This is a genomic window from Loktanella salsilacus (genome assembly GCF_024206795.1).
GTDB classification, from domain to species: Bacteria; Pseudomonadota; Alphaproteobacteria; order Rhodobacterales; family Rhodobacteraceae; genus Loktanella; species Loktanella salsilacus.
This window is the reverse complement of sequence record NZ_CP072994.1, coordinates 1335161-1565846: the sequence shown is the minus strand read 5'-3', so window position 1 is coordinate 1565846 and position 230686 is coordinate 1335161. Positions and strand designations below refer to the sequence as shown.

220 protein-coding genes, 3 tRNA genes and 2 pseudogenes (2 of these 225 cut by a window edge) are annotated in these 230686 nt (G+C 60.1%); 112 read left to right on the top strand and 113 right to left on the bottom strand.

Features of this window, described 5'->3' with window-relative positions; translation table 11 throughout:
- From olsA to KBW81_RS07645, 3 genes are all read right to left on the bottom strand, one after another.
- Positions 1-16: the beginning of a lyso-ornithine lipid O-acyltransferase gene (gene olsA / locus KBW81_RS07655; RefSeq protein WP_254248891.1), read on the bottom strand. 779 nt of this gene lie to the left of the window's left edge; 16 of the gene's 795 nt are visible here — the first part of the coding sequence; it begins with the start codon at positions 14-16; the stop codon falls past the left edge of the window.
- Positions 13-777, bottom strand: a complete 765-nt coding sequence (locus KBW81_RS07650) for a GNAT family N-acetyltransferase (RefSeq protein WP_254248890.1) — start codon at positions 775-777, stop codon at positions 13-15. The genes olsA and KBW81_RS07650 overlap by 4 nt, the downstream gene beginning before the upstream one ends.
- Before the next feature lie 141 nt (positions 778-918).
- Positions 919-1104 (bottom strand): DUF3553 domain-containing protein, encoded by a 186-nt coding sequence (locus KBW81_RS07645; protein WP_090185168.1) that lies wholly within the window; start codon positions 1102-1104, stop codon positions 919-921.
- 33 nt (positions 1105-1137) lie between these two features.
- Between KBW81_RS07645 and KBW81_RS18745 the strand changes: the two genes are divergently transcribed.
- Together KBW81_RS18745 and KBW81_RS07640 are read left to right on the top strand one after the other, a co-directional pair.
- Positions 1138-1269, top strand: a complete 132-nt coding sequence (locus KBW81_RS18745; protein WP_302059353.1) for a hypothetical protein — start codon at positions 1138-1140, stop codon at positions 1267-1269.
- Positions 1260-1736 carry a histidine phosphotransferase family protein gene (locus KBW81_RS07640; protein WP_254248889.1) on the top strand — a complete coding sequence of 159 codons (477 nt, stop codon included), beginning with the start codon at positions 1260-1262 and terminating at the stop codon, positions 1734-1736. The genes KBW81_RS18745 and KBW81_RS07640 overlap by 10 nt, the downstream gene beginning before the upstream one ends.
- On the opposite strand, the gene KBW81_RS07635 is transcribed toward KBW81_RS07640, so the two are convergent.
- The 7 genes from KBW81_RS07635 to KBW81_RS07605 all read right to left on the bottom strand — a co-directional run bounded on the left by KBW81_RS07635 (position 1733) and on the right by KBW81_RS07605 (position 7303).
- Positions 1733-2977 (bottom strand): glutamate-5-semialdehyde dehydrogenase, encoded by a 1245-nt coding sequence (locus KBW81_RS07635; protein ID WP_254248888.1) that lies wholly within the window; start codon positions 2975-2977, stop codon positions 1733-1735. The genes KBW81_RS07640 and KBW81_RS07635 overlap by 4 nt on opposite strands.
- Positions 2977-4098: a glutamate 5-kinase gene (gene proB, locus KBW81_RS07630; protein ID WP_254248887.1), complete on the bottom strand. Its 1122-nt coding sequence runs from the start codon at positions 4096-4098 to the stop codon at positions 2977-2979. The genes KBW81_RS07635 and proB overlap by 1 nt, the downstream gene beginning before the upstream one ends.
- Positions 4086-5132 carry a GTPase ObgE gene (gene obgE, locus KBW81_RS07625; RefSeq protein WP_090185157.1) on the bottom strand — a complete coding sequence of 349 codons (1047 nt, stop codon included), beginning with the start codon at positions 5130-5132 and terminating at the stop codon, positions 4086-4088. The genes proB and obgE overlap by 13 nt, the downstream gene beginning before the upstream one ends.
- 20 nt (positions 5133-5152) lie before the next feature.
- Positions 5153-5716, bottom strand: a complete 564-nt coding sequence (locus KBW81_RS07620; protein WP_254248886.1) for a GNAT family N-acetyltransferase — start codon at positions 5714-5716, stop codon at positions 5153-5155.
- Positions 5686-6228 (bottom strand): GNAT family N-acetyltransferase, encoded by a 543-nt coding sequence (locus tag KBW81_RS07615; protein WP_090185150.1) that lies wholly within the window; start codon positions 6226-6228, stop codon positions 5686-5688. Before KBW81_RS07615 ends, KBW81_RS07620 begins: the two co-directional genes overlap by 31 nt.
- A 112-nt stretch (positions 6229-6340) precedes the next feature.
- Positions 6341-6610, bottom strand: a complete 270-nt coding sequence (gene rpmA, locus KBW81_RS07610) for a 50S ribosomal protein L27 (RefSeq protein WP_090185148.1) — start codon at positions 6608-6610, stop codon at positions 6341-6343.
- Between the two features lie 12 nt (positions 6611-6622).
- Positions 6623-7303 (bottom strand): 50S ribosomal protein L21, encoded by a 681-nt coding sequence (locus KBW81_RS07605; RefSeq protein WP_090185145.1) that lies wholly within the window; start codon positions 7301-7303, stop codon positions 6623-6625.
- Between the two features lie 184 nt (positions 7304-7487).
- Between KBW81_RS07605 and KBW81_RS07600 the strand changes: the two genes are divergently transcribed.
- Complete coding sequence (locus KBW81_RS07600; protein WP_090185144.1) at positions 7488-7859, top strand: hypothetical protein; 372 nt, start codon at positions 7488-7490, stop codon at positions 7857-7859.
- Here the strand turns inward: KBW81_RS07600 and KBW81_RS07595 are convergent.
- Positions 7856-8698, bottom strand: coding sequence for a DUF2059 domain-containing protein (locus KBW81_RS07595; RefSeq protein WP_254248885.1), 843 nt, complete (start codon positions 8696-8698; stop codon positions 7856-7858). The two genes, KBW81_RS07600 and KBW81_RS07595, sit on opposite strands and share 4 nt — an antisense overlap.
- A gap of 190 nt (positions 8699-8888) precedes the next feature.
- Here KBW81_RS07595 and KBW81_RS07590 point away from each other — a divergent pair.
- The 11 genes and pseudogenes from KBW81_RS07590 (at position 8889) to KBW81_RS07540 (ending at position 17574) form a co-directional block, all read left to right on the top strand.
- A tRNA-Ser gene (locus tag KBW81_RS07590) sits at positions 8889-8978 on the top strand.
- Positions 8979-9234: 256 nt separating this feature from the next.
- Positions 9235-9627, top strand: coding sequence for a thiol-disulfide oxidoreductase DCC family protein (locus tag KBW81_RS07585; protein ID WP_254248884.1), 393 nt, complete (start codon positions 9235-9237; stop codon positions 9625-9627).
- A gap of 14 nt (positions 9628-9641) precedes the next feature.
- Positions 9642-10973 (top strand): ABC1 kinase family protein, encoded by a 1332-nt coding sequence (locus KBW81_RS07580; RefSeq protein ID WP_254248883.1) that lies wholly within the window; start codon positions 9642-9644, stop codon positions 10971-10973.
- 57 nt (positions 10974-11030) lie between these two features.
- Positions 11031-12248: an FAD-binding domain-containing protein gene (locus KBW81_RS07575; RefSeq protein ID WP_254249017.1), complete on the top strand. Its 1218-nt coding sequence runs from the start codon at positions 11031-11033 to the stop codon at positions 12246-12248.
- Entirely contained in the window at positions 12245-13177 is a 933-nt protein-coding gene (locus KBW81_RS07570) for an NAD(P)/FAD-dependent oxidoreductase (protein ID WP_254248882.1), read from the top strand. Before KBW81_RS07575 ends, KBW81_RS07570 begins: the two co-directional genes overlap by 4 nt.
- A 2-nt stretch (positions 13178-13179) precedes the next feature.
- Complete coding sequence (locus tag KBW81_RS07565) at positions 13180-14001, top strand: methyltransferase family protein (RefSeq protein ID WP_254248881.1); 822 nt, start codon at positions 13180-13182, stop codon at positions 13999-14001.
- Positions 13991-14704, top strand: coding sequence for a bifunctional 2-polyprenyl-6-hydroxyphenol methylase/3-demethylubiquinol 3-O-methyltransferase UbiG (ubiG, locus tag KBW81_RS07560; RefSeq protein ID WP_254248880.1), 714 nt, complete (start codon positions 13991-13993; stop codon positions 14702-14704). Before KBW81_RS07565 ends, ubiG begins: the two co-directional genes overlap by 11 nt.
- Positions 14701-15174, top strand: coding sequence for a DUF427 domain-containing protein (locus KBW81_RS07555; RefSeq protein WP_254248879.1), 474 nt, complete (start codon positions 14701-14703; stop codon positions 15172-15174). The genes ubiG and KBW81_RS07555 overlap by 4 nt, the downstream gene beginning before the upstream one ends.
- A gap of 65 nt (positions 15175-15239) precedes the next feature.
- Positions 15240-15812 (top strand): CIA30 family protein, encoded by a 573-nt coding sequence (locus tag KBW81_RS07550; RefSeq protein ID WP_254248878.1) that lies wholly within the window; start codon positions 15240-15242, stop codon positions 15810-15812.
- A 97-nt stretch (positions 15813-15909) separates the two neighbouring features.
- Positions 15910-16493: pseudogene (locus KBW81_RS07545) on the top strand (IS5 family transposase); the annotation flags it as partial.
- A gap of 94 nt (positions 16494-16587) precedes the next feature.
- Positions 16588-17574 (top strand): IS5 family transposase, encoded by a 987-nt coding sequence (locus KBW81_RS07540; protein WP_411914385.1) that lies wholly within the window; start codon positions 16588-16590, stop codon positions 17572-17574.
- Between the two features lie 4 nt (positions 17575-17578).
- Here KBW81_RS07540 and KBW81_RS07535 read toward each other — a convergent pair whose 3' ends face one another.
- Positions 17579-18247, bottom strand: coding sequence for a helix-turn-helix transcriptional regulator (locus KBW81_RS07535; RefSeq protein WP_254248877.1), 669 nt, complete (start codon positions 18245-18247; stop codon positions 17579-17581).
- A gap of 1088 nt (positions 18248-19335) precedes the next feature.
- Here KBW81_RS07535 and KBW81_RS07530 point away from each other — a divergent pair.
- The 9 genes from KBW81_RS07530 to KBW81_RS07490 all read left to right on the top strand — a co-directional run bounded on the left by KBW81_RS07530 (position 19336) and on the right by KBW81_RS07490 (position 27693).
- The gene (locus KBW81_RS07530) at positions 19336-19524 is read left to right on the top strand and encodes a Flp family type IVb pilin (protein WP_175499132.1); all 189 of its coding nucleotides are present in this window, start codon (positions 19336-19338) and stop codon (positions 19522-19524) included.
- Positions 19525-19627: 103 nt separating this feature from the next.
- Complete coding sequence (gene cpaB / locus KBW81_RS07525; protein ID WP_175499131.1) at positions 19628-20461, top strand: Flp pilus assembly protein CpaB; 834 nt, start codon at positions 19628-19630, stop codon at positions 20459-20461.
- Positions 20458-21975 (top strand): pilus assembly protein TadG-related protein, encoded by a 1518-nt coding sequence (locus KBW81_RS07520; RefSeq protein ID WP_090185110.1) that lies wholly within the window; start codon positions 20458-20460, stop codon positions 21973-21975. Before cpaB ends, KBW81_RS07520 begins: the two co-directional genes overlap by 4 nt.
- A 5-nt stretch (positions 21976-21980) precedes the next feature.
- Positions 21981-22478 (top strand): TadE/TadG family type IV pilus assembly protein, encoded by a 498-nt coding sequence (locus tag KBW81_RS07515; RefSeq protein ID WP_090185108.1) that lies wholly within the window; start codon positions 21981-21983, stop codon positions 22476-22478.
- Entirely contained in the window at positions 22475-23107 is a 633-nt protein-coding gene (locus KBW81_RS07510; protein WP_090185105.1) for a TadE/TadG family type IV pilus assembly protein, read from the top strand. Before KBW81_RS07515 ends, KBW81_RS07510 begins: the two co-directional genes overlap by 4 nt.
- 10 nt (positions 23108-23117) lie before the next feature.
- Positions 23118-24314, top strand: a complete 1197-nt coding sequence (locus KBW81_RS07505; protein WP_302059349.1) for an AAA family ATPase — start codon at positions 23118-23120, stop codon at positions 24312-24314.
- A gap of 11 nt (positions 24315-24325) precedes the next feature.
- A complete protein-coding gene (locus KBW81_RS07500; protein WP_090185100.1) occupies positions 24326-25711 on the top strand; it encodes a CpaF family protein in 1386 nt (461 codons plus the stop codon).
- Positions 25708-26685: a type II secretion system F family protein gene (locus tag KBW81_RS07495; RefSeq protein WP_090185097.1), complete on the top strand. Its 978-nt coding sequence runs from the start codon at positions 25708-25710 to the stop codon at positions 26683-26685. Before KBW81_RS07500 ends, KBW81_RS07495 begins: the two co-directional genes overlap by 4 nt.
- Before the next feature lie 12 nt (positions 26686-26697).
- The gene (locus tag KBW81_RS07490) at positions 26698-27693 is read left to right on the top strand and encodes a type II secretion system F family protein (RefSeq protein WP_090185095.1); all 996 of its coding nucleotides are present in this window, start codon (positions 26698-26700) and stop codon (positions 27691-27693) included.
- A gap of 586 nt (positions 27694-28279) precedes the next feature.
- Here the strand turns inward: KBW81_RS07490 and KBW81_RS07485 are convergent.
- From KBW81_RS07485 to KBW81_RS07460, 6 genes and pseudogenes are all read right to left on the bottom strand, one after another.
- Entirely contained in the window at positions 28280-29224 is a 945-nt protein-coding gene (locus tag KBW81_RS07485; protein ID WP_254248876.1) for a glycosyltransferase family 2 protein, read from the bottom strand.
- Positions 29225-29327: 103 nt separating this feature from the next.
- Positions 29328-29837 (bottom strand): annotated as a pseudogene (locus KBW81_RS07480) (integrase core domain-containing protein); the annotation flags it as partial.
- A gap of 12 nt (positions 29838-29849) precedes the next feature.
- The gene (locus tag KBW81_RS07475) at positions 29850-32723 is read right to left on the bottom strand and encodes a UvrD-helicase domain-containing protein (protein ID WP_411914384.1); all 2874 of its coding nucleotides are present in this window, start codon (positions 32721-32723) and stop codon (positions 29850-29852) included.
- A gap of 340 nt (positions 32724-33063) precedes the next feature.
- Positions 33064-33840, bottom strand: a complete 777-nt coding sequence (locus tag KBW81_RS07470) for an ATP-binding cassette domain-containing protein (RefSeq protein ID WP_090185090.1) — start codon at positions 33838-33840, stop codon at positions 33064-33066.
- Positions 33840-34952, bottom strand: a complete 1113-nt coding sequence (locus KBW81_RS07465; RefSeq protein ID WP_254248874.1) for an ABC transporter permease — start codon at positions 34950-34952, stop codon at positions 33840-33842. Before KBW81_RS07465 ends, KBW81_RS07470 begins: the two co-directional genes overlap by 1 nt.
- 85 nt (positions 34953-35037) lie before the next feature.
- Entirely contained in the window at positions 35038-35988 is a 951-nt protein-coding gene (locus KBW81_RS07460; RefSeq protein ID WP_090185085.1) for a sugar ABC transporter substrate-binding protein, read from the bottom strand.
- A 188-nt stretch (positions 35989-36176) separates the two neighbouring features.
- Between KBW81_RS07460 and KBW81_RS07455 the strand changes: the two genes are divergently transcribed.
- Entirely contained in the window at positions 36177-37184 is a 1008-nt protein-coding gene (locus KBW81_RS07455) for a LacI family DNA-binding transcriptional regulator (RefSeq protein WP_254248873.1), read from the top strand.
- On the opposite strand, the gene KBW81_RS07450 is transcribed toward KBW81_RS07455, so the two are convergent.
- The 3 genes from KBW81_RS07450 to KBW81_RS07440 are packed head-to-tail and all read right to left on the bottom strand — an operon-like array spanning position 37181 to position 40330.
- Positions 37181-38314, bottom strand: coding sequence for a Gfo/Idh/MocA family protein (locus tag KBW81_RS07450; RefSeq protein ID WP_254248872.1), 1134 nt, complete (start codon positions 38312-38314; stop codon positions 37181-37183). The two genes, KBW81_RS07455 and KBW81_RS07450, sit on opposite strands and share 4 nt — an antisense overlap.
- Positions 38315-38323: 9 nt before the next feature.
- Positions 38324-39214: a TIM barrel protein gene (locus KBW81_RS07445; protein WP_254248871.1), complete on the bottom strand. Its 891-nt coding sequence runs from the start codon at positions 39212-39214 to the stop codon at positions 38324-38326.
- 18 nt (positions 39215-39232) lie between these two features.
- Positions 39233-40330, bottom strand: coding sequence for a Gfo/Idh/MocA family protein (locus tag KBW81_RS07440; RefSeq protein WP_254248870.1), 1098 nt, complete (start codon positions 40328-40330; stop codon positions 39233-39235).
- 119 nt (positions 40331-40449) lie between these two features.
- On the opposite strand from KBW81_RS07440, the gene iolD reads away from it, so the two are divergent.
- Genes iolD through iolG form a run of 5 tightly spaced genes read left to right on the top strand, consistent with a single transcriptional unit; the run spans position 40450 to position 45966 of the window.
- Positions 40450-42312, top strand: coding sequence for a 3D-(3,5/4)-trihydroxycyclohexane-1,2-dione acylhydrolase (decyclizing) (gene iolD / locus KBW81_RS07435; RefSeq protein ID WP_254248869.1), 1863 nt, complete (start codon positions 40450-40452; stop codon positions 42310-42312).
- Complete coding sequence (gene iolC / locus KBW81_RS07430; protein ID WP_254248868.1) at positions 42312-43298, top strand: 5-dehydro-2-deoxygluconokinase; 987 nt, start codon at positions 42312-42314, stop codon at positions 43296-43298. The genes iolD and iolC overlap by 1 nt, the downstream gene beginning before the upstream one ends.
- A 3-nt stretch (positions 43299-43301) precedes the next feature.
- Positions 43302-44141 carry a 5-deoxy-glucuronate isomerase gene (locus tag KBW81_RS07425; protein ID WP_254248867.1) on the top strand — a complete coding sequence of 280 codons (840 nt, stop codon included), beginning with the start codon at positions 43302-43304 and terminating at the stop codon, positions 44139-44141.
- Entirely contained in the window at positions 44138-44980 is an 843-nt protein-coding gene (locus tag KBW81_RS07420; RefSeq protein WP_090185060.1) for a class II fructose-bisphosphate aldolase, read from the top strand. The genes KBW81_RS07425 and KBW81_RS07420 overlap by 4 nt, the downstream gene beginning before the upstream one ends.
- Positions 44980-45966, top strand: a complete 987-nt coding sequence (iolG, locus tag KBW81_RS07415; RefSeq protein WP_254248866.1) for an inositol 2-dehydrogenase — start codon at positions 44980-44982, stop codon at positions 45964-45966. The genes KBW81_RS07420 and iolG overlap by 1 nt, the downstream gene beginning before the upstream one ends.
- Before the next feature lie 315 nt (positions 45967-46281).
- Here the strand turns inward: iolG and KBW81_RS07410 are convergent, their stop codons facing one another.
- Together KBW81_RS07410 and KBW81_RS07405 are read right to left on the bottom strand one after the other, a co-directional pair.
- Positions 46282-46758, bottom strand: coding sequence for a hypothetical protein (locus KBW81_RS07410; protein WP_254248865.1), 477 nt, complete (start codon positions 46756-46758; stop codon positions 46282-46284).
- Between the two features lie 160 nt (positions 46759-46918).
- The gene (locus KBW81_RS07405; RefSeq protein WP_254248864.1) at positions 46919-48256 is read right to left on the bottom strand and encodes a plasmid recombination protein; all 1338 of its coding nucleotides are present in this window, start codon (positions 48254-48256) and stop codon (positions 46919-46921) included.
- A gap of 625 nt (positions 48257-48881) precedes the next feature.
- Between KBW81_RS07405 and KBW81_RS07400 the strand changes: the two genes are divergently transcribed.
- Positions 48882-49868, top strand: coding sequence for a protein NO VEIN domain-containing protein (locus KBW81_RS07400; protein ID WP_254248863.1), 987 nt, complete (start codon positions 48882-48884; stop codon positions 49866-49868).
- 145 nt (positions 49869-50013) lie between these two features.
- Here KBW81_RS07400 and KBW81_RS07395 read toward each other — a convergent pair whose 3' ends face one another.
- A complete protein-coding gene (locus KBW81_RS07395) occupies positions 50014-50427 on the bottom strand; it encodes a hypothetical protein (protein WP_254248862.1) in 414 nt (137 codons plus the stop codon).
- Positions 50428-50514: 87 nt separating this feature from the next.
- Positions 50515-50805, bottom strand: coding sequence for a hypothetical protein (locus KBW81_RS07390; RefSeq protein WP_254248861.1), 291 nt, complete (start codon positions 50803-50805; stop codon positions 50515-50517).
- Between the two features lie 577 nt (positions 50806-51382).
- Between KBW81_RS07390 and KBW81_RS07385 the strand changes: the two genes are divergently transcribed.
- Both KBW81_RS07385 and KBW81_RS07380 read left to right on the top strand, forming a co-directional pair.
- On the top strand, positions 51383-51793 hold the full coding sequence (locus KBW81_RS07385; protein ID WP_254248860.1) for a TIR domain-containing protein: 411 nt from the start codon (positions 51383-51385) through the stop codon (positions 51791-51793).
- A gap of 3 nt (positions 51794-51796) precedes the next feature.
- Entirely contained in the window at positions 51797-52666 is an 870-nt protein-coding gene (locus tag KBW81_RS07380; RefSeq protein ID WP_254248859.1) for a DUF4231 domain-containing protein, read from the top strand.
- Between the two features lie 225 nt (positions 52667-52891).
- Here the strand turns inward: KBW81_RS07380 and KBW81_RS07375 are convergent, their stop codons facing one another.
- Together KBW81_RS07375 and KBW81_RS07370 are read right to left on the bottom strand one after the other, a co-directional pair.
- Complete coding sequence (locus KBW81_RS07375) at positions 52892-53797, bottom strand: TIR domain-containing protein (protein WP_254248858.1); 906 nt, start codon at positions 53795-53797, stop codon at positions 52892-52894.
- Positions 53794-54075, bottom strand: a complete 282-nt coding sequence (locus tag KBW81_RS07370) for a hypothetical protein (RefSeq protein ID WP_254248857.1) — start codon at positions 54073-54075, stop codon at positions 53794-53796. Before KBW81_RS07370 ends, KBW81_RS07375 begins: the two co-directional genes overlap by 4 nt.
- A gap of 937 nt (positions 54076-55012) precedes the next feature.
- Here KBW81_RS07370 and KBW81_RS07365 point away from each other — a divergent pair.
- Positions 55013-56266, top strand: a complete 1254-nt coding sequence (locus KBW81_RS07365) for a tetratricopeptide repeat-containing protein (protein ID WP_254248856.1) — start codon at positions 55013-55015, stop codon at positions 56264-56266.
- Between the two features lie 130 nt (positions 56267-56396).
- A complete protein-coding gene (locus tag KBW81_RS07360; protein WP_254248855.1) occupies positions 56397-56831 on the top strand; it encodes a TIR domain-containing protein in 435 nt (144 codons plus the stop codon).
- A 361-nt stretch (positions 56832-57192) separates the two neighbouring features.
- On the opposite strand, the gene KBW81_RS07355 is transcribed toward KBW81_RS07360, so the two are convergent.
- The gene (locus KBW81_RS07355; RefSeq protein ID WP_254248854.1) at positions 57193-58269 is read right to left on the bottom strand and encodes a hypothetical protein; all 1077 of its coding nucleotides are present in this window, start codon (positions 58267-58269) and stop codon (positions 57193-57195) included.
- Positions 58270-59024: 755 nt separating this feature from the next.
- Between KBW81_RS07355 and KBW81_RS07350 the strand changes: the two genes are divergently transcribed.
- The 5 genes from KBW81_RS07350 (at position 59025) to KBW81_RS07330 (ending at position 67264) form a co-directional block, all read left to right on the top strand.
- Positions 59025-59564 (top strand): hypothetical protein, encoded by a 540-nt coding sequence (locus tag KBW81_RS07350; RefSeq protein WP_254248853.1) that lies wholly within the window; start codon positions 59025-59027, stop codon positions 59562-59564.
- A complete protein-coding gene (locus tag KBW81_RS07345) occupies positions 59561-59998 on the top strand; it encodes a hypothetical protein (RefSeq protein ID WP_254248852.1) in 438 nt (145 codons plus the stop codon). The genes KBW81_RS07350 and KBW81_RS07345 overlap by 4 nt, the downstream gene beginning before the upstream one ends.
- A 720-nt stretch (positions 59999-60718) precedes the next feature.
- Complete coding sequence (locus tag KBW81_RS07340; protein WP_254248851.1) at positions 60719-61066, top strand: recombinase family protein; 348 nt, start codon at positions 60719-60721, stop codon at positions 61064-61066.
- Between the two features lie 33 nt (positions 61067-61099).
- Entirely contained in the window at positions 61100-62803 is a 1704-nt protein-coding gene (locus tag KBW81_RS07335) for a recombinase family protein (RefSeq protein ID WP_254248850.1), read from the top strand.
- A 642-nt stretch (positions 62804-63445) separates the two neighbouring features.
- Positions 63446-67264, top strand: coding sequence for a hypothetical protein (locus tag KBW81_RS07330; protein ID WP_254248849.1), 3819 nt, complete (start codon positions 63446-63448; stop codon positions 67262-67264).
- 138 nt (positions 67265-67402) lie between these two features.
- On the opposite strand, the gene KBW81_RS07325 is transcribed toward KBW81_RS07330, so the two are convergent.
- On the bottom strand, positions 67403-69991 hold the full coding sequence (locus KBW81_RS07325) for a trypsin-like peptidase domain-containing protein (RefSeq protein WP_254248848.1): 2589 nt from the start codon (positions 69989-69991) through the stop codon (positions 67403-67405).
- Between the two features lie 84 nt (positions 69992-70075).
- Positions 70076-71857, bottom strand: coding sequence for a peroxidase family protein (locus tag KBW81_RS07320; protein WP_254248847.1), 1782 nt, complete (start codon positions 71855-71857; stop codon positions 70076-70078).
- 224 nt (positions 71858-72081) lie between these two features.
- Between KBW81_RS07320 and KBW81_RS07315 the strand changes: the two genes are divergently transcribed.
- Genes KBW81_RS07315 through KBW81_RS07305 form a run of 3 tightly spaced genes read left to right on the top strand, consistent with a single transcriptional unit; the run spans position 72082 to position 76252 of the window.
- Positions 72082-73737, top strand: a complete 1656-nt coding sequence (locus KBW81_RS07315; RefSeq protein WP_254248846.1) for a hypothetical protein — start codon at positions 72082-72084, stop codon at positions 73735-73737.
- 1 nt (position 73738) lies between these two features.
- The gene (locus KBW81_RS07310; RefSeq protein ID WP_254248845.1) at positions 73739-74689 is read left to right on the top strand and encodes a phosphatase PAP2 family protein; all 951 of its coding nucleotides are present in this window, start codon (positions 73739-73741) and stop codon (positions 74687-74689) included.
- Positions 74690-74692: 3 nt separating this feature from the next.
- Entirely contained in the window at positions 74693-76252 is a 1560-nt protein-coding gene (locus KBW81_RS07305; RefSeq protein ID WP_254248844.1) for a S8 family serine peptidase, read from the top strand.
- Between the two features lie 105 nt (positions 76253-76357).
- Here the strand turns inward: KBW81_RS07305 and KBW81_RS07300 are convergent, their stop codons facing one another.
- Entirely contained in the window at positions 76358-76744 is a 387-nt protein-coding gene (locus KBW81_RS07300) for a DUF6481 family protein (protein ID WP_254248843.1), read from the bottom strand.
- 271 nt (positions 76745-77015) lie between these two features.
- Between KBW81_RS07300 and KBW81_RS07295 the strand changes: the two genes are divergently transcribed.
- Together KBW81_RS07295 and KBW81_RS07290 are read left to right on the top strand one after the other, a co-directional pair.
- Positions 77016-77369 (top strand): CidA/LrgA family protein, encoded by a 354-nt coding sequence (locus KBW81_RS07295; protein ID WP_254248842.1) that lies wholly within the window; start codon positions 77016-77018, stop codon positions 77367-77369.
- Complete coding sequence (locus tag KBW81_RS07290; protein WP_254248841.1) at positions 77366-78082, top strand: LrgB family protein; 717 nt, start codon at positions 77366-77368, stop codon at positions 78080-78082. Before KBW81_RS07295 ends, KBW81_RS07290 begins: the two co-directional genes overlap by 4 nt.
- A 53-nt stretch (positions 78083-78135) precedes the next feature.
- On the opposite strand, the gene KBW81_RS07285 is transcribed toward KBW81_RS07290, so the two are convergent.
- Positions 78136-78300, bottom strand: coding sequence for a hypothetical protein (locus KBW81_RS07285; RefSeq protein ID WP_175499129.1), 165 nt, complete (start codon positions 78298-78300; stop codon positions 78136-78138).
- Positions 78301-79680: 1380 nt separating this feature from the next.
- Entirely contained in the window at positions 79681-82230 is a 2550-nt protein-coding gene (locus KBW81_RS07280) for a bifunctional diguanylate cyclase/phosphodiesterase (RefSeq protein ID WP_254248840.1), read from the bottom strand.
- A 294-nt stretch (positions 82231-82524) separates the two neighbouring features.
- Here KBW81_RS07280 and KBW81_RS07275 point away from each other — a divergent pair, with 294 nt between their 5' ends.
- On the top strand, positions 82525-82839 hold the full coding sequence (locus KBW81_RS07275) for a hypothetical protein (protein ID WP_254248839.1): 315 nt from the start codon (positions 82525-82527) through the stop codon (positions 82837-82839).
- Here KBW81_RS07275 and KBW81_RS07270 read toward each other — a convergent pair.
- On the bottom strand, positions 82836-83501 hold the full coding sequence (locus KBW81_RS07270) for a L,D-transpeptidase (RefSeq protein WP_090185026.1): 666 nt from the start codon (positions 83499-83501) through the stop codon (positions 82836-82838). The genes KBW81_RS07275 and KBW81_RS07270 overlap by 4 nt on opposite strands.
- 171 nt (positions 83502-83672) lie before the next feature.
- Positions 83673-83762, bottom strand: a tRNA-Ser gene (locus KBW81_RS07265).
- Between the two features lie 126 nt (positions 83763-83888).
- On the opposite strand from KBW81_RS07265, the gene KBW81_RS07260 reads away from it, so the two are divergent.
- A complete protein-coding gene (locus KBW81_RS07260; protein ID WP_254248838.1) occupies positions 83889-84995 on the top strand; it encodes an AI-2E family transporter in 1107 nt (368 codons plus the stop codon).
- Here the strand turns inward: KBW81_RS07260 and KBW81_RS07255 are convergent.
- From KBW81_RS07255 to KBW81_RS07225, 7 genes are read right to left on the bottom strand one after another with little or no spacing between them, the layout of a single operon-like run.
- Positions 84992-85348 (bottom strand): hypothetical protein, encoded by a 357-nt coding sequence (locus tag KBW81_RS07255; protein WP_254248837.1) that lies wholly within the window; start codon positions 85346-85348, stop codon positions 84992-84994. The genes KBW81_RS07260 and KBW81_RS07255 overlap by 4 nt on opposite strands.
- On the bottom strand, positions 85348-86070 hold the full coding sequence (locus KBW81_RS07250) for an alanyl-tRNA editing protein (RefSeq protein ID WP_090185016.1): 723 nt from the start codon (positions 86068-86070) through the stop codon (positions 85348-85350). Before KBW81_RS07250 ends, KBW81_RS07255 begins: the two co-directional genes overlap by 1 nt.
- The gene (locus KBW81_RS07245; protein ID WP_090185013.1) at positions 86070-88613 is read right to left on the bottom strand and encodes a DUF3772 domain-containing protein; all 2544 of its coding nucleotides are present in this window, start codon (positions 88611-88613) and stop codon (positions 86070-86072) included. Before KBW81_RS07245 ends, KBW81_RS07250 begins: the two co-directional genes overlap by 1 nt.
- Positions 88610-89644 (bottom strand): cysteine synthase A, encoded by a 1035-nt coding sequence (locus KBW81_RS07240; protein ID WP_090185010.1) that lies wholly within the window; start codon positions 89642-89644, stop codon positions 88610-88612. The genes KBW81_RS07245 and KBW81_RS07240 overlap by 4 nt, the downstream gene beginning before the upstream one ends.
- A gap of 36 nt (positions 89645-89680) precedes the next feature.
- The gene (locus tag KBW81_RS07235) at positions 89681-90814 is read right to left on the bottom strand and encodes an NUDIX domain-containing protein (RefSeq protein ID WP_254248836.1); all 1134 of its coding nucleotides are present in this window, start codon (positions 90812-90814) and stop codon (positions 89681-89683) included.
- Positions 90814-91254, bottom strand: coding sequence for a TrgA family protein (locus tag KBW81_RS07230; protein ID WP_090185004.1), 441 nt, complete (start codon positions 91252-91254; stop codon positions 90814-90816). Before KBW81_RS07230 ends, KBW81_RS07235 begins: the two co-directional genes overlap by 1 nt.
- Before the next feature lie 20 nt (positions 91255-91274).
- Complete coding sequence (locus tag KBW81_RS07225) at positions 91275-92483, bottom strand: SAM-dependent methyltransferase (protein ID WP_254248835.1); 1209 nt, start codon at positions 92481-92483, stop codon at positions 91275-91277.
- Between the two features lie 222 nt (positions 92484-92705).
- On the opposite strand from KBW81_RS07225, the gene KBW81_RS07220 reads away from it, so the two are divergent.
- Positions 92706-93731 carry a fatty acid desaturase gene (locus tag KBW81_RS07220; protein ID WP_090184997.1) on the top strand — a complete coding sequence of 342 codons (1026 nt, stop codon included), beginning with the start codon at positions 92706-92708 and terminating at the stop codon, positions 93729-93731.
- Here KBW81_RS07220 and KBW81_RS07215 read toward each other — a convergent pair.
- The 7 genes from KBW81_RS07215 to KBW81_RS07185 form a co-directional block, all read right to left on the bottom strand.
- Positions 93728-95149 (bottom strand): cryptochrome/photolyase family protein, encoded by a 1422-nt coding sequence (locus KBW81_RS07215; RefSeq protein ID WP_254248834.1) that lies wholly within the window; start codon positions 95147-95149, stop codon positions 93728-93730. The two genes, KBW81_RS07220 and KBW81_RS07215, sit on opposite strands and share 4 nt — an antisense overlap.
- Positions 95150-95220: 71 nt before the next feature.
- Complete coding sequence (locus KBW81_RS07210) at positions 95221-96861, bottom strand: BCCT family transporter (RefSeq protein ID WP_090184991.1); 1641 nt, start codon at positions 96859-96861, stop codon at positions 95221-95223.
- Between the two features lie 174 nt (positions 96862-97035).
- Positions 97036-98700 (bottom strand): BCCT family transporter, encoded by a 1665-nt coding sequence (locus KBW81_RS07205; protein WP_090184987.1) that lies wholly within the window; start codon positions 98698-98700, stop codon positions 97036-97038.
- 111 nt (positions 98701-98811) lie between these two features.
- Complete coding sequence (acuI, locus tag KBW81_RS07200; RefSeq protein WP_254248833.1) at positions 98812-99795, bottom strand: acryloyl-CoA reductase; 984 nt, start codon at positions 99793-99795, stop codon at positions 98812-98814.
- A gap of 120 nt (positions 99796-99915) precedes the next feature.
- Positions 99916-100419: a DinB family protein gene (locus KBW81_RS07195; RefSeq protein WP_254248832.1), complete on the bottom strand. Its 504-nt coding sequence runs from the start codon at positions 100417-100419 to the stop codon at positions 99916-99918.
- On the bottom strand, positions 100416-101114 hold the full coding sequence (locus KBW81_RS07190; RefSeq protein ID WP_090184979.1) for a DUF1326 domain-containing protein: 699 nt from the start codon (positions 101112-101114) through the stop codon (positions 100416-100418). Before KBW81_RS07190 ends, KBW81_RS07195 begins: the two co-directional genes overlap by 4 nt.
- Before the next feature lie 11 nt (positions 101115-101125).
- Entirely contained in the window at positions 101126-101884 is a 759-nt protein-coding gene (locus KBW81_RS07185) for a DUF2182 domain-containing protein (protein WP_254248831.1), read from the bottom strand.
- A gap of 199 nt (positions 101885-102083) precedes the next feature.
- Between KBW81_RS07185 and KBW81_RS07180 the strand changes: the two genes are divergently transcribed.
- The 5 genes from KBW81_RS07180 (at position 102084) to KBW81_RS07160 (ending at position 107910) form a co-directional block, all read left to right on the top strand.
- Positions 102084-103127, top strand: coding sequence for a type 2 periplasmic-binding domain-containing protein (locus KBW81_RS07180; protein ID WP_254248830.1), 1044 nt, complete (start codon positions 102084-102086; stop codon positions 103125-103127).
- A gap of 216 nt (positions 103128-103343) precedes the next feature.
- A complete protein-coding gene (locus KBW81_RS07175) occupies positions 103344-103694 on the top strand; it encodes a DUF4345 family protein (protein ID WP_254248829.1) in 351 nt (116 codons plus the stop codon).
- A gap of 71 nt (positions 103695-103765) precedes the next feature.
- On the top strand, positions 103766-106243 hold the full coding sequence (locus tag KBW81_RS07170; RefSeq protein WP_254248828.1) for a penicillin acylase family protein: 2478 nt from the start codon (positions 103766-103768) through the stop codon (positions 106241-106243).
- 54 nt (positions 106244-106297) lie between these two features.
- A complete protein-coding gene (locus tag KBW81_RS07165) occupies positions 106298-106978 on the top strand; it encodes a GGDEF domain-containing protein (RefSeq protein WP_254248827.1) in 681 nt (226 codons plus the stop codon).
- Between the two features lie 128 nt (positions 106979-107106).
- A complete protein-coding gene (locus KBW81_RS07160) occupies positions 107107-107910 on the top strand; it encodes a GGDEF domain-containing protein (RefSeq protein ID WP_254248826.1) in 804 nt (267 codons plus the stop codon).
- Here KBW81_RS07160 and hflX read toward each other — a convergent pair.
- The 9 genes from hflX to dusB all read right to left on the bottom strand — a co-directional run bounded on the left by hflX (position 107891) and on the right by dusB (position 119630).
- Positions 107891-109171 (bottom strand): GTPase HflX, encoded by a 1281-nt coding sequence (gene hflX / locus KBW81_RS07155; RefSeq protein ID WP_254248825.1) that lies wholly within the window; start codon positions 109169-109171, stop codon positions 107891-107893. The two genes, KBW81_RS07160 and hflX, sit on opposite strands and share 20 nt — an antisense overlap.
- The gene (hfq, locus tag KBW81_RS07150) at positions 109172-109405 is read right to left on the bottom strand and encodes an RNA chaperone Hfq (protein ID WP_072899168.1); all 234 of its coding nucleotides are present in this window, start codon (positions 109403-109405) and stop codon (positions 109172-109174) included.
- 103 nt (positions 109406-109508) lie between these two features.
- On the bottom strand, positions 109509-111029 hold the full coding sequence (locus KBW81_RS07145) for a TrkH family potassium uptake protein (protein WP_090184957.1): 1521 nt from the start codon (positions 111027-111029) through the stop codon (positions 109509-109511).
- Positions 111029-112405, bottom strand: a complete 1377-nt coding sequence (gene trkA, locus KBW81_RS07140; RefSeq protein WP_090184954.1) for a Trk system potassium transporter TrkA — start codon at positions 112403-112405, stop codon at positions 111029-111031. The genes KBW81_RS07145 and trkA overlap by 1 nt, the downstream gene beginning before the upstream one ends.
- Positions 112406-112462: 57 nt before the next feature.
- On the bottom strand, positions 112463-113863 hold the full coding sequence (gene ntrX, locus KBW81_RS07135) for a nitrogen assimilation response regulator NtrX (protein WP_090184951.1): 1401 nt from the start codon (positions 113861-113863) through the stop codon (positions 112463-112465).
- Positions 113864-113873: 10 nt separating this feature from the next.
- Entirely contained in the window at positions 113874-116078 is a 2205-nt protein-coding gene (locus KBW81_RS07130; RefSeq protein ID WP_254249016.1) for a sensor histidine kinase NtrY-like, read from the bottom strand.
- Positions 116079-116203: 125 nt separating this feature from the next.
- Positions 116204-117574 (bottom strand): response regulator, encoded by a 1371-nt coding sequence (locus tag KBW81_RS07125; RefSeq protein ID WP_175499127.1) that lies wholly within the window; start codon positions 117572-117574, stop codon positions 116204-116206.
- On the bottom strand, positions 117574-118647 hold the full coding sequence (locus KBW81_RS07120) for a two-component system sensor histidine kinase NtrB (RefSeq protein WP_090184941.1): 1074 nt from the start codon (positions 118645-118647) through the stop codon (positions 117574-117576). Before KBW81_RS07120 ends, KBW81_RS07125 begins: the two co-directional genes overlap by 1 nt.
- Positions 118644-119630 (bottom strand): tRNA dihydrouridine synthase DusB, encoded by a 987-nt coding sequence (gene dusB / locus KBW81_RS07115; protein ID WP_254248824.1) that lies wholly within the window; start codon positions 119628-119630, stop codon positions 118644-118646. The genes KBW81_RS07120 and dusB overlap by 4 nt, the downstream gene beginning before the upstream one ends.
- Positions 119631-119821: 191 nt before the next feature.
- Here dusB and KBW81_RS07110 point away from each other — a divergent pair, with 191 nt between their 5' ends.
- The 4 genes from KBW81_RS07110 (at position 119822) to KBW81_RS07095 (ending at position 123228) form a co-directional block, all read left to right on the top strand.
- Positions 119822-120940 carry a bifunctional 2-C-methyl-D-erythritol 4-phosphate cytidylyltransferase/2-C-methyl-D-erythritol 2,4-cyclodiphosphate synthase gene (locus KBW81_RS07110; RefSeq protein ID WP_254248823.1) on the top strand — a complete coding sequence of 373 codons (1119 nt, stop codon included), beginning with the start codon at positions 119822-119824 and terminating at the stop codon, positions 120938-120940.
- Positions 120937-121428 (top strand): phosphatidylglycerophosphatase A family protein, encoded by a 492-nt coding sequence (locus KBW81_RS07105; RefSeq protein ID WP_254248822.1) that lies wholly within the window; start codon positions 120937-120939, stop codon positions 121426-121428. The genes KBW81_RS07110 and KBW81_RS07105 overlap by 4 nt, the downstream gene beginning before the upstream one ends.
- Positions 121425-121910: a CinA family protein gene (locus tag KBW81_RS07100; RefSeq protein ID WP_254248821.1), complete on the top strand. Its 486-nt coding sequence runs from the start codon at positions 121425-121427 to the stop codon at positions 121908-121910. The genes KBW81_RS07105 and KBW81_RS07100 overlap by 4 nt, the downstream gene beginning before the upstream one ends.
- A gap of 139 nt (positions 121911-122049) precedes the next feature.
- Positions 122050-123228: an ammonium transporter gene (locus tag KBW81_RS07095; protein WP_254248820.1), complete on the top strand. Its 1179-nt coding sequence runs from the start codon at positions 122050-122052 to the stop codon at positions 123226-123228.
- Between the two features lie 64 nt (positions 123229-123292).
- Here KBW81_RS07095 and KBW81_RS07090 read toward each other — a convergent pair whose 3' ends face one another.
- The gene (locus KBW81_RS07090; RefSeq protein WP_090184926.1) at positions 123293-123745 is read right to left on the bottom strand and encodes a type II toxin-antitoxin system RatA family toxin; all 453 of its coding nucleotides are present in this window, start codon (positions 123743-123745) and stop codon (positions 123293-123295) included.
- 79 nt (positions 123746-123824) lie between these two features.
- On the opposite strand from KBW81_RS07090, the gene hpt reads away from it, so the two are divergent.
- Genes hpt through KBW81_RS07075 form a run of 3 tightly spaced genes read left to right on the top strand, consistent with a single transcriptional unit; the run spans position 123825 to position 125788 of the window.
- The gene (gene hpt / locus KBW81_RS07085; RefSeq protein WP_090184923.1) at positions 123825-124367 is read left to right on the top strand and encodes a hypoxanthine phosphoribosyltransferase; all 543 of its coding nucleotides are present in this window, start codon (positions 123825-123827) and stop codon (positions 124365-124367) included.
- Positions 124364-124543, top strand: coding sequence for a hypothetical protein (locus KBW81_RS07080; RefSeq protein ID WP_090184921.1), 180 nt, complete (start codon positions 124364-124366; stop codon positions 124541-124543). Before hpt ends, KBW81_RS07080 begins: the two co-directional genes overlap by 4 nt.
- Positions 124544-124567: 24 nt before the next feature.
- Positions 124568-125788 (top strand): sensor domain-containing phosphodiesterase, encoded by a 1221-nt coding sequence (locus tag KBW81_RS07075; RefSeq protein ID WP_254248819.1) that lies wholly within the window; start codon positions 124568-124570, stop codon positions 125786-125788.
- A gap of 53 nt (positions 125789-125841) precedes the next feature.
- Here the strand turns inward: KBW81_RS07075 and lipA are convergent, their stop codons facing one another.
- Both lipA and KBW81_RS07065 read right to left on the bottom strand, forming a co-directional pair.
- A complete protein-coding gene (gene lipA / locus KBW81_RS07070) occupies positions 125842-126789 on the bottom strand; it encodes a lipoyl synthase (RefSeq protein ID WP_254248818.1) in 948 nt (315 codons plus the stop codon).
- Between the two features lie 103 nt (positions 126790-126892).
- Positions 126893-127969, bottom strand: coding sequence for a DUF6456 domain-containing protein (locus KBW81_RS07065; RefSeq protein ID WP_254248817.1), 1077 nt, complete (start codon positions 127967-127969; stop codon positions 126893-126895).
- 249 nt (positions 127970-128218) lie between these two features.
- Between KBW81_RS07065 and KBW81_RS07060 the strand changes: the two genes are divergently transcribed.
- Complete coding sequence (locus KBW81_RS07060) at positions 128219-128521, top strand: DUF6477 family protein (RefSeq protein WP_254248816.1); 303 nt, start codon at positions 128219-128221, stop codon at positions 128519-128521.
- Between the two features lie 27 nt (positions 128522-128548).
- On the opposite strand, the gene KBW81_RS07055 is transcribed toward KBW81_RS07060, so the two are convergent.
- Complete coding sequence (locus tag KBW81_RS07055) at positions 128549-130096, bottom strand: trimethylamine methyltransferase family protein (RefSeq protein ID WP_254248815.1); 1548 nt, start codon at positions 130094-130096, stop codon at positions 128549-128551.
- A gap of 127 nt (positions 130097-130223) precedes the next feature.
- Between KBW81_RS07055 and guaA the strand changes: the two genes are divergently transcribed.
- The 4 genes from guaA (at position 130224) to KBW81_RS07035 (ending at position 135144) form a co-directional block, all read left to right on the top strand.
- Positions 130224-131783 carry a glutamine-hydrolyzing GMP synthase gene (guaA, locus tag KBW81_RS07050; protein ID WP_254248814.1) on the top strand — a complete coding sequence of 520 codons (1560 nt, stop codon included), beginning with the start codon at positions 130224-130226 and terminating at the stop codon, positions 131781-131783.
- A 37-nt stretch (positions 131784-131820) separates the two neighbouring features.
- The gene (locus tag KBW81_RS07045; RefSeq protein WP_254248813.1) at positions 131821-132684 is read left to right on the top strand and encodes a DMT family transporter; all 864 of its coding nucleotides are present in this window, start codon (positions 131821-131823) and stop codon (positions 132682-132684) included.
- Positions 132685-132812: 128 nt separating this feature from the next.
- Positions 132813-134081, top strand: a complete 1269-nt coding sequence (locus tag KBW81_RS07040; protein WP_254248812.1) for a hypothetical protein — start codon at positions 132813-132815, stop codon at positions 134079-134081.
- Positions 134082-134178: 97 nt separating this feature from the next.
- A complete protein-coding gene (locus KBW81_RS07035; RefSeq protein ID WP_254248811.1) occupies positions 134179-135144 on the top strand; it encodes a DMT family transporter in 966 nt (321 codons plus the stop codon).
- On the opposite strand, the gene lpxB is transcribed toward KBW81_RS07035, so the two are convergent.
- From lpxB to pyrH, 13 genes are all read right to left on the bottom strand, one after another.
- Positions 135056-136192: a lipid-A-disaccharide synthase gene (gene lpxB / locus KBW81_RS07030; RefSeq protein WP_254248810.1), complete on the bottom strand. Its 1137-nt coding sequence runs from the start codon at positions 136190-136192 to the stop codon at positions 135056-135058. The genes KBW81_RS07035 and lpxB overlap by 89 nt on opposite strands.
- Positions 136189-136977, bottom strand: coding sequence for an LpxI family protein (locus KBW81_RS07025; RefSeq protein WP_254248809.1), 789 nt, complete (start codon positions 136975-136977; stop codon positions 136189-136191). Before KBW81_RS07025 ends, lpxB begins: the two co-directional genes overlap by 4 nt.
- Positions 136977-137756 (bottom strand): acyl-ACP--UDP-N-acetylglucosamine O-acyltransferase, encoded by a 780-nt coding sequence (gene lpxA / locus KBW81_RS07020; protein WP_254248808.1) that lies wholly within the window; start codon positions 137754-137756, stop codon positions 136977-136979. Before lpxA ends, KBW81_RS07025 begins: the two co-directional genes overlap by 1 nt.
- Positions 137756-138241, bottom strand: a complete 486-nt coding sequence (gene fabZ / locus KBW81_RS07015; protein WP_090184891.1) for a 3-hydroxyacyl-ACP dehydratase FabZ — start codon at positions 138239-138241, stop codon at positions 137756-137758. The genes lpxA and fabZ overlap by 1 nt, the downstream gene beginning before the upstream one ends.
- Before the next feature lie 88 nt (positions 138242-138329).
- Complete coding sequence (locus KBW81_RS07010) at positions 138330-139010, bottom strand: OmpH/Skp family outer membrane protein (protein ID WP_254248807.1); 681 nt, start codon at positions 139008-139010, stop codon at positions 138330-138332.
- Positions 139010-141358, bottom strand: a complete 2349-nt coding sequence (gene bamA, locus KBW81_RS07005; RefSeq protein ID WP_090184885.1) for an outer membrane protein assembly factor BamA — start codon at positions 141356-141358, stop codon at positions 139010-139012. The genes KBW81_RS07010 and bamA overlap by 1 nt, the downstream gene beginning before the upstream one ends.
- A gap of 117 nt (positions 141359-141475) precedes the next feature.
- The gene (locus KBW81_RS18740; RefSeq protein ID WP_302059338.1) at positions 141476-141601 is read right to left on the bottom strand and encodes a hypothetical protein; all 126 of its coding nucleotides are present in this window, start codon (positions 141599-141601) and stop codon (positions 141476-141478) included.
- 72 nt (positions 141602-141673) lie between these two features.
- Positions 141674-142996, bottom strand: coding sequence for an RIP metalloprotease RseP (rseP, locus tag KBW81_RS07000; RefSeq protein ID WP_175499124.1), 1323 nt, complete (start codon positions 142994-142996; stop codon positions 141674-141676).
- 4 nt (positions 142997-143000) lie between these two features.
- Positions 143001-144170, bottom strand: a complete 1170-nt coding sequence (gene dxr, locus KBW81_RS06995) for a 1-deoxy-D-xylulose-5-phosphate reductoisomerase (RefSeq protein WP_254248806.1) — start codon at positions 144168-144170, stop codon at positions 143001-143003.
- Complete coding sequence (locus tag KBW81_RS06990; protein ID WP_245754115.1) at positions 144167-144901, bottom strand: phosphatidate cytidylyltransferase; 735 nt, start codon at positions 144899-144901, stop codon at positions 144167-144169. The genes dxr and KBW81_RS06990 overlap by 4 nt, the downstream gene beginning before the upstream one ends.
- A 73-nt stretch (positions 144902-144974) precedes the next feature.
- Positions 144975-145706: a polyprenyl diphosphate synthase gene (gene uppS / locus KBW81_RS06985; protein ID WP_090184878.1), complete on the bottom strand. Its 732-nt coding sequence runs from the start codon at positions 145704-145706 to the stop codon at positions 144975-144977.
- A gap of 61 nt (positions 145707-145767) precedes the next feature.
- A complete protein-coding gene (gene frr / locus KBW81_RS06980) occupies positions 145768-146328 on the bottom strand; it encodes a ribosome recycling factor (RefSeq protein ID WP_090185345.1) in 561 nt (186 codons plus the stop codon).
- 123 nt (positions 146329-146451) lie between these two features.
- Positions 146452-147174 carry a UMP kinase gene (gene pyrH / locus KBW81_RS06975; RefSeq protein WP_090184874.1) on the bottom strand — a complete coding sequence of 241 codons (723 nt, stop codon included), beginning with the start codon at positions 147172-147174 and terminating at the stop codon, positions 146452-146454.
- Positions 147175-147295: 121 nt separating this feature from the next.
- On the opposite strand from pyrH, the gene miaA reads away from it, so the two are divergent.
- From miaA to KBW81_RS06960, 3 genes are all read left to right on the top strand, one after another.
- Positions 147296-148207, top strand: coding sequence for a tRNA (adenosine(37)-N6)-dimethylallyltransferase MiaA (miaA, locus tag KBW81_RS06970; RefSeq protein ID WP_254248805.1), 912 nt, complete (start codon positions 147296-147298; stop codon positions 148205-148207).
- 69 nt (positions 148208-148276) lie between these two features.
- Positions 148277-149125, top strand: a complete 849-nt coding sequence (locus KBW81_RS06965) for a helix-turn-helix transcriptional regulator (protein ID WP_254248804.1) — start codon at positions 148277-148279, stop codon at positions 149123-149125.
- 866 nt (positions 149126-149991) lie between these two features.
- Entirely contained in the window at positions 149992-151677 is a 1686-nt protein-coding gene (locus KBW81_RS06960; protein ID WP_254248803.1) for an ABC transporter substrate-binding protein, read from the top strand.
- A gap of 9 nt (positions 151678-151686) precedes the next feature.
- Here the strand turns inward: KBW81_RS06960 and KBW81_RS06955 are convergent, their stop codons facing one another.
- Complete coding sequence (locus KBW81_RS06955) at positions 151687-152985, bottom strand: DUF2254 domain-containing protein (RefSeq protein ID WP_254248802.1); 1299 nt, start codon at positions 152983-152985, stop codon at positions 151687-151689.
- Between the two features lie 143 nt (positions 152986-153128).
- On the opposite strand from KBW81_RS06955, the gene KBW81_RS06950 reads away from it, so the two are divergent.
- Complete coding sequence (locus tag KBW81_RS06950) at positions 153129-153974, top strand: DUF1206 domain-containing protein (protein WP_254248801.1); 846 nt, start codon at positions 153129-153131, stop codon at positions 153972-153974.
- Here the strand turns inward: KBW81_RS06950 and KBW81_RS06945 are convergent.
- The gene (locus tag KBW81_RS06945; RefSeq protein ID WP_254248800.1) at positions 153971-154564 is read right to left on the bottom strand and encodes a lytic transglycosylase domain-containing protein; all 594 of its coding nucleotides are present in this window, start codon (positions 154562-154564) and stop codon (positions 153971-153973) included. The genes KBW81_RS06950 and KBW81_RS06945 overlap by 4 nt on opposite strands.
- A 239-nt stretch (positions 154565-154803) precedes the next feature.
- Here KBW81_RS06945 and ssb point away from each other — a divergent pair, with 239 nt between their 5' ends.
- Complete coding sequence (gene ssb, locus KBW81_RS06940) at positions 154804-155358, top strand: single-stranded DNA-binding protein (RefSeq protein ID WP_254248799.1); 555 nt, start codon at positions 154804-154806, stop codon at positions 155356-155358.
- A gap of 76 nt (positions 155359-155434) precedes the next feature.
- On the opposite strand, the gene aroB is transcribed toward ssb, so the two are convergent.
- Both aroB and KBW81_RS06930 read right to left on the bottom strand, forming a co-directional pair.
- Positions 155435-156538: a 3-dehydroquinate synthase gene (gene aroB / locus KBW81_RS06935; RefSeq protein WP_254248798.1), complete on the bottom strand. Its 1104-nt coding sequence runs from the start codon at positions 156536-156538 to the stop codon at positions 155435-155437.
- Positions 156535-157101 carry a shikimate kinase gene (locus tag KBW81_RS06930; RefSeq protein WP_090184854.1) on the bottom strand — a complete coding sequence of 189 codons (567 nt, stop codon included), beginning with the start codon at positions 157099-157101 and terminating at the stop codon, positions 156535-156537. Before KBW81_RS06930 ends, aroB begins: the two co-directional genes overlap by 4 nt.
- On the opposite strand from KBW81_RS06930, the gene KBW81_RS06925 reads away from it, so the two are divergent.
- The 4 genes from KBW81_RS06925 (at position 157078) to KBW81_RS06910 (ending at position 161302) form a co-directional block, all read left to right on the top strand.
- Positions 157078-157416 (top strand): hypothetical protein, encoded by a 339-nt coding sequence (locus KBW81_RS06925; protein ID WP_139222574.1) that lies wholly within the window; start codon positions 157078-157080, stop codon positions 157414-157416. The two genes, KBW81_RS06930 and KBW81_RS06925, sit on opposite strands and share 24 nt — an antisense overlap.
- Positions 157417-157418: 2 nt before the next feature.
- The gene (locus KBW81_RS06920) at positions 157419-158972 is read left to right on the top strand and encodes a hypothetical protein (protein ID WP_254248797.1); all 1554 of its coding nucleotides are present in this window, start codon (positions 157419-157421) and stop codon (positions 158970-158972) included.
- Positions 158969-159925, top strand: a complete 957-nt coding sequence (locus KBW81_RS06915) for a site-specific tyrosine recombinase XerD (protein ID WP_254248796.1) — start codon at positions 158969-158971, stop codon at positions 159923-159925. Before KBW81_RS06920 ends, KBW81_RS06915 begins: the two co-directional genes overlap by 4 nt.
- A 69-nt stretch (positions 159926-159994) precedes the next feature.
- Positions 159995-161302, top strand: coding sequence for an HlyC/CorC family transporter (locus KBW81_RS06910; RefSeq protein WP_090184850.1), 1308 nt, complete (start codon positions 159995-159997; stop codon positions 161300-161302).
- A gap of 110 nt (positions 161303-161412) precedes the next feature.
- On the opposite strand, the gene KBW81_RS06905 is transcribed toward KBW81_RS06910, so the two are convergent.
- Positions 161413-162957 (bottom strand): helicase HerA-like domain-containing protein, encoded by a 1545-nt coding sequence (locus KBW81_RS06905; protein ID WP_254248795.1) that lies wholly within the window; start codon positions 162955-162957, stop codon positions 161413-161415.
- A 389-nt stretch (positions 162958-163346) separates the two neighbouring features.
- Between KBW81_RS06905 and KBW81_RS06900 the strand changes: the two genes are divergently transcribed.
- Positions 163347-164057, top strand: a complete 711-nt coding sequence (locus KBW81_RS06900) for an invasion associated locus B family protein (protein ID WP_254248794.1) — start codon at positions 163347-163349, stop codon at positions 164055-164057.
- Between the two features lie 56 nt (positions 164058-164113).
- Here the strand turns inward: KBW81_RS06900 and KBW81_RS06895 are convergent, their stop codons facing one another.
- Genes KBW81_RS06895 through KBW81_RS06880 form a run of 4 tightly spaced genes read right to left on the bottom strand, consistent with a single transcriptional unit; the run spans position 164114 to position 168315 of the window.
- Entirely contained in the window at positions 164114-165322 is a 1209-nt protein-coding gene (locus KBW81_RS06895) for a beta-ketoacyl-[acyl-carrier-protein] synthase family protein (RefSeq protein ID WP_254248793.1), read from the bottom strand.
- Between the two features lie 4 nt (positions 165323-165326).
- The gene (locus KBW81_RS06890) at positions 165327-165590 is read right to left on the bottom strand and encodes an acyl carrier protein (RefSeq protein ID WP_245754104.1); all 264 of its coding nucleotides are present in this window, start codon (positions 165588-165590) and stop codon (positions 165327-165329) included.
- 25 nt (positions 165591-165615) lie between these two features.
- On the bottom strand, positions 165616-166710 hold the full coding sequence (locus KBW81_RS06885; RefSeq protein WP_254248792.1) for a UDP-3-O-(3-hydroxymyristoyl)glucosamine N-acyltransferase: 1095 nt from the start codon (positions 166708-166710) through the stop codon (positions 165616-165618).
- Between the two features lie 33 nt (positions 166711-166743).
- Entirely contained in the window at positions 166744-168315 is a 1572-nt protein-coding gene (locus tag KBW81_RS06880) for a L,D-transpeptidase family protein (RefSeq protein ID WP_254249015.1), read from the bottom strand.
- A gap of 374 nt (positions 168316-168689) precedes the next feature.
- Between KBW81_RS06880 and KBW81_RS06875 the strand changes: the two genes are divergently transcribed.
- The 4 genes from KBW81_RS06875 to KBW81_RS06860 all read left to right on the top strand — a co-directional run bounded on the left by KBW81_RS06875 (position 168690) and on the right by KBW81_RS06860 (position 170299).
- The gene (locus tag KBW81_RS06875) at positions 168690-169259 is read left to right on the top strand and encodes a YcbK family protein (protein WP_254248791.1); all 570 of its coding nucleotides are present in this window, start codon (positions 168690-168692) and stop codon (positions 169257-169259) included.
- A 122-nt stretch (positions 169260-169381) separates the two neighbouring features.
- A tRNA-Gly gene (locus KBW81_RS06870) sits at positions 169382-169455 on the top strand.
- Positions 169456-169484: 29 nt separating this feature from the next.
- Positions 169485-169832 carry a RidA family protein gene (locus KBW81_RS06865; protein WP_090184830.1) on the top strand — a complete coding sequence of 116 codons (348 nt, stop codon included), beginning with the start codon at positions 169485-169487 and terminating at the stop codon, positions 169830-169832.
- The gene (locus KBW81_RS06860; protein ID WP_090184828.1) at positions 169829-170299 is read left to right on the top strand and encodes an acyl-CoA thioesterase; all 471 of its coding nucleotides are present in this window, start codon (positions 169829-169831) and stop codon (positions 170297-170299) included. The genes KBW81_RS06865 and KBW81_RS06860 overlap by 4 nt, the downstream gene beginning before the upstream one ends.
- 1 nt (position 170300) lies before the next feature.
- On the opposite strand, the gene pgi is transcribed toward KBW81_RS06860, so the two are convergent.
- From pgi to KBW81_RS06815, 9 genes are all read right to left on the bottom strand, one after another.
- Positions 170301-171899 (bottom strand): glucose-6-phosphate isomerase, encoded by a 1599-nt coding sequence (gene pgi, locus KBW81_RS06855; RefSeq protein ID WP_254248790.1) that lies wholly within the window; start codon positions 171897-171899, stop codon positions 170301-170303.
- A gap of 3 nt (positions 171900-171902) precedes the next feature.
- Positions 171903-172574, bottom strand: a complete 672-nt coding sequence (gene pgl / locus KBW81_RS06850; protein WP_090184820.1) for a 6-phosphogluconolactonase — start codon at positions 172572-172574, stop codon at positions 171903-171905.
- A 3-nt stretch (positions 172575-172577) separates the two neighbouring features.
- Positions 172578-174032 (bottom strand): glucose-6-phosphate dehydrogenase, encoded by a 1455-nt coding sequence (gene zwf / locus KBW81_RS06845; protein WP_254248789.1) that lies wholly within the window; start codon positions 174030-174032, stop codon positions 172578-172580.
- A 113-nt stretch (positions 174033-174145) separates the two neighbouring features.
- Complete coding sequence (locus KBW81_RS06840) at positions 174146-174730, bottom strand: HNH endonuclease (RefSeq protein ID WP_090184814.1); 585 nt, start codon at positions 174728-174730, stop codon at positions 174146-174148.
- Between the two features lie 176 nt (positions 174731-174906).
- Entirely contained in the window at positions 174907-175653 is a 747-nt protein-coding gene (locus tag KBW81_RS06835; RefSeq protein WP_254248788.1) for a GGDEF domain-containing protein, read from the bottom strand.
- A 58-nt stretch (positions 175654-175711) separates the two neighbouring features.
- Positions 175712-176380 carry an alpha/beta hydrolase gene (locus tag KBW81_RS06830; protein WP_090184808.1) on the bottom strand — a complete coding sequence of 223 codons (669 nt, stop codon included), beginning with the start codon at positions 176378-176380 and terminating at the stop codon, positions 175712-175714.
- Positions 176377-177006, bottom strand: coding sequence for a DNA-3-methyladenine glycosylase family protein (locus KBW81_RS06825; RefSeq protein ID WP_254248787.1), 630 nt, complete (start codon positions 177004-177006; stop codon positions 176377-176379). Before KBW81_RS06825 ends, KBW81_RS06830 begins: the two co-directional genes overlap by 4 nt.
- Positions 177003-177734: a cobalt-precorrin-6A reductase gene (locus KBW81_RS06820; protein WP_254248786.1), complete on the bottom strand. Its 732-nt coding sequence runs from the start codon at positions 177732-177734 to the stop codon at positions 177003-177005. The genes KBW81_RS06825 and KBW81_RS06820 overlap by 4 nt, the downstream gene beginning before the upstream one ends.
- On the bottom strand, positions 177731-178780 hold the full coding sequence (locus KBW81_RS06815) for a cobalt-precorrin-5B (C(1))-methyltransferase (protein WP_254248785.1): 1050 nt from the start codon (positions 178778-178780) through the stop codon (positions 177731-177733). The genes KBW81_RS06820 and KBW81_RS06815 overlap by 4 nt, the downstream gene beginning before the upstream one ends.
- 85 nt (positions 178781-178865) lie before the next feature.
- On the opposite strand from KBW81_RS06815, the gene cobA reads away from it, so the two are divergent.
- The 3 genes from cobA to KBW81_RS06800 are packed head-to-tail and all read left to right on the top strand — an operon-like array spanning position 178866 to position 182279.
- Positions 178866-179717 carry a uroporphyrinogen-III C-methyltransferase gene (gene cobA / locus KBW81_RS06810; protein WP_254248784.1) on the top strand — a complete coding sequence of 284 codons (852 nt, stop codon included), beginning with the start codon at positions 178866-178868 and terminating at the stop codon, positions 179715-179717.
- A 57-nt stretch (positions 179718-179774) separates the two neighbouring features.
- Positions 179775-181037 (top strand): cobyrinate a,c-diamide synthase, encoded by a 1263-nt coding sequence (locus KBW81_RS06805; protein WP_254248783.1) that lies wholly within the window; start codon positions 179775-179777, stop codon positions 181035-181037.
- A 27-nt stretch (positions 181038-181064) separates the two neighbouring features.
- Positions 181065-182279 (top strand): MFS transporter, encoded by a 1215-nt coding sequence (locus KBW81_RS06800; RefSeq protein WP_254248782.1) that lies wholly within the window; start codon positions 181065-181067, stop codon positions 182277-182279.
- Here KBW81_RS06800 and KBW81_RS06795 read toward each other — a convergent pair.
- The 3 genes from KBW81_RS06795 to cysS all read right to left on the bottom strand — a co-directional run bounded on the left by KBW81_RS06795 (position 182276) and on the right by cysS (position 186209).
- Positions 182276-183043: a squalene/phytoene synthase family protein gene (locus tag KBW81_RS06795; protein WP_254248781.1), complete on the bottom strand. Its 768-nt coding sequence runs from the start codon at positions 183041-183043 to the stop codon at positions 182276-182278. The genes KBW81_RS06800 and KBW81_RS06795 overlap by 4 nt on opposite strands.
- Positions 183044-183073: 30 nt before the next feature.
- Entirely contained in the window at positions 183074-184693 is a 1620-nt protein-coding gene (gene cimA, locus KBW81_RS06790; protein ID WP_254248780.1) for a citramalate synthase, read from the bottom strand.
- A gap of 70 nt (positions 184694-184763) precedes the next feature.
- On the bottom strand, positions 184764-186209 hold the full coding sequence (gene cysS / locus KBW81_RS06785) for a cysteine--tRNA ligase (RefSeq protein WP_090184783.1): 1446 nt from the start codon (positions 186207-186209) through the stop codon (positions 184764-184766).
- Positions 186210-186448: 239 nt separating this feature from the next.
- Between cysS and KBW81_RS06780 the strand changes: the two genes are divergently transcribed.
- Positions 186449-187621, top strand: coding sequence for a pyridoxal phosphate-dependent aminotransferase (locus KBW81_RS06780; RefSeq protein WP_254248779.1), 1173 nt, complete (start codon positions 186449-186451; stop codon positions 187619-187621).
- A gap of 70 nt (positions 187622-187691) precedes the next feature.
- Here KBW81_RS06780 and KBW81_RS06775 read toward each other — a convergent pair whose 3' ends face one another.
- A complete protein-coding gene (locus KBW81_RS06775) occupies positions 187692-188282 on the bottom strand; it encodes an outer membrane protein (RefSeq protein WP_254248778.1) in 591 nt (196 codons plus the stop codon).
- Between the two features lie 136 nt (positions 188283-188418).
- Positions 188419-189516, bottom strand: a complete 1098-nt coding sequence (locus KBW81_RS06770) for an anhydro-N-acetylmuramic acid kinase (RefSeq protein ID WP_254248777.1) — start codon at positions 189514-189516, stop codon at positions 188419-188421.
- Positions 189517-189621: 105 nt separating this feature from the next.
- Between KBW81_RS06770 and tyrS the strand changes: the two genes are divergently transcribed.
- The 5 genes from tyrS to KBW81_RS06745 all read left to right on the top strand — a co-directional run bounded on the left by tyrS (position 189622) and on the right by KBW81_RS06745 (position 195039).
- Positions 189622-190872 carry a tyrosine--tRNA ligase gene (gene tyrS, locus KBW81_RS06765; protein ID WP_254248776.1) on the top strand — a complete coding sequence of 417 codons (1251 nt, stop codon included), beginning with the start codon at positions 189622-189624 and terminating at the stop codon, positions 190870-190872.
- Between the two features lie 195 nt (positions 190873-191067).
- Positions 191068-191931, top strand: a complete 864-nt coding sequence (locus KBW81_RS06760) for a GNAT family N-acetyltransferase (RefSeq protein ID WP_254248775.1) — start codon at positions 191068-191070, stop codon at positions 191929-191931.
- Positions 191932-191973: 42 nt separating this feature from the next.
- The gene (locus tag KBW81_RS06755) at positions 191974-193230 is read left to right on the top strand and encodes a cation:proton antiporter (protein ID WP_090184766.1); all 1257 of its coding nucleotides are present in this window, start codon (positions 191974-191976) and stop codon (positions 193228-193230) included.
- Complete coding sequence (locus tag KBW81_RS06750) at positions 193227-194075, top strand: PhzF family phenazine biosynthesis protein (RefSeq protein ID WP_254248774.1); 849 nt, start codon at positions 193227-193229, stop codon at positions 194073-194075. Before KBW81_RS06755 ends, KBW81_RS06750 begins: the two co-directional genes overlap by 4 nt.
- On the top strand, positions 194062-195039 hold the full coding sequence (locus tag KBW81_RS06745) for a CorA family divalent cation transporter (RefSeq protein WP_090184760.1): 978 nt from the start codon (positions 194062-194064) through the stop codon (positions 195037-195039). Before KBW81_RS06750 ends, KBW81_RS06745 begins: the two co-directional genes overlap by 14 nt.
- On the opposite strand, the gene KBW81_RS06740 is transcribed toward KBW81_RS06745, so the two are convergent.
- Positions 195036-195785 (bottom strand): DUF533 domain-containing protein, encoded by a 750-nt coding sequence (locus KBW81_RS06740; protein WP_175499122.1) that lies wholly within the window; start codon positions 195783-195785, stop codon positions 195036-195038. The genes KBW81_RS06745 and KBW81_RS06740 overlap by 4 nt on opposite strands.
- Positions 195786-195931: 146 nt before the next feature.
- On the opposite strand from KBW81_RS06740, the gene KBW81_RS06735 reads away from it, so the two are divergent.
- From KBW81_RS06735 to eno, 3 genes are read left to right on the top strand one after another with little or no spacing between them, the layout of a single operon-like run.
- A complete protein-coding gene (locus KBW81_RS06735; protein WP_090184755.1) occupies positions 195932-196381 on the top strand; it encodes a Fur family transcriptional regulator in 450 nt (149 codons plus the stop codon).
- Positions 196382-196438: 57 nt separating this feature from the next.
- Complete coding sequence (locus KBW81_RS06730; RefSeq protein WP_254248773.1) at positions 196439-197329, top strand: DMT family transporter; 891 nt, start codon at positions 196439-196441, stop codon at positions 197327-197329.
- A gap of 38 nt (positions 197330-197367) precedes the next feature.
- Positions 197368-198645: a phosphopyruvate hydratase gene (eno, locus tag KBW81_RS06725; RefSeq protein ID WP_254248772.1), complete on the top strand. Its 1278-nt coding sequence runs from the start codon at positions 197368-197370 to the stop codon at positions 198643-198645.
- A gap of 66 nt (positions 198646-198711) precedes the next feature.
- Here the strand turns inward: eno and KBW81_RS06720 are convergent, their stop codons facing one another.
- Positions 198712-199485: an NYN domain-containing protein gene (locus KBW81_RS06720; protein ID WP_254248771.1), complete on the bottom strand. Its 774-nt coding sequence runs from the start codon at positions 199483-199485 to the stop codon at positions 198712-198714.
- A 139-nt stretch (positions 199486-199624) separates the two neighbouring features.
- Entirely contained in the window at positions 199625-200185 is a 561-nt protein-coding gene (locus KBW81_RS06715; protein WP_090184745.1) for a PRC-barrel domain-containing protein, read from the bottom strand.
- 145 nt (positions 200186-200330) lie between these two features.
- On the opposite strand from KBW81_RS06715, the gene KBW81_RS06710 reads away from it, so the two are divergent.
- Genes KBW81_RS06710 through KBW81_RS06695 form a run of 4 tightly spaced genes read left to right on the top strand, consistent with a single transcriptional unit; the run spans position 200331 to position 203013 of the window.
- Positions 200331-200759 (top strand): cupin domain-containing protein, encoded by a 429-nt coding sequence (locus KBW81_RS06710; protein ID WP_090184742.1) that lies wholly within the window; start codon positions 200331-200333, stop codon positions 200757-200759.
- A gap of 36 nt (positions 200760-200795) precedes the next feature.
- Complete coding sequence (locus KBW81_RS06705) at positions 200796-201500, top strand: ABC transporter permease (RefSeq protein WP_090184739.1); 705 nt, start codon at positions 200796-200798, stop codon at positions 201498-201500.
- Complete coding sequence (locus KBW81_RS06700; protein ID WP_411914380.1) at positions 201497-202207, top strand: ATP-binding cassette domain-containing protein; 711 nt, start codon at positions 201497-201499, stop codon at positions 202205-202207. The genes KBW81_RS06705 and KBW81_RS06700 overlap by 4 nt, the downstream gene beginning before the upstream one ends.
- Positions 202204-203013 carry an ABC transporter substrate-binding protein gene (locus KBW81_RS06695; protein ID WP_254248770.1) on the top strand — a complete coding sequence of 270 codons (810 nt, stop codon included), beginning with the start codon at positions 202204-202206 and terminating at the stop codon, positions 203011-203013. Before KBW81_RS06700 ends, KBW81_RS06695 begins: the two co-directional genes overlap by 4 nt.
- A gap of 111 nt (positions 203014-203124) precedes the next feature.
- On the opposite strand, the gene KBW81_RS06690 is transcribed toward KBW81_RS06695, so the two are convergent.
- Genes KBW81_RS06690 through KBW81_RS06670 form a run of 5 tightly spaced genes read right to left on the bottom strand, consistent with a single transcriptional unit; the run spans position 203125 to position 207588 of the window.
- Complete coding sequence (locus KBW81_RS06690) at positions 203125-203655, bottom strand: DUF6505 family protein (RefSeq protein ID WP_254248769.1); 531 nt, start codon at positions 203653-203655, stop codon at positions 203125-203127.
- Positions 203652-204356, bottom strand: a complete 705-nt coding sequence (locus tag KBW81_RS06685) for a biotin/lipoate--protein ligase family protein (RefSeq protein WP_254248768.1) — start codon at positions 204354-204356, stop codon at positions 203652-203654. Before KBW81_RS06685 ends, KBW81_RS06690 begins: the two co-directional genes overlap by 4 nt.
- A complete protein-coding gene (locus tag KBW81_RS06680) occupies positions 204353-205417 on the bottom strand; it encodes an Mrp/NBP35 family ATP-binding protein (RefSeq protein ID WP_254248767.1) in 1065 nt (354 codons plus the stop codon). The genes KBW81_RS06685 and KBW81_RS06680 overlap by 4 nt, the downstream gene beginning before the upstream one ends.
- Positions 205414-205626 carry a DUF6494 family protein gene (locus KBW81_RS06675; protein ID WP_090184725.1) on the bottom strand — a complete coding sequence of 71 codons (213 nt, stop codon included), beginning with the start codon at positions 205624-205626 and terminating at the stop codon, positions 205414-205416. Before KBW81_RS06675 ends, KBW81_RS06680 begins: the two co-directional genes overlap by 4 nt.
- Positions 205627-205638: 12 nt before the next feature.
- Complete coding sequence (locus tag KBW81_RS06670; RefSeq protein WP_254248766.1) at positions 205639-207588, bottom strand: 4Fe-4S binding protein; 1950 nt, start codon at positions 207586-207588, stop codon at positions 205639-205641.
- A 245-nt stretch (positions 207589-207833) separates the two neighbouring features.
- Between KBW81_RS06670 and KBW81_RS06665 the strand changes: the two genes are divergently transcribed.
- From KBW81_RS06665 to typA, 13 genes are all read left to right on the top strand, one after another.
- Positions 207834-208370, top strand: a complete 537-nt coding sequence (locus KBW81_RS06665) for a DUF3305 domain-containing protein (protein WP_254249013.1) — start codon at positions 207834-207836, stop codon at positions 208368-208370.
- Positions 208367-209014, top strand: coding sequence for a DUF3306 domain-containing protein (locus tag KBW81_RS06660; protein WP_254248765.1), 648 nt, complete (start codon positions 208367-208369; stop codon positions 209012-209014). The genes KBW81_RS06665 and KBW81_RS06660 overlap by 4 nt, the downstream gene beginning before the upstream one ends.
- A complete protein-coding gene (locus tag KBW81_RS06655; RefSeq protein WP_254248764.1) occupies positions 209011-209664 on the top strand; it encodes a TorD/DmsD family molecular chaperone in 654 nt (217 codons plus the stop codon). The genes KBW81_RS06660 and KBW81_RS06655 overlap by 4 nt, the downstream gene beginning before the upstream one ends.
- Positions 209661-209852, top strand: coding sequence for a twin-arginine translocation pathway signal protein (locus KBW81_RS06650; RefSeq protein ID WP_090184710.1), 192 nt, complete (start codon positions 209661-209663; stop codon positions 209850-209852). Before KBW81_RS06655 ends, KBW81_RS06650 begins: the two co-directional genes overlap by 4 nt.
- A 54-nt stretch (positions 209853-209906) precedes the next feature.
- The gene (locus tag KBW81_RS06645) at positions 209907-212867 is read left to right on the top strand and encodes a formate dehydrogenase subunit alpha (protein WP_254248763.1); all 2961 of its coding nucleotides are present in this window, start codon (positions 209907-209909) and stop codon (positions 212865-212867) included.
- A gap of 12 nt (positions 212868-212879) precedes the next feature.
- Complete coding sequence (fdh3B, locus tag KBW81_RS06640; RefSeq protein WP_090184704.1) at positions 212880-213473, top strand: formate dehydrogenase FDH3 subunit beta; 594 nt, start codon at positions 212880-212882, stop codon at positions 213471-213473.
- A gap of 63 nt (positions 213474-213536) precedes the next feature.
- A complete protein-coding gene (locus KBW81_RS06635; protein ID WP_175499120.1) occupies positions 213537-214760 on the top strand; it encodes a formate dehydrogenase subunit gamma in 1224 nt (407 codons plus the stop codon).
- A gap of 3 nt (positions 214761-214763) precedes the next feature.
- Entirely contained in the window at positions 214764-214925 is a 162-nt protein-coding gene (locus KBW81_RS06630; RefSeq protein WP_175499119.1) for a hypothetical protein, read from the top strand.
- 163 nt (positions 214926-215088) lie between these two features.
- A complete protein-coding gene (locus KBW81_RS06625) occupies positions 215089-216297 on the top strand; it encodes an NADP-dependent isocitrate dehydrogenase (protein WP_090184702.1) in 1209 nt (402 codons plus the stop codon).
- A gap of 109 nt (positions 216298-216406) precedes the next feature.
- A complete protein-coding gene (locus tag KBW81_RS06620) occupies positions 216407-217009 on the top strand; it encodes a YitT family protein (RefSeq protein WP_254248762.1) in 603 nt (200 codons plus the stop codon).
- 190 nt (positions 217010-217199) lie between these two features.
- Complete coding sequence (locus KBW81_RS06615) at positions 217200-217595, top strand: ACT domain-containing protein (protein WP_254248761.1); 396 nt, start codon at positions 217200-217202, stop codon at positions 217593-217595.
- Between the two features lie 154 nt (positions 217596-217749).
- The gene (locus KBW81_RS06610; RefSeq protein ID WP_254248760.1) at positions 217750-218085 is read left to right on the top strand and encodes a DMT family transporter; all 336 of its coding nucleotides are present in this window, start codon (positions 217750-217752) and stop codon (positions 218083-218085) included.
- A gap of 63 nt (positions 218086-218148) precedes the next feature.
- Entirely contained in the window at positions 218149-219966 is a 1818-nt protein-coding gene (typA, locus tag KBW81_RS06605) for a translational GTPase TypA (protein ID WP_090184693.1), read from the top strand.
- A gap of 146 nt (positions 219967-220112) precedes the next feature.
- On the opposite strand, the gene KBW81_RS06600 is transcribed toward typA, so the two are convergent.
- From KBW81_RS06600 to recA, 4 genes are all read right to left on the bottom strand, one after another.
- Positions 220113-220562 carry an MOSC domain-containing protein gene (locus KBW81_RS06600; RefSeq protein WP_254248759.1) on the bottom strand — a complete coding sequence of 150 codons (450 nt, stop codon included), beginning with the start codon at positions 220560-220562 and terminating at the stop codon, positions 220113-220115.
- 17 nt (positions 220563-220579) lie between these two features.
- The gene (locus KBW81_RS06595; protein WP_254248758.1) at positions 220580-220867 is read right to left on the bottom strand and encodes a DUF1330 domain-containing protein; all 288 of its coding nucleotides are present in this window, start codon (positions 220865-220867) and stop codon (positions 220580-220582) included.
- Positions 220864-223518, bottom strand: coding sequence for an alanine--tRNA ligase (alaS, locus tag KBW81_RS06590; RefSeq protein ID WP_254248757.1), 2655 nt, complete (start codon positions 223516-223518; stop codon positions 220864-220866). The genes KBW81_RS06595 and alaS overlap by 4 nt, the downstream gene beginning before the upstream one ends.
- A gap of 167 nt (positions 223519-223685) precedes the next feature.
- Positions 223686-224765, bottom strand: a complete 1080-nt coding sequence (gene recA / locus KBW81_RS06585) for a recombinase RecA (RefSeq protein ID WP_090184680.1) — start codon at positions 224763-224765, stop codon at positions 223686-223688.
- A gap of 200 nt (positions 224766-224965) precedes the next feature.
- On the opposite strand from recA, the gene KBW81_RS06580 reads away from it, so the two are divergent.
- On the top strand, positions 224966-225568 hold the full coding sequence (locus tag KBW81_RS06580; RefSeq protein WP_090184677.1) for a sulfotransferase family protein: 603 nt from the start codon (positions 224966-224968) through the stop codon (positions 225566-225568).
- Here KBW81_RS06580 and KBW81_RS06575 read toward each other — a convergent pair.
- On the bottom strand, positions 225556-226302 hold the full coding sequence (locus KBW81_RS06575; RefSeq protein ID WP_090184674.1) for an RlmE family RNA methyltransferase: 747 nt from the start codon (positions 226300-226302) through the stop codon (positions 225556-225558). The genes KBW81_RS06580 and KBW81_RS06575 overlap by 13 nt on opposite strands.
- 96 nt (positions 226303-226398) lie before the next feature.
- Positions 226399-227511: a Ppx/GppA phosphatase family protein gene (locus KBW81_RS06570; protein WP_090184672.1), complete on the bottom strand. Its 1113-nt coding sequence runs from the start codon at positions 227509-227511 to the stop codon at positions 226399-226401.
- Positions 227512-227766: 255 nt separating this feature from the next.
- On the opposite strand from KBW81_RS06570, the gene KBW81_RS06565 reads away from it, so the two are divergent.
- Genes KBW81_RS06565 through KBW81_RS06550 form a run of 4 tightly spaced genes read left to right on the top strand, consistent with a single transcriptional unit; the run spans position 227767 to position 230373 of the window.
- Positions 227767-228063, top strand: a complete 297-nt coding sequence (locus KBW81_RS06565) for a virulence factor (protein ID WP_090185320.1) — start codon at positions 227767-227769, stop codon at positions 228061-228063.
- Between the two features lie 44 nt (positions 228064-228107).
- Positions 228108-229043 (top strand): methylenetetrahydrofolate reductase, encoded by a 936-nt coding sequence (locus KBW81_RS06560; RefSeq protein WP_254248756.1) that lies wholly within the window; start codon positions 228108-228110, stop codon positions 229041-229043.
- Positions 229040-230107 carry a methyltetrahydrofolate cobalamin methyltransferase gene (locus tag KBW81_RS06555; RefSeq protein ID WP_090184667.1) on the top strand — a complete coding sequence of 356 codons (1068 nt, stop codon included), beginning with the start codon at positions 229040-229042 and terminating at the stop codon, positions 230105-230107. Before KBW81_RS06560 ends, KBW81_RS06555 begins: the two co-directional genes overlap by 4 nt.
- Before the next feature lie 44 nt (positions 230108-230151).
- Positions 230152-230373 (top strand): N-(5'-phosphoribosyl)anthranilate isomerase, encoded by a 222-nt coding sequence (locus tag KBW81_RS06550; RefSeq protein WP_254248755.1) that lies wholly within the window; start codon positions 230152-230154, stop codon positions 230371-230373.
- 51 nt (positions 230374-230424) lie between these two features.
- Here the strand turns inward: KBW81_RS06550 and KBW81_RS06545 are convergent, their stop codons facing one another.
- A protein-coding gene (locus KBW81_RS06545; protein ID WP_392337315.1) for an alpha-glucosidase crosses the window boundary here: on the bottom strand, positions 230425-230686 show its 3' end. 1394 nt of this gene lie beyond the right edge of the window; the window shows 262 of its 1656 coding nt (coding positions 1395-1656); its start codon lies off the right edge, out of view — the gene reads right to left on this strand; the stop codon is at positions 230425-230427.

The window sequence follows — 230686 nt, the reverse complement described above, 5'->3', positions numbered from 1 at the left end:
CATCTTGCCAGGTCATCGCATACGCTCCGGCACGGCGCGGGCGCGTTGGGCTGTCGTCATCAGCGCAGGGTCAAGGATCATGCACACGTCCACGGTGTTAAAGGCGGTGTCCACGCAGGCCCCCTCGCCCACAACGCCGCCAAGGCGCAGGTAGGCTTTGATCAGCGGCGGAATGTCCCGCAGCGCGGCTTTGCGATCGGTTGGGTCTTGCGCGGGCATCAGCGCCGCCCCCGGCCCATGCGCCCGCGCGCGCAGATGCGCCGGGGCTAGGTGATGCTGGCGCAGATAGGCCAGCGGCGCTGATAGTGCTCCTGCGTCCGTGCCGTGGAACGACGCCACACCAAACATGATCGCATCCCCGCGATCCGCCGCGATTTGCGCCAGCGCCGCGAACAGATGCATCATCGCCGGCCCGCCCCGATACGCAGGCAGCAAGCATGATCGACCCAGCTCTAGCACAGGACGCCCGGTGGCCAGCAGCGGCGTCAGATCAAACTCTGGCGCCGCGGAAAAGCCGCCCGCCGCGGCGGCCTGCGCCGCTGACATCAGGCGATACGCCCCCACGACAGGCGCGCCGGGCTGCGCGGTATCTTCCAGCAGCAAATGATCCGCGAAAGGGTCAAAGCGGTCGGCTTCTGTCTGGGCCGCGTGGTCGATCAGACCGCCGCAGGCCCCCAGTTCGCGCACAAAAACGCTATAGCGCAGGCGCTGCGCCGCAGCGATATCCTGCGCCGAGGCGGCAAGGCGGGTGCGAAACACTGGGCTGGGTTGGGTCATCGTCCGGTCCGCAGCGCCGGGCGTGTCCCGGCCATTACAGCGGGATATAGGGGGAGCGTTAAGGATTTGGAAACCAATTCAGTCCAGTTTGCAATCACCGCGATTGACAGATGCAGCGGCCTTGTTAGCGTAAGTCAGCGATTATGCTTGGTAAATTGGAACTAGAATGACCTTAGATCCATCCATCACCACTTTGCCGGCTTCCCGAAAGTTAACGGTGATGCGCCCGTTGATGTTGGATTGCACCTGCCCCGTGCCCCAATCGGGCGCATTGGGGTTCTGCACCAGCATCCCCGGTTCCAGCATGGCATTCATATCACCTGACATCGCAACATTCCTTAACAGCGCTAGGGCCGTATCATGACCAACGATTTGGCCACCTTGATCGGCTCTCGCATTTGCCACGACCTTATCAGCCCAATTGGCGCGATCAACAACGGGGTCGAACTGATGGCGCTGACCGGGGGGCTGGCAGCGCGGAAATGGCGCTGATCCGGGATTCGGCGCAGAACGCCAGCGCCCGCATTCGGTTCTTTCGTGTCGCCTTTGGCGCGGCCCCGCCCGGCCAAGGGTTCGCGCGGCGCGAAGTCATCAGCGTGTTGTCGGACATCGCCGTTGGTGGCCGGATCAGTTATCAGTGGGAGGCGGCAGATGATGCCAGCCGCGCCGATGTGCGCCATTGTTTCCTGATTATGATGTGCTTTGAAACGGCGATGATCCATGGCGGCGATATCACGGTGCGCCGGGATGGGGGCGACTGGATCCTGACCGCGCAGGCCGAACGCCTGCGCTATGATACCGACCTTTGGGATGGGCTGAACGGCCTCCAACAGCCGGTCAAAACATCGCCTGCGCAGGTGCAATTTGCGCTGCTGCCGCAGGTCATGCTTGAAACCGGATGCCGGATGCAAATCGATCAGACTGAAACGTCGATCACAGTCAGCTTTCGATCGGCTTAAGGGCGGACGGTGCCGTTGCCGGTGACCAGATACTTAAAGCTGGTCAACTGCTCGGCCCCGACAGGACCACGTGCGTGCAGCTTGCCCGTTGCGATACCGATCTCTGCGCCCATGCCGAATTCGCCCCCATCCGCGAACTGAGTCGAGGCATTGCGCAGCAGGATTGCGGAATCGAGGTGGCGAAAGAATTTGTCTGCCACGGCGTCATCCTCGGTCAGGATCGCGTCGGTGTGGTTCGATCCATAGCGGCGAATATGGGCGATCGCATCGTCCACGCCATCGACGATCTTGGCCGCGATGATCATGTCCAGAAACTCATGCCCGAAATCGTCAGCCGTGGCGGCAATGGTGCCTTCGATCTGGGCGTCGCCATCGGCGTGCACCTCTACCCCGGCGGCCATCAGATCGCGGATCAGAACGCTGCCGTGGCTATCCCAAAAGGCGCGGTCGATCAGCAGGCATTCGGCAGAGCCGCAAATGCCCGTCCGCCGGGTTTTGGCGTTCACGACGACAGCGCGGGATTTTTCCAGATCGGCGGCGGCGTCGACATAGACGTGGCAGATACCTTCGAGGTGGGCAAAGACTGGCACGCGGGCCTCGCGTTGGACCAACCCGACCAGCCCTTTGCCGCCACGCGGTACGATAACGTCAATATAGTCAACGGCTTGCAGCATCGCCGTCACCTCGGCCCGGTCGCGGGTCGGAACCAGCTGGATCGCAGCCTCTGGCAAATCAGCGGCGCGCAGGCCCGTGACAAGCGCGGCATGGATCGCAATGGACGAATGCAGGCTTTCCGACCCGCCACGCAGAATCACGGCATTGCCGGATTTCAGGCACAGTGCGCCTGCATCGGCGGTTACATTGGGGCGGCTTTCGTAGATCACACCAATCACGCCAATCGGCGTGCGGACGCGTTCGATATGCAGACCGTTCGGGCGGTCCCAGGCGTCGATCACCGCGCCAATCGGATCGTCTTGCGCGGCCACAGCGCGCAATCCGTCACACATGCCCTGCACCCGCGCCTCGTCCAGCATCAACCGGTCCATCATCGCAGGCGACAGACCCTTTTCGCGGCCAAAATCCATATCCTTGGCGTTCGCGGCCAGAATATCAGACCGTGTCGCCCAGATCGCATCGGCGGCTGTGGTCAAAGCCAAGGCTTTGGCCTCGGGTGCCGCAGTCGCAAGGATCGTAGCGGCGGCGCGGGCAGCGCGGCCCATGGCGGTCATGGTGTCGGTCATCAGTGGCTCCTGTCTTGCAGTACCATATCGTCGCGGTGAATAAGTGCGGCGCGGCCTTTATACCCAAGGATTTCAGCAGCTTGCGCGCTACGTTGACCCTTGATTTGCGCGGCCTCATGGCTGTTGTAATTCGTCAAACCCAGCCCCAGCGGTGCGCCAGTGGTGGACACAATCGCCACGGGGTCGCCCCGATCAAAGGTGCCGGTGATATTGGCAACGCCAGCAGGCAGCAGGCTTTTGCCGTCATGCAAGGCCGCGTCGGCGCCCGCATCAACGATGAAACTGCCACGCGGCTTCATCGCAGCAATCCAGCGTTTGCGTGCGGCTTGCGGCGTGGTTTGGGCTGTGAACCAGGTGGCGCGGACGTCTTTTTCAAGCCCTGCCAGTGGGTTATGCGGAGATCCTAATGTAATGCATAGGGCGCAGCCTGCCTCTGTCGCGACGCGGGCGGCCATGACTTTGGTCTTCATCCCGCCCTTGGACAGGCCAGAGACGGCGTCGCCCGCCATCGCCATGATGTCAGGCGTGATGTGGGGCACGATGGCCAAATGCTGCGCGCTTGGGTCCGTCTGCGGGTTCGCGGTATACAGGCCGTCCACGTCAGACAGCAGCACCAACTGGTCGGCACCGACGGTCACGGCGACTTGCGCGGCCAGACGGTCGTTGTCGCCATACCGAATTTCGTCCGTGGCGATGGTGTCGTTTTCGTTCACGATGGGCACAACGCCAAGGCCAAGCAGCGTTTCCATCGTCGCGCGGCTGTTAAGGTAACGGCGGCGGTCGGTGGAATCGTCCAGCGTCACCAGCACCTGCGCGGTGACGATGCCCAGCGGATCAAGCACGTCCTGATAGGCGCGGGCCAGTTGGATTTGTCCGACAGCAGCAGCGGCTTGGCTTTGTTCCAGCGGCAGCTCCCCTGCCCCTAGACCAAGCACGCCGCGGCCCAATGCGATAGAGCCGGAGGACACGAGGATCACGTCAGTGCCACGCGCACGGATGCGGGCGACGTCTTGCGCCAAAGAGGCCAGCCAATCGGCGCGCAGGGCCCCGGTGGCGCGGTCGACCAGCAAGGCCGAGCCGATTTTGACCACCAAGCGCCGAGCGCTGGTTAGGGTTGCCATTGCTCGTCCTCGACGGGGGCTTCGGCAGCGATCCGGTCCCGCAGGCGGCCTTCGTCGATTTCGCCGCGCAGAGCACGCAGCACATCGGTAACGCCTTCGCCGCTGACGCCGGACATCAGCATCACAGGACCGCCAATGCTGGCTTCCATCTCTTCTTTCAAAAACGCGCGCTCTTCTGCGTCCAGCGCGTCGATCTTGTTCAGCACGGTGATGCGCGGCTTATCCGCCAGATCGCCGCCATATTTTTCAAGCTCTCCGACGATGGTCGCGCAGTCCTGCATCGGATCGCCAGAGGTGCCATCAATCAGGTGCAGCAACACGTTGCAGCGTTCAACGTGGCCAAGGAACATATCGCCCAGACCGCGCCCTTCGCTGGCGCCCTCGATCAAGCCGGGGATGTCAGCGACGACGAATTCGACGTTATCGACACCCACAACGCCAAGGTTCGGCACCAGCGTGGTAAAGGGATAATCCGCGATCTTGGGCCGCGCGTTCGACGTCGCCGCAAGGAAAGTGGATTTGCCAGCGTTCGGCATGCCCAGAAGGCCCGCGTCAGCGATCAGCTTCAGGCGCAGCCAGATCGTGCGCTCCACGCCCTCTTGGCCCGGGTTGGCCCGGCGCGGCGCTTGGTTTGTTGCGGATTTAAAGTGCAGGTTGCCCCAGCCGCCGTTGCCGCCGCGCGCCAGCACGATTTCCTGGCCAACTTCTGTCAGGTCGGCGATGACGGTCTCTTCGTCCTCGTCGATGATCTGGGTGCCGACGGGCAGACGCAGGATGATATCATCGCCGGATTTGCCGGTCATCTGCTGGCCCATGCCGTGCTGACCAGAGTGGGCAAAGAAGTGCTGCTGATAGCGAAAATCGATCAGCGTGTTCAGACCGTCCACGGCCACCGCGATGACAGAACCGCCATTGCCGCCGTCGCCGCCGTTCGGGCCGCCGTATTCAATAAATTTTTCGCGCCGGAAGGACACGCAGCCCGCGCCGCCGCCGCCGGATCGGATGTAGACTTTGCAAAGATCGAGGAATTTCATGGCAGGAGGCTTTCGGGCTGTTAAGCGCCGCTGTTACGCGACTTGGCGGTGTTTCTCAAGCCATCCCACGCAGGGCGCGTCAGGCGGTAATAATGCGACAGCACGGGATAGCCGCGGGCGATCGCCTGCTCGTACCGGGTGTGCCAATGGGTAAAGCCGAATGAGCAGAGCAGCTTGGCAGAGGCTGCGTTGTCGGCCCAAACGCTCGCATTGATGACAGGGCAATTGTCTTGGCGAAAGGCGCGGTCCAGCGCCGCCGCGACAACAGTTTTGCCGATCCCGCGCCGCCAGTAATCTTGGTGGATCATATAGCCCAATTCGCCGCGAGTCACCGCGACAGAACCAATAATCTTGCCCGCCACTTCAACGCCCCAAACGAATCCCTGCCCGGTGTAAGGGACACTGCGGGACGCGGTGAAGGCGGGGTTCGCGGGCCATGGCCAACCACCAAGCTGGCGCACAACAGGCCACTGGGCCGCGATGACGTGTAGATCTGCGGTGTCTGACGGCGCGAGCGGCCGCAAGGTCAGCCGCTCGGTCTGGATGATGGGCGTTAGAGCCCCGTTTTCAGCATGTAGGTCCATGTTGGCACCAGCGCGTTGCGGGCGACCGAAAACGCCTCGGCGTCGCCCAGATAATCAAAGCCGCAGTTGGTCAGCACGCGGGCAGAGCCGGGGCTATCCTGAAAGGCTTCGGCGAAATATTGGCGCGCGTCGTGCGGATTGTTGGCCAGCAAGGTGCGCACGGCTTCGGTCGCAAAGCCCACGTTCCAAAAGGCCGGTGCGACCCAATAGAAAACTTCGGACTGTGCGCGGTCCATGCGCGCGAGCGAGATCAGGCCCAGCACTTCGGCGTGGCCAGCGTTGCTGCCGTCCATGACCCAGATGTCTTCGACCCGGTTAGGCTGGGACGCACGGACAATCATCGCCTCGATCACACCGGGCGGTAGCGGGTGAGGAATGGAACGCGTGGCGCGGGCCAGCGCGCGGTCGGCGGCATACATCGAAATCAGGCCGACATCCGATGCCCGCAGTGGGCGCAAGATGAAACGGTCAGACACATAGGTTGGCTGGGCCGTAATTGGGGCTTCAATCATGGGTTTCGCTCCTCCTCAAAACCAATGAAGCACGCGTTAAAGTTGCGCGTGCAAAAACGCAAAAAGGGGGACCGGCTTGCGCCGATCCCCCTCTTGTCTTGGGTATCTCGGCTTACTCTGCGGCCTCGGCCACGGGCAGCACGGAAATGAAGGTACGACCCTTCAGACCCTTGTGGAACTGAACGTTGCCTTCGACTTTTGCAAAGATCGTGTGATCCTTGCCCATGCCGACGCCGTCGCCCGGCCACATTTTCGTGCCGCGCTGACGCATGATGATGTTGCCCGGGATGACGACTTCGCCACCGAACTTTTTCACGCCAAGACGACGACCAGCTGAGTCGCGTCCGTTACGGGATGAACCGCCTGCTTTTTTGTGTGCCATGTGTCGGTCTCCTTACTTCGAAAGTTCTTTGGCTTGCTCGATCCAGCCTTCACGCTCGATCCGGCCTTTGAAAGACAGCTTCTCGCCGAATTCTTCGACTTCTGCGTCAGACCATGCTGCGATCTGGGCGAAGGTGGTAATGCCTTCAGCGTGCAGCTTCTTCTCCAGCGCGGGGCCAACGCCCGACAGCTGCTTCAGATCGTCTGCGCCAGCTGTCGCTGCAGCGGCCTTCGGTGCGGCGGCTTTGGCAGCCTTCGCAGGCTTTTCAGCCTTCTTGGCGGACGCGGCGTAGGCAGCAGCTGCACCAGCAGCGGCCAAAGCCACAGCGCCAGTTGCGAATGCGATACCGCGGCCGGTCAGTGCAGCACGGATGCCGGACTTGTCAGCGCCAGATTCCATGATGTCGCCGATGCGCACCAAGGTCAGCTGTTGACGGTGACCCTTTTTACGCTGCGAGCCGTGCTTACGACGACGCTTGACGAAGTTGATCGTCTTTGGGCCTTTGATCTGGTCGATCACGGTGGCTTTGACGCCAGCGCCTTCAACCAGCGGCGCGCCAATGCTGTCGCCGACCATCAGAATCTCGTTGAACTGGATTTCGTCGCCAGCTTGGGCGTCCAGCTTTTCAACACGCAACACGTCGCCCGACTGGACGCGGTATTGCTTGCCACCGGTCTTGAGAACCGCAAACATATGTCTTTCCTTTTGTCTTTCGCGTCGGTCAGGTCCCCGATCAAGGGCGTTTGTGGCCGTAGCCACCCGTCAACTGCGCGCCCGTGGGCGAATTCATGTATATATCCCGACAAGGGTCTTGCCGAGATGGCGGCTTATCGGGCCAATAGGGCATCATGTCAACACCGAAGTCAGGCAAAGCACCATGTGGATAACAGCAATCATCCCTTTATTTCATCGCGGTATTCCGGCCCTTGGCTTGGCTGCGGGCCTTGGCCTGCTGGCGGCCTGCGATACCTCTGGCGGGGTGCAGAACCCGTTTACCGGCGTCACGTCAGCGCTGAATGCATCCGACACCCAGCGCGGCGCGGTCGAATTGGCGGTCAAATCCGAATTCCCGGCGATTCTGGCGCAGGTCGATGCCGGCGGCGGCCCGGCGCTGAATGCGGCCTTTGATGCCGCCGGCGTCCCGATAGAGGACCGCCCTGCCCGCACCATCCAGCTGCAACGCGACGCGGGCCTTTATGCCAGCAACCCCGGCGCGCTGGCCTCTACTTTGCTGGTGTGGGGCGGTTAAATATCCTGCCCAGCCATATATTGCGCTGACGCGCGGCCAAGTTCGGTGCTGATCGCGACGAACATTTGATCAAAAGCCGCGAACATCGCGGTGTTCAGCGCCTGCCCGGGCTTGGATTTCGAAAAGTCGATATAGGCCTGCAATTCATCGTCAGACAGCGGTTGATAGGCCATCGTCAGAAAGCCATAGACCCATTCGGTCGTATTCTGGCGGATCTGCGGCTCTTGATCGTTCACATCGGTCAGGATCTGCTGTTCCGTCAGATCGCCCTTAAAGGCGCCGCCGTCCTGCAGGCCCATGTAAAAGCCAAAGTTCGCGTTCATCGCGCCGACGACATTGGTGTCGATCAGATCGTTGGCGGCGATGAAATCGGTCACCATCTGGACGCGCGGCGTTTCGGCCTCTAGCGCGTCGCCAGCGGCCTGTTTGGCGGCGGCGTCGATGTCATCGTCTAGCAGCGCGCGCCGCGCCGAGGTTTCCAGCTTGATCACCTCTTGCCCCAGATCAGAGGTAAAGAATTCTAGCATCGGCCCGATATCCTGGCCCGCAAGCGCCTGGGTCAACGCCGCTGCCGCGCCGCCGCGCATTTGGTCGACGTCATAGATATCGCTGACGGTCTGGGTCCATTTGGCGTTCGCGCTGGTGGACAGCAGATCGGTCGCGATCTCTTCGCCGTAGGCCAGCCCCTCTTCGCGCATGATCTCTATCATCTCTGGCAGGCCAAGCGCGTCGAACAGCGCAGCGCTTTGTTCTGCATCCGCCGCTTGGGCCTGCGCTAATGTAGCAGATGCGATCAGCGCGAGCGGCGCAAGAAAGGTGGTGCGGATGGCGTGCAACATGGAACGTCCTTTGGTGAGCGGGCTTTGAGTGCCGTGCAGAGAACGGCGGAATTAAGCAATAGATACGGGCTGCCCCCCATTATTCCAAGCATGCACACGCACCGCCCACGACAAAGTCACCAAGGCCGCGATCAGGGGGTTGCGGTTTGCCCGCGCCCGTTCTAAATCACCGCCACCAAGACCCCCGCGCGGAGAGGTGACGGAGTGGTCGAACGTGGCGGTCTCGAAAACCGTTGAGCCTGCAAGGGTTCCCAGGGTTCGAATCCCTGTCTCTCCGCCACACCACCTTTATGATCGTCTTATTCGGGTCGCCTTGGGCGGCCCTTTTGCTTTGTTTACTGATGTTTGTGCGGTTTGAATGTCGTTCTGGATTTCTTTCGATTGTGCTGACGTTCGTTCCTTGCGTCGTTTGAATTGTGGCGCTGTCCGGTAAGCTTACAAGGAAACCGGTAGAAAACCTCGGCGCTGGGCGAAGGGTGGCTCGGTAAATGTGTCGCCGGTTGGACTTTACGCCGGCGAAACCTACGTAGCTGGACATGGAAAATAGCCCCCAAACATCTGTCCTTTATAATGCCAACTGCCCGGTCTGTAATTTCGAGATTAATCATTATGCCCAATATGCAGGCGCACACAGCCTGCCGATCCGGTTTGATGATCTGAACACAGATGCGCGGGACAAGTGGGGGGTGGATGCCGATACGGCGGCCCGGCGTCTTTACGTGCTGCACGATGGAACGCTGACATCTGGCATACCGGCGTTTTTGGTCCTGTGGTCGCAGATGCCACGATATCAGCGACTGGCGCGCGTCGTTAGCGTGCCCGGCATCAAGCAGACCGCGTGCGTCGTCTATGACTTCGTTCTGGCCCCGGTCATTTACCGTTGGCACCTGCGGCGTTTGCGCAAGCAGACCGCCCGCACGACCAATTAAGGCTGGAGGACCCCTTGCCGAACGATAACAACAGCGGCACCTCAGTGCCGACGGGACGCGCGGCGCGGCTGTTTCGCTTTAGCGGCATAGCGTCGGGCATTGCGGGCAACGTAGCGGCGGGCGGCCTGCGGGCGCTGGCTGGTGGCAAGCGGCCCGATTTGGCACAACTGCTGCTGACGCCTGCGAACACCTTGCGGCTGACGGACGGGCTGTCCCATTTGCGCGGCGCGGCGCTGAAACTAGGGCAGATGCTGTCAATGGATACGGGGCTGGTGCTGCCGGATGAGCTGACAGCAATCCTTGCGCGGATGCGTGACGATGCCCGCCACATGCCGCCAAAACAGCTGCAAACCGTGCTGAATACGCAATGGGGGACGGGCTGGTACAGCCGCTTTGCCCGTTTTGACGTGCGCCCCTTTGCGGCAGCCTCGATCGGGCAGGTGCACCAAGCCGTCACACATGATGGCCAGCGCCTTGCGATCAAAGTCCAATATCCCGGCGTGCGGGCTAGCATCGACAGTGATGTGGATAATGTTGCCACGCTCTTGCGCGTGCCGGGGCTTGTGCCGCGCGGCATGGATATTGCGCCCCTTTTGGCCGAAGCCAAGCGCCAGCTGCACGCCGAAGCCGACTATCTGGCCGAAGCGCGGCATCTGGCCCACTTTGGCGCGTTGCTGAACGATTCTGATGTTTTCGTGCTGCCCGCCCTGCACCCAGAGCTAAGCACACCGCAGGTGCTCGCGATGACGTATGTGGCCAGCGCCCCGCTGGACAGCCTGATCGATGCGCCACAGGTGGAGCGGGATCGGGTTGCGACGGCCCTGATCGACCTTGTGCTCCGCGAATTGTTTGTGTTCGGCGCGATGCAGACCGACCCGAACCTTGCCAATTACCGCTATGATCCCAAAACTGGCCGCATCGTGCTGTTGGATTTTGGTGCGGTGCAACCCGTCGCCCCTGAACTGGCAGCTGATTTTCGCGCGCTTGCGCGGGCGGCGTTGGATGGCAGTGCACAGGAAACGCGCAACGCCATGGCACGCATCGGCTATTTCGGTCCCGCCACCGCGCCCCACCATCAGGATCTGATCCAATCCATGTTCACAACCGCAACGGGCCCCCTGCGGCAGGACACCCCGTTCGATTTTGGCAACAGTCGTCTTTTGGAAAACCTGCGCGATATGGGCCTTGCCATCGGCAATGACCGCGAGCTTGCCCATGTGCCCCCGGCTGCCACGCTGTTTTTACACCGCAAGATCGGCGGCATGTATCTGATGGCCTCTAAATTGCAGGCGAAGATCGCCTTGCGCCCGATGATCGAGGCGTATTGCCGCAACACGGTCGCCTGACGTTGAAATTTTGGCGGCTCGCATCACCTTTCTCAGCGTAAAAAGGTGAAAAACGTGATGATAGATTGGACCGCGACCCGCACCGAGGGTGAGAAGAGAATGGCGGCCTTTACGGGACGCATGGGGCGGCGTTATGCCAATGGGCGCAACACCGATCACGGCCCCGGCGCGCACAAAGCAGTGTCGGTGCTGTCGCCTTATGTGCGGCGCAGGCTGGTGACCGAACAGGACCTGGTTGCCACGGCGCTTGCGGCCCATGGGCCCGAGGATGCAGAAAAGTTTATCCAAGAAGTGATCTGGCGCGGCTATTTCAAAGGCTGGCTAGAACGCCGGCCGCAGGTCTGGGCTAGCTACGTCACCGGACTGGAGGCCGATCTGGCCGACCTTGACCGCGACCGCCGCTTGCGCCGCGATGTGGGCCGCGCAATGGATGGCCAGACCGGGATCGAATGTTTCGACGCATGGGCAACCGAACTGGTGGACACAGGATACCTGCATAACCACACGCGTATGTGGTTTGCGTCAATCTGGATATTCACACTGGGTTTGCCGTGGCGGTTGGGCGCGGATTTCTTTTACCGGCACCTGCTGGATGGTGATGCTGCGTCCAATACGCTGGGCTGGCGTTGGGTGGCAGGCTTGCATACGCGCGGCAAACCCTATCCGGCTGACGCGCGCAACATCGCTACGTTTACCGCCGGGCGCTTTGCACCGCGCCCCAGCGATCTGGCCGACGTAATCCAAGGGTTAGAGGCAACGGAGCCAGACGGCCTGCCATCGGTATTGCCCCTGCGCGAAATCAGGCCGCCAGACCCGGGCCGTCCCACCGCGCTGTTGATCACGGACGAAGATTGCCGGGTCGAAGATTTCGGCCTTGCGGGGTATGACATCCGCACCGTCGCCACGATATCGACCAGCCATCTGCGCTCTCCTTTGCCGGTGGCAGATTTGGTGGCGCAATTTGAGGCCGATGCTTTGGCCGATGCCGCCTTGCGAATGAAAGCCAGCCCAGTCCTTCTGCACGCGGCTGACCCTGCGGTTTTGGCCAAATGGGCCGCGGACGCGGGGGCGACCCAAATCGCCACGCCCTACATCACCTGCGGCCCGCTAAAAGACTGGCTGGATGACGCCGCCCCTTACCTTGCCGCACAAGGCATTCGCTTTTGCGAATGGCGGCGTGACTGGGACAGCGCGATATGGCCTCACGCTACTGCCGGGTTCTTTAAGGTAAGACAGCAGATCCCGCGCATCCTAGAACAGGTGCTGGTCGCATGATTCCTATTGTCATCATCGGTGCCGGCATGGCGGGGCTGGCTTGTGCGCGCCGGTTGGCCGATGCGGGGCTTGCGCCCGTTGTGCTTGATAAGGGGCGAGGCATTGGCGGGCGCGTCGCCACGCGGCGTGCTGGCAGTCTGCAGTTTGACCATGGTGCGCAATACATGAACGCGCATGGCTCTGATTTCGCTGCGGTGCTGCGCAACTTGGGTGAAACGGGTGCGCTGGCCGGGTGGCAGGATGGCACAGGTCACACACATAGTGTGGGCGTACCGGGTATGTCGGCCATTCCCAAGGCGCTTGGGGCCGGGTTGGACATCCGAAAAAATTCGAAAGTCGTGCGCATTGCGCAGGACCCCGAGGGATGGGTGCTGCATCTGGACGATACCATTTTGCGCGCCGCGCGCGTGGTTGTCACCGTGCCCGCACCACAAGTTGCAGGACTTTTGGGCGCGGATCACCCTCTTGTCGCGGCACTGGCCCCCGTCAGGCTCGCGGCTTGCCTGACTCTGATGGCTGCCGTTGAGGGGCCCGCGCCCTTTATAACCCGGCAAGATGCTGATGATCCCCTCGCGTGGATAGCGCAGGATAGCGCCAAGCCGGGCCGCCCGCCGGGACTGACCGCGCTGTGGGTGGCGCAGGCAAGCGAAGCGTTCAGCCAAGCCCATCTTGAAGATACCCCCACCGCCATCGCAGCCCGGATGCTGCCTCTGCTATGCGACCGGCTGGGCGTGGCACCCAACAAAGTGACCCATGCCGCAGCCCATCGCTGGCGCTATGCCCGGGTCACGCAAGCGCTTGGCCTGCCATTCTTAAACAGCCCCGATGCAACGCTGTATCTGGGTGGCGACTGGTGCATTGGCCCACGCGTCGAGTCCGCATGGACCAGCGGTACTGCCATCGCAGATGAGATACTGGCACGGGGATGACGATGTTGACCGATCCCCGCATCGCCCGGCTGATCACGCTCATCAGTGCAGCCCTCCGCCCTGCCCCGGGTGCCGGCCGCATTGCGCTGGCGCTGTCGCTTGGCGCGCTGTGCCACACGGTCTTTGCCGCAGGCGTTCTGGCGATGATTGTCGCAATGTTCTTTGGCCTCAGCGAAAGCCTTGGCGCGGTGCCATGGCCATGGGCTGTACTCGCGAATGCAGCGCTCCTCGTGCAGTTTCCATTGGCCCACTCCATCCTGCTTACGGGATCTGGCGGGCGCTTGCTGGCGCGCCTCATCCCGGGCCCGTATGGGGCCACGCTCGTCACAACCACCTATGCCATCATCGCCTCCGCCCAGCTTTTGGCGCTGTTTGCGTTGTGGACACCATCAGGTATCGTGTGGTGGCGGGCCGACGGGGCAGCGTTCTGGGTCATGACCGCGGCATATACCGGAAGCTGGCTGATCTTATTGAAAGCGAGCTTTGACGCCGGAGCTGAGGTGCAATCGGGTGCGCTGGGCTGGATGTCACTTTTGGCGCGCATCCGGCCGGTGTTTCCCGACATGCCAACCAGCGGTTTGTTCCGCCTGATCCGCCAGCCAATCTATGTCGCCTTTGCCCTAACACTGTGGACAGTGCCAGTCTGGACGCCGGATCAGTTGGTCATGGCCATCTGCTTTACCGCCTACTGCCTGCTGGCTCCACGGTTCAAGGAACGCCGCTTTGCCGCCCGATACGGCGTGCGGTTTGACCGCTATCGCGCCGAAGTTCCCTATGCGTTGCCCCGCCTCACCCCGACCAAGGACCGACCCAATGCGCAATGATCTGACAATTTATGACAAGGTGGCAGATCGCTGGTGGTCAGATGGCATCCGCTGGGTGCGGACCCTGAAAAATCTTGTTCCAGGGCGGCTTAAATGGTTCGATCGACACATCGACTGGCAAGGCAAAGATGTACTTGACCTGGGCTGCGCCGGGGGCTTCATGGCCGAGGCGCTGGCAGAGCGCGGCGCGCATGTCACTGGAATCGATCCCGCCTCTGACGCCATCGACGCTGCCCGCGACCATGCCCGCGCGGGTAAACTGCGCATTGCCTATGACGTGGGTGTAGGAGAGGCCCTGCCTTATGATGATGCCAGTTTCGACGCCGTGGTTTGTGTCGATGTGTTGGAACATGTGGCTGACTTGCACCGCGTGCTTTCAGAAATCGCCCGCACCATGCGCCCCGGCGGGTTGTTGCTTTTCGACACCATAAACCGCAATCCGCTGGCCCGCTTTGCCAGCATCACCATCGCTGAAGACATGCTGCGCCTGCTGCCACGCGGCACCCATGACCCGGCTATGTTTATCAAACCAAAAGAACTGCGTGCCGCGTTTCAAGGCGTAGGACTTGTGCCGGGGCCGATCACAGGCCTTGGGCCGCGCGGCCTTAATCGGCGGTTAGACCTAACCTTTGGTCCCCTACCTTCGACAGCAATCCTTTATATGGGCATCGCGTGCAAACCAGCCCATCAGGCCCTGACATGACCGATATCCCGCGCGAGAACGTTCAGTCCTACCCACGGCCGCCCGCACTGGAACCCGTACCGCATCGGATCACGATCCGGTTTGGCGGTTTACTTGTGGCTGATACCACCCGCGCCTTGCGCGTGTTAGAAACCCACCACGCGCCAAGCTATTATGTGCCACCCGACGATATCCAAGCCGCGCTGCGCACGGCTGAGGGCAGCAGCTTTTGCGAATGGAAAGGTGTGGCGCGTTACTTGGATGTGATTGCCGGGGGCAAGACGTCCATGCGTGCGGCTTGGACCTATGACCGCCCGACCGCCCGCTTTGCCGCCCTTGCAGGTCATCTGGCATTTTATGCTGGGCTTATGGACGAAGCATGGGTTGGCGATCTGCGCGTCATTCCTCAGCAGGGCGATTTTTACGGCGGCTGGATCACGCCCAATCTGGATGGCCAAATTAAGGGCGCGCCGGGAACGCGGCATTGGTAGACTTGGGAACACGCGGTACATTGTCGGCGGCATCACACGGAAAAGATGAGAGGACGAAAACCTTTATGCGCGGCCTGATAGCAATCGGTCTTGCGGCGATCATACTGGGCGGCACTGTGCCGCCTTTGATGGCGGACGAGTCCGTGACCGCGCAAACAGTTATCGATGATTTCACCATGCAGCCAGAAACGCGCTGGCGGTTCTTCACCGATCAGGTAATGGGAGGCGTGTCCACTGGCGGTATCGCTTTCGCGCAGGACGACGGCACGCCCTATGCGCGCATGACAGGCCGCGTCAGCACAGCCAACCGTGGCGGGTTCATCCAGATGCAGTTAGATCTGGCCAGTCCACCACCCGAAGGGACAACAGGCGTCCGGCTTGTCGTACGCGGCAACGCTCAGCGCTATTTCGTTCATCTGCGCACAAGCGGCACAGTGTTGCCTTGGCAATATTATCAGGCAGGCTTCGATGTCACGCAAAACTGGAGCGAGGTACGCCTGCCACTGGGCAGCTTTACAGCCTCGGGCGCGCTTATGCGCAGATTGCCGCAACCGACCAGCCTGAGATCAATTGCCGTCGTGGCCTTTGGACGTGATCACGACGCACAGATCGATGTGCGCGAGGTCAGTTTATATTGATGCAGGGATACATTGGGCAAATTCCATAGCACGCATCATCGAAATTGGGCTGAACATACGGCCCTGTTGCACAAATCAGGTGTGGTAGCTGGCCCGTATGAGCAAACCAACATCGTCTACCGATAAGACGACGCACTGGACTGCCTATAATGAGGCGCTAGGGCGCAGCGAGTCACTGACGATCTGGTTGGATCCTGAGGTGAAGTGGCATGCCGAACCTTGCGGCAAGAGAGGCAGATCGCGGACGTTCAGTCTCGACGCGATTTAGACTTGCATGACGACGAAAGTGCTATTCGGAATGGCGCTTCGCCAGACGACTGGCTTTGTGGAAAGCCTGCTGCGGCTCACGGAGCTGGACTGGGTTGTGCCAGATTTCAGCACCATCTGCCGCCGCCAAAGGACGCTTGCCGTCAACATTCCATATCGTGGCGCGAAGGACCCGTTGCACCTGCTTATCCCTCTCGTGGTTTGCAAGCAAACCACTGCCGGGCAGTGGACAGCGCCGGCATCAAGGTCGAAGGAAAAGGCGAGTGGAATGCGCGCAAGCATGGTGGCCCCAGACGGCGCGTCTGGCGCAAAATCCACATCGGCATTGATGAGAATACGTTGGAAATCAGAGCAGTTGAGATCACGAGCAGTAACACAGGTGATGCACCGATGCTTGAGCTACTCAGCCTTGTTGCATGGCTCCCCGCTCAGCTAATATCGAGTACGGTCTTTACCATGCAGGATGCTATAGGTGCCGCACTAATTTAATGCTGATCGCCGTGACAATATCCTCAAGCAGAAGCATAGGGTGACGAATTGGGCTGAGTACAACGAAAGCTTGCGGCGGCGAGGGAATTTGACGGTTTGGATTAGCGAAGAGCCGCTCGCTTTGTGGTCTGGGCCGCGCAGGACGAAGCCGGGTGGACAGCCTGTCTATTCAGATCTGCCGATTGAGACCTGCATGACCCTGGGCATGGTGTTCCGGCAGCCGCTGCCCCAGACCCAAGGCTTGATGTGTTCGATTTCCAAGCTGCTGGGGGTCGAAATCGCGGTGTCCAGTTTCCCCATCTTGTCGCGCCGGGGCAACGGCCCAGCGGGAATTCAGTTGGCCGTGGATAGCACCGGGTTGATGATCCACGATGCGAGCGAATGGCGAGAGGAAAAGCATAAGACCGAGCGCAAATGGCGGTCCTGGCGCAAGCTGCACCTCGGTCTCGATCTTGTCAGCAGCGAAATCGCCTGCTCCGATTTGACCATCGATGGCGTCGGAGATTCCACCGCGCTGCCAGGTCTGTTGGATCAAATTGATGCCCCCGCCGACCTGTTTCTAGCGGATGGTGCCTACGACCGTGATCCAACGTGCGATCTTCTGCTCGAGCGCTTTGGCGAAGGAATTGAGATTGTGATCCCACCACGCAAAAACGCGATGCTGAGCCCGGACGCCGCCCAGAATCCGACGATTTGCGATCGCCAAATTTTCAAAATTAAGGGGTACGGACGCATAGCTTGGCAGAATACATCGGGCTATAAACAGCGCAGCCGAAGTGAAACTTTGATGGGTCGTTGGAAGGTCGTCATCGGGACGAAGCTAAAAGCGCGCAGCTTTGAGAACCAGAGAACGGAGGCCAGGATTGTTGTCCGCCTGCTGAACCGGATGACCGAATTTGGTCGCCCCAGTCTCGAACGAACCGCCGGAATTCCGTCTCGGGTACGGCGAGTTCCTAATTGGAGGCGATCCGTGCAACACGACCTTTGCAACTCAAATTCGACATAAGGACCTAACGCTGAAAACTTTTCCGAGCCGAAATATCTGGTTCTTTGCCGACGGACTGATGCAACAGGTGAACCAGTTCAACGTGTCCGGCGACGCCGGTCTTGAAGTAGATTGAGCGTAAATGGCTGCGAAATGTCGATTTGCTGATCTGCAGGACATCGGTCACCTTGTCAGGCAGACCGCCTTCTTGAACCAGCATGCAGATCCGAAACTCTGACCGCGTCAATCCGGCTGGATTTCTTGTGCTCAAAATATTTTCGAACGCCTTTTCGCATGCTCGCGCCGTCGGAAACGGATTTTTTGCAAGATGCGCCGCGGCGACCCCTGCTGTACGATCGGACCAGCTTTTTGAAAGGACAGGACCTAGTACCTGCAAGAGCTGGCGGTCGTGGTCGACAAGCCGAAAGTTGAAATGGAATTCCAGAAAATCAGTACAATCGTCTTCGTTAGAGAGTGAAACGATACCCACATCGCGTAGTCCTAAAGGTTCCAAGTAATCCTTAGTATCGCTATCTGACAGCAGTGCAGTCATGAAGAAAACATTGCCACAATGCGTCTTGTGCAACATATCGCCCAACATGGCAGAGGCAAAACTACGAGCGGGGCGGCTGAATAGCTTACCGTCACTTTCCGTCTGCCTGGCGATCATCCGGGTCCGATCAAAATGGCTCATTCGGCGCACTACTTGAACAGTTTCTGCGCTAACGAGTTTCCGAAAATCTGTTAGAACACTATTTAAATCTTTTCCGGAGCTTGCCGCATGGGCCCATTTTGAGGCAATACTCACTGACCCTCTGGTCTGCTCAATACTAAAATTATTCTCTCCCATAGCCATCGCTAAAACACCCCAAATTTGTGAAAGCAAAACGTCTAATTTAAATCGGTAATCGTCTTAAAAATATAATCATTGATTATAGCAGACTGGCATGAATATTAACAAAACACTAACAGAATTTGCAAGGCGTTGATGAGAGTTCTCCGATTGATCGAACATGCAGCGGTATCCGGTGCAGTCACGATGATGAAGCAAGCTGCGAAAGAGCCCGGCTGCCTTCTGTTGCTTCCTGCGTTCTATATGGTCGATCTGCGCGGATGAGCGATGGCTCTAATTTACTGACTTAAGTAATTGTATTAAAATGGTTTTTATGGGGTCCGCACTTCATAAATTTAGTTAATACACAAGAATAATGAGCGTAGCGTGCCCGCTCTTATTTTACAGCTTATCCCCGTATTTTTAGCCGCTGCACCCTCCCCCAGAAATTTTATTGCAAGTCGAAGGCCAACAGTTGTTGCGCATCGACGATAAGAGGTCGGGCCACAGTTCTCGGTGCCGAACCGATCGCGATCCGACCTGCAGGACCGAACCGTCGCTCGTACCACTTCGAATCAAAAACGCGTGGCCGAATGCCATTTACATGTGATTTTCGAACCAATTGATGCGTCAAATCAGGGTAATGCGGGTGAGAATGATGGGATTGTATAAAAAATCGATCAAATGGATGAGGTCGGTGCTCATAAACTCGACGAGTTTCGTCGCTCATTGTGATTCGAATAGCGCTCTGACTTCACGATAGTGGCCGAAATATGTCTAAATTGGGGAATACACGCGGATCCTTCAACCTTAGGGTGTAAAATTCATCGTGCCGGATGATGTGAACCCATATTTCGGTTCGTAAGGTTAAGTCGATCCTCGGCAGTTGCCGGAAAGATCATAATAGGCGCAATTTTCGCCATTAAATAAAATGGATAAAGGGGACTGATATGTTCAATTTTTTGAAGAACTTCGCAAAAGACGAATCCGGCGCGGCCATGGTCGAATACGCAATTGCCTTGCTGGTTGCAGCCGCAATCGGTGTGACTACTTTTTCGACGATGGGAACGCAGGCTGCTGCAAATGCGACTAAGGCTTGCACAGCTCTTAACGGCAGCACGGGTACAGGCACCTGCTAAAGTTCACGATCCGTCGAAAAACCGCCGGAAGCCTCCTTCAGGGGCTTCCGGGACACTTTCTCTTAAAGTCATGCCTTCGTTAGAGGCCATACTGGAGCATGTCATGCAATTCAGAAGTCTCGCTACCGTTCTACTCGGCACCGCCCTTGCCGGAGCAGGTTCCTTCGCGGCCATGAGCCTGGCTGTCGGACCCGGAACCGCGACCGCAATGCAAGATCCTACAACGGTTGATATCGTCGTTGCGCGCGGAGAGATCGCCTATGGTCAGGCTTTGGAACCGGCTCTGCTGATGATAAAGCCGTGGCCGAAATCGGCTGTACCCGACGGCACCTATACCAGCTTTGAAACATTTTCTTCCAACGACCCCATGCGGGCTCTCAGCCGGATCTTTCCGGGCGAGCCGATCATGGCCGCCAAACTATCATCGCCCGGCGAACGTGTGACGATTGTTCAGCGCCTCACATCTGGCTATCGCGCCATGGCCATCAGCGTCGATGCGGCCACGGCCGTCGGCGGCTTCGTTGCACCCGGCGACCGTGTAGACATCGTCCTAACGCAGGGAAACGGCGGCGAGCTGCGCGCGGTCACGGTCCTGCAAAACGTGCGCGTGGTCGGCATCGACCAGACGTCAGAGGAACAACAGGGCGCGCCCATGGTCGTTCGCACAATCACCGTCGAAGTGCTTCCGGATGACGGTCAGCGCCTCGCACTTGCGCAGAAAGCGGGCCAGTTAAGCTTGAGCTTGCGCGATCTAGAAGCCCCGGACCACGCGCCGTTGCAGCAGGTCCAGTTGTCGGACCTTTTCGATGTAGCAGAGCCTACGCCCGTCGTCGTGGAAAAGGTCGCCGACGTTGTGGCCGAGCCCGAGGTGGTTCCGGTACGCAACAGCGTCATCGTGCGTCGCGGCGTGACGACCGAGCAGGTCTTTCTGAAATGAAACGACGTGGGCCCTTTGCCAACCGACGCCTGGCGCGCTTTTGCCATGAAGAGGCAGGCAGCATCCTCGTTCTTTGGATCGCCTCGCTCGTCGCGATATTAGGCATGACAGCTCTGGTCTTCGACATCGGGCGGGTCCAGATCGCCCACGGCGACCTTCAGCGGTTCGCCGACGATGTGGCTTTGGCCGCCGCCGCAGAGCTGGACGGTCGGTCCGACAGCATCACGCGTGCGACCAATGCCGCCTCTAAATTGATTTCCAATCCACAAGCCTACGGCGGCGACGGCACCCTGTCTGGCGCCACAGATTATACGCTGACCTTCCTCGATGGCCTACCGGCAGCCGATACGACCGATCCGTCGGGCTATACAACCACCGATCCGATAGACGCCACACTCGTGCAGGTCGTGACGACGCCCGTTACCCTAGATCCGATGTTCCTACGGGCGACCCGCACGCTTGCAGGGGTCACAGGACCCGCACAGGCGACGGTCTTTGCTGAATCCATCGCCGGGTTTTCGATGGAGGCATGCGATATCACGCCACTGATGTTCTGCAAGCCTACCGGGTGGAGTGCGACACAGGCCTCGTCGATCGGCGATGGGATCCTACTGCGATCCGGTGGACAGGGAGCCGCATGGGGACCCGGCGATTTCGGCTTCCTCGACGTGTCGTCCAGCGCGATCGGTTCGTCCTGCTTCGGGTTGAATGGTGCTAAACTTATTGGCTGCCTCATCGGGGCAGAGGACAATGTCACCGGATGCTACGCGCAGCGCGGTGTGACTATTGAGCCGGGACAGAAGGTCGGACTGGAGAACGCGGTCTTCAATACACGGTTTGATCAATTCCGCGGCGTGATGAGCCAGTTCAAATCAAATGCCAATTACACAGTGGCTCCCAACATCATCTCTGGTCTGGTGCCACAGGGGAATGCTTGCGGCTGGAATAATGTCAGCGCTTCGACTAATTCGATCGGCCTGCCGCATGACAATTGTTTTGCAACCGGAGGCTGCACGCGCTTCGGCACCGGCAGCTGGGACTACGCGAACTACGTCGACTCGAACTACGGCAATCGCAACGGCATTCTGGAGGCGGGCGAAGATTCCCATCTGGTGTCTCATATCCCTGCGGCGTTCGCCGGAACTCGGTATGGCGTCTATCTTGCTGAGATCGCCTACGCCCAGACGGCGGGCCTTCCGTCTGGTGCAATTCTTAGTGACCGGGACGAGACGGGGATCGCGCAATGCTCTTCAAACGTGTCGACCAATCCTGCACGCCGGGTCGTCATTGCAGCGGCGATCGACTGTACGAAACACCCGATCAATGGTGCTGCGACCAATGTGCCTGTGGATGAATTCGTCGAGCTTTTCATGACCGAACCCGTCGGAACGGGCGTCGGATCACCGCCATCCTTCGATCTGTGGGTCGAGGTTATTGGTTCCGCCGGTGTCGCAGGTCTGGGCGCCGCGGGAACCGGCGGCGTGTTCCGCGATGTTATCCAGTTGTACAGGTGACACAGATGGCACGTATCCACAGCACTTGGTTCAGACGGTTCCGAAGCTCCGAAGACGGCGTGGCCGTGGTTGAATTCGTCCTCAGCGTCCCTCTGATGATCCTGATCTTCGCCATCGTCATGGAATTCGGGCGGCTTTTTTTGGGTTATCAATCGACAGTCAGCGGCGTGCGGAATGCCAGCCGCTACCTTGCGCGGGTGGCACCGATTGACATCTGCGATACCGGTGGCAGCCTAAGCACCTACGATACGATATTGAAGGCCATGATCGAAAAAGACCGTCAGGCCAACAACGTCCTGCCGACCAAGTTTACGGTTACTAAAGTCGATGCGACCTACGTCTGTGCGGTGGGCCCCTACCGGATTTCGCCCGCACCCGTGGCGACGGTCGCGGCGCAGATCACTGTGGAGTTTCCGTTCGGCTCTTTGTTTTCGCTTTTCGGTACCCCGCTCGGCACGCTTTCGACGACAGTGTCCGACACCAGCCGGATATTCGGACAATGACTGGCACCGGCATCAAACGTAACTTGTCGCGGTTCGCCCGCGAAGAATCTGGGGCCGCCATGGTCGAATTCGCCATGGTGGTTGGCATCTTCTTCATCATGGTGTTCCAAATTATCGACTTCGGAATTTTCACCTCCAACAACCTGATGGCCGAGAAGTCAACGCAGATTGCCGCGCGCATAGCGACGGTTCGTCCGGCAGCCTGCGCGGGCGTACCAGACCGGTACGCGCGCGGTACGGCCTCGCCTGCTCCGCGATTCGGCACCTCTTGCGGGGCGGTTCCGAATGCCTGCGCCATACCCGTCACGGCCACTTGCGATGGCAGTGTCAGCAACGCGACGGCTAGTGAGATCTGGGAGCGGATTGGACCGACACTGCCTGGCGGCACGAAGATATCCGATCTCAAGTTCATTTACGCCGCCGACACGAACCTAGGATACCTCGGCGGGCCTTACGTGCCGCGGGTGACGGTCGAACTGAATCTGCCCGCATTTCAGTTGTCGTTTCCGATCGGAGCCCTTGCCAATCTTGCGGGCGGCGGCACGGGCGGGTTCACGGGCCATCCGCAGTACCGCGTCTTCAGCATAACGTCGCCGGGTGAAGATCTGGCAACCGGAATAAATGGATAGGATGTAGAAAATGATTCATCAGTTCTCAGCACCGGGTCGAATCCTGATCGTTGGAGCGTCCGACATTTTAACGACCTGCCAGTTCACATCCCTCTCACCGCTGCTTAATGCGGTGGCTGCTTCGGCACCGACGTTGCACGATCTGGTTGAAACCGCTGAAGCCATCACTGCGAAACACGATGTCGTCCTGTTCGAGACCGATGTCTCCGACGACGATCTTGCCGCCTTGGCGCATTTCGTCACGGTGGCCCAAGGGCAGACGAAATTCATCGCTCTCGTTGATGACAGGCTGCCGCTGACGAAGGTACGGGTCCTTGGCGCGTCCGGTGCGGACGATATTCTGCCTCTCGATATCAAGGCAGAGGCGCTGATTCAGGCCTTGGCAGACTTGGCCGGGCAACCTGGCGTGCTCGATTTGCACGGCAGCCGGACGGGCGCGGCTGCGCGTGTCTTCTCCATTGCGCAATCCCGCGGTGGTGCGGGGGCAACGACAATCGCGGTGAACCTCGCCTCCTCGCTGGCTGTCGCTGCCAAAAGAGGCGAGTCAGGGCCGCGTGTCCTGCTTCTCGACCTCGACCTGCAATTCGGAAATGCCGGCACCTATCTAGATGTGGAAGACAACGGCGGTCTCTATGATCTTCTGGGGCAGGATGCGCTTCCCAGCGAAAAGGCCATTCTGGGTGCAGTCCAGACGAGCGGATACGGCGTCGACGTCCTGACCGCACCGACTGTCTTTGTGCCTCTGAATGCGATGACGCCGGAAATCGTTGCCCATATGATCGGCGTCTTCCGGTATGCATACGAATATCTGATCATTGACCTACCTCGGGCGACGTTGGATTGGCTGGCACCGGTCATCATGGCGACCGATCAGTTGATCATGGTTTCTGACAGCTCTGTTCCCTGCATCCGCCAGGCGAAACGCCTGATCGACCTCTACCGCGAAAATCGCCTCACCCTGCCGGTCGCGCTGGTCATAAACCGAGAAAAAAAGACGTTCTTTGGCTCTGAAACGATACGGGCAGCCGAGGCGATGCTGGGCCTGAAGGTTGCGTCGTGGGTGCCCGACGATCCCAGCGGCGAGCGGCGCGCGGTCGATCTGGGGTGCCCTACCGCTGCCGTGCGGTCCAAGGGCCGCAAGACCTATCGCGGGCTGGCCAAAAAACTTTCCGCAACTGCTATTTCTTCATCCAATGACTTCGTCTGAGAGGGCCACAGATGTTCACTGATTATCTCAATCGCCGCAAGACTGCCCCGACGAACGTAGTGCAACTCATGCCCGCGACCGCGGTGCAGGAAGCCGCGCCGCACCACGAAATCGACCTGGAACTGCAGAACTGGTTGGAACTAAAAAGCTCTTTACATGAGGCGATGCTGAACCGGCTCAACTTGTCCGTCATCGACAAGATGGACCCGGTGGAATTCAAACGGCAGATCGCTGGACTGGTGTCGCAACTGTTGCTGGATCAGGAGCGCACGCTTGGCCCGGATCGCGTGAAACAGCTGATCGAAGAACTGATTTTCGAGGTGACCGGTCTAGGACCGCTGGAACCCTTGCTGGCCGATCCCACGATTAATGACATCCTCGTTAACAACCACCAGAAGGTCTACGTAGAGCGGTTCGGCAAGCTAGAAAAAACGCAGGTCCGGTTCCGTGACGAGCGTCATCTACTACGGATCATCGACAAGATCGTTTCCTCGATGGGGCGCCGAGTCGATGAGTCCCAGCCCTGGGTAGATGCGCGCCTGCCGGACGGCAGCCGGGTGAACGCGATTATACGGCCGTGTGCCGTCGACGGTCCGTCCCTGTCGATCCGTAAATTTTCTGCCAAGCCCTATTCACTGGATCGGCTGGTCGAGGCGAAGGCGTTGACGCATCCGGCCGCCGCCATCTTGCGCGGACTAGTCGAAGCGCGTCTGAACGTGCTGATCTCTGGCGGCACCGGCTCTGGCAAGACGACCATGCTCAACGCGATGTCGGCCTTCATCGACAAAGATCAGAGGATCGTGACGATCGAGGACGCGGCCGAGCTTCAGCTTCAGCAGGACCACGTCGTCCGGCTTGAAACTCGCCCATCCAGCATCGAAGGGACTGGCGCAATTACCCAGCGCGAGCTGGTGCGCAATGCACTTCGGATGCGGCCGGACAGGATCATCGTGGGCGAGGTGCGCGGTGCCGAATGCTTTGACATGCTGCAGGCAATGAACACCGGCCACGACGGCTCTATGACGACTGTCCACGCCAACACCGTGCGCGATGCTCTGAGCCGGCTGGAGCAGATGGTGACGATGATGGGGGCCGATATTCCCATGGCCACCATCCGAAGCCAGATTGCCTCTTCGATCGACATCATTGTCCAGCTATCCCGCCACAGCGATGGCAAACGTCGCGTCATGAGCATTGCCGAAGTCAACGGGATGGAAGGCGATGTTATCACGATGCAAGAGATCTTCACTTTTCGCCAACTCGGCAAGGGTGAGGGCGGTGAAGTGCTTGGCGAATTGGTCTACACCGGAATCCGGCCTCAATTTATGGAAAAGCTGACCGCGACAGGCGTCAAATTGCCCCCTGATGTATTTAACTTCGATGGGGTAACCGGATGAACTTCGGATTTTTGCGCTCAATGCTTCCACTGGAAGTCGTTATCTATCTGATGATCTTCTTCGGGGCCTTGCTGGCCTTCGAAGGTTTCCGGCAGGTCGTCGGAAACCATGCTGGCGAAATCAGACAAAAGAACCGGCGCATGCGTATGATCGCGCAGGGCGTGGACGAGGCGCGGATCGCCGAGGTCCTGTTCCGAAATCACTCCACACACAGTGCGCGCACGAAGGGACCGGTCGAGTCCTTCCACCGCACTGTTGCCCATGCAAACCTGCCGATTGGCATGCGTGCCCTCCTTGCCTCGCTCATTAGCTTCGCCGTCATCATTTTCGTCGCGGCATCCCAGTTCGTACCGGTCCCGGCCGCTGCCGTGACGGCCCTGCTGCTGGGGTTCGGTCTGCCCTACGCCATTCTAGACCGTATGGCCGAAGCGCGACTGAAGAAACTGTCGGAGCAATTGCCTGATGCCCTCGACATGATGGCGCGAGGCCTCCGGGTCGGTCACCCGCTTAACGTGACCTTGCGGCGAGTCGCCCGCGATATGCCGGACCCGATTGGCAGCGAATTCGGCATCATCGAAGACCGCATTCGTCACGGTGTCGATCTGGTTACCGCATTCGGCGAATTCGCCGACCGTATCGACCGAGAGGACGTCCACTATCTGAGTGTCTGCGTCGGCATCCAGCACGGCACTGGAGGAAATCTCGGACGCGTACTTCTGGTGTTGTCTCGAGTCATCCGTGACCGCCTGATCATGTATAAGAAGATCCACGCGCTTTCCTCCGAAGGTCGGCTGAGCGGCATGATCCTGACGATGATGCCCTTCATGATGGTGGGAACCATCTATAAGTCCTCGCCCGGATTCTTTCTAGACGTGCAGGACCATCCCATCTTCGTTCCTATCGCCATTCTAATTTGCATTTTGATCGTCCTGCAGGGCATCATCCTTAAGCGACTGACAAAGTTCGACTTTTGAGGGAGACCGACCATGGAACGCGTGAATGAATTACTAGCCGCCCTTGGCATCGTCGCAGGGTCCCAAACCGTCTTGCTGCAGGGGATCGTCGCGGTCGGACTCTTCGTGGCTATCCTGGGGATTGCGGCCGTCTTCCGACCCAGCACAGCCGTGCAAATCCGGCGTATGCAGGCGGTTGCATCACCTTTGTCGGGCCGCGATATCGTGCGCCCCTGGGATAATGACCCGACTGGCGCGCTTCGTCTCTTCGTTCCGCATTCCGGCACCGAGCGGAGCAAGATTTCTGCACGTTTGCGCCAGGCCGGCATCCATAAGGTAAACGCGCTTCGGAACTTCTTTCTGGTGCGGTCCGTTCTGGCTTTGGCGTTGCCGGGATGTTTTGTGCTCGCGGTCTGGTTCAACCAGTCGCTGCCAACCGGCCTTTCACAGGTTTTGGAACCGCTCAGCCGACTTGAGACACCGCAAGCCTTCATGATCGCCGTCTTGCTCGTCGTAATCGGGTTTTACGGCCCGTCGGCGTGGCTCAGTTCCAAGGTCGCGCAACGGCGCAAATCCGTGACACGCGGCATGCCCGGTGCGCTGGATCTCATGCAGGTCGCGATCGAAGCCGGTCTGGGGTTTGATGCAGCAATGAACCGCGTGGCTAAGGAGTTCGGACGTTTTTGCGGCCCGATCGCCGAAGAGTTCACGATCCTGCAACTCGAAATTCAGGCCGGGAAGCCACGCGACATGGCCTTCGCTCAGTTGGAACGGCGGACGGGTGTCGACGCCATGGCCTCCTTCGCGAGCGTTGTCCAGCAATCTGCCGAATTCGGCACACCAATTTCGCAAGCCCTTGAAACCTATTCTATTGAGATGCGTCTGGATCGGGAATTGAAAGCGCAGGCCAAAGCAAACCAATTGCCAGTAAAAATGTCAGCGGTGCTGGCCGCATTCATGATGCCTATTCTCTTGCTAATCATGCTGACTCCGATCGCAATCAGATGGGTCACCGTCCTCACCCCATGATAAGACAGTGCGGTGGTTTCACGCGTTCTGGCGGCACCCCCGGTCGCTTGCCCAAACTAAAGCCAAAGATATCGAGTTTCAAACGCACTGCCCTCAAAAATTTGGGCCGCATGAAATTGGAGCTTTCGGTTAAAACTTTTAGGCTTGGATAGACGCGACGAACAACTCTGTCGCACCAACCGGGAGATGGCTGGAATTTCCCTTATCCAAGTCGGATTTACCTCACGGCTTTGATGACAGGGGCTGCCAGTGCGGCGTAGTCGTTCAGGACTGCGAAGCATATGTGCGTTGCTTTCGCCTACCCCCTTCACCTTGATGTCCGTGCTGTCCACTGCCCCACAACGGTTTGAAGGTCATCACTGACCAGCGGCGCATCAGCAGCCTAGTGTAGGCAGTCCGGTCCGCGGTCTTGCCGGCTCGCGCCGTGGGTTTGCTCATGCAACCCAGCAACTACACTAGATTTACGACATGAATCGCTTGCGGGATTTGTGCGACAAAGCCCTTCGACGCGTAAATATGTTGCAGACATGAATAGCGACGAAGGGCTTCCAGACCAGGAAAATATGGCCAAATCCGGCCAAATCCTTCAGCAATTCATTGCAGGCGACGCGTAAGTTTCTGCTTCGATCGATGTAACGAGCTGATCAGCAAAGCGATCCCTGATCTCGACGAGCATAGCCTTCTGCTCCGCAGTCATCGCATCAATGCGCCCCGGGCTGTCATGAAAGTAAAGCGGCATGAGGCCGGCCATGCGAGCCGCTTCGATGTCGCGGTTGATCCAGATACTCTTTTTCATGTCATCCGTCAGCGAATTTAGCTTCAGGGCGCTCTCCAGAAACAGCATGTAGTTCGCGGCGATCGGCTTGCCTAAATCTGACCGGTTATCAGCGTCCTGATGCCAGACCGCCCCGATCTGCGGCGAATAGGCGACAGGTCCTAGTAGAGCCAGCTTCCCCCAAGCCACCGTGTCCTCTCCATGTGTGACGCCATCCGGGAAGCCACCAGTCTGCCTCAATGCCCACATGGGGACCGCGGCGTTGCTGGAGGAGACAGGCATGGGACCCGTTGACATAGCCCTAAAGAAACAAGGCAATAGACCTTTCAGATCCGCGCCAATCCCAAATTGGTGAAAAACCTGGCAACCATCTCGCCTGATCACCGACCACGCGGTCGTCATCAGTGACGCCTGCGGATACAGTTCCGCTAGTTCTAGAATCTCGCCGACATGCGAGACAGTCCATTCGTCATCGGCGTCTAGAAATAGGATCAGATCGCCCTTGGCAGACCGCCACCCTGCATTCCTCGCCGCAGACACACCCCGGTTGTCCTGCGAGATCACCTGGGCGCGGATTGCCCTGTGGTTGTCCTTGACCCAGCTCCGGGCAATATCCCCGGATCCGTCGGTCGAACCGTCATCCACCACGATGATCTCGAAATCGGCACAGGCATCGACCAAGGAACCCAAGGCGGAGTTCAGTGCCCGTTCAATGTGACGCGCCTTCTGATATACGGGTATGACGACGGAAATCATGAGCCGGCCTCCAGCAAGCAAATCTGACGCCACATATGATATGCTGCCGGAACTTGAAACCTTACTTACGCCGTGACCTGCACCCCGGAAGTTCCCTCAGTCATTATGAGAGTTTGCGGGTTTGGATTTCACATTCTTCGTCATCAATTTGGGCAAGGGCGTCCTGCGCGGAGCCTTCAAATTGCTCAAGCGCGCGACGCGCTTGTGCGGGTGTTTGGTTTCCCAGCGATGAGCGCGGCCTGACGTTTTTGTAGTCGTATCGCTAATGGGCCAGTATGCGGCGGGCATCATCCAAAGTGTCGAAGATCTCCTCGTTCAGTAGTTCGTCTCGCAGGCTGCCATTAAAGCTTTCGATGAAGGCATTTTGCTGGGGTTTTCCGGGGTCGATATAGTGCCAATCCACGTCGTTCTTGCCCGCCCACGTCAGGATCGCGCGACTGGGAAACGCCGTGCCGTTGTCACTGACACTGCAGGTGGGTTTTCCATAGACACGCACAAGCGCGTCCAATTCACGGGCGATACGCGCACCTGCGATGCCGGTGCCAGCCATCAGGCAGAGGTTCTATCGGCAGCAATCGTCATTCACGGCCAACATGCGGAACATGCGTGATGCAGGCCAGTCGCGTTACCTTCGGCGTTTGCCTGTGACACCCCGTCCGCTCGGCTTACGCGCCAATTGCGCTTTCCCGAGACAGGTTGGGAAGCGAACACAGCCCAGAAATGTGCTGTGGGGGCCGGTCCGTTCAACAAGCCAGCCGGTTGCACAGTCCGGGCAACTAGGGTGCACTTTCCCGCAACTGCACTTGGATTGTAGCGTACCCTCTACCCCATGTGGGAGCCCTACCCCACATCCCGAACAGGCAGGTAGAAAATTGCCGCACTGCTCGGAATGCGCGCAGCGGTACCAAGTTCGACCGTCTTGGCCTTGCACACGCAACAGCCGTCCACCGCATTCGCCACATTCGTGGACGTCTTGGTCGGACCCGGACGGCTGGGAAACCCCATATGCCGGGTCCTTTAAAAGTTCGCTGACAAAGGCCGACGGGCGCGCGTTTGATGCGAGGATCGTCAGGGTGCGCCGCGCCCGCGTCATCGCAACATACATCACGCGCCGTTCCTCTGCGTTCTGGAATGCCTCCTCGTCGGGCGATACCAATCCCAGCAAGGGATCGTCGACGATCTGAGATGGAAAGCCCACCCGCCCACTGTCGGCGTTCAACAAAACCACATGATCTGCCTCCAACCCTTTCGAGGCATGAATGGTTTTGAAACTGAGTGTCACGCGCGCAAAGCGCCGCCGCAGATCCCGCAGGTCAGGCTCCAAATACCGATACCGCGCGAGCAGCAGAACACTCGATGTCTCTCCAGCCGGATCCAACTTGGACGAAAGCGCGGCGAGTACATCCGAAAGCGCTTTTACGCCTTCGTGCTTTGCCGTTGTCACAATTTTGATGGCGGGTTCAGTCGCGATGCCAGCCGGAACGATCTGTTTCTGGATCTGGGCCGGGTTTTTAAGGACGAACGTGCGCGCCGCAAAAGCGATCTGATCCACGGACCGGAACGTTCGACCCAGATCGACCGTACTGTGGATTCCGGCCTCCCCATCAAAGGTTCCGCCAAACTCGGCCCCAAACTTGCGCATCAGGTGAATATCTGATCCGGCAAAGCGAAAGATCGACTGCCAGTCATCGCCGACGGCAAATATACGAACGTCAGGATGTTGTCCTTTCAGCGCCTTCACAAGTTTGGCGCGGCTTTGAGAGATATCTTGAAACTCGTCCACCAGGATATGGCGAAACGGACTGAGGTATTTGCCGGTTTCCACATAATGGGCCGCTCGTAGGATCATGTCCTCAAAGTCGATCCGTCCCGCCAGCCGCTTTTGGTATTCATCAAACACAGGGCCAAACACCGCAAGGAACGCCCGGCCGCGTTTGCCGAGCTTCATTTTGTCGGACGCACTCTCGCAGTGCTCCAGGCTGTAGCCACCGCTTTTGAACTTGCGCAGGAACGTCCCGAGCAGTTGCGAAAACGTGTCGACCTGCTTCATTTCGATGACACGGTCATAGATCGTGTCGACTGGCCGGGGGCTTAGCTTGGCATGTGGCGCGATCTTCTCGGCCAGACTGGTCAGCAGCCGCCCCTCTTGCCGTTCATAGCTGTAGGTTTCGATCATGGTGCTTTGGTGCGTGGCATGAACCTCGCGCTTCCATGCCATGCTGGCCAGATAGTCATCGCGGTTTACGAATGGCGCAGTCGTCAGTTTTTCAGTGCCATCCGCCATCTTCTGACGCCGCACGCCGAAGTGTTCGATGTACACGCCGCTTTCGGTCAAACGGAAGTCCGGCTGATAGTCCCGCCGCCCCGTCTCAGGCAACTTCGGATCATAAACGGGCTCATATTCGTAGGCGACGCCGTTTTCATAAAGCCAATTGGCGATCTGCAGCTCTTCGTAACTTTTAACCTTCTCACCTTGCAGCGTGCGCAGGTCCTGCTGTTCCATATGGGTGTAGAATTCGTGTTTGGTTTTGAAATCCCATTCTGTCTTCGGCTCGACCAGAAAATGAGAAAACCAATCGATGATAGCGCGCGACACGGCAGACATCGTATGAACGAGGTCCTTCAGGATCTGCTTTATCAACGCGCTGAACGCCACGTCATCGGTCGCGTGGTCGGCAAGGGCAGGTTTTGACCCTTCCACCGCACCAATGATGTCATAAGCCAGCGCGTGAAATGTTCGCGCCACGATGGGCTCACCGGATCGCGCCTTAACCCGTTCTGACATTTCCGCGGCAGCATTCTTCGCAAATGCCAGCAGCAGGATTTCGTCCGGTTTCCGGATTCCGGCTTTGACCAGATAGGCTGCCTTGGCGGTAATCACGCTCGTCTTTCCCGATCCGGCGCCGGCTAGCACGAGGGTCGCGTCCTCATCCACCACAACAGAAAGACGCTGCTCAGCCGTCAGCGGCTTGCTTTCGATGGTGTCAAAGAACTGTTCCCAGCGATCCAGTTCAGCAGCGACAAAGACCGATATCGCAGTTGCTCGGGCCGCCCGGGGATCAGCCACGAACTTGCGTACAAGGGTCACCCGCTCTGCCCGATCCGTCCCGATTGCTTCTGCCTTTAGCTTCGACAGAAGCTTGGCATCCAAGGACCGCGCATCTTTCAGAACCGGCGCTAGACGGCAGGCCGCAGGATACCGGCCCGGTCGCGCCAAGCCGGAAACAGCGGCATGAAGCCGGTCGAACCGTTGCGCTTCCCGATCAAAAGCACCCGTGTTGAAGCTGACCCACGCAGTCTGGACGGTGTCGGCAAAGGCGCGCGCATCGGCATGATCGGTACCGCGCAAGATGACATCTCTATTTGCGGACACCTGCAAAGACAGCGTCGTTCCAAGTAGGCCCTTCCGAAGGGCCGGTGCCTCGCCAATATCCGCCAAGGAAAGTGCTGCAGGCATGCTCCGCCCGGTGACCAAAAGATGATCACCCTTCAACTCAATGGCGCGCGCAGTCGTGCCAAAGGGGTTCAGGAATAACCCAAACAGTGGTCTTTGTTGTAGCCGAATCAATTGTATGCGCCCTGTGCCTTATTCCGGGCACCTTGCGCTTTGGCTCTTGGGAACTGCAACCTTTAGGAGACTGGTTTGGGGCGCGCAACAAGCTGCCGTTCGGGCGAAAGGTGCGCTGATTACCGGCGCTGTGTTGGTGTTCGAGCGCAAGTCGGGAGGCGATGTGACCATATAAGGCGGCCGAAATCACATACAGGGCGGTGCGTGGCGGTTGAGCGGTATTTTTTGCAGCGAGGCCCGCACATGCGTCCAAATGTGCAGGCCAGTTTTATCAAACAGTACCGCCGAGTGAGCCTTCCAAAGTCGCGAGCTCCTGCCCACCTGCCATCATGTCCTGCAACTCTTCTGGCGTCACGTCGCCCCGCGTTGCCGTGCCAAATGTCTTGCCCCGGTTCAGCACGGTAAAACGGTCGCCCACTGCCATCGCGTGACGCACGTTATGGGTGATGAACACGACCGAGATCCCCTGCTTGCGCACCCGGTCCACCGTTGCCAGCACGTTCGCCGTTTGTCGTACCCCCAGCGCGGATGTCGGCTCGTCCAGGATCAGCACCTTGGCTCCAAAATAGACCGCCCGCGCAATAGCGACAGTCTGACGCTCGCCACCCGAAAGCGTCCCGACCGCCTGATCCGGGCCACGCAGATTGATGCCCATAGCGCGCATTTCTTTCATGGTAACCTCGTTGGCCAGTTCATGGTCAAAGAACGGCAGGCCCATCCGGTGCTTTATCGGCTCGTTGCCCATAAAGAAATTGCGGCTGACCGACATCAGGGGGATCATCGCAAGGTCCTGATAAACCGTCGCAATGCCTGCCGCGATCGCCTCGCGCGGATCATCAAAGTGCATCGGCTTGCCTTCAAAGCAAATCTCGCCGCGGGTCGGCTTGTGCACGCCGGACATCGTCTTGATGAAGGTCGATTTGCCCGCGCCGTTGTCACCCAAAAGGCAGTGACATTCGCCCGGAAAGAAATCTACCGTCACGCCATTTAGCGCAATGACAGAGCCGAAGTGCTTTTCGATATTGGTCATGCGGATGATGGGTTGCATCAGCGTTCTCCCGTGATCAGGCGGCGAATATAGGTGTTCAAAATGACGGCCAGCAGCAGGATCACCCCAAGAAACACGCGGAACAATGACGATTCGACCCCGGCAAAGAACAGACCTTGTTGTACGACGCCAAAGATCAGCGCCCCCAGGGCCGCACCGATCACTGACCCGTAGCCGCCCGTGAGCAGCGCGCCGCCGATGACCACCGCAATGATCGCTTCAAATTCCTTTAGAAGGCCGCGGTCAGCACCAGCGGACCCGAATTCCATCACCTGGCAGACGGCAAAGACCGTGGCGCAAAAGGCGGTGAACATGAACATCAGAATTTTGACCCGCTCCACCGGCACACCGACATAGCGCGCGGCCTGCGCGTCGCCGCCTGCCGCAAAAATCCAGTTCCCGAAACGGGTGCGGGTCAGAACGATATGCCCGACGATCACGAGTCCCAGCGCCCAGATGATCAGCATCGGAATCCCGTCAACGACGGGCTGCCCCGCCTTGTTGCCGCGCTCAAAGACCGAAATCATGCCAATATCGCCCAACCAGGCGAAGAACCCCTTCAAGACTTTGCCGCCAAAAATCGCGGCAAGCCAGTCGCCCTCCGCCGCCTCGGTGATACCGCCGATGATGGTCTTCCGTTCCAGCGTTTGCGGAATGAATATGGTAAAGCCGCGCAGGATAAACAGGGTCGCCAGCGTCACGATAAAACTCGGCAAGCCAGTGCGCACGACGATGTAGCCGTTCAGTGCCCCCAGCGCGATGCAGATCGCAAATGTCACAAGGATCGCCATCCACATCGGCCAGCCTAGCGTCACACCGAAGATGGCGATCATCATGCCTGCGAAACCGATCATGGATCCGACGGACAAGTCGAACTCTCCTGCGATCATCAGCAGACAGGCCCCGACGGCGATAATCATGAACTGCGCCGAAACGACAGACCAGTTCAACACGCCGGTGGAACTGAACATCCCGCTATCGGAAGCGGTGAGCAAGAAGAAGGTAAAGACAGCGACACAGCCAACCATGCCCCCTAACTCCGGGCGGATCAGGGCGCGTCGCAGGCGCGACATCTCCTTGATACGTTCGTCACTATTGGTTGCATCAGTCATGATACGGCACACTCCGACAAGTATTTGGTGGGGGGATTAGGCGTGGACCGGGCGCGTCTGGCGCGCCCGGCGGTGTTTGGTCAGATCAACGGAATTCGCCTGCGAATTCTTCGACCTTGGCCAAACCGTCCTTGGTCACGAAACCGGGGCCGGAGTTGATGTTGTTGCCCGGCAGCACGCCGTAACGGTCATAGTTCGCCAGAATCACGACTGGCAGATAGGCCTGCAGAAAGGGTTGCTGGTCGATTGCCCATTTGATCACATCGGACTTCAGACCTTTGACGATGTCTTCGCCCAGATCGAAGGTGCCAAAATAGATGTCACCAGCCAGACCGTTCTCTTCCAACGCCAAAATCGTCGGATCGGCAGAGGTCGGCCCGAGGGTCAGCACCGCATCGGTGTCAGGATTGGCGGACAGATAGGCCAGCACGCGATTCTTGATCTCGGACGGGTCTTGGCCCGCGTCGATCATCTGGTTGCCGAGCTCAACTTCTAGACCATCAGCAAAACCCTGACACCGCTCAGTCGAGGACGGAGAGCTGATATAATGGTTCACGCACAGGAAACTGCCAACACCGTCACGCTTGGCGCGCTGGCCGGCTGCAAGGCCCGCGTCGTATTCCGGCTGACCGACATACATCAGCGCACCGACTTCAACCGCCTGAGCAGCCGTGCCGGAGTTCATGATTATCACGTCGATGCCTTGATCGACCGCCGCGCGAATCGGACCGCTTAGCACGTCAAAATCGGCCAGCGTTGTGATGATCCCATCAGGGTTCGATGCCGCGGCCTGCTCGATGATCCGCGCCATATCGGCAAGGTCACCGGATGGTGGATTGCGGTATTCCACGGTCACGCCCATTTGGTCGGCGGCCAGCGCTACGCCGTTTTTCACCGTGTTCCACCAGCTGTCACTGTCCGGTGCATGGCTTACCAGCACATAGTTCAGATTGTCGCCATGCGCCTCAGCCGTAACCGCCAGCGGCGCAGCGATGACCGTGGTCGTTAGCAATAATGTCTTCAACGTAAATGTCATGATTTTTCCTCCCAGAAACGCCAGTTCTTCGTTGCAAAGGCAGGCCTCCCCCACCCTTGCCGCTAAGGAAAGCACGAAACGATTCACTTTGCAACCGGTTGCAAAAGATGTGCGCTATCTTTAGCGTGCAGGACAATCGGCGATGAGGTAAACGCCCATTTTAATCTTAAAAGGAATGGTTTGGACACATGGTCGCAACGCTGAAGGATGTGGCGCTCCGCGCGGGGGTCTCAACATCAGCCGTCTCGCGCGCTTTCACGGATGGCGCATCCGTATCGGCCAAAATGCGGCGCAAGGTCGAAAAAGCAGCCGCAGAGCTGGGCTATAGTCCCAATTTCTTGGCTCGCAGTCTGACAACCCGCCAGACAAAGCTGATCGGATTGGTTTCCAACAACTTTCACAACCCGATTTTCCTAGAGGTTTTTGATCTGTTCACCCGCGGCCTGCAAGATCGCGGTTTGCGGCCCCTACTGGTCAATCTTAGCGATGAAACAGATCCCGAACATTCGGTGCGGATGCTGCAGCAATATTCGGTCGATGGCGTGATCGTCGCATCCTCTACCCTGCCGCCCGCCTTTGCCAAGGGATTCCGCGACAAGGGCATACCAGTGGTCAACACCTTTGGCCGCTATGCGAGCAGCCCCGACGTGCATGTCGTCGGCATCGACAACGCAGTCGCCGGCAGCGTCGCGGCCAAGACCATGATCGCCCGCGGCTACAAGCGCCTTTCCTTCCTTGGCGGGCCTGAAAGCGCGACCTCGACCATGGACCGGTTCCGCGGCTTTGCCGAAGAAATCGCCAAGCACGCGGATGTGACCTGCACACACTCTTTTGCCGCCGCGTATACCTTTCAGGCCGGGCGCGCTGAAATGCTGCGCCTGCTGGAATCCGCCCCGGCGGAGGCCTATTTTTGCGGTGACGACGTGCTGTCCATCGGCGCGCTTAGTGCGATCAAGGACAAGGGCCTGACGGTGCCAGGGGATATCGGCATTATCGGGCTGAACGATATGGAAATGGCTAGCTGGGAAAACATCAACCTGACGACGATCCGGCAGCCAATCCGCGAAATCGTGGATTCATCTGTGGAGCTTATGGTCGCGATGATGGATCAACCGGACCGCTATCCAGAGGCGCGGCTATTCCCATGCCGCGTCATTGAACGCGGGACCCTGCGGCCCCGCGTTCAGGCTGATTAGCGGAACATCGGCGGTCGCGCATCGACCCAGGCGCCGTCCGCCTTGGCGGACTCTACCGCCGCATAGACAGCCGCCATCGACCGCAAACCATCCGGTGCCAGCGGCAGACCGTCGCGCGCCTCGCCGTTGATCGCGTCGGCCAGATCGCAATAGATATTGGCGACAGCCAGCGGGAAACCTTCGGGGTGGGCGATGGAAACGCGGGACAAGCGCTGCGCATCGGGATGCAGGCCGCCCTCACCCTTTTCGATGATCTGCGTGCGGCCGCCGACGGGGGTATAGATCAACTGGTTCGGCTGCTCTGACGCCCAGCGAAGCCCGCCGGTTTCGCCAAAGACCTGGATATCGAACCCGTGCTGCCGCCCGATCGCCACTGAAGAGGTCCAAAGCCTGCCAACCGTGCCGCCCGTCATGCGGAAATTGACCATCGCGTCGTCCTCTAGCACGCGGCTGGGAATGGTGGAGGCAAAGTCAGCCGACAGCTTTTCAACCGTATCATCGCAGATAAATCCCGCCATATGCAGCGCGTGAATGCCGCAATCGGCAAACTGGCCCGACACACCCGCCATCGCCGGATCATAGCGCCAGCGCACCCGCGGATTGTTCGCATCCCCCGCATCGCCGTGGTGACCGTGGCTGAAGTTCGTGACCACAAGGCGGATCTTGCCGATCTCTCCGGCGCGAACCATGGCGCGGGCCTGCCGGATCATCGGGTAGGCAGAGTAGCAGTAGTTCACTGCACAGATCTTGCCGCTGGCCTTGGCAATGCGGACAATCTCTTCGCCCTGTTCGACGTCCATTGTCATCGGCTTTTCACATAGCACGTTAAAGCCGGCCTCTAGGAAGGCTTTGGTGATCTCAAAGTGCGTCGCGTTGGGCGTCGCAACCGTCACCAGATCGACGCGGTCAGCGCGATTGCGTTCACCGGCAAGCATTTCGGTCCAGTCGCCATAAGCGCGGTCTGCCGCGATCCCAAGGCGCTGGCCGTAGGCCCGCCCCTCTTCGGCGCGGTGATCCAGCGCGCCAGCTGCGAATTCAAACCGACCATCCGCCTGTGCGCCCAAACGGTGCGCTGGTCCAATCTGGCTACCTTCGCCGCCGCCGATCATGCCCCACTTTAGTTTTGTCATGCTGTGTTCCTAAAAGCCGATGGATTGCAGATATTCACGATTGGCGCGCGCATCTTCCAGCGGCGTGCCGGGGACAGACGGGTCACAGTCCTGCTCGACCGTGCACCACCCCTCGAAGCCGGCATCGATCAGGCGTTGGCGCACCGCAGGAAAGTCCACGTCGCCCTTGCCCAAGTTGCAGAAAATGCCCTGCCCGCAGGCTTTGTAAAATCCGGTGCGATTGGCGACGACATCCGCTTTGACCAAAGGATCGATGTCTTTAAAATGCATATAGGAAATCCGGTCCATATGCCGGTCCATGAATGCAATCGGATCGTAGCCCGCATAAGAGTGATGGCCGGTGTCAAAGCAGATTTTCAAGATGCTTTCGTCCACCTCGTCCAGAAGCCGTTCCAGCTCTGGCTCGAAGTCGATGAAACCTGCCGCATGGGCGTGGATGCCAACGGTCAGCCCGTATTCTTCGGTGCCGATCTTGGCGATCGTCGCCAGCCGATCACGAAAGGCGGTCCATTCGGCATTATCCATCTGCTCTGCCTCGGCAGCGCGGCCCGCCGTCGGGGCGCGGCGGGGAGAGATACTGTCAATCAGCACCAGATGCTGCGCGCCGTGCGCTGTCAGTGCCTTGCAGGTGCGGTGGCTGGCGTCCAGCACGTCATCCCATTTGGCGGGATCGTGAAAGGCGCGGAACACGACACCGCCGATGATTTCCAACCCACGCTTGGCCAGCTCAGGTGCCAGTACGGCGGGGTCTTCGGGCAGATAGCCGATTGGGCCAAGCTCGATCCCCTTATACCCCGCCTGAGCGCACTGATCCAAGACCGACTGCCAGGTAGGATAGGCCGGATCACTGGGAAATTCGATGCCCCACGAACAGGGCGCATTGCCGATCTTGATTGTCATATTGATGCCTTTCGAATGCTAAACAGAGGCGACGTCGACCCAAGCGCCAGCAAGGGATGACTGCATCGCCGCCGCGACAACTTGGTTGACCGCCATGCCGTCCTGGAACGTCGGCCAGACGGGCGTGCGGGTTTCGATTGCACGCAGGAAATCGCGCGCCTCGATGATGATCTGATCCTGATATCCGGTGCCATGCCCCGGCCCCTGACAGAAGGGTTCATAGTCCGGATGCGCCGGACCGGTCAGGATTTTGCGGAATCCGCGGATCGCCTCGGGCTCGTCCGCGCTATAGAACCACAGCGCGTTCTGATCCTCTTGGTCGAACCGAAGCGCACCTTTTGTACCAGTTATTTCATAGGCATAGCCCATCTTGCGGCCATGGCTGATCCGGCTGAAATACATCTGCCCCATCGCCCCATTGGCAAAGCGGCACATCATCTGCCCGTGATCATCATTGGTCACATCACCCCCCGGACGGGTGGCGTGAACAGTCTCTATCATGGCGCTTAGCGCCGTGATCGGACCAATCAGCGCCAGCGCGCCATTGATCATATGCGGGGCCAGATCGCCCATGGTGCCGTTCGCGCCGCCGCTGGTGCGCCAAGACGCTGGCTGCTGCGGGTCCGCCAGAAAATCCTCTGTATGCTCGCCGCGAAACCATGTGATGTCGCCGATCGCACCCTGCGCGATCAGCTTGCGGGCAAACTGGCTGGCAGGGGTGCGGATATAGTTGAAGCCGGTCATGCTGATCTGGCCCTGCGCCGCCGCGACCATTGCCCGGCTCTCGGCCAGCGACGCACCGAGTGGCTTTTCGCAAAACACCGGCTTGCTCAAGGCAAAAGCGGCCGCTGCGATTTCCTGGTGCGTCTCTTGCGGCGCGGCGATGATGACGGCTTCGACCTTAGGGTCATTCACCAGCACCCGCCAATCATCCGTGCCCCGCGCAAAGCCGTAGGCCTTGCGGTAGCGCTCGGCAGAGGCGGGCGTGCTGGCGCAGACCATTTCCAGACGTGGGCGCAGGGCCGTATTAAAGACCGCCCCGACTGCCGACATCGCCACCGCATGGGCCTTTCCCATGTATCCGCCGCCGACAATCCCGATGCCTATTTCCGTCATCCCGCCCCCTGTACCCGAATTAAAGTTTGCAACCGGTTGCAAAACTTGTATCCTTGGAGTCGATAGCGCGCAAGATGCAATCGCAAACGAACCCTTGATGATTGAAAAGCAGGCAGATTATGAACGAGACGGTAAAGCTGACAACGGCGCAGGCGATCATCCGCTTTATTGCCAATCAGTATATCGAAATTGACGGCAAGGAGATGCGGATTTGCGGCGGCGGCTTCGGCATTTTCGGCCACGGCAACGTCACCTGTCTGGGCGAGGCGCTTTACGAAAACCGCGCTGCGCTGCCGCTTTATCGGGGCCAGAACGAACAGGGCATGGGGTTCGCCGCCGCCGGCTATGCTAAGCAATGGCTGCGCCGCCGCTTTATGTTCTGCACCGCCAGCGCCGGTCCCGGGACAGCGAACCTTCTGACCTCTGCCGCGCTGGCCCATGCCAACCGCTTGCCGGTTCTGATGCTTTGCGGCGATACCTTCATCACCCGCCTGCCCGATCCGGTGCTGCAGCAGCTAGAGCACTTCGGCAATCCGGCGCTGGGGGTGAATGACGCCTTCAAGGCCGTCTCTCGGTTCTGGGATCGCATCACCCATCCGGCGCAGATCCTGCAATCTTTGCCAGCCGCCTTTGCGACCATGCTGGACCCCGCCGACTGCGGCCCCGCCTTCATCGGCCTGCCGCAAGACGTGCAGGGCTGGACCTATGACTACCCCGCCAGCTTTTTCGCCAAGCGCGTACACCGCATCCGCAGCCAAGCCCCCGATATCGCAGAGATCGAGGAAGCCGCCGTAATCCTGAAAGCCGCCAAGCGCCCCGTCATCATTGCGGGCGGCGGCGTGCAATACGCCGGTGCGGTCGATGCACTGATCGATTTTGCCACGCGGCACAACATTCCAGTGGTTGAAACCATCGCAGGCCGCGCGAATTTGACCCAATCGCACCCGCTCAACATCGGCCCCGTCGGCGTCACCGGATCGGACAGCGCCAATACCGTGGCGGCGCAAGCCGATGTGATCCTTGCCCTCGGCACCCGGTTGCAGGACTTCACCACCGGATCATGGACGGCCTTTGCAAAGGACGCGCGGATCATCGGCCTGAACGTCGGACGTCACGATGCGGCCAAGCACCTGTCCCTGCCCGTGGTGGGCGACGCCAAACTGGGCCTTTTCGCTCTTGGCGAGGCACTGTCCGGATACCGCGCGCCCGATGACTGGACCATGAATGCCCAGACAGAGCGCGCCAAGTGGGTCGCCTATACCGACACGATCACCACCCCCGGCAATGGCCCGAATTCCTATGCGCAGGCGATCCGCGTGGTTAACGATCTTTGCGATTCCCGCGACCGCGTCGTCGCAGCCGCGGGTGGCCTTCCCGCCGAGGTGACAGCACATTGGCAAACCAAAGAGCCCGGCACCGTCGACGTGGAGTTCGGATTTTCCTGCATGGGCTACGAGATTGCAGGCGGTTGGGGCGCGCGGATCGCGCAATTCGAACGCGAGCCTGACCGAGACACCATCGTCTTTACCGGCGACGGGTCTTATTTGCTGATGAACTCCGACATCTACTCCTCGGTTTTGACGCAGCGCAAGCTGATCATCTGCGTGCTGGATAACGGCGGCTTTGCGGTGATCAACAAACTGCAAAACAACACTGGCAACGAGAGTTTCAACAATCTGCTGGCCGATTGCCCCACGATCCCCCACCCCTTCGCCGTCGATTTCGAGGCGCACGCCGCCGCGATGGGTGCCAATGCCGAAACCGCTGCCAACCCTGCGGAATTTGCCGAAGCCTTCAAACGCGCGAAAGCGGCCGATAAAACAAGCGTTATCGTTATGAAAGTGGACGCCTACGACGGCTGGACCACCCAAGGCCACGCCTGGTGGGAGGTTGGCACCCCACATATCAGCAACAGCGCAACCGTCACCGATAAGCACCAAGAGACCGAGGCCGCGCGCAGCGCCCAGCGGGCAGGCATCTGATGACCGTTCTAGAGGGTATCAGACGCAACGACTTCGTCGTCATCGGGCGCGTCGGGATGGACCTGTTCACTGACCCCGGCGTCACGACAGAGGATTCAACCCAGTTCACGGCCGATATGGGCGGCTCCTCTGCAAATATCGCGGCGGGGATCGTCAAGCTCGGGGGCCGCGCCGCACTTGTCACGACTGTATCGGACGACGCCATCGGCAGCTTTTGCCTGTCCAAGCTGGACCACTACGGCATTGACCGCCGCCATGTTCGCTGCGTCGGGGGCGAGGTCCGCAACTCCCTCGCGATCTACGAAAGCCGCACCGAGGGGCACCGCAACGTCATCTATCGCAACAACGCGGCAGACTTCGAGATGACGACCGAGGACGTCGCCGCCCTTGACTACAGCCGCTTTGGCGCACTGGTCACCGCTGGCACGGTCTTTGCCGCCGAGCCATCACGCAGTGCCAGTTTTCACGCCTTCGATCTGGCGCGAGCTGCAGGCCTGCCGATTATCTTTGACGTCGATTACAGACCTTATTCATGGCCCTCGGCGCAGGTCGCCTCTGACGTGCTGTCCCGCGCGGCGGACCTGTCTGATGTGATCGTCGGCAATGACGACGAATTCGGCTTCATGGCTGGTAGCAAGGACAAGGGTCTAGCCAAAGCCCGCGATCTGGCCGCGACGACCGCCAGCATCGTCGTCTACAAAATGGGCGAACACGGCGCGATCACCTTTACGGATGGCAAGGAATATCGCACCGGAATCTATCCCGTCACCGCACTGAAACCCACCGGCGCTGGTGACAGTTTTATGGCCGGATTTCTGACATCCCTCGCGGATGGTCACGATATGCAGACAGCTATTCTGCGCGGATCAGCCTGTGCCGCCATCGTCGTCGCCAAACCCGGCTGCGCCCCTGCAATGCCGTACCCTGCCGACCTCACCTCATTTCTGGCCGAACACCCTGGCCCCACTGCACCAAACGAAGGATAAACCATGCATATCGCCCCACATGACAACAAGAACGTTCCCATCGTCGATGCGGACGATCCCACGGTGCCGCTGAACTATTTTAATATCGTTAAGCTCAAAGCAGGCGAAGCCTTTGAGTATCAGGTGCCGGGTTATGAAACCTGCATCGTACCTGCGACCGGCACCGTCGATGTCAGCGTCGAAGGCGTAGAGTTCAAGGCTCTGGGCAACCGCACAGCGGACGTCTGGGACGGAGAGCCGGAAGGTGTTTATGTCCCCGTCGGTGCCAAGGCGACCATTGTTGCCACCCGCGACACCGAAACCTTTATCGCCGGTGCGAAATACGACAAGGTGCTGGACCCGTTCGAGGTCCGCGTGGCCGAGATCGACAAGGTGCAATACGGATCGGATGACACCAAAACCCATCGCAAGATCAAGCACATCCTTGGTCAGAAACAGAACGGCAAGGTCGGCCGCCTTCTGGTCAGTGAATTGTTCACCGTGGGTCAGGGCGGCTGGTCTGGCTTTCCGGCCCACAAGCATGACACCGACAACCTACCGCATGAGACTCGCCACGACGAAACCTATAACTTCCGCTTCCGCCCCAACCATGGGTCCGGTGTGCAGATCCTGCAGCGCGAAGAAGGCAAGCCAGGCGACGCCTACCAACTGATGGACGGCTCTACGATCATGATCGACAAGGGCTACCACCCCTGCGCCGTCATGCCGGGGTACGAAATGTATTACTTCACCATCCTTGGCGGCCTGTCGCAGCGCAGTCTGGTGCAATATTTCCAGCCGACCCATGCCTATCAGATCGAAACAATCCCCGGGATCAAAGATATGGTGGCCAAGTTCAAATGACCCTCGCAACGCTGGCAGATGTCCTGCAACCCGCCTTGAAAGGCCACTATGCGGTCGCGGGGCTGGTCACCCTGGGCTGGGAAGACATGGTCGCCTATGTCGCGGCGGCAGAGGCCGAAGGCTGCCCTGTTATCCTGCAGGCTGGCCCGTCCTGCCGCGCCCATACGCCCCTGCCCGTCTTGGGCAAGATGTTCCGCTATCTGGCCGAGCAAGCCAGCGTCCCCGTAGTGGCCCATCTGGACCACGGCTACACGATGGAAGACTGCCGCATCGCGCTCGATAGCGGCTTTACCTCGCTGATGTTTGACGGCTCTCGCAAACCGCTGGCGCAGAACATTGCAGAGACTGCCGCAGTCGCCGACATGGCCCATGCGGCTGGCATTTCTTGCGAAGGAGAGATCGGCTTTGTCGGCTACGCCAGCGGCGAGGGCTCTCTTGGTACCGATCCCGCCGAAGCGGCGCAATTTGCCCGAGAGACAAACGTTGATGCCATGGCGATTTCGGTCGGGAACGTGCATTTGCAGCAGGACAAGGAAGGCGGTCTTGATCTGGACCGCATCCGCGCGATCGAGGCGGCAACCACAGTGCCTTTGGTCATCCACGGCGGATCGGGCGTGCCATTGGCGCAGCGCCGCGCCTTGGCCACCGGATCACGGATCTGCAAATTCAACATTGGCACCGAATTGCGCATGGCTTTCGGGCAGGCGCTTCGCGATGCCGTCAATGCAGACCCGGACCGCTTCGACCGCGTCACGATCATGAAAGACACCCACGCGCCACTTGTCGCTGCCACCCGTCAGGTCTTGCGCGTCTTCAAACCCACAGGAAAGTCAGAATAATGCTACGGATTGGAGTTCTAGGCTGCGGACGGATCGGACGGGTCCATGCTGCCTCTATCATGCGGCTGCCGGATGCGGCATTGGTCGCCGTATCGGACGCCTTCGCACAAAACGCGCTGGACCTTGCCACGCAGACTGGCGCGCAGGTTCGCAGCAGCGACGCGATCATCGAAAGCGACGATATCGACGCGATCATCATCTGCACCCCGACGGACACGCATTACGATCTGATCCATGCGGCCGCCAAGGCGCGCAAGGCGATTTTTTGTGAAAAGCCGGTGGATATGTCAGCGGACCGCATCCGCGATTGCATCAAGGTGGTTGAGGCATATGCCGTTGACTTCATGACCGCCTTCAACCGCCGCTTCGATCCAAATTTTGCTTCCGTCCACGCCCGTATTCAGGCCGGAGAGATCGGCAATGTCGAGCTCGTCACGATCCTGTCCCGCGACCCTGCCCCGCCGCCCATCAGCTATATCAAGACCTCAGGCGGCATCTTTCGCGACATGATGATCCATGACTTCGACATGGCGCGGTTCTTGATGGGCGAAGACCCGGTGCAGGTGTTTGCCACCGGATCAGCCTTGGTCGATCCAGAAATCGGCGCCGCTGGCGACGTCGATACTGCCGCCGTCATCCTCACCACGGCCAGTGGCAAGATCTGCCAGATTTCGAACTCGCGCCGCGCGAGTTACGGCTATGACCAGCGGATCGAGGTGCATGGCGCGGCAGGTCTGCTACGCGCGCAAAACGTTCTGGAAGACACGGTCGAAGTCGGCAATGCAGCAGGGTTCCGCCGCGCGCCGACGATGAACTTTTTCCTTGAACGCTATGAGCGCGCCTATCTGGCCGAAATGGCGCATTTCGTTGCGGCGGTCACGGCTGGTACTCCCCTGTCCTCGACGATCACCGACGGGCTGCAGGCGCAGCTGATGGCCGATGCCGCTACGCTATCCTTGGCAGAAGGCCGGCCTATCACGATCTAGGGTGGACCTATCAACCGCAAGTCAAGACTGCGGCTGATATCGGGCGGGGATGCGGACGCGCCGCATGTCCCGCCCATGTCAGTCTTGTAGATCTTGCTCCAGACAGTTTTCACGTAAGGAAAAGCGGTCTGACCGCGTGCTTCCAAGCCTTACGTACAAACGCCGAAAGCCACCCTAGGGTGGCGTGTTCGACGTTGCTGGTTACGGGAGCACGCATTGCACTTTGGCGAAAACAGTTCTGTTCGCGCCGGTCGTGCGATAGGCGCGGGGCCAGCGGGGGCGGGCGCTCAGTGCGCCCTGCCCCACCGGCGCCGATCAGGAGTTCGACGCGTCCGCCGCGACTTGTTCTTGCGGCATAGCTTTCGCTGCCTTGCCGTCGGCAGCCGCCTTGGTCTCGGCGGCGATCTTTGCCTCAACGCTCTCTTTTTCAGCCTCGGCAATGGCGTCTTCCTCGTCCGCCTCGATATGCATCTCATCAACGATGGCGTCGCGCAGGGCGTGCATCGCGATGCGGCGACGGTTGGCTGGCGTAGCGACCCGCTCGAGGGCAAAGAAGAACGCCTCGACGGCATCCTCATTCAAGGCCGCGATGAAGTCAGGCATCGTGTCGGCAACCGCCTTCATGATCAGTCGATCCTTGTTATCGGACCTCTTGAGGTCTTTGCCCAACGCCCGATACAGCGTCTGGACGGCGCGGTCCGTTGTCGATGAGGCCGTCGGCACGGCGATCTGTGCGCGCTCCTTACGCGCAGCTTTGGGGGAAGCGAGTGCGGGGTTCAGAAACTGTGTCATTGTATCGTCCTTGTTTGTGTTTAATGGACCGGATCAAGCGTTTCCATCGTGGTGCGCTCTCCGGCTGACCGGAATATGTTGCGACCTCGTCCGACAAAATCGCGGTTTCGGGCAACTTTTTTCGCAAAACTGCACAAACCGCTGAAACGAAATGAATTTTTTATTCACGACGCGGCTTTTCGGAGCTCTTCCCATCCTGCTTTTCGTCGACCGAAGCTGGATTCGCGCGCTGCTCGAGCCGCCGCATAATCGCGGGAATCGTCTGACGGATCTTGGCGACGAGCGTGCGGGTGTCCTTCGGAAGCAAGGTAGCTGCCTTTGCGATCAACTCATCGGCTTCTGAGACCTGCTGCATAGCATCAGCAACCCCGGCCGCAGCCTCGGCCTCCGCCGTCGTCCGCGCCTGCCCGAACAGCCGTTGCCACGCACGACCAAACACTCCCGAAGCACGAGCGAAGCCACTTGGCGACCGCTTGCGTAACGCATCAAGCGTCGGCGATGCCGTCGCAGTCTCTTGGGCCGCCGGGGCCTCAACCAAGCCAGGCTGATCGTCGATTTCATCCGGGACGAATGTGCCTGACGCCACGCCTTCGGCAATGGCGAGAACGGTCTCGGCCTCGTCCTCTCGCTCCTGAACACGTGCGGCTCGTGCCTCCAAAGCATGCCGTTCCTCATTCAGTGTCGACGCCTCGGCCTTCAGGCGAAGCTCTTCCTTCCTCCGCCACTCCCAGGTCTTCGCATGACGCCGGCGCTTGGGAGGGGTTTGTCCGGTGTCTCGCGCCTCGCGGATCGCCGCAGCCGTGCGCTTACCCCGCACCAGTCCAAGACCCGCAAACCACTCACCGACGCTGTCCTGCGCAGCCTCGTAGTTCTCGATCATCGGGTGAATGGATGGTTGAAGCATCCGACGTGTTGCCGTTGCCGTCAGCACTTTCGCTTTCGGCTTCGCGATCTCCACAGTTGTCCGTGGCATAATCACCGCGTGGATGTGGTAGGCAGCCTCGTCACGATCAGCCCGAGCGTGGATGACGTTGTCGCCGAAGTTATCTTTCAGCCAAGCGACTGCATGCACACCAAACTCGTTCTCCCGTGACTCTTGATCGACACCGAAGAACTTGGCGTCCTCCGAGAACCAGTCCTTGTTGACCGTAAGGATGACCTCTCGCATGGGGCCGTGGCGTGTTGGCCGCCACGGCTGTTTCGGTCCCTCGACGATACGTCGCTCGATGTCTTTCTTCCGTTTGCGTTTCTCCAGCGACTCGAGCTCTGCCGTAAAGTTTTCGGTGGTCATCTCCCGGATCTCGGCAAGCGCTGTTGCCGCCCAATCTTCGCTGCCGATCAGGGGCGGACCGTTCAGTTCAGTCCGATTGCGATCAACGTGGCTGAGATCACCGCCTTTCCGGAGACGGTGAGCTTCGTAGCCACCAAGCTGATGCGGGTAGAGCCCCTCGAACCGCAGCACGACGGGGTATTCTATCTTGAAGCTTCCACCGTCCATCTTTGACCTCCTGAACCGAGTGAGTTCAGGAGGTGGGATGATATTACACGACGCCCTAACTGGCACGTTGGCGGGCGGTCGTTAAATCAGCTGACAGATGATCAATTCAAGTGTTGGAGCATACATGGTTCGGATCACCAGCCTGTGCGTTAGGGCGAGATCACTGCTTCCAGCCCATGCAGACGGTCGCCCTGTCAGGATGCAGCCTCGCAGAGTTCCACAAAGCTGTCGTTCGATTGGAACCACTGCAAGAAGCCACCCATTATAGTTATGATCCAGGCCAATGCCGGCAAATGCAGGCGCCGCACGGAAATCAGCCGGGACGGCAGCATGTTAATCCCGCAGGGCGGAGACCGGTCTGAGTGCGGCGCGGGATGGTATCGAAAAGAACGTTATCAACTGATTCTCTATCGCGTAGGGCAAAAGTCCTTGCGCCGAACATCTCGTTATCGGCACTATCCACGTGAACTAGATCGAGCATGGGGAAGTGACTTTGCAGGACCCGGCTTACAAGCTCAAGCTGTTTCAGGGCGGCATCCCCGTGTGCTTGGGAACAATGATTGTCGCACGTGCGCTGCACAAATTTGAAATCTGAACGCGCGAACTCAACGGATGGTAGGGAATAATGGCAACAGAGACAATTGTGTACGTAAACCATGCGTGGATGACACACTACAGAGGGCCTAAGGGGGACAAGGCCGAGGGCAATTTCGGCTTCTTAAAGACAAACGGCATTGCTCACGAATCGTGGAACTTCGAACCGATCAGGGGGAAGGTCTATGGCTATGTGCCCCGTTCTGCTAAAATCAACATTTCTCGGCTGGGGGCAAAACGCGGCGACGCCGCAGTGGATGGCGTGACAGTTGTTTGGATTGCCCGAAATCCACGAACCAAGAAAACTGTAATCGTCGGCTGGTTTCGGAATGCATGTATCCACAGAGAGGCCGAGCATCGACGCCTAGAGCGTCTGTCAGGTTTCGATGTCGGATATCAGATCGAAGCCGCCGACGCCGACGCGGTACTTCTGCCAATCGATGCTCGTTCATTCATTATTCCCACAGCAAAAGAGCCTGGAAATTTGGGCCAAAGCCCAGTCTGGTACGGCAAAGGCGAAGCCTTCAATAGAGAGGTCGCTGAATACATCGGCCGAGGCGGGCGACGCGGCAAACAAACAACCAAATCTCCAAGACAGACTGACCCAGAGTTACGCCGTAAAGTGGAACAGGCCGCGATTAACCACGCGATTGCCTATTACGAATCAGAAAAGGGCGGTTCTCACAAAGTAGAGTCAGTCGAGAAAGACGGCGCAGGCTGGGACCTTGAAGCGTTTACCGAAGACGGCGTCTATCTCAAAGTCGAGGTCAAAGGACTTTCAGGCAAAGATCTCGTCGTCGAGTTGACGCCAAACGAATACGCGAAGATGCAATCACCTGAACACCGGACTGACTACATTATTTACGTGCTTCCGGAGGCGCTTTCGTCGAAGCCGATGGCATACATCTTTCGCCATGATGCCCTTCTGTCGAAGGGACGTGACCTGGTTTGGGTAACCGAGGACGGGCAACGTCTATGGATTCAGCCTATCATCGCGGCCCGGCTGTCAATTGCTTGACCAAGGGACACCCGCAAACGTTCACGAAATCGGCCCTTAACGGTCATTGGTTTGATTGGCAGTTCTGCATTGCAGCTCTCCAATAGCGGCCGTTGCGCGCGTCGTCGCGCAGCGGCCTGAACATAGCTGATGTGCATCTTCGGCCTCAAGCTGGCTGCTCTTCGTGCCATACCCTGATAGTTCGAGTAAGTTGCGACAATGCAAAGCCACGGCTGTTTCTGATATCTAGCGCTGCAAAGTCTTCCGTGAATTTGACGGAACTTTCTCCATCCACGATGAATTCTATTCGCCCGCTCGAGTATTCGTCCTTTTGATCGTAATCAACGACTCGCCACCTCCCGAGGAACTCACCATCGCGAGTAACGACGTCACCTTGCGCCAGCTCTGAATCGTATCCGCTGTCCAACCACTCATCGTGGCCAACAAAATTTATGGGGTAGATGTAATCCATATTGGGCAGGTTAAGTTGTTCAATATTTGGCGCAAGTCGAAAAACTGCACTAAGGATGTCCGGCCAATGGCTGACTTTGGGATCATCATTCGATTTCTGCGGCTGCAACCCCTCCTCCGGGCGCCCGCCGCAACTGCAATTTTGGCTCACAATCGAGATATACTCGCGGTCGCCGCGATCTGTTACTTCAAGACATCAGAAGGGCGGATTCTTCGGCCATGTGAAGTTCCAGACTTTCTGAAGTGCCTGATCATATGGCTTTCCGCCACGCGCACTGGCCACGTATCCTTCGCCAGGAACACCGGTGTGTTTAGCGAAAACCAGTGCCTGCAAATGTGGATAGCCGTTCTCTCTAAGCCAAGCCTGCATCAAACCAAGAAACCAGCGAGCGCTGCGATGGTGAAGTCCTAGCATATCGGTAAGTCCCGTGTATGTGATCCGCTGATTCTTCCGAGCGCGGGCAATCTGGTCAATTTTTTTGTACATTTATTTTCTCCTGCGGCTCATAGAGAGGGAGGAGATCACGTAAGCCGCATGTCGTAGACCTCCTCCACCGAAGCGGGGGTTGGGTCAGCGGCCATCGGTTGATCCGACGGTTCGGCTCCTGATTTCACAGGCGGCTCTTATTGGGAGGCAATATTTGCTCCGGCCCTGATAACGCTACGATGTCACGACTTGGACAACTTACAAAAACGGCCCAAACCGGACCCCCGTCTTGTTGATCCTCGCCGCATTGCGGCTTCCTCGAACCGGACATTCGCTGTGGTCGCTCGTTTCTATTCTTATTCGGGGTCGGGTGGCGGGACATAGCCGCCGTGCAAGGAGGCCTCTTCAACTCAAGTGAGAGTGTGATCCATCTCATGCAAAACCCATCGAAGCGTCAAGCGGAAAGCCTTAGCTTCCGAAGTGGGTTCTATTTGGAACGGGACGAGGGCAAAGCCAGTGTTCCTATTGACGGCTGAATCGTGAGGGCGACATTCCCACCGATTATTCCCGCATCAACTGCGCTCCTACTTGGCCCAAAAGGAATACTGACATAGAATGACGCAAGAAGGAGAACTCCATGCCCTACCTACACGACCACAAGCTCTTCATCAGCCATGCTTGGAAATACAGTGATCGCTACGAGAGGGCTATTAAGTTTCTGAATGCCGCATCCAACTTCAAGTGGTCCAACTACTCTGTTCCCGAGGACAAAGCCTTCGAGGGCATGGGGTCTGAAGAATTAGGCGAGCAGATGAAGCGCCAAATTCGGCCAGTTCAGTGTGTGGTGATCGTTTCCGGCATGTATGTGAACCACAGTGGCTGGATTCAATACGAAATGAACTATGCAAAGCAGATCGGCAAGCCGATCCTCGGGATAAAACGTTGGGGTGAGCAGCGCAGTCCCCAGTCGGTCGTTGAATGCGCGGATGAGATGGTGGCGTGGAACTCTGCCTCTATTGTAGCAGCAATCCGCCGTCTGGTGCCCTAGATCATGTTTGAGTATCCGGCACTTTACGAGACTGCGGGCGACTTGTCCGCCGAGGCGCAGTCTGCTTATCTTTGGCTCATTCGAGCCGAATACGCTATGTTGTTTCTTGCTGCCGTTCTTTCGATGAACTGGAGCAAGGAACCAACCTTTTTCATTTTCTATGCCTTAGTTCTGCTCGCTTCGTTAGGAATTCTCATTTGCCGGAGTTGGACGAAACCCGAGCAGGATTGGTATAGAGGAAGAGCGCTTGCTGAGTCGATTAAGACATCTTCGTGGCGCTTTGTGATGAGGTCCAGCCCGTTTGAGGATGCGGCCTCCATTACCATACCGCGAGGGGAGTTCAGGGACCACCTTCTGGCCATATTGAAGGCCAATCGCTTCATCGGTGACAAAATGCCGCCTGACAGTGCTGCAAAGCAACAAATCCCGGCAAGCATGGAAGAAATACGGGCGCGTGACCTTAAGCAGCGAAAAGCGCTTTATTTAGAACATCGGATTAAGGATCAGCGAAATTGGTATTCGGTAAAGGCCGGTGCCAATAAACGGGCGAGCCGGCATTGGATGTTAGCGGGTATCGCAGCCTACGCGGTCGCCATTGTTTTGGCGCTTATTCGAGTTGAATACCCGAACTGGGAGCTCTGGCCTATCGAACCGGTGATTGTCCTCGCCTCCTCCTTCGTTGGCTGGACGCAAATCAAAAAATTCAATGAACTGGCGTCGTCATACACTCTTACCGCGCACGAAATCGGAATAATTCAAAATCGAATTGGGGAAATAGATGAAGAGGAGGATTTCTCTGAGTTTGTGAACGATGCGGAGCAAGCCTTCTCGCGGGAACACACCCAGTGGGTGGCGCGTCAGCAAGCGCAGTAGAGCGGTGCGCGGCGGACATGGAACCGCGCTGAGCGCGCGTAAGGGTGTTGTCCTTCAAAGTAGCTCTCCTGTCCGCCTTCAGCATCAATGACACAGAACTGAGGTTGTAGGTTGGCACGCTGCTGAAAAACGGTTCTGAAGAATTGCTTTCGTCGAGTTGCATGATGCCCATCGAGAGGGGCTTTCATAAGCTCGAAGAATGAGCGCAAATTGCCTCAGAGGCCGCTAACCGCGTCGCATCACTTTATTCCAATCGATGTCGTAACCTGCGGCTTCCAACTCCAGCGCCAGATTCTGCCGCCAGCCACCTCCCTCATCAAACGCGGTGTAGGCCACACCAACATAGTCTGAGGGAATCTCGATCTGCCCTTTGAGAAGTGCGAAAACCCGGTCACGACCTAGCCGCCCAACGAAATATCCAAGCTCGAGAATGACATTCTGACGCGCTCGGAATTGCATTTCTGCGGCATCCTTGACCCTCCCTTCATCGTCCGGAGTAAGTAGCACCACGGCGAAGCCAACATTGGCATAGGCGGCAAGCTTTTCTGGGATCGTCATGCCCTTGTTTGCCTGCTCATGTAGGATGACCGGATCTAGTCCGACGGTCGAGAGAAAGCGTGCCACGGTCTCGCGAGGTGCTTCGTCATGCCCATGAACGATGAAGACACGATGGAAATCATTCGGCTCAACTGCGAAAGTGTGCGCCGGTCGGAGTGATTCAACGTATGTCTTGAAGTCTCGAGCAAACGGGATGATGACGGCGGTTGTGACCTTTCGAATATTCGCGACGAACTTGTTTCCCGCATGATACCAGTGGTGGGAGAAGTTCAAAAACCAGCCGGCATCTTCGGCACCGCGGTCAATGATGTGAATGGCAAGGCCGAGTTCCTTCTGCCGATCTTTGGGCCAGTTCAACGTCGCGCTACCTATCATGGAACCGCCTTCATCCGAGTCGCTAACGAATGCGTCAAAATCTACGTCTGCCTTCAATTGCTCAGTTATCGCCCGGAGCGACTCGGAGTGGAGCGCCGCTGAGAGCCGCTGAATAGGCCGGTGGTATGTGTTATAGTCAGCGGACTGCAAATCAAGGACGGCATTGTTAACCTCGTTGAGAGCGGTTTTCAGACTCACTCTGAATCTCCATTATCCAAGCGAGCGGCAGCCGCTTTCTCCAGAATGGCGGTGCGCCCGCTTTCTTTGAGATCTTCTGCAATCTGTTGGACCAAATCATTCCGCTCATATCCGGCACATTTTGCGTCGATTTCTGAATAGAGCTTTTGTATAGCGCTCTCGATGCTGACCGGATCGGCCGCATCGAAATTTACAGAAGCCAGATCGCCATCGAGATCTGCTGCAACCTTTTGCGCCTCCTTCAACTTTCGCGAGAGCGCGTCCAATCCCTTGAGCATAACTTTCTCCTTTAGGCCGAACATAGGTGGAGCGGGGCGAGAGGGGAAGACAGCGAATTTCGGCCTACTTATTTTCACAGTTGAGACTGCGCAGATGCAGCGAAGGTCAGCTTTCCGCCCTTGTTGTCATACGGCTGCCTGAGACGAAGGTGCGCAGGTAAGTACTCACTAATCAGCTGGCACTCCGGCCCTGCGGGCCTGCGTTCCAGCTGTCGTTCGCCGGGGGCTCCGCCCCCGGACCCCGGCAGCGCTGTCGCGCCGCTCGGGTGGCGCTCCGCCCTCCCGAACCCGCCAAGGGCCTTCAGCCGGACCAAATAGTGCTCCGCCCCTCTGGACACCTGGGCAGGGTCGTCGTTCGCCACTCCCCCTGCACCCCCTGGCGTCTCCCGACGGGCTTGGGTCATTGTTCCGCACTCCCCCAAGACCCCCTGCTCCCGGAGGATGCCGCTCCACGCACACCTCCGAACCTCCCCCCACTCCCGGGCCGAGCGTTCCGCACCTCTCCCCGAACCCATCTCCGCTCATCAACCGATTGGGCCGAAAAATTCACCGCCTCGCAAGACTTGCCCGCTCCGCCTCAAGGTCCGCCACCCCGATTAATTCTATTGTTCGCCGCACTTGCTGGATCGCCGCTGCAACCACAGAAGGTCTCGGCAAAAAGGGCGGGAAGCCGACTTTAGCTGCGAACTCAAAATTCCATTTTACCCAAGACGAAAGCAGCCACTCATTGCCAAACCGCAGAATATGCCGTTCAGGCAAGTTAATTTTTGACTTAAACGGCTTATCTTGAGATAAGGCTGCTTGGCTTGTGGTTACCCCATCAAAATATATACCCCGATCTCTTTTGGCCTCGACATCCTTAGTCGGGTTGTCAACACTAACGACCTGATGGGTGGGTTGTTTTGATAGTCAAAAATAATATTGAAAGGTTTACGCTATGCCGGATGAAAAAATCTGTTTTGTTGTCATGGGTTTTGGAAAGAAAACTGATTTTGAATCTGGGCGTACACTAGATCTGGATGCAACATATGAAGCAATTATTCAGCCTGCAGTGGAAGAAAATGGTCTACGATGCATCCGTGCAAACGAAATACTCCATTCCGGTGTGATCGATACAAAAATGTATGAAATGCTTCTGAGAGCTGACTTAGTAATAGCTGACATTTCGACAGGCAACGTCAATGCAGTGTATGAGTTGGGTGTTCGTCATGCCCTTCGTCCAAAATCTACGATTGTAATGAAGGAATCTGTAGGGAGGCTACACTTCGATCTGAACCACGTTAATACATTTCAATACGATCATATGGGCGATGATATAGGGCACCGTGAAGCGGTGCGTGCAAAAGCTGAATTATCCACGTTGATCAAGGCATCTTTAGCTGAAACAAGTCCAGATAGTCCTGTTTACACCTTTATTCCAACGCTTAGAAATCCATTGCTATCTGATGAAGAGTACGAAGCCTTGCTAAATAGAGCAGAAGAATTAGAGGAAACTTATGTAGCTCACATTGAAAGGGCAGAAACTGCCGCGAAGGACTCAAAACACCTTGAGGCAGCAAAATACTTTGGCCTCGCTTTGAAAATGAGCCCGGGTGACTCATACTTAGTTCAACAGCTTGCCCTTCACACTTACAAGTCGAAATATCCATCCGCTTGGTTGTCGCTAGTGAAGGCCGCTGGGGTTTTGGAAGCCTTGTCTCCTAAACACTCAAATGACGCGGAGACCCTTGGTATTGCCGGGGCCATCCACAAAAACATGTGGTTTTTAAATGATGACATCGAGACCTTAAACCTAGCTCTCTCATTTTATGAAAGGGGCTTTGACCTTAGGGGGGACTACTACAACGGTGAAAATGCGGCAACTTGCTTCCAGATACGCAGTGAAGTTCAAGACGACTCTCGTGAGGCATTGTTTGATAGAATGTCAGCAAGAAAAATTAGAGCTGAGCTGGTTGTCCATTGGGAAAGTGTTGTTTTAGATGATGAATTTGATCAACGATCAGATCAGATGTGGATTTTCGCAACTCTAGCTAATTGTCTATTTGCTTTGGGCGAAACAGATAAGGCAAGCGAATATGAAAAACTGTTTATTGCCGAGGAGCCAGCTCAATGGGCCTTGGAAACCTATGCGAGCGGAAAGGAATTTGCATTGAGCGGCCTAGACAAAACCGAAACCGAAACCGATAATTAGTGCATTGTAATTGGAAGCTTGGTTAATGCCAACTATTGAGTAAAAGTTAAAATTGTTAGATCCCACTTCATTTCATCACTTCGTAGATTGACGTCTGGGTATGAGAGTAACGTTTTTAAGGAGTTATAATATGCCGACCTATAATATTTTTGTGAGCCATGCTTGGAGCTACAGTGAGCGATACCATGGTGTCATAAAACTTCTTAATACTGCAAAGGGAAAATTTTCTGACTTTGATTATGTTGACTACAGCGTACCAGCGCATGATCCACTCATTGACCCTAATGAAGAAGTAGGGAAGAGGAAGCTAACAGAACTTTTGAAGGCACAAATTGCTAAGGCAAGTTCAATTATCGTTCCTGCAGGTATGTATGTTAATCATCGTTACTGGATCCAAAAAGAGATTGATTTGGCAAAAAATGGATTTCAAAGTCCGAAACGTATTATTTCTATCCAACATCGATCGCAGCAAAGGTCCCCACAGAGTTTGATTGAATTATCAGATGTTGAAGCCAAGTGGGGAAGCACTTCATTAGCCAAGGCAGTAGCTGGGTTATCAGATTAATATTATTAAATACTATCTTTTTTTGGATTTAGTGTTTAAATCGTGATGTCTGATGCGTCCCGCTTACTCTCAACCATGAGGCACTTGACGAAAGTCAAAATCCTTCGCTAGCCCCCAATAGCGTTAGCTTCATTGCAAAATCTTTATGAAGGCTACTCTCCACAAACGAAAACTCATCAAGCATTTCATCCTCAAAACATGAACTGGAAAGGCTCCTTTTGGCAAGCTGCAACGAAGCAAAGCTTTTGCTTATCAAAGCCGGCTTGGGGCCGGCAGTTCTTGAATGCAAAACAATTGGGCTGATCCGAACACGAATCCCACGTTCCCAGCGCTCAATATCATTGAAGTCCCCAAAGAATAGTTAATCCATCGGTGGGATCACATTGAGGCTGTCAATCTTTTTGCGTAATCGCTCTTGCCACGACGCGCCGACCGCAGACTTTCCATGGCAAACGTCAAGAAAACGTTTCATGCGATCATTCCCCCAAATTGCCATAACCTTACTCCAGTTTTGTTCTACGCCTTCATATGCACGGCGGCGAATGCCAACTTCTAGCGCTTCGACACTTTCTAGAACAATATCGAGATTTTCAGGACATAGCTCTGTAACGCTATTTACAAACCTGCGCTGAGTTCCAACATCGTCATTATTGTTAGCAATTTGAGCAAGTTCACGAAGCAGATCATCCTTCATCGGCAACGGAACCAGAGATGGCAAAATGCTAAATCCAAGCCTTTGCACGCCTTGCTCATCTGACCTGCAAATGTCCAAAAGAAAATCTTCGTCCCTGAGGTTCTCTAGTGCCAATCGCTTGATCGCTGTTTTCCTAGATAACTTGTTTTCTTCTAGCTCGTCGGTTGCCAAGGAAATTAGTTGTTCAATTTGACGTTCTGTGAGCTTTCCTGATTTTGAGAGAGATGCTAGCATCGTGGCTCGCTGATTTCGAAGAGTTAATACTTTTATCCCAAATCCGAAAATGTGCGAGAGATTTCCTCGGAGCTTATCGGCAAATGTATCGTAACCAAATGTGACGACAGTGAATTCATTTATAGACATTTTACGTAATACATCAATCATGAGTTGATCGTTCTTGTCTTTAATTAATTCAGAATCTGAAATAGCGTCCAGCAAAGTATTGTAACGAACCCAGGTTTTTTCGAGCGCAAGCACAACAAACGGTTTCCCCAAAGCCAGCGCTTCGTCAAGTTCCTCATTCCACGTAATTGATCCGTAATTCTCTAGAATGACAAATACACAGACATCAGCCATCGCAACTGTCGCACGTGAGTTTTCAGCCCAACTCGAAGTGGCGGAATTAATGTGCATTATCGTTCCATCCCGATAGAACCAAGGGGTCGCCCCAAAGCTCGCAACGACAGACTTAAACATCGGCTCAATAGCTTCAGCGTCATGCGCCCCACAAAGCATAATTTCCAAATAATTTCCTCCCAAATAAAATGAACACATCACCACTAAAAAGTAAGCATCAACGCAGCCCCCGATTAAGCGGCGTTTGCAGTTTCTGCGTCACGCGCTCCCGCATCAATCATAGTCTGAAGGCTCAATGTTTTGAAACACCTGAAAGAACTCACGGCGCACATCGCAAGCACGGGTCGAATAGCGGCCTGGATCTCCTTCCGAACGATAGCCAGGGTGGTCTAATCGTAACCCAAGAAATGGCATTGGCAAACGCTTTTAAAAACGAACGTTTTTGACGACATCCAATTGTGCGCTGTCAGAGGCCTTACATTGGAAGGGGACATTAGCGAGAACGGAGCCAATGGCCGCTCCGTCCGCTGGCTGACCTTTTAGCCAAGCAAATGCTGCGCGATGCACGAAGGTCTGCAATCACGAGCTGCGCTGCAGCATCACGAATAGCCGGTGAATGGCCGGGGTGGGCCGCTAGCGGCAAGTCTGCTTCGGGTCGCTGCCACTATTGCTTCCGCTGTTGGTAAATGCAGTGCCCCTTAAACAAAGGTTGTAGAAGAACGGTTTCGCGCACTGAGCGCGAAGTCGAGAGGGACACCCTCTCGACGCTCTCCCGCCACACAGGAAGGAAATCAAAGCAAGGAAACAGGGCCAGTCCCTTCCGTCGTGCGCGCGCCTTGTGACGCGCACGACGGAAGAACCCGGCCGATAGAGGAAAGGGGTTGATCGGGCGCGTCGGACATCCATCAGTTAAGGACCCGACAATGCTCGACACGACAGCACTCAATCTCGCAATGACCCCGGCCTGGCAGGAGCACCTGTCGCCTGGTGATATCGTAAGCTTCCGCTTTCCGGTGCGGATGGCCAAGCCCGGCGATACTCCTAAACCACGTCCCTGCCTCGTCCTCGAGATTGAGGAGATGGCGGGCCAGCGCTTTGCGCTGATTGCCTACGGCACCAGCTCGCCACGGCGGGCCAATTGTGGCGAGGAAGTTCATGCCCTGAATGCGGAAGATTACGCCGCCTTCGGCCTCGACCGGCCAACGCGGTTCATTGGCGCGAGACGGATAATGGTCTCGATGAACAGTGCCGGTTTCATTCTCAACTGTGATATCGCATCTCCCGTGCTTGGAAAGCTGTCCGGCGGTCCCGCCGAGCGATTGCGCACAGTCCGCGCCCGCATTCGCCAGATGCAGGCCGCGACAGCAGAGCGTCTCGCCGACCGACGGCGGCAACGCACAGCCAACTTCGTTGTCGAACGGCGCAGGACCAAGCGATTGATGCGCGCTGGAGGTGAAGTATGAGCCCGGATTGCACCGTCCCCGAGCCTGCCGACCGCGTGACCGGCCTCATTGAGCTTGCCCTCGGGCAAACTCGGCAGGCGCATACCGCCATCCTCGATACCATCCACCCTAATCTGCCTCCGGCGCGGCGGCTCGGAGCTGAGCGCATGATGCGCCTGCTGGAGACCAGCGGCATCTTCCGCGTCCCGGTGCTCGACGAACTCGATGCGCTGATCCGGCAGGTCGAACTGGAGATTGCCAACGGCACATCGGAGACCTTCCGCCCGAATGAGAGTGACCCAGCCGAAGGGCATGTGGAGCGTGTCCACGATGCCTATGCGCTGGCACTGGAACCCGCACAGGACGCCCTACGCCTCCTGCACCGCCGGATCACTGACGTGATGGACGCGGTGGAAGCGCAGCGGATCGCGTCTGCACTTATCGCGTCCGACTAAAGACCGGCGGCACCTAACAGGGTGCCGTCCTTGAGGGCCACTGCGGCCCGGCTGGCGTGACTGGATCGCCCGCCCAGCTGGCGCGCCGGCGAACAATGCTCCGTCGCTGCTACGACGATGCCGGCGCGCCGACCTTTACTCACTGGAGAACGTCGTATGTTTTACCTGCCCCGCCGGACCCGCATCTGGATGCGACGCCATAGCGTGTGCGTTCAGCGCACAGCAATCGTCCTGCTATTGGTCGCACACGGGGCGCAATTACTCAGGTAAGGTGTGCGTCCGCAGGTTGCCCTGCGGACGCTATCGGCCACGGTTGTGCGAAGGATCGGGTGGGCGTCCACCTTGTCGGTTGTTTGAGGCCCGAACAGGAAAGGACTCCGCCGATGCCGCTCGACAGACTGATAGACCTTCTCGCAGAAGCCGCGGTCCGCAAGCTCTCGCAAGAGCGGGAGAAGCAGGAAGCGACACTTGACGCGATATCCGTTTTTTGCCCGTCTCGGCTTGAATTGCCACAACATTTCCGCAATCTCATTCGATATATCAGGCGAATGGTTCATTGACGCCACAACCCTGACGCGCGGAACGCCGCTGCGGCGAGGCCAAGCATCATCGACCTACGATGGGCGAAGGTCCGTCATCCGATCAATACTGGCGACAACCACGACCGTTTGCCTGGCCCCCCCCGGGACTGGGCTGACTAACAACTAAGAGGAGGTCACCATGACCGAACCCACCATTGCAGCGATCTATCTCCGCTCTGGCACCTTTATCCACACCACCTCCGCTGAACAGCTCTCCCGTTGCCAAGCCTACGCGGCTGCCCAAGGGTGGCAGATCAGCGAGGTGTTCGGCGACGACGGAGTCAGCGGCACACAAGACAGAGCAGGCTTGCAGGCTCTGCGAGCGCATCTGCAAGATGGGGAAGCAAGAATCGTTCTTGTCGATAATGTCGGGCGTCTGTCACGCGACCCCGACCTCCTCGGTGTCTTCTACCGTGATTGCGAACAAGCAGGCGCAGCCATTTTTACCGTCGACGGACGGTTCGACATTAAATCGTTTGTGGGGTGAGCAGCAGATGAAGATTGATCGGAGGCAACAGCAATGACCCAACATACCCGCCCTGACCCGCGCCGCGTCGCGATCTATGCCCGCTATTCGACGGATATGCAGAACCCGATGTCAGTGGAGGACCAATTCCGACTGGCTGAGCGCTACGCGGCACGGGAAGGTTGGGTGGTTGTCGAGCGCTTTTCAGACCGTGCTATCAGCGGCACGGCGAGCTATGACCGTGCAGACTTCCTACGACTGATGGACGCGCTCATCTCGAAGGACCGCACCTTCGACATTGTGCTGGCTGAATCCCTCGATCGCATCTCGCGAGACCCCGAACACCTGGCGCGATTTAACAAGCTCGCCAACCACGGCAGAGTTGAGATACATACCGTCGATCGCGGCAAGGCAGACGCACTGGCGGTCAGTCTGTCCTCGCTCTTAAGCGGGATGTTCCTGGAGAGGCTATCCGCCAATGTCCACCGCGGGATCGAGGGAAACGTTTCGCGAGGACTGAGCGGCGGAGGGCGCATCTACGGCTACAAGCCAGGAACCGACCAGCGAGGGTTCCCAGCAAAAGGTGAACTCGCAATTGATGAGATCGAGGCGGCGGTCATCCGGAGCATCTTCAACGACTACGCCGCTGGTATTTCACCGATCAAGATCGCGAACCGCCTGAACGATGAAGATATTCCGTCGCCGTCGGTGGGATCGAAGCGCAAATCATCGGGACATTGGAAGCAGAACACGATCAACGGGAACACCGCCCGCGGCACAGGTATCCTGAACAACGAGCTCTATATCGGCCGTCGGATCTGGAATCGGCTCACCTACCGCAAAGATCCGATCACAGAGAAGAAGACCTCGACACTGAACCCGAAGAGCGCGTGGGTGATCTTCGAACGGCCGGATTTACGCATTGTCGATCAGGAGCTCTGGGACGCCGTTAAGGCGCGTCAGGTTGCGATGAAGAAGCGGACGTCCAAATTAGAAAGCACTGATCGCAATCACCTGTCCACTGGTCAGGCGCTCCGGCGCCGCAAATATCTGCTGTCGGGGCTGCTGCAATGCGGCAAGTGCGGCGGTAACATGACCGTAGCCGGGGCCGCCGAATACAAGGCCTACTACTGCGCGAACGCCAAGGAGAAAGGCCCGAGCGTCTGCACAGGCTTCCGGGGCCTGCGCGACAGTATTGCCCTGCCCCTCGTGCTCTCAGGCCTGCGTGACGAACTGATGCAGCCCGACGCCTACGCAGCCTTTCAAGAGCGCGTGCGCGTGGGGTTGGATAAGGACCGGGAAACAGCCGCGGACAGGCTGCGCATTCACGATTTGCGCGTGCGGGAGCTAGAAACGGGGCAGCGCAACCTTGTCGCCTTGGCCCGACAGGGCTTGGGGTCCCAATCTCTCATCGATGAGCTCAGGGGAATCGAGGCTGAACTAAAAAGCCTTGAGGGTGCGCGCGACAAGATCGTTCCGGCGGAGGTCGTGCTCCCGGACAACCTGCCGGTTCTTTATCGCGAGTTGGTCGGTGATCTGGCCGCAACCCTCTCAGATGAGGCTGTTTCCGTTCGTGCTGCCGATCAACTCCACGAGATGGTGGATCGGGTCATCGTCGATTGGGACGCGGAAGCGAACGGCCACCGCCTGACAATCGAAGGCAACTTATTGGAGATGCTGCGCAAATCGGCCCCGAGTGGACTCGGGGCCGTATCTGGCGCGATTTTCGCGGAAGTTGGTTGCGGGAGTAGGATTTGAACCTACGACCTTCAGGTTATGAAGCCGGCGAGCCCACGAACGCAGTCAAAATAGTATGCCTCCCTCCTCGCGCGTCGAAAAGGTTTTGGGAGGTAGCATGTGGTTTGATACGCGGTGCGATATCAACAGTGATCAGACATTATTTATACTTTCCAGTATATTACAGTAATTATACAGACGGACTGTCTCTGCACCGACCATCCCTTTTCTATTGGTTTTCATGGGTCACTTAACGCGGCCCTTTTGCTGTGTTTTCCAGCCAGAGGTGCGTTTTGTATTCGCGCTGTTGATTTTTATGCGAAACCTTTTCAGGGCCCGGCACAGTTTCCATTGCGAATTGACCCGTGTGCCCCGTCCACCAGCGCTGCCACATCTTGCAGACTGGCAAAGACGGCTTCCGCTGCGATCTCAGTGACGCTCTAGCGGCGCGTATTGCGTTTCTTGATCGCCACGTGCGGGCATCCAATTCTGACTTCGATGTCTGGAATGAAATCTGCTTTGCTATCCGAATGGATAACCGGCCTGACCTTCTGCATCAGTCACCAGCCGTTTGCCAGTCTGCAGAAACGCATGCCAATCGGCGATCATAAAGGGCGCCAATCTGCCTACAACTGGGCAGCGCTGTACCGAAAGAGATTTGCCATGCTTCGCTACCGCCGTAGTCTCCAAGACCCGCGTCTTGGCGCGCGATCCCGCGAAATCTTGGTGCAAGGGGTCGGTGCGATCCATACAGATTATGCAGGATTGGTGCCCACCGCGGCTCTTGACGTTATGACCAAGGACCAGCTGGCCGATGTGGCGCTGCGCGATGCCGGGTCAAAGAACCGCCTTTTGGGGTTTAATTCCTTTTTTCACAAAATGAGGAAGGCGGCGACCAAGAGGGTCCTGATTATCCTGCAGGTGCTTTTGCTGTGCAGCACTGCGCATGGTGTATCGGCGCAAACCGTTATCCTGACCGAAGATTTCGGCTCTGGGGCCATAAATCCGGGGCCTGAACTGGCGGCCGGGATCACGACGCTGTGCTATGAAAATCTGACGGGGATCTGCGACCGCTACATTGGTGGTGATCCAAATGTCGTGGATGATGGTGAGTACACGATTGCGAACGATCCCTCGGTGGCGTTCCCCGGGGCATTCCGTTCAATGCCTGACCATACGGGTAACACAGATGGTCGAATGATGGTCATCAACGCCGAACTGCAGCCCGACGTGATGTATTCGCGAAGTGTGACCGCGCCTTTGATTGGCAACAATCGTACAATCACGATCTCGGCTTATCTGGCAAATATCAACACCGTTGGCACCGCAGATTATTGCGGCACCACCCCAGGCGGCTACATTTTGCCGAATGTCACGTTTCAGGTTCTAGATAGCAGCGGAACTGTTTTGGGCGCTGTGGATTCGGGTGACATTGCAATTGAAAATAGCAATGTTGATATCTGGAAGCTGAATAGCGGCACGATCTTGATCCCGGACGGTCAGACCAACTTCGCGACCCGGATCATCAATAACGCACCTGGCGGCTGCGGCAATGATCTGGCGATTGACGATGTCAGTGCTGTTGTTGAGGTGGTCCCGCCGCCGTCGCCCGCGTTTCCATCGGGTCCCGGCCTGTCGGCCAGCGCCTGCAATGTTACAACCCCTACCGGCAATGCGTTTGCCGACATCGGCATGCGCTGGGACAATAACGGAAACATAAACGGATCAATCGACCGCACGGACCTGTTTTCAGCTATTGGATCGCAGTCGGTATCGGGGTTGACCGCTGTGAATAACCTGAACGACCTAAACATCGATCGCAATTCAGTGCCCGCCAGCTTCAGCGCATCCTCTTATGTTGCCTATAACTTTACCACGCAGGCCTATACGAACACGGTAGAGTTGTATGGTATTGGCGTCGCCGGATATGCGGCGACCCAGCCGTGGCACAACCAAGCGTCAGGCGTCTATAAGTTCGCAATTCAGGTTGACGATGACCCTGCCTTTGCAAGTCCGCAAACTTTGCTGGCAGACACGCAGATGAGCAATGGTGACATGCCGGGTGCCGCCGCGGGTGTCTTCGTCCAAGATTTTGGAACCGCGATCTACAATTTCGGGCATTACGATGCGTCGGGGACAGTTGTGACCCTGGCCCCTTCAACAACGTATTATGTCCGCGTTTATCCATTTGATGACACGGCGTCGGGCAAGGACGATCAGCAGCCTTATGCGGATATCGTGCTTTGGGACGACTTCATGCTGAAGGCTGTCAGCTGTACAGTGACCCAAATTGACGCGGCGGACGACGATTTCAGCGCAAACCCAATCGAAGGCAGTATCGGCGGGACCGCAGGCAATGCCTTTGGCAACGACACGTTTAATAACAACCCAATTGATCCTGCGCTGATCGACACCGCGGTTGTCACTGCGGCGACACCTGCGGCGCCGGGCGCTTTGGTCCCGTATCTTGCAACGTCGGGCGCGTCCGAAGGCCAGGTGATTGTACCAGCGGGGACCCCTGAGGGGACATATACGATCACCTACCAAATCTGCGAGACGGCAAATACGGCCAATTGCAAATCCGCAAATATCACCGTCGTTGTTCAGCGCGGCGGCGCGATTTCGGGCCTTCTTTACGAAGATCTGGACGGGTCTGGCGCTTATAACGGGGCAGAGCCGACGCTTCCCGCAGGCATCATTGTCACGCTTTACAATGACAATGGCTCACCAATGAATTTTGCCGATGATACGCTTGTTGGCACGACAGGAACGCTTGCCGATGGCACCTATGGCTTTGATCCCTTGCCGGCTGGCACCTACCGGATTGCGTTGGACAGCGCTGATCCGGCCATTCCTGCGGGGTTGATTGTCAGCACCGCCGCCCCGCTGATATCGGTCGCCGTCGCCGTCGGAGCGACCACCACAGGCCAAGACTTTGGCTTTATCCTCGGACAGGCTGACCTTTCCGTCACCAAACAGGCCCGGTTCGCTGTCGATGCCAGCCCGATCACCGCAGCCTTGGCAGGCGCGGCGGTGGACTTTGTCATAACGATCACCAACGATGGTCCCGCCGCGACGACGGGTGTTGTCGTGCAGGACAAGCTGTTGTCCGGCTTTGCCTATGTGCAGGACGACGCGGCATCCAGTGGCACCACCTACGATCCAGGTACCGGGCTTTGGGTGGTGGGATCGCTGGCACCGGGCGCTTCGCAGGTCCTGACCATTCGTGTCACGATGCTGGCCACTGGCGTGCACACCAACACGGCCGAGGTGATCGCCAGTGCGCTGGCAGACCCCGATAGTGATCCAGACGTCGGTGCCGCCACAGACGATCTAAGTGACGGCATTGCGGATGACGACGAGGCCACAGTGACGATCGCGCTTTCGCCCTCGGGACAGGTGCTGTCGGGGCGGGTATTTTTGGACAATGGCGCAGGCGGCGCCGCGGCGCATGACAATGTTCTGTCCGGCACCGAACTCGGCACAGACAAAGCTGTGGTGACGCTTCTTGACGCCAGCGGCGTCTTCCTTGCCGCACCCGCGCTTGATGCGGCCGGTCAGTGGAGCCTTGCACTGCCGCAGGGGTACACCGGGGCTGTGACGGTTGTCGTGACGGCCACAGGCGGGCTGATCACTGTATCAGAAACCGCGCAGGCGCTGCCCGCACGCGTCAATGCCGATCCGTCGGACGGTCAGTTCACATTCACGCCTTTGGCGGCGACGGATTACGCCGGTCTAGACGTCGGTCTGATCCGTGAAGCCAGGTTAACCAAGTCTCAGGAGGCCGCGATTGGTGCGGGCCAAGTTGTGACGCTGCGCCATGAATACATAGCCGGCAGCACCGGAACGGTCAGCTTTGCCTTAACGAATGTCACGACCCAATCTGCAGATGCCTTTGCCGCGACATTGTTCATCGACACGAACTGCGATGGCACACCGGACACTACGCTCAGCGGGCCGCAACTGGTGTCGGTGGGTACCCAGCTTTGTGTGATCGCGCGGGTGGCGGCAAGCTCCAGCCTTGGCGACAACGCGGCTTATGCTTTCGATGTGTCGGCGGAAACGATCTATACCGGGATCGCGGTGCGGGAAACGGACGTGAATACCGACCGACTGACCAGCACATCGGGAAATGGTTACCTTGTGCTGACCAAGACCGTGCGCAACGAAACCGAAGGCACGCCAGAGGACCAGTCTAACAAGGGATGGGTTGGCGATGTGCTGGAATACCGCATCTACGTCACCAACCCTAGTCAGGAAATGGCCATGAATGTGGTGATCCACGACCATACCCCAGCCTATACCCAACTGGCCGAAGCCGTGCCGTCGCCGCTGCTGCTGGGACTGTCGCTAAGCTGTACACTTGCCGCGCCTGCGGTGAACAACGCGGGCTATGTCGGTGCCTTGCGCTGGGACTGCACGGGGCCCTTTGCCCCGGGCGAGACAGGCTCGGTCAGCTTCAAGGTCGCAATCGCACCATGACCGCAAGACCTGCGTGCGGCATTCAATCCAAGCCTTTGGTGGATCGGGGTCAGCCTATCTAGGCTGGCCCCGATGTCGAGTTTTATCAAAAGCGCTGACTTGGGCAGCTGGAGCGTTAACCTGCAGCACATCTTTATCTTATACCGGTCTGTCGACCGTTGGGGCCAACGCAATTCCGATCGTCAGTTGAAGTGGGATGACGGTGGTTCCGTTGACGTCCAGCGGGGATAGGCGTGCACCTTCCGGGGCGCGCACCGGGATACTGGGTCTTGCCCCATTGCGGCGGGCCTCGCAGTCGGGACACGTTTTAGGCGGTTTATGGATAAAGGCCCCGTTGGTGTTGGCCTCTTCCGAAATCCGCAGAATATCGCGCACAAGGTCCGCGCCCGGCTCGCCCCGCGCTTCCAACTGTGCGGGCAACGCCGTCAGGTGCCGGATGATACGCGAAATGCGAATGCCTTCGTTGGCGACCCACTTGATCGTGCGGCCGTCAGGGTCGGTCTCTTCATTCCAGACGGTTTCGTCCAAGGTGACGATCTGGCCGTTGCCATTCACCGCAGGCACGCCAGAGTGGTGCAGCGCAATCACTTCCCAACGATCGCTGAACACCGGCGATCCGGAAGACCCGGGTTGCGTATCGCCGGTATAATGGGCGACGTGATCATCGTCCTGCGGCAACGCGCTAAGAAGGCTTTCGCGGAAAACGACCTGTTTGCGCCCTCCTAGGGGATGCTGGACAATATTGACGGGCTGCCCCTTTCGGATTTTGCCCTCTGCACCAATCAGCGGCAACTGTCCGCAATCGCTCAGCAATGCGCCATCCAGCGCGACAGGCGCAACGGCGACGATGGCCATATCAAGGTCCGCGCTGGCATAGAACAAACGGTCCGGTTCAAGCTCGAAGACGTGACCCGGCGCTTCGCGGCTATCAACTTCCAGCTCGAACATGAATTGGACGGACGCCGCACGCGCCTCTTGCGCGGATCGCAAAACGTGTTGGTTCGTCATCAGGATACCCGGTGCAATCAGGAACCCGGTGCCAAAGCCGCGATGGGTGTCCCGCGTCACAATGCGACCGACAGATGCCGCGGCGACCACCGCGCGTTTGACGAACATCACGCTTAGGAATTCCTCGGCCTCTCCGATGATCCGTTCTAGAAACGCCCTCTCTGCCGCTGGCAGCGCGTCGCTTTGGGAACTTACCTGTCCGGTCGTGCGCACCGCAGTTTCAAGGTCGGCCACGATGCCGGGATCGGGACTGCGCTGTGAGGCCTTAACTTGGGTCAGCAGCCGCTCGGTATAGGCTTTCAGGCGCGGCGCGCTTTCCGTTTCAAGCGGTTTGGCGCTTGCCATCTTGGCCACGACGTTGTCGCGTTCTTCTTTCGATCCGTCCCAACGGGTTCGTGCGGCCTTAATCACGCTGACCGGATAGTTGTATGACGGACCGGTTTCGGGTGCGGTGCCGATCACGGCGGTGCGCGGCGGCGCGTCATCGTCCGGCGCCCAATCAGACGACAGGAAAGAGCCTGCAAAATCCGTTTCGCGCACCGGCGGCTGCGGCACATCGCCGAACCTTTGCGCGGCAAGGCTTTCAGCGCTGATCTCGACTCCCGCAAGGCCTTCGGTTGTCACCAAAGGACGGGTCTGCGACAGGTGCGCCGTTTGCCCAGTGCCGATCAGATCAATGGTCGCAGCGATGACATCGCCGCGGTTGCACAAGCTGCCGTGGGTGCCCCGCGTGTAGTAGCGTGTGATACCGTCGGTTTCGGCCAGATCACGCGGCACGGTGCCGTCACCGTCACGCTTCATTTCAAAGACAAAGCCATCTGCGCCGCGCCGCGCGCCCACCACCGTGTCTTCTGACCAGCCGACGATCTGGGTAAAGCGGTCATCAGGGCGTTGCAGACCGCCCGCCCCTGCCCGCGCCGCCGTCAGCGCCGCCTTAAGCGGCCTAACAGTCCCGCTGGGCCAGGTTGCCGGCGCAAAGTAGTCCGCGTCAGGCCGCTTCGCATGATCAGGCAGCATTTCCAGCAGGCCGGGCATATGGCGCAACACATCGCTTGCGATGTCGCGCGCGGTGTTGCCCAAATCGATCCCGGCGATGGCGCGCAACGTACCGTGCGACAGCGCCAGAATCTCGAGCGGCGCGTAAGAGCCGTGGTTCGGTGTGCCGAAGGTGATGACCTGCGACACGACTGATCCGCCCGGATCGCCCGCGGCCATGGCGCGGGCCACCAGCCCGCCCATAGAGTGCCCTAAAAGCACGACATCACTATATCCTCTTGCCTGCATTTGCCCCAGCAGCGCGTTGCCCGTGTCGGCAGGCGATAGCCGCCAGTCGTAAGGCAGGAAGGACGCGTCATAGCCCGCAAGGGTCAACCGCAACCGCATGCGCAAATAAGGCGCGAAAACGGTGCCTGTCGCGGCGATCACCGTGTCCGCCGTGGCGGGCCACAGCTTTCGCAGACCGCCGCCGAGGATATCGAAGGGATCGATCCAGATCAGATCCTGCAAGCCGTTGCTGACAACACTCAGCCGCGAACCCATGATTCCGGGCAGAATGAACACCTTGCGCCGTGCGCGTTCCAGCGCGGGTGGCTGGCGGCCAATCGCGTTCGCGAGCTGGGACAGATCCTCGTACAAGGCATCGCCGAACTCGCGGCGCAACTCGGGCTCTTTTTCGCCGCTCCGCAGATAGGTTTCGATTTCCGTGTCTGAATATTGCATGTTGAGAGCCTCTTGATTGCCGCGCGCAAAGGAGTGGTGCGCCCTACCCGCACAGGGAGGGTGGCAGGTCAGGCGCTGTCATCGTCACTCCATGACGATTGCGAATTTCATCCACTTTTCGATGCTGTCGACGGGGCTGCCGTCGGGCATGCGAAGCGGACTTTGTGAAGGTGAAAAGTCGCGGGACAACGCCGATTCAGGGTCATCGAGCAAAACGCCGATAAACGTGCTGGCGACGATCCAACTGCCCAGCGGCCCCATCCGGTCGCCCGGCGTGCCTTCGGCTTCTGCCAGACAATAGAACCACAGCGGCGTGGCGGCGTTCAGGTTCGCGCCATCGTTGCGCAGGAAATCCACCAGCGGATCGTTGCCGCTGATCGTAGCGGACACATCCGCAATCGGGTCCGTCGCAACGGCCCCGACCGCCTTAAGGTGGGCATGCAGCGCCTGCCCTGTCGGCAGCCGCAGGCTCAGACCGCGCCGCAGATTTCGGCGCGCAAGGTGGCGGAACATCTTGTGCAGGTCCGATCCCGCCGGATGCCCCCCGCCTTCGTTGACCATATCGCCCAGTGGCGGGGCAAGACTGGTGTCCACCGCGCGGGTGACGCGCTGGTTACCCCCGTCGGTAAAAGAGGTATCGGCAGTCACAAAACGCGACCAGTCGATGATCCAGTTTTGCGGAATGGCGTTGTTGTTTAATCCAAATCCCGCGCCAAGCCCGCCGCCGCCAGTGAACGCAAAGATCTGATCGAACGGCGCCTCGCCGTTGGGGCGACCAAAGGTATTGTTGTAGTCATAGGCCCTGCGCACCATCGAATGCCCGAACCGGTAGGCTGCGGCGGAAAATTCAATCGGTATCGCATTGCCAAGCGTGCGCGTGCCGTTGCGCGCGGCATAGGCTGCGCGAAATTCAAAGAAATGGCGCGCGCGATTAGCAAGGATGGTATCGACGACATCCGGGTCGCACATCGTTTTCAGGAAGCCTTCGACCGCAAGCCATTGGTAATGCAGCGTCGTCAGAGTCTTGGCTGCATCGAAATCGGCGATCCAACCGGTGTCGTTTTCGGCTAGGAAATCGACGACTTTGTTGTGAAACCGCAGCACGCTGAGGTGGAATTGCGCGACGATGATGTTTTCATCGTTACGCATGTCGCCAATAAGCGCGCGTTTCGGCAATCCAGCTTCGAATTTGGCAAAACCGGCATCATCCATCTGCGCGCGCGCGATGGCCAGCATCGCATCACGCACCCGTTGTGCGACTTGGTGAAAGCGCGGCAGATCGCGGTGGCGGTCTAGCCCGTCGGGCATGTTGCCTTGCTGCACCGCCGATCCGACGCGCATCTTGGCCGGGTTTGCGGGGTGACGCATGCCGCTGCTGACGGTCGCGGCGTGGCGTTGCAGATCGTCTGACGCGAACACTCCGATAGGCACACCCCCATAAACGCTATCAAGGTCGAACCGCGGCGTGCGCGCGTTTTTCAGCAAACGCTCGATCTCCGCGCCGGTCCGCGTTGGTGCGGGATTTTCGATGCGGGACAGATCGGTTTCACGATCTGTCCGCGCCGTCAGCTCGTGGTCCAGAAACTGGCCCCAATAGGTCATGACCGGCGGCATTTCCCCGTCCGGGGTGTCGACGCCGCGGGCGGGCACCATCAGATCGCCCAAGCGATCCAGATCATCAACCGCGCCGGATGCCAAATAGTCCGAAGGATCGTCGCTCGGCGGCAAAAGAAAGCCGAAGTCAGCCGCCTCGTCGACACCGATATCACCGTCGGCGGGCAGCAGCGCTTCAATCCGCACATCGCTGCGGGCGCGTGGCTGGGTCTTGCGGTCAGGGCCGCCATGAGACTGAAGAATGATTGCCATGTGAAATCTCCTTAATGAAGGGAAAGCGCGTCGTTTAAACAAGCGCCTGCCCCCCAAACGCTAGATCCCGGGGCGTCTGTGCTGTGAGTGAATAAGGTGTGAATTAAGTGTGAACGCCCAAAGCCGGGTATTCATCATGGAAAAATTGACGTAAGGTCAGCCTGTATTCAGATTGCAGAGTTTGAGGTTCCCGACAGCGAAAGAATTGTTCGGAAAGGCGAAACTTGCCCAATGCGAGATTCCACTTAACGCTCTTTGGTGCGGTTGAATTGCATGCACCATCAGGGGATATCGTCACGCCGCGCCTGCGCAAGTCGCGGGCGCTATTGGCGTATCTGGCCTTGTCAGGTGGCCGCCGGATCGAACGCGCAGCGCTGGAACAATTGCTTTGGGCCGACCGGGCACCACGGCAGGCGCGCGATAGCCTAAAGCAATCGCTAAGTGATATTCGCCGCGCGTTTGGTGATGCCAGCCCCTGTCCCCTGCGGACCCAAGGGGGGGCCGTGCATCTATCGATGGACCGGATCAGCGTCGATGCAATGCAAAGCGGGGTCGTCAACGCGCCGCAGCTTTTGGAAGGGATCGACATCGATTCCGTGGCGTTCAAGGCTTGGCTGGCCCAGCAGCGCCGCGCGCTTGACCCGGCACACAGCAATAGCGGCCCGGTCGCCGCGATTGACGAGACATGGCGCAGCACACCCCGCCGCTTCACGATCGAAATCGCAGCGTCTTGCGGCGCGAACGGCGCGCCCCCCGATCCCTGTCAGTCAGCCGTCAAGGGACTGATGACGATGACGCGGGACTGTCTGGTGCGCGGATTGGATCAAACGGGGTTCTTTGAACCGGTGATCGCGGGATCCGTCGGCAGTGCTGCCCCCCCGGACCTGCGGTTAACGGCAAATGCCTACGTCATCGGCAACGATGTGATGATATCCTTGGCGGTGACACGCATGGATCGCGGCACACCGGTTTGGGGCTGGCTTGAAAACATCACCTTACCAATCCGCGATTCCTCTCGGATTTACACGCTAATCGCGCGGTCCATCGAACAATTGTGCGATGCGGTTTGGAAGGAAAACCAGAAATCACCCTTTGCCGCGACCAAAGGCCCCGCGCTTGCTGCATTGAATGCCATTCGGCTGATTTCCAGGCTGACACCGGAAAACATCGCCGCCGCAGAAGTCGCGTTAAATGACGCGATGGACGGCTCCACGGCGCCGTCCCTTTATGCATGGCGGGCCTACCTGACGGCCTATCAGCTGGAAAAGAATAGCGGTGCCAACCTTGATGGCCTGCGCGATATTGCGCTGCATTACTCGGCCCACGCTATGGAAATGGACTGCAACAGTCCGCTGACCCGCGCGCTGGTGGCGCATGTCTACGGATTTGTGCTGAAAGATTGTGACCGTGCACACGAACTGCTGGGCCCTGTGCGCGGATTGGTCGGGCAGAATGCCATGCTGGCCGATACGGTCAGCCTCGCGCACTTTTATGCCGGTCGCTACGACGAAGCCGGCGCCCACGCGCAGCTGGCCGGCAAGCTGGGGCGGTGGAATCCGATGCAATATGCGTTCACGACAGTGCTGTCCGCCAGTCAGTTGATGCTTGGGAAATTCGATGACGCCATCCTGAATGGCAAACGCGCGCTTGCGCAGCATCCGCCGGGGATCGGGTTTCAATATGAGCCGACCCTGCGCACGCTTGCGGCCGCTTATTCTTTTGCGGGCCGAAAAACCGAAGGCCGCGCCGCGATTGATGTGTTGGAACGGCAGACCGGCACAGACACCAACGAGACGATGAAAGACCTGCCTGACACCTTATTCCCCAACCCGGACGTCTTTCACCGGGTCCGCGACGGCATCAGAGGATTGGGACTTTGACATGACATATGACATTCCAGAATTTCGCCTGACCGCGAAGGGGGACCTGTTTATGGGCGAAAGGGCGGCGCACACAGCGGCAGCATCAATCCCGGACGACACAAGCCCCGACGACACCGCGGCCCCTGCCCTGCGGTCTTTCCAGCTGCAAGCAACTGCGGTCCAGATCAGCAACGGTGCCGCGCTGTCGCGTTCGCGCAGCCGGTCACGGTCCCGTTCGCGGTCCAGATCACGCAGCCGCTCGACGACTTTTGTGCAGGCCCCGGGCACCGACACAGAAGGCGGCGTGACGCTTGGCAATGCGATTTGGGAAGAGCTTCGCGAATTGACGCTGTCGCGCTTTCCCTTCGACCGCCCCGGCGCGCTGCCATGGGAAAACCTGCCGCTACCGCTGCCCCCCGGCCCCGAACACACGCAAAAAGAGGTCCTAGACCTGCTTTACAAAGAGGCGGCGCTGGCTAGTGATCCGTTACGGCAGGCCGAAATTGTCGATCAGGTCTCGTCCGCGCGCTATTCGGAAATCCTGCATCCGCTGGGCATCACGGACCCGGCGAATGCCCCCGCGACGGCAGCGCTGATCGACACGGTTCTGAACATGACCGAACGCGTGGGATACGTCTATAAACGCAAGTTCGGGCGCGCGCGTCCCAATCAGGTCGCGACACACTTACGGCCGTTTCTGGGGAACCCCGCGCACGAAAGCTATCCGTCCAATCACAGTTTCCAGATGTTTTCGGTGGCTGAGGTCATGACGCGCCTGATGCCCGAACTTCCGGCCACGGTAGAGCTTTTCCATGTTGCGCAGCGGGTCGCCGAAAACCGCGAGATGGCCGGCATACACTACGCGTCGGACAGCATGGCGGGCCGAGAGCTGGCGCGCATGTTCGCGCCCTACCTGATTTATGCGTGCCGCCGTCTGATGCGCGACGCGCTGTCCGAATGGGGAGCTTGAGGCATGTCCGAACGTGACGTCTTTTATCTGTGGCATCTGGAACATCTGGGACTAATCACCCGCACGGCGGATGGCTGGTCTGCACCGCTGTGGGACGACGCAAGCTGCGGTGATGCCGTCACCGTCGCGATCATCGATAGCGGTCTTGATCCAAGGCATCCCAATCTAGAAGCGGCGCTGGTCGCGCCTCAGATCGACTTTGGCCCGCAAATCACCGGGGCCGTCTATCGCAGCGCAGGCTCGACCGTTTCTGCCCTGCGGCAGGCCCTTGCGACGTCGCAAGGCGACCTGAAAGAAATCGTGCAGCGCGTGCTGGCAGAGGTTCGCGCGCATACGGTGCGCGCTGGGCTGGATATCGAAAAACTTAGCGTGTTGCACGACGCAGTACAGGCTGCGGGCAACCCGGCATCCGCGGCGCAAGCGTTCCTAGAGGCCCTCTCTGTCCAGCCACCCGGCCATTCCATGGCTGATGCTGGCTTTGTCGACGCGGCGGCCAAGATTGCAGACCTTGACCTGGGCGCCGATCACAGCGCCACCATCACGGCCATGGCAGGGCAGATGGCGCGAGGTTACGCGCAGATTGATATGCAAGACCCGGCTGCGTTTTTTGGCGCGCATGGTACGGCATGTGCCGGGCTTGTGGGGGGCCGTCCGCCACGTGATCGGCCGCATGAATTCTTTAGCGCGCTGCCATACTACGGCGTCAATCCGTTCTGCCAGATCGCGTCCTATGCCACGCCGTACAGCCATGAAATCAAGCCCGTCATCAACGCGCTTCTGGCCGCATACTTCAGCGAAGCACCGGTCATCCTGATGCCGCGCGGTCTGCCCGACGTTGCTGCCCGCGCAGAATTGCCACCCAGCGCACGCCGCCAGACCCGCATCGAGACATGCAATAGCGCGCATCCGGAAACGCTGGTCGACGATGATCAGGCCAATCTGATGGGCCTTCGACGCGACCAAGAGCTTATCGAGGCGCTGCTTCTTGCGATCGCAAAACGGCGCTATGTCGTGCTGGCCGCCGGGAACGAAGGCCGGGGCAACATGCTGGCCTATCCGGCCAGCGCCGCCGGGCTTGTGGACAGCGCTATCGTGGTGGCGGCTGTGACGCGTGACGGCTTGCGCGCGTCCTATTCCAATGGTGCGCCCGCGCCCGCAACATTGCTACATATGGTCAGCGATGACGCCGAAGTTTTGCACCGCGACGACCAAAGGATCGACGCGGGCACCTTTAACGGAAGCGACTATCAGTTCGGCGATGTCGATATGGCCGCGTCCACCGCAAAATACGTCCCTTGGGCGCCCCTTAGCCTTGATGTGCGCGGACCTTATGGATTTGCGGCATCGTCGCATCGGGACGTCCCAGACTATGAGGACGGCGTGGACATCGCGTCGCTTTATACCTTGTTCGGGGGCACCTCGGCTGCGGCGTCACAGGCGGCAGGGCTTGTGTCACTTCTGATCCAAGCTGGAAAATTACCCGTGACGCCGACTGGTGGAGCTGAGCCCATTATCACCGCCATGCAAGCGGAAGGACTGCGCCACGTCCGTCCGTTGCCGTGACCTCACAAAGAACAATATGGCAGATCATACGCATCACCGCGCTGGATCTAGCGGTACAATCCGGGCGACTGGGGTCTGACATGCGAATGCCAGACGTCAGACGCTTCACTTCTTACGATTGCGTCTCGCTTGATAGCGCCGGTCACGTTCAGCTTTCTTCTCAGCTTCGGTGGCTTGATCCTGATCGATGATTTTATCAGCGGTGTTTTTGCGCTCTTCAATCAGTTCAGCCTCTTTGGCCACAGCGGCTTCAGCATCGCGTGCGTCAGCCTCGGACTTGATCCGCGCTTGCTCTTCCTGCTGCTTTTTAAGCTCGGCTGCTTTGGCCAATCGCTGCGTCTCGCGCACGGCGGCTTCAGCTTTTTTCTGAGCGATAGCAGCTAGGCGTTCGGGATCCTGCGCAGCCTTTTTGAACCGTTCAAGTTGGTCCCGCTTGGCCTGAGAAGCGTCTTTGATGCGCCCATCAAGGCTATTCCCATTGGAGTTCTTCATATTGTCGCTGCTTACCTGATTGTCGCCGTGGGCTATGAATGGTTCTCGGGCGCCCACGAGAAGCCAAAGTATGCCTTTCCGGTCATCCGAACGGGTTGGCAACTATCGTAGAGTTGCCCTTCTCGCAAGGGCCAAGCCGATCGAATGCGCGCAGAGCGGGGTTGTGACGACCGCGTTGCTCTCGGGTTGCCTTACTGCGGAACTTTTTTGTTGGTTCTGACAAGTGTTTGCCATCAAAGTAACCTGAATAGGTCATTCGAAAGCGAACCCCATGCTCCAGACACTTGGACTTCTTCTAGGCTGCCAACTGCTGGGCGAAGTCACCGTACGGGGCTTTGGCCTGCCAGTGCCCGGTCCTGTGCTCGGTCTTACGCTGCTCGTCCTGTTGCTCGCCGCCATGCCGCGGCTTGCCGAACAGCTTCGGCCGACCACCACGGTCATCTTGGCGAACCTGTCTTTTCTGTTCGTGCCAGCGGGTGTCGGTGTGATCGGCAACCTTGGTGTCTTATCTAACGACGGGGTTGCCCTGCTGGCAATCCTGACGCTCTCAACCGTGCTCTCGATGTTGGCTGCTGTGGGAACGTTCATCGGCGTGCGGCGCGCAACCGAACGCTGGGCCGCATGACAGACGTCGCAACCCTGTGGAGCTACCTGTCCACAACGCCGCTGATCTGGCTGACCACCACAATCATCGGATATTTGATCGCTGATGGCGTGGCGCGGCGGCTCGGCAACCCACCTTGGGCCAATCCCGTGCTTTTGTCGGTGCTGCTGATTGCACCAGTGCTTTGGCTGACACGCACAAACTACGCGACGTATTTCGAGGGCGCCCAATTCATTCACTTCCTGCTTGGTCCCGCGACGGTGGCTTTGGCCCTGCCGCTTTGGGACAACAGGGATACGATCCGGACCTCGATCGCGCCGATCGTGCTGGCTTTGCTTGCAGGCTCGATCGTCGCGGCGGGATCGGCCATTCTACTGGCCCGTGCGTTTGGTCTGCCCATGGACATTTTGCTGTCTTTGGCACCGAAGTCCACGACCGCGCCAGTGGCCCTTGGTATTTCCGAAGCGATCGGAGGGATACCGGCGCTCACGGCCGTGCTGGTCATCATGACCGGGATCATCGGGGCCGTGACAGTCACCCCTTTGATGAACCTGCTGCGGATCACCGACTGGCGGGCACGCGGTTTTGCAGTTGGCGTTGCCGCACACGGCATTGGAACGGCCCGAGCGTTTCAGGTGAACCCTGTGGCAGGGGCCTATGCCGGCATCGCCATGGCCCTCAACGCTTTGTTGACGAGCCTCATTGTGCCGCTGCTGGTGCGCTGGCTGATTTGAAAGCGCCTTACCGATTTTCGGCAACGCAGTTAATGTCAGCTATCCGGTGAGGGTCAAAAACCTTCAACAACGGCTTGAGTTTTGAGCGGTTTTTTTGAAGCGTCAATTGAGGTTGTTTGCGCCCATTCCAAAAACGAGGGTTTTTGGCGAGATGCTAAATTCAGTTCCACGAATTTTTCCACCGTTGCTTCGATTTGAAACGGTGCGGGAAGGGTCATACATTCGTCAGATTGTGGGTCACAAAAGAAGTATGGATATAGTTGACCTTAAAGACCCAGACGCCCTCTAGCGGCATATATAAAACTTTCCGCCGAGATTCTGGGCAGGGGAGTCTCTGAGATCGAAATTGATGTTCGAGTGGATACTCTTTTTAGGAGGAACCGTGAGTGGCGGCAGGTTTCATATGCTCATTTGGCTCTCGCCCAGATTAGCGAAGTTGATGCTGAAGCGCTGATGAAGACCTCCACCTCCTATCATTAGGACAATGAACGCATTGCCGAGATTAAGTCACTTCAGATACTTTCTGCGTTCTCCAGCCTCGCGCATGAACTTTTAGAAAAGCGGCAAAAACGATTGGAGGTTCCGACACTCAGGTCGCTTGCGATGACCTACGCAAATCGAGCGTTCTCACCAAGCGGCATCACATAAATGCCCTATCCGCCACGATCCAGAAAATTTGTCGTAGGTGCTGGAGCCTTGTTGACGATAACAGCTCTTAGCCTTGCCGCGTTTGTCTGATGGTGGGATTGTAAAAGTTCAGTTTGTGGACATCAAGCGTTTCTGCGGCAATTCATTTCCCTATCGCTGACCTTCGGACTTTTTTTCGCACTATTATCAGGAATCTATTTTGTGCGCAGAGCAAGAGCACTTCGGGTCGAGCGGGTCCGCCAAAGGTAAATATAGGCATAGATCAGCTTTAAAACCGCCATTGGGTGGTCTTTCGCGCCTGCGCTACTGTTCCCAAAACCACCTTTTGTTGAACGTCGCAAATGTGGCTAGCCCGATGCAACCTTCGTCGAAGCGGTCGCTGAACCATTAAGGTCAAGGTCCGCAATACGCTATTTTAGATAATACGATGGTTACTTTAACTAACGCGTCTGACAGTCCTGCATTCGTGTTTAGCCAGTAATACTGCTAAAATTCGGTAGAGTGCTTCCACCTCGCCTTCACACCGCGAGATTATATTTAAAAATATGCCACAGGGTGGCCGTCACACCTCTATCAAAGTGCTAAATTTTATTATCGGGAGTTAGATTGAATACACCCTTCAAACTGTACGCCATAAATATCGAAGGACGCAAACAGGAAAATTTACTCACTTTCTGATGCGTACCAATAACATATCGCGAAATAAGGATGTCATAAAGGGTGACGCCTAATGAATTAGCCTTCAGCATTTATATTACTTACAATAATTAGCCGAAATATATGTGAAGGACTGGCTCTCCCCGGTTAGCTCCGTCATTCTTCTATCCTGCACATCCCCCCTGCGCATATTGCAATCTTGGTTTGCCGGTGTTGCGCGGCATGCGGATACCTGAATGTTCGGGCTGTATGCCAACGGTTTCAAACGATCGCCGCACTGGTCCAAGCTAAGTTTACGAAGATAGTGCCTTTGCCACGGGAACATCGACATCGGGGTATGTTCGCAACAGCAGGTTCTTGATCTCAGCCGCGGGAACCGGTCTGCTAAAAAGGTAACCCTGCATCTGATTGCAGCCCTGCTGGGTAAGGTAGTCGCGCTGGCTAGCAGTTTCGACCCCTTCGGCTGTCGTGACCATCCCCAACGACCGCCCCAGATCCAGCACTGTTCTGACAATCGACGTCGCGCCAGAGCTTTTGCCCAGTTCTTGCACAAAGCTTTGGTCAAGTTTGATTTTGTCGAAGGCAAACATTTGTAGATAGCTCAGACTCGAATAGCCGGTGCCGAAGTCGTCCATCGCGATTCGGACGCCAAGTTCTTGCAAACCCCGCAATGTCATCAAGGAATAGGCGGTTTGTTCAAGCAAGACGCCTTCGGTAATTTCCAACTCGAGCCGATTGGGAGTAAGGCCAGTGTCATGCAGAACTTGCTTCACTAACCCGATCAGATCTTGTTGCTTGAACTGTGTTGGTGACAGATTGACCGCCACGAACAAATTTGGCCATTCCGTGGCCTGCCGGCAGGATGTGCGCAAAATCCAATCACCAAGTGGGATGATCAGACCTGTTTCTTCGGCCAATGGAATAAAGTCACCGGGCGGCACCATACCAAAGCCCGGCCTATTCCACCGCACAAGTGCCTCTACCCCTTGCATCGCGCGGCCATGGGTTTCGATCAAAGGCTGGTAGTACATTTCTAGTTCGTTGTTTTGAATCGCAACCCGCAGGTCCCGCTCCATCGCTTTGCGTTCCTGCAATTCCGCGTCCATCCCCGCCTCGAAGAACCGAAAGCTGTTTCGGCCGTCCTTTTTTGCGCGGTACATTGCGACATCGGCATTTTTCAGCAGTTGTTCAGGGTCCAGACTGTCGATTGGCGCAAGCGACACGCCAAGGCTGGCACCTATGTATAGGTTCTGCCCCTCAACCTCGAAGGGCTCTGATATGACTTGCAAGATACGCCGGCAAAGCACTTCTGCGCCGCTAGGCTGGATCGCTTCCGACTGGACGATCACGAATTCATCGCCGCCAAGCCGCGCCAATGTATCGGTGATCCGCAGCGTACTTTCGAGGCGCTTTGTAACTGATTTCAGCAAGGAATCACCCGCTGCGTGGCCAAGGGTGTCATTCACTTCCTTGAAGTGGTCCAGATCAAGACAGATCACGCTGACCGCCCCGCCGTGACGCCGGATTTTTGCAAGGTTTTGATCTAGTCGTTCCGCCATAAAGATCCGGTTCGGTAGCCCTGTCAGCGCATCGTGAAGCGCCAGATGTTCTGCGATATCCTGCGCTTCAACCTCGGCAGTGATGTCGCTGGCCGTCCCGCGGTAGCCCATGAAGGTGCCCGTCTTGTGGAACAGTGGCTTGCCAGACAAACGGCAGATGCGGGTTTGGTTTGTGATATCGCTGTAGCGACAGCGCATGTCGCGGATAGGTGCGAGGCCGTCCAGCTCTAGGTTTTCGAAACAGTCCGCAGTTGCGGTCCGATCTGGGGTCAAAAACTTGCTGATTGGCTGTCCGATTACAGCCCTAGCCGACAACCCGGTGACGTCAAAGAAACGCCCGGACACAAAGGTAATACGGTAGTCAGATCCAATTTCCCAAATCCAATCCGATGACGCTTCTGCCACGTCGCGAAAGCGCTGTTCACTGGCCAAGGCATTGTCCGTCGCCTCTTGATGGCGGCGGATCATATTTTGCAAATTTGATGACATGTCGCTAAAGGCATTGGTCAGCGCACCGATTTCATCGTTTTGGGTGACCTTGGGCAATGGCGCAAAGTCACCTTTGGCGATGCGCACCGCAGCGGCCGTCAGCCGCTCGATCGGTTTGATAATGCGCAAGGACGACAGAATAACCAGCGCCGTAATGCCAAACGCAGCAAGTGCAGCACTGATCATCAGGTTATCAATTGCGTCGACAATGCCCTGTCGCAAAGCGGCCTGACGCAAGCGCAGCGCACGGCGTTCATCTGTAATCTGGCCAATGATAAGGGATAAAATGTCAGCTTCAGCGTCCTCCATCACCTCTTTCATCTCAAGAACTTCAGCAGTCGACGCATTATTTTCTAACGCGGCCTCTAACCTTTGACTGATATCGGTTAAGGCAGTGCCATTGCTGCCAATCAGATCGCGAATTGCGCCATCTGCCGAATCGTACAGATCAACTTGGTTGCTATAAATCTCGAAGACGCGCTCAAAATCTGAAATGCCGATGGCAGTTTCATGGATTTCGTGGGCGTCCGGCATGGGCATATCACTATCGACTGGGGCAACGTCCGAATTACGCTGCAGCGCCATAATCATCGCGTTTTCGCTGGTTGACGACACGATCCGCAGGGTCGCGAAACGCAGTTCCTCTAGCGAGAGGATGATAGGAAGCGTTTCGTCCACAGTGCGGGTATATTCCGATTCCAGCTGTTTCATTGTGCGATAGGACTGACCCAGTGTCCCCGCCCAGATGACCAGAACGCTGATCAGTCCAATTAGGATTTTATAGTTCAAACGCATGCAGCGGTGCCCTTTTCGGCGTCAATCAAAGCAAGCCATGCACCCCATATTTGGCGAAGGGCAAAAGACCACACCAGCGATCCCGCAACCGGCCTTGCAGCGTTAGCCATGGCCCAAAGACATTAATAAAAAGTACCATCTCGGCCAGTTGCGGCGAAGATCATGGCAAATCGCGCCCCCAGCCTTGATCAGGCGGTAGCCGACAGCCGACAGCCGCCTTATACACGGCGCATGCCGTGATCCTGCCGTGCAGGCTGTCATGGGCCCAATGGATTAGACACGAAAGAGAATACGATGAAGATGATTGTCGCTGCGCTTGCTGGATCTTTGCTGCTGGGTGCCTGCGCGGCCCCCGTGCCGCCCGCGCCCGCCGCCCCGGCGCTGCCTAGCCCAGAGCAGCAGATTCAGGATCAGATCACCGCAATGGCCGCGCCGAACCAAAACCTGGCCACAGCGCGCGTGCACGATGATGATAACTGTTTTTGGTTCAGCTATGTCGGCCCGGTCGAGACGACAGAACTGCCGCTTCTGACCCGCGAAGGCCGTCATATTTGTGCGCCAAAGCCCGCCGAGGCCGAAGCCCCGGCAGAGCCTGCGACTGCAGCTTAACTTTGGGCGGTGACAGTGTTTTCGGTCGGGTACAACACGGCCGTCGACCCTGTCGCCACCTGGTCGTACAGACCGATGATATGCGCCATCACCATGCGCACACAGCCAGAGCTGGCGCGGCTACCGATGGACCGCGGCGACGGCGTGCCGTGGATGCGCAGATAGGTGTCGCGGTTGCCAGTATAAAGATACAGCGCGCGCGACCCCAGAGGGTTGCTCGGGCCGCCATCCATGCCGTCCTTGTGCTGCTCATATGATGCCGGGTCACGCTCGATCATCGCAGGGGTCGGTGTCCAAGTTGGCCACTTGGACTTGCGCTTGATCGCGTAGGAACCAGGTTCGTACAGGTTGCCCTTGGCAATCGCCACGCCGTAGCGCATCGCTGTGCCGTTGGGCTGGATGTGATAAAGGTAGCGCGCGACCGCATCGACGTGGATATCGCCTGATTTCAGACCGTCATTTGCCTGCACCAGCTGCGGTAAAAAGCGGTCGTGAAAACCCCAAGGGTTGGTGGTCGCAGGATCATAGTTCGCAGGTGTCACGCGCGAGTCCCAAGCGGACCACTGCGATTGCTGCGATGTCGGCGCGGCAAATGCGGGGCTGGCGATAGGAAGTGAAAATAGCGCTCCAGTCGTCTGGATAAAGTGGCGTCTGGTCAGCATTTCGAATTCCTTGGCAATTTGGGAGCAGCGATATTAAGTCGCGAAGACTTTAGGCACATATCTGCCATTATCCAATGCAACTTTTCGCTATAACCCTGACATCGGGCAAGATGAGCACAGTATCCGCGCGCCAGCGGCATACAAACCAAGCAATTCAAATAGGAAGGTTTGTGGCGGACAGACAGGGATTCGAACCCTGGAGACGGTTCCCCGCCTACACACTTTCCAGGCGTGCGCCTTCGACCACTCGGCCACCTGTCCACTGAGGGCGTCTTTAGCCAAGGGTGCGGGGGGGTGCAAGAGGCAGAAACGGAAAATTCGCGCCGATGCATTGAAACCTGCGCCCCGGCTGCGCATAAACATTGTAACCGCATAGAGTTAATACCCATGAAGCACGTCCCGCCCCCCGAAGACACCAACGCCCAGCGGTTCGAGCTGGCGCGCGTGCAGACCGCTGCGCTGGTGATCATCGCCTTTGCGGTGGTGCTGTTTTTGCTGGTGCAGGCGCAGTTCATTCTGATCAGCCTTGCCGTGGCGATCATCCTGTTTTCGCTGACAGCGGATGTGATCAGCTTTATCGCCCGCCAGCGGATCGGGCGGCTGCGGGTGCCCAATTGGCTGGCGTCGATTGTCGCGCTTTTGCTGATCGGCGCGGCGCTGCTGACCATGACATCGATTGTCGTGGCGCAGATCAACACGGTGCTGCAAATCACCCTCGCCTACGCCGAACGCGCGCCAGAGGCGATTGCCGCCCTGTTTTCATGGGCTGGCGACGATACAGAGGCCGCCGTGCTCAATTCCATGCGGTCAATAGAGCTGTCGGGCTATCTGCGCGGGGCAGCAGGCGGCGCGACAAGCCTGACGCAAGCCTCGGTGCTCGTGATCCTTTTTGTCGGCTTTTTGTTCGCGGAACGGGTCTGGTTCCAGACCAAGCTGCTGGCCTTTACCGGCAACCCGGCGCAGGCCAAACGCATCGGTCTTATCATTTCGTCCATCATTCACCGGGTAAACTATTACCTGCTGGTCAAAACGGGAATCAGCCTTGTGACCGGGGTGATGACCTATGTACTGGCCCAAGCGTTTGGGATGGAAATTGCGATGCCCTTGGGGGTGATGACCTTTGTGCTGAACTTCATCCCGAATGTGGGGTCCATCGTCGCGACAGGGCTGGTCGCATTGGCGGCCTATGTGCAGTTTGGCGATCCGACGCTGACCGTGGTGATCTTTGTCATCTCGGGGGCCATTCAGTTCATGAACGGCTCTGTCATTGACCCGATGCTGATGGGGCGCGCCCTGCGGCTGTCGTCCTTTGGCATCCTTGTTAGCCTTGCGTTCTGGGGCGCTGTTTGGGGCATTCCCGGCATGTTCCTGTCGGTGCCGATCATGGTGATGATGCTTGTCGTGTGCAGCCATGTCCCCGCGCTGCGCCCCATCGCGATCCTGCTGTCCCGCGAAGGTCTGCCCGATAGCGAAGATCAGCTGGACAAGTCCTAACGCGCCAGCACAAAGGCCACGGCAATCGCAGCCTCGAACCCTGCTGCCACCAGGATCGCGAAACTGGCAGAGCCTGCAGCGTAGGACCAAATCCCCGTCGCAGCGATGCCTGCAAAGGTCACAGCCGCGGCCAATGCGGTGCCGTCGTGCAATGGCCCCGGCCCTGCGTCCCGCAGCAGCCAAAAGAACACAGCCAACCCCAAAAATAAGGGTGAGGCGCGGCGACCGATGAACACCGCGCTGGCGTCCGCCGTGACGCCGTACAGGCCCATATAAGCGCCCGGCACCATCAGGAAGACGGCGAACAGCACGGCGCACAGGACTGCCGTTGCGATACACAAAAGCGTAAACATTACGCGTCCTCTAGATGCAGATAGACCCGGCGATTTTGCCGGCCCTTCTTTTCGATCTTACCGATCCGCACGCGGCCGATTTCGCTGGTCCAGCCGACATGGGTGCCGCCGCAGGGTTGCAGATCGACGGCTGTGTCACCCTCTCCAATCCGGATCAGGCGAATGGGGCCTTGGCCGCGCGGCGGCTTGACCGTCATCGTCTTGATCAGTTCCGGCTGTTGATCCAACACAGCCTCGGGGATCCATTCGGCGGTAACGGCCAGATCGCGCGCGATCATGTCGTTCAGCAGTCCGGTCAGCGCATCCTTGTCTTCGGGTGCGTTTTCCATATCGAAATCCAGCCGCCCCTTATCAGCCGCGATTTGCCCGCCGGTGACGGGGCGCGGGATAATGACGGACAGCAGGTGCAGCGCGGTGTGCACGCGCATCATGCGGTGGCGGCGATCCCAGACTAGCGATTGCTTCACATAGGTGCCAATCTCTGGCAGGCGCGCAGGCTCTGCCGGGACAAGGACGATATCGCCACCCTGCCCTTTGACCGTCGTGCCAATGTCGATGCCGCCGCCGTCCCACACCAGCCGCCCCGCGTCCCCCGGCTGCCCGCCAGAGGTCGCGTAAAAGATCGACGCATCCAACACGATACCGCCTTCCAGCGTATGCCCGGTGACGCGGCCCGTCGCCTCGCGCAGGTAGGAATCGTGCAAGAAAAGCGGCTCGGTCATCAGGTAGGCCCATCTGGATCGGCATCGCCGTCCGTATCAGTGTCGTGCAGGTCGCTGGCGTCCATCATGCTGCTGGCCTCGCGCGCGGTGCTTGGACCGTCGCTGGGGGCTTCCACAGGCTTTGCCGGGGCGCTTGGCTGCGCGGGGTGCAGCTTTTCCGGATTACGCAGCCAGATATCGGTCTGGGCAAAGGGCACTTCGATCCCTTCGGCTACAAAGCGGGCGTTGATCTGGCGTAGGATTTCGTCGGTCGTGACGACCTTCCAGTTCACATCGCGCAGGATCATCCGCAGCTCAAAGTCCAAGCTGCTGGCGCCGAAGGCGGCAAAAAGCGCCTGCGGGCCGGGATCGGCAATCACCATCGGATGCGCCTCGGCGATCTCAAGCAAAATCGCGCGGACCTTTTCAACGTCAGTCCCGTAGGCCACGCCAATCGGCAAAATCAGGCGGCCCACAAGGTTGCCGCGCGTCCAGTTCGTGACCTGCCCGCTGACCAAGTCAGCGTTGGGGATGATGACATCGGTGCGGTCAAACGTCTCGATCCGGGTGGACCGGACCGAGATATTGCGCACGAAACCAACGTTGCCATTCACCTCGATCATATCGCCTTCGCCGATGGGGCGTTCGATCAGCAGGATGATGCCAGAGACGAAGTTCTGCACGATGGTTTGCAGGCCGAAACCGATACCAACCGACAGCGCACCGGCGACAATCGCAAGGCTTGATAAATCAATGCCCGCCGTCGTGATTGCGATCAGCGCGGCCAGAAAGATCCCGACATATCCCACCCCGGCCGAGACGGCATTCTGCCCGCCAAGGTCCATTTTCGTGCGCGGCAACACCGTTGTTTTCAACTGCCGCTTAACGAATTGCGTCAGCAAGTAGCCGCCGCCAAAGATCAGCACGAAGGTCAGGAAATCGCCGGGCGAAATCGTCGTCTCGCCCACTTGGAAACCGGCGCGGAACTGGGCCACGACCTCTGCCAAGTCGGTGACACTTGCGCCCCAGACCAGCGACAAAACCGGCACGGCCAGCAAAAACAGCCCAAAGCCGATGACGACGGGCATCAGCGGCCCTGCGCCTTCGGTTTCGCTGGACGGGGCGTAGATGTCATAGACCAGCTTTTGCAGCACAATGATCACGCCAAAAATCGCCAGCGTCATGACCGACGGCGCAAACAGCGACGCCGAGGCCGCAGCAAAGCCCGCCGCCGCCAGCAGCGGCGACGCGATGGCCACGATAATGCAAAGCAGCCCGACGGACACACGGATGCGCCCGCTAGATCCCGCCTTGCCTGCCCGGTCCATCGGCGCGTGCCGCAGCAAATAGCCAAGGCGGAACAAGATCGCGGCCAGCAAGACCTGCAACGGCAGCGTCACCACCCCGGTGGACGCGTCAGAGGCACCCGCATTCGCCATCAGCGCCGCAACAATCAAGATCGCGGCAAGGCCAATGCCAAGCGCCACACCGCTGCTGCGGATTTTGCTGCGCACATCAGCGGGATAGCCCAGCGGGCCGCCCTGTTCGCCTTGCGGGAACAGCTGCCCGTTCAGCCAGCGCGCCACGATGACAATAAAGCCTGCGCCAAAGATCGCCTGCGACAGCGCGTCCCCGGACCGGGCCAACACGCCAAGCTGGCGCAGACCCAAAATCAGCGCGGACAGGCCAAGCGTCGGCAGCACGATCTGCCACAGCGACAACAGGAACGACCAAATCGCCCGCCCCCGCGCATGGCTGTTTTCCACCCGGTCCTGCAGCAACGACACCCAAGACCGTGACCGCGCCAGCAGCACAATGGCCACGGCCAGATACATGATCGACAGCGGCACGCCCGGCCAGATCGACCCGGATGAGAAGCGTGACGATATCCGCGCCGCAGCCGATGCGACCACAGTATTCAGCGCGGCGTGCCCGCTTTGCAGCGCCTCGCCCCAGTTGGACGGGTTCAGCGGCGACGGGCCGCGTGTGGTCAGGCGGGCGGTGTCGCGAGCGCGCAGCTGGCTGTCGACCTCAGATATCAGACCATCGGCGCGGGCATATGCTTCACGGGCCAACACGGCCGGGGCGCTGATCTCGTCCAATTGGCGGTTCAGCACGATACGGCGTTCTGCGATGGCGGGCTGTTCCTCGCCGCTTTCGGGCGGGGTTCCGAGCGCGCTGATCTGGCCTTGCACGGTGGCGATGCGGCCCGCGTTAAGCGATCCCAGCGCCTGAAAACGTTCACGCCAACCAAACAGAGTCTCGCGCGTGCGCGACAGGGCCAGCGATGATCCGGTACCCGTGCCCAGCAGCGCCTCTGCTGCGGCAACGCGCGATTGCCAGTCGTCCAGATCAGGCACGGCATTTGCCAGCGCCTGCTCGGCTGCGTCCAACGCTTCTGGGTCGGCAACCTCTGCCGCGGCCGCCTCGGCCTCGCCTTGCTGGGCGGTGGTTTCCGCATCAGCTGGCGCTGTCACTAAGCCGTCAAGGGCTACCTGCGCGGTGGCACCCTGCCCGGCCAGCCAAAACGCCAGCGCAATCCCAAGACCAAGGCGCGGGGTCATGCGTCTTGGAAAACGCCGGGAATGGACTGCGGTCCGGTGGACAGCCAAGACGGCACTGGCAATCCTTTGGAGCGCAAGAACTCCGGGTTCCACAGTTTGGACTGATAGCGCGTGCCATAGTCGCACAGGATGGTGACGATGGTGTGCCCCGGCCCCATGTCCCGCGCCATACGGATCGCGCCCGCAATATTGATGCCGGACGATCCGCCAAGGCACAGCCCCTCGTGCTGCAGCAGATCAAAGACGATCGGCAGCGCTTCTGCGTCGGGGATGTTATAGTTCATATCGGGCGTGAACCCTTCAAGGTTCGCCGTAATCCGGCCCTGACCGATGCCTTCGGTGATGCTATCGCCCGACGATTTCATCTCGCCGTGCTCGTAGAAGTTATACAGCGCTGCACCGTCCGGATCAGCCAGACCGATTTTCACGCCTTTGGGCTGCAACGCCATGCCGACACCCGCCAGCGTGCCGCCAGAACCGACCGCGCAGATAAACCCGTCAACCTTACCGCCGGTTTGTTCCCAAATCTCTGGCCCGGTGGTTTCGATATGGGCCTGACGGTTGGCCACGTTATCGAACTGATTTGCCCAGATCACGCCGCCGGGGGTGGTTTTCGCCAGCTCTTCGGCCAGGCGGCCGGAATAGCGGACGTAGTTGTTGGGGTTTTTGTAAGGCGCAGCAGGCACTTGCACCAATTCCGCACCCGCAAGGCGCAGCATGTCTTTCTTTTCCTCGGACTGGGTTTCCGGGATCACGATAACGGTCTTAAAGCCCATCGACGCACCCACAAGCGCAAGGCCAATGCCCGTATTGCCAGCGGTGCCTTCGACGATAGTGCCGCCGGGCTTCAGCAAGCCTTTGGCGACGGCATCTTTGATGATGTAAAGCGCGGCGCGGTCCTTAACGGACTGGCCGGGGTTCATGAATTCAGCCTTGCCCAGAATGGTGCAGCCGGTCAGCTCTGACGCGGCGCGCAGCTTGATCAGGGGCGTGTTCCCAACGGTATCGGCCAGATCGGATTTGATATGCATGGCAAAGCCCTTTCGAATGCGCGTGTTACGTACTGTCTAGGCGTCAGCGGGGGCGAACTCAAGACGCAGGGCGTCCCGGTTCAGCGCCAGCCAGTAAATCAACGTCACGCAAGGCCCAGCAGCGATTTCGCCGCTTTGGACAAGGGCCAGCGCGTCACCCAGCGGCAGCACATGCAGACGCAGGTCCTCTTGTTCTGATTCCAGCCCGCCAGCGTAGCGATTTACATCAGGAAGGTCGCATAAGCCGATGTAACAATAGAAATAATCCGTCGCGTTACCCGGTGACGGATAAAAGGACGTGACATGGCGCAGGGTGACATCCAGCCCGGCCTCTTCTTGCGTCTCGCGCAGGGCGGCCTGCTCTGGCGTCTCAAAGGCGTCGATCATGCCTGCGACAGGTTCCAGCATCCACGGGTTCGGATCGCCCCGTTCCAGCGGGCCCATACGCATCTGTTCAACCAGCACAACGCGGCCGCGCACCGGATCATAGGGCAGCACAATCGCCGCATCGATACCAACCAGCACCTCGCGCGGTAGCGGGCCTTGATGGCCGCCGTCAAAACGGCGGTGGGACACATCAAAGCCCTGCATTTTGAAAAACCGCCCCACAGGCGCGGCGCGGTCAGACACGGCCACGTCGCCCGCCTGCGCGGCATAGCGCAGCGCATTTGGCCGATCCGTCACTGCCGCCTGCGCCTGCGCCCAAGCGCGTTTCAGGAACATCGGCCACTGCCAGCGCAGATCAGCGGGCGCGGGCAACGGGTCTTGCGCAAACACCGCGCGCGCCGCCTGCGCCGTGACAGCGCCGTAGCTTTCCTGCCAATCGGCGAGCGACCATTCCCCCTGCGCCGCTTGCAACTGCGCAGGCGGCAGCCACACTTGCGCGGGATGCGTTGTGCCATCTGTCAACGTCACGGGCACAGAGGTCAGGGTATAGTCGTAAGCGTCCTCGAACAGGGTCAGCCGCGCGATCTGGTCGGCGCTTAGGTTGCGCCATAGCAGCCCCTGCGCCGTGCACCCCGGGACCTGCGTGATCATTGGGGCCACGTCACCCACCGCAGGCTGCACGCTGTATCCGTCCAGCCGCGCAGGCGTCACATCACCTGCGATGCCAGACACAGCTATCCGCAACGCTTCGTCGCGCAAGGTGCCGTAAACAAAGATATTCATCAGCGGTAACGCGATCCAAATATGTCCGTCAGCAGCCCCGCGACCAATCCGCCGCCCAGCCAGACGAGCAGGTTCAGCGGGGAATAAAACACCTTGGCGTAATCCAGCATAATGGAGAACACGCCAATGACTGCCTCCATCGGGCCACCAAAGCGGCCGCGCATGGCCACCTGAATCATGTCATAACCCGACAAAAGCAGTAGCACCCAAAACGCAAGCGCCGCAGCGCCGGTCAAGGCGGTGCCCATTGCAGCCCCCGTGCCTTGCCCGCTGCGCGAGCCGACAATGATCCAACCGACCAACACCCCAACGATGATAACCAAAGGATACCAATACTTTGGCGCACGCGCTTCATCAAAATACGGCACCAACAAAAAGGCGAGTACCGCCCCCAGAACCGCATAAAACACGGCCCCCGCAAGGCGTCCGGCAGTTGGCATGGTCGTTCCTTTCCGGCCCCTTAGGCGGGGCGCGCGATCGTAATTTGCGTTACGTCGCAGTTTTCACTGGCAAAGGTCGCAGCACAAGAGGTCAGATAAAAGTTCCACATCCGCCGAAACCGGTCGTCAAAGCCTAAGGCCGCGACTTTGTCCCATTTGGCGTTAAAGGTGTCATGCCAGCGGCGCAACGTCTGGTCATAGCTGTGGCCAAATTCGATAGAGGTTTCGACCAATAAACCATGCTTGGTAATGACCTCTCTCAGCTTGCTAGGGCTTGGCAGCATGCCGCCGGGAAAGATGTATTTCTGAATGAAATCAGGTCCGCGTTTGTAAACTTCCCACCGGCGGTCAGCGACAGTGATGATCTGCAGCGTGGCCTTGCGACCGGGCTTCAGCCGCGCCCGAACGGTCTTGAAATAGGCCGGCCAATATTGCTCGCCCACGGCCTCGAACATCTCGATGCTGGCGATGCCGTCATAGGTGCCCGTTTCGTCGCGGTAGTCTTGGAGCTTGAAGGTGACCTTGTCGGAAAGCCCTGCCTTTTCAATGCGGTCGACGGCGTAGTTAAACTGCTCTTTGCTGATCGTCAGGCAGGTGACACGCAAGCCGCGCTCTGCTGCGGCGTATTCCGCAAACCCGCCCCAGCCGCAGCCGATTTCCAGCACATGATCGCCGGGCTCCACGCCCATCTGATCCACCATAGAGGCATATTTGGCCGTCTGCGCGCTCTCAAGGCTCTCTTGGCCGCTTTCAAACAAGGCAGAGGAATAGGTCATCGTGTCGTCGAGCCAAAGGCCGTAGAAATCGTTGCCAAGATCGTAGTGATACTCGATGTTCTTGCGGGCCTGCTTTTTGGAATTACTTTGCAACCAGAAGCGGATACGCTCGAAAGTTCGCACAAGATACTGGCCCGGAAAGCCGTCATAAATCTCTTCTGCGTCGTCGTGAATCAGGTCCATGAACGCCATCAGATCGGGCGTTGACCACCAGCCATCAAGGTAAGCGTCACAAAACCCAAGGTCGCCTTCGCGCACGATACGGGCAAACAGATCAGCGTTATGCACAGTGATTTCAGCGACATGACCCGCTGCGGCCCCTTCAGAGCGGAATTGGCGACCGTCAGGCAGAATCACATCGATCCGGCCCCGTTTCAGCGCGCCCATCATCTTGAAAACCGCAGTGAAATAACGTGGCAGCCCGGTTTGGCCGTCAGTGGTCGTCAAAATCATCTATTACCCTGTCTGTCGTTTTTGCCGGTTCTTAGGCCCGGTGTTGATCTAATTTTAAGGTGTCGCACCCGAAAGTCACGCGTCAGAGGCGAAATAGTTGCGACCTACCCGCGACAGGGTGCCGCGGTTTGCCTGTCTATTCGCCGGATGTCGCCGAATTTACTTGTTTATAACTACATCTCGTTTATCGCATGCAACACACCACAAAGGACTGATAACAGAATGCCTTCGACGACCCACCTACCGCCCGACACTCCTGCCGCGCGTGATTGGGTCCGCATTCTTGCGGCCTATCGCGATCCTAACACATCACGCAGTTTTTTCGAACTTGGCGTCACGGTCGCTGGTTTCGTCGCTTTGTGGGTCGCTGCCTGGTATGCAGTGCAGGTCAGCTGGTTGCTGGCGCTTGCGATTGGCGTTGTGAACGGTGGCTTTTTGGTGCGCCTTTTTGCAATACAGCACGATTGCGGACATGGTTCTTTCTTTAACAACCGCCATCTTAGCGATTGGGCTGGCCGGATTTTGGGCGTTGTGACGCTCACCCCATATGACGTCTGGCGCCGCACCCACGCGCTGCACCATTCGCATGCGGGCAATCTGGATCGGCGCGGCATCGGCGATGTCACGACGCTGACTTTGGACGAATACAACGCGCTGCCGCCGCTGCGGCGTTTCATGTACCGCCTTTATCGTCACCCGCTGGTGATGTTCGGCCTTGGTCCGACATATTTGTTCTTTATCCAGAACCGCGTGCCGCTGGGTCTGATGACCGCGGGCAAGGTCTACTGGATTTCCGCTATGGTAACCAATGTCGCGCTGGCCGTGGCTGTGGCGCTGATCGCTTACTTTGGTGGCTGGCAGGCTGTTGCCTTTGTCTTTGTGCCGCCGGTCTTTGTCGCCGCGTCCGCTGGCGTGTGGCTGTTCTATGTCCAGCACCAGTTCGAAACGACAATGTGGGAGCATGACCCCGACTGGCAGTTGCACGAGGCGGCGCTGCACGGCAGCTCTCATTACGATTTGCCGCTGGTTCTGCGCTGGATGACCGCCAACATCGGCATTCACCATGTGCACCACCTGTACAGCCGCATCCCGTTCTATCGTCTGCCCGACGTGCTGCGCGATCACAAGGAACTGGTCGAAGTCAGCCGCATGACGATGCGCGAAAGCCTGAAATGCGCCTCGCTTGATCTGTGGGACGTCAAGCGGAACCGCCTGATTTCCTTCCGTCAGGCACGCCTCGCCGCTTAAAAATCACGGTCCTTATAGGCGGCAAGCGCCGCCTTGCGGCCGTCTTCGGCGGTCACAACCGGATCGGGATAGGCATCATCAGGTGCCATATTCCAGCGCAGTGGAATGGCATCGTAAAAGGCCAGCGCGGTCTGTGACGGGTTCTTATAATCCTCTGCCAGCCACGCCTTAGCGTAGTCGCGATTTTTATCGAACTTATCCAGCTGAGTTACGGGATTGAACACCCGGAAATAGGGCGTCGCATCCGGGCCCGATCCTGCGGACCACTGCCATCCCATCGCGTTTGATGCGGGGTCCCAGTCGATCAGTTGGTCCTGGAACCAATCCAAACCGATTTTCCAATGACACATCAGGTGCTTGGTCAAATAGCTGGCGACGATCATCCGCCCCCGGTTGTGCATCGTCCCCGTCACCTGCAATTCGCGCATCGCCGCATCAACAAATCGGATGCCGGTGCGCCCTTGCTTCCAAGCCTTCACCTCGGCCAGCCGCTCGTCGGTTTTCCATGGGAAAGCATCCCAATCCTCGCGCCAGTTGCCCGTTGTGATGCGCGGCGTGTGGTGGGCCAGGTGGTAGGCAAACTCGCGCCAGACCAGCTCTTTCAGAAATACTTCGGCATCGCCCTTGCCGTCATGCAGCGCGCGCCATCCTGCGTGCCAGCAGGCCAGCGGGCTGATTTCGCCATAGGTCAGGTTTTCCGACAGGCCGGATGTCCCCTTAATCCCCGGAATATCGCGCGCGGCTTTATAATCTGCGACACGGTTTGCGATAAAGGCACCCAGCCGGTGGCTGGCAGCGGTTTCGCCAACGGTGCAATGCGGCAGCACAACGTCGTGGCCGCGCCGCATATCTGCGCCCATCGCCCAGTCGTCCAGCGCATCGCTTGCGGGCCAGCTATCAGGCGCAGGGATTTTGCCGGGCGCAGGCAGGGTATTGGGAAGTTCGCGGCTGCGGACAGATTTCCACATCGGGGTGTAGACTTTGTAAAAGCCACCGGTCTGCGTCTCGACGCTCCAAGGCTCGAACAGCAGATGACCGCGAAAACTGACGGCGTCGATGCCGTCATCTTTCAGCCCCGCCTTGACGGCGGTATCGCGGGCCTTGCTGATGGGATCGTACAGGCGCGACCAATAGACGGCACCGGCCCCAGTCTCTTTGATAACATCACGCAAAACGCTGAGCGCATCGCCGCGGCGCAGGATCAGCTTGGCCCCCTTGTCAGCCAAGGCATCCCGCAGCGACGCGACCGACAGCCCAAGGCGAAAGCGCGGTGCGGCGCCCTGCCCGGCCACCACATCGTCGTGGATGAAAAGCGGGATGACCGGGCGGCCGCTGTTGCAGGCTTCGGTGAGTGCGGGGTGGTCGCCAAGGCGCAGGTCGCGCCGGAACCACATAATGATGGGGGATTTATCAGTCATGTCCCCAACTTAGCTGGGTCCGGGCCGGGATCAACAGGCGGGTTGCAAAACAACCCGCCTGCCGCGTTTTTTTACGTATTCGCGCGTTCGGACTTCAGGCCGCGATAGATCGCGACACACATCACCAGCAGCACCACGGTGAACGGCAAACCGGTCGAGATCACCATGGATTGCAATGACCCAAGGCCGCCGGCCGACAGCAGCAGCACGATGGCCACCGCGCCTTCAAAGATGCACCAAAAGACGCGCTGGGGCACCGGCGCGTCGACCTTGCCGCCTGCGGTGATCGTGTCGATCACCAACGAGCCGGAGTCAGACGATGTCACGAAGAACACGATAACCAGCACGACGCCGATCAGCGATGTGATCGTGGTCAGCGGCAGGTCTTGCAGCACCTTGAACAGCTGCAATGGCAGCTCTGCGTCTTGGGCTGCGGTATAGCCTTCTTGGACGACCTGCGTGATCGCAATGCCGCCAAAGACCGACATCCACAGCACGCAGACCAGCGACGGAATCAACAGCACGCAGGTGATGAATTCACGCACGGTGCGGCCCCGGCTGACGCGGGCGATAAACATGCCGACGAAAGGCGACCAGCTGATCCACCACGCCCAATAGAAGGACGTCCAGCCTTGCAAAAAGTTGGTGTCATCGCGCCCGATGGGGTTCGCAAGTTGCGGCAGATATTCGACATAGGCCAGTAAGCTAGAGCCAAAGATGCCAAGGATCGATAGCGTCGGGCCGACCAACAGCACGAAGGCCAGCAGCAAGAACGCGAGGCCCATGTTGATTTCGGACAGGATCTTTACGCCGCCATCAAGGCCGCGCAGCACAGAGATCAGCGCGACCGCGGTGATGCCAGAGATCAGCAGCACTTCGGTCGTGTTGCCCATGGGCAGGCCGAAGACTTCGTTCAGGCCAGCGTTTGCCTGCGTTGCGCCAAAGCCAAGGGATGTCGCTAGACCGAACAGCGTGGCAAAAACCGCCAAGATGTCGATGATGTGACCCGGCCAGCCCCAGATCCGCTCTCCAAGCAGGGGGTAGAAGGCAGAGCGCATGGTCAGGGGTAAGCCCTTGTTATAGCTGAACAAGGCCAAGGCCAGACCGACAACGGCATAGATCGCCCAAGGGTGCAGACCCCAGTGAAAGATCGTCGCCGCCATGCCAAGGCGCATCGCCTCTGACGCGTCACCGCCGGCTGCGCCAAGCGGGGCCCAATCCGTACGCATCCCGTTTTCAACGGTCGTGCCGCCCAAAGAGCTGGTGAAATGCGACAGCGGTTCGGACACGCCATAGAACATCAGGCCAATGCCCATGCCCGCCGCAAACAGCATCGAAAACCACCCCATATAGGTGTAATCCGCCGTTGCATCCTTGCCGCCCAGACGCACCTTGCCCAAGGGCGAGACGATCAGGAACAAGCAGAACAACACAAAGATGTTCGCCGCGGTCACAAAGAACCAGTCAAAGCCCTTTGTCACCGTGCTGAACAGCCAAGTGAAAACCGAGCCGGATTGTTCCGGCAAGGCCAGCGTATAAAACACAAAGGCAACCACTGCGGTGGCCGAAATGCCGAACACCGGATTGTGGATGTCGAAGCCGACACTCAGCACCGAGCCTTCGATATTGTCTTGGCCGATTTCGTAGTCCGTATCGATCAGGTCGGCTTTACCGTCCGGGGGCGGAATCCCCTCGTTTGCCGCGTCGCTCATGCGCACGTCCTTTATTGCTATGTTTTGATTAACAAAAACTTAGCACGAATGACGCGGTTTTCACACCGATGTGATCAGAACATTTCGCCAAATCCATTAAACTACTGTTATAAAATGAAAAAAGGCCCCCGCAATTACAGCGGGGGCCCTTCTGAGCAACCAAATGCAAATGGTTTACGCGGCAGTCTTGCTCCGCGCTGCTGCGGCTTCTGCATGCGCTTCACGCTTGCCGTCGCGGTACAGCGCCTTGATCAGCGCGATACACATCAGCACCATCACGACGCTGAACGGCAGTGCCCCGATGATCATCGCCGTGTTGATCGCGTCCAATCCGCCCGCCATCAGCAGCGCACCGATCACGATGCCAAGGATACAACCCCAGACAATAATGTGGATGCGGCCCTTCTCACTCTCGTCGCCAGCGGCGGCAATCGTGTTGATGATCAAAATCGCCGAGTCCGCCGAGGTGACCAGATAGGTCAGCAATAGAACAACGATCACGATGCTCATCAGTTTGGCCAGTAGCGGCGACAGCATAAAGTTGATCATCGCGAACAGCTGGCTAGAAATGCCCGCACCTGTGATTTGATCGCCCGCGCCGCCATTCAGCGTCAGGTCAATCGCCGTGCCGCCGGCAAAGGCGAACCAGACGAAACACATCACCGACGGCACAATCATCGCGCCCAGCACGTATTCCCGCACCGACCGGCCCCGGCTGATCCGCGCCAAGAACAGGCCGACGAAAGGTGCAAATGCAATCCACCATGCCCAATAGAACACGGTCCAACCACCCTGCCATCCGGCCAGTTGGTTGGTCACGTTATCCGCGCCCGTGCCATCGGGGCTGAAAATATGAACAGACATATAAGGCAGCGCGGTGATGTAGTCCCAGATGCCGACGAACAGCGCCTTGAACGCAAACAAGGTCGAACCGAAGACCAAAAAGAACGCGAGGATGAAGAACGACAGCCCCATGTTCAGGTTGGACAACCACTTGATGCCCTTGCCAACACCGGACAGCGCCGACAGCACCGAACACAGCATCACAATGACCAAGGCAGCCAACATGGCCGCGACGGTCGGGGCCCCATCTTCGGTCATCAACCACTGCGCGCCGGTGATGTTAAACACGCCAGATGCGAACTGCGACACGCCGTAACCGATCGTCACAGCGACGCCCAGAATGGTGGCGACGACCGACACGATGTCGATGACATGGCCCAGGGGCCCCTCCAGCGTTTTGCCAAACAGCGGTGTCAGGCCCGACCGGATCGTCAGCGGCAAGCCGCGAGCGTAGGAAAAGAACGCCAGCGCAAGGCCGACGATCGCGTAGCACGCCCAAGCCGACAGGCCCCAGTGCAGAAACGACCACTTGAACGCATCGCGCACATTGTCCGCCGCGCCGCCTGTGGTTAGGCCTTGGATCGTCTCTGGGTTGGTGCCGAAGTGATAGATGGGCTCTGCCGTGGCATAGGTCAGCATGCCGATGCCGATGCCTGCGCCGAACATCATGGAAAACCACGAAAAGCTGTCGAATTCAGGCGTATCGCCGGGCTTGCCCAGCATCAGCTTGCCTGTGCGCGGATACAGCGCAAGGCCAAAGCAGGTCACGATAAACAACGCGACGACATACATGTACCAAGGGCCGGTATAGGCGTCGATGGTCGACCGGATCGCACCCAGGGTGCTGCCTGCGTTTTCGGACCAAACGGCGGCCCAGATGATCAGCAGGACGATGATGACCTTGGCACCCAAGGTCACGTAGGTGTTGTAACCTTCGTAAAACCCGGTGTCCGCGGTATCGATATCAAGTTTCCGCAATGGCGGTTTAAAGGGCATCTGTCAGAGTCTCCCGGGCTTTTATTAATTATGAAGCACGCCATCTAACGCGGTCAGAGGTACCGGCAACCTTATGCCGATACCTCTTTTCACCACCGTTGCCTTAATACCCTATGAATTGACGTCCACAACGACCCGTCCGCGGACTTGCCCTTGCAGAATATCGGCACCTAAACGCGGCAAATCAGACAAGGTCGCGGGGGTGATCATCGCCTGCAGCTTGTCCATCGGCAGATCGCTGGCGACCCGCTTCCATGCCCGCAAGCGATTGTCATAGGGCTGCATCACGCTGTCGATGCCCAGCAGGTTCACGCCGCGCAGCAAGAACGGAATGACCGTCGCAGGCAGACCCGCGCCCCCCGCCAGACCGACCGCCGCGACAGAGGCACCGTATTCCATCTGCCCCAGCACCCGCGCCAACATCGCGCCGCCCACCGCATCAACGCAGCCGCCCCATCGCTCGCCCTCAAGCGGGCGCTTGACGGTCTCGGCTAACTCTTCGCGGGCGATAATCTCGGTTGCGCCCAGATCGCGCAGATAATCCGCCCCCTCTGGCCGCCCGGTGACCGCGGCCACCTTATACCCTAAATGCGACAAGATTGCCGTCGCAACAGAGCCGACCCCGCCAGAGGCGCCGGTCACCAGCACAGGCCCCGCCTTGATGCCGTGATCCTCCAGCGCCATCACCGCCAACATCGCCGTCAATCCAGCAGTGCCAACAGCCATCGCATCGCGCGTGCTCAGCCCCTCTGGCAGTGGCACCAGCCAATCGGCCTTCACCCGCGCCTTTTGGGCGTAGCCGCCCCAATGCGCCTCGCCAACGCGCCAGCCGGTCAGCACCACCTTGTCGCCGGGTTTGTACCGCGCGTCATCCGATGCCTCGACCGTGCCGGCAAAGTCGATGCCCGGAACATGCGGATAATTCCGCACCAGCCCGCCGCCCGGCCCAAGGCACAACCCGTCCTTATAATTAACAGTCGAATAATCGACCGCAACCGTCACCTCGCCTGCGGGCAAACGATCCAGATCAATCTGCTGCACCGATGCGCTGGTCTGGCCTGCGTCATCCTTCTCCACGATCATCGCATTGAACATTCGGTTTCCTTTCTGCACAGCTAGGTTTTCACCTTGCCAAATAAACTCCCGCCGGAGGCTCCGCCCCCCGCATGACACGTTATGCCTTTGCCCCGGCAACGCTCCACTCTCCGCAATCCATCAGTCCCGCGGCATCAAAAACAGCGCCGTCGGCGGCAACGCCTGCCCCATCCCAGCCAACACAAAGCGGACCTGCGCGCGCAAATCAGCCTGCTGGTTAAACATATGCATCACGCAGATGTCGCGCGGCGCGATGACGTCGCTTTGGCTGGTCAGCGACCAAAACGCCAAATCCCCATGCAGATCGACACTGGCCAGCGTATCCGCCCACATCCGCAGCGCACCGTCCGCCCGGAACCGTTCAGCCCACCATGCGGCGGTCGTCAGTGTCATCTGCGCGGTCTTGTCGTGGGCCACATCGGGCGTTTTGACCTTGAACAGTCGCGACAGCCACATCTGATCCAGCCACAGCAAATGGTTCAGCGTGCCCAGCACCGACCCCTGCGGCAAACCGCGATCCGCGGCCAGATCAGCCTCGTCCATTTGCTTTAGGACGTCCCATAACCCTTTGTTCTGCCATGCATTGTAACGCGACATGGTGCGGCAATAGGTGCGATCTGTCACGGCTTTGGTCCTTTCCAGTCAATCGGGCAAATCTCAGCGGATTTCCCGCCAAAGTCCCAGACCCGGCCATAATCACGCACTTTGGATTTCACGCCCGTCGCGGCAATGATATCCGGCCCCATCCAGTACTTCGAATTGCTGACCATGACGGGATGATCGGGGTCGGCCCCTTTCATCATCTCGATCTCGCCTTGGATTTTCCGCCCGATATAAATGCCCCGCTTGGTGCCATCGCGCACAATCTCGACCTTTTCCCGCTCAGCCCCGATGATCTCGGACACCAGCATGGTGAACAGCCCCGTCGTGCCGCCCGCCTGACCCGAAAAGATCTTAAGCAGCCCGTTATACGCCTTCTGAGACGAGCGGTCATCGACGTAGGCCGCGACCTTCCAGTTCCCTTCGGCCATGCGGCCCGGAATATCGACCAGCAGACCGACGTTTAGGCCAGACAAATCCTCGCCCTCGAAATGACCCTCATCAATCGCGATGGCCATCCAGGCGTGGCAATGCCCTTCGGTCGGGGGATGCGCGCCAAGCGATACCACGCAGGGGCAAAACACCGTGCATGAGCAGTTCAAAAACAGCTCGCCTTTGATCGCCCAATTGGTCGGCTGCATCTTGGCGCGGCGCGGATTGGCGACACGGCTGTCGATGCGCTGTGATACCGGAATGCGGTCGGCAGTGGTTTCTGTCATAACAGGCTCCTTCAAAGTATCGACATGGCGGCGGCCCCGCAGCCCGCCACGATTAAAATAACGCCCGCAGGCTTGATCAGGCGGTGTCCGATGGCAGGCAGCTTTTCCAGCACCATGAAAAGTGTCGCAGCGCCCATCCACAGCAGTGACATGGTGCCTGCTGCGAACCCCAACGCCATAAAGCCCCAGCAACACAGGGTGCAAAAGCCGCCCATCCGCAGGCCCATATCCAGCCCGCCGCCAAAGCCGGTGCGCCAACGGCCCAGAAAGAACGTCATCGGCGCATGGCAGCGGCCATGACACACCGCCTTCGTCCGGCTGAACTGGAACGCACCGACGGCGATCAACAATGCGGCGGTCAACAAGCGCGATGTCAGCGCCCCCAGATCATTCACCCAACCTGCCGCAATCAGGGCAGCCTGCACCGCCGCAATCACGGCGGCAAATACGGCCCATGCGACGCTATACCCCAGCAAGACGCCAAACCAGCCCGCGCGGGTGCCATCAGCGGACACCATCAACCGTTCATACGTGCTCAGCGTTGGCACCATGGTCGGCAACATCATCGCCGCCATCATGATCGCCCACATCCCAAACAGCGCGCCGAACTGCGTCATCGGCATCATGTTCATGCCGACGGGCCGGCCCCACACATCGATCCCAGACATCCGCGCCATCATGAACATCGCCGCCCAAGCCACCAGAATGACGGCGAAAACCGCAATCCACGACAGGCTGCGTAAATCTAGGCGTAATGCGGCCGGTGTCATGGTGCGCGGTGTCCTCCCAAACATATGCTGCAGGTATGCTGGCACGATGGTGCCTGCATGCCAAGCCGCTAAGCGACGCTATCGCCTGCATTTTCGGCGCGGCCTGCGCGAAAGGGCCCGCCCGTGCGTTTCCACCTTGCCCGATGCAAAGGTGCACAATAACGTCACCGGCAAAGCAACATCACGGGAGTTTTCGATCATGAATACCAAGACCTTGCTGGGCGGCACCGCCCTTGCCCTTTTCGCCACCGCTGCCATGGCGCAGGACGGCGGCCTGCTGGTGCTGGACTATCCCGGCTTCGAGCTGCCCGAGTATCACACCGCCTATCTGGAAAAGCACGGCGCAGAGCCGACGTTCAGCTTTTTCGGCGACGAAGAAGAAGCGTTCCAGAAAATCCGGTCCGGCTTTCAGGCCGATGTGGCGCATATCTGCGCTGGCTCTGTGACCAAATGGGTCGAAAGCGGTATTCTGGACGAATGGGACACCGAAATGATCGAAGCCTATGACACCCTTGATAGCGACCTGACCGGCACCGATGTTGCCGCCACCGACGGCGTCTATTTCGTCCCGACCGATTTCGGCTCGACCGCGATCGCCTATAACCCCGAAGACGTCCCCGCCGAGGATGTGGCGTCCTTGCAGGTCTTCAAAGACCCCAAGTACCAAGGCCGCATGTCCCTGCCCGACAACGTCGATGACGCTTACGCGCTGGCCTACCTCGCGACTGGCGTCGACAACTGGACCCAAGCCACGGACGAACAGTTCGAGGCCGCGTCCCAGTGGCTGCGCGACGTGCACCCCAACCTGCGCACCTATTGGACCGACCCGGCAGAGCTGGCACAGCTGATGGCCTCTGGCGAAATCCAGATCAGCTGGGCCTGGAACGAAACCTATCCCACCATGGTCGATGAAGGCCGCCCGATTGGCTTTCAACGCACCGCGACCGAAGGCTCCTCGCTGTGGCTGTGCGGCTATGTAAACCTGAAGGACGGCCAGGGCGTCGAGGAAAACGCCTATGACTACCTGAACGCCATGCTCGCGCCCGCCTCCGCGATCCCGCTGCTGGAAAACGGCTTCGGTACCGCGAACAAAGCCGCGCTGACCTCCGAGATCACGCAAGAGCAGCTGGTCGCCGCAGGACTTGAAGAAATCGACGTCCCCGTGCTGGCCCAGTTACCCATGAGCAACGAGATGCGCGAACGCCAGGCCGAAACCTTCGAGCTGATCAAAGCCGGCTTCTAAAGCCCGCCAGCCACAACCACACCACCAAAGGCGGCGCCCCAAAGCGCCGCCTTTTCCATGTCCAATCCTTCTTCTGGTCAAAAATACCTCGGGGGGTTGCCGGTTGGTGCGCCACTGGTTCAAGAACCAGTCGGCGACGGGCTGGCCCCCGCCCAGCACTGGCCAAACGCGCTGCGCCTGCTACGTTCCCAGCAACATCTTAAAGGAGAGCCCGCCATGGACATTCTCAACATCCTCTTTGCCCTCGCCAGCATCGGCCTTGGGGCTGTCGGCTGGCTGGCCCCCGGCTATACGATGACCCTGCTTGACCTGAAAAAGTTGGGTGACAGCAATATGGGGCCAAGCGAGGTCCGCGCCGCCTCTGGTGCGCTGTTCATCGGCCTTGGCCTTGGCGCGATCATTATTGGCGACCCAATTGCGTACGGCATGATCGGCTGTGCGTGGACTGGGGCAGCGATTGGCCGGGCGACGTCACTAGTCCTTGACGGCACCAGCCCGCTGAAGTGGAAGTTCTTTGCCACCGAAGCTGTCGTCGGCCTTGGCGCACTGTGGGTCAACTTCGGCTGATCGCAGCCAAAAGCGCGGTAGCGGCCAGCGGCGGCGCGGGTTAAAAGGACGCCTGAACGACGGGGGATCCTATGGCGCTGATTTTCAAGTGGCTGCTGCGGCTGGCAACAGGTGTGTTTGTCTTGGCAGTGGGGCTGGTCACGCTGGCGTGGTATTTTGCCTCGCGCTCGCTGCCCGATTACGACGGCACCTATAGCGTCGCTGGGATCACCGCCCCCGTAGAAATCGTGCGCGATAACGCGGACGTGCCGCATATCTTTGGCCAAACGGACGATGATGTGTTTTTCGCACTGGGCTATGCGCAGGCACAAGACCGCCTGTGGCAGATGACGATGCTACGCCGCACAGTGCAGGGCCGCCTGTCAGAAATGTTCGGCCCCCGCACGCTGAAAATCGACATGCTGATGCGGCGGCTGGACCTTTACAGCCTCGCCGTCAGTTCGGTCAAAGCGCAGGACGCCCCGACGACCGCCGCGCTGACCGCCTATGCCGCCGGCGTGAACGCATGGCTGGACGAGATTAACACCGGATCACGCGGGCGCGGCGCGCCAGAGATGTGGATCTTTAACGCCCCGATCGCGCCATGGCAGCCTGCCGATAGCATTGCGATCCTCAAACTGCTGGCCTTACAACTGTCCGGCCAAGCGACAGAGGAAGTACTGCGCGCGCGCACCTCTTTGATCGTCTCACCAGAGCGTCTGGCCGATATCCTGCCCGACGATCCCACGGGCGGCATCGCCGCCCTGCCCGATTACAGCGCCCTTGTCGGTGATGTGCCCAAATACGCGGCCAACACGCGCGGGCCGCGCGATCCGCTGTACCCGATTGCGCCGCGCGGCCTGCAAGGCGCGTCGAACGCTTGGGCCGCCGGGATCACCCGCTCTGCCACCGGGTCCACGTTGCTGGCCAGCGATCCGCATCTGCAACTGACCGCGCCAACAGTGTGGTATCTGGCGCGGCTGCAGCTTGCCTCTGGCGATGTGATCGGCGGGACCATACCGGGCCTGCCCGTCGTGTTGTCGGGGCGCAGCGCCGATCTGGGCTGGGGCATCACCAGCGCCTATGTTGACGACCAAGACGTGCATATCGAACAGATGAACCCGGACGATGCGAACCAATACCGCACCGCGGACGGGTGGAAGAATTTCCGCAGCCGCGACAGCATCATCACGATCAAGGATGCGCCCGCTGTCACGCTTAAGCTGCGCTGGACCGATAACGGCCCAGTGCTGCCCGCCGATACCTTTGATCTGGGCACGATCACCCCGCCGGGGCATGTCACCAGCCTGTCGTGGACGGCGCTGACCGGCGACGATCCATCCTTGTCCGCGGCGATGGCCATGATGCGCGCCCATACGATCGAGGATGCAATCAAAGCCGCCGAACCCTATGTCGCGCCTGCGCAAAACCTGACGCTGGCTGACCGCACCGATGTCGCGATGAAAACCATCGGCGCGATCCCCCGCCGCGACCCCGCGCATCAAAGCAAAGGCCGCTTGCCGTCCTATGGCTATCTGCCGGAAAACCAGTGGCAGGGCATAATGCCCTATGCGGACAACCCCGAATTCGTTGCCCCTGACGGCGGCATCGTCGGCAATACCAACAACAAGACCGTGGATCGCCCGTTCCCGAACCATGTGTCCTATAACTGGGGCGACACCCAGCGCGTGAACCGCTGGCGCCGCCTGATGCAAAGCCGGCAGGTCCACACCCGCGACAGCTTTATCGAGGCGCAGCTTGACACCGTCAGCTTTACCGCCCGCGCATTGCTGCCGCTGATGGGTGCCGACCTGTGGTTTACCGGCGACGCCGCTGCTGATGGCACGCCAGAGCGCCGCCGCCAGATCGCGCTTGATCTGCTTGCCAACTGGAACGGAGAGATGAACGAGCATCTGCCAGAGCCGCTGATCTATGCCGCTTGGCTGCGCGCGCTACAGGACCGCCTGATCCGAGACGAGCTTGGCCCGCTCTCGTCCGAATTCACCCACGTCGATCCGGTGTTTATCGAACGCGTCTTCCGCGATGTGGATGGCGCAGCCATATGGTGCGACGTGCTGCAATCCGCCCCGGTGGAAACCTGCACCGATATTTCGCGCCAAGCGCTGGACGATGCGCTGATCTGGATCGGCGAAAACTGGGGCCAGAACCTGGAAACCCTGCGCTGGGGCGACGCCCACCAAGCGACCCACGACCACCCGACGCTTGGCACCGTACCTGTGCTGCAATGGTTCGTGAATATCCGCCAGTCCACCAGTGGCGGTGATAATACGTTGATGCGCGGTCAAACCCTTGGCACCGGACCCGACCCTTTCCTGAACGTACATGCCGCAGGTTACCGCGGGGTTTACGACTTTGCTGACCCGGACAGCTCGGTTTTTGTGACCGCCACGGGGCAATCAGGGCACTTCCTGTCGCGCTATTACGATAATCTAGGCGAGCTGTGGCGCCGTGGCGAATACATCCCCATGTCGCTTGACCCCGATTTGGCCCGGGCGGCTGCCCTTGGCACGATGGTCTTGCAACCGCGAACAAGTTCAAAATCGCCCTAATATTCCGCCGCCAGTTAAGCATTGGAAAAGAGGTTGCGGGGCATGCTTGGCCCCATGACAAAAGACACCCTTTTCCTTTGGCTTTTTCGGGTCTTCGCGCTGAATCAGCGGCGCGATTACGTGCTCAAGCCGCTTGGCGTAACAACCGCGTTTCTGGCGATGTATAGCGCCGTCATGCTGCTCATCTTGCGGCAACCGCTGGCGTCCTTACCCGGCCTCGTACTGACAGCGGGGCTGGTGCAGCTGCCGTTCACCGCGCTGGCCTTTACGATGCTGACCTATATGAACCGGATGCAGATCCATCTGGCTGAACTGGCGATGACCGATGTGTTAACGGGGCTGCCGAACCGCCGCGCCTTTGTTGCGCAAGCAGGCCGCGCGCAGGCCGGCGGGCATGCGGGGTTCATGTTGATTATCGACGCGGATCATTTCAAACGCATCAACGACACCTATGGCCACGCTGTCGGGGATCGTTGTCTGCAAGCGATCGCCAAACGCCTGAACGACGTGCGCCGGCCAGAGGATTTGATCGGCCGGATCGGCGGCGAAGAATTCGGGGCCTACCTGCCCTATTGCACGATGCAAGAGATTGATCAGCTTGGCAAAAAGCTGTGCAATGCAATCCTGATCAACCTGCCCGACCTGCCCGTGCCCCTGCGTCTGACGATGTCCGTGGGGGCCGCCGAAACCCGCCCCGACCAGATGATAGAGGCGGCTTTGTCCCGCGCGGACTAGGCGCTTTATGCCGCCAAAGCAAGCGGGCGGGCACGCTTGATTGTTTGGACCCGGTCGGCCGCTTTGGACGTCGCATGAGGCGCGAAATCTTCAGGTCTTGTTAACCTTTGCCCAACTAGAGTGCGTCCATGTTTTATTACAGTCGAACCTTGGCAATGCGGTTGATCCGCTGGACCACGCCAAGAGGCGGGTTCGATACGGTATTCAAATTCACATTTTTTATGCTGGTGATCCATGCTGTGTCCATGACGACCGAATACTTTCTGGTCGGTAAAATCGGGCTGCCCCCCCTAACGCGCTTTGCCTTGTCCTTCTTGACCGCTGCCCCCTTTGTCGCGCTGACCCTCTTCGCGGTGCACCGATCCTATGTCCTGCATCTGCGACTGGCGGCGCTGGCCAGCACCGATATGTTGACGGGGCTCAAAAATAGACGCGCCTTTGTATCGCTGACAGAGGATCATTTTCGGTCTGGGAATCAAGGCTATGTCATGATCGCTGACGCGGATCACTTCAAAGACATCAACGATACCTATGGGCATGCGGTCGGGGATCTGTGCCTGCAGGCTGTCGCGGATCGCCTGCGCGGTGTGATCAACCCCGATGACATTGTCGCCCGGATCGGAGGAGAGGAGTTCGGCATATATGTGCGCTGCGACCCCGCCGCGATCAGGGCCTTGGGGATCGCCGTTTGTAGCCCGATTTGTGTCACCCACGATCCGGCGCAATTGCCAGTGTGCCTCACGCTGTCTATTGGCGCGGCGACGACGATCCCGGGTGAGACATTGGAACGCGCGATGCGCCGCGCTGACGAAGCGCTTTACCACGCGAAACTAGGCGGTCGCGGGGCGCTGGTGACATGGGCCGGGCCGCCCAAACTTCCGCAGGACGCCCCGGTTCAATCACGCACCTCTTTTAGCCCGGTAGTCGGCTAAAGCGTTCCTTTTGGATCGCTGACCAAAAGACATCCATACGATATCCGTCTTCGGTCTGCGCATCGGCGGTCACGACACCTTGTTCAAAGAGCCATGCCCGCGCCTTGCCGTCAGCAAAACCCAGATTCAACACCTCTGCGGTGCGCGGGTCTTTGGTCTTTTCGGTGATCGCCTCAAGCAGCGCCTCGATCCCTTCGCCTGTTATGGCAGAGGTGGCAAAGATATCCTCGGTCCGCGCCGATTGGGTCATCATGCCTTCGCGCTCTTCTTGCGACAGGCGGTCGACCTTGTTCCAGACTTCCAGCATCGGCGCAGTATCAGACACACCCAGCGTCGACAAAATCGCCATGACGTCGTCGGCCTGCTCTTGGCTTTGCGGATGGCTGATGTCGCGGACATGCACGATCAGATCAGCGTCGAGCACTTCTTCCAGCGTCGCGCGGAAGGCGGCGACCAGTTCCGTCGGCAGATCAGAGATGAAACCAACAGTGTCGGACAGGATGATCTTTTCGCCGTGGGGCAATTCGATCTGCCGCATTGTCGGGTCCAGCGTCGCGAACAGCATGTCCTTGGCGAACACCTCTGCCCCGGTCACCCGGTTGAACAGCGTGGATTTGCCAGCGTTGGTATAGCCGACCAATGCGACGATGGGGTAAGGCACTTTCGCCCGCGCGGCGCGGTGCAAGGCGCGGGTTTTCACGACCTTGGCCAGCTGCGCCTTTAGGCTTTGCAGTTGCAAATCAATGGCACGGCGGTCGGCCTCGATCTGCGTCTCGCCGGGGCCGCCGACGAAACCAAGCCCGCCGCGCTGGCGTTCAAGGTGGGTCCAGGCCCGGACAAGGCGCGTGCGCTGATAGGACAGCGCGGCCATTTCGACCTGCAACACGCCTTCGGCCGTGCGGGCGCGGTCCGAGAAGATTTCAAGGATCAATCCGGTCCGGTCCAGCAGCTTAACGCCCCATGCCTTTTCCAGATTGCGCTGCTGCACCGGCGTGACGTGACCGTCCACCAGCACCAATTCAGCCTCTTCAGCCTTCATCCGCTCTTTTAGCTCTGCGATTTTGCCTTTGCCGAACAGCATACCGGGATGCAGTTTGGGCAGGCGCACCACTTCGGCCCCCACGACCACAAGGTCGGGAAGCGCGGCAGCCAGTGAAATTGCTTCTTCAAGAGCAGGTTCGGCATCCCTGCGATCCCGGTCTGTTTTCAGATCGGGATGCAGTACAAAAGCCCGTGTGACGGGCCGGTCGCGTTCGAACAATTATTCCTCGCCTTCATACAGGCTAATGGGCTGGGCCGGCATGATCGTCGAGATCGCCGATTTGTAAACCAGTTGGGACTGACCGTCACGGCGAAGCAGCACGCAAAAGCTGTCAAACCATGTGATGACGCCCTGCAATTTGACACCGTTCACCAAGAAAATGGTCACGGGGACCTTTGTCTTGCGGACGTGGTTCAGAAACGCATCTTGCAGATTGGCTTTATCGGACGCCATGAAAGTTCACCCTGTCTTATTCTTGCAGCCGCGGACCGGCTGGTTCATTGCGCCTGATTATGTCTTTTCAGGTGGTGATGTTCCACCCCAAAAAGTGAACAGTCTATTTACGCCAAATCTCTGGGTTAAAAAGGGCAACAATCGCCAAAGTCTCCAGCCGCCCCAGCACCATCGCGCCGGCCAAAATCGCCTTGGCCATATTGGGCAGACCGCTATAGCTGATCGGCGCTTCGGCGGCGACAACGGCCAGCGGTCCGGTGGTGGACAGCGACGCAACCGTCAGCACCATAGATGTTTCAAATTGCACGCCTGTTAAGGACATCAGGATCATCGTGCCCGCCACGGACAGGGCGAACAACATGAAGAATATCCATGAAATATAAGCACCTTGGCGGCGGATCATCCGCGCCTCGCGCCCGCCGCCGGCGACGGATGACGGGTGTAAAAGGCGCTCTAGCTCTCGTTCGGAATGGCGGGCCAAGGCGTAAACGCGTAGCAATTTAACGCCGCCCGCCGTTGTGGCCGCGCCGCCACCGATCAAAGAGAGGCCGACCAAAAACAGGCCCGGAGTCTCTAGCCCGGACCAGCGCGTCGCGCCGTCCCAGTAATGCGATTCGAAACCAGTCGTTGTCAGGAACGATGTGACCGTGAAAATACTGCCCCAGATGGACGCGAAAAGCCCGCCAATATTCGACGGGCCGCCGTCGTCAATCGTGCCAAGATAATGGCGGGTAAATAGAATCAGCGTTGTGCCCAGGATCAACCCAATGGCCAGCCGCATTTCAGGATCGCGCATCAGGCGCGCATCGCTGTCGCCAAACATGCCGCGCGAAAACGTCAGCCGAGAGATCGCGAAGATGAAGAAGGCAAAGATCACCACCTCGCCCCAGAATCCGGCGACAGCATAATACAGGCCGCCAATGGGCGATATGCCAGAAGTCGAAAGCACCGACATCGCATGACACAGCGCGATATAGGGCACTTCCCCCGCGATGATCAGCAGCACCCAAAGCACGAAAGTCAGCGCGACATAGATCGGTACCAAGGTTGCACCGTAACGGAACAGGCGGTCTTGGACCTGCGCGGTCTGCTTGATCTGGCTATAGCCGCCAGCGGATAAACTGCCGATGCCGCCAGCGGCGCGCACTTCGAATCCGCCAAGGTTCATCGGGGCAAAGATGGCGGCGGCCATGATCCAGACCAGCAGCCCGCCCATCCAGCCAACCGTCGCGCGCCACAGGTGCAGCGACGGCTGCAAGCGGCCTGCATTCTCGTACAAGGTCGCGCCGGTGGTGGTGAAACTGCTGACCATTTCGAACCAAGAATCAAAGAACGTCAGGCTGCGCCCCGCCTCTTGGAACGGGACGGCAAACATCACGGGCAGCAGGCCAAAGGCCAGCAGCAGCGTCAAAAGCTGACTGCGCGCGGCGGATCGCGGCTGGGTGCCAGCGGTGGCAAGGCCGATCAACACGGTCAGCGCAAAGAACAGGATCGCCCCGTAAAAGAACGCGCGCATGGATACGAAATCGCGCAGCGCCAGCGCATGGATCGCAGGAACCAGCATCGCCAGCGCGCCGATTCCCATCAGCAGCACAAAGAAAGGCAGAGTTTTCAGCCGCTGCATCAGAAAAAGTCGATCGACACCTGAAGCAGGCGCTCGATCTCTGGCACGTCGTCGGCCATGGCGAAAATCACGATGATGTCGCCCTCTTCGATCCGCGTCTCTCCGGTCGGTTTCACTAGGCCGGACGGTTTCAGCAAGCCGCCGACCAGCGCGCCTTCGGGAAAGGCCACGTCGCGGATTTTCTGCCCGGCCATGGGGGATGTGCCCAGCACCTGCGCCTCTAGCATCTCTGCCTCGGCGTCGCCGATGGAATAGACGCCGCGCACCCGGCCGTGGCGGACGTGGCGCAGAATGGACGACACGGTGGTGGATCGCGGGTTGATATAGGCGTCGATATCCAGCGGGCCCATCAGCGGCACCAAGGTCGGATCGTTCACCAAACAGATCGACATTTTGCAGCCCATTTCCTTGGCGCGCACAGAGGCGAGCAGGTTCGTCTTGTCGTCATCCGTCACCGCGAGCACCGCATCGGCAGAGGTGATCCCCGCCTCGTCCAGCAGCGCGGAATCAAGGCCGTCGCCGTTCAAAACGATGGTGCGGTCCAGCGCGTCTGCGGCAGATTCGGCCACGATGCGGGATTTTTCGATCATCCGCACGCGCAGGCGTTCCGGGCGGGATTCCAGTGCCAGCGCCACGGCGCGGCCCACATTGCCGCCGCCGATGATGACGATACGCTCTTGTTTCGTTTGGGTTTTTCCGAAGATTTCCAGCGTGCGGTTCATGTCGTCACGATGGACAAAGATATAGGCGTCGTCGCCCGCGAACAGCTGATCCTTGGCCGTCGGCACCCACAACACGCCATCGCGGCGTATGCCGACGACGACCGCACGCAGGGTGGAAAACAGATCCGTCAGCTGGCGCAGCGGCGTGTTAATCACCGGGCAATCAGCACCCAGCGTGATGCCCATCAAGGTGCCCTGCCCGTCAAGAAAGCTTTCGGTGTCAAAAGCAGCAGGCGAGGCAAGGCGCTGCAAGGCGGCCTCGGCCACCTCACGCTCTGGGCTGATGACGACGTCAATCGGCAGATGATCGCGGCGGTACAGATCCGAGTAGATCGCATCAAGATAGCTTTGCGCACGCAGGCGGGCGATCTTGCGACGGATGTTGAACACCGAATGCGCCACCTGACAGGTGACCATATTCACCTCGTCAGAGTGGGTCGCGGCGATGATCATATCAGCGTCGCGTGCCCCGGCCCGTTCAAGGATGTCAGGATAGCTGGCAAAACCGGAAATGCCTTGCACATCAAGGGTATCCGTGGCGCGGCGCACCAACTCAGGGTTGTTATCAACGACGGTGACGTCGTTGCGTTCACCCGCCAGATGGCGCGCAATCTGCCAGCCGACCTGCCCTGCACCACAGATAATGACCTTCATGCGCGCCTATCCTTTGAAACCGTTCCCCTCGTGACAGAGCCGCGCGGGGTCGTCAATTCAGCTGTCTTCTTCGACGTAGGCAACACGCGCACCCGCCTTATTCGCCGTGGCGACGCCCAGCGATTTCAGCTTGCGGTGCAGCGCACTGCGTTCCATTCCGACAAAGGACGCGGTGCGGCTGATATTGCCACCAAAGCGGTTGATCTGCGTCAGCAGGTATTCGCGCTCGAATAGCTCTCTCGCCTCGCGCAGGGGCAGCGTTGCAAGGCCGCCAGACAGCACGATGCGGCCGTCGCCTGCGGGGGTATCTTCGGACGATGGCAGTTCGCGCGCGCTGATCGGATCGGTGGATTCGCCAAGGATTAGAACACGTTCCACGACGTTCTTCAGCTGGCGCACGTTGCCGGGCCACAGCATCGTTTGCAGCAATGCGCGGGCATCATCGGCCAGGCTGCGCAGCGGCAGGCCTTGGGTCCGGTTCAGCATCTCGATGAAATGCTCGGCCAGAACGGGGATATCCTCGCGCCGTTCTTCTAGGCTGGGCACGGGGATGGGCACCACGTTCAGGCGGTGAAACAGCTCTTGGCGAAAGCGGCCTGCCTCAATCTCGACCGCAAGATCGCGGTTGGTGGAGGACACAAAGCGCAGATCGACCTGCACTTTTTCCGTGCCGCCAACACGCTGAAAGGACTGATCGACCAGCACGCGCAGCATTTTGGCCTGCGTGCCTAGCGGCATTTCGGCGACTTCGTCCAGATAGATCACGCCGCCATGCGCCTGTTCCAGCAGACCTTTTTCAACGCCGCGGCCCGGTGTTTCGCGGCCGAACAGCGTCTCTTCCATCCGGTCCGGTTCGACGCTGGCAGAGTTAATCGTGACGAAAGGCGCATTGGCGCGGGCGGAATGGGCGTGGATATAGCGCGCGGCGATTTCCTTGCCTGCCCCCGCAGGGCCAGACAGCATCACGCGGCCATTGGATTTTGTGACCTTATCCAGCTGCGCCTTGAGCCCGCGGAACGCGGCGCTGTCGCCCAGCATTTCGGTCGGGGCAGCGTCGCCCCGCTTAAGCTCGACGTTTTCGCGGCGCAGGCGGCTAGTTTCCATCGCGCGCCGGATCACGACCATCAACTGGTCAATATTGAACGGCTTTTCGATAAAGTCATAGGCGCCCTGCTTGATCGCGGCGACAGCGATTTCGATATTGCCGTGGCCAGAAATGATGACAATCGGAATATCGGGGTGGTCGCGCTTGACGGATTTCAGGATGTCGATCCCGTCCATCGCACTGTCTTTAAGCCAGATATCTAGGATCATCAGCGCGGGCTTTTGCTTTGCAATCGCGCTCATGCATTGTTCAGAGTTCGCGGCCAGCCGGGTTTCAAAGCCCTCATCTTGCAAGATGTCGCCAATCAGCTCGCGGATGTCACGCTCGTCGTCGGTGATCAGGATATCGCTCATACTACAAACCTCATGCTGGTATTTTTGTGGCCGCCGCGCCCACAGGGGGAAGCGGCAGCAGGATAACGGCGCAGGCACCGTGGCGCCCGCTATCGTCAAAAGGAACGGCATCCGTCAGGGACAGGGTGCCGCCGTGTTCTTCGATGATCTTGCGCACGATCGGCAGGCCAAGGCCGGTGCCTTTATCGCGCGTGGTGACATAGGGCTCAAACAGGCGCGCGCGGTCTTCTGGCAGGCCAATCCCATTATCGGAAATCGTGATGCGCGCTTGAAGGGGAGTTTGCGTCAATTCAACGCGTATTTGAGGCGCGACCTCGGCTCCGGTGTCTTGCAGCGACTCAATCGCCTCGCCTGCGTTCTTGATCAGGTTGTTCAGCGCCTGCCCGATCATCGTATCGTCCATATCGGCCAGCACAGGATCGTCTGGCAGATCGACGCTAATCGCAACCCCCGGCTGCCCGGCCTCTTGCAAGGTGACCGCGTCACGGATCAGGCGGGTCAGATCGCTTTGCGCCAATTGCGGTTCTGGCATACGGGCGAATTTGCTGAATTCATCGACGATGCGGCGCAGATCATTGGTCTGGCGCACGATCACATCGGTCATCTGCTCCAGCTTGTCGCTTTCCTTCACCTCGCCAGAGAATTTGCGCTTGATCCGTTCCGCCGACAGCTGGATTGGCGTCAGCGGGTTCTTAATCTCGTGGGCGATGCGGCGGGCGACGTCGCCCCAGGCGGCCATGCGCTGCGCACTGACCAGATCGGTGACGTCGTCAAAGGCCACAACGTAGCCATCAAGCGTGCCATCTGTCCCGGTGCGCGGGGCCATGCGCACCAGCAAGCTTTCCTGAGAGCCGCCGCGCACAAGGTTAATCTGTTCCTGCACCACAGCCCGGCCTTCACGGCGCAGGCGTTCAAACAGCGGGCCGAATTCGGGCACGGCCACAGACAACTCTGTCGCGGCCGCCTCGCCCTGTGCCACAGACAAAAGCCGCGTGGCCGACGGGTTCATGAACGCCACGCGCCCCACCGCATCAAGGCCAACAACGCCAGAGGTGACAGAGCTAAGAACGGAATCAAACAACCGGTTGCTTTCCATCAGATCATCGCGCTGCCCCTTCAGGCGGCTAGTCATCTGGTTGAAATAATGGCCCAATTGGCTGATTTCGTCGTTGCCGTCATCCTCGATCACGCGCACATCCAGATCGCCCGCACCCACGCGCTGCGACGCCGTCACCAACCGGCCCACAGGGCGCGACAGGCGTTCAGCGAATTGCAGGCCCATCCATGTGGCCGCAAGGATCAGGATCAGCGCAAAACCAAGGTACAGAAAACCGAACTGGAACAGCAGCTGGCCGCGATCGCGCTCTAATTGCTCGTACAGCGCCACCGTTTCTTCGGTATCGTCCAGCAGCGATAGGATCTGCCCATCGACACCGCGGGTGACGTAAAGATAGCGGTCCTGAAACGATCCCATCGCGATCAAGGCGCGAAATTCGTTGTTCGCGCCGTCCTCGATCACCTTCACGCCGGTCTCAGTCGCGGCGGCGAAATCTTCGGGGGTTGGGCGTTCGTAATTGAAATCATAGGACTTGCCGCCGCGGGTCATGATCTCTCCCGCGCCGTTGAGAAAGAAAACCTCGGTCAGGCCGCGGTCCAGCTGGTTTTGCACGGCGGCAATCGCTTGGCGCACATCGCCGTCGTCCATAAAGAAATTGGTCTGCCGCTCTAGATTAAGATAGGCCGCTAAGGCATTTCCATCACGTAATAATTCGCTGCGCTCTTGGTTATCATAGGCCTGCGCCGTGGTCAGCGATGTGCCCAGCACATTCTGCACCCGCTCTGAAAACCAGCCTTCAAAGCCAAGGTTGATTGAGAGCACAGCAAAGACCGCGACCAGCACCGTCGGGATCAACGCCAGCGCAACGAAGACGCCCGTCAGCCGCAAATGCAGCCGAGAGCCCGCAGATTTATTGCGCCGCGCTACGATCATCGACGTGACGCGCTGGATCACCATCCCCGCGACTAAGATAATGTAGACAAGGTCGGCCAGCAAAATCAGCCGCAACACCGGCGACGACGCACCCTGTTCCAGCGGTCCGCCTAGCACGACAAACGTCAAAATGGTCAAGGCGGGGCCCAGTACGACAAGACCAACGGTCGTCGCATTCTGAACGGCACGCTTGCGCCGCCAACGGGCAAGCCGTTGGAAATTCATACCCAAAAGGGAACGCTCCACGCGCTTCGCCCTGTCACCATGGCAGGTTTAACCCCGCCGTTACCGCCATATTGTGTGGTCCTGCCGGAACAATGTCGTTCCGGGGCCACGATTATGTTGCGGTTTTACATCAATTTGCGGCGCCGTGTCACGCGAATATCGAGGTCGGTGATCTTCTTTCTGAGGGTATTACGGTTAATTCCCAGCAAATCGGCACATTTCGCCTGATTTCCGCCTGTGGCGTCCAAGGCGATCTCGATCAGCGGGGCCTCAATTTCCCGAAGGATGCGATTATACAGGCCCGGCGGCGGCAGGGTCCCGCCGTGCAGGTCGAAATAGCGCTGCAAATGACGGCCCACGGACACCGACAGCTTTTCGCCCTCGGCCCCGCCGCGCATCGGCTCCATCGCGGGCTGATTGCCCAAAACGGCATCGACTTCGGCGCGGGTGATCTCATCCGCGGCAGCTGTGAACACAAGGCGGCGCACGGTGTTTTCCAGCTGCCGTACATTGCCGGGCCAGCTATAGGCGCGGACCATGTCCATCGCGCCGGGCGACAGGCGGCGCAGGGGGGCACCGTCACGCTCTGCCGCGCCAAGGAAGTGGTCGGCCAGCAGCGGAATGTCGTCGACCCGCTCGCGCAGCGCAGGCACGGCGATGGTCACGCCGGACAGGCGATAGAACAGGTCGTCGCGAAAGCCGCCCTCTTCGATCAAGGCGCTTAGGTTGCCTTGGGACGTCGCCATAATGCGCGGCGCGTTATCGCCCAGTGTATCCAGCAGCCGCACGATCCGCGCCTGCGCGCCGGCGTCAAAATCGCCGACTTCGTCGAACAAAATCGTGCCGCCCTTGGCCCGCGACAAGATCATGCTGGGACCGTCCGCGCCCGCCAGATCGCTGGATGTCGCCGTCACGAACGGCAAGGATCGGCGGTCAGAGAAGTCATGCACGGCGCGGGCGATCAGTGATTTTCCGGTGCCGGATTCGCCGGTGATCAGCACAGGCAGCGCGGTGTTCATGACCCGCGCAACAAGGCGGTACAGCGTCTGCATCGCAGGCGTGCGCCCCACCAGCGGCAAATCAGACGTCGCATCAGAGCGTTCAATCTGGCGCGGCGTCGCATTGGCGTGGCGCTTGACCTCTAGCGCGCGGGCGGCGCGTTTCATCAGGTCGGGCAGATCGAACGGCTTGGGCAGGTAGTCGTAGGCGTCCGCCTCTGCCGCTTGGATCGCCGTCATGATCGTGTTCTGCGCCGAGATCACGATGACTGGCAGGCCTGGCCGCGCCTTGGCGATCAGGGGCAACTGTTCCAGACCATTGCCGTCGGGCATGATGACGTCGGAAATGACCAAATCGCCCTTCCCTTCGTCCACCCAGCGCATCAGCGTCACAAGGCTGGACGTCGCGTGCACCTTGCACCCCGCCCGCGTCAGCGCCTGCGTCAGCACCGTGCGGATCGTGCGGTCATCGTCCGCAACCAGAACCGTTCCATCCATCAGTTTTCTCCGTCGTCGTTTGAGTCTGCCAGCGGCAAGGACAGGCGAAACACGGTGCGGCCGGGGCCAGAGTCTACCGTGATCCAGCCGCCGCCGTCGTGCATCAGTTTGCTGACCAGCGCGAGGCCCAGTCCGGTGCCGTTTTCACGGCCCGACACGAAGGGCTCGAATACATCTGCCGCGATATCGGGCGGCAGGCCGGGGCCGTCGTCGATCACCTCGATCTGCAATGGCAGGCGGGCTTGGGTGCCGTCGGCCTGCATCACGCGCAAGGATGCGTCGTAAAAGGTACGCAGGCGGATGGTGCCGCCGGGGCCGCCTGCCTCTGCAGCGTTTTTGATCAGGTTTTGAAAGACTTGCTGCAACTGGTCCGCATCGGCCAGCGCACGGGGCAAGGACGGATCGTAATCCGTCAGGAACATCATATGCGCGCCAAACCCGACAGAGGCCGACTGCCGCGCGCGGTCCAGCGTGTCGTGGATGTTGATTGATTTGCGCAAGGCGGGGCGCAGGTTGCCGAACTGTTCGACCTGCTCCAGCAGCTTCACGATCCGGCGGGATTCCGCAACGATCAGGTCGGTCAGCTCCTGGTCCTGCGGCTCTAGCCCCATCGACAGCAGCTGCGCCGCGCCGGTGATGCCCGCAAGGGGGTTCTTGATCTCATGCGCCAGCATTTCGGCCATACCGATGGCGGACCGCGCGGCCTTGCCGGACATGGCGTTCTGGTTCAGGCGGCTGACGATCTGTTGCGGGCTGATCATCATGATCGTAACGCCGTTCTGGCCCGTCAGCGGCGCAAACTGGATGTTGCAATGCAGCGGCGCGCGCATGCCCGATCCAACGTCAACGTCGTTGATAAACAAGGACGTGCGCTGTTCGCGGGCCCGCTCAAAGGGGATTTCCAAGGGCGCGTCGATCAGGACCTTTTCCCAGACGACCTCGCCCACCAGCGTTTTGGCGGACAGGTTCAGAAAGCTTTCTGCCGCTGGATTGGACTGCAAGATGACGTCATTGGCGTCCAGCAAAAGGGCTGGAACAGGCAGCGACGTCCAAAGGGCTTCGTCTTCGATCATGCGGCCACCTGTGCGGGCTGGATCAGGGCATCTGGCAGCAAAGCCAATACCTTAGCCGGATCAGTTAATGTTAGAACCGCACCGCGCAATTCGCGCGGGGTATGCGCCACGTCCATATACCATCCTAGATGTTTGCGTGCGACGCGGCTGCCAAGTTCATTGCCGTAGAACATCAACATCGCCTCGTAATGATTTGAAACCATGTCACAAAATGCCTTACCTGTCGGCACGTTGGGCGCGGGTGTGCCGTAAAGATCGCTGCAAATCTGCGCCAATACCCAAGGCCGCCCCTGCGCGCCGCGCCCGATCATGACGCCGTCCGCGCCGGATTGGTCCATCGCAGCCCGCGCCGTGGCGCTGTCCGTGATGTCGCCGTTGGCGATGACCGGGATCGTGACCGCATCGCGCACCCGGCGGATAGCAGCCCAATCGGCGTCGCCTTTGTAGAATTGGCAGCGCGTGCGGCCGTGGATCGTGACCAGCGCGATGCCCGCATCTTGCGCGCGGCGCGCGACGTCGGGAGCGTTCAAGCTGTCGTCGTCCCAACCAAGGCGCGTTTTCAGCGTCACGGGAATATCGACGGCGTTCACCACCGCCTCGATCAAACTAAGCGCGTGGTCCGGCGTGCGCAGCAAGGCTGAGCCGGACAAGCCGCCCGTCACCTTTTTCGCAGGGCAACCCATGTTGATGTCGATCACAGCAGCGCCGTTATCGGCGACCATGCGCGCGGCCTCTGCCATCCAATAGGCGTCGCGGCCTGCCAGCTGCACGGCGGTGGCGCTTTGGTCAAAGCCCAGTTCGGCCCGGTCGCGGACCGACGGTTTTGCCTGCACCATGTCCTGCGACGCAACCATTTCCGACACCACCCAGCCCGCGCCAAAGCTGGCGACCAACTGCCGAAATGGCAGGTCGGTGATCCCCGCCAGCGGCGCGAGGGCCACCGGTGGGTCGGGCAAGAAAGAGGGTACTGCTGTCAAATTCATCTTTTGCCTAAAGGCTGTGCGTCTGCGTTCTGATTTAGACGCTGCGGCGCAGGGTGACAACGCGGCGCGGCCCAAACGCCTGACTTTCGCAGGCATTCGCCTAAAAATTAGGCGGCAGTCTAGTGATTGCGCAGCGTTTGGCTGATCGTTAGTCACAGGACGTGTCATTTCAGCCAAAACAGGAGCCGACCTTGCCAAGCACCACCGCAATCATCGTGGCTGCCGGACGCGGCATACGGGCCGGAGGCGCCGCGCCGAAGCAATGGCAAAGCCTTGGCGGTCAGACCGTTCTGCACCGCACCGTCGCGGCCTTTGCGCGGCACCCAAAGATTGACCAGATCGTGCTGGTTCTGCACCCGGACGAGCTGGACCGCTGGACGGACGACAGCACGACCATCGTCGCAGGCGGCGAAACGCGGCAGGCATCGGTGATGGCGGGGCTGACGGCGGTGACCAGTGACCACGTCCTGATACATGACGCTGCGCGCCCGCTGATTAGCGCCGCTGTGATCGACCGGGTTTGCGCCGCGCTTGATGGCGCCCCCGGCGCGGCCCCCGCATTGGCTGTCACCGATGCGCTGTGGCGCGGCGATACCCATGTGACCGGCGTGCAGGACCGCGAGGGGCTGTTTCGTGCGCAGACGCCGCAAGGTTTTCACACCAACGCCATCCGCGCCGCACATGCCGCCCATACCATGCCCGCCGCCGACGACGTCGCCGTGGCCCGCGCCGCAGGGCTGGACGTTGCCATCGTGGCAGGGGATGAGGATAATCTGAAAATCACGCACCGCGAGGACTTTGCGCGGGCGGAAAAACTGCTGAGGGAACCGATGGATATCAGGCTGGGCAATGGCTACGACGTGCACCGCTTTGGGCCGGGGGATCATGTGATGCTGTGCGGCGTGGCCGTGCCGCATGGACGGGGGCTTCAGGGACACTCTGACGCTGACGTTGGCATGCATGCGGTGACGGACGCCATTTACGGCGCGCTGGCGCAGGGCGATATCGGCGTGCACTTTCCGCCGTCCGATCCGCAGTGGAAAGGTGCTGAAAGCCAGATCTTTCTGCGCCACGCCGTGCAGCTGGCCGCCGATATGGGCTTTGCGATTTCCAACATCGACTGCACACTGGTTTGCGAATACCCCAAGGTCGGCCCGCATCAGGCGGCCATGAGAGCCGCGATGGCTGACATCATGGGGCTGGAGGCCGGGCGCATCAGCGTCAAGGCGACGACGTCGGAACGGCTTGGGTTTACAGGACGCGAGGAAGGCATCGCTGCCATCGCGACCGCAGCATTGGTGGCAAAATGACACGACTGATCGCGACCGTCTTTTATATCGGCTACCTGCGCCCCGCGCCGGGGACATGGGGATCACTGGCCGCCCTGCCCCTTGGGTTGGCTCTGATGCTGCTCGGCGGGCCGTGGCTGTTGATCATTGGCACCGCCGCGCTGTTTGGCCTTGGCTGGTGGGCGACCGTGCATGAAACCCGCAGGTCGGGAAATGAGGACCCGTCCGAGATCGTCGTCGACGAAGTTGTCGGCCAGTGGATCGCCCTTTGGCCACTGGCGATTGGCGCGGCCAATGTCGGCGCATCCTATACGGCGCTGTGGCCGGGCTGGGTTGTGGCGTTCGCGTTGTTCCGGCTGTTCGACATTAAGAAGTGGGGCCCGGTGGGCTGGGCTGACCGCCGCGGCGATCCGCTGGGTGTGATGCTGGACGATGTGATCGCGGGCGTCTTTGCCGCCATCGGCGTCGTCCTGTTTGCTGGAATTTATCACGGGATCATTTTGCAATGACGGATGCAGCGCAGCTTTTGGACCTCGCCCGCGCACGCGGGATCAAGATCGCCTTGGCCGAAAGCTGCACAGGCGGGATGATCGCGGCGGCGCTGACAGAGGTTGCAGGCTCTTCCGACGTGTTTGATCGCGGCTGGGTCACCTATTCCAACAGCGCCAAGATGCAGATGCTAGGCATCTTGCAGGACACGCTGGACGACTTCGGTGCCGTATCAGAAGAGATCGCCCGCGAGATGGCACAGGGCGCGTTCGATCAATCCGACGCGCAGATCGCCCTGTCCGTGACGGGCATCGCAGGCCCCGGCGGATCAGAGCATAAGCCCGAAGGCAGGGTCTGCTTTGGCATCGCGACAGGCGACGGCGTGCATATGGAAACGGTAGAGTTTGGCGCCCTTGGCCGCGGCCAAGTACGGGCTGCGGCCGTGGCTCATGGGCTGGGTTTGCTGACCGCTGGCGTCGTTCAATTTTCGATTGATAATTAAGCACAGCCCCTAAAAACAGCACATTTGGCAGGCGCTTTACGCATTGCCTTAAAAAGTCGCGCATCTAAACGCATCTGCCTCTTTCCTTAGCGATGCCGTGTCCGTCATTGCGGCCGGAACCAAGTTGGAGGGGTTTGAGATGAATGCTGCGGATACCGCCTGGATTATGGTCGCGACGGCACTTGTGCTGTTCATGACGCTGCCGGGACTAGCCTTGTTCTATGGCGGCCTTGTGCGCGCCCGCAACGTGCTCAGCGTGTTCATGCACTGCTATGCCATCGCCTGTTTGATGAGCGTGCTATGGTTCGTGGCAGGCTATTCCATCGCCTTTGGCGGTGATGGCCCCTACTGGGGCGGCTTGGACAAGCTGTTCTTGAACGGCGTCACGTTGGACAGCCTAACCGGGACGCTGCCTGAAATCCTGTTCTTTGCCTTCCAGATGACATTCGCGATCATCACCCCCGCGCTGATTGTCGGTGCCTATGTCGAACGGATCGGCTTTGGCTTTGTGCTGCTGTTTTCCGCGCTGTGGATGCTGATCTGTTATGCGCCAGTAGTGCATTGGGTCTGGGGCGGCGGGTTCCTAGCGGATGGTGGCATCTTTGGAGAGGTCGGCGTGCGCGACTTTGCGGGCGGGATTGTGGTGCATGAAACCGCAGGTCTGGCGGCCTTCATTCTTGCGATTTTCCTTGGTGCACGGCGCGACAAGGCCAAGCCGCCGCATAACCCCGGCATGGTGATGATCGGTGCTGCGATGCTGTGGGTCGGCTGGTTCGGCTTTAACGGTGGCAGCCAACTGGCCGCTGATGCGGGCGCTGCCATGGCGATCACCGTGACGCACCTGTCCGCCGCCGCCGCGTCCCTGACTTGGGCCCTGTGGGAGCGGATCAAGTTCGGCCGTGCGTCCATGGTTGGCCTTGTCACCGGCACCATCGCGGGCCTTGCCAGCGTCACCCCGGCGGCCGGCTTCATCACCCCGATCGAGGCGCTGATTATCGGCGCTGTCGCCGGTGTGCTGTGCCAAGAGGTCGTGAACTTTGTGCGCGGGAAACTGGTTGTCGACGACACGCTAGACGTTTTCGCAGTGCACGGCGTCGGCGGTATCTTTGGCACGATTATGATCGCGGCCTTTGGCGCAGGCACGTGGACGGCGCAGCTGGGATCGCTGGCCATCGTCGGCCTCTGGACGACCGTTGTGACCGTCGCGCTGATCTATATCTGCCGCGCGATCACCCATCTGCGCGTTGACGACGAGACAGAGACAACAGGCCTCGACCTTGCTGTGCATGGCGAGCGGGCCTACGATCTGAACTCTTAAACGACAGGCTTTGCAAAATGAGGGGCCGCCAAATTGGCGGCCCTTTTTGCGTCTTGGCCTGAATTTAGGCGGGCGTGCCGTAAAGCGTGGCGGCGCGCTTTTCAAAGGCTTTCACGATGGTCTGCATGGCTTGGTTAAAGAACATGCCCGCCGCACCTTGCAGAATACGATTCTTGAATTCGAAATCGACGTGAAAGTGGACTTTGCAGCCGCCAGCGGCGTCTTCAAACGTCCAGCGGCTGTTCAGATGTTTGAAAGGGCCGTCGATATAGGCTGTGTCGATCTGCTGTTTCGCAGGCCACAACGTGACCTTGCTGCCAAACGTTTCGCGGAACACTTTGAAAGACACAACAAGATCGGCCAGCAATATCGTGTGATCGCCCTGATCATCGCTGGATCGCAGGCGCGCAGCCGCCGTCCAAGGCAAAAACTTGGGGTAATTTTCAACGTCCGCCACAAGGGCATACATCTGATCAGCGGTATAAGGCAGAACGCGGGTTTCGTCGTGGACGGGCATAGGTGACTTTCACGGTGTGACTTCACCCTGTGATGTCGTAAAAGGTGCGAAGAAATCAACCCTTGCCTACAGGTATTGCATGTCTCGTCCCTATGTTATCGACCAGATGATCAGCGCCAAATCCATCGCCGCCCGGATCGAGGCGTTGGCGCACGACATTCACGCCGCCTTTGAAGGCACGGACAAACTGGTGGTCGTCGGCCTGCTGCGCGGGTCTTTTGTGTTCATCGCCGACCTTGTGCGCGAACTTGATCTGCCCGTCGAAGTCGACTTCATCGAGGCGTCATCCTACGGCGACGGCATGGAAAGCAGCCGAGAGGTACGAATCCTGAAGGACCTGCGCGGCACCATTGAAGGCCGCGATGTGCTGATCGTCGAAGATATCGTCGACACCGGGCACACGCTGTCCCACGTCACCGATTATTTGCGCTCGCGCCACCCGGCGCGGCTGAAAACCATTGCCCTGCTGGATAAACCCGCCCGCCGCGAAGTCGATTTCCGCGCCGATTGGACCGGATTTGAAATCCCCGACGCCTTTGTCGTGGGCTATGGCATCGACTTTGCGCAGCGCAATCGCAACCTGCCCTACATCGGTCAGGTGCGGTTCACGGACGAGGCATGAACCCGCGCTGGCTGCTGAACGCCAGCCGCTGGGCGCGCAATCCACCCTCGGCGGGGCGCGTCTGGCTGGTACTGGGCGTGGTTGCGATCTGCCTTGCGCTTGCGGGGGCCGAATGGCTGATTGGCGCTGATGTTGAAATGCAGCGCCAAAACCTGCGGCCGTTCACGACAAATTAAGTGAAAATATGAAATGACGGCGGCATGACACATCATGCCACATTCCGCATCGCCTCCACCCACACCGCTGCGCGGGTGCCGATCATTGACGAAATCCTGTCCACGGTCCGGCGGCATTTAGATATGCCGCTGGCCTATTTGGCGGTCTTTGATTCGGGGGATGTGGTTTACCGCGCCGTATCCACAGATCGCCGCGCCCCGTATTTCGAGGCGGGGGACCGCCGCCCGGCCAAGGGCAGCTACTGCCTTGCTGTGCGTGATGGCCGCCTGCCGCAAATGCTCGCCGACACGCGCACGAATCCCGTTGCGATGTCGCTGCCTGCGACGGTGATGTTGCCCGTGGGGGCCTATGTCGCGGTACCGCTGCTTATGGCCGATGGCACAGCCTACGGCGTATTCTGCTGCATGTCCCACGATCCAATGCCCAATCTGAGCGAACGTGATCTGGCAATCGTCACGAACTTCGCCCAGCTTTTGGCTGATGCGATCGGGTCCGGCGTCAAGGCGGATCAAGATGGCCGTGATATGCGCCAACAGATCGAAGACGTGATCGTCGATCGCGATTTCACGCTTCTGCTGCAACCTATCGTGGCCCTGCACAGCAATGCCGTTGTCGGGGCAGAGGCATTGTGCCGCTTTCGCCCTACCCCGTACCGCAACCCCGATACATGGTTCGCGGATGCCCGCAAAATTGGCATGCAACGCGAATTGGAACGTGCCGTGATCCTCAAGACGCTCGACAGGCTAGAGGATCTGCCGCGGGCCTTGACCCTCTCCATCAACGTATCGCCGGATATGATGATCCACGGCAACCTGCCCGCGATGATTGATGGCCCCAATAGCGACCGGATCGTGCTGGAACTGACAGAGCATAATTATTTTGACAGCATGACCGATCTACAGACCCAGATTAAACACCTGCGGCGCATGGGGGCGAAAATCGCTGTCGATGACCTAAGTGCGGCGCATTCCAGCCTAAGCACCGTGCTGCAAATCAAGCCGGATTTCGTGAAATTGGATAGCGAATTGGTACGCGGCATCCATATGGACCCCGCCAGTCAGGCGCTGACCGCAGGCATTGTCCACTTTGCCAAGGCAATTAATGCCGACGTCATCGCAGAAGGGGTAGAGCGGGTGCAAGAGGCTGAAAGTCTGCACAAACTTGGGGTGAAATTCGGCCAAGGCTATTTCCTAGGCCGCCCCGGCGGCATGAATGCCCTGCAAGCGCGGATGTATCAGATTTGACCCGGGCCAATTTGGTCCGGGACTGCGACCATCCCGGCCGCAGTCCCGTCCGGTCAGCCCAGTTTCGCCAAACGCGCGGCCCGCAGCCGGGCAAAGTCATCGCCCGCATGGTAAGACGACCGCGTCAGCGGGGACGCCGAAACCATCAAGAACCCTTTGCCAAAGGCGGCTTTTTCATAGCCAGCGAATTCCTCTGGCGTGACGAACCGGTCGACGCGGTGATGCTTTGGCGTCGGCTGCAAGTACTGACCGATGGTCAGGAAATCGATGTCCGCGGCGCGCATGTCTTCCATGACTTGCAGAACCGCTTGGCGATCTTCGCCCAGTCCGACCATGATCCCCGACTTGGTGAACATCGTTGGATCAAGCTCTTTCACCCGCTGCAGCAGGCGCAGCGAATGAAAATACCGCGCGCCGGGGCGCACTTCAGGATACAGGCCCGGCACGGTTTCAAGGTTGTGGTTGAACACGTCCGGCTTGGCCGCCACCACGATTTCAAGCACTGACGGATCGCAGCGGATGAAATCTGGGGTCAAAATCTCGATTGTGGTCTGTGGCGCTTGGCGGCGAATGGCGCGGATCGTTTGCGCAAAATGCTCTGCCCCGCCGTCTTCGACATCGTCGCGGTCGACGGAGGTGATGACAACGTGGTTCAGGCCCAGCTTTTTCACCGCATCGGCAACGCGGCCCGGCTCGAACACGTCGAGCGCCTCTGGCGGTTTACCGGTCGCGATGTTGCAGAAGGTGCAAGCGCGGGTGCAGACTTCGCCCATGATCATCATGGTCGCGTGGCCTTGGCTCCAGCATTCGCCGACATTGGGGCAACCTGCCTCTTCGCAGACTGTGGTCAGCTTATGTTCGCGCATGATATCGCGCGTCTGGCGATACCCTTCAGAGTTCGGGGCTCTGACCCTGATCCAATCAGGTTTCTTCGGCTGGGCCGCGTCGGGACGCTTGGCCTTTTCCGGGTGGCGCTGGGCAGGAATTTTCAGATCGCGCATGGGCTGCGGGCCTTTTATCTGTGATTGGCAATTACCTAAGGGTCCGCGGGACAAAAGTCCATTGCCTGCCCCGCAGGTCCGCCATGCGTATTGCCGCAGGATATCAACCGATGCGCGGCGCAAATTTGCCCATGGTTTGTTCATAGTGGCGCACCAAACGCTGGAGCGAGATGCGCAGCACGATCTTGCCCGACCGCGCCGACCAGCCAAGCCGCTTTTCGGTGATTTCCAACCCTTCAAGCAGGCAGCAGCACCGCAAGGCGGCGTCTTGCAATCCCGGCCCCAGATCATCCAGCGCAGCAATCACGCGGTCGCGGGCGGATTGGGTCGCGGGATGGACCGGGGCCCCAGCGGTCAGCGCGCCGCGCCAGTCCTCTGCGACATCGGGGCCGGGCTGGGACAGGACGAAATCTTCGCGCAGCCGCTCTCCGACGCGGACCAAGTCGCGGTGCAAGAACGGTTTACCATCCTTGCCACGGCGGCGCGACAGCCCGATCAGCGGCGTTTCCGTCGCGATAAAGCGGGCGGCGGCAGCGGCTGCCTCTGGCCGCGTCCAGTCGTTATCGCCGCCCAGATCGGTAAAGCCGCTTGCACGGTTTTCTTCGGCCGCGGTCAACCGGCGCAGTTCGGTGCGGCCAAGCCCGGTGATGTGATAGCGGGCGATCCGCGCCTCTGGGTCGGGGCAGCTGACCCAGTTTTGCAAGGCGATCGCTTGGGCAATCTCTGCCTCGACCACAGCAGTGCGCAACGTGCCGCCTGCGCCGTCCTCTCTGACGATCACCGCGCTATCCATATCGCGGGCCACGGCCATGATCGCACGGGGTTCGCACAGCCGGCGCAGCACATGCAGCGCTTCGCGGTTCAGGCGGCTTTGGGACACGCAAGCGGCGGCGGCGGCGGGTATGGAAACGGGCACGTAGTGCAGCATGGCAGAGCTTTCTGTAGCGTCAGGTGTAGGAGAGGTAAGCGAGAGCGCACGCAGCGCCGCGTCGATCAGCGGATCATCGCGCCGCGCTTCGCAGCTGCGCACTTGGCGCAGGATCGTCGAAGGGTGCACATCGCGCTGCCGGGCCAAGGCCCGGATCGACGTGCCGTCGACCGTATGGGCCAGATAATGCCGGACCGGGTCCGGAACCCACGCCGGATAATCCGGTGTGTGAATTTGTTTAAGCATTGTCATATCGGCCAGTCCCCCTGGTCCCTGCAGAACCCACCTGTGCCACCTTGCAGAAAGGGATACAGACTAGATAAATTAAGGACGTTATCTTAACTGATAGTTAATGTTATCAACTTGGTAACACTCTTCCAAAAAATGATTAACGAATGAGAGCAGGACCGTCCGGAGAGTCCGCACAGCCCGCAACACCCTTTTAGGTTGTGCCACCAAGTGTGCATGACGTCGGGATGCCCCCGGCAAAAGGGACATGACATGCAGGACATTCAATCACAGATCAGACAGCTAAAGCGGCCGGGCCTATTGGTGCAGGCGGCGCGATTCGGGCTTGATGGATTTCGGCGCAGCCGGGATTTGGCGCGCTTGCTGCCGGACGCTGCACATGTCAGCTGCGGCGCGGCGTTAATGGCCTTATTAGAGGCAGAGCGCGAAGAGAACGACGCCCGCACGGCCCACAGCGCGCATTACGCGCTGATCCGCCATATTCAGTTGCTGACGGCCATCATGGCAGAGGCGCGCGATTTTGAAATCATCGCGCGCCCCCGGAGTGTGACGTAGACTACTTCGTTTAAGTGCCGCGATGGCCTACATAAAGCTATCTGGCATCGACGCTTTTTTGTCCGCCACATAGGCCCGCAGCCGCGCCTCGATCTCTGGGTCTAGGGGCGGCTGGACATAGGTGTCGACCATCTTTTTGACCCGTATGCTGGCAAGGGCTTGGGTGTCGCGCGCGCCCTCTTCGTCCCATGTCTCGAACGGTTTGTAGTCGAACAGATCAGACCGCCAGAACGCGGACTTAAAGTTCGCCTGCGTGTGCGCGCAGCCAAGGAAGTGGCCGCCGGGCCCGACCTCTGCAATGGCATCCATCGCTTGACCGGTTTCCGACATATCAACGCCGCGGGCAAAGTGGTGCAGCGTGCCGAGCTGGTCTGCGTCCATCACGAACTTTTCAAAGCTGGCAACAAGGCCGCCTTCAAGCCAGCCGCAAGCGTGCAGCATAAAGTTAACGCCGGATAGCAGGCCCATTTGCAGGCTGTTCGACGTCTCGTAAGCTGCCTGCGCATCGGGAAGCTTCGATCCGCAGAACGATCCTGCACTGCGATATGGCAGGCCCAAACGGCGGGCCAACTGCCCTGCCCCGTACGTGATATGCGCAGCCTCTGGTGTGCCGAAGGTGGGCGCGCCAGAGTTCATGTCGATCGAGGTCACAAAGGCGCCAAAGATCACCGGGGCACCGGGGCGCACCAGCTGGGAATAGGCAACGCCCGCCAGCACTTCGGCCATGACCTGCGTCAGCGTGCCCGCAACGCTGACTGGCGCCATCGCGCCGCCGACGATGAAGGGGCTGATGATGCTGGCCTGATTATGCTCTGCAAAAATCTCGAGCGCGCCCATCATGATCGAATCGAACGTCATCGGAGAGTTGATGTTGATCAGCGACGTCAGCACCGTGTTGTCGCGCACGAAGTCCTTGCCGAACAAAATCTCGCACATCTCGACGCTGTCTTTGGCGCGGCTGGGTTCGGTGACAGAGCCCATAAAAGGCTTATCTGACAGCACCATATGGGCCAGCAGCATATCAAGGTGGCGTTTGTTCACCGGAATATCCGTCGGCTCGCAAACGGTGCCGCCGGAATGGTGCAGCCACTTGGACATATAGCCAAGTTTTACGAACTTTTCGAAGTCAGCCATGGTGGCATAGCGGCGGCCACCTTCGGCATCGCGCACAAAAGGCGGGCCGTAGACCGGGGCCAGAACAAGGTTCTTACCGCCAATCACGACGTTCCGCTCTGGATTGCGGGCGTGCTGGGTGTATTGGCTGGGGGCCGTGCTGCACAATTTCCGGGCAAGGCCACGCGGAATACGCACACGCTCGCCTTCGATTTCTGCGCCAGCGGCACGCCAGCGGTCCAGCGCGGCAGGGTTATCAACGAAATTGACACCGATCTCGGCCAGAATCGTCTCTGCGTTGCGCTCGATCACGTCCAGCGCCTCTTCGGTCAGCACCTCGTAGTTCGGGATGTTGCGTTCGATATACTTAGCGGTTTCCACACTGACGGCGGTCCGTTCCGCACGCCGTGCGGCCCCGCCGCCCCCGCGTGCCCTGCGTCCTGTTGTTGCTGCCTCGGTCATATCCGCACCTTTCCCGCTGATCTTGCGCCTGTGATACGACGAGTTTCAGCGGGCAGAGAAGCGACAAACGCCACCCTTGGGGCGAAAGCGACATTGCAGCGTTGCGAAATCCGACTTATTCAGCAGCATGGATATACAAGACCACGAACGCCTGCTGATCATCGACTTCGGCTCTCAGGTTACGCAATTGATTGCGCGGCGCCTGCGGGAATTGAACGTCTATTGCGAAATTCATCCCTACCAAAAGGTCACTGACGCCTTTCTGGCAGAGTTTGCGCCCAAGGCAGTGATTCTGTCTGGTGGCCCTGACAGCGTGACCCGCGACGGATCGCCGCGTGCGCCTGATAGCGTGTTCACCATGGGCGTGCCGATTCTGGGCATTTGCTATGGCCAGCAGACCATGATGACCCAATTGGGCGGCAAGGTTGAACGCGGCCACGGCACCGCCGAATTTGGCCGCGCCTATGTCACGCCCAAGGGCGAGCTTGACCTGCTGCGCGGTTGGTTCCTGACCGAGCGCGAGCAAGTCTGGATGAGCCACGGCGACCACGTGTCCGCCATCGCGCCCGGCTTTGAAGTGTTCGGCACTTCGCCCAACGCGCCTTTTGCTGTCACCGCTGACGCGTCGCGCCATTTCTATGCCGTGCAGTTCCACCCCGAAGTGCACCACACGCCCAACGGCGCGAAACTGTATGAAAACTTCGTGCGTATCGCTGGTTTCAAGGGCGACTGGACGATGGGTGCCTACCGCGAACAAGCGATTGAAGCGATCCGCGCGCAAGTTGGCGACAAGAAAGTCATCTGCGGTCTGTCCGGCGGCGTCGATTCGTCCGTGGCGGCTGTCCTGATTCACGAAGCCATTGGCGACCAGCTGACCTGCGTTTTCGTCGATCACGGCCTGCTGCGGCAGGGCGAGGCGGACGAAGTCGTTAAGATGTTCCGTGATGAGTATGCAATCCCGCTGATCCACGCGGACGAGCAGGAATTGTTCTTGGGCGAATTGGACGGCCAGTCCGACCCGGAAACCAAGCGCAAAATCATCGGTCGCTTGTTCATCGACGTGTTCCAGAAATACGCGAACGAGATCGAAGGCGCGGAATTCCTCGCTCAGGGGACGCTGTACCCCGATGTGATCGAATCGGTCAGCTTTTCCGGCGGCCCTTCTGTCACGATCAAAAGCCACCACAACGTGGGCGGCCTGCCTGAAAAGATGGGCCTAAAACTGGTGGAGCCGCTGCGCGAGTTGTTCAAGGACGAAGTTCGCGCGCTGGGCACCGAACTGGGCCTGCCGCCCAGCTTTATCGGGCGCCACCCCTTCCCCGGCCCCGGTCTTGCGATTCGTTGCCCCGGTGAAATCACCCGTGAAAAGCTGGAAATCCTGCGCAAAGCGGACGCGGTCTATATCGACCAGATCCGCCGCCACGGATTGTACGACGAGATCTGGCAGGCCTTCGTGGCGATTCTGCCTGTCCGGACCGTTGGCGTGATGGGCGACGGGCGCACTTATGACTTTGCCTGCGCCCTGCGCGCGGTCACGTCTGTCGACGGTATGACGGCGGATTATTATCCGTTCACCCACGAATTCCTTGGCGAAACCGCAACGCGGATCATCAACGAAGTACAGGGTATTAACCGTGTGACCTATGACATCACATCCAAACCTCCGGGCACCATCGAGTGGGAATGATCACAGCAGCCCCGGCCCGCGTGGCCGGGGAATCCCTATGACGCCGACCCTGCGCGCCTGTCTGTGGATGATAGGCGCGATCTTCTCGTTTACCTCGATGGCCATCGCTGGCCGTCAGGTAAGCTTCGCCCTCGATACCTTTGAAATCATGACATATCGCAGCCTTCTGGGCATCGCGATTGTCTGCTCTATTGCCTATGCGACGGGCACGTGGCGGCAGATCAACACGCAGCAACTCGGGCTGCATGCCGTGCGCAACTTGTCGCATTTCATTGGCCAGAACCTGTGGTTTTTTGCCCTGACGATGATCCCGCTGGCGCAAGTCTTTGCGCTGGAATTCACCACGCCGATCTGGGTGCTGCTATTGTCGCCGCTGGTACTCGGCGAACGCTTGACCCGCGTCGGCCTGATTGCCGCGCTGATCGGCTTTATCGGCGTATTGATCGTCACCCGCCCCGGCAGCGCGCCGATCTCTGCGGGCCTGATCGCCGGTGCGCTCTGCGCCATCGGCTTTGCGTTTTCCGCGATTTTCACGCGCAGGCTGACCCGCACCCAGACGATCACCTGCATCCTATTCTATCTGACGGTAATGCAGGCGGTGTTTGGTCTGATCTGCGCAGGATACGATGGTGACATCGCCCTGCCGACCGCTGCCACGCTGCCGTGGCTGGTCGTGATCGGATGCGCTGGCCTGTTCGGCCACTTTTGCCTGACCACCGCGCTGTCGCTGGCCCCCGCCAGCATCGTCATGCCCATCGACTTTGCGCGACTGCCGACAGTCGCGATCCTTGGCGCGCTGATCTATGGCGAACAGCTGGATCCCTTTATCTTCTTGGGGGCTGCGCTGATCTTTGGCGGCAATTACCTGAACATCACCAAAGGCCAATCACGCCGCGCCTAGGGCCTGCTCACGACAAAGATGGCACATCCCCCCGCGATCCGCGGTTTGACGCCGCGTCATTAATTGACCGTTCAATTCTGTGTGTACAACGTGTGGATTGAGGAAACTTTCATGACGGGGATGGAGACATGAAAAAACAATTTACGCTGGGCGCAGCCCTGCTGATGACCACGACGGCCGCTTCGGCATCGGGCATCGACCGCAACCTGACCAACTACGGCCTGCTGTTTGAAACCGGCAACTACGCTGAGCTGTCATATGCCAACGTTTCGCCATCCGTGTCGGGTACCTATGGCCCGACCGCAACCGCTTTGGGTGGCGGCGCGACAAGCACCGACGTGATGTCCAAAGACTTCGAAACGCTGTCCGGCTCGGTCAAGTATGACCTGACCGACAAGCTGGCACTTGGTCTTTTTTCGAACCAGCCTTTCGGCGCAAACGCCGACTATACCAACGGCTTCTACACAGGCCTTGCTGCTGAATGGGATTCGCGCGGCACGTCCATCGTGCTGAAGTACAAAGTCACGCCAAACATCAGCGTTTACGGCGGTGCCCGCAGCATCGTGTCGCAAGCAACGATCGACATTCCCGACCAGCTGATCCGCGTCCAATATGGTCTGGCTGCACAGCAGCTGGGTGATGCGGCAGCAGCCGCCGCAGCTGGCGGCGACCTTGCCACCGCAGGTGCCCTTGGCCAGCAGGCGCAGCAGCTGGGTGCCATCGCCACGACGACGCCCGTCGGCGGCCTAACCTATAAGGCGACCACCGATTCTGATCGTCAGACCAGCTATATCGTCGGTGCCGCTTATGAGCGTCGCGAGATCGCGCTGCGCGTCGCACTGACCTACGAGTCGGGCTACACGCACTCTTTCGAATCGGTCGAATCCTTTGGCGGTGTCGACACGGATCCGATGACGACCAACATCGAAATGCCTGACGTCTACACCCTCGACTTCCAGTCGGGCGTCGCCACAGACACGCTGGTCTTCGGTTCGATCCGTCACGCCACCTGGTCTGATTGGGAGGTTCGCCCCCCCGTCTATGGTGCCAGCATCCCTGCAAGCCCCGTGGGCAGCGCACGTGTGACCGGTATCGACACCGACACGACAACTTACCGCATCGGCGTTGGCCGCAAGTTCTCTGACGCGATCTCGGGCTTTGCCCGCGTGACCTACGAGCCCGGCAACGGCGATGTGCTGTCGCGTCTGTCCCCGACGGATGGTTCCATCGCTTACGGCTTTGGCGGCAGCTACACCAACGGCGCAATCAAAGTGACCGGCGGCGTCGAGTACATCACCTTTGGTGAAGGCGACGACAACGAAAACGCGCTGCTGGCGACCAACTTCTCTGACAACGACGCTGTCGCTGTTGGCCTGTCGGTCGGCTACCGTTTCTAAGAATACCTGACCTGAATTGCAAAAGCCCCGGCACATCGCCGGGGCTTTTCGCATGTTTCGGATTGCGCAAGCGCTGCAATCCCCGTCATGTCAGCCCATGACAACACAGCTTCAAAAATCCATGTCCCCCCGTGCTTGGGCAGAGCTTTGCGTTCTGGCCCTGATCTGGGGCGGCTCGTTCCTGTCAATTCGCGTCGCCTTGAACGAGATGGGGCCGCTGACCGTTGTCGCTTACCGCGTTGGCTTGGCGGCGGTTATCCTGTGGGCCTATGTCGCGTGGCGCGGGCTGGCAGTGCCGCGCAGCGCAAAGCTATGGGTCGGCTTTGCGGGCATGGGGCTGCTGAACAATGTGATCCCCTTTAGCCTGATGGCGTGGGGCCAGTTGCATATCGAAACCGGGCTGACAGCAATCCTGAACGCGGGCACAGCGATCTTTGGCGTGCTGGCCGCCGCGGTCTTTTTCGCGGACGAACGCCTGACCCTGCGCCGCGCCATTGGCACCGCGCTTGGGTTTGCGGGCGTTGCCACTGCGATTGGACTAGACCAGCTTGGCGCGCTCGATCCGCGCTCTCTTGGCCAGCTTGCCGTGATTGGCGGCACGGTTTCTTATGCGCTGGCCGGGGTTTGGGCGCGCAAACGCCTTGTCGGTCTGCCGCCGCAGATCGCCGCCGCCGGGATGCTGACAGCCGCCACAGCGATCATACTGCCCGCCGCTTGGCTGATCGAAGGTCCGCTGCCGCTGCCCCGCGCGCCTGCGACCTGGGCTGCCATCGGATACTACGCCGTGATCGCCACAGCACTGGCCTATCTGATGTATTACCGCGTGCTGGCGATGGCCGGGTCCGGCAACCTGATGCTGGTGACGCTGCTGATCGCGCCCGTCGCAATCCTGCTGGGGGCCGTCGCCTTGAACGAGGCGCTGCCGCCCCATGCCTACGCCGGATTTGCCCTGCTCGCGGCAGGGCTGATCGTACTTAACGGACGTGGCTTAAGACAGAGCGCGCGGCGCGCAGGCCCGGTGCCTCGCCCCCTCTCCCCAGACGGTCCATCGTCAGCGCCATAGCCGCGTGCTGCGCCTTTGGCGCGGCGAGTACCGCCCGCAAACCGTTTGCGATTTGCGACGATGTGCAGTCTGGCCCGATGAATTCAGGCACCGCGCGGGTGTCCGACACAAGGTTGACCAGCGTCACCGTATCCACCAACAGCATCCGCCCGATGATCTGGCGCGACAGCCAGTTCATATCATAGGCGATGACCATCGGCGTGTTCGACGCCGCAAGTTCAAGCGACACCGTGCCAGAGGCCGCCAGCGCCACATCCGCCGCGCGAAAGGCTGCGCGTTTCGCCGCCGCATCATTCGGCGCGATCAAGATCGGCTGAGCGGGCCAATCGGCGGTGAGGTCCCGCACCAGATCAGCCACCGGCCCGGCGCAAGGCACCACGACGCGCATGTCTGGCTGGGATTTTTGCAGCAGCGCCAAGGCCCCGCCGAAACGACTGGCCAGCCGCGTCACCTCTCCCTTGCGGGATCCGGGCAGCGCGAGGATCAGGGGCGCATCGCCGATGCCGTGGGCAGCGCGAAAGGCGTCCGCCTCGGCCCCGGTCGCGACAGGCTGCGCCACCACCGGGTGACCGACGAAATCGCAGGTCATACCAGCGGCTTGCATCAAGGGCGGCTCGAACGGGAACAGCGCCAGCACATGATCGATATGGCGCGCCATCTTGGCAGCGCGCCCCGGCCGCCACGCCCAGACTGTCGGTGCGACGTAGTGAATGGTGCGGATGTTTGACCGCGCCTTGACCAGCTTTGCCACACGCAGGCAAAAATCCGGGCTATCGATGGTCAACAGCACGTCAGGCTGGGCCGCGATCACGGCCTCGGCGCATTCGGCAATCCGGCGTTTGAGCGCGCGGTATTTCGGCAAGACTTCGGCCAGCCCCATCACGCTCAGCTCGTTCATATCGAACTGGCTGACCAAGCCCTGCGCCTGCATCAGCGGGCCGCCGACACCTTGGAATGTCACGCCCGGAGCAAGCGCGTGTAGCCCCGCCATCACCGCGCCGCCAAGGGCATCGCCTGACGGCTCTCCTGCGATCACGAAAACCTTCATGCTGCCCCCTTCGGCCTGACCCACAGGAACATGCCCTGCGCATCCAACACCTCTATTACACCCGCCAAATCCGGCACCATGACGCCGTCCGCCTCGATCACGATTCCCGCAAGGCCCGCCGCTGCGGCATTCGCCACGGTGCGGGGGCCGATAACGGGCAGATCGGCGCGGCGGTCTTGGTTTGGCTTGGGGCCTTTGAACAGGATCGCGGCCTTTGCCGTTGCTCCCAAGCGGCCGAGCATCGCATCCGTGCCTGCGTCATCCTCTGACGCGATCACGGTGCCCTGCCGGATGACACAGGCTTGCCCCAGATCGGCAGCGCCCATCAGGGTCAGCTGCGCCACACCGGCAAGCGCATCCGCGCGGTGCAACTGGGAAGGCTTCTCTTTGGTCAGAACGCCAGCAGGGGGCAGCAAATCGGGTGCCGCCTCGTGCGCACCGATGACTTGAAATCCGCGCTGTTCCAGCACTGCGATAAAGCCACGCAGCGCGCCGTCGTCGCCTTTGCGCAGGCTGCGCCAGATCGTCGGCACCAGCCAAAGCGTCGCAAGGTCAAAGGCGCTGACGTGGATTTGTGGGCGACGGACGCTGCCCACCATGCAGATCTGCGTTACGCCGCGCACTTTCAAATCGTTCAGAAATCCGCCCAGCCGTTCGATGCGAAAGGTCACATCGGGGGCGATTTCTGGCGTAAAGCCGTCCAGCGCGCAGACCAAAGGCCGCTGCGGCAACGCATGCAGCACCGCCGCCGACAGCGCGCCGGTTCCGGCGATCAGCGCCAGCATCAGTGCGGTGTCAGGAAACTGCGGTCGCTGTCAGCCATGATAAAGGCCAAGACCTGCTGCACCGCTGCGCTGTCACTGCCCGCCAAACCTTCGGCGCGGGCGTGGAAGGTGCCATCGCCGTCCTTGAGCGCCGCATAGGCCGCCCGCAGGGCAGAGATATCGGCGCGCGGCATCCCGCGACGTTTCAGGCCGACAAGGTTCAACCCTTCCAGCGTCGCGCGCGGGCCCATGACAAGGCCGTGGGGGATCACGTCGTTGGTCACCATCGACAGCGCGCCGATAATGGCACCCTGCCCGACGCGCACAAACTGATGCAGGCCTGACAAACCGCCAACGATAACATCGTCCTCTAGGATGCAATGCCCCGCCACAGCGCTGGAATTCACGATGATAACGCGGTTGCCGATCATGCAATCATGCGCGACGTGGCAGCCCGCCATCAGCAGGCAATCGTCGCCAATCCGGGTCAGCCCGCCGCCGCCCGCCGTGCCCGTATTCACCGTCACATGTTCGCGGATGCGGTTGCGTGCGCCGATGCGCAGTTTGGTTTTTTCGCCGTCGAATTTCAGATCCTGCGGGACTTCGCCAATCACTGCGAACTGAAAAACCTCGCACTCGTCGCCGATATGCGTGTCGCCGGTGACGACCACATGGCTTTTCAGGGTCACATTGGCCCCCAGCACGACCTTGGGCCCGACAAGGCAAAAGGCACCAATCACGCAGCCTTCGCCGATGACGGCCCCGTCTTCGATAACCGCGCTAGGGTGAATCTGTGCCATCAGTTGCGCATGTCCAACATGGCGGCAAATTCACATTCGCAGGCCAATTCGCCATCAACTTCGGCACGGCCGTGGAATTTCCAGACCTTTGCACCGGGTTTGCCGCGCAGGGTTTTCACCTTCATCAGCATCCGGTCGCCGGGGATCACTTTGCGGCGGAATTTACAGGCATCGATCGACATGAAGTAGATCAGCAGATCGCCGTTGATCAGCCCCATAGACGCGCCAACCATGACGCCAGCGGTCTGGGCCATCGCCTCGATGATCGTCACGCCGGGCATGATCGGGGCACCGGGAAAGTGGCCTTGAAAATGCGGCTCGTTCATCGTCACGTTCTTAATGCCCGTAGCCGAGGTCGTCCCGTCAATGTCGATCACGCGGTCAACCAGCAAGAACGGATAGCGATGTGGCAGGATGCTTTGGATCAGCTGAATATCGCATTCGGTGATCGGGTCGGTGGTCTCTTGCGTCGGGGCATCGGTCATCGGCTCTTCGTCCTTCACTTAAATGATGCGCGCGGCACCTGCGTTTTGATTACCAAGCTGCCCTGATCCGGGCAAGGGCAGCAAAGGTTTACGGATTTTCGGGATCAAGAACCGGCAATGCGCCGGAGTCTTGCGCGGGTGCGTCTTGCGGACCCGGCACAGTGGCTGGCGGCACGATGTCAGAGGGCACGGCGCTGGGGGGCACTTCACTTAGCGCGGGCACATCGCTGGGCGCGCTACCATCCGCATCCACGAATTGCGCATCAATCCGTGCAATCGCTTCTTCGGTAATGTCCGCCGACAAAAGCGCAATAAAAACAGAACGTTGATCGAATGTGACTGTCGCACCTTTTTCGATCATCAACTGACCGACGACGCCCTGCACCTGCGCAAAGAAATCCTTTTGTGCCGTCAGGCGGGCGTTTTGCAACGCGACCTCTTTGGCGTCGCGGGCGCGGCGGATGCCTTGCACCTTGGTGTCGAAATCAGCCGCTTCTTGACGAAATTCAGCGGCTGGCATGGTGGGACGGCGCAGGGTCAGGCTGCGCTCTTCCTCGGTCAAGGCGGCGACAATGCGGTCGTTTTCCGCCTTCAACGCCTCAGCGTTGGTGTCCAGATTAGCCCGGATCTGCTGGCCATAGCGCGACTCTTGATACAGCCGGTCGCTGTCCACGATCAGCACCGGCGGCGCGTCCGCCGGCACCTGTTGCGCGCCAGCGGGGGTGATCGACGCCAGAGTCACCACCAGCGCAGCCGCTAGCGCCCGCATCAGAACGACGTCGAAATCGTGACGTCGAAGACCTGCGTTTCGTCGTACTCTTCAGACTTCAGCGCTTCGGTAAAGTTGAACCGCAGCGGGCCAAGCGGTGTGGTCCAGAAGATCGACAGACCAGCCGTCGCGCGCGGCGTGAAGCCGTCATAGATGATGTTCGTGTCAGACGACCCATCGCGGCCCACATCCCAGACCGAGCCATAGTCGGCAAACACACCGCCAGTGATGCCATATTCCTCTGGCAAGCCCAGCGGGAATTCAGCCTCTAGCCGCGCGACGGCATAGGAATTGCCGCCCAGCGAGTCGTTGATGTCCGTATCGCCGCCCGGTTGGTAATCGCGTGGGCCGACGCCGTTAGTGTCAAAGCCGCGGAACGAATTGCCGTTCAGGAAAAAGCGGTCGGTGATGCGGCTAAAGCCTTCTTGATAGGCCAGATGTCCACCCTCGATCGTGGCGCGCAGGGTCACGTCGTCGTTCAGCACCTTACGTTCTGCCGCGGCCAGCGCCGTGGTTTTGATGAACTGAGTGTCGCCAAAGGCGAATTCCTGACCAAACCGGAACACGTAGCCCGATGTCGGATCAAGGCCGGTGCGGCGGTTATCGAACGAATAGCTGTATCCAACAGAGGCGTTGAATACCCCGTCCTGATCCGCTTCTTCTTGGATAAAGTCGCTGACGCTATCCACGTCGCCGGTCAGGTCGTTGTATTCCAGCGCAACAAAGGTCGACATCCGGCCGCTTTCGCTGACTGGGAAAGTCAGGGTCGGGCTGACGCGGAATGTCTCTGTGTCGTAGTTATCTTCATCATCGAAGGATGTGCGATAGCTGAAGTCAAAGCTGGCACGCAGGTCGCGGCCCAGAAAGTTCGGCTCTGACAGGCTGAAATCCAGCACGCGGTTGGATTCAGCGGTCGACACCTGAAGGCTAAGCGACTGGCCGCGGCCAAGAAAGTTCTTTTCGCGGAAGCTGGCGACAAGGCCGACACCGTCGTCGGTGTTGTAGTTCGCGCCAAACGACAGCGAGCCTGTTGGCGCTTCTTCGACGTTCACATCGACGATGACTTGATCAGGGGTCGATCCTTCACGTGCTTCGACGCTGGTGTTGGTGAAGAAGCCAAGCGCGCGGATACGGTCGGCGGCTTCGCGGATGGTGCGCGGGTTGAACGGATCGCCCTCGACCGTGCGGAACTGGTTACGCACAACCCGGTCCAGCGTGGTCGAGTTGCCTTCGATATCAATACGTTCGACGAAAATACGCGGGCCGCGGACCAGCTTGTAATCCACATTCAGCGACAGGTCGCGGTCGTTGCGCGTGACCACAGGTTCCACCGCAACAAAGGTCAGACCGCGCTGGATCGCCAGCCGTTCAAGGCGGGCAATATCGCGGTCGATCTGACCAGGGTTATAGTCCATGCCCGTCTTGGTCGTCAGCGCCTTTTGAAACTCAGCGACGTTAATTTCCGGCAGATCAGAGCTGGCAGAGACGTTGGCGAAGGTGAATTTCTGACCTTCCTGCACGTTGTACGTGATCAGGTAGGCATCACGCTCGCGGGTCAGCGTCACATCGACGTTTTGCAGCGTGAAATCGGCATAGCCGCGCGACTGATAGAAGTCGGTCAACACCTGCTTGTCGAAATTGATGCGGTCCTCGGAATAGGTGTCGCGGCTGATGATCGCGCGCAGCAGGCCCGCCTGCTTTGTTTCCAGCACACCGCGCAAACGGCGGTCCGAATAGCTGCGGTTGCCAACAAAGGTAATGCGCTGCACTTCGGTCACGCCGGCTTCGGACACTTCAAACACCAGGTTCACGCGGTTTTCGCTGAGCCGGATAATCCGGGGCGTGACAGACGCGTTGATCCGGCCGTTCTTGGCGTAAAGCCCGGTGATCGTGGCGACGTCTTGGTCGACTGTTGCGGGGGAATAGATCTTGCGCGGCTGGCTTTGCATCAGGGGCAGGAATTCGGCGTCCGACAGACGGCGGTTCCCCTCGATCGAGATTTGGTTCACGGTCGGGAATTCAACAACGTTGATCGACAAGGTGCTGCCATTGGCCTGCACATCGACCGTTTCAAACAGGCCAGAGTCGCGGATTTTCTGCGCGGCAGTGTTCACCTGATCGGCGCTCAGCGCCTCGCCCCGGCTGATGCCAGCGAATGACAGGATCGTGCTGTCAGCGACCCGCTGGTTGCCGTCAATCTGCACCGCGTTAAAGGCAAAGTTCTGCGCGCTGGCACCGCTGACCTGAAGCACCAACAGCATCGCTGAAAGCGTCAAGCTGGCCCGTGCGACCCGTGTTGCGACCCCAGTTGAGACTGGCGCATTTGCACCCGCGTTTTTATTGATCATGATGCTGCCTGCTACCCGTGTTCCCTGTTGCATTTGAATTACCCAACCCGAACCCGGATGTCAAAACGAACAAGCACGCCCGAGGGCGTGCTAGCAAAGGTAAATTGGCAGTGTGGCTTAAAGCAGAGCGATATAGGCCCCAGCGTAAAGCGCAGCGATCATCATGCCTGCGGTCAGAAAGCGATCCCAGTTCAGTGACAGCAATGTGCTGACACCTTTGTAGCTTTTCGAAATGGTCTGCATCTGCGGCTCCTTCTTAGTCTTAATAGGTACTAAGAAAAAATTAAGGCCGAAATGCGGCAGCGCTATGTCCCGTTAGGGGCACAGCACCAGATCATTCAGGATTGCAAAGACCATCAACGAGCCAATCATAGCGACACCGGCCATCATCAAAACGTTCAGCGCGCGGTCCGACGGCTTGCGGCGGGTGATCGCCTCGTAGGCGTGAAACACAAGGTGTCCGCCGTCCAGCACGGGGATCGGGAACAGGTTCAGCAGGCCAACCGCCGCCGACAGCATCCCGATGAACAGCACATAGCTGGTCGCGCCTTGGCTGGCCATTGTGGCGCTGGTTTGGGCGATCCCGACAGGGCCGGACAGGTTGCAGGTCGAAATCGCACCGGTCACGATATGCGCCAACGCAGAAAGCGACGTCGTGATTGTCATCCACAACTGCTGCATCCCCAGCCAGACCGCACGCCAAGGCGAAATACGATCTGTCGCCACGTCAAAGAACAAATCGCCGGTGATGCCGATCAACCATCGCGTCTCAAAGCCGCCATCCGCTTGCGGCAAGTCCATGCGGCGCGGGGCCAGCGTAATCGCGCGGGTTTCGCCGCTGCGCCAGACCGTCAGGTCCAGATCGCGGCCATCGGCGGCATTCACGATGTCGATAAGCTGCTGAAAGGCAAAGACCGGCGCGCCGTCGACGGCGGTGATGACATCGCCAATTTTAAGCCCGGCATCATCCGCAGCGGACCGCGGCGTCACGCCAGAGGCGCGCGGCGGCAGCGGATAAGGGCCCTGCACCACGATTTCGTCGCCATTCCGGCGCACAGTGTAGTCGACGCGGTCGGTGACAGGCAGGCTGTCTAGCCCCTCGTCCTCGCCCATCGTGATCCCGCCGATCATGATGATTTCATCGCCCGGCAGCATGTCAGAGGCATAGGCCGGCGGCAGCGCCACCTCTGCCGCATAGGTCACCGGATCGCGCGGCGCGCCGGATACCATGATGTAACCAGCGAACAGGATAATCGCCAAAATAAAGTTAAAAATCGGCCCCGCTGCGACCGTCGCCGCCCGTGCCCACAAAGGCGCGCCCAGCATCGTGTGGCGGGCATCCCTGCCCTCTGCCACATCGGTGCCGCCGACGCTGGCTGCATTGGCATCGCCCAGAAACTTGACGTAGCCGCCAAACGGCAGCGCCGCGATCTGCCAGACCGTGCCACGCTTGTCCGTGCGTGCAAACAGCACCGGGCCAAACCCGATCGAAAAGACCTCGGCGTGGATCCCGCTCCAACGGCCAACGATGTAGTGGCCATATTCGTGGATCGCCACGATGATGGACAAGGACACCACGAACATCAAAAGCGTGAACAGGCCACCGCCCAGCTGCGGTAGAAGTTGCGTCAGATCCACTGTGTTATCCCCGATGTGTCAAAGCATCCGCAACACGCTGGCGCGTCTCGCGGTCGATATCCAAAATAGTGTCTAACTGCATCGGGGCATTTTGCAGACCCTCATGTGCTGACAATTTGGCGAGCGCGTCTGCAACGACGCCGCTCATGTCCATGAAACCGATGCGGCCTGCGATAAAAGCATCCAGCGCGGCCTCTTTTGCGGCGTTAAACACCGCGCCCATCGCGCCGCCCGCCTGCATGACGTCGCGCGCAAGCCGCAGCGCGGGCCAGCGGGCCTCGTCCGGGGTGCGAAAGGTCAGCTGGCCAATCTGCGCCAGATCAAGGCGGTCCACAGGCAGATGTTTGCGGTCCGGCCAGTGCAGCGCATAACCGATGGCGTGGCGCATATCGGGCGGACCAACGTGGGCCATCAGCGCACCGTCGTTAAAGCCGACCAGCGCATGCACCAGCGATTCAGGGTGCACGATGGCCTCGATCTTGTCCGGGCTGATGCCAAAGAACTCTTTGGTCTCAATCAGTTCCAAGGCCTTGTTGAACATGGATGCGCTATCAATCGTGATACGCTGCCCCATGTCCCAATTCGGATGGCTGGAGGCTTGTTCCAGCGTCGCGCTTGCCAGCTGTTCCAGCGGCCAGTCGCGAAACGCGCCGCCTGATGCGGTGATGACGATGCGTTCAACCGCCGCCATGTCCTCGCCGACCAGCGCTTGAAACACGGCGGAATGTTCGCTGTCGACCGGCAGGATCGTCGCGCCATATTTGCGCGCCGTCGCCAGCAAAAGCGGGCCAGCGGTGACAAGGGATTCCTTGTTAGCCAGCGCCAGCGTCGTGCCTTGTTCCAGCGCCGCCATGCCTGGCGGCAAGCCAGCAGCACCGACAATCGCGGACATGATCCAATCGGCGGGCATGCGAGCGGCGTCATTGATCGCCTCTGCACCGCAGGCCACGCGGATACCGGTGCCAGACAGCAGGTCTTGCAAAACGGGGTATGCGGCAGGGTCGGAAACTACGGCAACTTCGGCCTGCAAGTCTTTGGCATCTTTCGCCAATTGCACGGCGTTGGACCCGCCCGTCAGGGCGACGACATGATACGCCGCGCGGTCACGGCGGATCAGGTCAAGGGTGCTTTGGCCGATAGATCCGGTCGCACCCAGAATGGTGATCCGCCTCAAAAGGCGACTCCCGGCACGTTAAAAAGGCCGGCCACCAACAGCATGAAAAGCGAGGCACCCAGCAGCGCATCAAAGCGGTCAAACAGCCCGCCGTGCCCGGGGATCAGGGTCGAGCTGTCCTTGACCTTCATCCGGCGCTTTAGCCCGCTTTCGGCAGCATCGCCAAGCTGGCTGGCAAAGCTAAGGACCATCGACAGCAGGACAATTTCAAACCCAGCGCTGGTGAAGAGGGTAAAGATATAGCCCACGATGCCCGCCGCGACCCAGCCGCCAGCGGTGCCGGACCATGTCTTTTTCGGGCTGACCTTGGGCCAGAATTTCGGCCCGCCAACAGCGCGGCCAATCATGTAACCGAAGACATCCGTCGCCACGACAACGCAGATCAGCCACAGGATCCAGCCAAAGCCATAGTCGGCGCGGAAGGTGACAATACCCCAGCCCGCAACCTGAATTCCTAAGGAAAAACAGAAGAATGCAAGGCGTTCGTGCTTTACCCGCCATGCGCCAATCAGGGGCACCACAAGGAACAGCAACAGACCAAGCGCGGTCGCATGGACCAGCATGCCCGACAGCACAGAGGCCGTCAGCGCCGCCAGCAACATGCCCGGCGTGGGCAGGTCAGAGGCGATCATCATCCACAATTCCCAGATCATCACGGCGGTCACAAAGACCACCATCATCTGGAACCAAACGCCGCCCATCACGACGCCAATCGCGCCTACGACAACCATCGCTGCGCTAGACGCAAGCCGGACGGTCAGATCATCCCATTTACCAGAGGGTGTCGGCACGCCAGCGCTCACGTCAGGCTACCACCCCGCCAAAACGGCGCTCTCTTGCGCCGAACTTCGACAGGACTTCGGCGAACACTTCGGCGCTGAAATCAGGCCAGAGCGTGTCGATAAATTCGTACTCCGCATAGGCCGACTGCCACAGCAAGAAGTTGCTGATCCGCGCCTCGCCGCTGGTGCGGATCACCAGATCGGGGTCAGGCAGAAAGCGGGTATCAAGGAACTTGGACAGCGCTTCGGCGTCGACGTCTTTGTAGGACAGACGCCCCTGCTCGACCTCGAACGCCAGCCTTTGGGCCGCGCGGGTGACTTCATCGCGGCCGCCATAGTTCAGCGCGATGGTCAGATGCACCTTGTCGTTGTCGGCGGTGTAAAGCTCTAGGTTGTCCATCATGCGGACCAGCTTGTCGTCCAGCCGGATGCGGTCGCCGATAAAGCGCACGCGCACGCCTTCGTCGAACAGCGCCTTGGCTTCGCGCATGATATAGCGCCGGAACAGCGCCATCAGGCCCGCGACTTCGGTCTGTGTCCGCTTCCAGTTTTCAGTCGAAAATGCAAATATTGTCAGATACTTAACGCCCTGATCGGGGCAAGCGCGCACGATTTCGCGCACGCGTTTCGCCCCGGCGTGGTGACCGAACAGGCGCGGACGTCCGCGCTGCTGTGCCCAGCGGCCATTGCCATCCATAATCACGGCGACGTGGTTCGGGCCGCCTGTGTTTGGTGTGATGTCCGTCTCGGGCATGAGGCCTCTTTTCCACGGTTGCGACCCAGTCCGGGTCAATCAGGTCGTCCGGCGCGCGGCCTTAAACCTGCATAATCTCAGCTTGCTTGCTTTCCAGCGTTTCGTCCACTTTCTTGATGTGGGCGTCGGTCAATTCCTGCACGGCGGCTTCCCAGAACTTCTGGTCATCGTCGGCCATGCCGTCTTTGTTTTTCTTGATCTGATCCATGCCGTCGCGGCGCAGGTTGCGAATGCTGACGCGCGTGGCTTCGGCATAGCCGCCCGCCACTTTGGTCAGCTCGCGGCGACGCTCTTCGTTCAGCTCTGGGATCGGCAACATGATGATCGTGCCGTTCAGCTGGGGGTTAATGCCCAGACCGCTTTCGCGGATCGCCTTTTCGACCTTGTTCACAAGGCCCTTGTCCCAGACGTTGATCGTGACCATCCGCGGCTCTGGCACGTTGACTGTGCCGACCTGGTTGATCGGGGTCGGGCTGCCATAAGCATCCACCATGATCGGTTCCAGCATAGAGCCAGAGGCCCGGCCGGTGCGCAAAGACGCCAGTTCCACGCGCAGGTTAGCGATCGCGCCATCCATGCGGCGGCCCAGGTCGTCGGTATCGAGTTCGAAATCTTCAGCCATAATCGTCATGCTCTGTCTTGCGGCAAATTGCCTACTTTCCCCGCTCTTAGGGGAAAGTCGTTGAATTGTATAGCGCGCGCCGCGTCAGTTTCCCCTGAGTGTGGCGCAATCACGCGTATGGGTTTAGTCGTGGACGGTGGTCGAGGTGCCCTCGCCCGCAAGGATCCCCTTGAAGCCGCCGGTATCATCCAAGCTGAAAACGATGATCGGCAGGTGGTTATCGCGGGCCAAGGCAATGGCGCTGGCATCCATCACGCCCAGATGCTTTTGCAGCACCTCGTCATAGCTGATCCGCTCGTAACGCACCGCGTCATCGAACTTGTTCGGGTCTTTGTCGTAAACGCCGTCCACCTTGGTGCCCTTAAAGATCGCCTCGCAGGACATCTCGTTGGCGCGCAGCGTCGCGGCGGTGTCGGTGGTGAAATAAGGGTTGCCCGTACCAGCGGCAAAGATGCAAACGCGCTTTTTCTCTAGGTGGCGCACGGCGCGGCGGCGGATGTAGGGCTCGCAGACCTGATCCATCGGGATGGCCGAAATCACGCGGGTGTGGATTTTCAGCTCTTCCAGCGCGGATTGCATCGCCAGCGCATTCATCACCGTCGCCAGCATCCCCATGTAGTCAGCCGTCGTGCGTTCCATCCCTTGGGCAGAGCCTTGCAGGCCGCGAAAGATGTTGCCGCCGCCGATGACCATGCAAATCTCGACGCCCATATCGTGGACGGACTTGACCTCTCTCGCGATGCGCTGGACGGTTGGCGGATGCAGGCCAAAGGCGGTGTCGCCCATCAAAGCCTCACCAGAGATCTTGAGCATTACGCGTCCGTATTTGGTCCGCTCTTCGGTCATGGGTAAGGATCCTTATGCTGGGGCTGCCGTTTGGGGCTGCTGCGGGCTGCGGTCTTGCGGCTTTCGCTTTGGCGCAAAATGAAGCATATGGGCAAAAGGTTCAATGCCGTGTGACGGCGCAATGCAGATTTCGCCCATGATCTTGAACGCGATCCCCGCGGTAGCCCCTGATACGCCGATCCTGATCGCTGGCCCGACGGCCAGCGGCAAGTCGGCACTGGCGCTGGCTATCGCCCGTGCGCAGGGCGGTGTGATCGTGAACGCGGATGCGTTGCAGGTCTTTGACGGCTGGCGTTTGCTGACCGCACGCCCGCCGGACGCGGATTTAGCGCAGGCACCGCATCTGCTGTATGGGCACGTGCCGCTGGACCAATCCTATTCCGTCGGCCACTGGCTGCGCGATGTGGCCCCCTTGCTGCAGGGGGCGCGACCCATCATCGTCGGCGGCACGGGGCTGTATTTCAGCGCCCTGACCGAAGGTCTGGCTGACATCCCTGCCACGCCAGCGGACGTGCGCGCCGCAGGTGATGCACTGGCGCTGCCCGATCTGCTGGCCCAAATCGACGACACCACCCGCGCCCGTATCGACACCGCCAACCGCATGCGCGTGCAGCGCGCGTGGGAGGTGCTGCAAACCACAGGCCGCGCCCTTGCCGATTGGCAGGACAACACGCCGCCGCCGCTGCTGCCATTGGCGGATGCCCTGCCCCTTGTGATTGACGCGCCCAAAGACTGGCTGACGCCTCGCATCGCCCGCCGTTTTGATCTGATGCTGGACCAAGGCGCACTGGCTGAGGCCGCAGCCATTCGCCCGCAGTGGAACCCGGCGGATCAATCCGCGCGCGCCATTGGCGCGACTGAACTGATCGCCCATCTGGACGGCAAAATGTCGCTGAGCGATGCGCGGGCTGCCGCGATCATCGCCACACGGCAATATGCAAAGCGGCAAAGGACTTGGTTTGCCCGCCGGATGCGCGATTGGTATCGCATTGATGCATCATCCACAGATTTATCCACAGGTCTGGCGGGCTAACCCTGAAAAGACGTTGTTTTTCAAAGCGCCGCGCCGCAAGGTTTGCGCAACTTTGACTGGATGCACCTGATGCCCAACGACCTTGCCCAGCTGCCGCTGCCTGACGCAGCCCCGGCCACCCTCGCCTTGCAGGCCCTTGGCCAAACGCCGCAAGCAAACCGCTGGCGCACAGAGGCGATGCGCAGCCATGCGACGCCGCGCCTGATCTTTTTCGCACGCGGCCAAGGGCGCATTACCGTCGCCGGCCTGACCAGCGGGTACGGCCCCAACAACCTGATCTTTATTCCCGCCCGCACGATGTACGGGTTCGAGATCGGTGCCGCTGTCTTTGGCCAAATCCTGACCCTACCCGCCGCGATGGCCGCCGAATGGCCGGACACGCCCGTGCATCTGCGTCTGCGTGATGTGGCGGGGCAAAAGGAACTGCTGGCGCTGATCGAAGGGCTAGAGCGCGAGCTGCAATCATCGCGCCCCCACAGCCGCCGCGCGGCGCATTATCATGCGGGGCTGCTGTCGGTTTTCTTTGCCCGCCAGATCGCTCTGCAAAGCATAGATCCGGCGCTGGCCCGCCAGCAGACCAGCGCGGCAAAACTTGTTGCCGCCTATACCGGGTTGATCGAGCGTGATTTTCGGTCAGACCATGGCGTCGCAGACTACGCCGCTGAACTGGGCGTGACGCCCACCCACCTGACGCGCTGCTGCCGCCAGACCTGTGGTCAATCCGCGCTTGGCCTGCTGGCCGACCGCCGCCACTTCGAGGCGTGCACGATGCTGCGCGACACCAAAACGCCTGTGCAGGACATTGCCAGCCAGACCGGCTTTCAATCCGCCGCCTATTTCAGCCGCGCCTTTCAGGCCCGCGCCGGCGTCAGCCCCACCACGTTCCGCCGCGCAGGCCCGCAGGTCCGGCCCCGTTGAGGTAAATCTAGGGTGTATCCGCAAACCGCGTTGGTCCGCTATGCGGACTTTATTGCCGTTCGAAGCGGCTACTTAAATAGCTGCTTTGGCCATAATACGCAAAAACAAAACATTGATTGAATGGGCCGTTATCACAAAATCATGACAAGAGCCATTAGAGCGGCTAACCCTATAGTCCAAGCATCAAATAGAAGCATCGGCCACCGGTTCATGACCCCTATAGTTAAAGGGTTGAGTAGCCAAGGGAGAGGACCGTTCGTCCGCTTCTGAACCATGCGTCTTACCCGCACTCCACACCACGCTGAGACCAGGCCAAACAGAATAAATAAGTTAGAATGGATAACAACGGCTGCGACTAAGATTCCCATAAGGGAAAATATTAAGGGCATTACGAGTTTGAGTTCTTTCTCCCTGTTTCCCATTTTATAGAATGGAGGGAAACTGCCATTCACCTGCAATGCCAGATTGAGATAGGCAAAGCCGCATACTCCGATCAGAGAAAAGCTTCCGGGAACTATCATGAGTAAATATGCTCGACTTTGGGTCTAATTGTGCTGTGAAGCAGACATTGGTTGATAATACATCATTGTTCAACAAGGGTTCTAAACAGACATCCCTGCTGTTCGGACAACATGGCCGATAAGGCCAAGTGAAAGCTTTCTGACGAAGAGTAGCGATCGACTAGGCAAAAACCGACGCGGTTTAGGGACACTCCCTAAATCTAAGCTTTCAGCCGTATTACCGCACAAAACTGGACAACCTGCGTTGACGCGGCGCGGCGCTTGGTGCCTGCTAGGGATCAAAGGGCGCAGCCGCGCCCGCCGGAAATAACTCCGCCGAATATGATGACGTCAGGATGTAACCCGATGACAGCCTCCCGCACGCCGCGCCTACATCCTGCTGCCCCCCTTTATGCGCGCGAAGTAGCGCAGGGCAAACTGGACCGCCGTGAATTCCTGTCCCGCACGACCGCGCTTGGTGTGACCAGCGCCGCTGCTTACGGGTTGCTTGGCGCGGCGATGCCGACGCAGGCCCAAGCACAGGCGCAGCAAGGCGGCACGCTGCGCATGCAGATAGAGGTGCGCGCGCTCAAGGACCCGCGCACATACGACTGGCCGCAGATGTCCTATATCACCGCAGGCTGGCTGGAATACCTTGTCGCCTACAACAACGACGGCACCTTTACGCCGTGGCTTTTGGCAGGCTGGGACGTGAACGACGACGCCACCGCTTATACCCTGCACGTCCGCCCCGATGTGACATGGAACGACGGCACCGCCTTTACCGCCGCCGATGTGGCCCGCAACATCACCCGTTGGTGCGACAAGTCGGTGGAGGGGAACTCTATGGCGACCCGCATGGCGACGCTGATCGACCCCGAAACGGGCAAGGCCATCGACGGCGCGATCACCGCGACGGACGATTTGACCGTGACGCTGACCCTGCCCTTTCCCGACATCACGATGATCGCAGGCATGTCCGATTACCCCGCCCAAATCGTGCCCGCAGATTTCAACGCAGATGATCCGGTAGCGAACCCCAAAGGCACCGGCCCATATTTGCCAGAGATAGTCGAAGTCGGCACCCGCGCCGTGCTGACCCGCAACACGGGACACGCTTGGTGGGGCGACGCCGCAGGCTTTGGCGCGGCCATCGACCGGTTCGAGTTCATCGACTACGGCACGGACCCTTCCGCCTTTGTCGCCGCCGCTGCCGCAGGCGAGGTTGACGTCATCTATGAAACCGTCGGTGAATTTGTCGATATTCTGGACGGCATGGGCTGGCAAAAGTCAGAGGTCGCGTCAGGCTCTACCATCGTGATCCGCACCAACCAACTGGCCGAGGTGGACGGCAAAACGCCTTATGCCGATGTGCGCGTGCGCCGCGCGATCACCATGGCCGTCGACCCAGAGGTGTGTCTGGAGCTTGGCTACGGCCACCGCGGCGTCGTGGCGCGCAATATGCACATCGGCCCGATGCACCCCGAATGGGCCGACATCCCCGCCATCCCGGTTGATCCAGCCGCAGCCTTGGCCCTGATGACCGAAGCCGGCCAGCAAGATTTCGAGATGGAGCTGGTCTCTATCGACGATGACTGGCGCAAGAACACCACCGATGCCGTCGCAGCCCAGCTGCGCGACGCTGGTTTTACCGTCAAACGCACCACCGTCCCCGCCAGCACATTCTGGAGCAACTGGACGACCTATCCCTTTTCATCGACCGACTGGAACCACCGCCCGCTTGGCACGCAGACCTATGCGCTGGCCTACCGGTCGGGCGAGGCGTGGAATGAAACTGGCTTTGCCAATGCCGCCTTCGACGCCTTGCTGGCAGAGGCGAACGCGATTGCAGACGCGGACAAGCGGCGCGTGGTCATGGCCAAACTGCAGACCATTTTGCGCGACGAAGGCGTGATTTTGCAGCCCTACTGGCGGTCGCTTTATCGCCACGCGGCACCCGGCGTGATCGGCGCGCAGATGCATATCGCCTATCTGCCCCGGCTGTACGACTTTGCCTTTGCGGTTGGTGCGGGCACGACGAGCGAGCCTTAACCTGCTGCGTCAGGTCTTGGCCTGCACCCCGTCACCCTGCGGCGAATGGGCGACGCCATTGATCTGGTCGGCAACGCCTTGCAGATGATCCACCTCTTCGCGGATCGGCATCGCGCCCTGCGCATAGGACATCGCACGCTGGGATTGGGCCCTCGCGGCATAGGCGAAAATACCGGGGCTTTGCTGCGCCATCGCAAGCAGGGCGCGTTGCAAAGTGATCTGCACCTCGTACAGGGCCGCCCCGTCGCGGGCGGTGGCGGCAAAGGCGTCGCGCAGCATTTCATCTGCCGACATGCCGCGAACCCAAAGATGCGGAAAATCAACGTCCGGCACAGCGCGGTCGTCCCACAAGGACATCACGCGGGTCATGCGGCGGATCACATCAATGGCGGTGCCCGGATCGTTCACCGCAGGCGACAGCGCACGGCTGGCGATTTCCGACAGGGTGATCATGCCAAAACGCGGGTCTTGGTCAAAACTACGGTCCATCCCGATGTCAAAGCTGTCGTGGATTTCCGCTAGTAGCGTATCGAATTCGGGCCCAATCGGCCCTTCCAGCACATGCGCCAGCACGGTGCCTTGATAGACAAATTCCCCCGGCAAAACATCAAGATAGATGCTACAGCCCGCGTCCTGCGCGAGCGTGTTCAGGCGGTCCAGATTGATAAACTGCATATGCCCCACAGCGCGGCTAGGCAGCGGAATGGCGCGGTCTGGCGGGCTGCGGCCCTGCATCGGATTGGCCCCCAGCCAAGGGGCCGCAAGGCGGTTTTTCATCGCATTTGTCGTCGCAACCTCGACCCGGTCCATCGTATCGCTCAGGCGGCCAAAGTCGGTCAGGTGGCCGATCCAGCGCACAAGGTTAAAGACGATCAGCACCAGCACAAGGATGGTCGCGGCGAACAGAATAACGCGCCCGCCCTCTCCGTAAATGCCTATTTTCAGGCTGATAATCCCGACCAGTGAAAAGATGAACGCCCCCAGAAAGCTGGCCAAGACTTGCTGCGCGGTGCGGTCGGTTTTCAGTAATTGAAACGCCCGCGGTGTGGCTGTGCTGGACGCGGCTGCAAAGGCCGACAGCATGATCGACAGCGAAAACGTCGTGACCGCCAGCATGGATGACGCAAGGATATTGAGCAGGCTGTCGATGGCGTCAGCGCCGATCTGAAAGGCCAGCTCCTCTGGGATCAGCCCGCGCAGGGCCACGGCGATAAAGGCCGCGACCAGCGCCAGCACCGCATAGGCCCCAATCGGCACCCAGATATGGGCAAACAGGCGATTCAGGCGGTAGCGCAAAGAGGATAACAAGGGACAAGGGCCTTTCGCAGCAGACGCCAATACGGCGCCTCGTTCCCAGCAACATAACGCAGCGCGCGTGAATGCCTAGATGCAAGGCTGGGAACATTAGCCGCGCTCAAACATTGCGTCCCCAGCATAAAGGGGCGAACGCAATGCGCGATGACAATCTAAACTGGGCGATGCCCGTGATGCGCGCAGGCTACGCCGGCCGCGCGTTGGTGTATCTTATCGTGTCCGGGGTATCGCTGTTCGCGATCTGGCACGGCGGAGAGGCGAAAGGCACGTCAGAGGCGCTGTCCACGGTCGAACGGTCCCCCTTTGGCATGGTCGCGCTGATCGTCGTGGCGCTTGGCCTGTTTGCCTATATGATCTGGCGGCTGATTGATGCGTGGTTCGACCTAGAGGACCACGGGACCGACGCCAAAGGGCTGTTTGCCCGCACCGGACAGGCCGTCACCGGGCTGATCCACGGCGCGCTTGGCGGGTTGGCGCTGCTGCTGCTGTTTGGCAGCACCGACAGCGGCGAAGGGTCCAAAACCGCGTTTTACATGTCCAAACTGCTGTCATGGCCGATGGGTGCGATCGTCATCGGCGCGGTTGCGGTGATCACCATGGGCGCTGGCGTCTATTACCTGCACAAAGCGTGGAGCCAAAGTTACCGCCAGAAACTGCAGGCGAACCACTTTACGCTGCATTGGAACAAGCTGCTGCAAATCGGCGTCGCGGCGCAGGGTGTGTCTGTGCTGATCATCGGCTTCCTGATCGGGCTCACGGCGTGGCGGCATGATCCGAGTGCCGCGGGCGGGCTGGACAAGGCCTTTGGCTGGCTGTCGCAGCAGGCCTATGGCCAAGCGCTGGTCACCGCGATGTGCGTCGGCTTGTTGCTGTTCGCCCTGTTTATGGCCGTAAACGCGGCCTATCGCATCATCCCGCGCCTGAAAGACCCGGACGTGCTGTCACTGGCGCAAAAGCTAAAGCAAAAGGCAGAGGCGGCTTAGTTGCCCCAGATCACACGGACATAGTTGCGGGTTTCGGCATAGGGCGGGATGCCGTTGTATTTTTCCACCGCGCCGGGGCCTGCGTTATAGGCGGCCAGCGCGTGGGGCCAGTTGCCGAACTTGTTGTACTGCGCCTTTAAGTAACGCGCGCCGCCTTCTAGGTTTTGCGCCGGATCGCGGGGATCGACGCCCAGCAAGCGGGCGGTCCCCGGCATCAGCTGCGCCAGACCCATCGCGCCTTTGGTGGATACGGCAGCCACGTTCCAGCCTGATTCTTGCTGGACCAGCCGCAGGAAAAGATCCTCTGGCACGCCATGTTTGCGGGCAGCAACCCGGGCCACATCCAGCAGCGGTCCGTTATAGCGGCCGATATAGCTGGGCACCGCTGGGGCGGTCACGGGAATGATCGCACGCGGCGGCTGCAAACGCACAGAGTTGCTGTATTGCTTGGACGCGCGGTTATCTAGAACCGACAGCTGACTTTGGAACAATGCCATGCGCGACGAGGTTGATACCGTGTCCGCAAAGCTGGGAGCGCTTGAGAGCGCCAATGTCGTCAGCGCCAATGTCGTTGTCAGTGCCAGACCCATGATCCGCATACCGTCACCCAATGCCGTTTCAATCTGCGAAGGCTAGACCAAGCCGGCGCCAATGTCAGCCAATTTCCGATCACCTTTGCGCGCAGACGCCTCTGCGCGCATCGCTGAACTGTTATCGCCCAACCGGATCTGCGGCCATATCTTGCCGCCAGATCAGGCCGCTTGATCGGTTCACCTTCGCCTGCTTATCTGCCACATTGGCGCAAACTTAGAATCGTAAGGAAAAAGTCATGGCAGGATCGGTCAACAAGGTCATTCTGATCGGCAATCTGGGTGCCGATCCAGAAGTCCGTACCTTTGGGAACGGCGGCAAGGTGTGCAACCTGCGCATCGCCACGTCAGAGACGTGGAAAGACCGCAACTCTGGCGAGCGCAAGGAAAAGACCGAATGGCACACCGTTGCCATCTTTCAAGAGGGTCTTGTCGGCGTGGCCGAGCGCTTTTTGAAAAAGGGCTCTAAGGTTTATATCGAAGGCAAGTTGCAGACCCGCAAATGGCAGGACCAGTCCGGCGCTGACCGCTATTCGACCGAAGTCGTGCTGCAAGGCCCCGGCACCGTGCTGACCATGCTGGACGGCGCGAGTGGCGGCGGCGGCGGCGGTGGTCGCGGCGGCAATGATGGCGGCGGCTATGACCAAGGTGGCGGCTACGGCGGCGGCGGCAATTCCGGCGGTGGCTACGACCAAGGCGGCGGTTACGGCGGCGGCAGCTCTGGCGGCGGCTCTTCCTCTGGCGGTAGCGGCGGCGGTGGTCGCAGCGATATGGACGACGAAATCCCGTTCTAAAAGACAAACGCCGCCCCAAGGGGCGGCGTTTTGCATTGCGGGGCTTGGTTTGACTGCGGGGGGTGTCTGCGGCGGTTTAGGCCGCGTCGCGCAAGACGCTCAGCACCGCATCCGCTGGCACGTCAGATGTCACAAACGCCTGCCCAATCCCGCGCGCTAGGATGAACCGCAGTTGCCCCGCGACGACTTTCTTATCCTGCCCCATCAGCCCCAGCAGCGCCTCTGCATCCGGCAAATCGCCATCGATATCGCGGATATCAACCTTTTGCCCCATCGCTTTAAGGTGGGCGCGCACGCGGCTTGGGTCTTCTTGACTGCACAGGCCAAGGCGCGATGACAGCTCGAACGCCATGGCGCAGCCGATGGCGACACCTTCGCCGTGCAGCAGGCGGCCGGAATATCCGGTCGCCTTTTCCAGCGCGTGGCAAAAGGTGTGGCCAAGGTTCAGCAGCGCGCGGTCGCCCTGCTCTGTCTCGTCGCGGGCCACGATCTCGGCCTTCATCTCGACCGACCGCGTGACCGCATGAATGCGCGCGGCGATATCGCCATCCGCCATGGCGGGGGCGTTGGTTTCCAGCCAGTCAAAGAACGACGCGTCCCCCAGCAGGCCGTATTTCACAACCTCGCCGTAGCCCGCCAGAAAATCGCGGCGCGGCAAGGTGGCCAGCAGGTCCGTATCCGCCAGCACAAGGCTGGGCTGGTGGAAGGCACCGATCAGGTTTTTGCCGTGGCGCGTGTTGATCCCGGTCTTCCCCCCGACAGAGCTGTCGACCTGCGCCAGCAGCGTCGTTGGGATCTGCACAAAGCGGACCCCGCGCCGCAGCACAGCGGCCGCGAAACCGCCCAAGTCACCAATCACGCCGCCGCCAAGGGCGATCACGATGTCATTGCGCTCGACCTTCTGGTCGAGCAGAAAATCACAACATGCCTCGAGCTGGGCCCAGCTTTTCGTCGCCTCTCCGGCGGGCAGGCGCAAGGCTTCGGATGTGATGCCAGCGGCGGTCAGTGACGCCTGAAGCTGGGGCAAATGTAGCCCCGCCACCGTATCATCGGTCAGGATCGCGACATGCTTGCGCCCGCCAAGCGCGGCGATACGCGCGCCCGCGCCGGACAAAAGATCGGTGCCGATCACCACATCGTATTCACGCCCCGGCAGGGCGACGGGAACAGTTGCAGTCATAAGGCCTCCAGCACATCGGGACGGGTGAGTAGTAATGACATCACGCTTGATGTCGTGTCTTCGATCGTGGCGCGGTGCCCGACGGCCAGATGCAGCTTGGCCTTGGCATAGATCGGCGTGCGCGCGTCATAAATTTCCGACAGGGTCGCATAGGGGTTCGCCGTGCGCAGCAGCGGGCGCGAATCCTTGTGCCGCACCCGGTCCCACAGCACCGGCAGCGGCGCGTTCAGCCAAACCGCGACACCGTGCTTTTTAATCTGCTTGCGGTTCCGCTTGGCCAGAAAGGCACCGCCCCCCGTGGACAGGATACAAGGCGAGCCCATCAGCAGCCGGGCGATCACCTCTGATTCGCGGCGACGAAAGAAAGGTTCGCCGTCACGGGCGAAAATCTCAGCAATCGTGGCGTTTGCAGCGGTCTCAATCTCGTGATCGCTGTCAAGAAAGGGCACATCCAGCCGCTGCGACAGCGCGCGGCCAATTGCCGTTTTGCCAGACCCCATCATCCCCACCAGCACGACCGTGCGGCGCAGGGCATAGCGTTGCTGCGTCTCATCGCTTTGCATCACGGGGTTCAAATTCCCTTTTTGGTGGCCCCGAACAGGCTGTGCGCCGCCGAGTTTCGAATTGTCACCCTGAATGGCGTGATCTTGCCGAAAAGGCCATATATAAACATGGCACAGCCCGGCACACGATCGGGCGACAGGCAAACGACGGGACGCGAAAATATGTGGCGCTTAATCAAGACCCTTTTCATTTTGGTGCTGCTCGCGGCGGTGGCCTTTGTGGCCTATGCCTATGCGGGGCCTTTGTTTTTCCCAAATGACTTTGCCCCGCCCAGCACCCAAATCACCCAGCCCGTCACGCTGGAGACGAAATAGCTATGGCGCAACGCGGCCTGATGCTGCCCCTGTTTCACGCCGCGTTTCTGGCCGCCGCCAGCAGCGCTTTGCCGCTTGCGGCCCAATCGGATCAGCCACTTTCCGCCATTGACTGGCTGTCGCAGTCGGTTGAACCGCCCGTCGCCGCGGCCAAAGCGCCCGCCAAACCCCGCCTAAACGAGCCGCCCACCGCCGACGGCGCGGGCACGCCGCAGATCATCGTCACCCCGCTAGATGCCGTCGCCCCCGACGCCATCGGCACACTGGCGCAGGCTGACACCGGCCTGCCGGTGACACTATGGTCCGCCAGCGACAGCGACGTTCTGGCGACGCTTATTCAGGCGCAGTCAGAGCCAGAACTGCCCGCCCTGCACGATCTTTTCGTCACGCTGCTGCTGGCCAAGGCCGACGCCCCCGCGGGCGATGCCGGGGCCTTGCTGCTGGCACGCATCGACAAACTGCTGGACCTAGCAGACCTGACAGAGGCGCAGGCCCTGATCAAAGCCGCCGACCCCATAGAGCCCGCCCTGTATCGCCGCTGGTTCGACGTTGCCCTGCTGACCGGCACAGAGGACGAGCCTTGCGCCGCAATGCAGACCGCCCCCGGTCTGGCCCCGACCTATCCCGCGCGCATCTTTTGCCTTGCGCGCAGCGGCGACTGGATGGCCGCCGCGCTGACGCTGAACACCCACCGCGCCCTTGGCGATATGCCCGATGACGAAGACGCGCTGCTGTCGCGCTTTTTAGACGCCGACCTTGTCGATCCCGCAGCGCCCTTGCCACCGCCCGACCGCATCAGCCCGCTGATCTTTCGCATGCGCGAAGCCATTGGCGAAGGGCTGTCCACTGGCCCGCTCCCCCTTGCCTTTGCCCGCGCGGACCTGCGCGATACGGTCGGGGAAAAGGCGCGTCTGGACGCGGCCGAACGCCTGTCCTTGCACGGCGCGCTGTCGCCGCAGGACCTGTCCCGCGTCATGACCGGCGTGACGCCCGCCGCATCCGGCGGCGTCTGGGACCGGGTCGACGCGTTTCGCAAATTCAACGCCGCCATGAACGACGGCGACCCTGACGCTGTCGCGGGCACCCTGCCTACCGTCTGGTCCGCCATGCAAGAGGTCCGGGCAGAGGTCGGCTTTGCCACCCTTTATGCCGCCCCGCTGTCGCAGATCGACCTGACCGGACCCGCCGCACAGATCGCGACGACCGTGCAACTGCTGTCGGGCGATTATGCCCGCGCCGCCGCCCTGCCGGACGTGCCCGCCTTCGTGCGCGCTGCGGCCCTTGGCGATTTCACGGGCGTTGATCCGCGCAGCAGCATGGAAGAGGCGATCGCCGCAGGTTTTGCCGATACGGCCCCGCCGCAGGTTTTTGCCGACCTATTGGCCGAGAAAAAATTGGGCGAGGCTTTGCTGCGCGCCCTGCCCTTGTTTGACGCAGGCGTTGCAGGGGATGCGCGCTCTGTCACCGATGCGCTGCTGGTCCTGCGCCGCGCGGGGCTGAACGATGTCGCCCGCCGCGCCGCCCTGCAACTGCTGCTGTTGAACCGCACCCTATGACGGGCACCGCCGCGCAGGGGCCAGACGCGATGGCCCGCTGGATCCAAACCTTTGTGGCCGCCCAAGCGGCAGAGCTTGACGCCGCCCGTAACACCCAATTGGCCTATGCCCGCGATTTAAGCGATGTCGCCGGCTGGCTGGCGGACAAGGGGCTGCACTTTGCCACGGCCACGCAGGACGACGTGACCGGCTACCTGATCGACTGCGACAATCAGGGCCTGTCCCGCGCCACCCGCGCCCGGCGCCTGTCGTCGATCCGCCAGTTGTACCGTTTCGCATTCGAGGAAGGCTGGCGCAGCGACAACCCCGCAATCCAGATCAAAGGGCCGGGCAAGTCTAAATCCTTGCCCAAAACCCTCACCGTCGACGAAGTCGGCCGCCTTCTGCAAGCGGCCCGCGACTGCGAAGTGGATGCGGTCAAAAACACCTGCCTGATGGAACTACTTTACGCCACCGGCATGCGCGTGACCGAACTGGTGTCCCTGCCCGTGTCCGCGGCCCGCGGCGATCCGCGCATGCTGCTGGTGCGCGGTAAAGGCGGCAAGGAACGCCTTGTGCCCCTGTCGCCCCCCGCCCGCGCTGCCGTCACCGCTTGGCTGATCGACTGGGACGCGGCGCAGGAACAGCGGCGCATCGCAGGCAAGCCCGTGTCCAAATACCTATTTCCGACGCGCGGGAAAATCGGCCACATGACCCGGCAACGGTTCTTTTTCCTAATCAAGGAACTGGCGCTGACCGCTGGCATCCCGCCCGCTGACGTCACCCCCCACACGATGCGCCACGCCTTTGCCACGCACCTGCTGGCAGGCGGAGCCGATTTGCGCGCGATCCAGATCATGCTGGGCCATGCTGACGTTGCCACAACCGAAATCTACACCCACGTTCTGGACGAGGCGCTCAGCGCACTTGTCTTGACGCACCACCCGCTGGCCCGCAAACCAAAGCCCCAATAAACCCGCAAACCCTTGAAGCGGGCCGCAACCATCCCCATAAACCCTCAAACCACTTTATATAGGCAGACCATGGACCCCGTATCGACCGCCGCCCCGCTTTTTGACGCAGCCTTCTGGCTGACGGCAGGCGGCATCATGGTGCTTCTTGTCATGTCGGGCTTCTTTTCCGGCTCTGAAACCGCGCTGACCGCCGCCTCGCGTGGCAAATTGCGCGCCGCCGCTGACCGCGGCAGCAAAGGCGCGCAAAAGGCGCTGGATGTCACCGAAGACAGCGAACGGCTGATCGGCTCGGTCCTGCTGGGCAATAACGTCGTGAACATTCTGGCGACGTCGCTGGCCACCGCGCTGCTGACAAAAACCTTCGGCCCCAACGGTGTCGCGCTCGCCACGCTGGTCATGACCCTGCTCGTCCTGATCTTCGCAGAGGTGCTGCCCAAAACCTACGCGATCACCAATCCCGAAAGCACTGCGTCACTGGTAGCCCGGCCGATCCAGCTGATCGTTATCGTGTTTTCGCCCATCGTGAACGCCGTGCGCTACTTTGTGCGCGGCGTGCTTTACGTCTTTGGCGTGCGCACCGATCCCAACAGCCACATCCTTGCCGTGCGCGAAGAAATCGCCGGTGCCCTGCAACTTGGCCACTCCGAAGGCGTGGTGGAAAAAGAAGACCGCGACCGGATCCTGGGTGCCCTCGACCTCGCCGACCGCACCGTGGCAGAGGTAATGCTGCACCGCTCTGGGATTGAGATGGTCGACGCTGACCAGCCCGCCGTCGATATCCTGCGCCAATGCCTTGAATCGGCCCATACCCGCCTGCCGCTTTACCGCGATGATCCCGAAAACATCGTCGGCGTCATCCACGCCAAAGACCTGCTGCGCGCCATCCACACCAGCGACGCCGACGGCGGCGACCCGCTGACCCGCGTCGACATCATGGACGTGGCAATGCCGCCCTACTTTGTGCCCGAAACCACGGCGCTGGACGAACAGATGCGCCAGTTCCTAAAGCGCAAAACCCACTTTGCACTCGTCGTGGACGAATACGGCGCGCTGCAGGGTCTGCTGACGCTCGAAGACATCATCGAAGAAATCGTCGGTGAAATCGCCGATGAATTCGACGAAGAAGACGACTACGTCTTCACCCAGACCGAAGACGGCGCCTACCTTATCGACGGCTCGATGACGATCCGTGACGTGAACCGCGCCCATGACTGGAGCCTGCCTGACGAAGAGGCAAACACCGTCGCAGGCCTCGTCATCCACGAGGCGCAGATCATTCCCGTCGAAGGTCAGGTTTTCTCGTTCCACGGCTTCCGGTTCGAGGTTGTCGACAAAGACGAAAACCGCCTCGCGACCCTGAAAATCCGCCCGCTTTAAGCCAGCAAGGGCGCGGCTCAAGCCGCGCCCTTGCCTTGCAAAACGCGGCACTTGTCCCATCATCTTGCCAAAAAATACTCAAAACTCCAATCCGGCCCACGGCGCGCCCATCAGCGCCCCTTGAACAGCCCGCCCAAAATCCCGCGGACAATGCGCCGCCCGGTGGTGCCTTTCAGCTCTTTGATCACAACGCTGGCGATTGCGCCGCCAAAGCCTTGATCGGATGTGCTGCTGCGCTTGCGCGATGTGGACCGCCCGGTTTGCGGCGCATCATAGCGGCGGGCCTGTTTGAATTCGCGCTCTTTCGCTTCGGCAGCTTCCTCTGCGGCTTCGGCCTTTGCCGCCTCAGCGGCAGCGCTATCGGCACGTTTGGATAGCATCTCGAACGCACTCTCGCGGTCGATCGCCGTGTCGTATTTCCCGGCCATTGGGCTCGCCGCCATCAGGGCCGCGCGCGCCGCCGCATCAATCGGTCCCAGCTGCGACGACGGCGGGCGGATCAAGGTGCGCTGCACCATCATCGGCGCGCCTTTGGCGTCCAGCATGGATGTCAGCGCCTCTCCGGTGCCGACCTGCTGGATCGCCTCTGCCGTGTCGAAATCGGGGTTGTCGCGGTAGGTTTCAGCGGCTTTTTTCAGGTCCTGACGGTCGCGGGCGGTGAAAGCGCGCAAAGCGTGTTGCACCCGGTTACCAAGCTGGCCCAGCACATCGTCGGGCACATCGGCGGGGTTTTGCGTGATGAAATACACGCCCACGCCCTTGGACCGGATCAGACGCGCGACCTGTTCGACCTTATCGACCAACACCTTTGGCGCGCCGTCGAACAGCAGATGCGCTTCGTCGAAAAAGAACACCAGCTTGGGCTTATCCGGGTTGCCGACCTCTGGCAGCTCTTCGAACAGCTCTGACAAGAGCCACAGCAGGAATGTCGCATAAAGCTTTGGCGATCCCATCAGCTGATCGGCAGCGAGGATATTGATCTGCCCGCGCCCGTCGGGGGCGCAGGTCATCATATCAGCCAGCTCTAGCGCAGGTTCACCAAACAGCGCATTGCCGCCTTGGTTTTCCAGCGTAAGCAGGCTGCGCTGGATCGCCCCGACCGAACTGGCCGCGACATTGCCATAACGCAGGGACAAGTCTTTGGCGTTCTGCCCGGTCCAGACCAGCAGCGATTGCAGGTCTTTGAGGTCCAGCAGCGGCAGACCTTCTTCATCTGCGACGCGAAAGGCGACGTTCAGCACGCCCTCTTGCACGTCCGTCAGACCCAGAAGCTGCGCCAACAGCAGCGGCCCCATCTCGGCCACGGTGGCGCGGATCGGGTGGCCTTGCTGGCCCAGCAGGTCCCAGAATGTCACAGGAAAAGCGCTGTATTGCAGATCCAGCCCGATTGTCGCGGCCCGTTTGGTAAAGGCGTCGTGCAGTTTGAAATCCGCCGTCCCGCTGGCGGCCAGACCTGACAAATCACCCTTCACGTCGGACAAAAACACCGGGACACCAGCGGCCGAAAACCCTTCGGCCAGAATTTGCAGCGTGACGGTTTTACCGGTGCCCGTGGCCCCCGCGATCAGCCCGTGGCGATTGGCCTTGTCCAGCAGCAGGGCCTGCGCCTCGCCGTAATCTTTGCCACCGCCACCGATAAAAATGCTGTCAGACATGCCGTCCCCCGAGTTTTCATTCCGGTCAAAATACATCCTTAACACCTCTATGCCAGAACAAAGGTGCCCGGTGTTTCCAATGTCCCCCGGGGGCACTGGGCGACTCCTCCCTGTCAGACTTGCCGCGCCTTCGGGCGCGGCGTTTTTTATCATCTGTTCTATGTTGACGCCGGGCGCTGCATTGCCTAACGTCTGCACAATTCGTCGGCAAAGTCCGACAGGGAGACAGCGGAAAAGGGTCCTTTCGGGGGCCCTTTTTCTATGCGCAACAGGTTATTACGCCTGATGCGGCCTGCGCGGCAGCGCGCCGCCCTTCGTTTTTTCCCACTGACAGCACCCCACTGTCGTGATAGGCCCGCCAACAGACCCATGACCCGGAGAACCCTGTTATGAAAAACGCCTTTACCCCTGTTTTGGCTGCCATCGTGTTGGCCACGTCGCCCATGGCTTTGCTGGCCCAAACGGCTGATGCGCCAAGCGCTGATACCGCAATCGAGGCACCTGCGGCGGACGCCCCAGTTGCTGACGCCCCCGCGGCTGAGGCCCCTGCTGCCGACGCACCGACCACAGACGCTGCTGACGCGCCTGCCGATGCAGCACCCGCTGCAGATGCTGCGCCCGCGACCGATACCGCTGCTGCTGGCCCCCAGGTCGGCGAGCCATATATCCGCGACAACTTTGGCGATTGGTCGCTGCGCTGCCTGAAGGCAGAAGAGGGTCAAGCCGACCCTTGCCAGCTGTACCAACTGCTCAAGGACTCCGACGGCAATGCGGTTGCTGAATTCAGCACCTTCCCGCTGCCCGATGGCCAGCAGGCCGCTGCGGGTGCGACGATTGTTGTGCCGCTTGAAACCCTGCTGACCCAGCAGCTGCGTTTGACCGTGGATAGCAGCGAAGCAAAGCTGTACCCCTTCACGTTCTGCAACGCCGCTGGCTGCGTCGCCCGCGTCGGCTTTACCTCTGCTGAACTGGCCCAACTGAAGCGCGGCAACAAAGCGACGCTGCGTATGGTGCCTGCTGCGGCGCCCGATCAAGAAGTGTTGCTCGACATCTCTTTGTCTGGCTTCACCGCTGGCTTTGACAGCGTGAACGAACAGTAAAACTGATTGAACAACCTTAGGCCGCCCTGCCAAAAGCGGGGCGGCTTTTGCGTGTCTTAGGCGCGGCGCAGCGCCAGCACTGCGTTCAATCCGCCAAAGGCAAAGGCGTTGGACATGGCCACATCAACGCGGGCCTGCCGCGCGGTATTGGCGACGTAATCCAGATCACATGCCGGGTCAGGCGCAGACAGGCCAATGGTCGGCGCGATGACACCGTCCCGCAGCGCCATGATGCAGGATAGCAATTCGACGGCGCCGGTGCCGCCGATCAGGTGGCCGTGCATCGCCTTGGTCGATGACACCTGTAATGCGTCCGCATGGGCACCAAAGACGTCGCGGATCGCTTGCGTTTCGGTCCGGTCGTTCACGGCGGTGCCCGTGCCATGGGCGTTGATATAGCCCACATCCGCCAGCGCGATGCCGCCATCGGCGAGCGCCCCGCGCATCGCCCGCGCGGCCCCTTCGGCAGAGGGAGTGACGATATCGGCAGCGTCCGATGACATGGCGAAGCCCGCGACTTCGCACAAGATATCCGCGCCGCGCGCGAGGGCATGCTCGCGCTCTTCGAACACGAAAACCGCGCCGCCTTCGCCTTGCACCATGCCGTTGCGATCAGCGGAAAACGGGCGGCAGCCGTCGCGGGACATGACGCGCAGGCCTTCCCACGCCTTGATGCCGCCGAAACACAGCATCGCCTCGGTCCCGCCGGTCAGCATGACGTCTGCCATGCCGCCCCGGATCATCCCCAGCGCCTGCCCCATCGCGTGATTGGACGACGCGCAGGCGGTGGATATCGTCAGCACCGGGCCGCGCAGATTGTGCCGGATCGACACATGGCTGGCGGCGGCATTGGCCATCAGGCGCGGCACGATAAAGGGATGCACGCGATTTTTCCCCTCGGCGTACACCGCGCGGTAATTGTCGTCTTGCGTGTTCAGCCCCCCGCCAGAGGTGCCAAGGATCACGCCCGCCCGTTCGCCCGCATCGCCGGACAGATCCAGCCCCGCCTGCCCCATCGCCTGCGCAGCGGACAGCAGCGCGAACTGGGTAAAGCGGTCGTAAAGCGTTAGGTCTTGGCGGCTGAAATGGTCGGCCTCGTCATAACCGCGAACCTGCGCGCCGATCTGGATTTGCAGCCGGTCCACGTCGCGGATGTCCAGCGGGCCAATGGCGCAGGTGCCTGCCTGCATCGCGGCCAGCGTCGCGGGGACGTCATGGCCCAGCGGGTTAATCGTGCCTGCCCCGGTGATGACGACCCGGCGCACGGCGCTAGACCTTCTCTTTCACAAGGTCCTGCACGGCGGCGATAATCGCGCGCACGGATGTCACGTCAAACCCGCTTTCCGCAGGCGCATTGGCGTTGAAGGGTACGGTGATATCAAACGCCTCTTCGATGGCAAAGATGGTTTCCACCAGCCCCATGCTATCGATCCCAAGGCTATCAAGCGTGTCGTCCAGCGTCACGTCAGACACATCCAAAAGCGCCTGATCCGCGAGGATGGCGATCACTTTGTCCTGCACATTCATGGTCATGGCTCCTGCTATCCGTGCCTGCGATTTAATCGCTCGCGCCGTCTTTGGGAACTAATTTCTGCAACGCGGCGAAATCCTTAAGCAGCTGCGGCAAGCGGCGCAGGCCCTTTTCGCGGGCGCGGTAGCTGGGCAGGTCCATCGCAGGCAGACCCATGACGAACATGCCGTCCTTCGTATCAACGTAAAGCCCGCTGGCCCCCGCCATCACCACGTCATTGCCAACGGTGATATGATCCTTGGTCGCGGCCTTACCGCCCATGACAACGCGGTCGCCCAGCACACCCGATCCTGCCATCGCCGCTTGACCGCACAGGATGCAGTCCTCGCCGATGATGCAGTTGTGGCCGACCATGACGTTGTTATCAATCTTGGTACCGCGCCCGACCTGCGTGGCGCGGATCGTGCCCGCATCGACGCAGGAATTTGCACCCAGTTCGACATCATCGCCAAAGATCACGCCGCCAAGACTGTGGATGCGGTGGCGCTTGCCATCCGCTGGCGGCGTCAACGGCTCACGGCCCATCGACTGATAGGCGCGTTCCTCGTTCGACAGCTCGCGCGTGACGTAGGAAAAACCATCAGCGCCAACGACAGCGTTCGGCTGTAAAATAACGCGGCTGCCAAAGTGGCAATTGCGCCCCACGCGGCTACCAGGGTTCAGCCAGCAATCGTCGCCAAGGGTCGAATTCAGGCCAATCGTGACATGCGCATCAATGCGGCAGCGATCGCCAATGCGCACGCCTTCGGCCAGCACAACAAACGGCCCAATGCTAGGGTCCGCGCCGATGGTGCAGCTGTCTGGTATGATCGCGGTGGGGTGGATCCCCGTGGGCGCGGGCGCGGGATCGAACGACTGGGTCAGCGCCGCCATCGCCAGACGCGCGCGCGGTACGGTGATTGCAGCCTTCAGCCCCATCGCCTGCCAGTCGGCCCCGTCCCAGACAATCGCCGCCTGCGCCGCGCTGGATTTAAGCGCGCCCGCATAGGCAGGCGACATCGCCAGCGCCAGATCGTTTGCGCCCGCTTGCCCCGGCTCTGCGGGGTGGTCCACCACAAGCGCCGTATCCCCGAAGGCTTCGGTCCCAAGGGCCTTTGCAATCTCGGCTACTGTCAAACCCATGGCGGACCCCTTTGGTGTAAGTTCAGGGCAGATTTAGCCCTGAACGGCGCGCACGGCTACCCCTGTCTGCGACAGTGCATTCCAGATCGCAGCATCGCGCCCATAAACGTCCCGGCGGAACTGCAGCGCGCCGGTCACATTGGTAAAGGCGGTGCGGTAGACGATATGCACCGGCACCGGCTCTTCCAGCGTCACACGGCTTTCAGCGCCGGTTTTCAGGCGCGATTGAAATAGCGCCTCTGGGTTCGATTCCTGCTTGGCCAGCAGCGCATAGGCGAAATCGAAGGGGTCGTTCAGACGGATGCAGCCGTGGCTAAATGCGCGGCTTTCGCGGCTGAACAGGCTCTTGGACGGGGTGTCGTGCAGATAGATGTTGTACTTGTTCGGGAACATGAACTTCACCAAACCCAGCGCGTTACGCTCGCTTGGGCCCTGACGCATCGAATAGGGAAAGGTGCGGGCGGTATAATTGCCAGCCTTGACCGACCCACGCGGCACGACATTGCCGCTGCGATCCGTCACGTCCAAATGGCTGACGGCGTTCGAGTTGCTTTGCAGTTGCGGCAGGTATTCATTCACCACGATGGACCGGGGCACGTACCAGCTGGGGTTGATGACCATATATTCCATGACGTCCGAAAATTCGGGCGACTGGCGGTCCGTATCGTTGGCCCCGATCACAGAGCGGGTGGAAAATGTGACGCGGTCGTTGTCCACGATGGTCGCGGTAAAGTCGGTCAGGTTGACCCAGATGTGACGCAGGCCGCGCGGGCGGTTGATCCAGCGCTCCCGCTCCATCGCGACGATGACGGACTGCATCCGCTTATCCAGCGGGACGTTGATTTCTTTCATCGTGTCGCTGCCAGCCGTGCCGTCGGCGGACAGGCCCATCGACTGCTGAAAACGCTGCACGGCGGCCTGAATGGTCGCGTCATAGGTCTGCGTTGCGGTGCGGTCCAAGTGACCCATCAGGATCAGACGGTTACGCAAATCAACGACAGCCTGACCGCTGGCACCCGGCGCAAGGCTGGACGCCTGCACCGCCGGGCCATAGCCGCCCTGCGCCAACAGATTTTCCAAGCGCAACTTTTCCCGCATCAGGCGGGCATACTCCGGGCTGCTTGGGGGCAGCGCGCGCAAGAATGCATCGGGGTTGGACTGCAAAAAGCCTTGCAAGGTGGCAAGGCGGGACCGCAATGGCACTTCGCGCACGATCAGCGGCACGACCTTGGACGGGGTCAGGATGCCGGTCTGTACGTCGCGGGCGTAGGTCAAAAACGCGGTCGAAAGCGCGACTTCCATCGCGCCCTGCTGCGCAGGCGTCGTGGCGGCCTGCAACTGCGCGATCAGCTCTTCGGCGTTATAACGCGCCTCTGGCAAGCCGTGGGCACCGGCGTTCGACAAGGCGGTCAGCAGCGCATTGCGCCGGGTGGTCGCGGCGCGGTCGTCGCCCGCCCAGATGCCCTGAAAATCACGGGCGCGGTAGAAAGTGGCTAGATCCTCGTCCCGGGCCGCCGATTCGGCGACAGCTTGGCGAAACGCGGTCACTTGGGCCTGCGCTGGGGCCGTACCCAGCACCCACAAGGTCATTACAGCGGCAAACATGAAAAAAGCGCGCAAAACGCGCGGCGCGGTCCGTGGCAGCGAAACGATCGTCAAAGTCTATCCCCCGAAAGACATGTGGCACCCGAAATTGGTGCATAAATTACAAGGGTTTTGCTAGATTGCCCCCAGCGATGTCCATGCCCAAATGACCCCCGGCGCGCTTTGCCCGCACCTGTTGCATCCCTACCCCTTTTGGCTAAAACGCGCGCAGCTGCACAAGCAATGCGCAATTTTTTGCCGATTTATGAGCCACAAGGGAACCTTTTCCCCTACGCCCTTGGCGGGCCGCGGCACCCGTGTCATACAAACCTTGCATCTGGGGATAGATGAATAAGCGCGAAAAATATGCGCAAACGGGACAGGACAGATCAACCATGACGGAACAGCGTTCTTCTGGCATCTCAAGACGTGGTCTTTTGGGTGCATTCGCGGCGACCGCATTGACGGCCGCCCCCACATATTCAAAGGCTGCAGGCTTCCTGCGCGGCAGCGGCGATATTCGCCGCATCAGCATGTATTCTGGCCGGACCGGCGAGCGTTTGGACACGATCTATTGGATCGAAGGCCAGTACATCGGCGAGGCCCTGCGCGAAGTGAACGCATTCATGCGTGATTGGCGCAACGGCAAGGTCGTCAATATGGACAGCCGCACCGTCGATATCATGGCCGCCGCGCACCGCCTGATGGACACGTCAGAGCCTTACATGTTGCTGTCCGGCTACCGCAGCCCGGAAACCAACGCGATGCTGCGCAGCCAGTCGGGCGGCGTTGCCCGCAATTCGCTGCACATGCGCGGTCAAGCCGCTGACCTGCGGTTGTCCAGCCGGTCCGTGAACGACATGACCAAAGCAGCAGCAGCCTGTAACGCTGGCGGCGTTGGCACCTATCGCGGTTCCAACTTCGTCCATATGGATTGCGGCGACGTGCGCACCTGGCGCGGTTAACCACCCGCTTACCTTGATGCGGAAACAAAGCGCCTTCGGGCGCTTTTTTCATGTCGCGGCCCGCTTGCAGCCGCCCCCGCACCCGGTGTAAGGATAGCGCATCAGCCGATGGTTGATCACATGCGGGTATGGTGAAAAGGTATCACGAAAGCTTCCCAAGCTTCAGTTACGGGTTCGATTCCCGTTACCCGCTCCAATTCTCCTCTTGCCGCGCAGGAACATCACATGAGCATTGAACGTATCGAATCCGGCGACCGGATGTCGCAAGCCGTTGTCCACAACGGCATCGTCTATCTGGCTGGCCAAGTTGGCGCGCCCGGTCAAGACGCCACCGCCCAAACGACTGAAGTTCTGGCCCAAGTCGATCGCCTGCTGGCGCTGGCGGGTTCCGACAAGTCCAAAATCCTGACCGCGCAGGTTTGGGTTGCAGACATGGCCGATTTCGCCGCCATGAACGCGGTCTGGGACGGCTGGGTGTCCAAGGGCAACGCCCCTGCCCGCTGGACCGGTGAAGCCAAGCTGGCCACCTCTGACTACAAGGTCGAAATCATCGTGACCGCCGTCGTCGGATGACCGTTCCGTTTCTGACACCGCTGCACACAGACGACCTGCGTGCAGCGGGCATTCCGGAACCGTGGACCTTTGGCATGGCCGACAAGGTCCGCTTTGGCGAAATCGACGCGCTGCAGCACGTCAATAACGCGGTCTATCTGAAGTGGTTCGAGAACCTGCGCATCTTGTATTTCAACGACCGCGACGTCTGGTCGATTGATGGCAAGCGGCCCAAGGTCGTGCTGCGCAATATCGGTCTGGATTACCGGTCAGAGGTCAAGCTGACCGATGAATACATCATGACCGGCCGCACAACCAAGCTCGGCAACAGCAGCTTTACCATGGAATATGGCGTCTGGGTGCGGGGTCGCTTGACCACCACCAGCCACGCGGTGATGGTCATGCTGAATGACGACAATTCAAAGTGCACCATCCCCGATCACATCCGTCAGATGTTCATCGATCAGGACGGCGCTGTCGCGGGCTGATTTACAGCCCGTAACTTTGCAGAAAACCGACCAGAGCCGCCGTTGACCCATCTTTGTCAGTGGCGGCTTTTGTGCCTTCAACGACAGGTTGGAGCGAGGTCGCAAGCTCTTTGCCCAATTCCACGCCCCACTGGTCATAGGAATTGACGCCCAGTACGACGCCTTCGACGAACACACGGTGTTCGTACAAAGCAATCAGCATGCCCAGCATTTCCGGCGTCAGCTGCGGATAGGTCAGCGTGATCGACGGACGGTTGCCGGGGAATACGCGGTGCGCCGCTTGGCGTTCCAGCTCTGCGCCGTCAAACTTATCCGCCACCTTGGCGCGCGCCTCATCCAGCGTGCGGCCCTTCATCAGGGCTTCGGATTGGGCCAGGCAGTTGGCGACCAGCAGTTGATGCTGGTGGTGCAGATCATCGTGATGACCCCGGGCTGCGACAAGGAATTCACACGGAATAACCCGCGTGCCCTGATGGATCAGCTGATAGAACGCATGCTGGCCGTTGGTCCCCGGCTCGCCCCAGACGACGGGGCCAGAGTTATAGGGCAGCGGCGCGCCATCAAGGCTGACGCCCTTGCCGTTACTCTCCATCTCTAGCTGTTGCAGATAGGCAGGCAAGCGCGACAGGTTGTTGTCGTAGGGCAGCACGGCGCGGGTCGCGTAATCGCACACCTGATTGTGCCAGATGCCCACCAGCGCCAGCAGCGCCGGCATGTTTTCGCGCCATGGTGCCGCACGGAAGTGGCGATCCATCGCCTGACCGCCGCGCAGGAACGCACGAAATGCATCCGGCCCGATGGCGATCATCAGGGACAAGCCAATCGGCCCCCACATGGAATAGCGCCCGCCAACCCAATCCTCGAACCCGAACACGCGGCTTGGCGCGATGCCGAAATCGGCGGTCTTGTCGGCTGCGGTGGACAGGGCGGCGAACTGCGCGCCCGTGTCCGTGACAGTCTGGCCCATCCACGCTTTTGCGGTGCGGGCATTGGTCATGGTTTCAATGGTGGTAAAGGTCTTGGACGCAACGATCACCAGTGTCGTTGCCGGATCAAGCCCTTGCAATGTTTGCGCAATATCCGCCGGATCGACGTTGCTGACGAAATGGCAGCGCGGCCCGTCGTGATAAGGGGCCAGCGCGAGCGTGCCCATCTTTGGCCCAAGGTCGGATCCGCCGATGCCGATGTTCACCACATCGGTAATCGCGCCGCCCTGCCCCTGATAGCTGCCGTCGCGGATAGCTTCGGCAAAGACTTCCATGCGGTCCAGCGTCGCCAGCACGTCGTGCATCACGTCCACGCCGTCCACCATGACAGCGTCGCCATCCAGATTGCGCAACGCCGTATGCAGCACAGCGCGGCCTTCGGTGTCGTTGATCGGCGCGCCAGTAAACATCGCCTCGCGGCGGCCAGCGACATCGGCCTTTTCCAGCAGCGCAATCAGCTGATCCAGCGCTGCGTCGTCGATCTGTGTCTTGGCAAAATCAAACCGCAAGTCCCCGGTCTGCGCCGCAAAATCGCGGGCCCGATCACCGTCCAGCGTGTCATTGATCCGGCGGTCTTTGATAGAATCGAAATGGGATTTCAGGTCAGCAAACATAGATCAGGACTCCGCCCAGTGAACGATGGACCCGGGCAGAACGGCCGCAACGGGCGCTTCTTCCGGTGTCAGGGTGGCGGCGCGTTCAAGCGCGGCGCGCTTTTCGGCACCGATGATGACGATATGACGGCTCATCGCCTGCTTCAGCACAGCGGCGGACAGGGTAATGCGCGGCTCTGGCGCGCCAGGCGCGCGCATCGCAACAAGGCGGTCAGTGCCGTTCAGCGCCAAATCCAACTGATCCGCCCCGGGAAAGATGCTGGCGGTATGCATATCAGCGCCCATCCCCAGCAGTACCAGTGACAGCGGCAACTCCGGCGTCAGCGCCTCTTGCAGGTCTGCCAATTTATCCTCTGGCGTCGGCGCATCGGCATACAGCGGCACATATTTGGCCTCTGCCGCGCGGTCCGTCAGCAGGCGCTGGCGCAGCAGGCGGGTGTTTGACCGCTCTGATGTTTCAGGCACCCAGCGTTCGTCGGTCAGCATCACATGCACGCGCGCCCAGTCCAGATTGGCCGAACACAGGTTGTCGAAAATCGGCCCCGGCGTCGTGCCACCCGGCACGGCAAAGGACGCGTGGTCGTGGGTGGATAGCACCTGACGCAATTCACCGGCCAAGCGGTTGGCCAGCTGAATCATCATCATCTCGCCATCGGGGTATTCAATGAATTCCATGACTTATCCTTTGATGTCGCGCCAACGCCGGCCATCGCGGTGCATCAGCATCATCGCGTCTTCTGGCCCGGCGCTGCCTTGGTCGTACAATTTCGGCACATCGTTCCGCGCTTCCCAGCCATTGATCAGCGGGTCGGTCCAAGCCCAAGCGGCCTCGACCTCGTCCCCGCGCATGAACAGCGTCTGGTTGCCGCGAATGACGTCCATGATCAGACGCTCGTAGGCGTCGGTCGCTGGTTCACTATCTTCGCCAAGCGCATCGGCAAAGGTCATGTCCAGCGGCACATCAATCAAACGCATGCCGCCGGGGCCGGGTTCCTTGATCGTGACCTGCAGGTCCATGCCCTCGTTCGGCTGCAAGCGGATCGCCAGAATGTTGCGGTGCCGCGCCGTGTCACCTTCAAAGATCGAATGGCCAAGGTCCTTGAACACCACGGCAATTTCCGACGTGCGAGCCTTCATCTTTTTGCCGGTGCGCAGATAGATCGGCGTATCGGCCCACCGCCAATTCGCCACATTCACCTTCATCGCGATAAAGCTTTCGGTAAAGCTGCGCGGGTCTTCGACATCGGCGCGATAGCCGGGGCTGTCGCCGCTTGCGTCATATTGGCCGCGCACGATGTGGTGGCTTTCCACGGGCTGCAAGGCACGGATAACCTTCAGCTTTTCGTCGCGCACCTCGTCGGCACCAAAGACGCTTGGCGGCTCCATCGCGATCAGGCACAGCAGCTGCATCAGGTGGTTCTGCACCATATCGCGCATCGCGCCGGATTTGTCGTAATAGCTGCCGCGCCCGCCAACACCGACGGTTTCAGCGACCGTAATCTGGATGTGATCAACGTAGTGGCTGTTCCAAAGCGGCTCGAACAGGACGTTGCCAAAGCGGACCGCCATCAGGTTCTGGACGGTTTCTTTGCCCAAATAATGGTCAATGCGGTAAATCTGGCCCTCGGCAAAGTGGGTGGCCAGCGTGTCGTTCAGCGCCTTGGCGCTTTCCAGATCGCGGCCAAAGGGTTTTTCGACAACGATCCGGCTGTCTGCATTGGCGATGCCATGATTGTGCAGGCGTTCCGCCAAAGCACCGAACAGCGAGGGCGCGACCGAGAAGTAGAAGGCGCGCACGACCCCGTCGCGGTTCAGCGCCGCCAGATCAGACCAGCCTGCATCGCCAGTAGCGTCGATGGTGACATAATGCAGCGCATCAAGAAAGTCCTGCAAGCCTTTGGAATCGTTCTTTTCCGCGCCGCCAAACTCGGTGATCGCGTCTTTGATCATGTCACGATATCCGGCGCTATCCAGATCGGACCGCGCCGCGCCGATGATCCGGCTGCCCACGGGCATCTGCCCTGCTAGAAAGCGGCGGAACAGGCCCGGCAAGATTTTGCGGCGGGCCAAGTCGCCGGTTCCACCAAAGATGACAAGGTCGAATTCATCGACAGGAATGACGCGAGAAACCATGGAGACTCCGGCTGCTGATGGGCGCGTTAGCGCTAACGCCTTTCTGATACCCAGCAAGGCCGGGAAAGTCTAGCGCATGCCGCCCCTGTGCCAACCGCTTTTCACAGGTTGGTTTACGCCTCTAGCTCTGCATCCCAATAAAGGTAGTCCATCCAGCTGTCATGCAGATGCCCCGGTGGAAACTTGCGCCCGATATTATTCAGCTCTGATGCCATGGGCTGGCGCGGCGGTTTGCGCAGGCTCAACCCAGACTGCTTCAGCAAACGCGAACCTTTACGCAGGTTGCAAGGGCTGCACGCGGCAACAACGTTGGTCCAGCTGGTGACCCCGCCCCGCGCGCGCGGCAGCACGTGATCAAAGGTCAGATCGCCCCGGCTGCCGCAGTATTGGCAGCAGAATTCGTCCCTTAAAAATAAATTAAAGCGCGTGAAGGCCACGCGCTTTTGAGGTTTGACATAATCTTTGAGGACGACGACCGAGGGGATCCTGATCCGCGTCGAAGGGCTGTGCACCTCTTCGTCGTATTCGGATATGATCGTGACCCGGTCTAAAAAAGCCGCCTTGACCGCCTCTTGCCAAGGCCAAAGCGACAGCGGGTAATAGGACAAGGGCCTGTAATCCGCGTTCAGCACCAATGCGGGGAAGTGTTTCAACGCCCCCGGTTCGCGCACAAAATCCGTTCTGAAATCACCGTCCATCACCGCCTGCACCCATCTGCTGGCGGCCGGCTGACGGCACCCTTGCCACGGGACCGCACCGGCCGCGTCAGGAAAACTATATCTGGTGCCCTTCAAAAACCAACAGTTATTTTAGGCGCCAGATGTCGCAGGTCTGACCGCGCAAGGTAAAGCCTGTGTGACAGCCTAAAGTTAAATCAAACCGCCCTGGGAAAAGGCTGTGCTTCAATCTGCGGGGTCCACTTGGCAACCCGTGCGCGCCCTTGCGCCTTGGCCACGTATAGCGCGCGGTCTGCGCGGGCCATGACCATCCCGATGCCTTGGCCTGCGTCGCCCTTGGTCAGGCCGACCGACATCGTCAATGCGATCATGCCCGCATCGGGCAAATCGACCACCAGACCATTGGCAAGATGCCCGGCCAAGGCAGCGCTTCCCGGCGCATCGCCGGGCACAAAGATGCCAAATTCCTCTCCTCCCAAACGGGCGCAGGACATGTTGGATTTCACCTGTTCGCGCAGGAAATCGGCCGCGGCCCGCAGGCAGATATCGCCAACCTGATGGCCATAGGAATCATTGATCCGCTTGAAATGATCCAGATCGATCATCAGCAGCGCACCGCGCTGCCGCAACTGGTCGTCGCCCGCAATACCATCCAAAAACGCCCGCCGGTTCGGCAGCCCCGTCAACATATCCGTTGTCGCCAAGCGAAGCAGCTTGGCCTGCAAACGGGCCAAATGCCCAACCAAGGCAAGGCTTAGGATGACAAAAGGCGTTCCAACAATCGCACCGTCGCGGAAATTATACATAAAGCCGTTGTGGTTCGCCCCAGCTTTCAAAAAGTCGCGGCCCCAGTTCATCAAACCGATGATTAACAGCAAAACAACCGCCTTAAAGACGAAGTCAAAGGCGTTGCGTGGTGCGATGATCTTTACAAGTCTGTCCACGATCCCTCTGCCATTGATGCGGCAAGTGGATCGTTACAGGGACATTACGAATAAAGTCTTAATCCATGCCCAAACGGTCAGCCATAAAGGCCAGCGCGACCTGCAATCCGTCCGGCGCGATGCCGTGGGCGGTGCCTTTCATGACGTGGGCAAAGACTTCGGTCCAGCCTGCGCCTTGCAGCGCTTCCGCTGCCAGCGGTAGGGATTGGGGCGGCACGACGTTGTCCTGATCGCCGTGGATCAGCAAAACGGGGGGGCGGCATACGACCTCGTCCACCAGCAAGTCCGGCTGCAACAGGCGGCCAGAGATGGCGACGATGCCCGCCACTGGATCTTCGCGCCGGGGCAATACATGCAGCGCCATCATCGTGCCTTGGGAAAATCCCAGCACCATGACCTGTTCAGGCAGCAGGTCTTCGTCGACCATAATGCCGTCCAGAAAGGCGTTCAGATCGTCGGCCGCGTGGCGCATGCCTTCCTCTGATTCCTCTTCGGATGATCCGTCGATCCACGGGATCGGGAACCATTGAAAGCCCATCGGTGATCCTGCGCAGTCTTCTGGCGCGTCGGGGGCGATGAACAGCGTGTCGGGCATGTGGTCGGCCAGCGGATCGGCCAGCCCCAGCAAATCTGCCCCGTTCGCGCCGTAACCGTGCAAAAAGACGACCGCTGCGCGGACCTCGCCTGATGCCGGTTCCTTGCGGCCTGCGTTAAGTGCGCGTGTCATCGAATTCCCTCGCGTGATTTCATATGCGCGTAATAGGCCCAGAGCAGCCGCGCCGCAACAGACCGCCAAGGCGACCAGTCTTCTGCCATGACGCGCAGGGCCTTATCCGTGGGCCGGGCGGGCAGATCAAACAGCTGCCGTGCGCCTTCTTGCAAGGCCAGATCGCCGGGGGCAAAGACATCGGCGCGGCCAAGGCTGAACATGACGTAAATCTCGGCGGTCCAGATGCCAATGCCGGGGACGGCGACAAGGGTGCTGATGACCTGATCGCTCGGCATCGCGCGCAGGGCGGCGTAATCCAGCTGCGCCTCCGCCAGCGCGTGGACATAACGCGCCTTGGGCCGCGACAGGCCAAGGGCCCGCAAATCATCTTCGTTGCTATTCAGCACGTTCTGCGGGTCAGTCATGCCCGCCGCATCAAGCCGGCCAAAGATCGCATTTGCCGAAGCGACGCTAACCTGCTGGCCGCAAATGGCGGACACAAGCGCCGCGAAACCGTCGCTGCGCAGCCGCAAAGGCAGCGGGGTGACCAGCCCAAGCGCCCGTTCAAAGCGCGGATCGCGGGCGGCCAGCCATGCGGCGCCTTCTGCGACACAGGCGTCGCCTTGGATGATACGCCCCGTCACTGCGAGAGCGCCCAAGCCACTGCCGCATCAACAGAATCTGTGATCTGCGCCCCTTCGGGCGGCGGCGGGCGGCGGATCATCAAGACAGGTATCCCAAGCGCGCGCGCAGCGGTCAGTTTGGTGCGGCTGGCGTCCCCGCCAGCGTTTTTGACAACGATCCAGTCGATGCCAAGGGCGGCAAAGAGTTCCATTTCATGCTCTACCGAAAACGGCGGCCGCCCGATCAGGAATTTGCCCCCTTCAAAGGGGAAAGGCCCGGTCGGCGGGTCGATCTGGCGGCAAATCACACGCCGGCCTGCCAGATTGGCAAAGCGGTCCAGCGTCTGTCGCCCGGTGCCAAGAAAGACTGTCTTTCCCTGCGGAATGAGCGCGGCGGCGTCTTCCTCGCGGGTAATTTCCTGCCAGTGATCGCCCGTGCCGGCCACCCAAGGCGCGCGCAGATGATACAGATACGGCAATCCCAGTTCCGCGCAAATGTCAGCGGTACGCGCGGTGATCTGGTCCGCAAAAGGATGGGTCGCATCCAGCACGGCGGTAATCCCGGCCTCTTTCACATAGGCGATGAACCCGCCCCGCCCGCCAAAGCCGCCGACGCGCATTGGCAGGGGCAAGGGTTTCGCCCGCTGCGTCGCCCCGGCCAAGGAGGCAACCGCATCGACGCCTGCCTGTGCGAGCGCCGCCGCGATCTGCCGCGCCTCGCCCGATCCGGCCAGCAGCAACAGCGTCATGCGCCGGCCCGCGCCAAAATGGTGCCAGCCCGGTCGATCACCACGATGTCAAATTGCATCTCGCCCCCAAATCCGGTTTGGACGACTGCCAGCGCGCGGTCCGCGACCGCCTGCGCCATTGGTTTTCCTGCGATCTCATAGGCTTGCAAGGCGGTGTTCGCCTGCGCGAGTCGCGGATCACCGCACATCACAGCCAGCGCCTGAAAATCAACCTGACTGCGGCCAGAGTGCAGATCAAGCGCCCCCTGCGCCAGTTTCGTCAGCTTGCCAATACCGCCGCCGATGGTCACACGCGGGACCGGATGGCGTTTCAGGTATTTTAACATACCCCCGGCAAAATCACCCATATCCAGCATGGCGTGATCCGGCAGCCCCATCAGCTTTTGCACCGCCGCCTCGCTGGTCGATCCGGTGCAGCCAGCCACATGGTCCACGCCGCCCGCCCGCGCCACATCAACACCGCGGTGGATCGACGCAATCCAAGCGGCGCATGAAAACGGCCGCACGATGCCTGTGGTCCCAAGCACTGACAGCCCGCCAAGAATCCCCAGACGCGGGTTCCACGTCTTTTGCGCAATCTGCGCGCCGCCCGGAATACTGACCGTAATCGCGATATCGGCAGGCTGGCCAAACGCGGCCGCAAGCTCTTCGACCTGCGCCGTCATCATTTGGCGCGGCACCGGGTTGATCGCAGGCTCGCCCACCCCAATCGGCAGGCCCGCTTTTGTGACCATGCCGACCCCCTCGCCCGCATGAAACGTCACACCGCCGCCTGCGCTCTGCGCGACGCGCACAATGATCAGCGCGCCATGGGTGACATCCGGATCATCGCCCGCGTCTTTGGTAATACCTACCTCGGCCCAGCCATCGCCGGCGTCCGTATGCGCCAAGGCAAAGACCGGCACCTCGCCCTTGGGCAAGGTAATCTGCACATCTTTTGGAAAGCTGCCGCCCCACAAGCGCAGCAAGGCGGCCCGCGTGGCCGCTGTCGCGCAGGCGCCCGTGGTCCAGCCACGGCGCAAAGGGCCATCGGGCTTGCGTGTCATATCGCGACCTTAGCCGCCGCAGCGGCACTTGAAAATGCCGCATCCCGCACTTTTCAATCATCCCGGTTCGCTCCATAACAATCCTATGACTCAAACCGTAAACCTTCCCGCTTTTGACTGGCCCACATTGCAACCCGGCTGGGTCTGGCTTTGCGGCGCTGGACCTGGTGATCCGGGCCTGCTGACGCTGCATGCGCTGAACGCGCTGCGCCAAGCCGACGTCGTGATCTACGACGCGCTGGTGCAAGAGGCGATCCTGGACTGGGCCCCGCAGGCCGAACACATCTACGCGGGCAAACGCGGCGGAAAACCCTCTGCCGTGCAGCGCGATATCTCGCTGCGCCTTGTTGATCTGGCCCGCGCAGGCAAGCGTGTGCTGCGCCTGAAAGGCGGCGATCCTTTCGTCTTTGGCCGCGGCGGAGAAGAAGCGCAGACCCTCGTGCAGCACGGCATCCCCGTGCGTATTATTCCCGGCATCAGCGCGGGCATCGGTGGGCTGGCCTATGCGGGCATCCCTGTGACCCACCGCGACGTGAACCAATCTGTCACCTTCGTCACCGGCCACGACCAAAGCGGCAATACCCCCAGCGCCCTCGACTGGGCGTCGATTGCCAAGGGCAGCCAGGTCATCGTGATTTATATGGGCATGAAACACGTCGCCCAAATCGCCGCCCATATGCGCGCCGCTGGCCGCCCCGCGTCAGAGCCTTGCGCCGTCGTCACCAATGCCACAACGCCGGACCAGCAAGTATTAGAGACCACGCTTGGCACCATCGTCGATGACATCGCTGCGGGCAATTTCGAGCCGCCCGCCATAATCTGCATCGGCCGCTCGGTGCTGATGCGACAAGTCTTGGACTGGCAAGGCATGGCGCAGGGCGAGGCGCCGCGCAACCTCGACCCTCTCGGCCGCGGCCTGCCCGCAGAATCGGCCTAAGCCCATGCCCCTCATCATCTTGCCAAAAATACTCCCGCCGGAGGCATCAGAGGCCCGATGCCGGGCCTGATCCTCGCGGCCCCCGCGTCCGGCAGCGGCAAGACAACCGTCACGCTTGGGTTGCTGCGCGCCCTCACCCGCGCTGGCGTCTGCGTGCGCGGCGCGAAATCCGGACCCGACTACATTGACCCCGCCTATCATGCCGCGGCCACGGGCAAGCCCTGCCTGAACCTTGACGCTTGGGCGATGTCCGCCGCCGCCACCCAGTCCCGCGCGGCGACCGAGGATTTACTCTTGATCGAGGGGGCCATGGGCCTTTTCGACGGCGCCCCGCCGGACGGGGCAGGCTCCAGCGCTGATCTGGCGCGGATCCTTGGCCTGCCCGTCGTCCTGATTGTCGACGCCGCCCGCATGGCGCAGTCCATTGCGCCGCTGGTGGCGGGATTTGCCCATCATGACCCCGCTGTCCGCATCGCTGGCATCATCCTGAACAAGGTCGGATCAGACCGGCACGCCGCCATGCTGCGCCGCGCGCTTGGCCCCCTTGGCCTGCCGATCTTGGGGGCCTTGCCCCGCCGCGATGATCTGGCCCGCCCGTCCCGGCACCTTGGCTTAGAGCAAGCGATGGAAGACCCCGCATTGCCCGCATTTCTGGACCGCGCCGCCGATTGGGTCACAGCGGGCTGCGATCTGGCAGCGCTGACGGCCTTGGCACAGCCTTTGCCCGCGCCAAGCACCCGGACCGCGCCGCCGCCCGCGCAACGCATTGCCGTCGCGCAGGATGTCGCGTTTTCCTTTTTCTACCCCCACCAATTGCAAGACTGGCAGGCCGCTGGCGCGCAGATCACGCCCTTCTCGCCACTCGCCAATGACCCTGTACCAGACGCCGATCTGATCATCCTGCCCGGCGGCTACCCAGAGCTTTACGCCCCCCAGCTTGCTGCCGCCCAGACCTTCATGCAAAGCTTGAAGAACGCCGCGCAAAAAACTGATATATATGGAGAATGTGGCGGATACATGACCCTTGGCGATAGCCTGACGACCGCCGATGGCACCGTGCATGCGATGGCTGGGCTGCTGCGGCTCGACACATCTTTTGCCGCACGCAAATTGCATCTTGGCTACCGCCAGCTGCACGCCATGCATGGCCCCTTTGCCGGCGCATGGCGCGGTCACGAATTTCACTATGCCACCACCAGCCGCGCCGCAGGTGATCCGCTGTTCACCGCCCAAGACGCCGCAGGCGATGCCCTGCCGCCGATGGGCCTGCGCCTTGGCCGGGTCGCGGGGTCTTTCGCCCACATCATCGACGGGGCATAAGATCCGCAACGATATAAGGACTCCCCCATGATCGACGATTCGCGCGCCAAACGAAACGTCGCGGTGCTGGTCGCCGCGCAGGCGCTACTGGGCGCGCAGATGCCGATGATCTTTGTGATTGGCGGCCTTGCAGGCGGCATGCTGTCGCCAAATATCTGCCTCGCGACCTTGCCGATCACCTTTATCGTCTTCAGCTCCATGACCACCGCCCCTTGGCTATCCCCGCTGATGCAGCGCCGGGGCCGCCGCTTTGGCTTTGTCCTTGGGGCCGCCGCTGGCGCGCTGGGTGCGCTGATTGCAGCATACGGCCTGTATGTCGGCTCCTTCGCGATCTTGCTGCTCGGTTCATTCTTCACCGGCATCTACATGAGCGCGCAAGGCTTTTACCGCTTCGCCGCCGCCGATACCGCCTCTGACAGCTTTAAGCCCAAGGCGATTTCATACGTGCTGGCGGGCGGATTGATCTCTGCCCTGATCGGCCCGCAACTCAACAAACTGGTCCAAGACGCGCTGGTCGTCCCCTTCCTTGGCACCTACCTGGCGGTCGCTGGCATCAATCTGGTCGGCATGAGCCTGTTCTTTTTCCTCGACCTGCCGAAAGGCACCCGCGGCCAGCCTCAGGTCCTTCACGCCATCCCGCCCCGCACGCGGGGGCAGCTGCTGCGTGACCCGCGCATCGTCGTCGCGATCGTCTGCGGCATGGTGTCTTATGCGCTGATGAACCTCGTGATGACCTCGACCCCGCTGGCCGTCGTCGGCTGCGGCTTTACCAAGAACAACGCCAACGACATCGTGTCAGCCCATGTGATTGCGATGTATTTGCCCAGCTTCTTCACCGGCCACCTGATCGCCCGCTTTGGCGTAACGAAAATCGTGGGCGCAGGCCTTGTGATCCTAGGCCTTGCGGGCATGGTCGCCCTATCCGGCGTGACGCTTGGCAACTTCTTTGGCGCGCTGGTGCTGCTGGGAATTGGCTGGAACTTCGGCTTCATCGGGGCCACCACAATGCTCGCCGGCAGCCATAACACGGCAGAGCGCGGCGTTGTCCAAGGCCTGAACGATACCATCGTGTTTGGCATGGTCACCGTCGCGTCGCTTGCCTCTGGCGGGCTCATGAACTGCGCTGGCGGCTCTGCGGTGCAAGGCTGGAACATGGTCAATATGGCAATGATCCCGCTGCTGGTACTGGCGGGCGGCGCGCTGATCTGGCTGATCTTTAGCGCCCGCAGGCCGCTCGCTTAACGCCACCAACCAAAGGTCGCGGCCCGCGCCAGGCGCAGCTGATCCGCGACGGGCGCGGGCTCCAGCAGCCCCTCGACCACCCGCGCAGGCTCTTGCGCTGCGCGGATCAGAACGCCCCGCGCTTGCCAGCCCGGCAGCAACGCCGCGCCTGCCGCCTTGGACAGCTTGCGCCGCATCCCCCGCGCCCGGTCAAGCCGCGCCAGCGCATCCTGCGCCAGATCGCGCACACCGTCCGGCGTGCCGTCGATCAAAGGCTTGCGCCCCGCATCTTCCAGCGCCGGAATAGCCCGCAGAAAATTCGCAACGCCGACACCGTACGCATAATCGGCGACAACATCCGCATCCGCTGGCCCTAGCAGCCGCGCCGCGACCCCCATCAACGTGCCAGAGGTTGCTGCGATGTAGCTATCCAAATGCGCGCGATCCTCGAACACATCGGAATAGACATCCCAGCGCCGCATCGCGACAAGCTCATCCAATGCCCGCGCGCCCTCGGGATCAAGCACCTGCGCCAAAGCATCGGTGACCTCATGGCGCCGTACAGTTTGACCCGACGCCACTTCCTCCAGCACGTCACGCCACCATTGCAGCCGCATCTCGGCGATCATGGCTTCCTTGGTCACCCAAGGGGCCCGCGCGACCTCTAGGTTAAAGGCATAAAGCGGAAACAAGACGCGGCGCGCTGCCACGGGCGCAGCCATCGCAGCGCGAAACCGCACCGGATCGCCCCGCTCCACCAGCTGCGCGCAGGCCTCAAAGCTCATCGGATTTCACCTTGCCAAATACACTCAAAATCAAACAGTCGCCCCATCACGGATCAACTTCCAATTGATCGCATCAAGCAGCGCATCAAAGGACGCATCCACGATGTTCGCGCTGACGCCAACCGTCGACCACGTGCGCCCCTGTGCATCGGCGCTATCAATGATGACACGGGTCACAGCCTCTGTGCCGCCATCGGTGATACGGACCTTGAAATCGATAAGGCGCAGATCGTCGATGATTGCCTGATATGGCCCCAAATCCTTGGCCAAGGCGCGCGACAGCGCGTTCACCGGGCCGCGGTCCGACCCGTCGGGTCCGATGGATTCTGAGACATTCAGGACTTTCTCGCCCGCGACCTTCACCACGACGACGGCTTCGGACAGGCTGACCATCTTGCCGCGCTTGTTGCGGCGCCGCTCGACCGTGACGCGGTAGCGTTTGACCTCAAAGAACTCTGGCAGCATCCCCAGCTCTTTACGCGCCAGCAGCTCGAAACTGGCCTGCGCGGTGTCATAGGAATAGCCCTGCGATTCCATCTCTTTGATGCGGTCAAGAATACGCGGCAGGCGCGGATCGCCCCGCTCGACCTCTAGTCCGGCTTGCATCAACCGCTCGCGCAGGTTCGACTGGCCAGCTTGGTTGGACATCGGCACGATGCGCGCGTTGCCGACAAGCGCCGGATCGATGTGCTCATAGGTCGTGGGGTCTTTGGCGATCGCGCTGGCATGCAGCCCTGCCTTATGGGCAAAGGCTGAACTGCCAACGTAAGCCGCCTGCTTGGCGGGCACACGGTTCAGGATATCATCCAGCACGCGGCTGGCCTTTTTCAGCCCCTTCAGCGCCTCTAGCGTCACGCCCGTCTCGAACCGGCTGGCAAAGGGCTCTTTGAGCAATAGCGTCGGGATCAGCGTGGTCAGGTTGGCATTGCCGCAGCGCTCTCCCAGACCGTTGAGCGTGCCCTGCACTTGCCGCGCGCCTGCAAGCACCGCCGCAAGCGTATTGGCCACGGCGTGTTCCGTGTCGTTATGCGTATGGATACCCAGCTTATCGCCGGGGATGCCACTGGCGATCACCTCGGCCACCACACGGCCCACGTCGTCCGGCAAGCTGCCGCCGTTGGTATCGCACAGCACGATCCAGCGCGCGCCGGCGTCATGGGCGGCGTGAACCGCTTCCAGCGCATAGGCCGGATCGGACGCATAGCCGTCAAAGAAATGCTCTGCGTCCAGCATCGCCTCGCGCCCTTGGGCCACGATATGCGCGACAGAGGCGCGGATGTTTTCTGTATTCTCGTCGTTGGTGATGCCAAGCGCGGTGGACACGTGGAACGAATGCGACTTGCCGACAAGGCAAACCGCAGGCGTATTGGCATTCAGCACCGCCGCCAGCACATCGTCGTTTTCCGCAGACCGGCCAGCCCGCTTGGTCATGCCAAAGGCGGTCAGCACCGGACGCATCGGGCCGACCTGCTCGAAATACTCGCTGTCGGTCGGGTTCGCGCCCGGCCAGCCGCCTTCGATGTAATCCACGCCAAGAGCGTCCAGCACCGCAGTGATCTTTAGCTTTTCAGAGGTTGAAAACTGCACCCCCTGCGTTTGCTGGCCATCGCGCAAAGTGGTGTCGTACAGATACAAACGTTCCTTGGTCATACCTTCTCCTCTGGCGTACAAATTTTCGCCGAAAATTTGCCTTTTCCGAATTTTCGACGAAAATTCGGCATTACAGATCTACGAGTGCTGCGGCATCGAAATTAGGACCGGCGGCCCAGCTGGCCTGCCCGCCGACGTCGGTGACGACCACGCCGGCAGCGGTCAGGATGTCGCGCACCCGGTCGGCCATATCCCAATCCTTGGACGCCCGCGCCTTGGCGCGCGTGTCCAGCAGCGCGTCGATCCGCTGCGCAATGGCGTCATCCACCTGCGCGCCGCCTTCACCGCCCGCAAGGCGCGGCAGGTCGGCCCAGTCGGGAACCAGCCCCAGCAGGTCCAACCCGTGGGCAAAGCCCGCCAGCTGCGCCGGTGTCTTACCCTTGGCCAGCACATGCAGCCGGGCAATCGCGCCGGGGGTGTTCAGGTCGTTCGCAAGCACGCCGAGGAATTCCGCATCCGGTTCCCACTGGCCATCGGCCTTCAGCGCCTTGATCAGCGCGGGGCCAAAACCGTGACCGGCCAGAATGCCATACCAGCGCCGCAGGGTCGCATCCGCGTCGTCCCGCTTTTTCGCGGTCCAGTCCATCGGCTTGCCATAATGCGTGCCCAGCATGACAAGGCGGATCACTTCACCGCTGATGCCTTCGTCCAGCAAATCGCGCACGGTAAAGAAGTTGCCCAGCGACTTGGACATCTTCTTGCCCTCGACCTGTAGCATCTCGTTGTGCAGCCAGTAGGTGGCAAAGCCCGCCTCGGGGTCGGCGCAGCAGGACTGCGCGATCTCGTTTTCGTGGTGCGGGAACAGCAGATCGTTGCCGCCGCCGTGGATGTCGAACGCAGGGCCCAGCAGTGCGCGCGACATGGCAGAGCATTCGATATGCCAGCCCGGACGACCAACGCCCCACGGGCTGTCCCAGCCCGGCTGGCCCGCGCCAGAGGGTTTCCACAGCACGAAATCCATCGGATTGCGCTTATACGGCGCGACCTCGACCCGGCTGCCAGCGATCATGTCATCCAGCGAACGGCCCGACAGCGCGCCATAGGCGTCATAGCTGTCGACCGCGAACAGGACATGGCCCTCTGCCTCGTAGGCATTGCCGCGCAGGATCAGCTCGTTGATCATATCGACCATCGCGCCGATGAAATCGGTCGCGCGCGGCTCGTGGTTCGGGCGCAGCGCACCCAGCGCGTCCATGTCGTCGTGATACCAGCGGATCGTCTCGGCGGTGATATCGCCAATCTCGCGGCCAGCTTCGGCGGCGCGGGCGTTGATTTTGTCGTCAACGTCGGTGAAATTACGCACGTAAACAACGTGTTCCGCGCCGTAAGTCTGCCGCAGCAGGCGATACAGCACATCGAACACCAGCACAGGCCGCGCATTGCCAAGGTGCGCCCGGTCATAGACCGTCGGGCCGCACAGATAGATACCGACCCGTTTTGGATCGAGCGGCTCAAACTCCTCGCGGCGGCGGGATTTGGTGTTCTGCAGACGGATGATGGGCTGGTCGGTCGTCATGTGGGCCTCGCACGGGCGTTACGCCTGCGGGCCTAGATCATCAGTTCAGGAAAGAAACGTGAAAAAGCGGCCCGCGGACTGGATCAGCAGGGAATAATGCAGCAAATAAGGGTGCAGCGCTTGTTCATATCCTTGCTTTAGCACTGACGCCTGCGCCTGTCGAGTAGTCTTGGCCTACCCTGCTTGACTTCGCCCCCGCCCCGCTTGACTTCACCGATCTGCCCCGATTGGGTGCGGGTATGAAACTCTCATCTCGCATCACGCATATCACTGGCGGCGGCTCTGACGGGTGGAGCGTGCATTACCGCGCGCTGGCCCTGAAAGCCTCTGGCGCACCTGTCACACTGCTATCGATGGGGGAACATGACACGCGCACCGACCCGTCTATTTTGGCGGCGATGGACGCCGCAGCCCGGGGGGGCAATACGGGCTATTCCCCGGTCCCGGGATTTCCCAGCCTGCGCAAGGCTGTTGCCGCGCGGATTGAACGCCAGACGGGCGTGCCGACCGGGCCAGACAACGTCATCATTGTGCCCGGCGGCCAAGCGGCGCTGTTTGCAGCCCATCACGCGGTTTGTGACCCCGGCGATACGGCAGTATTCATCGACCCCTATTATGCCACCTACCCCGGCACGATCCGCGCCGTCGGCGCTGTGCCGCGTGCAGTCATGGCCCATGCGGACAACGGTTTTCAACCGCTGCGCGCCGATCTGGACGCGGCCGCCAAGGGCGCAAAATCGCTGCTGGTGAATTCGCCCAACAACCCCACTGGCGCGGTCTATTCCGAACAGACGATGCACGACATCGCCGATGTGTGCCGCGACAATGACCTGTGGCTGATCTCGGACGAGGTGTATGATACGCAGGTTTGGGACGGCACCCATATCAGCCCCCGCGCCCTGCCCGGCATGGCAGAGCGGACGCTGATCGTGAATTCCATGTCGAAAAGCCACGCGATGACCGGCAGCCGCGTCGGCTGGGTCTGCGGGCCAGCGGAGGTCATTCACGCGATCCATAATTTGGCGACGCACAACACTTACGGCGTTGCGGGCTTTGTGCAGGATGCGGCGCTGTTCGCCCTTGGCCAAGGCGCCGCCGCAGAAGAGGCCGTCGCCGCCCCGTTCCGCCGCCGCCGCCAAATTGTGATGGACGCGCTGGCCGGGCAAAACGCAGTGCGCGCAGCCCCGATCAGCGGGGCGATGTACGCGATGCTGGACGTGCGCGCCACGGGGATGAGCGGTGAAGACTTTGCCAATGCCTTGCTAGATGCAGAGCTGATCGGCGTCATGCCTGGCGAAAGCTTTGGCGCGGGCGGCGCGGGGCATATCCGCGTGGCCATGACCGTGGCCGATGATCTACTAGCCGATGCGCTGCGCCGCATTGCCAGCTTTGCTGGAACGCTGGTGCGTTAAGGTCGCACAAACAAAAAGGGCACCCCGAAGGGTGCCCTTTGCCGCCGAAACGATGCTCGGCGCTACGTCATTAGAATACGTAGGACACTTTCAGCGAAGTTGTCTTTGCAGTCAGGTCGACATCGGAGTCGTTGAAGTTGTCGAACTTGTGCTCGAGGTACTCAACACCAACGCGGACTTTGGAAGTCACAGCGTAGTCAACGCCAGCACCGTAGTAGTAGCCATCGTCATCGACGCCATCGGCATCAACGTTGGCGTAACCAGCGGTCACGTATGGCAGGAAACGACCAGCGTCGTAACCAGCGATCACACCAGCGCGCAGCACGTCAGCGTTGTCGTCAGCGCCATCAACGTCCAGCTGGGTGTAAGCAGCTTCTGCACCGACAACGAACTTGCCCAGGTCGTACAGGTAACCGCCCTGAACGCCGTATGCAGTCAGGTCTTCGTCAGCGGATACGTCGTCAAGTTCAGCTTCCAGCTGACCAAAACCAACCTGTGCACCAGCGTAGAAGCCGGACCAGTCGTTGGTCATGACGACAGGAGCAACGACAGCCACGGGCGCTGCGGGTGCAACGGTCATGACGGGCTCAGCGATGCCACCAGCGAAGGATGCAGTTGCGGTCAGCGAAGCGACGACGCTTGCGATCATTACGTTTTTCATTTTGTATTCCTTTGGGAGTTTGGTCGTTCCGGTGAGTTAACCCTCCGGATTGAGTTTGGTTAGCACGCCAGGGTCCAGAAAAACGAAACACAAGATTGTGGATGCAAGTCTGCAACACTCACGCGAATGTGTGCAGTCACGCACCGGGGCGGCTGAGGGTGCCGCCACTCACGGCTGCACGCACACCCGTGGTGCCTTGGCAGGACGTCGGCAGCCCCCGCGCGACACGCACCGCAAGATAGGCAAATGCCTGTGCTTCAAGCATATCACCGTCTAATCCGGCCTCGTCCACCGGGCGCACGGGCACATCGACAGCGGCGGCAATCATCTGCATCAGAACGGGGTTGTGACGCCCGCCGCCTGCCACCCAGATCGTGCTGGGGGCAGTTGGGCAGTGTTGCATCGCACTTGACACCGCGAGCGCGCTTGCTGCGGTCAGAGTCGCGGCAGCGTCTGCATCGGATAGCTTTTCTACGGCTTTGGCGAGTCTTTCGAACGTATCGCGATCAAGCGACTTTGGCGGCATCTTGTAAAAATACGGATGCGCCAGAAACTCCGCGATAATATCGTCGTTAATGGTTCCCGCAGCAGCAAGCGCCCCGCCCTCGTCCCGCGCCTTGCCCAAACGCTTGAACATGGCGTCGTCCAGCAGCGCATTGGCCGGACCGGTATCAAAGGCCAGCAAAGCGCCGTCATCCTCTGGCCGGGCTTTGCCGGGATCAATCCACGTCAGATTGCCCACGCCGCCAAGGTTCAGGAACGCGACAGGTGCATCAGCCTGCATCCAGCGGGCCAGCGCAAAGTGATAGAACGGTGCCAGCGGCGCACCCTGCCCGCCCAATTGCACATCAGCGCTGCGGAAATCCCAGACCACGGGCCAGCCCAAACGATCCGCCAAGGCCGCGCCGTCGCCAACCTGATGCGTGCCGCGTCCGCCCGGATCATGCGCTAGCGTCTGGCCGTGAAAGCCGACAAGCGCGATATCCTCGAACCCCGCCAGCAAGGAATAATGCCCATGTTCCACAACCTTGGCGGCCTCTGCCACGTTGTCGTCATGCCACAGCCCCAGCGCGCTGCGCAGGCCGGCGCGTTCGCGGTCAGAGTATTCGCGGTAGTCGGTTTCGCCAAAACTGGTGATCGTTTCGCCGTCGGTGACCAGCACCGCGCCATCAATTCCGTCCAGCGACGTGCCCGACATCGCCCCAAGTGCCCTGATCGGCCCTTTGATCTTCATGGTTATTTCCCTTAGCCTCGCGCCCTTAGCCACTAGCCCTTACCAGAGCGCACCGCTATTGATGCCCGGATTATTGATGCCCCGCCACGAGAATGGGAACAAGACATGACCTACCACCCGAAATCAGACTTCATGGCTGTGATGATGGAGCGTGGCTTTTTAGCCGATTGCACCGACTATCAAGCCCTTGATGACGCCCTGAGCAACGGTGTGGTTCCTGCCTATATCGGCTACGACGCCACGGCGGCGTCGCTGCATGTTGGCCATCTGATGAACATCATGGTCCTGCGTTGGCTGCAAAAATGCGGCCATAAGCCGATCACCCTGATGGGCGGCGGCACGACCAAGGTGGGCGATCCGTCCTTCCGCAGTGACGAACGTCCCTTGCTGGGACCAGAGCAGATTCAGGCCAATATCGACGGCATGGGTCAGGTTTTCGCCAAATACCTGTCCTACGGCGACGGCGCGACCGATGCGATCATGCTCAATAACGCCGAATGGCTCGACCAGCTGAACTACCTCGATTTCCTGCGCGATATCGGGCGGCATTTCAGTGTGAACCGGATGCTGGCGTTTGAATCGGTGAAATCGCGCCTCGACCGCGAACAATCGCTGTCGTTCCTTGAATTCAACTACATGATTCTGCAGGCCTATGACTTCCTAGAACTGAACCGTCGCTATGGCTGCGTGTTGCAGATGGGCGGATCGGACCAGTGGGGCAATATCATCAACGGCATCGACCTGACGCGCCGTGTTCTGGATAACGAGATTTTTGGCCTGACCACGCCGCTGCTGACCACCAGCGATGGCCGCAAGATGGGCAAAAGCCAAGGCGGCGCGATCTGGCTGAACGGCGACATGCTGGCCCCTTATGGCTTCTGGCAATTCTGGCGCAACACGACGGATGCGGACACGGCGAAGTTCCTGAAAATCTTTACCGAGCTGCCTGTCGCGGAATGCGACCGTCTGGGTGCCCTGCAAGGCGCTGACATTAACTCGGCAAAGATCATCCTTGCCAACGAAGTCACCGCCCTGCTGCACGGCCGCGCCGCAGCCGAGGCCGCCGAGGCGACCGCCCGCGAAGTGTTCGAGCAAGGCGGCGTCGGTGACGATCTGCCAACGCTTGACCTGACGACAGCAGAGCTGGGTGATGGCATGTCCATCGCCCAGATCATCGTGCGCGCGGGCCTTGCCGCATCCGGCAAAGAGGCAAAGCGCCTGATCGCCGACAACGGCGCCCGCCTGAATGATGAGCCGCTGACCGATGCAGGCCTGATGGTGACGGCAGACATGCTGGCCGCGCCGATCAAGCTGTCGGCTGGTAAAAAGCGGCACGCGTTGGTGCGGTTGGCCTAAGTCAGCAGCACATAGATCAGAAGCGGCAAACAGGTTGCGGCGGCTAATATGGCCGCCGCAATTTTTGTCAGACGCGGCGCTGCAGCCGCGACGCCGTGGATTTTGCGCGGTGTCATCAAGGCAATCCTATAATCATTATCATTGACGCTATTAATCGGACCTTAGGTTTCGATTGATTTAACGGCGGCCATGTTGATGCGCCGCGCCACCGATTTGATTGATCACCCCCTGCCATTGCAGCAGTCGCCGGGCTTTGCGCAGGCGCTAACCTTGCTGGGCCGCGATGCCGGGATTGAACCGTTGCAAGGCTGCGGTCAGGTTCTTGTTGTGCGCCGCGCGGTGCGCGGTTTGGGGCATATGCGCTTTGCGTCGCGCGGCCCGGTGTTTTCCCCGGACTTCAGTATCTGCGACCGCGCCACAGCCCTGCGCGCGGCCCGCCTGCACCTGGTGAATGCAGGTCCCGGCGATACAGAGGTCATGCGCCAAGCGGGGTTTGTGCAGATCATGTCCCCCGCCACCGCTGCGATCCTACGGCTTGATGCGGACCCGGACGCACAACTGGTCCGCGCCTTTGGTAAATGGCGCAACGCCGCGCGGCAGGGCATGGCGGCGGGCCTGCGGCTGCGGCAGCGGCTTCTGTGCCCATCCCGCGATGGCTGGTTACTGGACGCCGATCTGGCGCAGCAACGGGCGAAGCGGTTCCGCGCCCTGCCCCATGCGCTGTCGCTCGCCTATGCGCAGGCGAATGCCGGCGACGCGCTGATCATGACCGCCAGCGAAGGCGGCACCCCTGTCGCCGCCATGCTGTTCTTGCGGCACGGCACGATGGCGACCTATCAGATCGGGTGGTCCGGTCCGCGCGGACGCGTCCTGCGCGCGCATCATGCTTTACTGATCGACGCCGCCCGCAGGTTGGCTGCGATGGGGGTGGCGCAATTAGACCTTGGCACGTTGGATACGCAGAACGCCCCGGGTTTGGCGCGGTTCAAGCTGGGCAGCGGCGCTACTGCACAGCTTTTAGGGGGTACATGGGCGCGTCTGCCGGGGTGGCGAGGGTAAAATCGCCGTGATAGGCAAGGTTAACCGCTGATCGGAGCCGCCATGTCCCTGCTGCAAATCGCCTCTACCCTGATTGTATTGGCCGGGGCCTTTGGCGCGATCAATTACCTTGTGCTCAAATTGCCCTCCGCCATCGGCATCTTGATCGTGGCCCTGCTGGCCTCTGTCATCATGATGGGGCTGGACCTGATTGTGCCGTCCCTTGGCATCGCGGACACGATCCGCGCGCAGGTTGTGGGGATCGAGTTTTCGGACGCCTTGTTGGAAGGCATGCTGGGACTGCTGCTGTTCGCTGGCGCGCTGCATGTCAAAACCTCTGACCTGAAACGCGAATGGCCGACGGTCACGCTGATGGCGACGATGGGCATCGCGATATCGACCGCCGTGGTGGGCTACGGCTTTGCCTATGTCACGGGCATGCCGCTGCTGGTGGCGCTGGTGTTTGGCGCGCTGATTTCCCCAACGGATCCCGTCGCCGTGATGGGTGTTTTGCGCGAAACCAACCTGCCCAAATCGCTGGAAACCAAAATCGCAGGGGAAAGCCTGTTTAACGACGGCGTCGGTTATGTCGTCTATCTTATACTTGTCGGTGCGGCGTTTACCGGGGCGGCGCATGGGGATAGCGACACCAGCGTAGCCTCGGCCACAGCATTATTCGCACAAGAAGCCATCGGCGGCGCGGCATTGGGCCTTGTCCTTGGCTTTCTGACCTTTCGCGTCATGCGCCATATCGACGACTATTCGCTAGAGGTTCTGCTGACCCTTGGCCTAGCGTTCGGCGGCTACGAACTGGCGGTCGCGCTGCATGTGTCGGCCCCGATCATGGCGGTCTGCGCGGGTTTGCTGATCGGCGACGTCGGCACGCGCCTTGGCATGTCAGAGGAAACCCGCAAATACGTCGAAGCGTTTTGGAAACTGATCGACGAAATCCTGAACGCGGTGCTGTTCCTGATGATCGGGGTCGAAGTCTTCGCCATCGTCTTTGACACAGCCAATGTCATGGCGGGCCTTGCCGCCATCGTGCTGGGCCTTTTCGCGCGGTTCCTGGCCGTGGCCGTCCCGATCACCCTGCTGCGCCCGTTCCGCGATTATAGCACGGGTGTGATCCGCATCATGACTTGGGGCGGGCTGAAGGGCGGGATTTCCGTGGCGCTGGCGCTGTCCCTACCTGACGGCGAATGGAAACCCGTGATCCTGACCGCGACCTATATGGTTGTCGTGTTTTCCATCATCGTCCAAGGTTTGACCGTCGCGCGGCTGGCCCGCCATGTGAACCCGCAACCGGAGCTGCTGCCATGACCGCATACCTTGTCTACGATGTCTTTACCGACACCCCCTTTGGCGGCAACCAACTGGCGGTTTTCCCCGACGCAGAGGCGCTACCGCAGGATAAATTGCAGGCCATCGCGGCAGAGTTCAACTTTTCCGAGGTCACCTTTGTCTACCCCCCGGACGATCTGCGAAACACCGCCAAGGTCCGGATTTTCACGCCGACGCTAGAGCTGCCCTTTGCGGGCCACCCCTTGATTGGCACCGCCATCGCGCTGGCGGATATCGGCTTTCCTGCGGATATGACGCTAGAGCTGGGGATTGGCCCCGTGCCGTGCAGCGTTGCGGATGGCCGGGCGCAATTCACCACCACGGTGCCTTTGACGCGGGACAACGCGCCGGATGTGGCCCTTGTGGCGGACGCACTTGGGCTGACGCCGGACGATATCGCGGTGCATGTGCACGCCCCGGTGCAGGCGGGCGTCGGCGTGCCTTTTGTCATTGCGCAACTGACGGACCGTGCTGCGCTGTCGCGCTGCCAACCTGATGTGGCCGCCATGCGCATCGGTGCGGCGCGCTATCCCAGCAAGTTCGATTTCGCGGTGCTTGCCTATGTCGTGGCGGATGATCTGATCCACGCCCGCATGTTTGCCCCCCTCGACAATATTCCAGAGGATCCCGCCACCGGCAGCGCCGCGGCCGCCCTCGCCGCTTTGCTGTTTGATGTGACAGGCGCGGCGCAGGACCTGACGATCCACCAAGGCGACGATATGGGCCGCCCGTCGGTTATTCACGCCCGCGCAGACGCCGCTGGTGTGACGATCTCTGGCCAAGCCGTCCGCATGATGGAGGGGCAGTTTTTTGGACACAAATAACGAATCCTCGACCCTCACGCCGCTGTCCGCCTTTGACATCTGGGACGACGGCACCGCCCGCCCGGCGTCCGATCTGCAAGCTGTCCCGGCCAGCGGCGCGGCCTATCGCTGGCTTCATTTCGATCTGTCCGATCTGGCCCTGCCCGGTTGGTCGGCGCAATATCTGCCCGGCTTGGCGCGGCGCACTTTGCTGGCCGATAAAACCCGGCCGCGGCTAGATTACGACGGGCACGGCATGGCCGTGACCCTGCGCGGCATCAACCTGAACGCGGGCGAGGAATCCGCCGACATGGTGTCCCTGCGCATCTGGATGACCGCCGATTTGATCATCACCGTGCGCCGTCAACGGATTTTCGCGTTAGAAGACCTGCGCGCGCAGGTTCTGGATAATAACGCGCCCCACAGCCCCGGCCACATGCTCGCGCGCATCACCGAAGGGTTGGTGGAACGGCTCGAAGACATCGCCTTTGCCCGTGAAGACACCGCCGACGACATGGAAGACGATGTTTACGAGCATGACCGCGCGCCCTTGGACGATCTGGCGCCGTTGCGGCGTGAAATCATCAAGTTCCGCCGCCATGTCGCCCCTTTGGCAGAGGCGCTGACGCAGGTCGCCCAACTGAATACCGACCTGATCAAGGACGATCTGCGCCACCGCCTGCGCGATACCGCCAGCCGGTGCCGCTGGGCACTAGAGGAGCTGTCAGAGGTGCACGACCGCCTGACAGCGATGTCGGACCATCTGGATACGGTGCAAAATATGCGGCTGGAACGGAACGGCTATCGCTTGTCCGTTGTGGCGGCAATTTTTCTGCCGCTTGGCTTTTTGACCGGGCTCTTCGGGGTCAATGTCGGCGGCATGCCCGGCGTTCAAAGCGGGCATGCCTTTTTGCTGTTGTGCATCGGCATGGCGGTGATCGGCGTCGTATCTGCCGCCGTCATGCGCTGGCTGCGCTGGTTCTAGCTATACAGCGGCACCACGCCCATTTGGGCGTGAATGTCGTTCACATCGCCGGACCGCAGGCCAAGCTCGTCCGCGAAACCGCGCAGGAAATCGACCTCTGCGGGGTGGTCCAGATCAATCGCCATGACGGCCATGGAATAGACCTGCGCCTCTGCGCCTGCGGGGACGCGGGCGGCCAGATCGGTGACGGACATGCGCTGCGCCATGGCCTGTTCGACAAAGGCACGCTCTGCGGGTGTCGCCTCGTTCAGGTGGTCCATGATGCGGCCGCGTTCGGTGTCGTCCAGATGCCCGTCAGCCTGCGCCGCTTGCACCATGGCCAGCAGCATCACAGCGGCCAGGCCTTCTTGGTCAGCGGTCGGCTCTTGTGCAGGCTCTGGCGTGGTGTCGAATTGCGATTGCAGCGCTTTGCCAAAACCGCCGCCGCTGGCCCCGCCGGCCAAACCGCCCAGCAGCCCGCCAAGACCGCCAGCGCCAGCCAAACCGCCCAGCATATCCTGCAACCCGCCAGAGGACGGCTGCGTGCGCCGATCGCCGGTCTGCTTGCCCTGCAAGCTGTCCAAAAGACCGCCCAAACCGCCGCCCATACCGCTGCCAGTGGACGCCGATGTGCCGCCCTTTGGTGCCATCCAATCATCAAGCATCGTGCCCGATTTGCCCGCACGCGCGTTGCGTGTCAGGGCGCTGGCCCCTTTTGCGACAGCAATGCCGACAGCGACGCGGGTCAGTGTTTTCATTAGGCTCATGTGACGTCCTCCGGTTAAACTTTGCGGCAGGCTGGCACGGGGGCCAACACTTTGCCATGGGAATTGCAGCCAGATGTCATCACATCGGTGGCCGATCTGGCGGAATAACGCTAAGACCATAAGTCAGTTCCCGGGGGATTCCTGCCATGACAACTTCGATTTTGACCCGCGCCGCCGCAGCGGGCCTGCGCATGACCGCCCCCCGGCGGGTGATTGCGGGCGTGCTGGACGCCGCGAGCGATCACCCCGACGCCGAAGCCTTGCACGCGCGCGCCGCGCAGGTTGATCCGCGCATCTCTCTTGCCACGGTCTACCGCACGGTGAAGTTGTTCGAGGAAAAAGGCATCCTGGAAAAGCACACCTTTGGCGATGGCCGCGCGCGGTACGAGGCGGCAGACGTCGCCCACCATGACCATCTGATCGACATGGCCACCGGACAGGTCATCGAATTTGTCGACCCAGAGATCGAGGCGCTGCAGGACAAAATCGCAAAGCGCCTTGGCTATCGGCTGGTGGGCCACCGCCTGTCGTTGTTCGGCGAGCGCATTGCGCCGCGAAACACGGCAAAGGTGCAAAAAAGCGGCGATCCAGACTAGGCAATTGCGCGGCCGGGGCGTAACCCACCTGTAACATTCCTGAATTGGAGTCCGGCTTTGGACAATCTGCGCGGCAGCATTCTGATGGTTCTGGCGATGCTTGGCTTCGCGCTAGAAGACATGTTCATGAAGCAGATGGCAAACGCCCTGCCCACCGGGCAAATCCTAGCCATGCTGGGGTTCGGCGGCGGGCTTATTTTCGCAATTGTCTGCTGGGTCCAAGGGCAAACGCTACTGGCCCGCGACGTGCTGCATCCGATGGTCTTGCTGCGCAACTTTGGTGAAGTCTTTGGCACTGTCGGCTATGTCTCTGCGGTGATTCTGACGCCGATTTCCAGCGCCTCTGCGATCTTTCAGGCGACACCGCTGTTTGTGACGCTGGGGGCTGCGCTGTTCTTGCAAGAATCCGTGGGCTGGCGGCGCTGGGTTGCGATTGCCGTCGGCTTTTGCGGGGTGCTGCTGATTATCCGCCCCGGCTTGGACTCGTTTCAGCCTGCGTCGCTGTTCGCCGTGCAAGGCGTTATTTTCCTTGGTATTCGCGATCTGGCAACACGGCGTATTCCCCGCTCGATCAGCTCTATGCGGCTGTCGACCTATGCCTTTGCGGTGATCGTGCCGACCGGGCTGGTGCTGATGGCGGTCATGGGCGACAGCTTTGCCGTGCCATCGGGCACCGATAGCTGGCGCATTGCCGGATCCATCGCGGCGGGCGTGTTGGGCTATTACGCGCTGGTCACCGCCACGCGGCTTGGCGACATGTCCCACATCGCGCCCTTCCGCTATTCGCGGCTGGTCTTTGCGCTGATCGTCGGCACGACCGTCTTTGGCGAACGCCCGGACATTGCGACATTGATCGGCGCCGCGATCATCGTGGGGTCTGGCACATACGCCGCAATCCGCGAAGGTCAGCGCCGCCGCGCTTCCCTTGCGGCAGCAGGCGCGATATAAACCCGTTAACGCTAACACTCACTAAATCGGAGCCTCTTATGAGCAGCATCATCGACATTCACGCCCGCGAAATTCTGGACAGCCGGGGCAACCCTACGGTCGAAGTTGACGTGACACTCGAAGACGGCACCATGGGCCGCGCGGCTGTCCCCTCTGGCGCATCCACTGGCGCACACGAGGCGGTCGAGCGCCGCGATGGCGACAAGTCCCGCTACATGGGTAAAGGCGTGCTGGAAGCCGTCGCCGCCGTAAACGGCGAGATTTTCGAAGCGCTGCTGGACTGCGACGCGCTGGACCAAGTCGGCATCGACGAGACGATGATCGAGCTGGATGGCACGGACAACAAAGCACGTTTGGGCGCCAACGCGATCCTTGGCGTATCGATGGCCGTCGCCAAAGCCGCTGCCGATTTCACCAGCCAGCCGCTGTTCCGCTACATCGGCGGCACCTCTGCCCGCGTGATGCCTGTGCCGATGATGAACATCATCAACGGCGGCGAACATGCTGATAACCCGATCGATATTCAAGAATTCATGATCATGCCGGTCGCCGCGGCCAACATCCGCGAAGCGGTGCGCATGGGCTCTGAAGTGTTCCACACGCTGAAAAAAGAGCTGTCGAACGCGGGCTACAACACCGGTATCGGCGATGAGGGCGGCTTTGCCCCCGGTCTGAGCTCTAGCCGCGAAGCGCTTGATTTCATTCTGAAGTCCATTGAAAAGGCCGGCTACAAGCCCGGCGAGGATATCTTCCTTGCCCTCGATTGTGCCGCGACCGAATACTACAAGAACGGCAAGTACGAGATGGTTGGCGAAGGCAAGTCGCTGACGTCCGAAGAGAACGTCGACTATCTGGCGCAGCTGGCCAGCGACTATCCCATCATCAGCATCGAAGACGGCATGTCCGAGGATGACTGGGACGGCTGGAAGGCCCTGACCGACCGCATCGGCAGCAAGGTCCAGCTGGTCGGCGACGATCTGTTCGTGACCAACCCCAAGCGTCTGGCCGAAGGCATCCAGCGCGGCTCTGCGAACTCTATGCTGGTCAAGGTCAACCAGATCGGCACCCTGACCGAGACCCTGCAAGCCGTTGAAATGGCCCACCGCGCAGGCTTTACCAACGTCATGTCGCACCGTTCCGGTGAGACCGAGGACGCGACCATCGCCGACCTTGCGGTTGCGACAAACTGCGGCCAGATCAAAACCGGCTCGCTGTCCCGCTCGGACCGTCTGGCAAAGTACAACCAGCTGATCCGGATCGAGGAAATGCTGGGCGAAACCGCGCAGTACGCCGGTCGTTCGATCCTGAAGGGCTAAGGTTTAGTCTAAGCGAAGCCCGCCGTGCAGTACTGCGCGGCGGGCTTTTTTGTGGGTGATAGGTGGTTACTCGGCAGCAAGGGTTACGGATTGGAATGCGGCAGAAAGCGCTGGTTTTCGATATCGGACTTTTGCATCTGGGCCTTTGGGATCAAGGCTATAAAGATCGGGCCGTTTTGAAAAATACGCTCGCCAGGTCTTTTCTTCAACTGCGCCAATCAGAAATCCGAATTTTGACTTCATTCGAATATTAACGTCGGAAATCTTCATCCCTTGGGCTTGTTTTTCTTCCGACATCATTATGGTGATAATTTTATAGTCCAATTGGGAGATTTGACCGAAACAGCTTAGATCTGGTAAACTTGATTTAGGCTGTAATGCTGAAGGTTTCTCAGTTTTTATCTCTGGGCTCACGTTAGGTTTTGCCGCAGATTTCGGCTGCACACCGACCTGAACAAAATCGCTGCACGCGGTCCGAAAGGACATCGGGGCTTTCGCTTCTCCGATCCCGCAGACGGTCATTCCACGTTCGCGCAATCGTTGCACCAGATGCGTAAAATCGCCGTCGGACGTCGCAATCACAAATGTATCCCACACTCCGGTTATCGCCATTTCAATCGCGTCGATGCAAAGCAAAACATCAGCTGCGTTTTTTCCGCACCCAGCATGGATCATGCGAAACCCTGGCGCGGTCAGCCAATCGGATGTTCGGTTCGCCTGTCCATAAACGCGAGAGACATCAACACGGCCACGCCGTTTGGCAGCCTTCAGAATAAGATCGGCATGTACCGGGCTGATATTGTCGCCATCAACGAATAGAGCAATGCGCGGTTCGGTCACGTCAGATTCCTGTGTCTTTTTCACCCAACACGCTAGGCGTGTATTAAGGCCGTAATTTGACGCAGCGCGTTTTTTGTCACCTCGAAACGAAAAAGGGGCGGCCGAAGCCACCCCTCTATCGTCAATCGGACCCTAAAGATTAGTCCCAGAAGCCTTCATCAACGTCTTGCGCTGCTTCGATGTCTTCCTGCGTCATCTGTGTGACGAACGCATATTGGCCATCGTCGATTGCAGTCAGGCGCACGTTTTCGACGGGCATCAGGACCATTTTGTCGCCAAGGCCAAGAAAGCCGCCGACTTCACCGACGATACCGATCATCTGGCCGTCTTTGGACAGCACGATGTCTTCGATAGAGCCGATACGCTCCCAGCCTTCGCCGGTGCCTTCATAGGTGCCGTTTTCCGTCCATGTGACGTTGTCGGCCTCGGGGTCCATGCGCCACACTTCACCGCCTACGATATCACGGGTGCGGATCAGGTTTTCCGACGTGCTCAGGTCAAAGTTCTGCATATCGTCGACAGACTCTGCCGCGTCAGACACGGCGTTGCCGGTTGCATCTGCTGCGCCTTCGACCGACTGCTCGACCTGTGCTGCGTCGTTTTCCATTGCCTCGTCTGCGGTGACGTGGCTTTCAGCGAATGCCATGGAACCAGCGACGGTCAGTGCGATTGCGGCGGTGCTTGTTTTCAGGATGTTCATTGTCATCTCCTATTGTCTTCATCTGCCATCACAACAGGGTGAAGCGACAATTGGTTGCACCTGACGCAGCGCAAACGTTTGTTTCTTTAACCTGCTTTAACGATTATACAATTTCTTAAATATCAGCTAATTTCTGGGGAACCCGATGAGCGCCGAAGCTATTATTACAGCCCTCAACCTGTCGCCCCACCCCGAAGGCGGTTGGTATCGCCAGACTTGGGTGGCCGAGAACACAGGCCGTCCCAGTGGCACCGCGATCCTGTTTTTATTGCCGCGGGGTGAGGTCAGCCATTGGCACACCGTCGACGCGACAGAGATTTGGTTTTACCACGCCGGCAGCCCCCTAATCCTGTCGCGGTCTGCGACTGACGCGGGGCCAGCCACAGATGACGTGCTGGGGCCTGACGTGCTGGCGGGTCAGTCGGCGCAGTTGATCGTGCCCCCGCATCATTGGCAATCCGCACGCAGCACAGGCGACTGGACGCTGGTCAGCTGCACCGTATCGCCGGGCTTTGATTTCGCAGGCTTTCATTTGGCACCAGCGGGCTTTGACATTCCGCGCGCGTCTGCCTAGCACGTTGGGCAGGATGCAGGGACAGATCGGCAGACGATGAACACGATTACCGAAGGTCTTCTGTCGGCCGCAAAGCTGGTCGTGACGCTGGACCCAGACCTGGTCGAGATTAGCCTGCGATCCTTGCGCGTCACCCTGACCGCATTGGTCGTGGCCAGCATCATCGCAATACCGCTGGGCACCGTGCTGGCGATCCAGCGCTTTCGCTATCGGCGCACGGTGATTGCGCTGCTCAATGCCTTTATGGGTCTGCCGCCCGTCGTCGTGGGCCTTGTGATTTATGTGCTTTTGTCGCGGGCTGGGCCGCTGGGCGTGCTCGGGCTGCTATTTACGCCCACAGCGATGGTGATCGCACAGGTCGTCATTATCACGCCGCTGATCGCCTCGGTCACGCATCAGGCGATGCGCGATCTATGGGCGGATTACCATGACCTGCTGATATCGCTGAACGCGACAAAGCGGCAGCGGATCATGACGCTGATCTATGACGGGCGGCGCACCTTGCTGACGGCTGTGCTGGCCGGCTTTGGCCGCGCGATCGGAGAGGTCGGGGCGATCATGATCGTCGGCGGCAATATCGAACACGCGACCCGCGTGCTGACCACAGCGATTGCGCTAGAGACTGGCAAAGGCGATTTCGCCTTGGCCCTTGGCCTTGGGTTCGTCCTGATCGGCATGGCGATTGCCGTTAATCTGGCGATCCACGCCCTGTCTGGCACAGAGCGGGAGGGACGCTGGTGAATATTCTGCCCCTGCGCCTAACCGCAGCCGAAGTGCGCCGCCGGGGCAAGCGTCTGCTGGGCCCCGTGGACCTGACGCTTGGCACCGGCGGTGTCACAGTCATCGTCGGCCCCAATGGTTCGGGCAAGACCACCTTGCTGCGCGTGATGCACGGCGTGGAACGGCTGTCATCCGGCAGCGCAAACTGGGCCGTGCCCGACCGCGATGCGCAGGCGCGGCAGGCTTTTGTGTTCCAAAGCCCGATCATGCTGCGCCGGTCGGTCGCCGCCAATCTGCGCTATCCGCTAGCGCTGCACGGCGTGGCGCGCGCCGATCAGGACGTGGCTGTCACGGAATGGGCCGCCAAGATCGGGCTGAGCGACGCGCTGACAACCCCTGCCCCGCGCCTGTCCGGCGGCGAGCGGCAAAAGCTGGCATTGGCCCGCGCGCTGATTGGCAAACCGCAGGTGCTGTTCTTGGACGAGCCTTGCGCCAGCTTGGACGGGGCCGCGACCCTCGCGATTGAGGGGCTGCTGCGCGACGCGCGGGACGCGGGCGTGCGGATTGTGATGGCGACACACGACATGGGACAGGCACGCCGCATTGCGGATGACGCGCTGTTTGTATTGGGTGGCACTATCGCAGAGGCTGCATCGCGGGATCGATTCTTTGACCGCCCGCAGCACCCGGCGCTAGCATCATTCCTGAACGGAGACATCGTGACATGACACGCCCCATTTTGGCCCTGACGGCCATTGCCACCCTGTTTGGCGCACAAACGCAGGCGGAAGAGATGAAGATGGCGGTGACGACGTCGTTTGAAAACTCAGGTCTGGCCGACGTGCTGCTGCCTGCGATTAAAACCGATCTGGATATCGACCTTCAACTTTTGGTTGTTGGCACAGGCCAGGCGATCGAGCTGGGTAACAACGGCGACGTCGATGCGGTGCTGGTGCATTCGCGCGCCGCCGAAGAAGCCTTTGTCGCGTCCGGCAATGGCACCCACCGCCGCGAGATTATGTATAACGACTTTGTCCTGATCGGCCCAAACACCGATCCGGCCAGCATTGCGCAGACTGAAACCGCCACAGGCGCGTTGCAGGCGATTGCAGCGGTTGAGGCAGAGTTCGTCAGCCGCGGCGACGACAGCGGCACGCATAAGGCAGAGCTGGGTTTGTGGAAAACCGCCGAACTTGATCCCGCCACTTTTGGCCCATGGTACAAGGCCGTCGGCGCTGGCATGGGGGCTGCGCTGAACACCGCGTCGGGCCTGAACGCCTATATCCTTGCGGACCGGGCCAGCTGGCTCAACTTTGGCAACAAGGGCGATCTGGCGCTGCTGTTTGCGGGTGATCCGGCGCTGTTCAACCAATACGCCTACATTCCCGTCAGCCCTGAAGCGCACCCCGGCGTGCGCAATGATCTGGCGATGAAGCTAGAAGGTTGGCTGGTCTCTGATGCCGCCAAAGACCTGATCGAAGCCTATGAAATCGGCGGCGAGCCGCTGTTTGTATTCAACGCGGCGGCTGAGTGACGCGCACCGATTTTTCATTGAAAAATCAGTAAAGGCGGGGGGCCAGCCCCCCGTCCCTGCGGGACTCCCCCCGAGGTATTTTTGACCAGAAGAAGCTGTGGACGTGGCGCGCTAGTGCTTGTGGTCGTGCCCATGGTGATGGTCGTGGGCATGATCGTGACCGGCGTCATCGTCGGTGACGTGGATCGCGAATTGCTCTAGCCCGGCGTCTTGTGGCGGGATCGCGCGGAAGCTTTCGCGCACGCCGGATTCCGTGAGCTCTCGCGTCACGGTGAGCAGTGTATTGGTGTCGTGATCGGCGCAAAGATCGGCCATGTGATGCAGCTCTTCTAGGGCTGTCGGGCGCGCGGTCTCAGGATCGGGTGCGCCGTAAATCGTCACAAAATGTGCGGCAAGGGCGTCTGCCAGCGTATCCAGTTCTGAAGGGGTGATCGGCGTGACAGCGACAAAGGTTGTGCGGCCATAGGTTTCGACGCCCATCCAGCCATTGGTGAAGGCTTGCCGCGCCTTGCCGACAAGGTCGCCTTGGGACCAGTTCGAAAACTCGAAACCGCCCGGGATGCACCATTCGCCGGTGCGGGCCGGGCTGTGAAAGACGCGGGTGTCGCTTTCGTCAAAGTGGATGGCGCGGGCAAGTTTCATGGGGCGTCCTTTAACAGGCGGGTCAGCGGGATCAGGGTGGTCGTGTCGCCGGATTTGAGCAGCGCGTTCAGATGCTCATCCGTGCCAAGCAAGGTGCCCGTCTGGCCCGCGAGGGTGACGGTTTCGTTCAGCCCATGCACAAGGCCGGACCATTCGCGGTGCAGCGGCGCGGTGCCTTGGTTGTCCCAGGTATCCAGCCAAGACAGCGAATGGCGCAGCCATGCCGCCAGCAGATCAGGGGCCGCCACATCGCCGCAGCCTTCGGCGTAAAGTGCCGTGCGATCCGGGTCAGTGCCACCGTCGTCCGCGAGCGGGGTCAGGTCAAGGTGAAGGCCGATCACAAGCCAATCCGGCACAGCATCCGGATCATCGGTGCTGGCGATCATCGTCAGCTGGCCGCAGCGGCCGCCATTGACGTAGATCGCGCCGTCCCAGCCAAGGTGGATCGCGACCACAGGCGGGGCCAGCACGCCAAGGGCGTTTTGAAAGCCCAGACCGCACAGCGGGAGCATGATCGCGGCCTCGCGCAGCGGCACCTCTGGCGCAAAGACGACGGCGGCGCGCAGGCTGTCTGGGCCTGCGTCGTGGATGACAAGGCCGGCTTCGGTGCCGCCCTGCGCAGCGTTGCAGGCCAGCGCAAGGGGGTCGTCCCCCGCGCTGGCGTAGCCGTTAAACAACGGTGGAAAATCGGCGTCGGTCACGCGGATCCTGCGTCGATCAGGTGCTTGGCGACATCAAGGAATGCCTTAGCCTGCGCGCTTTCGGGATCGGACACCACGATAGGTGCGCCGCCGTCAGCGGCAAGGCGGATCGACAAGTGCAGCGGGATTTCAGCCAGCAAAGGCACGCCGAGCTTTGCTGCCTCTTTCGCGACGCCGCCATGGCCGAAGACGTGTTCTTCGTGACCGCATTCAGAGCAGATATGCGTGCTCATGTTTTCGATCATGCCGATGATCGGCACGTGCAGCTGCTGGAACATGTCGATGCCCTTGCGCGCATCTAGCAAGGCGACGTCCTGCGGCGTGGACACGATGATCGCGCCGTCGACCTGCGCCTTTTGCGCAAGGGTCATCTGCACGTCGCCGGTGCCGGGCGGCAAATCGACGATCAGCACATCAAGCGCGCCCCATTGCACCTGGTTCATCATCTGCTGCAATGCGCCCATCAGCATGGGGCCGCGCCAGACGACGGCTTGGTCTTCGTTCGTCATCAGGCCGATGGACATCATCGTTACGCCGTAGTTGCGCAGCGGCAGGATCGTTTTGCCATCGGGGCTGGCCGGGCGGCCAGATACGCCTAGCATGCGTGGTTGGCTGGGGCCGTAGACGTCTGCGTCCAGTAGACCAACGCGGCGGCCCATCGCGGCAAGCGCGCAGGCAAGGTTGGACGCGACGGTGGATTTGCCAACGCCGCCCTTGCCGGACGCGACAGCCAGAATGCGGTCAATGCCGGGGATTTTTTGCGGGCCAGAGGGGGCCGCGCGGCCGGATTTCAAATCCGGCGGGGCGGAGGGGCTGGAATGCGCGGTCATCACGACCGTCACCTTTTCCACGCCGTCCAGCGCGCCAATCAACTTTTCCGCCTCGGCCTGCACGGGGGCGTATTCCGCCGCCCGGCTGGCTGCGATTTCCAGAACAAAGCGCACGGTGCCGCCGTCCACGGTCAGTGCCTTGACTGCGCCGGATGCGTTGAGCGGGCCGTTCGTTGCGGGATCGGTAATGCCTGCCAGAACGGCCTGCACGTCGTCGCGTGTCACGCTCATGCGGAGGCGTCCGAGGATGCGCCAGCGATTTGGCCGGTGACGGTGTGTTCCAGATCAAGCCCGTTCACGGTCAGCACGACCTTGGCCTCGAAGGTTTGGCCTTCGGTGCCGCCTTTGGCGCGCATCGCTTCTTCGATCGCTTGCTGGCTGGTCACCCCCACCTGTTTCAGGAATTTGCGCATGGACATGTTGAATGTGTCGTCAGACATCTTTGTATTTCCTTAATGATCGCGGCGCTTGGACAGATAATCGTCCGTGCTACGCGGCTTTGGCCGCTCGCCGCCGGTGAAGGGGTTATTTTCAGAGTGATATTGCGCGCCAACCCGGCAGTTGTCGCACATCTGGATCATCTTCAGCGCGCCAGGGTTCGAGAACATGGAATGCCCTGTCAGCTTGGCGGTGATGTTTTCAATCGTGGATTTTACGCCGAACAGCGTGCCGCATTCGATGCAGGCAAAGGGCTCTTCTTCGTTGACGATGACCTGCCGGAACGCCTCTGGCGTCAGGTTCAGGCGCGGCTCTAGCGTGATCGCGTCCTCTGGGCAGATGTTCACGCAAAGGCCGCATTGCAGGCAGGCGTCCTCTTGAAAGCGCAATTGCGGCAGGTCGGGGTTGTCCCCCAGCGCGCCGGACGGGCAAAGCGACACACAGGACAGGCACAGGGTGCAGGCGTCGGTGTCGACCAGCACAGCGCCATAAGGGGCACCTTCGGGCAGTTCAATCACCTCTGATTGCGGGCGCAGTGTGCGGGCGGCAAGGCGCGCAACCTGGCGGCGGGTACCGATTTGCAAGGTGGGCGTTTTGACAACCGGGCCGACGACGGCGGCATAAAGGTGGTCAGACAGCGCGTCGGGGTCGGTCATGTCCAGCAGGACCACGGCCTCGCGCCCGGCGATGGCATTGGCGAGGGACGTTTCGCGCACCGGTGCCTCTGTTTCCGTCTTTGGCGACAGCAGCACCGCGACATCGGCAAAGCCTGCGCCAAGGGCGGCAACGGCTTCGGCGTGGCCAAAGGCGGCCAGCGCGGCGACTTCCAGCGGGATCACATCGGTGGGCAGGCCCCGGCCAAAGCGGGCGGCCAAGGCGATCATCTCGGCCCCGTGCTCTGTGTCGTGGACCAGCAAGCGCGGCGCGGTGCCGCCCGCTTTGCGGTAGGTTTGCGCAAGCGTGGTCAGGCGGGCAAAGGTGCTGTCGACGGAGGGCGCATCAAAGCTGATCGCGCCAGATGGGCAAACGGCAGAGCATGCCCCGCAGCCGGCGCAGATCATCGGGTCGATGGTGACATGGTCGCCGTCCGGGCTGATCGCGCCGGTGGGGCACAGATCAAGGCAGTTGGAACAGGCGACCTGTTCGGCCCGGCTGTGGGCACACAAGGATTGTTCCAACCGGACATAAAGCGGCTTTTCGAACGTGCCGGTCATCTGGCTGGCAGCAAGGATTGCAGCAGCCACGGCGGGCTGGCTGGCCGGGTCGGCCCGCAGATATCCGTCACGCTTAGCATCAGCGGCAAACAGCGGCCCCTGCCCGCGCAGATCAAGGATCAGATCGCACTGCGATTGCGCCCCGTTTTGCGGCGGCGTCAGCGACACAGTGCCGCGCCCGCCGGGGATGATTTGCTGCAGTGCGTCAATGCCTGCGTCGAATTGCCCCAGCGAGCCGGTGGCCTTTGTCAGCGTCCCCGTGACCGTATCAAAGCCCGGGTGCAGTTCCACGTCCCAGCCTGTCGGCATCAGCAGCGTCACGCCAAGGGTATCAGCCAGCGCCAGCGCCGCATCAACGGCAACTTGGTCGCGGCCAAGGATCAGGCAAGTGCCTTCGGACACGACATCAAGGCTGCGAGCAGGGGCGATGGGCAGTAGCCCTTCGGCCAGCAGCGCGGCTTGTTTTGCGGTCGGATCACCGGCCTCTGTCCAGCCAGCACGGTCGCGCAAATCGACGAATTGCGGGACTTCTGCGCCAATTTCTTCGGCCAGCGCGGCAAAACGGGGGGCCTCTTGCTGGCAGGCAATGATGACATCGCCATCGGCCATCGCGGCGGCGGCAATGTTGATCTGACGATCACACAGGCTGGTGTGCAACCGAGAGCACGGCAGTCCCGTGGCGGCGGTAATCGCTGCGCCATCGACACGCTGACTGCCAAGGCAGTCGCAAATCATAACGGTCTTGGACATCGGCTGGCTCCTATAGCGTGCAGCGCCTTTTTCATCATCAATACACAGAAAGGTAAACTGCTAACCTAGATTCACAGAACGCTCAAAAATGCCGCAGCGCAGCACGTTTTACCGCGTAACCTGTCCTACTGCATAGAAATTTCACCTTGGCCTTCGGCGGCATTTAGCGCATGATCAACAAAAGCCGACACCAGCCATCCAGCAAGGAGCGGGCATTGCCCTTCACTACGCCAGACAGCCAAACGATGCCGATGGGCGTTGTCATTCGCCGCAGCCCCGGGGTCACCCGCTGGGCTAAATGGGCGTGGCTGGCCGTGGACGTCTTGCCGGGCGCGGCCCCTGCCGATTGGAAGGTGCTGCGCGAGGATGGCGAGGCGACCTTATTCCATGCCGCCACGCGCACGGTGCGCCTGTATCCATCCGATACCGAAGCTTATGTGCACGAACTGCAAACGCGCCAGCCGTCGGTCTATGTCATTCTGCGCCGCGTTGATGATCGGCCTAATGCGCCGCTCGATGTGGTGATGGTCACTGCATCCCCTTACGAGGCGCAGGACTACGCCGACTCCGGTGAAGAGCTGGTCGAAAAGGTCGTGATGCCCGCCCCTGTCTTGGCGTGGATCACTGATTTCGTTGAACAGCATCATACCGAAGAAGCCTTTATCAAGCGCCGCCGCGACCGTCAGAAGACGGACGGCGTGCAGGACGGCATCGGTGATCGCCGGATTGCGCAGACCACTGACGTTTACCGTGCGCCGACCCGGCACGAGGTGACGGAATGAGTCAGGAGCAATCCTTTTTCGCCCGCCGCCGTGCTGGCCTGAAAGCAGAGCGCGAAGCTGAACTCGTCGTTGTTCCAGAAGAGCCTGTTACGCCTGAGGAGGTCGAGCCTGACCTGTCAGAGATGTCGGATACCGATATTCTGGAAATGCTTGACCTGCCCGACCCGGACACTTTGCGCAAAGGCGACAACTTTGCCGCCTTCATGGCCAAAGCTGTCCCGATGCACCTGCGCAACCGCGCCCTGCGCAATCTGTGGCGGTCGGACCCGGTACTGGCCTGTCTGGACGGGCTGAACGATTACGACACCGACTATCTGACCGGATCGACCGGACAAGGCGTCATCAAGACAAGCTATCAGGTGGGCCGCGGGTTGCTGGCCCATGTGGAAAAGATGGCAGAAGAAGCCGCGGCCAAAGACGCTGCGGCCGAAGTTGCGGTGGCAGACGCTGAGGCCGACACGCAGGACCCGCTGCGCGAAGATGTCGCACCAGTTGTTGCGTCGGTTGCAAACGCCAGCGTTCCAACCGAAGACGTTAACGAAGATACGGCAGCGCAAGATGGTGTGGACGATGCAGATGATGCAGACGCCCCTGCCGCCCGTGCGCCGCGCCGCATGCGATTTGAATTCGGAGACCGTACATGACTGCTGACACCCTGCCCCGGATTGATGCAGAGGACCGCCTGCGCGCGGATCTGTACAATTTTCTGGGACTGATCCTGTCCGCCCCGCCGGAGCAGATGCTGCTAGACCAGACCGCCGGTCTGTCGGGCGATACGTCCGAACTGGGCCGCGCAATCGACCAACTGGCCGCCGTGGCAAAAGTGACCAAGCCCAAGGGCGTCATCACCGAATATAACGCGCTGTTCATTGGCCTTGGCCGGGGCGAATTGCTGCCCTACGCCAGCTACTACCTGACGGGTTTTCTGAACGAAAAGCCGCTGGCGCGTCTGCGCGGCGATATGGCGGCCCTGCGGATCGCAAGGTCCGACAATGTGTTCGAGCCTGAGGACAACATCGCATCCTTGATGGAGATGATGGGCGGCTTGATCGTTGGCCGCTTTGGCGCACCAGCGACGTTAAGCGTACAGAAAGATTTCTTCGCCAAGCATATCGGCCCATGGGCTGGTCACTTTTTTGGCGATCTGACCGCAGCCAAGGGTTCGGTCTTTTACGCAGGGGTTGGGGCCGTCGGCCAAGCCTTTATGACTATCGAAAAAGAAGCCTTTCGGCTTTCGAATGAAGAACAACACACAAACGGGCCAAATACCCGGCATCTGGGAGGATCGACATGACTGATGATACCAAAGGCACAAACCGCCGCGGTTTCCTGAAACTGGCAGGCACCGCCGCGCCGGCAGCCATTGTCGCCGCCGCAACAGCCGCACCAACCACCGCTGCGGCGAACCCGGTCGATCTGTCGTCCAGCGTCATGCAGGACACCGACCACACCCGCGCGTATTTCGCCAGCGCCCGTTTCTGATCAGATGCAACACCAGTCCGGTCCTGAAATGGGCCGCGGCTGAGGGAGGAAAACATGCTTCGTAAAAAGACAACATCGACCGCGTCAAGCCGTCCGGGCATCGTTGCCCGCGACGGGGCCAAGACCGTGAACCGCCGCAGCTTTCTGGCGGGCTCTGGTCTTGTCATCGGTGGTCTGACCGCCATCGCGGCCACGGGCGGCAGCGTCACCGCCGCCAGCGCGCAAACGCAGGCTAACACCAACGCCGAGATCATCAAATCCGTCTGCACCCACTGTTCCGTGGGTTGCACCGTGATTGCAGAGGTGCAGAACGGCGTTTGGACAGGTCAGGAACCCGGTTGGGACAGCCCGTTTAACCTTGGCGCGCATTGCGCAAAAGGTGCTGCGGTGCGTGAACACGCCCACGGCGAGCGTCGCCTGAAGTACCCGATGAAGAAAGTCGGCGGTAACTGGGAACGCATCAGCTGGGAGACGGCGATCAACGAGATCGGCGACGGCATGATGAAAATCAAGGAAGAGTCCGGTCCGGATTCTGTCTATTGGTTGGGCTCCGCCAAGCACAACAACGAGCAGGCCTATCTGTTCCGTAAGTTCGCCGCCTATTGGGGCACGAACAACGTCGACCACCAGGCGCGGATCTGCCACTCGACCACCGTTGCTGGCGTCGCGAACACATGGGGCTACGGCGCCATGACCAACAGCTACAACGACATCCACAATTCCAAAGCCATCCTGATCATCGGCGGCAACCCTGCAGAGGCGCACCCCGTGTCGCTGCTGCACGTGCTGAAGGCCAAGGAAGAGAACAACGCGCCGCTGATCGTTTGCGATCCACGCTTTACCCGCACCGCCGCCCACGCGGATGAATTCGTGCGGATGCGGCCCGGTTCGGACGTGGCCCTAGTCTGGGGCATCCTGTGGCACATCTTTGAAAACAAGTGGGAAGACACTGAATTCATCCGCCAGCGCGTCTGGGGCATGGATCAAATTCGCACAGAAGTTGCCAGCTGGAATCCCGACGAAGTCGAGCGCGTCACCGGCGTCCCCGGCGAGCAGCTAGAGCGCGTTGCAAAGACGCTGGCCAACAACCGTCCCGGCACCCTGATCTGGTGCATGGGCGGCACGCAGCACTCTAACGGTAACAACAACACCCGCGCATACTGCATCCTGCAGCTGGCACTGGGGAACATGGGCACCGCCGGCGGCGGTACCAACATCTTCCGCGGCCACGACAACGTGCAAGGCGCGACCGACCTTGGCGTGCTGGCCGACACTCTGCCCGGCTATTACGGCCTGACACCGGGTGCTTGGGCGCATTGGGCACGGGTCTGGGACGAAGATCTGGACTGGCTCAAGGGCAACTTCTCTGACGCGACCTATGACGAAACCAGCATGATGAACCTGACCGGTATTCCCGTCAGCCGCTGGATCGACGGTGTCCTGGAAGATGCTGATAACATTGACCAACCTGCCAACACCCGCGCGATGGTATTCTGGGGCCACGCCCCAAACAGCCAGACGCGGATGAAGGAAATGAAGACGGCAATGGAAAAGCTGGACATGCTGGTCGTCGTTGACCCGTATCCCACCGTTTCTGCCGTCATGAACGACCGCACCGATGGCGTGTACCTGCTGCCCGCCACGACGCAGTTCGAAACCCGCGGCTCTGTCACCGCGTCGAACCGGTCGCTGCAGTGGCGCGACAAAGTGGTCGAGCCTCTGTTCGAATCCAAGGTCGACCACACGATCATGAAGCTGTTCGCAGACAAGTTCGGGTTCACCGATCGTCTGTTCCGCAACATCGCGATCGACGGCGACGAGCCGAACATCGAAGACATCACCCGCGAGTTTAACCGCGGCATGTGGACAGTCGGCTATACCGCCCAATCGCCAGAGCGCATGAAAATGCACATGGCAAACCAGCACACATTCGACCGCACAACGCTGCGCGCGAATGGTGGCCCGGCCGACGGCGATTTCTACGGCATGCCATGGCCAGCTTGGGGTACGCCCGAAATGAACCACCCCGGTTCGGCGAACCTGTATGACACGTCGCTGTCCGTGGCCGAAGGCGGCCTGCCGTTCCGCGCCCGTTACGGTGTGGAACGTAACGGCGACAACCTGCTTGCCGAAGGCAGCTTTACTGTCGGGTCCGAAATTCAGGACGGTTACCCTGAATTCACCATGGCGATGCTGATCGAACTGGGTTGGGACAAAGATCTGACCGCCTACGAGCGGAACATGATCGAATGGGTCGCGGGCTTCCGTGACACCCGTCCGGGCACCGAAGAAGTCGGCGAGACAAGCCAGACCGGAGAGATCCCGTCCGATTACGTCGACAATGTCGGCGGCGTGAACTGGAAGACCGACCTGTCGGGCGGCATCCAGCGCGTTGCGATCCTGCATGGCTGCGCCCCTTACGGCAACGCCAAGGCCCGCTGCGTCGTCTGGACCTTCCCCGATCCAGTCCCAATCCACCGCGAGCCGCTGTACACCGCGCGCCGCGATCTGGTTGCCGACTATCCGACCTATGAAGACAAGAAGTTCTGGCGTCTGCCCACGATGTATAAGTCCATTCAGGAAAACGACTTTTCCGAAGGCTTCCCCATCGTGCTGACCTCTGGCCGGCTTGTTGAATACGAAGGTGGCGGCGATGAAACCCGGTCCAACCCTTGGTTGGCCGAGCTTCAGCAGAACATGTTTGTCGAAATCAACCCGCGCGACGCCAACAACCTTGGTGTGCGCGACGGCAAAGATGTCTGGGTCGAAGGTCCTGAGGGCGGCAAGGTCAAAGTTATGGCCATGGTCACCGAACGGGTCGGCGAAGGCGTAGCCTTTATGCCGTTCCACTTTGGCGGCGTCAGCGAAGGCGTTGATCTGCGGGACAAATATCCCGAAGGTGCAGACCCCATCGTGCTGGGCGAATCCACAAACACAGCGCAGACATACGGCTACGACTCGGTGACCCAAATGCAGGAAACCAAAGCCACCCTCTGCAAAATCAGCGTAGCGTAAGGAGCACTATATATGGCACGCGCAAAATTTCTCTGCGACGCTGAACGCTGCATCGAATGCAACGCCTGCGTTACCGCCTGTAAAAACGAGCATGAGGTGCCTTGGGGCATCAACCGCCGGAAAGTTGTGACCATTCAGGACGGCAAGCCGGGCGAACGCTCGATCTCTGTCGCCTGCATGCACTGCTCTGACGCGCCTTGCATGGCCGTCTGCCCGGTGGATTGCTTTTACCAGACCGACGACGGTGTGGTTCTGCACTCTAAGGACCTGTGCATCGGTTGCGGCTACTGCTTCTACGCCTGCCCATTTGGCGCGCCGCAGTACCCGCAGGCTGGCAACTTTGGTAGCCGCGGCAAGATGGACAAGTGTACCTTCTGCAACGGTGGCCCCGAAGAAAACCACTCTGAAGCAGAGTTCCAGAAGTACGGTCGCAACCGGATCGCCGAAGGCAAGCTGCCAATCTGCGCCGAGATGTGTTCCACCAAGGCACTGCTGGCCGGCGACGGCAATGTGGTGTCGGAAATCTATCGCGAACGCACCGTGGCCCGCGGCTTTGGCGCTGGCGCATGGGGTTGGGGCACGGCTTACGGCCTGAAAGGCCAGTAAGGTTTGTGCGGGGCGGCCAAGTGCCGCCCCTTTTCCCTTTGTGATCCAGACAGGAGCCTGCCCATGCTGCGCGCCCTCACTGCCCTTTTGCTGACGATCGGCCTGTCCGGGCCGGCGTTGGCGCAATACGTCGACCCCGATGTTCTGCAGGCCCCGGTCGCGGAGGGGGCAAGCGAAGCCGCCCCGCGCGCGTCCACCGGCGGGGCCACAACGCTAGAAGACATCCTTGCCCGCCAAAACGGCGAGGTTGTCGACGACAGCTATCGGTCCGAAAACCTTGGCCAAGATAAGCCAGTCTATCCAACCGATAGCCCGCTGTTCACACGCGGCGGCCCGTCCGATGCCGATCTGTGGCGCGCCATGCGCTATGACGAGGCGGACATCCGCACGCAAAACAACGGCCCCGCATCACATACGCTGATCCAAGATGGCGGCATGCGCTGGCTGGAATTCCGCAGCGGTCCCCTGCTGTTTTGGGGTGCCATCGGCCTTGGCGGCACGCTCGCCGTGCTGGCGCTGTTCTATTTGATCCGCGGCAAGGTAAAGCTCGATCACGCGCCGCAGGGCCGTTACATCGAACGTTTCAAAGCGATTGAGCGTTTCGCCCATTGGCTGCTGGCCGCGTCTTTTATCACGCTGGGTATCACCGGCTTGCTGTCACTGTTTGGCCGCAAGGTGTTCATCCCGATCTTTGGCCACGACGCTTTTGCGGCTGTGGCTGGCGTGACCAAGTGGGTTCACGACAACATCTCTTGGGCATTCATCATCGCGCTGGTCATGATCTTTGTGTTCTGGGTCGCGCATAACCTGCCGGACCGGACCGATATCAAGTGGATCCTGCGCGGCGGCGGCATGTTTGGCGGTGGTCATCCACCTGCGAAAAAGTTCAATGCCGGGCAAAAGCTGATCTTCTGGTCGGTGATCATCTTTGGCACCTCGATTTCCGTCTCTGGACTGTCGATGCTGTTTCCGTTCCAGATCAACCTGTTCGGGCACACCTTCGGCTTGCTCAATGATATCGGCGCGCCCGGTTGGTTCGGTCAAGGGCCCCTGCCCGTGAACCTTGCCCCGCAAGAGGAAATGCAGCTGGCGCAGCTTTGGCACGCCATTCTGGCGTTGGTCCTGACGGCGATCATCTTTGGCCACATCTATATCGGCACGCTCGGTATGGAAGGCGCGTTTGACGCGATGGGCAAAGGCGAAGTTGACGTCGAATGGGCACGCGAGCACCACTCGATCTGGGCCGCAGAGGTCGAGGCCGAGACAACACCACGGCGAAAGGTTTAAGCGATGAAGGTTTTCCTACTCTCTTGTGTCGCCGCCGTGGTTGTCATGGTTGGCTCGCATTTCATCCTGCGTGACGCGGTGCCTCTGTCCTCGCAAGAGGCTTATACCGTGGGTAGCAGCGTGCGTGTCGGCGATGCAGATAGCGTCACAACCAAAATCGACTGACGCCAGTTCAAACCTATAAAAACAGGCGCGGCACCCATCGGTGCCGCGCCTGTTTTGCATTTAGCGCCCGATCTATTTGCGGTATACCGACGTATACCGCCTTCCCGAACGCTAAGTTTTCCGCTAGGAGGAGTGCAATCGCAACGTGCCAACCGGAGACATCATGTCCAAGATTAAGGTAGCTAACCCGATCGTCGAACTCGACGGCGACGAAATGACCCGCATCATCTGGGATTTCATCAAGCAAAAGCTGATCCTGCCCTATCTGGACGTGGATCTGCTGTACTACGACCTGAGCATGGAAGAGCGTGATCGCACCGACGACCAGATCACCATCGACGCTGCCCACAAAATCGCCGAAGTCGGCGTTGGCGTGAAATGCGCGACCATCACCCCAGACGAGCAGCGCGTCGAAGAATTCGGCCTGAAGAAGATGTGGCGCAGCCCGAACGGCACGATCCGCAACATCCTTGGCGGCGTCATCTTCCGCGAGCCGATCATCTGCAAAAACGTGCCCCGCCTTGTACCCGGCTGGACCCAGCCGATCATCGTTGGCCGTCACGCCTTTGGTGACCAGTACAAAGCCACCGACTTCCGCTTTCCCGGCAAGGGCAAGCTGACGATCAAGTTCGTCGGCGACGACGGCCAGACGATTGAACACGAAGTGTTCGACGCACCCGCCGCCGGTGTCGCGATGGCGATGTACAACCTGGACGAATCGATCCGCGACTTTGCCCGCGCCTCGATGAACTATGGCCTTAAGCGCGGCTATCCGGTGTACCTGTCCACCAAGAACACGATCCTCAAGGCCTATGACGGCCGCTTCAAGGACATCTTCCAAGAGATCTTTGACGCCGAGTTCGAGGACAAGTTCAAGGCCGCTGGCATCACTTACGAGCACCGCCTGATCGACGACATGGTCGCGGCCTCCATGAAGTGGTCCGGTGGCTACGTCTGGGCCTGCAAAAACTACGACGGCGACGTGCAGTCCGACACTGTGGCACAGGGCTTCGGCTCGCTTGGCCTGATGACGTCCCAGCTGATGACCCCCGATGGCAAAATCGTCGAGGCAGAAGCCGCCCACGGCACCGTGACCCGTCACTACCGTCAGCACCAGGCTGGCAAGGCGACGTCCACGAACTCTATCGCGTCGATCTTTGCATGGACCGGCGGCATCAAGCACCGCGCCAAGCTGGACGACAACGCACAGCTGATGGCCTTCGCCGAGACGCTGGAAAAAGTCGTCGTGGATACGGTCGAATCTGGCCAGATGACCAAAGACCTGGCCCTGCTGGTTGGCCCGGACCAAAAGTGGCTGACGACCGAAGGCTTCCTTGATGCCGTCGATCAGAACCTGCAAAAAGCGATGTAAGCTTAAATTACAGGCATGACCCACCGGTTATGCTGACGTGGCGGCCGTTCCTGATAGGAGCGGCCGTTTTCGTCTAGACAGGTCAACTTTGCTGTCCTATCGGCAAGACATGTCACCAGCCAACAAACACTCCCTCCTCGAAGATGCGCAAGGCATGGGCCTTGGCGTGTTCCTATGTGCCTTGGGTCTTGCGATCCTGACCTCTGCGGGGTTGATCACAGGCCAGACGGCGGGCGTCGCGGTGATCATCGCCTATCTGACCGGTTGGTCCTTTGGCGTTGTTTTCTTTGTCATCAACATCCCGTTTTATGTGCTGGCATGGTACCGGCTGGGCCGCGCCTTCACGATCAAATCGCTTATCTCGGTCACGGCGCTCTCGGTCATGACGACCTTGATCCCCCGCGGCATGACGTTTGAAGTCCTGAACCCCGCCTTCGCCGCCGTCACCTTTGGCGCGATTACCGGACTGGGTCTGCTGGCGCTGTTTCGTCACAACGGCAGCCTTGGCGGCTTGGGCGTGGTCGCATTGCTGGTGCAGGACACGACCCGTTTCAAGGCGGGCTATGTGCAGCTGGCAGTCGACGCCGTGATCTTTACCGGAGCGTTGTTCCTGTTCCCCGCGACCATCGTGATGTGGTCACTGCTGGGCGCGGTTGTGCTGAACCTGATCATCACCTTCAACCACCGCCGCGACCGTTATATCGCCACCTGAACGCAGGTGTCAGACGCCCAGCGAACCCGGCCTTCTGTCCCACATAGGTGGCTTTGGAAACGGTTGCTTAGCGAACGTCTTGTTCAGCTTAAACCGGCGGACATTATCGCGGGAACACCGGCCTTCTCGACACCCTCGATTTTGGGCCGCATACAGATGCATCAGGCAAATGTTGCGAAGTGGATCGAAAATGACCGGCGAGACTAATTTGGACGAACTCGTTAGGTCCATGTCGGCCGTCCTTGTTGAAGGCTTGTATGTTTTCGTGACCGCTCAGCACGATCAAAAGCTGGACGGCATTAAGCCGCGTATGACCTTCAGAGAAGCAGAAGGAACCACCTATATCCTTCTAAAGTCCGAGGCAGAAACGCATGGGCTCTCTTACGAATTTCCATGCCGGATGATCACGCTCAATATTCATTCGTCCCTAGAGGCTGTCGGCTTTATGGCGCGCATTGCGACGGAACTTGCAAAGCATGACATGGGCGTAAATCCAGTCTCTGGCTACTTCCACGATCATCTCTTTGTGCCCGATGGACGTCAGGACGACGCGATGAAGGTGCTAAACGAAATGGCAAATAACTAGACTCGTCGCGTGATTGCTGGCTTCGCCGTCAACCAAACCCTCTGCTTTGTTAAGCCAAACGTCAGGTTCAAGGCCAGCGACACAGACGTTTCGCGGCTCGTTCCTCGGCGTCGCGCGAATTGACAAGCCAAGCCCGCCGCGCGATGCCTAGCCGATGCCATATCATTACATCGCCCTGCTGATCGCCATCGTCGCTGAAACCATCGGCACTATGGCACTGCAAGCCAGCCAGCAATTTACCAAGCCCCTGCCCGCCGTGATTACTGTCGTGTTCTATGGCGCGTCGTTCTATTTCATGGCGCAGGCGCTGCGGGTCATGCCCGTGGGCGTCGTCTATGCGATCTGGTCCGGCCTTGGCATCGTGCTGATCGCTGGCTTTGGTTTTGTGATCTTTGACCAGCGCCTAGATGTGCCCGCGATGATCGGACTTAGCTTGATTATCACAGGAATTGTGGTCATCCAGCTTTACTCTACCGCGTCACCGCACTAAGGGACTAGCCTTTGCTGCATATGCATTGTATTCGCGCGGCAACTCCGGACAAAGGCTGATATCATGGACATTCGCAATATTGCGATCATCGCGCACGTTGACCACGGCAAAACCACGTTGGTGGACGAGCTTCTGAAGCAATCGGGCGTTTACCGCGAAAACGAGGCGACGACCGAACGCGCCATGGACAGCAACGATATCGAGCGCGAGCGCGGTATCACCATTCTGGCCAAATGTACCTCGGTCGAGTGGAAAGGCACGCGCATCAACATCGTTGACACGCCCGGCCACGCCGACTTTGGCGGCGAAGTCGAACGCATCCTGTCGATGGTCGACGGCGTTGTGCTGCTGGTTGACGCGGCCGAAGGCCCGATGCCACAGACGAAATTCGTGCTCTCCAAGGCGCTGGCACTGGGCCTGAACCCCATCGTCGTCGTGAACAAAGTCGACAAGGCCGACGGCGAGCCTGATCAGGCTGTCGACAACGTGTTCGACCTGTTCGCTGCATTGGAAGCCAACGACCAACAGCTTGATTTCCCAGTGATGTTCGCCTCTGGCCGTGCTGGCTGGTGCGACAACGAACTGGACGGCCCACGCGAAAACCTTGATGCGCTGTTCGACATGGTCCTCAAGCACGTCCCGATGCCCGCCCAGATTTCCCGCCGCGAAGAGCCGTTCCAGATGCTGGCAACGACCCTGTCCGCTGACCCCTTCATCGGCCGCATCCTGACCGGCCGCGTCGAGGCTGGTACGCTGCGCGCAGGCGAAACCGTCAAGGCGCTGTCGCGCAATGGCACCAAGATCGAACAGTTCCGCGTGTCCAAGATCCTCGCGTTCCGTGGCCTGTCCCAGACCGCGATTGACGTGGCAGAAGCTGGCGACATCGTCACGCTGGCCGGTATGACCAAGGCAACCGTGGCTGACACGATCTGCGATCTGTCCATCGACACCGCGATCCCTGCCCAGCCCATCGACCCGCCCACCATCACCGTGACCTTTGGCATCAACGATTCGCCACTGGCTGGTAAGGACGGCAAAAAAGTGCAGTCCCGCGTCATTCGTGACCGCCTGATGAAAGAGGCTGAAGTCAACGTCGCAATCAAAATCGCCGACACCGAAAAAGGCGACGCCTTCGAGGTCTCTGGCCGCGGCGAATTGCAGATGGGCGTTCTGATCGAGAACATGCGCCGCGAAGGTTTCGAGCTTTCGATCTCTCGCCCGCAGGTTATCTACAAAACCATCGATGGCGTCCGGATGGAGCCAATCGAGGAAGCGACAATCGACGTTGATGACGAGTACACCGGCGCCGTCGTCGAAAAGCTGACAGGCCCCCGCAAAGGTGAGCTGGTCGAGATGAAGCCAGCTGGCGCAGGCAAGACCCGCATCATCGCCCACGTCCCGTCGCGCGGCCTGATCGGCTACCACGGCGAATTCCTGACCGACACCCGCGGCTCTGGCATCCTGAACCGCTTGTTCCACGGCTGGGCCCCTTACAAGGGCAAGATCCAAGGCCGCCGTCAGGGCGTTCTAATCTCGATGGAAAATGGCACCTCGGTTGCCTTCGCTTTGTGGAAGCTGGAAGACCGCGGCAAGTTCTTCATCGGCGCACAGGAAGCGGTCTATCAGGGCATGATCATTGGCGAACATTCGCGCGATAACGATCTGGAAGTGAACCCGCTCAAGGGCAAGCAGCTGACCAACGTCCGCGCCTCCGGCACAGACGAAGCGGTCCGCTTGACGACCCCCGTCACGATGTCGCTAGAGCAGGCCATCGCCTATATCGACGATGACGAGCTGGTCGAAGTCACGCCAAACGCGATCCGCCTGCGTAAGCGCTACCTTGATCCGCACGAGCGTAAGCGGAACGCAAAGTCTGCCTAAACACATAAAAAGGCCCGCTCCGACATCGGAGCGGGCCTTTTTGTCTCTAACGTCTTCTTCTGGTCAAAAATACCTCGGGGGGCGTCGCGCAGCGACGGGGGGCTGGCCCCCCCCTCTGACCGATATTATGTAAAAATACGTCGCCCTCAGCCCGCCGCGACCGTATCCCCGACCCGCAGTATTCCGCCCTGCACGACAGAGGCATACCAGCCGCCATGCCCGCGCACGGCGTTATAGCCGCCGGGACCAAAGGTTTCCTCCATCCGGCTGCACGGCGGACAGGGTCCTTCGATCAGCAAGGTAACCTCGCCGATCCGCACCGCACCCTTGCGCAGGGCGGCTAGGTTAATGCCTGAAATGACTAAATTACGCCGCAGGTCAGCGGCTGCAACATCATCGCGCCCGATCAAGGCAGCGATGACGGGCAAATGCTCTGCCTGTATCAGCGTCACCGCGCGCTTGCCGGGGCGGCCGCGATCGCCATCAAGGCCAGCCTCAGTCACTATGGCACGCAACGTGCTCTCGACGTCGCCCCGCCGTGCGGCACGCAGGCCGATCCAGTCCAGATGCCCCGCCTGCGCATGACGGGACATCATAGCGCCAAGTGCGCCTTTCAAAGCTCTTCGATGATGCTCAATTCACGCTGCGCCGCGCCTTTGGCGTGACCCAGTGCTTCTTGGTAGGCATCAGAATAATAGCAATCATGCGCCGCCTGCATCGACGGAAACCGCGCGACGACATTACGCGGACGGTCTGGCCCTTCGAGCGTCTCATAGGCCCCGCCACGCGCCAGAAAGACGCCGCCGTGGTCCGCAATCGCGCCCGTCGCGAGGGCTGCGTATTTCGCGTAGGAATCGTTATCCGTCACGGTGACGTGGGCCACCCAAAGCGCTGTTTTCATGCCAATTTCTCCATCACTGCACGTGCTGCCGCGATGGCAGCCTCTGCATTTTCAATCGAAGCACCGCCGCCCTGCGCCATATCGGCACGGCCGCCGCCGCCTTTACCGCCCAGCTCTGCCACGGCGGCCCGCAGCAGGTCCACGGCGGACAAACGGTCCGTCAGATCCGCCGTCACGCCCGCCGCAACGGCCGCTTTGCCGCCCGCTTCGGCGATCAGCAGCACGGCGCCAGAGCCCATGCGCTGCTTCATATCGTCGATCAGCGCGGGCAAGTCCTTGCCCGTGACGCCTTGCATCACCTGACCTTGAAACGCGATGCCATTTACCTGCTCGGCGCTGGTATCCGCGCCGCCGCCGCCCATCGCCAAATCGCGGCGCAATTGCGCGACCTCGTTTGCCAGCGCTTTACGTTCATCCATCAGGCTGCGGACGCGGTCTGCAACCTCTGCCGCAGGCGCTTTCAGCGTCGCTGCCACTTGGCTCAGCACCGCATCCTGCGCGCGCAGGTGATCCAGCGCCGCCTGCCCGGTCAGCGCCTCGATCCGGCGCACACCAGCGCTAGAGGCACTGTCGCCCAGCACCACGAACGCGCCAATTTGGCCCAGCTGGCGCACATGGGTGCCGCCGCACAGTTCCAGCGAATAGGTCTGACCATCCGCGCCTTTGCCGCTGCCGGGCTTGCGCCCCATCGACACGACACGCACTTCGTCGCCGTATTTTTCGCCAAACAAAGCCTGCGCGCCAAGGGCGCGGGCGTCGTCCGGGGTCATGATCCGCGTCTCGACCGGAGTGTTCTGCCGGATCATCGCATTGACCTCCAGCTCCACGTTGCGCAGATCATCCACCGACACCGCCGCGTTGTGACTAAAGTCGAACCGTAACCGATCCGGTGCGTTCAGCGATCCACGCTGGGCAATGTGATCGCCAAGCGTCTCGCGCAGCGCCTCGTTCAGCAGGTGCGTCGCGGAATGGTTCGCCTGCACATCACCGCGGCGATCCGTATCGACCTGCAGCTGTGCGCCCTGCCCAGTGCTGATTTCACCCATCGTGACCTGCGCGATGTGGATGAAGACACCCGCCACCTTTTTGGTGTCGGTGATCTGCGCCATGCCGGTTTCCGTCTTGATCGTCCCAGCATCGCCAACCTGACCGCCAGACTCCGCATAGAACGGCGTCTGGTTCAGCACGATCTGCACCGCGCCTTTGGCGGTGGACGCGACTGCACCGTCCACGACAAGGGCCTGAATTTGGCCTTCAGCCGTCAGCGTGTCGTAGCCTAGAAAATCGGTCAGGCCCTTGGACTCCGCCAGATCAAACCAGACGGAAGCATCGGCCGCCTCGCCCGTGCCGGACCAAGCTGCGCGCGCCTTTTGCTTTTGCTCGGCCATCGCGCTGTCGAACCCATCGGTGTTCACGCCGCGGCCCTGTTCGCGCAGGGCGTCCTGCGTCAGATCCAGCGGGAAGCCGTAGGTGTCATAAAGCTTGAACGCCGCCTCGCCGGGCAGGTTTTCACCGTCGCCAAGGCGCGAGACTTCGTCGTCGAGCAGCTTCAGACCCCGGTCAAGGGTCTGGCGGAAGCGGACTTCTTCGTTCTTCAGCGTCTCTTCGATCAGGGTGCGGGCTTGGCCAAGTTCCGGATAAGCCGCGCCCATTTCTTGCACCAGCGCCGGCACCAAACGGTGCATCAGCGGATCCTGCGCACCTAGCTGGTGCGCATGGCGCATGGCGCGGCGCATGATGCGGCGCAGCACATAGCCGCGACCGTCGTTGGACGGCATCACGCCGTCAGCGATCAGGAACGACGTCGCGCGCAAATGGTCGGCGATGACGCGGTGGTGCACTTTGCCGGGACCGTCGGGATCGCTGCTGGTGGCATGGGCGGACGCCTCAATCAGGGACCGCATCAGGTCGGTGTCATAGTTGTCGTGCTTGCCCTGCAGCAGCGCGCCGATCCGCTCTAGCCCCATGCCGGTGTCGATGGACTGCATATCAAGGGGGCGCATGGTGCCATCCTCGAACTGCTCGTTCTGCATGAACACAAGGTTCCAGATCTCGATAAACCGGTCGCCATCTTCCTCGGCAGAGCCCGGAGGGCCGCCCCAGATTTTGTCGCCGTGGTCGTAGAAAATTTCGGTGCAAGGGCCGCAAGGACCCGTCGGCCCCATCCGCCAAAAGTTGTCGTCAGTCGGGATACGGATGATCCGGTCGTCACTGATGCCAGCGACCTTTTTCCAGATCGCCGCGGCCTCGTCATCGGTGTGGTAGACGGTGACCAGCAGCTTGTCCTTGTTCAGGCCAAAATCCTTAGTCAGCAGTTCCCACGCAAAGGCGATGGCGTCGTCCTTGAAATAATCGCCAAAGCTAAAATTTCCCAGCATTTCAAAGAAGGTATGGTGCCGCGCGGTATAACCGACGTTGTCCAGATCGTTGTGCTTGCCGCCGGCACGCACGCATTTCTGCGCAGATGTCGCCCGGTTATAATCGCGCGTTTCAACGCCCGTGAACAGGTTCTTAAACTGAACCATGCCAGAGTTGGCGAACATCAAAGTCGGGTCGTTGCGCGGCACGAGCGGGCTAGAGGCGACGACCTCGTGCCCGTTGCGACCGTAGAAGTTCAGAAATGTCGAACGGATATCGGAAAGAGAGGTCATATCAGGGCCTTCAATGCAGTGGTTTGGGATGAAATAGACCCCTAGCGCCGCACCGTAAAGCGATAACGAAAAAGGGTGCAGCCTGCGCCGCACCCTTTCCCGGATATTGTCCGCGCATCGCTGCGCGTCAGGCGTTTCTGGTGTCGCCCCGCACCGTTCGAAGTAGCTTACATTTCAACCAGATCGTCGTCTGATCCAGAATCGTTATCCGACATCGCGAAGTCCAAGCCATGAGCCGCGCGAATTTTGTCTTCAATTTCGATCGCGGCTGCAGGGTTATCCTTCAGGAACTGCTTAGAGTTCTCGCGGCCCTGCCCCATACGCTCGTCGCCGTAGCTAAACCAAGCGCCGGACTTTTCGACGACGCCAGCTTTCACGCCCAGATCCAGCAGCTCGCCATTTTTGGAAATGCCTTCGCCATACATGATGTCGAATTCGACCTGCTTGAACGGCGGCGCAACTTTGTTCTTAACAACCTTCACGCGGGTCTGGTTGCCCACAACCTCGTCCCGGTCCTTGATCGAACCGATGCGGCGGATGTCCAAACGCACGGAGGCGTAGAACTTCAGCGCATTTCCGCCTGTCGTCGTCTCGGGCGAGCCGAACATGACGCCGATCTTCATCCGAATCTGGTTAATGAAGATCACCATACAGCCGGAGCGGTTGATCGAACCGGTCAGCTTGCGCATCGCTTGGGACATCAGGCGGGCGTGCACGCCAACGCTGCTATCGCCCATATCGCCTTCGATTTCCGACTTCGGTGTCAGAGCGGCGACGGAGTCGATCACCACCAAGCTGACCGCGCCAGAGCGGACCAGTGTGTCAACAATCTCAAGCGCTTGCTCGCCGGTGTCGGGCTGCGAAATCAGCAGCTCGTCCAGGTTGACGCCTAGCTTCTTCGCATAGGCCGGATCAAAGGCGTGTTCCGCATCAACAAAGGCGCAAACGCCGCCTTTTTTCTGCTCTTCCGCGATGGAATGCAGGGTCAGCGTCGTCTTACCCGATGATTCCGGACCATAAATTTCAATGATGCGGCCTTTGGGCAGGCCACCAATGCCAAGCGCGATATCCAGCCCAAGCGATCCAGTGCTGGTCGCTTCGATGTCGCGCATCTGGTTTTGGCCGCCAAGGGTCATGATGGACCCCTTGCCGAATTGACGTTCGATTTGCGCCAGCGCGCTTTCCAGCGCCTTTTGCTTGTCGGCGGTTTTCTTGTCAGTCATTTTCAGAAGTTCTGCCGTTGCCATGTCAGTCGCGTCCTTATGTCATGCCCGGTGGGGGGGCCGCAATCGCCGGTATGTGTTCTTGATCTGTTCTTAACGCTTTATATGAGACCAAAGCGAGAACATTTCAACTCATTTCTTAACCAAATTAAACCTGCACCCAGAGTGGTTAAAAATTTGTGCATGAATTAGGGTCTGCCCAAGAATAGCGAAACGGAGCCGCCATGCTGGTCTTTTGGAAAGAAAACTTGGTCTTTTTGGCCGTGCCAAAAACCGGCACCACCGCGATCGAGGGCGCGCTTGGCCCCAAGGCCGCGATGGTCCTGCGCGATCCGCCGACCATCAAGCATGCGCCAATTTACCGCTATCGCCGGTTTCTGAAACCGTTCTTTGTCCAGGCGGGCGGGCAAGAACCAGAAACGATGGCCGTCGTGCGTGATCCCATCGACTGGCTGGGCAGCTGGTATCGCTACCGCGCGCGCGCCGATCTGGACGGGCATCCGAACAGCACCAAAGACGTCAGCTTTGACGAATTCGTGCTGGAATACGTGAAGGGCAAGCCTGAACCCTTTGCCAATGTCGGCAGTCAGGCAAAGTTTGTCTGCGACGGCGAAGGCCAGATCGCGGTCGATCACCTGTTCGCCTACGAGGACCAGGATCGCCTGATTGCGTTTTTAGAACAACGGCTTGACGTGACCTTGACGCTGCCCCGCCTCAATGTCTCGCCCCCGCGCGCGGCGGTGCTTAGCCCCGCGGTAGAGGCAAAGCTGCGCGACAAGCGGGCGGCGGAGTTTGAGGTTTGGCAGGCTGCGCGTCAGTCGTCCTGATCGTTTGGATCGTCCGGCAGCGGTCCTTTGAAACCGGTCGCGACGACGAACTTTTCCGAACTGTCAGACCGCGATGCAGGCGGTTTGACGTTCGACACTTTCTCGAATCGCGATTTCAGAAGCTTTTGCAAATTGCCTTCTGCCCCGCCCGCCAAAACCTTGGCGACAAAGGTGCCGCCCGGCGTCAGCACGTCGAAGGAAAAATAAGCCGCCGCTTCGCACAGCGCGATGATTTTCAAGTGGTCGGTCTGCTTGTGGCCCGACGCAGAGGCCGCCATGTCGGACATCACCACATCGGCTTGGCCATCCAGCCACGACATCACCAACTGGTCGGCACCGTCATCCAGAAAATCAAGCTGGTGAATTTCAGCGCCAGCAATCGGCTCGACCTCTTGCAGATCGACGCCCAGCACGCGGCCCACGGCCTTTGACGTCCGCTCGCCCAAGGCGTTCACGCGGCGCACCGCGACTTGGCACCAGCCGCCGGGCGCACAGCCCAAATCGACCACGCGCGCGCCGGGGATAAGGAAGCGATATTTATCGTCAAGTTCCAAGATCTTGAACGCCGCCCGGCCGCGATAGCCTTCGATCTTGGCTTTCTTCACGTAGGGGTCGTTCAACTGCCGCTGCAGCCAACGCGTAGAGGACAAAGAGCGGCCCCGCGCGGTCTTGACCTTGACCGTCAGATCCCGCTGTCCGCGGCCCGATGAATTTTTGCTGGGTGTCTTTGCCATGTTCGTTTCTTCTCAATTCCTACCGTTTGCCACCGGAAGACCTTTCACTTGAAACGTCTTCATCTGCGATTTTTCGCACGAAAAATCGGCCGGCTCTCAATACGGCGCGTCTTCTAGTACCCCATCTGCCGACATCTGGGCATAAAGCAACCCCTCGCGCAGGCCCCGGTCCGCCACAGACAGGCGATCCGTGGGCCAAAGCCGCATCAAAGCCTGCAAAATCGCAGCCCCCGACATGATCAAGGCCTGCCGGTCGCGCCCAATGCGCGGATCACTGCGCCGGCCCAGCGGGCCAAGCGTCAGGTAATTGCGAATCACAGTGTCGATCTGGTCCGTCGTCATCCGCAGCCCGTCCACCTTGGTCCGGTCATACCGCTTCAGCCCCAGATGGGACGCCGCGACCGTCGTCACAGTGCCGCTGGTGCCGATGATCTGGAAATTCTCTCGCGCCTGCTCTGACCCATAGGGCGAAAAGTTCGCGAGGTTTTCCTCGAAGAACCAGCTCATCAGTGCAAAGCGCGCGGCGTCGTCTTCCACATCGGCGAACTGATCGCGCAAGGTGGCAACGCCAAGTGGTACGGAAATCCAGTCCACCACCTTGGCCGCGGCAAAGGGGCCGGGGTCGGCGGTAAAGCCCGCATGCAGCCGCATGATCGCGCGGGGACGCTCGCGCGCGGGGACATGGCTGATGTCAATCCAAACCAGTTCGGTCGAGCCGCCGCCGATATCGACGACCAGCAGCTGTTCGGTCTTGGTGCTGACCAGCGGCGCGCAGGAAATGACGGCAAGGCGCGCCTCTTCCTCTGGCTTGATGATCTCGAGCTTCAGACCCGTTTCGCGCCGCACCTGCGCCACGAAATTCGCGCCGTTGCGCGCACGGCGACACGCTTCGGTCGCCACAAGCCGCATATGCGTGACGTTGTGACGTTCCAGTTTTTGCTTACAGATCCGCATCGCCGCAATCGTGCGGTTCATCGACGCGCGAGACAGCTTTCCAGTGCTCTCTAACCCCTGCCCCAATTGGACGGATTTAGAGAAGCTGTCGACCACATGAAACTGGCTGCCCTTCGGTTGGGCAATCAGCATGCGGCAAGAGTTGGTCCCCAGATCGAGGGCCGCATAAAGCGTGGCCGGATCAGGAGATTGTGGCGCGGGGGTATCGACCGCTTTCGGGTACGCGCCCGCACCAAAGGGACGCTTGGGCGCCATAGTCACGCCCTCCATTTCGAGTTGCCACCACGCTATGCTGTTGGACGCATACTGGCAAGCGAAGCCTTTGCGTCATGAGGTCGCCTCACCATCATCATGCGGGATATGAGGGTGCGCGGCGCTGGCATCGCGGCGGGCCTTGGGCGATACCCGTCGCGCAAGTGCTGCGTTATGTCGAAAACCGACCAAGCGCCGCGCCGCGCGATGCTAGAAGCGATGAAACGCCGCACCCTGCGGAACAAGGATAACGAAACAATGCCCGACGTCACGATTATCTATTGGCGCGATATGCCTGCTCAGGTCATGGTCGGCCGCGGGCGCAAGGCCAGCAAAATTCAACTGCCAGAACGGTTTGAGCAAGCCATCGACCGCGCTGCGATGAAATCCGGTGCCGCAGGCACAGACGAATACCTGTCAGGTATGCGCCGGGGCGACCCTTATGCGCTGGACGGTGAAGACGCCGCCGTGGCGCAGGCCGAGGCCGCGCGCCTTGATGCGGAATTCACGCCAGATCGCCTGCGTGCCTTGATCGAAAACGACGGCTGGACGTGACCCAGCCGCCGCCCCCCTTGCCTCATCGCCTAAAGGAGACTGCCATGTCGCTAATGCCGTTCCTGCGTAAGAAACCCGCACCTAGCGCGGCACCGGATAGTCAGGTGGAGGCGTTCCTGAAGGATTATTCGATCGAGGTGATGCCGCGCACAGCGGAAAAGATCGTCGATTTTCAATCGCTTCTGCCCGCAGGGACACGTGTTTATATCGCCCATATCGACGGCACACCGATTGACGACATGGTTGCGACAGCCAAGCGGCTGGCCAATGACGGCTACAACGTCATGCCGCACTTTCCGGCACGCATCATCAAAGACCGCACCACCCTGACCGACTGGATCGCCCGCTACCGCGGCGAGGCCGGCGTCGATCAGGCGCTGCTGCTGGCGGGCGGCGTCACCCTGCCCCACGGCGACTTTGAAAACTCCATGCAGCTGCTGGAAAGCGGCGCTTTTGCTGATTTCAAACGCCTGCATGTTGCTGGCCACCCCGAGGGGAACCGCGATATCGACCCCGACGGCTCTGACGCAAATGTGACCGACGCGCTGCGCTGGAAGCAGCGGTTTAGCGACACGACGGACGCGCAGATGGCGCTGGCGACTCAGTTCTGCTTTGAAGCGGACCCGATCATCGCTTGGGCTGATGCGCTCAAAGACGCCGGCATCACCTTGCCGATCCATATCGGCATCGCTGGCCCTGCCAAGCTGCAAACCATGATCAAATTCGCCATGGCCTGCGGCGTTGGCCCATCCTTGCGCGTCTTGCAACGCCGCGCCATGGATGTGACCAAGCTGCTGCTGCCCTATAACCCGGACGAGGTCATCACGGCGCTTGCCGCCCACAAGGCCGCAAACCCCGATTTCAACGTGACCAACGTGCATTTCTTCCCGCTTGGCGGGATCAAGACCAACGCCCAATGGGCCATGGACAATGGTGGAGCCTCTGCCCGTCCGGCCAACCCGCAAAAGGACCCCGCATGACCCGTACAATCGTCGAATCCAAGACCAAGACCGCCATCATCGGCTTTGACCAGCCGTTCTGCGTCATCGGCGAACGCATCAACCCGACGGGGCGTAAGATTTTGGCCGCCGAGCTGGAGCAAGGCGACTATTCCCGGGTCGAGGCTGACGCCATCGCGCAGGTCGCCGCTGGGGCGACAATGCTGGACATCAACTCTGGCGCGGTTTTCACCAACAAAATGGCGACCGATCCGCGTTATGCCGACAATAACTTTGTCGAACCGATGCTGATGCCCGAACTGATCCGCCGCGTGCAGGCGATCGTCGATGTGCCGCTGTGCATCGACAGCTCTGTCCCTGGCGCGCTCGAGGCTGGCCTTGCCGCCTGTGAAGGGCGCCCGCTGCTGAACTCTGTCACCGGCGAAGAAGAGCGTCTGGAACTGGTGCTGCCGCTGGTCAAGAAATACAACGTGCCGGTCGTGGCGATTTCCAACGACGACACCGGTATTTCCGAAGACCCCGATGTCCGCTTTGCTGTCGCGAAAAAGATCGTCGAACGCGCCGCTGACTATGGCATCCCTGCCCATGACATCGTCGTTGACCCGCTGGTCATGCCGATTGGCGCGATGGGCACCGCTGGCCTGCAGGTTTTCACCCTCGTGCGCCGTCTGCGCGACGAACTGGGCGTGAACACGACCTGCGGCGCGTCCAACATCAGCTTTGGCCTGCCGAACCGCCACGGCATCAACAACGCGTTTTTGCCGATGGCGATGGCGACGGGCATGACCTCTGCCATTATGAACCCGGTCGCCCTGCCCGTCAGCCTAGCCAAGATCGAGGCGAAAAAGCTGGAACTGGCCGCCGCTGGTTTCATCGTGCCGGACGATATTGATCTGGAAATCTTTTGCCAGCTGACCGGGCTTGGGTCGATGAAATCCCGCGCCGGATCGGAAATGGAAGCGATCCGCGCCGCGAACTTCCTGACCGATAACGACCCGTCGGGTGGTGAATGGATCCGCTTTAACCGCGCTGTCGTCGCCCCCGGCGAAGGCCGCGCGCGGACAGGCCGCCGCAAGCGGAATTAAGTCGGTCTTTACCTTGTCGTGCTCAGATGCGGGTCATGAATATCATGACCCGCACAATCCCGCCCTTGAATTGGCTGGACCAAATCTTTGCTGCGAAAGCGGTCCAATCCGGCGGCGTCATCCGACGCAGATCGGACTGGATTACGCGCGAAATTGGCCGCGACAGGTTCGAAGCAGAGGTGCGGAGGCGCGGTTTCCACCTGATCGAAACCGGTCCCCACTTGATTGTCATCTGCCATTCCGGCGAAATTCGGCTGCTGTTCTAGCCAAATTTTCGCCTAAAATTTGGACTCTCCGATTTTTCGACGAAAAATCGGCTAGCGCGCATCTGTGCGATCCAGCGCCATGCAGGCCTGCCACGGCCCCAAATACAGCCAGCCGTCTTCGTTAATCGTGGCGCTGCCCAGCTCTTGCCCCACTGACCGCCAGTCGCCATCCGGCATGTGAAAACTGCTGGGGCTGTCAGAGACGTTGAACACGCAGAACAGCTTTTGCCCTTCGGTTTCCCGCGTGAAATAGATCACATCGCCGTCCGCTTTCAGCCCATCATGGCTGCCCACACGCAGGGCAGGATGATTG

Coding starts and splice junctions, on each gene's coding strand:
- KBW81_RS07650 (WP_254248890.1), bottom strand. CDS start 777: ATGACCCAACCCAGCCCAGTGTTTCGCACCCGCCTTGCCGCCTCGGCG.
- KBW81_RS07645 (WP_090185168.1), bottom strand. CDS start 1,104: ATGTCAGGTGATATGAATGCCATGCTGGAACCGGGGATGCTGGTGCAG.
- KBW81_RS18745 (WP_302059353.1), top strand. CDS start 1,138: ATGACCAACGATTTGGCCACCTTGATCGGCTCTCGCATTTGCCACGAC.
- KBW81_RS07640 (WP_254248889.1), top strand. CDS start 1,260: ATGGCGCTGATCCGGGATTCGGCGCAGAACGCCAGCGCCCGCATTCGG.
- KBW81_RS07635 (WP_254248888.1), bottom strand. CDS start 2,977: ATGACCGACACCATGACCGCCATGGGCCGCGCTGCCCGCGCCGCCGCT.
- proB (WP_254248887.1), bottom strand. CDS start 4,098: ATGGCAACCCTAACCAGCGCTCGGCGCTTGGTGGTCAAAATCGGCTCG.
- obgE (WP_090185157.1), bottom strand. CDS start 5,132: ATGAAATTCCTCGATCTTTGCAAAGTCTACATCCGATCCGGCGGCGGC.
- KBW81_RS07620 (WP_254248886.1), bottom strand. CDS start 5,716: ATGGACCTACATGCTGAAAACGGGGCTCTAACGCCCATCATCCAGACC.
- KBW81_RS07615 (WP_090185150.1), bottom strand. CDS start 6,228: ATGATTGAAGCCCCAATTACGGCCCAGCCAACCTATGTGTCTGACCGT.
- rpmA (WP_090185148.1), bottom strand. CDS start 6,610: ATGGCACACAAAAAAGCAGGCGGTTCATCCCGTAACGGACGCGACTCA.
- KBW81_RS07605 (WP_090185145.1), bottom strand. CDS start 7,303: ATGTTTGCGGTTCTCAAGACCGGTGGCAAGCAATACCGCGTCCAGTCG.
- KBW81_RS07600 (WP_090185144.1), top strand. CDS start 7,488: ATGTGGATAACAGCAATCATCCCTTTATTTCATCGCGGTATTCCGGCC.
- KBW81_RS07595 (WP_254248885.1), bottom strand. CDS start 8,698: ATGTTGCACGCCATCCGCACCACCTTTCTTGCGCCGCTCGCGCTGATC.
- KBW81_RS07585 (WP_254248884.1), top strand. CDS start 9,235: ATGGAAAATAGCCCCCAAACATCTGTCCTTTATAATGCCAACTGCCCG.
- KBW81_RS07575 (WP_254249017.1), top strand. CDS start 11,031: ATGATAGATTGGACCGCGACCCGCACCGAGGGTGAGAAGAGAATGGCG.
- KBW81_RS07570 (WP_254248882.1), top strand. CDS start 12,245: ATGATTCCTATTGTCATCATCGGTGCCGGCATGGCGGGGCTGGCTTGT.
- KBW81_RS07565 (WP_254248881.1), top strand. CDS start 13,180: ATGTTGACCGATCCCCGCATCGCCCGGCTGATCACGCTCATCAGTGCA.
- ubiG (WP_254248880.1), top strand. CDS start 13,991: ATGCGCAATGATCTGACAATTTATGACAAGGTGGCAGATCGCTGGTGG.
- KBW81_RS07555 (WP_254248879.1), top strand. CDS start 14,701: ATGACCGATATCCCGCGCGAGAACGTTCAGTCCTACCCACGGCCGCCC.
- KBW81_RS07550 (WP_254248878.1), top strand. CDS start 15,240: ATGCGCGGCCTGATAGCAATCGGTCTTGCGGCGATCATACTGGGCGGC.
- KBW81_RS07535 (WP_254248877.1), bottom strand. CDS start 18,247: ATGAGCCATTTTGATCGGACCCGGATGATCGCCAGGCAGACGGAAAGT.
- KBW81_RS07530 (WP_175499132.1), top strand. CDS start 19,336: ATGTTCAATTTTTTGAAGAACTTCGCAAAAGACGAATCCGGCGCGGCC.
- cpaB (WP_175499131.1), top strand. CDS start 19,628: ATGCAATTCAGAAGTCTCGCTACCGTTCTACTCGGCACCGCCCTTGCC.
- KBW81_RS07520 (WP_090185110.1), top strand. CDS start 20,458: ATGAAACGACGTGGGCCCTTTGCCAACCGACGCCTGGCGCGCTTTTGC.
- KBW81_RS07515 (WP_090185108.1), top strand. CDS start 21,981: ATGGCACGTATCCACAGCACTTGGTTCAGACGGTTCCGAAGCTCCGAA.
- KBW81_RS07510 (WP_090185105.1), top strand. CDS start 22,475: ATGACTGGCACCGGCATCAAACGTAACTTGTCGCGGTTCGCCCGCGAA.
- KBW81_RS07505 (WP_302059349.1), top strand. CDS start 23,118: ATGATTCATCAGTTCTCAGCACCGGGTCGAATCCTGATCGTTGGAGCG.
- KBW81_RS07500 (WP_090185100.1), top strand. CDS start 24,326: ATGTTCACTGATTATCTCAATCGCCGCAAGACTGCCCCGACGAACGTA.
- KBW81_RS07495 (WP_090185097.1), top strand. CDS start 25,708: ATGAACTTCGGATTTTTGCGCTCAATGCTTCCACTGGAAGTCGTTATC.
- KBW81_RS07490 (WP_090185095.1), top strand. CDS start 26,698: ATGGAACGCGTGAATGAATTACTAGCCGCCCTTGGCATCGTCGCAGGG.
- KBW81_RS07485 (WP_254248876.1), bottom strand. CDS start 29,224: ATGATTTCCGTCGTCATACCCGTATATCAGAAGGCGCGTCACATTGAA.
- KBW81_RS07470 (WP_090185090.1), bottom strand. CDS start 33,840: ATGCAACCCATCATCCGCATGACCAATATCGAAAAGCACTTCGGCTCT.
- KBW81_RS07465 (WP_254248874.1), bottom strand. CDS start 34,952: ATGACTGATGCAACCAATAGTGACGAACGTATCAAGGAGATGTCGCGC.
- KBW81_RS07460 (WP_090185085.1), bottom strand. CDS start 35,988: ATGACATTTACGTTGAAGACATTATTGCTAACGACCACGGTCATCGCT.
- KBW81_RS07455 (WP_254248873.1), top strand. CDS start 36,177: ATGGTCGCAACGCTGAAGGATGTGGCGCTCCGCGCGGGGGTCTCAACA.
- KBW81_RS07450 (WP_254248872.1), bottom strand. CDS start 38,314: ATGACAAAACTAAAGTGGGGCATGATCGGCGGCGGCGAAGGTAGCCAG.
- KBW81_RS07445 (WP_254248871.1), bottom strand. CDS start 39,214: ATGACAATCAAGATCGGCAATGCGCCCTGTTCGTGGGGCATCGAATTT.
- KBW81_RS07440 (WP_254248870.1), bottom strand. CDS start 40,330: ATGACGGAAATAGGCATCGGGATTGTCGGCGGCGGATACATGGGAAAG.
- iolD (WP_254248869.1), top strand. CDS start 40,450: ATGAACGAGACGGTAAAGCTGACAACGGCGCAGGCGATCATCCGCTTT.
- iolC (WP_254248868.1), top strand. CDS start 42,312: ATGACCGTTCTAGAGGGTATCAGACGCAACGACTTCGTCGTCATCGGG.
- KBW81_RS07425 (WP_254248867.1), top strand. CDS start 43,302: ATGCATATCGCCCCACATGACAACAAGAACGTTCCCATCGTCGATGCG.
- KBW81_RS07420 (WP_090185060.1), top strand. CDS start 44,138: ATGACCCTCGCAACGCTGGCAGATGTCCTGCAACCCGCCTTGAAAGGC.
- iolG (WP_254248866.1), top strand. CDS start 44,980: ATGCTACGGATTGGAGTTCTAGGCTGCGGACGGATCGGACGGGTCCAT.
- KBW81_RS07410 (WP_254248865.1), bottom strand. CDS start 46,758: ATGACACAGTTTCTGAACCCCGCACTCGCTTCCCCCAAAGCTGCGCGT.
- KBW81_RS07405 (WP_254248864.1), bottom strand. CDS start 48,256: ATGGACGGTGGAAGCTTCAAGATAGAATACCCCGTCGTGCTGCGGTTC.
- KBW81_RS07400 (WP_254248863.1), top strand. CDS start 48,882: ATGGCAACAGAGACAATTGTGTACGTAAACCATGCGTGGATGACACAC.
- KBW81_RS07390 (WP_254248861.1), bottom strand. CDS start 50,805: ATGTACAAAAAAATTGACCAGATTGCCCGCGCTCGGAAGAATCAGCGG.
- KBW81_RS07385 (WP_254248860.1), top strand. CDS start 51,383: ATGCCCTACCTACACGACCACAAGCTCTTCATCAGCCATGCTTGGAAA.
- KBW81_RS07380 (WP_254248859.1), top strand. CDS start 51,797: ATGTTTGAGTATCCGGCACTTTACGAGACTGCGGGCGACTTGTCCGCC.
- KBW81_RS07370 (WP_254248857.1), bottom strand. CDS start 54,075: ATGCTCAAGGGATTGGACGCGCTCTCGCGAAAGTTGAAGGAGGCGCAA.
- KBW81_RS07365 (WP_254248856.1), top strand. CDS start 55,013: ATGCCGGATGAAAAAATCTGTTTTGTTGTCATGGGTTTTGGAAAGAAA.
- KBW81_RS07360 (WP_254248855.1), top strand. CDS start 56,397: ATGCCGACCTATAATATTTTTGTGAGCCATGCTTGGAGCTACAGTGAG.
- KBW81_RS07350 (WP_254248853.1), top strand. CDS start 59,025: ATGCTCGACACGACAGCACTCAATCTCGCAATGACCCCGGCCTGGCAG.
- KBW81_RS07345 (WP_254248852.1), top strand. CDS start 59,561: ATGAGCCCGGATTGCACCGTCCCCGAGCCTGCCGACCGCGTGACCGGC.
- KBW81_RS07340 (WP_254248851.1), top strand. CDS start 60,719: ATGACCGAACCCACCATTGCAGCGATCTATCTCCGCTCTGGCACCTTT.
- KBW81_RS07335 (WP_254248850.1), top strand. CDS start 61,100: ATGACCCAACATACCCGCCCTGACCCGCGCCGCGTCGCGATCTATGCC.
- KBW81_RS07330 (WP_254248849.1), top strand. CDS start 63,446: ATGCTTCGCTACCGCCGTAGTCTCCAAGACCCGCGTCTTGGCGCGCGA.
- KBW81_RS07325 (WP_254248848.1), bottom strand. CDS start 69,991: ATGCAATATTCAGACACGGAAATCGAAACCTATCTGCGGAGCGGCGAA.
- KBW81_RS07320 (WP_254248847.1), bottom strand. CDS start 71,857: ATGGCAATCATTCTTCAGTCTCATGGCGGCCCTGACCGCAAGACCCAG.
- KBW81_RS07310 (WP_254248845.1), top strand. CDS start 73,739: ATGACATATGACATTCCAGAATTTCGCCTGACCGCGAAGGGGGACCTG.
- KBW81_RS07305 (WP_254248844.1), top strand. CDS start 74,693: ATGTCCGAACGTGACGTCTTTTATCTGTGGCATCTGGAACATCTGGGA.
- KBW81_RS07300 (WP_254248843.1), bottom strand. CDS start 76,744: ATGAAGAACTCCAATGGGAATAGCCTTGATGGGCGCATCAAAGACGCT.
- KBW81_RS07295 (WP_254248842.1), top strand. CDS start 77,016: ATGCTCCAGACACTTGGACTTCTTCTAGGCTGCCAACTGCTGGGCGAA.
- KBW81_RS07290 (WP_254248841.1), top strand. CDS start 77,366: ATGACAGACGTCGCAACCCTGTGGAGCTACCTGTCCACAACGCCGCTG.
- KBW81_RS07285 (WP_175499129.1), bottom strand. CDS start 78,300: ATGACCCTTCCCGCACCGTTTCAAATCGAAGCAACGGTGGAAAAATTC.
- KBW81_RS07280 (WP_254248840.1), bottom strand. CDS start 82,230: ATGCGTTTGAACTATAAAATCCTAATTGGACTGATCAGCGTTCTGGTC.
- KBW81_RS07275 (WP_254248839.1), top strand. CDS start 82,525: ATGAAGATGATTGTCGCTGCGCTTGCTGGATCTTTGCTGCTGGGTGCC.
- KBW81_RS07270 (WP_090185026.1), bottom strand. CDS start 83,501: ATGCTGACCAGACGCCACTTTATCCAGACGACTGGAGCGCTATTTTCA.
- KBW81_RS07260 (WP_254248838.1), top strand. CDS start 83,889: ATGAAGCACGTCCCGCCCCCCGAAGACACCAACGCCCAGCGGTTCGAG.
- KBW81_RS07255 (WP_254248837.1), bottom strand. CDS start 85,348: ATGTTTACGCTTTTGTGTATCGCAACGGCAGTCCTGTGCGCCGTGCTG.
- KBW81_RS07250 (WP_090185016.1), bottom strand. CDS start 86,070: ATGACCGAGCCGCTTTTCTTGCACGATTCCTACCTGCGCGAGGCGACG.
- KBW81_RS07245 (WP_090185013.1), bottom strand. CDS start 88,613: ATGACCCCGCGCCTTGGTCTTGGGATTGCGCTGGCGTTTTGGCTGGCC.
- KBW81_RS07240 (WP_090185010.1), bottom strand. CDS start 89,644: ATGCATATCAAATCCGATCTGGCCGATACCGTTGGGAACACGCCCCTG.
- KBW81_RS07235 (WP_254248836.1), bottom strand. CDS start 90,814: ATGAATATCTTTGTTTACGGCACCTTGCGCGACGAAGCGTTGCGGATA.
- KBW81_RS07230 (WP_090185004.1), bottom strand. CDS start 91,254: ATGCCAACTGCCGGACGCCTTGCGGGGGCCGTGTTTTATGCGGTTCTG.
- KBW81_RS07225 (WP_254248835.1), bottom strand. CDS start 92,483: ATGATTTTGACGACCACTGACGGCCAAACCGGGCTGCCACGTTATTTC.
- KBW81_RS07220 (WP_090184997.1), top strand. CDS start 92,706: ATGCCTTCGACGACCCACCTACCGCCCGACACTCCTGCCGCGCGTGAT.
- KBW81_RS07215 (WP_254248834.1), bottom strand. CDS start 95,149: ATGACTGATAAATCCCCCATCATTATGTGGTTCCGGCGCGACCTGCGC.
- KBW81_RS07210 (WP_090184991.1), bottom strand. CDS start 96,861: ATGAGCGACGCGGCAAACGAGGGGATTCCGCCCCCGGACGGTAAAGCC.
- KBW81_RS07205 (WP_090184987.1), bottom strand. CDS start 98,700: ATGCCCTTTAAACCGCCATTGCGGAAACTTGATATCGATACCGCGGAC.
- acuI (WP_254248833.1), bottom strand. CDS start 99,795: ATGTTCAATGCGATGATCGTGGAGAAGGATGACGCAGGCCAGACCAGC.
- KBW81_RS07190 (WP_090184979.1), bottom strand. CDS start 101,114: ATGACAGAAACCACTGCCGACCGCATTCCGGTATCACAGCGCATCGAC.
- KBW81_RS07185 (WP_254248831.1), bottom strand. CDS start 101,884: ATGACACCGGCCGCATTACGCCTAGATTTACGCAGCCTGTCGTGGATT.
- KBW81_RS07180 (WP_254248830.1), top strand. CDS start 102,084: ATGAATACCAAGACCTTGCTGGGCGGCACCGCCCTTGCCCTTTTCGCC.
- KBW81_RS07175 (WP_254248829.1), top strand. CDS start 103,344: ATGGACATTCTCAACATCCTCTTTGCCCTCGCCAGCATCGGCCTTGGG.
- KBW81_RS07170 (WP_254248828.1), top strand. CDS start 103,766: ATGGCGCTGATTTTCAAGTGGCTGCTGCGGCTGGCAACAGGTGTGTTT.
- KBW81_RS07165 (WP_254248827.1), top strand. CDS start 106,298: ATGACAAAAGACACCCTTTTCCTTTGGCTTTTTCGGGTCTTCGCGCTG.
- KBW81_RS07160 (WP_254248826.1), top strand. CDS start 107,107: ATGTTTTATTACAGTCGAACCTTGGCAATGCGGTTGATCCGCTGGACC.
- hfq (WP_072899168.1), bottom strand. CDS start 109,405: ATGGCGTCCGATAAAGCCAATCTGCAAGATGCGTTTCTGAACCACGTC.
- KBW81_RS07145 (WP_090184957.1), bottom strand. CDS start 111,029: ATGCAGCGGCTGAAAACTCTGCCTTTCTTTGTGCTGCTGATGGGAATC.
- trkA (WP_090184954.1), bottom strand. CDS start 112,405: ATGAAGGTCATTATCTGTGGTGCAGGGCAGGTCGGCTGGCAGATTGCG.
- ntrX (WP_090184951.1), bottom strand. CDS start 113,863: ATGAGCGATATCCTGATCACCGACGACGAGCGTGACATCCGCGAGCTG.
- KBW81_RS07130 (WP_254249016.1), bottom strand. CDS start 116,078: ATGAATTTCCAACGGCTTGCCCGTTGGCGGCGCAAGCGTGCCGTTCAG.
- KBW81_RS07125 (WP_175499127.1), bottom strand. CDS start 117,574: ATGGATGGAACGGTTCTGGTTGCGGACGATGACCGCACGATCCGCACG.
- KBW81_RS07120 (WP_090184941.1), bottom strand. CDS start 118,647: ATGATCGAAGACGAAGCCCTTTGGACGTCGCTGCCTGTTCCAGCCCTT.
- dusB (WP_254248824.1), bottom strand. CDS start 119,630: ATGAATTTGACAGCAGTACCCTCTTTCTTGCCCGACCCACCGGTGGCC.
- KBW81_RS07105 (WP_254248822.1), top strand. CDS start 120,937: ATGACACGACTGATCGCGACCGTCTTTTATATCGGCTACCTGCGCCCC.
- KBW81_RS07100 (WP_254248821.1), top strand. CDS start 121,425: ATGACGGATGCAGCGCAGCTTTTGGACCTCGCCCGCGCACGCGGGATC.
- KBW81_RS07095 (WP_254248820.1), top strand. CDS start 122,050: ATGAATGCTGCGGATACCGCCTGGATTATGGTCGCGACGGCACTTGTG.
- KBW81_RS07090 (WP_090184926.1), bottom strand. CDS start 123,745: ATGCCCGTCCACGACGAAACCCGCGTTCTGCCTTATACCGCTGATCAG.
- hpt (WP_090184923.1), top strand. CDS start 123,825: ATGTCTCGTCCCTATGTTATCGACCAGATGATCAGCGCCAAATCCATC.
- KBW81_RS07080 (WP_090184921.1), top strand. CDS start 124,364: ATGAACCCGCGCTGGCTGCTGAACGCCAGCCGCTGGGCGCGCAATCCA.
- KBW81_RS07075 (WP_254248819.1), top strand. CDS start 124,568: ATGACACATCATGCCACATTCCGCATCGCCTCCACCCACACCGCTGCG.
- lipA (WP_254248818.1), bottom strand. CDS start 126,789: ATGCGCGATCTGAAAATTCCTGCCCAGCGCCACCCGGAAAAGGCCAAG.
- KBW81_RS07065 (WP_254248817.1), bottom strand. CDS start 127,969: ATGACAATGCTTAAACAAATTCACACACCGGATTATCCGGCGTGGGTT.
- KBW81_RS07060 (WP_254248816.1), top strand. CDS start 128,219: ATGCAGGACATTCAATCACAGATCAGACAGCTAAAGCGGCCGGGCCTA.
- KBW81_RS07055 (WP_254248815.1), bottom strand. CDS start 130,096: ATGACCGAGGCAGCAACAACAGGACGCAGGGCACGCGGGGGCGGCGGG.
- guaA (WP_254248814.1), top strand. CDS start 130,224: ATGGATATACAAGACCACGAACGCCTGCTGATCATCGACTTCGGCTCT.
- KBW81_RS07045 (WP_254248813.1), top strand. CDS start 131,821: ATGACGCCGACCCTGCGCGCCTGTCTGTGGATGATAGGCGCGATCTTC.
- KBW81_RS07040 (WP_254248812.1), top strand. CDS start 132,813: ATGAAAAAACAATTTACGCTGGGCGCAGCCCTGCTGATGACCACGACG.
- KBW81_RS07035 (WP_254248811.1), top strand. CDS start 134,179: ATGACAACACAGCTTCAAAAATCCATGTCCCCCCGTGCTTGGGCAGAG.
- lpxB (WP_254248810.1), bottom strand. CDS start 136,192: ATGAAGGTTTTCGTGATCGCAGGAGAGCCGTCAGGCGATGCCCTTGGC.
- KBW81_RS07025 (WP_254248809.1), bottom strand. CDS start 136,977: ATGCTGGCGCTGATCGCCGGAACCGGCGCGCTGTCGGCGGCGGTGCTG.
- lpxA (WP_254248808.1), bottom strand. CDS start 137,756: ATGGCACAGATTCACCCTAGCGCGGTTATCGAAGACGGGGCCGTCATC.
- fabZ (WP_090184891.1), bottom strand. CDS start 138,241: ATGACCGATGCCCCGACGCAAGAGACCACCGACCCGATCACCGAATGC.
- KBW81_RS07010 (WP_254248807.1), bottom strand. CDS start 139,010: ATGCGGGCGCTAGCGGCTGCGCTGGTGGTGACTCTGGCGTCGATCACC.
- bamA (WP_090184885.1), bottom strand. CDS start 141,358: ATGATCAATAAAAACGCGGGTGCAAATGCGCCAGTCTCAACTGGGGTC.
- KBW81_RS18740 (WP_302059338.1), bottom strand. CDS start 141,601: ATGCAGACCATTTCGAAAAGCTACAAAGGTGTCAGCACATTGCTGTCA.
- KBW81_RS06990 (WP_245754115.1), bottom strand. CDS start 144,901: ATGGTTGTCGTAGGCGCGATTGGCGTCGTGATGGGCGGCGTTTGGTTC.
- uppS (WP_090184878.1), bottom strand. CDS start 145,706: ATGCCCGAGACGGACATCACACCAAACACAGGCGGCCCGAACCACGTC.
- frr (WP_090185345.1), bottom strand. CDS start 146,328: ATGGCTGAAGATTTCGAACTCGATACCGACGACCTGGGCCGCCGCATG.
- pyrH (WP_090184874.1), bottom strand. CDS start 147,174: ATGACCGAAGAGCGGACCAAATACGGACGCGTAATGCTCAAGATCTCT.
- miaA (WP_254248805.1), top strand. CDS start 147,296: ATGCAGATTTCGCCCATGATCTTGAACGCGATCCCCGCGGTAGCCCCT.
- KBW81_RS06965 (WP_254248804.1), top strand. CDS start 148,277: ATGCCCAACGACCTTGCCCAGCTGCCGCTGCCTGACGCAGCCCCGGCC.
- KBW81_RS06960 (WP_254248803.1), top strand. CDS start 149,992: ATGACAGCCTCCCGCACGCCGCGCCTACATCCTGCTGCCCCCCTTTAT.
- KBW81_RS06950 (WP_254248801.1), top strand. CDS start 153,129: ATGCGCGATGACAATCTAAACTGGGCGATGCCCGTGATGCGCGCAGGC.
- KBW81_RS06945 (WP_254248800.1), bottom strand. CDS start 154,564: ATGGGTCTGGCACTGACAACGACATTGGCGCTGACGACATTGGCGCTC.
- ssb (WP_254248799.1), top strand. CDS start 154,804: ATGGCAGGATCGGTCAACAAGGTCATTCTGATCGGCAATCTGGGTGCC.
- aroB (WP_254248798.1), bottom strand. CDS start 156,538: ATGACTGCAACTGTTCCCGTCGCCCTGCCGGGGCGTGAATACGATGTG.
- KBW81_RS06930 (WP_090184854.1), bottom strand. CDS start 157,101: ATGCAAAGCGATGAGACGCAGCAACGCTATGCCCTGCGCCGCACGGTC.
- KBW81_RS06920 (WP_254248797.1), top strand. CDS start 157,419: ATGGCGCAACGCGGCCTGATGCTGCCCCTGTTTCACGCCGCGTTTCTG.
- KBW81_RS06915 (WP_254248796.1), top strand. CDS start 158,969: ATGACGGGCACCGCCGCGCAGGGGCCAGACGCGATGGCCCGCTGGATC.
- KBW81_RS06910 (WP_090184850.1), top strand. CDS start 159,995: ATGGACCCCGTATCGACCGCCGCCCCGCTTTTTGACGCAGCCTTCTGG.
- KBW81_RS06905 (WP_254248795.1), bottom strand. CDS start 162,957: ATGTCTGACAGCATTTTTATCGGTGGCGGTGGCAAAGATTACGGCGAG.
- KBW81_RS06900 (WP_254248794.1), top strand. CDS start 163,347: ATGAAAAACGCCTTTACCCCTGTTTTGGCTGCCATCGTGTTGGCCACG.
- KBW81_RS06890 (WP_245754104.1), bottom strand. CDS start 165,590: ATGACCATGAATGTGCAGGACAAAGTGATCGCCATCCTCGCGGATCAG.
- KBW81_RS06885 (WP_254248792.1), bottom strand. CDS start 166,710: ATGGGTTTGACAGTAGCCGAGATTGCAAAGGCCCTTGGGACCGAAGCC.
- KBW81_RS06880 (WP_254249015.1), bottom strand. CDS start 168,315: ATGTTTGCCGCTGTAATGACCTTGTGGGTGCTGGGTACGGCCCCAGCG.
- KBW81_RS06875 (WP_254248791.1), top strand. CDS start 168,690: ATGACGGAACAGCGTTCTTCTGGCATCTCAAGACGTGGTCTTTTGGGT.
- KBW81_RS06865 (WP_090184830.1), top strand. CDS start 169,485: ATGAGCATTGAACGTATCGAATCCGGCGACCGGATGTCGCAAGCCGTT.
- KBW81_RS06860 (WP_090184828.1), top strand. CDS start 169,829: ATGACCGTTCCGTTTCTGACACCGCTGCACACAGACGACCTGCGTGCA.
- pgi (WP_254248790.1), bottom strand. CDS start 171,899: ATGTTTGCTGACCTGAAATCCCATTTCGATTCTATCAAAGACCGCCGG.
- pgl (WP_090184820.1), bottom strand. CDS start 172,574: ATGGAATTCATTGAATACCCCGATGGCGAGATGATGATGATTCAGCTG.
- zwf (WP_254248789.1), bottom strand. CDS start 174,032: ATGGTTTCTCGCGTCATTCCTGTCGATGAATTCGACCTTGTCATCTTT.
- KBW81_RS06840 (WP_090184814.1), bottom strand. CDS start 174,730: ATGGACGGTGATTTCAGAACGGATTTTGTGCGCGAACCGGGGGCGTTG.
- KBW81_RS06830 (WP_090184808.1), bottom strand. CDS start 176,380: ATGACACGCGCACTTAACGCAGGCCGCAAGGAACCGGCATCAGGCGAG.
- KBW81_RS06820 (WP_254248786.1), bottom strand. CDS start 177,734: ATGACGCTGTTGCTGCTGGCCGGATCGGGCGAGGCGCGGCAGATCGCG.
- KBW81_RS06815 (WP_254248785.1), bottom strand. CDS start 178,780: ATGACACGCAAGCCCGATGGCCCTTTGCGCCGTGGCTGGACCACGGGC.
- cobA (WP_254248784.1), top strand. CDS start 178,866: ATGACTCAAACCGTAAACCTTCCCGCTTTTGACTGGCCCACATTGCAA.
- KBW81_RS06805 (WP_254248783.1), top strand. CDS start 179,775: ATGCCGGGCCTGATCCTCGCGGCCCCCGCGTCCGGCAGCGGCAAGACA.
- KBW81_RS06800 (WP_254248782.1), top strand. CDS start 181,065: ATGATCGACGATTCGCGCGCCAAACGAAACGTCGCGGTGCTGGTCGCC.
- KBW81_RS06795 (WP_254248781.1), bottom strand. CDS start 183,043: ATGAGCTTTGAGGCCTGCGCGCAGCTGGTGGAGCGGGGCGATCCGGTG.
- cimA (WP_254248780.1), bottom strand. CDS start 184,693: ATGACCAAGGAACGTTTGTATCTGTACGACACCACTTTGCGCGATGGC.
- cysS (WP_090184783.1), bottom strand. CDS start 186,209: ATGACGACCGACCAGCCCATCATCCGTCTGCAGAACACCAAATCCCGC.
- KBW81_RS06780 (WP_254248779.1), top strand. CDS start 186,449: ATGAAACTCTCATCTCGCATCACGCATATCACTGGCGGCGGCTCTGAC.
- KBW81_RS06775 (WP_254248778.1), bottom strand. CDS start 188,282: ATGAAAAACGTAATGATCGCAAGCGTCGTCGCTTCGCTGACCGCAACT.
- KBW81_RS06770 (WP_254248777.1), bottom strand. CDS start 189,516: ATGAAGATCAAAGGGCCGATCAGGGCACTTGGGGCGATGTCGGGCACG.
- tyrS (WP_254248776.1), top strand. CDS start 189,622: ATGACCTACCACCCGAAATCAGACTTCATGGCTGTGATGATGGAGCGT.
- KBW81_RS06760 (WP_254248775.1), top strand. CDS start 191,068: ATGCGCCGCGCCACCGATTTGATTGATCACCCCCTGCCATTGCAGCAG.
- KBW81_RS06755 (WP_090184766.1), top strand. CDS start 191,974: ATGTCCCTGCTGCAAATCGCCTCTACCCTGATTGTATTGGCCGGGGCC.
- KBW81_RS06750 (WP_254248774.1), top strand. CDS start 193,227: ATGACCGCATACCTTGTCTACGATGTCTTTACCGACACCCCCTTTGGC.
- KBW81_RS06740 (WP_175499122.1), bottom strand. CDS start 195,785: ATGAGCCTAATGAAAACACTGACCCGCGTCGCTGTCGGCATTGCTGTC.
- KBW81_RS06735 (WP_090184755.1), top strand. CDS start 195,932: ATGACAACTTCGATTTTGACCCGCGCCGCCGCAGCGGGCCTGCGCATG.
- eno (WP_254248772.1), top strand. CDS start 197,368: ATGAGCAGCATCATCGACATTCACGCCCGCGAAATTCTGGACAGCCGG.
- KBW81_RS06715 (WP_090184745.1), bottom strand. CDS start 200,185: ATGAACATCCTGAAAACAAGCACCGCCGCAATCGCACTGACCGTCGCT.
- KBW81_RS06710 (WP_090184742.1), top strand. CDS start 200,331: ATGAGCGCCGAAGCTATTATTACAGCCCTCAACCTGTCGCCCCACCCC.
- KBW81_RS06705 (WP_090184739.1), top strand. CDS start 200,796: ATGAACACGATTACCGAAGGTCTTCTGTCGGCCGCAAAGCTGGTCGTG.
- KBW81_RS06695 (WP_254248770.1), top strand. CDS start 202,204: ATGACACGCCCCATTTTGGCCCTGACGGCCATTGCCACCCTGTTTGGC.
- KBW81_RS06690 (WP_254248769.1), bottom strand. CDS start 203,655: ATGAAACTTGCCCGCGCCATCCACTTTGACGAAAGCGACACCCGCGTC.
- KBW81_RS06680 (WP_254248767.1), bottom strand. CDS start 205,417: ATGAGCGTGACACGCGACGACGTGCAGGCCGTTCTGGCAGGCATTACC.
- KBW81_RS06675 (WP_090184725.1), bottom strand. CDS start 205,626: ATGTCTGACGACACATTCAACATGTCCATGCGCAAATTCCTGAAACAG.
- KBW81_RS06670 (WP_254248766.1), bottom strand. CDS start 207,588: ATGTCCAAGACCGTTATGATTTGCGACTGCCTTGGCAGTCAGCGTGTC.
- KBW81_RS06665 (WP_254249013.1), top strand. CDS start 207,834: ATGCCGATGGGCGTTGTCATTCGCCGCAGCCCCGGGGTCACCCGCTGG.
- KBW81_RS06660 (WP_254248765.1), top strand. CDS start 208,367: ATGAGTCAGGAGCAATCCTTTTTCGCCCGCCGCCGTGCTGGCCTGAAA.
- KBW81_RS06655 (WP_254248764.1), top strand. CDS start 209,011: ATGACTGCTGACACCCTGCCCCGGATTGATGCAGAGGACCGCCTGCGC.
- KBW81_RS06650 (WP_090184710.1), top strand. CDS start 209,661: ATGACTGATGATACCAAAGGCACAAACCGCCGCGGTTTCCTGAAACTG.
- KBW81_RS06645 (WP_254248763.1), top strand. CDS start 209,907: ATGCTTCGTAAAAAGACAACATCGACCGCGTCAAGCCGTCCGGGCATC.
- fdh3B (WP_090184704.1), top strand. CDS start 212,880: ATGGCACGCGCAAAATTTCTCTGCGACGCTGAACGCTGCATCGAATGC.
- KBW81_RS06635 (WP_175499120.1), top strand. CDS start 213,537: ATGCTGCGCGCCCTCACTGCCCTTTTGCTGACGATCGGCCTGTCCGGG.
- KBW81_RS06630 (WP_175499119.1), top strand. CDS start 214,764: ATGAAGGTTTTCCTACTCTCTTGTGTCGCCGCCGTGGTTGTCATGGTT.
- KBW81_RS06625 (WP_090184702.1), top strand. CDS start 215,089: ATGTCCAAGATTAAGGTAGCTAACCCGATCGTCGAACTCGACGGCGAC.
- KBW81_RS06620 (WP_254248762.1), top strand. CDS start 216,407: ATGTCACCAGCCAACAAACACTCCCTCCTCGAAGATGCGCAAGGCATG.
- KBW81_RS06615 (WP_254248761.1), top strand. CDS start 217,200: ATGACCGGCGAGACTAATTTGGACGAACTCGTTAGGTCCATGTCGGCC.
- KBW81_RS06610 (WP_254248760.1), top strand. CDS start 217,750: ATGCCATATCATTACATCGCCCTGCTGATCGCCATCGTCGCTGAAACC.
- typA (WP_090184693.1), top strand. CDS start 218,149: ATGGACATTCGCAATATTGCGATCATCGCGCACGTTGACCACGGCAAA.
- KBW81_RS06600 (WP_254248759.1), bottom strand. CDS start 220,562: ATGATGTCCCGTCATGCGCAGGCGGGGCATCTGGACTGGATCGGCCTG.
- KBW81_RS06595 (WP_254248758.1), bottom strand. CDS start 220,867: ATGAAAACAGCGCTTTGGGTGGCCCACGTCACCGTGACGGATAACGAT.
- alaS (WP_254248757.1), bottom strand. CDS start 223,518: ATGACCTCTCTTTCCGATATCCGTTCGACATTTCTGAACTTCTACGGT.
- recA (WP_090184680.1), bottom strand. CDS start 224,765: ATGGCAACGGCAGAACTTCTGAAAATGACTGACAAGAAAACCGCCGAC.
- KBW81_RS06580 (WP_090184677.1), top strand. CDS start 224,966: ATGCTGGTCTTTTGGAAAGAAAACTTGGTCTTTTTGGCCGTGCCAAAA.
- KBW81_RS06575 (WP_090184674.1), bottom strand. CDS start 226,302: ATGGCAAAGACACCCAGCAAAAATTCATCGGGCCGCGGACAGCGGGAT.
- KBW81_RS06570 (WP_090184672.1), bottom strand. CDS start 227,511: ATGGCGCCCAAGCGTCCCTTTGGTGCGGGCGCGTACCCGAAAGCGGTC.
- KBW81_RS06565 (WP_090185320.1), top strand. CDS start 227,767: ATGCCCGACGTCACGATTATCTATTGGCGCGATATGCCTGCTCAGGTC.
- KBW81_RS06560 (WP_254248756.1), top strand. CDS start 228,108: ATGTCGCTAATGCCGTTCCTGCGTAAGAAACCCGCACCTAGCGCGGCA.
- KBW81_RS06555 (WP_090184667.1), top strand. CDS start 229,040: ATGACCCGTACAATCGTCGAATCCAAGACCAAGACCGCCATCATCGGC.
- KBW81_RS06550 (WP_254248755.1), top strand. CDS start 230,152: ATGACCCGCACAATCCCGCCCTTGAATTGGCTGGACCAAATCTTTGCT.